Origin of the sequence: Clostridium sp. AF19-22AC, from assembly GCF_003479085.1 — a bacterium.
Lineage (GTDB): Bacteria > Bacillota > Clostridia > Lachnospirales > Lachnospiraceae > Faecalicatena_A > Faecalicatena_A orotica.
This window is the reverse complement of the sequence record NZ_QUGN01000004.1, coordinates 173,015-353,285: the sequence shown is the minus strand read 5'-3', so window position 1 is coordinate 353,285 and position 180,271 is coordinate 173,015. Positions and strand designations below refer to the sequence as shown.

Below are 180,271 nucleotides of genomic sequence, written 5' to 3'. Positions count from 1 at the left end.
TTTTTTCATTTAACTATTGACATTTATTAGCTGGACTTCATCTGCTGTTCCTGCTTCCTTGCCTCCAACTCCCCCGGGAGGTATACTTCCTCCATATCCTTTGCTGGCGGAGAAGCCTTTATATAAGCAATTTCTCTGTCCATCCGTCTTTTGAATGCGGAAACATCTGTTAAATGTGCAAGGTCTATCGCTATAAACATTTGCCCCTTATTTAATCCTCCTGAAAAATCTTCATAAACATCTTTCAATGATAAACCTATAGCCGCATCGCTAATTACAGAACAGAGAAAACCTACCGTGGCCGCTATTCCATATCCTTTATAATCTGCAATTGGCCTAACTGTGCCTTTCATTGCTTCAAATGGGTCTGTCGTCTCTCTGCCGTTGTTATCAAATGCCCATTCTTTTGGGATTGGTGTATTCGTTTTTGTTGCCATTACTATTTTCCCTTTGGCAACCACACTCTGGGCCATGTCTAACACAACAGGAAAAGCATTTTCAGCAGGTATTGCTATACCAAATGGATTATTTCCAACTCTTGCATCCGTTCCGCCCCAAGGCGCCATAAGATTTCCTCCGCCAATGGTTGCGGATATGCCTATCATCTGCTCCGCAAGTGCCATCTGTGCATAATAGGCACAGGTTCCATAATGGTTGCTGCCTCTGGCACTGATAAAAGATATCCCATATACCTTTGCTTTTTCTATTGCTTTCTCCATAGCATATTGCCCTACGACCTGTCCCATCGCATTATTTCCCTCAACAACCATCGTTGCAGCATTATCTACAATCACTTGCGGAACAGCATTCACATCAACACAACCCTTTTGTATTCTCTTTCTATAAATCGATGTCCTGAGAATCCCATGAGAATATACCCCTCTTGCGTCAGCTGTTACCAAAGAATCTGCTACAATCTCTGCATCAGCCTCTTTTAATCCATTTGCGCAGAATATTTGTCTTATCCAAGGTTTTATCGTAGAATATGCCACTCTTTTTGTTTCGTTAAACTGATAATGTGACTTATTAGCCATAATATATCTCTTTCCTTCCTAACTTATTTCGTAAGCTGACCTAAGAATTTTCCAAAATGCATCATCCACATGATACAAAATTGTTGTCCCCAAACTCCGCTCCACAAACTGCCCTTCCGGTGAATGGCAGGCACAGGCATGGGCTACTGCCTCCGGAAGCCCCACTGTCAGCGCAATATGGGCTCCATAGAAAGTATGTCTTAAGCATGGGTATCCCTCTTTTGAAGGATGTTCCTTCCATATTTTCCGTTTTCGGATATTATACTCATATGGATTTCCCAAATCATGGCAGATTGCACACGCCAAAAGCAAATCACGGTCAAGCTCCAGCGGTTCTTCTAAAGCTTCATTCATACAATCCACCATCCCCAATACCATTTTCGTTACTGCCGTAATATGTTTAGGCTGGTTGCAGTATTCCCCCAGTACAGGCAGCCCCGGTATTTCCTCCATTCTTTTGAATTCATTTTCCTCTAAGGTCAGAGCCCACGCATCCAACACCTTGTCCCTTAATTTCACATCATTAATTTCACCAATAATAGGCATTGACGCCATAACTCCCGCTTTTATTTCTTGATTTACCTCATACTTACTACTCATATGCTTCCCTCTCTTTTCTCTATCCAAAGATTGCGTTTACAATTAAAATTTCTATCAGACCTGCAAAAGCAGTTATAAATTCTGTAAAGCTCCATGCACTAATTTGTTCTTTGACAGTCTTTAACCCCGTCGACCTAACAACCAGCCAATAAAAACTATCATTAAATATAGCAAAAAGCTGTGATCCTATACAGGCTGAAAATGCCGCAAAAATCGGGTTAACCCCCATCGGAATTAAAATAGGCGCTGTCAGGGATGCCGCTGTTATGACTGCTACTGTACCGCTCCCCTGTACCAGCCTTAAAACAGCTGATATAACAAATGGAATCACAATAACTGGAATCGGGCTTTTTGACAGCATCTGGGCAATAGAGTCTCCTGCCCCGCTCGCACTGATTATATTTCCAAGTGCCCCTCCGGCTCCTGTTACCAATAATATCATTCCCGCGCCTTTCAGTCCTTGTTCCATAATGTCCATCACTTCATTCCTTGGCGTACTCCCAACTAAGCCATATATAGCCGCGAGTGTTCCTAAACCGACTGCGATAATCGGATTTCCCAGAAGATTTAAAAACTTCAATATAACCGGCAGCTCTCCTCCACTACCATAAACCATACCAATAATACTGCTAATCATAATTAACAGCAGTGGTATTATGATGGGCATAAACGATACCAATGCAGATGGAAGTTCTCTGTCCACGCTCTCTATCTCTGTTGAATCATCCCTTTCATCTCCGTTCTTAGCCGTAATAAACTCGCCTTCCTCATTACCCGGTATTCTATAATACTTTTTTCCAAAATAGCGTGCGCATAGTGTGGATACACCGATTAAAGGCAGGCACATTACAATTGAGAAAAGTATGAACAACCCCATATTCACTTCAAAAATCCCGGCAGCGGCTAATGGTCCCGGTGTCGGCGGCACACATACGTTAGCGAGCAGCAGCCCCATCCCCAAGGCAAAACCCAAAGTTACAATAGACTTTTTGGTAGCCTTTGAAATTGCTTTGACTAATGGCAGAAGTATTACATAGCCAGAATCTGCAAAAATAGGAATTGAAACGACAAATCCCGTTATTCCTAATGCTAAATCGTCGTTTTTCTTACCTAGCAGTTTCAAAAAAGTATTTGCCATAACTCTGGCCGCCCCTGACTTTTCCATGATCTGTCCCATCATCATACCAAAGCCAATTACAATGCCTATGCTTCCAAGGGTATTGCCGAACCCATTTTTAATCACGCCTCCTATCTCTGCTATGTCCATTCCCCCCGCGACACCAATTCCAGCCGACACAAAAATAAGTACCATTACCGGATGCAGCTTTGTTTTGGCAATTAATAAAATCATTAAAATGAGCCCTATCCCCAAGGCTACCAGCATTCTTATTTCCATATTCATAACGTACCTCCTCTTAAACGTACTCGCGTTACCGTCCGGCGTATTTTACAAAATATATCTGTCCCGCCAAAACCTCCTGATTTTGATATCACCTGAATCTCTCTCCCTTTCAGTTCCATTTTGGACAGTACAACACCTTTTTCAATTTCAGTGACAGGATTCAATTTCTCACAACCGATGACATCCATAATCCCTTTTAAGGTATCACCACCTGTCACTACATAAGTAGCATCAAATCCCGTTTCTAAAAGTTTCTGCATAATTAGCCCATGTATATTCGCTACCTGAAATCTCGTTTCTTCCATCTTCTCCTTCTGTAGCGTATTTTCATCTAATTCCTTTCCTTCTTCAAAAGAGTCTATAATCACACATTTTTTTTCTTCATACTGCCTGTAAATTGACTGCAGAAACTTCTCAATCCCTTTACTCTGGGTATCCCATTTTCCTAAAGCGGATAAATGAACTCTTCCAAAACCATTCTGTTCTGCATATTTTATTTGCCTTTCCGTTATAGGGTTCAGGCTTCCGCAGGATACAATGACTCCTGCAGTCATTCTCGGCTTAAAAAAATATTTTCCTTCCATACCCAAAATATAAGGCAGCATTGATGCAAATCCTGCGCACCCTGCAAATACGTTATACCCTTCCTTTTCTTTCAAAATGTCTGCCGCTTTTCGGATATCTTCGTTACTTTTCGCGTTAACCACGCATACTTCTTTTTCACTCATTGTATCGAGTAGCTTTTCCAATTCAGAGACATTGGCTATATGTACAGGTACATGGCTCTGCTGCTTTATGATATCCGGAATAAAAGAGAATTTCACCGGTTCAAACGGATCTCTTCCGAATGCAGTCTCACTGATGGGTATGCTCTTATAGTATTGGATACCATTTTCTGTCGTGCGGTCTGCATCAGGATATGCGGGAATAAATACCATCCTCCTTTGGCCACTCCCATCTATCGTTGCGCTCAGTTCTCCTCCTATGTTTCCCCTCAGGGCAGAATCCGTCTTTTTATAAATATAAGGAATCCCTATTTCTCTAGCTTCATGAACTAACTTATATACAGCTTCATAGGCTTGTTTCTGATCCATTGCTCTTGAATTTGTGTTCACTGCCAGCACCTGCACATTATTGTCCTGATTTTTTAACTGACACTTGGAATCTACTATGATTTTTGTTTGAATTCCTTTTTTCGTAAACTGTACCCCTGTATCCAATGCCCCTGTAAAATCATCCGCTATTACCAGCAATTCAACCATGCCATTTCTCCTATTTACGCTGATTTCCAGCCATTAAAACTGCATAATCAATCGCATTCATCAAACTGATTTCATTGGCGCTTCCATCCCCTGCATGTCCGAATCCTGTACCATGATCAACAGACGTCCTTATAATGGGTAATCCTAAGGTTATATTAACTCCGGATACTGCATCCCACGCCTTTGCCTGTTCATTGTATACAAACCCTTTCACTTTTAAAGGAATATGTCCCTGGTCATGATACATAACCACAACAATATCATACCAGCCACCCAATGCCTTAGAAAATACAGTATCCGGAGGGGTTGGTTTCTTTTCCGGTATGCAGATTCCTTCTCTCATAGCCAATTCTATAGCCGGCTGTATCTCTTCTATCTCTTCCCTTCCAAACATACCATTCTCACCGCAATGTGGATTCAGCCCTGCAATACCAATCTTTGGATTTACAATTCCCATATTTCTGCATGCGTCATCTGCCAGCCGAATAACCTCCAATACCCTGTCCTTCTTTACTGCATCACACGCCTGCCTAAGTGCAATATGTGTTGAAACATGCACTACCCTCAGTTTTTCATGGACCAGCATCATAGCATATTGGGAAGTTCCTGTATAATGCGCATAGATTTCTGTATGTCCCGAATAATGATGCCCTGCAAGATTAATAGCCTCCTTATTAATTGCATTAGTTACTGTCGCATCCACTTCTTTCTCCATAGCCAGAGCAATCAGCTTTTTTACATATTGAAAAGATGCCTCGCCACACATTTTAGAAACCTTTCCGTATTGATGCTTTCCAATTTCTACGAGGTGCATATCTAAAACATCTATGGTTCCATAACAATACTCTGCTTCCTGCACTTTAGAAATGGCATGGATTTGAATCTCTTCTTTACCTATGGCTTTTAAAGCCATCTTCATACACTCTGCATCACCAATTACAATCGGTCTGCACTTTTCATACACTTTACGTTTAGATAGGGATTTCGCTGTAAGCTCCGCTCCATTTCCCGCCGGATCTCCCATTGAAATCCCAATTATAGGACTATACATATTTTCCCTCCCTTTTCAAAAATCATTTGTTTTTGTTTCATATCTATACTATAATGATATTACAGCTTTAATATAAGTTATGTTTTACATTATTATTGTTTCATTTCAATACATTTATCATTATTTATTATATTTCGTTTCATTTTAAAACAATCAAAAAGGGGTGACGGTTATGGAAAAAACAAAAATCTTAGCAATTGCACCATATCGGGGGATGTATGAATTAATCCTTCTCTTAGGAAAGAGACGAAACACGATAGAATTAACTGTCTATGAGGCGGATTTAAACGAAGGCGTTAATATTGTAAAACACCTGAATAAAGAAAACTTTGATGTTATCATATCCCGCGGTCAAACTGCGGAGCTGCTTTCTAAAAATACCACTATTCCAGTCATTGAAATTTCATTTTCTGTATATGATATCCTACGCGGTCTTAAACTTGCAGAGGGTTATGGGGAGTCAGTCGCTATCGTAGGTTTTTCAGGCATAACATCCTGTGCAGCAATATTATGTGATTTACTCCGGTACAAATCTGAAATTATTACTGTAACCAGTAAAGAGCACGCTCTGACCACATTAGAACGGCTTCAGCAAAAAAAGTGCCAGATTATTCTCTGTGATACTATTGTCTATAACCTTTCTCGTTCCCTTGGGCTCAATGCCATTCTCATTACTTCCGGTACTGAAAGTATTGAAAATGCATTTGACCAGGCTTTAAAAGTGAGCCGAAGCTACACGCACATTAAACAACAGTTGAGAATATTTACACAGGCACTTTCATCTTCACCAGAGTCTGCTATTATACTCGATTCAAATAATAATACGCTGTATAATTCTATGGATGATACAGATGAAAATACAGCAGTATTTAAATATATTTCCAGAATGCTTACTACATTTTGGGGCTCTGCTACTTTTACTGCTGAACAAAGCATCAATAATAAAATGTACCTTTTTTCTTCCAGACAAGAGACAATTCAGAATCAAAAATATCTTTTTATTTTTATTGCGTCCTCGCCCATGCCCCAGTATATGAACAGCGGGGCAATAGAAATCAATGAAGGGGGGGCTGCTTTCCCAGACTTTTATAACGCGTATTTCAATAGTGCAAATTCCCTTGGCGGTCTGAAGCATACACTCAGTCAATATGCCCAAAATGCACCACAGCCTATTCTTATTCTAGGAGAACCCGGGACCGGCAAATCAAAAGCCGCATCTATATTATATCAGGAGAGCCGTTTTCACGGATTTCCAATTTATACCATTCTGTGCGGCAAAGTATCCTCTCAATACTGGAAAACCTTTACAACAAGCCCGGATTCACCTTTGCTTAAAGATAACTGTACAATCTTCTTTAACAATATTGATGCACTTGGGAAACCTCAAGTAGAATCACTTATCGAGTTCATCGAATACTCTAACCTTTTAAAAAGGAACTACCTACTATTTTCATTGAACTCCACCAATAACACTGAAACAAATAGTTTTTTCAGTTACCTTACAAGTCACATATCCTGCCTTACTTTGAGATTACCTCCACTCAGGGAACGGCTGGCGGATATTCCAAGCTTATGCAGCCTTTACATCAATGAGGTCAATATGCAGACAGGAAAGCAGATTACAGGGTTTGAAACTGATGCGATAAAAATTCTAGAAGAATATGACTGGCCGAACAATCTGACCCAATTCAAACGCATTGTCAGAGAACTTGTCATTACCTGCAACACCCCCTATATTACTGCGGATAATACTGAAAACATGCTCAGTAAAGAGCCAAAGAAACATAACCAGTCCCTCCTTACGGACGGATTGGATTTGTCAGGCAAACTTTCTGAGATAACTTACCAAATAGTCCTACGAGTCCTTACAGATGAAAATAATAATCAAACAAAAGCAGCCGAAAGGCTTGGTATCAGCAGAAGTACTCTGTGGAGAATTTTAAAAACGAACCTTTAGATAAACTAAAAATTTCTAAGAAATGTATGTGATAGAATTGAGGAAAATCTGGCCCTCCGTCCAATAAAAATTAAAAAAGGTGTTGTACTTCCTGAAAAGGATATTATACTTATATCTGGATGCATGCTTGAAAGGGGTAAGTACAATGAGCGAAAAAATTGAAAGTAGGAAAGCACAGGTTCTTACCTGTACACTAATTACGTGTTGCTTTATCTTAATTGCAACAGTCACTGGATGGCTGTTCCGGTCACTCCGTTTTCCGGAAACAAATATTGTTGTCGTGTATATTTTATCAGTTATTCTAACGGCACGTTTTACAAAAGGTTATGTATATGGTATTATTGCCACAATTGCAGCTACGGCTGCATTTAATTATGTTTTTACTGACCCTTATTTTACCCTTTCAGTAAATGACCCCACATACTTTATCACTTTTGCAATCATGACACTGACGTCTATCATAACCAGTGCACTGACATCCAAGGTTAAACAAAACGCGTTAGAGGCGAAAGAAAAGGAAGCAGAAACTACTGCCCTTTACCAGCTTACTAATCATTTGGCTGCCACTTCTGACATAGATGAAATCGTAAATGTCGCAGTAAATACCATAAGTAAGATTTTTAACTGTCATGCTGCGTGTTTATGCTTTGATGAAAGTGGAATTCCCGAGACGGGCTATATTCAGCAAAAAAATGAGCATGAACTGGTACGCCGCCATATAAAAAACGGTTCCGAACTGAGACACAACATTGATAATCTCCGCACGTCCTATTATGCAGGGGAAGAATTTTGTGACTGGCCGATCCACGGACAGGATTCTGTTCTGGGGACTGTCCGCATTCCTGTAGAAATCAATGAGGAGTTAAGCGAAGAACAAAAACTGCTGCTCCATACCATGATAGAAAGTACGGCTATGGCAATGGACCGCTTCCATAGTATTCAGGAAAGACTCCGTTCACTCGAAGAGGCAACACAGGAGCGTTACCGCGGAAACCTTTTGCGGGCTATCTCACATGACCTTCGTACCCCGCTCTCCGGAATTATGGGAACCAGTGAAATGCTGATGGGCATGACTGAAAAGAATGATGAACGTTATTCTCTGGCTGAAGGTATCTTTAAAGATGCGGACTGGCTCCATGCACTTGTTGAAAATATATTAAATTTAACTCGTCTGCAGGAAGGGAAATTGATTCTGGACAAGCAGGAAGAAGCCGTTGAGGAAGTAATCGGCAGTGCAATTGCAATTATGGCAAAACGCCGCCCCGACTACGATATCTCTGTAAATATCCCAGATGATGTGCTGCTCGTGCCAATGGACGCCCGTCTCATCATACAAGTACTGGTAAATCTTCTGGACAATGCAGTAAAGCACACTCCTGTCGGAGGTGATATTACTGTTTCAGTATGGGTGGAACAGGGAAAAAATATGGCTGTTTTTTCCGTGGCAGACCGCGGCTGCGGCATCGCAGAAAAAGATATTCCCCGCATCTTTCAGGTATTCTATACGACACACGGAAAAGATACGGACACACAGCGTGGCATAGGTCTGGGGCTTGCAATCTGTGAATCTGTTATAAATGCCCACGGAGGCACTATTACTGCCCGCAACCGTTTAGACGGGGCCGGCGCCGAATTTTCATTTTCACTACCAATGGAGGTAAAACAGGATGACGCTCAGAAATGAAAAAATATTAGTTGTTGAGGACGATACACAAATTCGCAACTTTATCTGCTATGCGTTGAAGCAGGACGGTTTTCAGGTGGAAACCGCTGGTACAGCGCAAAATGCACTTTCCACCCTTGTGTCAGAGCCGATTGATTTGATGCTGTTGGATTTGGGTTTACCGGATTTTGACGGAATGGAGGTGATCACCAAGGTAAGGAGCTGGTCGGAACTGCCGATTATTGTGGTATCGGCCCGTGATCAGGATAAAGAGAAGGCTTTGGCTCTGGACAATGGTGCGGATGACTATCTGACTAAACCGTTCTCTGCCACGGAACTGATGGCACGAATCCGGGTGGCCCTGCGGCACCTGTACAAGGCAGGCAGCCATACAGAACAAAAGGAAGCACACGTTGGTGATTTATCAATAGACTTTGAGAAGAGGCTGGTCCACCTGAATGGATCAGAAATCCATGTCACACCGTTGGAATACAATCTTCTGGCACTATTTTTCAAAAACATCGGCAAGGTACTTACAACCCAGTATATTCTAAGACAAATATACGGTATCGGCTACGGTACTGATACACAGGCGCTGCGTGCCCTCATGGCAGGGCTTCGCCGCAAGATAGAAAAAAGCCCGGCGAAACCGCGGTATATACTGACCGAAATCGGAGTAGGATACCGTTTAACAGATGAATAAGCACAAAAAAGCAGGCAGTTAAATGCCTGTTTTTTTTATGCCCACGGCAGTTATATGCTTTCCATCTTTATAGCATCTTTATTTTATCGGCCTCTTTACTAATACCTAATTTATGGCAGCCGCAGTATCCTTTTGTTGAACCAGTAGAGGAGGTTGTGTAATAGAGGAAGGGAGGAACTATCATGATGGATTTGGCTATGATAGCCATACTGTTTGTATGCTTCAGCTTAATGAAGCTTTTCACCAACTGGTGCAGCAGCCAGGTGGATACAGGCAATGGGAATAACGAATAGCGAGACAGATGAACTACTAAGAGGAAGGAGACGCGAAATGATATTACTGGGAATTGTTATTCTGTTAATGGCGGCATATTTATTTTATGCACTTGTTCACCCAGAAAAATTATAAAGATATGAAAGTAAATAAAATCAGGAGGAAAAAAAGTCATGTTACAAATTGCGCTGACTTTAGTAGTCTTCATTCTGGCCGTTATACCTATGGGAAGATATATGTACCATATTGCGGTTAAGAAAAAGACATTTGCAGATCCTTTTTTTGACAGGATAGATAATAGAATCTATAAAATCTGCCGTATAAATAGAAAAGGAATGAATTGGAAGGATTATACATTAAGTCTGTTGATGACCAACGCGGTCATGGTGTTTGTGGGTTATCTCGTTTTAAGATTACAGTATATATTATTTTTAAACCCCAATCATATAGAAGGGATGGAACCAACCCTTTCATTTAATACAATTATAAGCTTTATGACAAACACGAACCTGCAGCACTATTCCGGGGAATCCGGGCTCTCTTATTTGAGCCAGATGCTTGTTATCATTTTCATGATGTTCACATCTGCTGCTTCCGGATATGCTGCATGTATGGCATTTTCACGGGGACTTGCCGGCAAAAGCAAGGATCTTGGAAATTTTTATGAGGATATGGTTCGTATAACAACACGTATTCTGCTCCCGTGGTCTCTCATATTCGGCCTGGTATTAATCTGGCAGGGATGCCCTGAAACATTCGGAGGCAATATTACAGTAAATACGATAACTGGTAAACTTCAGGATTTTGCGATGGGACCGGTCGCGGCGCTGGAAATCATTAAACATCTGGGAACCAACGGAGGCGGATTCCTCGGTGCAAACTCATCCACACCGTTCGAGAATCCGACAATTATCACAAACACTATAGAACTTATCTCTATGATGATTCTTCCGGGCGCATGTGTGCTTACATTCGGCAAGATGTGTCAGGACAGGAAAAAAGAAGATAAAACGGCAAAAGAACCTCTGTTTGGAAAACAGGGCAGAACCATATTTGCTGCTATGTCCGTAATCTTCCTCATTGGTTTAACCATCTGCTTTGTATCTGAAAAAGCCGGGAATCCGGTACTTGATACAGCAGGAATCAGCCAGGATATGGGAAGCATGGAAGGAAAGGAAGTGCGGTTCGGCATTGACCAGTCAGCACTCTTTACGACTACCACTACGTCATTCACCACAGGTACAGTCAATAATATGCACGACACACTGACACCACTTGGCGGAATGGTACCTTTGTTACATATGATGCTGAACTGTGTGTTCGGAGGAAAGGGTGTCGGTCTGATGAACATGCTCATGTACGCCATCCTCACTGTATTTATCTGCGGGCTGATGGTAGGCCGTACACCGGAATATCTGGGAAAGAAAATAGAGGGGAAGGAAATGAAGCTGGTAGCACTTGTCCTGATTATACACCCGTTATTGATTCTTGGATTCTCCGCTCTTGCCTTGGCAGTTCCCGCTGGTCTGGAAGGAATCACGAATCCGGGCTTTCATGGGCTTTCACAGGTACTATATGAATATTCTTCATCAGCGGCGAATAACGGTTCCGGATTTGAAGGACTCAGTGACAATACCTACTTCTGGAATATAACCGCCGGACTTGTAATGTTCTTCGGGCGTTATATAGCAATCGTCGCACAGCTTGCAATTGCGGGTTCACTGTTTGCCAAGAAACGTACGAAGGCCTCAATTGGAACGATGCGTACGGATAATGTAGTATTTACAATATTGCTTGTATTTATTGTATATATCTTCGCAGCCCTGACTTTTTTCCCGGCACTGGCTTTGGGACCGGTTGCGGAGCATCTGACACTATGGTATTAGCAAATTTTAAGAAAAGGATGTAAATGAAAATGTCTAAGAAACAAGAAAAATCAAAGTTCGTGACAAGGGACATTTTAAAAAGTTCTATTATTGGTGCGTTCCAGAAGCTAAATCCAAAATATATGATAAAGAATCCGGTTATGTTTGTTGTGGAGGCCGGCTGCCTTCTGACTCTTATCATGACAATTATCCCGACAATATTCGGCGATGACGCATCACTTGGATATTTAAGAACGTACAATGGAATTGTCTGTGTCATACTTTTTATAACTGTACTATTTGCAAATTTTGCAGAGTCTGTAGCGGAGGGCCGGGGAAAGGCCCAGGCCGCTTCCCTTAAAAAGACAAAGCAGGATACAAAATCCCGACTTATCAATAAAGACGGGTCTGAGACAACCGTGAATGCTTCCCAGCTTAAGAAAGATGACATTGTTCTTGTCAAAGCAGGTGAAGTAATTCCCAATGACGGGGAGGTAATCGAAGGAATTGCTTCCGTAGACGAGTCAGCGATCACCGGAGAATCTGCACCGGTCACCCGGGAAGCAGGGACAGATTTTTCATCTGTTACAGGCGGAACTACGGTCGTAAGTGACTGGTTGAAAATAAAGATTACCTCCAAACCGGGGGAATCCTTTCTGGATAAAATGATTGCACTTGTAGAAGGTGCGTCACGCCAGAAGACACCGAATGAAATTGCGCTTAATACACTGCTTGTAGGACTGACTATCATTTTTCTAATTGTAGTAGTCTGCCTGTACCCGTTTTCAACATATTCCGGAGTGCAGATTCCTATATCTACTATGATTGCCCTGCTGGTCTGCCTGATTCCTACTACTATAGGCGGCCTGTTATCGGCGATTGGTATTGCAGGAATGGACCGTGTCACAAGATTTAATGTCATTGCGATGTCCGGCAAGGCAGTAGAAGCATGCGGGGATGTGGATACAATGATCCTCGACAAGACAGGAACCATTACATTCGGGAACCGTCTGGCAGCAGAGTTTTACCCAGTGAATGGGAAGTCAAAGGAGGATCTGATTGACTATGCGGTTCTGACCTCCCTGTGTGACCCTACGCCGGAAGGAAAATCAACGGTGGAGCTGGCCCGCACTATAGGCACCAAAATCGATGACAGCGCCGCAGACCAGCTGGAATTCATTGAATTCACGGCACAGTCCAAGATGTCAGGTGCGAACCTGGCAAGCGGCTCCAAGATAAGAAAAGGGGCGGCGGATGCGATCAAAGAGCGGGTGTCTGAAAAGGGCGGAATAATTCCGGAAGATCTTGATGATATTGTCGAGCGCATAGCGTCGCTAGGAGGTACTCCGCTTGTTGTGGAGGCTGACAGTGTAATCTATGGTGTTATATACCTGAAGGATACGGTAAAGCCAGGGCTCGTTGAGCGGTTCCAGAGACTAAGAGATATTGGTATCAAGACGATTATGTGTACCGGTGACAACCCGCTTACTGCTGCAACTATAGCAAAAGAAGCCGGTGTTGACGGATTTATCGCTGAATGCAGGCCGGAGGATAAGATTGAAGCCATTAAGAAAGAACAGGCAGAAGGAAAACTTGTAGCCATGACCGGTGACGGCACAAACGACGCACCGGCCCTGGCACAGGCAGATGTAGGGCTTGCGATGAACTCAGGTACATCAGCAGCTAAGGAGGCTGCAAATATGGTGGATCTGGACTCTGACCCGACAAAAATTCTGGAAGTGGTGGAAATTGGAAAACAGCTGCTCATAACAAGAGGCTCTCTCACCACCTTCAGTATTGCAAATGACGTGGCGAAATATTTTGCAATTATTCCGGCAATGTTCACACTTGTGATTCCCCAGATGCAGATGCTTAATATTATGAATCTTGCAACCCCAATGTCTGCTATTTTGTCGGCTCTTATATTTAATGCAATTATCATACCATGTCTGATCCCGATTGCAATGCGGGGCGTAAAATACAAACCGATGAGCGCAGAACGGATGCTGTTTAAGAATATGGGCATCTATGGACTTGGCGGTATCATTGTACCGTTTGCCGGTATCAAGATTATTGACTGTTTGGTAGCACCGCTTCTGGCGATGCTGGGAATGTAGGGAGGAAGTTTCATGAAATCATTTTTAAAATACTTAAAAAGCGCTGTCGTCCTGACCGTCCTGATGCTTGTTGTCTGTGGCTTTGCATATCCCGCAGCCCTGACAGGTTTAGGGCAGCTCTTCTTTCCGCATCAGGCAAATGGAAGCCTGATTACCGCGGACGGAAAAAATACGAATGACCCAGAAGAGGCGGCAGGTTCCGCAATCTCCGGACAGGACTTCTCCGGCGATCCTAGATATTTCCAGGGCCGTATATCAGGGGTAAATTATAATACCTACACCGAAGAAGAAAAGGAAGACGGCACATACGCAGGAGTGGGATCAGGCGGTTCCAACCTTGCACCTTCTAATGAGGAATTAAAGGAACGTGCTGAAAAATCTGTAGAAGAGTTTCTCAAACAGCATCCTGATGTAAAGAAAGGCGATATCCCGGCCGATCTGTTAACTGCCTCTGGTTCCGGGATGGACCCGCATATCACGCCGGAATCAGCCAGAATTCAAATTCCATCTATCGCTGAGGAAACTGGTTTAAGTGAAGAACAGCTAGATAAAATTGTTGAAAATAATACAGAAGGTAAGGTACTCGGCGTATTTGGACATGACAGGGTAAATGTCCTGAAGTGTAATCTTGACATTGCAAAAGCAATCGGAGAAATATAGAACTAAAAAGTGCAGGAGGCGCTTATGGCGGAAGACAAAAGGCCAAGTCCACGAGAAATGCTTGATAAACTTCAGGCAGAAGAAAATAAGATACACATGAAAGAGTTTGGCCGCCTTAAAATATTTCTCGGCTATGCGGCCGGAAGCGGGAAGACATATGCGATGCTGGAAGCGGCCAGAGAGCTAAAAAAGAACTCTGTGGATGTTGTCGCCGGATACGTGGAGCCTCATGCCCGTCCGGAGACAACAGCACTTCTGGAAGGAATCGAACAGCTTCCATTCCTGATGGTGGAATATAAGGGGGTAAAAATCCGGGAATTCGATTTGGACGCAGCTCTTAAGCGGCGGCCAAAGGTTATCCTCGTTGACGAGCTGGCCCACTCGAATGCACAGGGCTGCCGGCATCAGAAACGATATCAGGATATCGAAGAACTGCTGGAACACGGCATTAATGTATATACCACAGTAAATATCCAGCATTTGGAGAGCCTCAACGATAATGTATCCAGCATTACCAACATACAGGTAAAGGAAAGAATACCAGACAGTGTCTTTGATAAGGCGTCTCAGGTTAAACTCGTGGATATCGAACCTGAAGAACTGATCGAGCGTATGAAGGAAGGCAAGATCTATCAGGGAATGCAGGCCCAGAGAGCACTGCAGAACTTCTTTACAAAAGATAAACTAATAGCCTTAAGGGAAATCGCCCTTCGAAGAATGGCTGACCGAGTGAATCACCTTGCAGAGGAAGAAAAAAAACTGCTTGGTTCCGGGGACTACCCCACGGGCGAACATGTACTGACCTGTATATCACCGGCACCTTCCAATGAAAAAGTAATACGCACTGCAGCACGGCTGGCCTATGCATTCCATGCTGAGTTTACCGCACTGTATGTAGAAACAAGAAACCTTCAGAATGCAGACGAAAAGGTTAAAAAAAGAAGAGATGAAAATATGCGTCTTGCAAGGACTCTGGGCGCAAAAATTGCCAGTGTAAACGGAGAGGATGTGGCCAGACAGATTGCAGAATACGCTAAGGTCAGCAATGTAACGAAAATTGTCATGGGAAGAACAGCCCACAAGATCCTGTTTGGCCAGACGAGAAAAACACTGGTCGAAAGTCTGAATCAGTATGCGCCTAACCTGGATGTATACATTATCCCTGATCTGCATAACGGAGTCGGGCAAAAACATTATACAATAAGGAAAAATGGTAAATTTCTGGAAGGTCTTATAAGAGGTCCGGACATTCTGGTTATGCTTGGAATGATGGCGGCAAGTACGGCAGCTGCTCTGGGAATGAAATATCTGGGACTGACAGAGGCCAATATTATTATGGTCTATCTGCTGGGGGTCATGCTGACTGCCATCACCACATCCGGCTATATATGCTCGGTACTGGCATCTGTGCTGAGTGTCCTGCTGTTCAACTATTTCTTTACAATACCTCTGCATAGTCTGGAAGCTTATGATGCCAGCTATCCGGTAACTTTTGTCATGATGTTCACAGTCAGTCTTCTGACCTCGTGGATTGTGTCAAAGATACAGAGGCAAAATGAGGAAAATGCAAAACGGGCGTACCGTACTGAGATTCTTCTCATGAACAGCAAAAGACTAAGGCGCGCAAAAAGCAGAAAAGATATCGGTGACGAACTGGCTTCACAAATTCAGAAACTGATGAATTTCACCGTTATTATTTATATGAAAAAGGATGGAAAACTTCAGGAGCCGTCTATTTATATGAGAACCGGAATTGAAAAGAATATGCAGGATGACTTAAAGTGTGACTACATAAACCGGGCCGAACAGGCTGTTGTCTCCTGGGTATTTGAAAACGGGCACCGGGCAGGCTGCACCACCCATACACTGCCGGATGCGAAAGCAATCTATCTTCCAGTGGCAGACGATGACAATGTATCCGCGGTCGTTGGCATGGTACTGGAAGAAAGGCGGGAAATTGGCACCTTTGAGTACAATATTATATCTGCCATGCTGGATGAAGCCGCGTTGGTACTGGAGAGAATCCAGCAGATGGAAAATATAGAAAAATGTGCAGGAAATCATTGAGAGCCGCTTCGTTTGATCGAAGCGGCTTTTTTCGATTCTCACAGGATTCTCACATGGACGGACGTTCTCTCACATCCGTCTCACAGCATCTGTGATAGAGTAAGTCTGCACAGGAGGTAAATTATGAATACATCAGACTATGGACCTTTCCTTCTTCCCGATTTTGGAAAAAGCATCCTGCTGCTGGCTGCGGCTACCGGCATCGGCACTATCTTTGATACGCTCGGGTTTAGCGAATCAAATATTATTACAATTTATATTCTCGGGGTATTGATAAACTCCATATTGACCACATCACGCATATGCAGCCTCTTCTCTTCTGTTGCCAGCGTGTTGGTATTTAATTTCTTTTTTACAGAGCCGCGTTTTACATTGAATGCCTATAATTCCGGCTATCCGGCCACTTTTTTAATCATGTTCATTGCCTCACTGATTACAGGCAATCTGGCCGCAAAGCTGAAACAGCACACACAGCAGTTTGCCTACACGGCATACCGCACCCGGGTTATGTTCGACTGCAACCAGGCCCTGCAGAAAGCAGAAGGCAAAGAGGAAATTGTAACTATTACGGCACGGCAGCTAGTCCGCCTGTTGGGCCGTGATATTGTATTTTATATGAAAACAAATGACAAACCTCTGGTTCCACATCCGTTCCCTGTTGGAGAAGCCATGATGGATGACAGTTGTCTGAACGTTAATGAACAGGCTGTAGCTGCATGGGTGTTTAAAAATAATAAACGGGCAGGGGCATCCACAAACATACTGTCTAATGCAAAATGCCTTTACCTTGCCATAAGGATTGGCAGCCATGTATATGGGGTTGTTGGAATCGCCCTGTCCGGTGATTCCCTGACACCGGAAGAAACAAGTATGCTTCTTTCACTTCTAGGAGAATGTGCAATGGCGCTGGAAAATGAAAAAACGGCAAGAGAAAAACAGGCAGCTGCAGTCCTGGCTAAAAATGAACAGCTCCGGGCCAATATGCTGCGGTCCATATCCCATGATCTTCGTACCCCGTTAACCTCTATTTCCGGAAATGCGAATCTTTTGCTGGCGAATGGCGCACAGATGGAATGGGAGAAACGTAAGCCGATTTATAACGACATTTATGAGGACTCACTATGGCTCATAAGACTGGTAGAAAACCTGCTGACAGTTACGCGAATTGAGGACGGCAGTACAAGCCTGCAGATGAAACCGGAGTTAATGGAGGAAATCATTGCAGAGGCACTGCGGCATGCGGACCGTAATAGTAAGGAACATGTCATTCTCGTAAAAGATGCCGATACGGCTTTTGCAAAAATGGATGCCCGGCTTATGGTTCAAGTTGTAATTAACCTTATAAACAATGCTGTCAAGTATACACCTGCCGGTTCTCATATCACTATTCAGACCTATATAAAAAACAAACAGGTGATTACTGAGGTTTCTGATGACGGTCCCGGAATTCCAGATGCAGAGAAGCCCCATGTTTTTGACATGTTTTATACTTCCAGTACAAAAATTACCGACAGCCATCGCGGGATCGGGCTGGGACTTGCACTTTGCAAGTCAATCATCCATTTACACGGAGGAACCATTTCTATAAAAGACAATCTGCCCCAAGGCACGATATTCCGATTTACATTACCTGCATGGGAGGTGCATTTACATGAGTAAACCGCTTATTTTAGTTGTGGAGGATGACAAAGCAGTCCGCAGCCTCATAACAACAACACTAGATACACAAAACTATCGTTTCCGCTCTGCTTCTACTGGTGCGGATGCTGTTCTGGAGGCAGTGTCCCATAATCCTGACATTCTGCTTCTGGACCTCGGGCTCCCGGATATGGACGGCATCGAAATTATCCGGAAAGTGAGGACCTGGTCCAACATGCCCATTATCGTTGTCAGTGCAAGGAGTGAAGATACCGATAAAATCGATGCACTGGATGCCGGTGCCGATGATTACCTGACAAAACCCTTTTCCGTGGAGGAACTGCTCGCCAGACTACGTGCCACGGTACGCCGGTTAAATGCAGTACAAAATGTACTGCCTGTCCAGAATGCGGTTTTCCAAAATGGTGAGTTAAAAATCGACTATGCGGCCGGGTGTGCCTATCTGAAGAATGAAGAACTACATCTGACCCCCATTGAATATAAACTGCTGTCCGTGCTGGCTAAGAATGTCGGAAAGGTGTTAACACACCGATATATTACCAAAGAAATATGGGGGACTTCATGGGATAATGATGTAGCTTCCCTGCGGGTTTTTATGGGAACCCTGCGTAAAAAGATTGAGCCGTCCCCTGATTCGGTACAGTATATCCAGACGCATGTTGGTGTCGGATACCGGATGCTGAAAATATAAATCCGTGGGGTGTGCCTCCTGCTGAGTCATCCGCTGCAGCCGTTCGATTCTCACAGGATTCTCACAAAGGTATCTTCACTCTCACACCAAGGTCACAGTATATGTTCTATGATAAGACTGTAAAAATCAATAAGCCTTAGAAAGGATGTATGAAAAAATGAAAAGTTCAACAATAAATACAGACTCTTTAAAAGCATTGTGTACGAATGCAAAGAATCTTATTTTATCGGGAGATTACACAGCATGTGAGCAGCTGCTTTGTACTGCTATGGGTCAATACCCGCATTCAGCACAGCCCCATAATCTCATCGGCATATTATTGGAAAAGGAAGGTGAACACAGCGCTGCCATGAAGCACTTCCGGGCTGCGTGGGCGCTTGATCCCACTTATCTCCCTGCACGAAAAAACCTTGAGAAATTCGGAACCTTTTTTTCCAGAGGAGAATGCGCATATGACGAAAGCGACATCAAAGAGGAAGAAAGTACTTATGTCATGGAATATGATTCATGCGGAATCGGACATATGAAGAGGAGGTCACAGAAATGAAAAAGTATCTTTTTAAAGTTCATGGAACTTACAATATCATCATTGGCTGCGGACGCTTAGGTGCAAATCTGGCAAACACACTGTCCGATGAGGGTTTTGATGTTCTCATCATTGACCGGGATAACGATGCATTCCGGAAACTTTCTCCTTCCTTCGGAGGGCTGACCCTGAATGCAGACGGAACCGATTACGATGTCCTGCAGGAAGCGGGTATCCAACAGGCAAACGCGGTAATTATAGTAACGAACAATGACAACACAAATATCATGCTGGCGCAGATCGCACGCGAAATATTCAAAGTGGAACGGGTCATTGCCCGTCTGTATGATCCGGAAAGGGACTGCATTTACCGCGAATTCGGAATTGATACCATTTGTCCCGCCATACTGTCGGCAAAAGAGATTGATAAACTCCTTGGCCAGGCAGCCGCACACATTCGGGAGGAAGCCGTATGAAAACAAAAGTATTACTGGTCGGCGGCAAGAGTAAAGCAAAATCTCTGGCGGTTTCCTTGTTAGGCCGCGGGTATCAGGTTACTGCCATCAATGATTCCCATGAGGAATGTCTGAAACTGGCTGGAATCAATAAGTTAAACGTCTTTGAAGGGGATGGCACCAAACCTTTTATTCTGGAGGATGCCAATGCATCCGATTATAAAATTGCAATTGCACTTACATCGAAGGATGAGGACAATTTAGTTATCTGCGAGCTGTGCAAGAAACGGTTTCACGTACACAAAACCGTGGCGTTGGTATCTGATCCGAGAAAAACAGATTTCTTCTACGCAATGGGTATCGACAGCGTTGTATGTGCCATCTCAGCAGTTACAAACATTATCGAACAGCAGGCCTTCATGGAACAAATGGCCAATGTCATTCCTATCGGAAAAGGCCGGGTACAGATTGCAGAGGTCCCCATCTCTTCTACCGCACCAGCCGCCGGCAAAAAGTTATGGGAAATCAATTTACCAAAAGAGGTTATTATCGGTTGTATACTGCACGGTGACCAGATCGGAATTCCCTGCGGAGACACAAAAATTCTTGCAGGGGATGTGCTTGTTTTGATTTCCGGCAACGGTCAGGAGCTTGCCGCGGTGAAAGAATTAACCGGGAGGGAGTAGACATGGCTAAAAATCTTTCAAACTGTTCGGACTATGGAAAACTTATGCTTTTAGTAGGAATTATGATTTCCGTACCGCTGTTAGTTCTTCCATTTTATCCGGAGGATGCCAGATATGCGCTGTCATTCATTATTCCGGCCTTATTTTCTATTTTTTCGGGAATTATTGTTTGCCGTCTGGGCAAAAAAGGCGGCACTGATACGACAGCAAGGCAGTCAGCTATGCAGCGCAGCAGCCTGACGGTTCTCTTTGCATGGAGCTGGGGTATCGTAACAGGTGCGGCCCCATTTGTACTGGCCCGACAGATGTCTGTTGTGCAGGCTTTATTTGAATCCGTCAGCGGATGGACAACGACAGGACTTTCCGTAATGGATGTCAGTACTGTCCCCAAAATCTTCTTGTTTCACCGAAGTTTCATGCAGTTCTGCGGTGGTCTTGGATTTGTTTTGATGATGATTATGCTCATTTCCGGAAAGCAGTCTATGAGTCTGTTCAGTGCAGAGGGACACCCTGATAAACTGATGCCGAACCTGAAAAAAACCGCCCGGACAATTTTTATTATGTATTCTGGTTTTTTGGTAATTGGTACAATCTCCTATTGTTTTGCAGGCATGAGCCTGTTTGAAAGTATATGCCATGCCATGTGCTCCCTCTCCACAGGAGGCTTTTCCACCAGGCTCGGCAGTATTGGTGAGTACAATAACCTGCCTGTTGAAATAATAACAATTATTCTAATGCTGATTGGTACGACAAATTTTGCTGTACTATTACTGCTTACCAAACGCAAATGGAAGCAGGCATTCCATGTAAGCGAAGTACGTTTCATGATTGGTCTGTTACTTATATTTGTTCCTTTGACAGCCTTTTCTCTTTCAGGCAGTCTTAACATACCGATCGCAGAAGGATTCCGTAAGTCTTTTTTTGATGTTTCATCTGCGCTATCCACAACCGGATACTCCAGTATGAGTTATACCGGCTGGCCTGCCTTCTCCATTGGCATACTGATCCTCATGATGCTGGTCGGGGGCGGAATGGGTTCTACGGCAGGCGGTATAAAAATGACCCGTGTATATCTGATGCTGCGCCTCGCGGCTGCAAATGTCCGCAAGCGCCTGTCACCGGCCCGCCGTATAGATACCCCGTATTACATAAGGGCCCAAGGAAAAACACCGATTGATTCCGGCCTTGCGGCAGATACTACAGGATTTACGGTGTGTTACCTTGGATTATTCCTTATTGGTACATTCTTATTGACACTGACGGCAGACTCCAGCCTGACAGAGGCCGCATTTGAATTTGCCTCTGCGCTTGGAACAGTCGGCCTTTCTATCGGTTTGACCGGACCCGACACCAATACTGCTACATTACTTGTAGAAATGTTTGGTATGATTTTAGGTCGGCTGGAGATATTTATTGTTGTTACAGGAATCGTTTCCGGCATGAAAACGTTTCACAGGCTTATGCCATATCATCCCGAAGTGCATCGATAATATTTTCTTTTTTCATCTTGCTGACTGCATACATCATGGTGACAAAAATTACAAGGAGTACACTGATGACGCTGATTCCGATACTGCCCCACGGCAGTACAAATCTGATATCATCCGACAACATGCCCTTACAAATCAGCCAGGAAGAAAGGATCGATATGGGGATTCCAAAAAGCAGGGCCCTTATACCGTAAAAGGCACATTCAAAGCGCATCATTTTATTAAAATCACGGTCAGGCATTCCCACTGAACGCAGCATGGCAAGCTCTCTGCGCCGCAGCTTAATATTCGTGGAAATCGTATTGAATACATTGGCAACCGCAATCAGCGAAATCATGATGATAAAGGTATACGCAAAAACGTTGGCAATAAATATATAATTCCGGCTTTCCTCAAGCACCTCGTCCGTATTTAACATGATATATGCAGATGAAATGTTCATTTCCTGTATCATACTCTTCATTTCATCTGCCGACTGTGACGGATGATCTGACTGGAAGGTCAGCCCCTTTACTCTGGAATCCACAGATGCCCCCTTAGGTACAAGTCTCTCTTTCAGTGACCAGGGAGCTATAATTGAGAAAAAAGTAGACTGTTGTCCGGCCGCCTTTAGCATCGGAGGTGTATCCGGGGGTACCATAGTAACAAACCTGACCCCGATATGATCCCACTCTTCTGTGTCCGCTACACCGTTTATTTCAGGTGCAATGGTTAAATTCATGACTGGATTCCTGAACATATCAGCAAGATCATCTACACCTTCTGCGCTGTCGTCCCCTAATTTTGCTACGCCAATCACTCGTGCATCCTGACCCGTATATTCCTCCTCAGGCAAATTCTGTCCTTTAACTATATCCAGATAAGTATTATCATCCAGAAACTGAATTTCCATGTGCAGATTCACCGTTTCATCCGGTGAATACACCCCCGCCGATTTCCAGTATTCATCTGTCAGTTCATCCGCTTTAACGGCACAGGAATAATTTATCACTTCCTGATATGAACTTCCGGTAACACCATTGGCAGTTTTTAGTCTGTCAAAAATCTGCAGCATTTCGCTGTCATCCATATCCTGTGTGCCAAAACCAATGTCATAGCTGGTAACTATTTTTGTCTGCTCCGCGCCTTTCTGCATACTTGTTACGAGGGCGCTGGTTGAAACAAACAACACAATGCTCAGCACAAGTGACATTACGATACTACGATAACGTTTCTTGTTTCGCTTAAAATTCTTCAGTGCAAGAATTCCCTCCAGACCATAGGTGCGCCTTTCCAGCCTCGATATTTTCATGGCTCTGGCTTCTACCTTCACCTCGTTTGTCTGGCGGATGCATTCCATAACCGGCATGTTGACTGCTTTTTTAGCAGGAATATAAGCCGAAATTAAAATAGTAATGATGCTCACCGCTGCCGCACCCGCTATGGCAGGTAAAGACATACTCATTGTTAACGGAACCCCCGAATATAACAGGCTTGAAAATTTTCTGGAAACGACGGAAATTACAAGCCAGATACTTCCCAGACCTGTCAGAATACCAATCGGAATCCCTACGGCCCCAATACACATACCCTCAAAGAGCACGGAATTGCGCAGCTGCTTTGCAGTGGCACCCACGGAAGAAAGAATTCCGATCTGCCGTGTCCGTTCACTCAGTGAAATACTGAAGGAATTGTAAATCAGGAAGATCGAACCAATCATGATGATAGCGATCACAATGGCACCGGCCGAGTACATAAATGCATTGAATATCCTGTCTCCCGGATTTCTCGAGAGTCCCATAATGCGAAGCACATCTGTATTCAGGATATAGGAACTGCCGGCTTCTGTACTGTCCACATAGGAATACACCTGCCGCGGATTCTTCAGAGTCACGAATAAACTAAGGTCCTCCCCTTCACCGGCCTGGTCAGATCTTGTGATCAGGGTATATCCCGGAGAATGGTCCTGTTCAAAAACAGGCGTCCGGCATATGCCGACAACGGTATAGGTTTTATTTTCCTGTGGTACAAAGGTCTCAGAACCTGATGTATATGGGTCGTTCTGGGTAAGCTTCTTTTCTCCTTCCATACGGTTCCCTACAGCAAGCGAAATGGTATCCCCCGTTGCATAGGAAACGCCGCCGTCTGTCGCAATTTTCCCGGAAATGAGAACCTCATTGCCGTTTTCAGGAAGTCTTCCTGAAGTCAGGGTTATGGGCAGGGCGTCAAAAGCCTCCCTGCTGAATCCGGCCACGTAAAGATAGGGCTTGTCGGGATTTTGCCCGCCTTTCAGTGGTGCATATCCGATATTTTCAATCGTTGTTATCTCCTCAACATCATTGTTCTGGCTCTGCTCCTGTGCAAAAGAAGCATTGGCATCCAAAAACCCGACATCCCAGCTGCCGTATTTCATGACCGCCCCCTCTGCCATGTAATCCAGAAGGGAAACACCAAACGTAGTAACTGCCGTAAACATAGCCGCAGACAAAACTACCCCGATGATTGTTACAATCGTCCGTGTGCGGTTCTTTTTCAGTCCTTTGAGGGCAACTTTGCAGAAAATATTCATTACCGTCTCACCTGCCTCTCATCCCGCACAACTCTTCCGTCCGCAATACAGATAATACGGTCCGCCTGCAGTGCGATATTTTCGTCATGTGTAACGATAATCAGGGTCTGATGGTATTTTTTATGACTTTTCTTAAGCAGACTGATGATCTCATGTCCATTCCGGCTGTCCAGACTGCCTGTTGGTTCGTCCGCTAGCATGACCGCAGGAGCGTTCATCAGGGCCCGCCCGATAGAGACCCTCTGCTGCTGTCCGCCCGATAGCTGGTTGGGCAAATGCGTCTTCCGTTCTTCCAGTCCGAGCAGTTCCAGTAATTCCTCCAGCCGCTGTTTGTTGACTTTACGTTTGTCCATCAGGATCGGTAACGTAATGTTTTCCACTACATTCAGCGTTGGGATAAGGTTGTGGAACTGATAAATCAGCCCCACCTGCCTTCTTCGGAAAATAGCAAGCTTCTCATTACTTCCGGCATACACATCCTGCCCCTCCAGATACACTTTTCCACTGGTTGGTACATCCACGCCTCCAATGATGTGAAGCAGAGTAGACTTACCGGAACCGGAAGATCCGGTGATTGCCGTAAACTCCCCTCTATTGATGGTAAGCGAAACGTGGTCGAGCGCAGTAACCTGGTTTTCCCCCCTGCCATAGACCTTACATAAATTTTTGATTTCTAAAAACTCCATGATATGAGCCTCCTTTAAATATGGTTCTTAACAGATACTACCCATATAATAGAACTTTCAGCTTACATCTCCGTGACTTTCAAGTGAGAGATCCGTCACTTTGGGAAACGAATCACAAATAACGCACCCCCTCCAGGATGGTTTTTTGCAGTGACGGTCCCTCCCTGCCGTGTAATAATCATCTTGCAGAGGGCCAGACCGATTCCATAACCGGTTGCTTTATCACTGTTTCCCCGGTAAAACCTGTCAAACAGACGGGGAATGTCTTCCTTTTCAAAGCCTGGTCCGCTGTCGCGGATATTAATCCCGGTAAACAGCGGTGTATCCTCACAGACAATCTGAATCGTCCCATTATCTCCAGCGCTCTCCATGCAGTTTTTCAGAATATTCTGGACGGCCTCCGATAACCAGCCGGAATCCCCCAAAATAGCGGCCCCTTCCGGCACATTGGTATGGCAGGTAATATTGTGCAGTTCCATTGGTATCAGTAACGGACGAAGCGCAGAATTGATTAAAGCACTTACATCGATATTTTCACTTTGAAACACCACAATGCCCGCATCCAGACGGGAGATTTTCAGCAGCGAAGTGATCAGCCAGTCCATATGCACAAACAATTCCTCTGTTTCCCGCAGTAAAGCCTTCCGCTCATTTTCATCCGAACTGTTTTCTATTATTGACAGAATAAGATTCACTGATGTCAGGGGAGTACGGAGCTGGTGTGCGATATCAGCCATCGAATCTGCAAGATGTTGTTTTTCTTTCCTCAGTGCATCATTCTGCTCCCGGATACGCAGTGTCATTTTTGTGATCTCACTGTGCAGAATAGAAAGCTCCCCCTCCTCTGATTCCCCGATATACAGACGGTCCGCGTTATGCAGCACAAGGTCGATCTGATCCGCTGTCTCCGCAATACTCTTATACCGTGCCTTCGTAAACACATAAAATGCAATTCCAAAGGCTGCATCTGTGATAAGGACAAGGATTCCTGCAGCAGGGCTGACTGCAAATCCTGCCATTACCGTAACAGCAGCCATGATGATAAACAAAATGGCAAAATGGCGAAATTCTTTATTCCGTAACATTTCCGCCCCCCAATCTATAACCTGTACCACGGACGGTCAGGATAATCCGCGGGTCGGCAGGATCATCTTCTATTTTCTCCCGCAATCGTTTTATATAAACAGTCAGTGTATTATTATTGACAAACTCTCCCGCAGCATCCCACAATTCATTCAGCAGCCGGTCCCGCGTAATGATCACTTGCGGATTACTGATAAACACCAGAAGCAGGCGGTATTCCAAAGCAGAAAGAAAAATCTCGGCGCCGTTCTTTTTTACAATACCACTCGTTGTATCGACATGAAGACCGCAGATATCAAAAGCCGACGGTGACCTCCCACTCTTACGAAGAGCCGTTTTAATTCGCGCAATCAGTTCACGCGGCCGGAAAGGTTTCGTGATATAGTCGTCAGCCCCCATATTCAGTCCGGTGACAACACTCGCCTCATCGCCCGAAGCCGTCAGGAAAATAACCGGAATGTCCTGTGTTTCCTTGATTTCCGTACATACCGTGAATCCATTCCCATCAGGCAGAAAAAGATCTACCAGCGCCAGATCAAACTTCCCTTCTTCCAACACAGCAAGGGCCTCCTTCTGTGTCGCAGCCGGAGTAACTGTAAATCCTTCCGAGCCAAGCAGAAGCATCAGGTTCTTTGCAATTGCCTTATCATCTTCAACTAAAAAAATCCGTTTCATTGCTTTTACCACCCTTCAATTATTTTCATATCCTATTCCTCTTCAATCTCTAATTTACAGGATCATTGTATCGTTATCTATGGTTACTGGCAACATAAATCGTAAATAGTTATGGTTCAGTATTACTGTAACAGCCGATTGAAAAATATTACTGCAGGTGTTATCATTGACACACAGCATCTATGCATCTGAACCCAAAGAAATCAAAGAAAATGCAAAAGCCATTCCATTACAATCTCATCCGGACGGCTGTAAAATATGAGTATCAAAAAGCAAAAGAGGTGGCCGATATGAATGGTATAAAAAATCATTTGGTAAAATCTGTTGGAGCAGGAATGCTGGCTATTGTCCTGACTGCATTATCCGGATGCGCTGCAGTACAGAAAGAAACGAAAGAAAGTACGAATAGCCTGTCCACGAAAAAGGAGGATACTATGGTGAATGAAGAAAATGCACATACAATTTATCTGGCGGGAGGATGCTTCTGGGGAATTGAAGCCTACTTTAAGAAACTTCCCGGTGTGTATGATACAGAAGTAGGGTATGCCAACGGGAATACAGAAAACCCAACCTATGAGCAAGTATGCCGCAACAACACAGGGTATGCGGAAACAGTCAAGGTCATGTATGACACTTCCCTGATTACAACCAGACAACTTTTAGATGGATTTTTCAAGGTCGTAGATCCGACAAGTGTTAATAAGCAGGGGAATGACAGAGGCAGCCAGTATCGCTCCGGTATCTATTATGTAGATGAGGAAGATAAGGCTGCGGCAGAAATGGCAGTTGAAGAACAAAAAGCAAAATATAAAAAAGAAATTGCAACAGAGGTTGTTCCTTTGGATAATTTTTACTCGGCAGAAGAATACCACCAGAATTACCTGGATAATAATCCTGGAGGCTACTGCCATATCAATCTGCAAGATGCTGATGACTTTATTGAAGAAGAAGGGCTTGGCATGAATGATCTCTCCGGTCAGATTAACCCGGAGAATTATCCGGTGCCAAGTGAGAAAGAATTGAAAGAAAAGCTCACAGATATCCAGTATCAGGTGACACAGAACAATGGTACTGAGCGTCCTTACAACAATGAGTATGCCGATAATTTTGAAAAAGGAATCTACACAGATGTCGTGACAGGAGAGCCGCTGTTCAGTTCAGAGGATAAGTTTGAATCCGGCTGCGGATGGCCAAGCTTTTCAAAACCAATCGTACCGGAAGTCGTGACTGAGGAAACAGACTCCAGCTTTAATATGATACGTACAGAAGTGCGAAGCCGTGCAGGTGATACTCACCTCGGCCATGTCTTTAATGATGGGCCGTCAGAACTTGGCGGGCTGCGTTACTGCATTAACAGTGCCTCGATCCGGTTTATTCCTTATAAAGATCTGGATGCAGAAGGATATGGATACTTAAAATCGATATTTGATAAATAAAATGAGAATGAGGTATCATTATATATCAAATGTAGATGAACGTCTGAAGCTCTACTATGGCGATAATTGTGGCGTAAAAATCCAGTCTGCCCCGGGAGAAGGCTGTACCATCCGGCTTCTGCTTGGGAAACATTAATCATCCGGACTTGGATTTTCACATAACACGACACACTTATGTCCTGTTATGTATGTTAAACTATAGAAAAATATAAAGGATGGTGTTCGCAATGGCATTTGATTTCAAAAAAGAGTATAAACAATTTTACATGCCCAAAAATAAACCGGAGATCGTTATGGTTCCGCCAATAAACTATATTGCTGTACAAGGAACCGGCAATCCAAACGAGGAGGGAGGCGCATACCAACAGGCTGTGGGGATTCTGTATGCTGTCGCCTATACCTTAAGAATGAGTTATAAAGGAACACATAAAATCGACGGCTTTTTTGAATATGTCGTACCTCCCTTGGAAGGCTTCTGGTGGCAGGAAGATGTAGACGGTGTAGATTATTCAGACAAAAGCAGTTTTAACTGGATTAGTGTGATCCGGTTACCGGATTTCGTAAAAAAAGATGATTTTGACTGGGCGGTTCAGGAAGCGGCAAGAAAGAAAAAGCTCGACTGCTCCTCTGCCGAATATCTGACTATCGATGAAGGCTTGTGTGTACAAATGATGCACTATGGCGTATATGATGATGAACCTGCCACGGTTGCCATTATGGATGAATACCTCTCTGCCAACGGTTATGAAAACGACTTCAGTGATCGCCGCCTGCACCATGAAATCTACTTATCTGATCCGAGAAAGACAGAGGCTTCAAAACAAAAAACCGTGATCAGACATCCTGTTAAAACGAAATAAATTTACAATCATGATAGATAATTAATAGGAGGAGTATTGAAATGTTTAAAAATAAAGTTGCCGTTATCACCGGGGGCGCAAACGGTATTGGAAAAGTTACAGCCGAAGAATTCAGAAAAGCCGGCGCCTCAGTCTGTATCATTGATAAAGAAGCCAACAGCTGCTTCACCGGAGATCTGGCAGATAAAGAAACACTTATCCGTTTTAAGGATAAAGTGATCTCTGAATATGGCCACATAGATTATTTAATTAACAATGCCCTTCCTTTAATGAAAGGAATTGATGAGTGTTCTTACGAAGAATTCAATTACGCTTTACATGTAGGCATCACTGCCCCATTCTACTTATCAAAGCTCTTTCTGCCATATTTTGCACCGGGAGCATCCATCATTAACATTGCATCATCCCGCGACCGGATGAGCCAGCCCAATACGGAAAGCTATACAGCGGCAAAAGGCGGAATATCTGCTTTAACCCATGCCCTGGCTATCAGCCTGGCCGGAAAAGTCCGTGTAAATTCTATCTCGCCGGGATGGATTGACACTGATTTTAAGGAATACACAGGTTCCGACGCCCTGCAGCATCCTGTACACAGGGTAGGCAATCCGCTTGATATTGCCAATATGATCCTATATCTCTGCTCAGACAAGGCCGGGTTCATTACAGGAGAAAATATCTGCATTGACGGCGGTATGACAAAACAAATGATATATTCCGATGACTTCGGCTGGTCACTTTCGGTCTGATTATTACTATTTATTGTCCAGATAGTTCCGAAAAACCAAAGCAGCCGGATAATGTTATAAGTAATATTCATACTATAACATTATGAAGAACGATCTCTAAAAATATCAAGACCGTTCTTCATAATCCATCTTACTCAATGCTTCCGCCTCTTACGGTGAGTACCTGCAGTAAGAACGCACCGTCCATATCATAAATACAGCTGCCCCTATAGCTTCTGCCGGAATCATGACATAAGGAATCCAGAACGCATGATTTCCGAAGTATACAAAGCCGGTGTCCAGAAGGGCATACAGGAAGCTGTTATTCAGCCCTGTGCCGCCCGAAGGCAGGATGCAGCGGATCCAGTCGCCAATATTATTTCCCATAAAATTCGCAATAAATACCGGAAGAATACAGAATCCGATCCCTGCAAGATAAGAGGCGGCTGCGGATCTGCACCTGCTGGATAAAAAGAGGGTGAAAAATATCGTCGCAAGCATAGTCAGGTATCCTGCCGCAATCACGATATTCTGCAGCGTCCCTATCGTCATCGGGAGGAAACTGACCGCCGAGAAGAGGACCTGTACATCTGCCTCGCCTCCCATCCAAAGGCGGTATTTATCACTATCATGTAGATAGCAATACAGACAGCGTACATAGCTGTCATAATCAGGACACTGGCTGCCAGCTTCGTTATGGCAAGCCGTCTTCTGCCGTGTCTGGTACAGCGCAGGATCTGGTCGGACTCTGTCTGGTATTCTCCCGAGAAAATAGGCGCGGTAATTACAACGCTTAATACCGTCATCAGAAAAACAACTATCCCCAAATAATCGATATTATTACTATCCACGCCGGGATAATAGGAAAACGGCATCTCAACCTTATCATACATCGCGGCGGCCTTTTCCCGCGCCTCCGGATGTTTTTTCTGTTCCATATTCATCAGGTCAGTCAGATGTTGTCTGCACTGCTCATAGAATCCCATTGCATCTTCTTCTGTCAGATCCATAACATCGGCGCCCATACCGGTAACCGGGTCCGCATACACTTCTGTCATTCTCCGTATAAAAAGGGAGACCGGTGCAATCTTTTCCGTATACTCGCTTACCGGCATATTTTCATCATAGACTCCGTTCTCATACTTACTGCTGCAGTCCTGATATTGTTTCAGCGCCTGTGCGATGCGCTCCGGGGTTATGGTCCCTGAATATGCCTTCTGGGACTGTTTCTCCAGACGGATAGCTTCTAATCCTTTAGCGGTTATTTCTTTTCCGTTGGAATCTTCATATGTGTACCGTGCAAAACTAATCGGTGCATAGGAAAGCAGCCCTGTTAATCCAATAACTGCCACTAACACAAACTGCACATATCTTGTTTTCAGTACCCGTTTCAATTCCAGCCATAAAAGCCTCATCTAACCCCCTCCTTCCCCGCTTCTTCCTGAGGGAAGAGCCATAAATAAAGATCTTCAAGCCGCGGCTGCTCCTCTATTGAGTCCGGAAATATTTTTTCTTCGGAAAGATACCGGACAGATACAACACTGCCGCTGATATTACGCAGATTCACGACTTTTGCCTTCTGCTCTGCTTTGTGTACATCACACTGCAGCATCTCTGTGCTCCAGACCTTACCTTCCATAATTCCGACCAGTTCTTCCGTTGTCCCCTCTGAAACAATACCCCCGTCCTTCATAATGGCATTTCGAAAAGCAATATATTCCACATCTGGCACGATGTGGGTGGAGATCAGGACAATTCTGTTCTGGGCAAATTCTGACAACAGGTTCCGGAAACGGACTCTTTCTCCCGGGTCCAGCCCACTTGTAGGCTCATCCAGAATCAATACCTCCGGTTCGTTCAGAAGTGCCTGTGCAATACCTACTCTTCGCTTCATCCCTCCTGACAGCTTAACAATTTTCTTACGCCTTACATCTTCCAGCGTCAGACGTGTCAGAAGTTCTTCTATTTTTTCTCTCGTATTCTTCTTAGTAAGCCCTTTTAGCGCGGCAACATATTCCAGATAATCCTGTACCGTAAATTCCGGGTAAAAACCAAATTCCTGCGGCAGATACCCGAAAATATCCCTGTAAGCCCCTCCCAGCCTCTCGATGTTTACACCGTCAAACTTCACGCAGCCGGACGTCGGCTTCATGATTCCTGCAATCATCCTCATCAGCGTAGTCTTTCCGGCCCCGTTTGCACCAAGCAGCCCCCAAATCCCGGGAGTGATGTTTAAGTTTACATCATCTGCCGCCGTTTTATCTTTGTATTTCTTCGTAAGATGTTCTATTTTTAATTCCATTTTGGCCTCCTCATGGGGTTTTAGCCCATATATTTTCTGTCCATTTTAACCAAATTCCGGGATTTCCTCATAACTTTCCTTTTCCCACATTTTTATAACCTGTACAATACTAAGCATCAGGCAGAGAATGCACAAAATCCACCCGGCTGTTTTTGGCAGATCCATTGGATTATATCCGCTCACCCGGTCCAGTAATAATACAATCGTGATACTGGTCCCTCCTGCAAGATTACAGCCTTTCATAAGTGACTGTATCTTCAGCCGCCTGAACAGATACAGGAATAAAGCAGATGCTGCCATCAACGGCAGAATAAAAGAAAAAACTACTTCGCTGAAGGAATACATAAACTTTATGGTCATCAGGCACATAACAGCTGCAGCCATAACAAAAATCCCGCCTGATATGATTATTAGGCGTGCCGTCATAAGCCTTCCCGCGGAAAATAGCGTCGTATTCTCGATTTCGAACATTCTGTACCGGATACTTCTCTCAATCATTGGTACTGCTGTCCAGACCATCAGTATTCCGCTTGCGCACAGTACATAAGGTATATGCCTCGCAGGTCCCGAAGCCAGAAATATAAAGCCGATCATCCGTATTAAGATAATCAGAATCACAAACTGTATAAACCATACCTTCCAGCCTATAAACCTGACCTGACGCAGGAGAAGTCCCCAGAATCCAATCCGCTCTCTTTTTCCGCGCCTTTCATACAAGGCTTTCGCATGCAGTATGGTATCTTCCAGATGTTCCTGATGTATTTCGGGAGTACGCCTCCTGATCTCTGCATTGATTCCGCCAGCCAGCTTTTTTTTGCTAAGTTTCAAACTTTTCACCCCTCTTCTCTTCTGCTGATCTTCTTTTACATTGTTTTTTAGAGGCGGCTGCCTCTTTTTCCATAATCAATTCTCTCAGCTGTCTGACTGCAGACCGCAGCTTTGACTGCACTGTCCGAAGCGGCAGGTCCATCACATCCGCAATCTCTCTAAGCTTCAGCTCCTGCCCGAACCTGAGCAGTATGATTTCTTTTGCCTCCCCCGGCAGGTTTTCTGCGAGGCTTAAGAAATCCATTGTTTCCTCCACATCATCCATGACACCGGCCGGTTCCATAAATGTCTCCAGAATTTCTGTGTCCATTGGCTCCTCATATTTCCTGCGGTTCATGTCAATACATGTATTTGCTGCAATCTGGTATAAAAAAGCACGGAATTTCCCCTTATGGGTATACCTGTCCAGATACCTCACTGCTTTAAGAAATGTCTCCTGAACCGCATCCTCTGCATTGGCATAGCTTTTTGTATGCCAGATACAATACCTGAATATTTCCGGGTAATACATCCTTACCAATTCATCCACATATTCTTTATTTCCCTGTTTTATCTGCCTGAAAATTTCATCTTCCCGAGTCAATTGAACCTCCTTAGGGCGTCCCCTATATATCATAACGATTCAGGTTTTAGAAATGATTTAGGTTTTCTTAATTTTTTACGCGGATTATAGGATTTTTCTATAAGATCCTTTGAACATGTAAGTTTTCAATTAGACTCTCATAAAAATGAACGATATACTGGATATATGTGGAAATTACTGTGGGTGTACTTGCTAATTCATGTACAATATATGCTGCTGCCTGGGGAGCAGGGGCATTGTGCGTGAATTATCAAACACATCCGAGGAGGAAGAGAGATGAATTTTTCAGATTCAAAAAAGAAACTGGCAATTGCAGGTGTGGTATGCGGACTTGTTGCGGCTTGTCTGGCGTATTTTGGCAATCCTGCAAACATGGCGTTCTGTATCGCCTGCTTTATTCGTGATACGGCGGGAGCGCTTGGCATGCATCAGGCTGAGGTTGTCCAGTATGCAAGACCGGAAATAATCGGGCTTGTATTAGGTGCATTTATTATTTCGGTGGCTACGAAGGAATATCGTTCCACAGCAGGCTCATCACCGATGATCCGTTTTATTCTGGGTATGGTTATCATGATCGGTTCCCTTGTATTTTTAGGGTGTCCGCTGCGTATGATTATCAGGATGTCCGCAGGCGATCTGAACGCATGGGTAGCACTGATTGGCTTTATTCTGGGTATCGCTACAGGAGTCTTTGCCCTGAAAAAAGGGTTCAGCCTTGGCAGAGCCCATCTTACAAACAAAATGAGCGGCGGGGTGCTTCCGGCACTGATGCTGGGAATCCTGATCCTTGCCACAGCAACCACTCTGCTGAAAGCAAGCGAGACTGGCCCGGGAAGCCTTCACGCCCCAATCATCATGTCCCTGGTCGGCGGACTGATTTTCGGAGCAATGGCACAGAAATCAAGAATGTGCTTCGCCGGAGGAATCCGTGACGTGATTCTGATGAGAAACTTTGACCTGCTGACTGTAATCGGCGGACTGTTTGTCGTCATGCTGATCTTCAACATTGCAACAGGAAGATTTGTATTTGGATTCAATACGCCCGGAATCATTGCACATTCCGAACATTTATGGAACATACTTGGAATGTATACGGTAGGCTTTGCCGCAGTCCTGGCAGGAGGGTGCCCGCTAAGACAGCTGATACTGGCAGGACAGGGATCATCCGACTCCGCGGTAACTGTAATCGGAATGTTCGTCGGAGCAGCACTCTGCCACAACTTTGGGCTGGCAGCCAGCGGAACATCCATGAACGCAGAAACACAGGAAATCGTCGCAGGTGCTGTACCGTTCAATGGAAAAGTGGCACTGATCATATGCATTGCTGCATGTTTTATCATCGCCTTTACAAATAAGCGCGAGAAAGCATAATCTTATTTTATGAAAGAAGGTATTTGTTATGAAGGAAGTAGATGCAAGAGGTCTTTCCTGCCCGGAGCCTCTGATGCTGACGGCGGAAGCTATAAAAGGCACTAAAGAGCCTGTTAAAATTCTTGTTACAGAACCGCATCAGAAGATGAATGTTGAAAAATTTGCAAAAGAACATGGACGGAAGACAACATCTTCTGAAATTGAGGATGGATATGCTGTTGTAATTGAATAAGGAAATATAAAAGGTGCGAAAAACCGCACCTTTTATATTTCCTGTTTTCTTATTTTATATCCAGTTCCGGAGGTTCATCCAAATGCTCTGAAACATATTTCCCATCTTTCTTTCTCTGCCGTACACATTCTGTCAGGAGATACTCAATTTGTCCGTTCACAGAGCGGAAATCGTCTTCGGCCCATGCGGCAATGGCATTGTACAATTTTTCGGAAAGCCTCAGGGGAACCTGTTTTTTTCTTGACTCTGCCATACTTAGTATAGGCTTCCTGTATTAACGATAGGCTGTGTGTCGTGACTTCCACACAACACTACAAGCAGATTGGAAACCATAGCCGCTTTTCTTTCTTCATCCAGTTCCACAATCTCTTTCTCATTCAGACGATCAAGGGCCATCTCTACCATGCCCACTGCCCCGTCTACGATCATCTTCCTTGCGTCAATGATGGCTGAAGCCTGCTGCCTCTGGAGCATAACGGCTGCAATCTCCTGTGCATAAGCCAAATAGGTAATGCGTGCCTCAATGATCTCTAATCCTGCTTCCGTTACCTTCTGCTGGATCTCATCCCGGATCCTTGATGCAACTACTTCACTGGAGCCACGCAGACTGCCCTCGTCCGCAACCCCGTCACCTGTAGTATCTATGTTAGGTGCCACGTCGTATGGGTAGATCCTTACGATATTCCGAAGCGCACTGTCACACTGCAGTGAGAGATATTCCTTATAATTATCCACGTTGAATACAGCCTTGGCCGTATCCGTCACCCGCCACATGACTGCAATGCCGATTTCAATCGGGTTGCCGAGGCAGTCATTAATCTTCTGCCGATTATTATTCAGTGTCATAATTTTAAGGGAAATCTTCTTACTGGGTGCCTCCGCCGCCGGAATATCATTCTTCATAGTAAGGGACAAGGTTTTACGTGCTCCTCCGTCCACATCCCCGCTCTGGTTCAGCTTCGTCTTTGCTGCCGGGTTAACACTTGTGCAGAAAGGATTTACAAAATAGAAGCCGTCTTCCTTTAACGTACCCACATACTTACCAAAAAGTGTCAATACCAGTGCCTCCTGGGGTTTAAGGACCCGCAGTCCGCAAAATGGAACCCATCCGATAACAAGCCAGACTATGCTGACAATCAGCAGTACTGGCGAGCCCTTGTCGTCCATGATAAATCCCCCAGCAATACATCCTGCCACAGCTGCCATGTAGAGCAGTGTCGTGACAACCAATACAAGCATACCATTCTTTTTAGTACCCAGAATCTTTTCAGTCATAATAGTGCCTTCCTTTCAAATCAAGACCAATATCCCTCTTTGTTTATATTCAAATGATATCATTTTGATATCATTTTGTCAACACTCTGGAAAGCCATTTATAATTCGTTACTGTTCACACCCTGCGGGCGTGCACAGTAACGGCATCTGCTTATTTCAAGTCGCCTTCGGCGAGAAGCAGATGCCCTGAGACCATCACTTTATTGGCCCGATGCCGTGCAGCAGGGTGCACGGCACGGTGTGAACAGTAACTATAATTCTTCTTTACAAAGTCAAGATGAAAAAATAATTTGCCTGTATATACGTTGAATGATACAATGAATAAGTAAATCTATATATTCTATTTGCAGGAGGACAATATGATAAAAACAATTATCTTTGATATCGGCAATGTATTGGTTGATTATAATTGGAGGGCTGCCCTGGACACCTTTCCATATTCACAAGAAACAAAAGAGGCCATAAGCACGGCCATGTTCCTGAGTCCTGAATGGAACGAATTCGACCGCGGAACATATTCCACGGAAGAAATGTTAGCCCTTTTTATCAAAAATGCTCCTGAATATCAGTCAGAAATCGAAAGCGTATTCGCTTCTATTGGGAGATGTATTCATCAGTTTGAATACGCCATCCCGTGGATATGTGCACTGAAGAAGGAAGGGCTGAACGTCTATGTCCTCTCTAATTATGCAGAACATATGTACAACCAGACACAGGACGAATTAAATTTTTTAAAGTATACTGACGGCGGCATTCTGTCCTTCAGGGAGAAGATGGTAAAGCCGGAACCAGCCATTTACAGGACTTTAATGGAACGCTATGGAATTGAGCCGGACGAAGCAGTATTTATAGACGATTATTTTGAAAATGTTGAGGATGCAAAAAAACTCGGCCTCCACGGTATACTTTTTACCTCCTATGAAGATACGGTTGAAAAACTGGCGGAGCTTGGTGTTGTTACCAGATAAACATTTGAGTTTTAAGACAAATCGGGGCGGGGAATTATAATCCGCATCCTACGATGCCTGTACCTCCTGTCCCGTCAGAGCCATCACCGCATCGTATATAATTCCGAATGCTTTATCGCATTCCTCTTCTGTCACAATCAGTGGGGGGACCATACGGATGATACTGGAGCCGATTGCCGTAATCAGCAGCTTCCGTTCAAAACACTCGTGTTTCACATCTTCCCCTCTCACGCCGTCCTCGAACTCTACTCCTACAAATAGCCCCTGATGGCGGACTTCCCGGACATGCGGGAGTGTTTCCAGAAGGCCGGAGAAATAATCCCCCATTTTCTTGGCATTCTCGGCACAGTGGCGGTCAAGCAGTTCGTTTATCTCTGCGAGTGCCGCGGCACAACAGACCGGATGTCCCCCGAAGGTACTTCCGTGGGAGCCTTTTGTAAAAGCCTTGGCTACTTTTGCCTTTGCACAGATGGCTCCGACCGGCATCCCGCCGCCCAGTGCTTTTGCCATTGAAACAATATCAGGCTTGATTCCATAATTCATGTAACTCATAACGCTTCCCGTTCTGCACCATCCAGTCTGCACCTCATCCAGCAGCAGGAGCAGCCCCTTCTCATCACACAGCTTCTTAAGGCCATGCATAAACTCCTGTGTGGCGGGATGAACGCCGCCTTCCCCCTGGACCGGCTCTATCATGACAGCAATCGTATGGTCGTTTACGGCCTCCCGGAATGATACCAGATTATTATATTCTGCATAGGAAAAGCCGGGAGTCATTTCGCCAAAACCGATCTGGCAGGCATTATCCGGCTGCCCTGTGGCACTCATTGCCCCGAATGTCCTCCCGTGAAAGGAATTTCTGGCAGTCACGATATTATATTTGTGCGGTCCGTATTTTTCAACTCCGAACTTCCTTGCCATCTTTATCATCGCCTCATTTGCCTCGGCGCCTGAATTCTCAAAGAATACTTTGTCCATGCCGATTGTCGTACAGATTTTCTCCGCGAGCAATGCCTGCGGAATGGAATATGGGTAGTTGAATGTCTGCATCAGGTCTTTGCATTGGTCCCTGACAGCGTCAACCACCCTTTTATTACAGTTTCCTGTACTGTTTACCGCGATTCCCGCATAAAAATCCAGATAAGCAGTCCCGTCTGTTCCGTACATATACATATCCTTCGCAGTCTCTGCCACAAAATCAAATCTGTCATATGTTTCAATCATATATTTCTTCACTTTATTCTTGATATCCTGCTCCGTCAGCCCCGTATCCTTTAATCTCATTTTGTTTCTCCTCCCTTTCAATCTATATATTTTTAAACGGCTTCTTCTTAAATCAACTGTTTGATTTTTAAATAAGACTCAATGATCTGTACGCAATTATCGATACCCGCCTTTTCGCTGTTCAGCGTCATATCATAATTAACCGGATTGTTCCAGTCATTTCCCCTTGTATAATATTTATAATAATCCGCACGGTACTTGTCGGTATGCTCAATCGTCGCATTTGCAGTTTCCTCTGTTACCTTCATATGTTCCACCGTCCGCTTAATGCAAAAATCCCGTGGTGCTTCTATATAGATGCTCACTACATTCTCCCTGCCTCTGAGAACCCAGTCTGCACATTTTCCCACGATAACACACGATTCTGTATCCGCAAGGTCCCTGATGATCTTCTTCTGATATTCAAACAGCGTATCATCCGATACAAATTCATCATTCCTCGTAATATACTGCCTGGATCTCGGGAGCCCCCTCAGGAAGCCTGAGAAACCGCCGGTTGACCGTATCCTCTCATTCACCTCGGTAAATACATTTTCGTCCAGTCCGCTCATCTGGGACGCAAGTGTCAGGATTCTGTTCTCGTAGCAATGAATCCCGAGATCTGCCGCGAGTCTGGAGGCGATCTCCTTCCCGCCGCTGCCGAATCCTCTGGCAAATGTCACTACAAATTGTTCCATCTCACCCTCTCCTTCTCCTTACCCTGCCATAAACCGGCTTAAAAACTCTCTTGTCCTTGGATTCTTTGGATTCGTGAACAGCCGGGCAGGTGTGTCATCTTCAGCGATATATCCCTTATCCATAAAGATGGTCCGTGTGGATACATCTCTGGCAAATCCCATTTCATGTGTCACAATGATCATCGTCAGCCCCGTCAGCGCCAGTTCTTTCATAACATTTAATACATCCCCTACCATCTCGGGATCCAGTGCACTGGTCGGTTCATCAAAAAGCAGGACCTCCGGATTCATGCATAATGCCCTGGCGATGGCTACTCTCTGTTTCTGGCCGCCGGAAAGCTGTGATGGGTAAGCATTGATAAACGGTGCCATCCCCACCTGTTTCAAATGTTCGATTGCCCGTGCAAACGCCTCCTGTCTGGACAGGTGCAGGACCTTTCTCGTCCCTGCCATACAATTCTGAAGAACGCTCATGTTATTAAACAAATTGAAGGATTGGAATACCATCCCGACTTTGGAGCGGTATTCGTTCACTTCCTTCTGGACATCCCGCACTTCCCTGCCGTGGTAAAGGACCTTCCCTGATGTCTGGTGCTCCAGCCGGTTGATACACCGCAGGAGCGTAGATTTCCCGGACCCGGAAGACCCTACAATACAAATCACTTCCCCCCTCTCCACCGAAAAATCAATCTTTCTCAAAACTTCATGGTTTCCGAAGGACTTGCTCAGTTCTTCGATACTGATTATATATTCCCTGCTCATAGCTGCCTCCTCTTCTATTTTTCAGATACTCCCCGCTATTGATTTTCCATGTATTCCACTGCCAGTACATAATCCTTCTTTCCTGCCGTTGCTTTCTCAAGCAGGATAAACAGCCGGTTAAAGATGAAGCAGAGCACCAGATAGATAAGGGCAATCACCAGATATGACTCAAAATATTTGTAATACGTTCCTCCCGCGGTTTTCGCCATCATAAAGAGCTCTGATACGCCGATTACATTCAGCACAGATGTCATCTTTAAATTAGTTAAAAACATATTAGCCATTTCTGGAATTATGTTTTTAAATGCCTGTGGGAGGATTACCTGAAACATTGCCTTCATAGGCGACATTCCCAGAGCCAGAGCCCCCTCCCGCTGTCCGCCCTCGACAGACTTAATCCCCGCCCGGACAGTTTCAGACATATAGGCCCCCGTATTCAAAACCGTAACTAAAATACCTGCGGTAACAGATGCGATTTTCACATCTGCCTGCAAAAGCCCGTAATACAGGATCATCCCCTGTACAATCATCGGCGTTCCGCGGAACAACTCTACATAAATCCATGAGATTCCCTTCAGAATCCAAATAAATACTTTTTTAAAGATATGATCTTCCTTATTCAGTTTTATGTCTTCAATGATTCCTATCAGATATCCCAGCAGGAAACCTGCAATCGTCCCTGTCACTGCCACATACAGGGTATTGAGCGTCCCCTCTATAAACAAGCCAGAATACTTCTGCGCCAGAAAAATCATCCATTCCAAGGAACTCCCGGGATTCGCCGAAAGCAAGATTCCTGAACCCATATTTTATCCCTCCTTTATGCGGGGGCAGAAGCATCCTGCCCCAAATACTTAATTAGCCGCAGGCTGTAGTTTGATTGCTTCGCCCATCATCTCATCCATTTTTGCTTTATCATTCCATGAAATCTGATCCATAACCCCCTGAATGCTGTCTTTCAGTTCCGTATCCCCTTTGCGTACTGCAATACATACGTTGGTTGAACCCGTAGGGTCTTCAATCGTGTCACTCTCATCCAGATCAAGCAGTACCAGATCATCGTTTGTCAGTGCAGCCGACTGGGAAGTCGGCAGATCAATCACACAGGCATCCGCTGCACCGTTTGAAACAGCCATAAAGCATTCCGCCGTCGTTGCATAATTTGCTCCAAGCTGTACATCAGGTATCTGGTCCAGCAGATCTACCCATGCCGTACCAAGCTGTGTTGTCACGGTAATATCCTTTCCTTTGAAATCCGACAGCTTCTTGATATCCTCCAACCCGCTGCCCTTTTTGACTGTAATGCAAATATCTCTGTAATAATAGGGTTCCGTAAAATCGTAGGCCTGCTCCCTCTCGCCCGTCTTTCCCATACCGGCTATGATGCAGTCATACTCCTTCGAGTCCAGCCCCATACCAATGGAATCCCATTCAACCTTATGTACTTCCAGATCCCATCCAAGTCCATCGGCAATCTTCTTAGCCATCATGACATCATAGCCGTATGCGTAATAATTTGTGCCATATATCGGAACCGCTTTATCATCATTAGCGACCTCGTCTGTTTCCTGGGTCCAGTTAAAAGGAGCATACGCACATTCCATACCCACTCTCAATACCTTTTTTGATGCTCCTTCTGACGATTGTTCTGCTGTAGTTTTTGAAGAATCCTTCACCCCGGCAGAAGTCCCTGCTGCTTTCGAACTGCCGCATCCTGCCGCCAGTACGGCCGCCATTGCTGCCGCGATCATTGTGCTGATTATCTTTCTCTTCATCATAATTCTCCTCTCTTTCCCTGAAAACAGGCATACACAAAGGGCGCTTACCTCAAAAGAAGTAAACGCCCTTGTTCACGTGTTATATGAATTCTCTGCCCGCCGTTATCCAGCCCACAATTTTTGTATGACCCGGCCGGTTTGAATTTAGTGCAAGTATAGTCTGCATTTTTTGTATTGTCAATTAGTTTCATGAAAAATCTGGAATTTTATTACATTTGACGTATTTTCCCGTATTTTCCGGATTATTTTCTACAACTGTGTTTACTCAAAGCCATTTTTCTCTTTTACCTCGCTTAACGCTGTCAATAGTGCTACTGAATAATGAATTGCAAATACGCCTTGCCCTGCTCCAGTTTTTTCAATGCATGATAGTTGTCAAGCATACTCTAAACACAAGAAATACATTGAGCAATAGATTTTCTAATGTTATGATAATAATATTAGAAAAAACTATATCTATGAAGGTACACAATCAAATGAAAGAACAGGAGTATACATGATGGATTTAAAGAGAAATATCATTGATAACATAAAAGAATGTGAGATAAAAATCGGCTATCGCGAAGAGGATATGAATCTGTATTACCCGCTGGAATCTCTCCTCGAACTGCTCCCTGCTGCCCCGGAAAACCTTCCGAATGCGATTGTAGAATTTTGCAAATCCACTGGGCACGAGCTGGGTGCACTGACTATAAAAGAAACCGGAGAAAAAGGCCGCTATTGTATCCATGTCCCTTCCTCGGGCATAAAATATATTCATGAAAACACAGCAGGCAGCCCGTTTTTAAAGGCTTTTCTGGATGAAATATTTAAGCCGGGGAACTCCGTGGATGATATCGTGAATGTGTTTAAGGCCTTCTCCGATGATGTAGCTGTCGAAAAAGTAGATGAACACGAATGGGGTGTATTCTTCCCCGATCCTGAGATTGACCCTTACGTTTATTATTTGGAACAGGAAGAATTCGGACTGCAGTATCACCGCTTTACAAGGCATGCATATGAGGCTTTGAAAAGGCAGTAACTTTTTGTTTTGTAAACATAGTTAAAACAGCGAGGTGGGGTTATGTTACAAAAAAACAGAAAATCTGTTATGATTTTAGAGGATGACGATGATTTATCAGAGGGTATTGTACTATCACTTCAAAACGAAGAGTTAGAATTTATAGTCTGCCGAGACATAGCAGAAGCAAGAGAATCTCTGAAAAACAACGTTTTTGATTTGCTGATTCTCGATATCTGTCTTCCGGACGGCAGCGGTCTGGATTTCTGCCGTGAAATACGAAAATATGTGAAGTTTCCGATTGCTTTGTTAACGGCAAAAGATATGGAACTGGATATCGTGAAGGGGCTGGAGAGCGGGGCCGATGATTATATTACAAAACCATTCAGTTTAATGGTCCTGCGTGCAAGGATACGGGCACTTCTCAGAAGAAATGGGGCAGAATGCCCAAAGGAATACAGGGATCCAACCTTTTTATTCCGATTTGAGTCGATGGAATTTTATAAAAATGGTTCCTCTTTTGAACTGAGTAAGACAGAGCAGAGAATCTTATATCTCCTGATTTCAAATCCAAAGCAGATCTTATCCAGAGAGCGGCTTCTGGAATGGGTATGGCCGGAGGGAACAGAGTATGTGGAAGACAATGCACTGTCAGTAGGCATACGCAGGTTAAGGGACAAGCTTGAAGAGGATCCGTCCAACCCTGTTTTTATCAAGACAATTTATGGAAAAGGATATATGTGGGAGAGTGTATAGATGAGACTTTATATCATTACAGTTGTACTCCTTTTAGCTTGCTGCATCCTTATTTCTGCACTTATCATACGTTCTTACAGGCGGAATATGGTGAATCAGTATGATGTGCTTCTACAGAAACTGGACCAGGCAATCGCCGGTCAAAATCTGGAAACCAGTTATGATGAATCACTGGACAGCGCGATTACAGTACGGTTAAATCGAATAATAGAAATCTCCTGTATCCAGAAAGGACAGGCAGAGGAAGAAAGAGATATCATAAAATCCCTAATTTCTGATATCAGCCATCAGATCAGGACCCCTCTGTCAAATATAACACTCTATACCGGTTTGCTTAAGGAACATGTATCAGACGAGAAGTCTCTGATGCTATCTACTAAAATAGAAAAAAATGCTGAAAAACTAGAATTCTTTATGAAAGAATTGATCCGGACATCTTATACCGAACAGGAGCTAATTTCCGTTTGCCCGCAAATCACTGATGTGGATACCATGATAAAGAAAGCCTGTCAGCTGGCAGAGCTTCCTGCATTGAAAAAGAAAATCCACCTCATTTGCAGTTATCATGGATATACATGTTTTGCGGATCGTAAATGGACAGAAGAGGCTCTGGGCAATGTAATTGAAAATGCAGTGAAATACTCTCCTGCCGGTTCAAATGTATGGATAGATTCTGCTGCTTATGATTCCTTTATTTGTATTCAGGTCAGGGATCAGGGGATCGGTATTCCGGAAGAGGAACAGGGAAAGATCTTCCAGCGCTTTTATCGCGGAACCAATGTATCTGGTGAGCAGGGCTTTGGCATAGGCCTTTACCTTGCAAGAGAAGTGATTTCAAGGCAGAATGGATATATAAAACTAGAATCAGCTTTGCATGAGGGTACTGTTTTCCATATTTTTTTGTTGCGTCCAGTCACATAATATTTTTAATCCGGCTTCTTTTTCTATTATTTAAAAAGTGTCATTTTTGTCACTTTTTAGAAAGAATTGAGAAAGAAGCTTTTGTTATGATAGTTTTACAGAAAGTATTGTAACGTAACGAGGAGGACACATATATGGAAATCTTATCAGTCAGAAATCTAAAAAAATATTATGGCACGGGCGAAAATACCGTAAAAGCTCTGGACGGCATTGACTTAACTATTCAAAAGGGGGAATTTCTCGCCATTGTCGGCACCTCCGGAAGCGGAAAGTCAACACTGCTTCACATGCTGGGCGGACTGGATATTCCAACATCCGGGGAAATCATGATAGATGGGGCAGATATTTCAAAATTGAGCAAAGATGAGCTGACCATATTCCGCAGACGGAAAATCGGATTTGTTTTTCAAAACTATAATCTCCTGCCACTAATGAATGTCTATGAAAATATCGTCCTTCCCATAAAACTGGACGGAATAAGACCTGATCAGGAGTATATCGCAAACATATTAAGGCTGCTTGGTCTGGAGAAGAAAAAATACGCAATGCCAGGCCAATTATCCGGCGGCCAACAGCAGCGTACTGCACTGGCAAGAGCTCTGGCAGCAAAGCCTGCCATGATTCTTGCCGACGAGCCGACAGGAAATCTCGACAGCCGAACTAGTCAGGATGTATTAGGTCTGATGAAAATATCAAGCACTAATTTCGCCCAGACAGTTGTCATGATTACACATAACGATGAAATTGCTCAAATGGCGGATCGGATTATCCGCCTCGAGGACGGAAAAATTTTAACGGGTGGTGCTGTTTATGTTAAAAGTAAAAAATAGAGAAGTCATATCAGAACTTGCAAAATTAACTTACAAAGCAAATAAAAAAAGAAATCTGCTGACTGTCACAGCTATCTTCCTGACTACTTTCCTAATCAGTACCGTACTGTCTCTGGGGCTGAGCTACTGGAACACAATTTCTCTGCGCCAGACAAGAATGACCGGCATGGATTACGATATCGAGTTGTCAGAACCCACAGAGGAACAGGTTTCCGTTATCCGCCGGATGGATACTGTAACTTATGCCGGGCTTTATGTAAAGTGCGCCGTTGTTTCTCAGTATCAGGACCGGCTGTTAGATAAACTACGGCTGTTCTGGATGGACGATATCTGCTGGGAGAAGCAGACCATACCTGCACTGGAAACCTATACTGGAACTTATCCTCAAAAGGAAAATGAAATTATGCTGTCTTCAAGTGCTTTAAAAGATATGGGGATTTCCTCACCCAGGACAGGTATTGCCATCCCCTTAATGTACCAGACATTATCAGAAATTTCAGACAATACAGTTACACAAAAGAATTTTATTCTCAGCGGATGGTTCACCGATTATACGGGTTCTTCAAAGGGGTTTGTATCTAAAGAATTTTATCAGGAGACCGGGGTTAAACAGACGGATTTAACACAGGGTATGCTAAAAATATCACTCAGGAATTCGCTTTATTCGAAAGAAGATATCATACAGATGCAGAATAAGATCGGATTGTCCAGAACCCAATTTATAGATGCGGACTATGATACGATTTCTAACTTCTGTAAAGTAACTGCCGCTCTGCTCGGTCTGCTGCTTCTTATTTTTTTCAGCGGCTGTCTGTTCATTTATAATACCTTGTATATATCCATTTCGAAAGATATTCATTATTATGGACAGTTAAAAACTCTGGGAACAACCTCTGCTCAAATAAAGGCACTGATCTACCGGCATGTTATCTGGAATTCCCTGAAAGGAATCCCTCTGGGACTGGCTTTTTCTGCTGTCATCGCAAAACTGATTATCCCACAGGCCCTGCATGTTGTTAATCCGACTATTAGCGAAAAAGACGTTGTCATGATTTCGCCCGGGGTATTCATAATCGCAGCTGTATTTTCGCTTCTTACGACCTTTGTGAGCAGTAATAAACCGGCCAATATGGCGAAGGACTGCTCCCCGGTCGAAGCAATGAGATATGCAGGTGTTTCTGGAAAAGAAAAGATACATAAACGCGGCGGCAATATTACATCTATGATCAAACAAAACCTGCTTCGTGATAAGAAGCAGTTTGTGGTCATCCTGCTTTCTCTCAGCCTTGCTGTATCCTTATTTCTGGTTGTAAATGTTGTAATTCGCATAAATAACGCAAAATGGATTTTAAACAGCAGCTATGACTATGATCTGCGCGTCCTGAATCAGACGATGTTAGATGAGGATGAATATCAGGCCATCACCGATGACCTGATTGAAACAATACGGAGTCTGGACCGTGTAAAAGATGTACGGGTCGTAAAATCTGCGGCAGCTTCTGTTCCCTATCAGGAAGATATGTATGGTGAATACTACAAAAAACTATATGAGTCAAGATATTCACCCGGAAATTATGAGGATGATATGAAATCATACAAACAAAACCCGGATGACGATTTATTTACCTGCCGCTTAGTCGGGATTGATGAGCAGCAATTCGATAAGCTAACCCGCGAATTCGGAATCAAACTTGACAAGGACGATTTTAAAAACGGAAAGATTGCTCTCATATCAATGAATTTAGTAGACATAGACAATCATATAGTCCACAAAAAACTGAACTTTACACCGCGCGGAAATTCTGAAACGAACAAGGAAGAAAGTATTGAAATAGGTGCTGTTATAAAAGACTGCCCGGCTTATTATGCGGGCGGTTATAATCCTGAGTTAATCGTAAGCAATTCCTATCTGGAGAAAATCATGGATAATGTAATAACAGAACTCCTACAGATCGATTATGACGAATCATACTCAATAAAGACAGAAAATACAATCTTAAAGCTTATAAAAGAAAATCATGCATTATCATATGATTCCAAACTCGAGAGATATTCCGAAATGAAAGTTTCTGAAAATCAGGTGAAAATACTGGGAAACAGTATTGGTATCATTGTTATGATACTTGCCATATTAAATTATATAAATATGATGGCCGCAAGTATCCAGAACCGGTCTAAAGAATTAGCAATTTTAGAAAGCATTGGAATGACAACAAAACAGATTCAAAAAATGATAATCGGGGAAGGTGCTGGCTATGCCGGCATATCACTGATTCTGGCCATGTTCACAGGAATCCCGTCAAGCTATGCTGTATTTTGTAACCTTAATATTTACGGGATACCATTTTCCATTCCCCTGTTCAGCAATCTGGTTTTAGTTATAGCCATCATAATTATATGCATCACGGCTCCTGTATTAATACTAAAAAGATTGTATAATGGGACAGTTATTGAACGATTGCGGGAATAAACTGCTGCCTTAAAAAATAAAACAGTTCATAAATGTATGATTCAGCACCCGGGGGTTCGCCTGAGTGCTGAATGTGCATCTTACATATGATATTGTGGTCAAAGACTTCTCCCCGCCTGACCCGCTTTTTTAACTTACCTTATTCTCTCTACCCGTGTTTTGAAATAACCGCATCAATTAAACCGTATGCTTTCGCTTCTTCTGCCGTCATAAAATTATCCCTGTCTGTGTCACGCTCTATCTCTTCGATTGTCCTGCCAGTATTTTTTGCAAGCAGCCGATTTAATCTCTGCTTATTTTTTTGTATATGGTCCGACATGATCTTAATGTTGCTGGCCGGGCCTTTAATTCCCCCGGATACGGCTGGCTGATGGATCATAATTTCAGCATTTGGCAAAGCGAATCGTTTACCCTGAGTCCCTGCTGCCAGCAAGAAGGCGCCAAAGCTTGCTGCAAGTCCGATACAGATAGTAGATACATCACACTTTATATAATTCATCGTATCAAATATAGCGAACCCTGCGGTCACTGAACCGCCCGGGCTGTTAATATAAAGACTTATATCCTTGCCGGGGTCCTGCCCCTCTAAAAATAATAATTGCGCAGTGATCAGACCGGCAGTTGTATCGTTTACTTCTTCACCCAAAAAGATGATTCTGTCAGATAACAGTCTGGAATAGATGTCATAACTCCTTTCCCCCCTGCTTGTTGTTTCTATCACATACGGTAATGTACTCATGCAGCAATCACCTCACATTTCACAGCTGGCTTATAAAACATAATGAGATTACCTTTCAGCTCAAATTTATGGAATTTAGGAGTATAGACGTTTATCGCCCTATACTCCTGCGGGGGATGCCCGTACAATCGTCGGAATGCAAAAGTGAATGATTCCTGTGAACTGTAATTTGCCTCATAGGCGATATCTATTACAGGCTTTTTCGTATAAACAAGTTTTTCAGCCGCTACAGTAAGCCTGCGCATCTGAATATATTTATATATCGTACAGCCAACACATTCCAAAAACATTCTGTTCAGATGAAATTTAGAATATCCCGCCTCTTTCGCAATTGTATCCAGATTTAACTGGCTATCCAGATTATTCTCTATATAGTCAATTGTCTTTTTTATGATATTTGTATGTTCCATCATTTTAAACTCCCTTCACGATGTTATTTTATTATAACACGCTGTATTAAGGCAGTCTTAATATAAATTGCTATCTTTATAAATCCACTGTCTGTAACTCGGTCAAAATAGCAGTACCTTGAGACCATCACTTTACTGGCCCGATGCCGTGCAACAGAGTGCACGGCATTGTGTGAACAGTAACGAATAGCCTGCTGCCTGAATCTTCGCTGAATCTAATGAAACCGGAGAAAAAGGCCGCTATTGTATCCATGTCCCTTCCTCGGGCATAAAATATATTCATGAAAACACAGCAGGCAGCCCGTTTTTAAAGGCTTTTCTGGATGAATATTTAAGCCGGGGAATTCCGTGGATGATATCGTGAATGCATTTAAGACATTCTCCGATTACATCAAGAAATCAAAATAGTGTTAAACGTTTTTGGCTGGATCTGGATTGTTACATCATTCCCATTTTCACTAACTGTCATTGGACGTTCCATATCAAGTGCATTGACTGCAACAATAACTGTCTGTCCATCCGGATTGCGGAAGGCAAGTGCGTTACCGGACCATGTTCCCTGAGAGGAAAGGTGCTTCGCACCGGATTTTATAAAATGAGAAAAATGTTTCATTAAATAAAATTCAGGATTATAAGTCACCTGATCCCCTTCTAATGTAATCATTGCATTCTGTTTCCATCCCCATGTACTGTATCCGCCTTCTTTCAAAATCATATTCCAGTAGGTATAACTGGTTACTCCGTATGTGAAATAGGTCCACATCTGATCGAATATGTAATCTGCATACTCCCAGCTATTATCCCCATATCCGCACTCATTTTCTGTCTGCATTAATTCAATATCCGGCCAGCTCGCCCTTGTACGTGCAATGGAATGTTTCCCACCCCACTGATAGCCAATGCCTTTGATATACTTCCGGGCTTCCTTATCCAACAGGGCAATATTCGCAAAATTATCGTAGGAATGTTCCACCCCCTCTCTGTTGCCATAGGCATCGTATGGAGAACAGCAAGTACCCATCCATAATTCTGTGTCGATTCCCTTTGCTTCAAATAAAGGTCCCAGATAATTTTTAATAAACCCTGCCATATCTTTTCCATAAAAAATGCTAGTAGGATAGTTCATTTCAAAAGACGGCTCATTCTGGGGGAACAGTCTGCTGACATGAATTCCCTCCTCATCGTATGCTTCAACAAATTTTTTGAAATAATTTGCATAGGACTCCAACGTTCTGCTATCTTTATTAATAGTACCTCCGTTATAGCGCTGAGGTGTTTTCATCCATACCGGGGGACTCCACGGGGAAGCATGGAACCACATATCCGGCTGACGTTTCTGTGCTTCTTTTATATAAGGAATCAGGCAGTTTTTATCACGTTCGATGGAAAAGGAGGTCAGTTCGTAATCTTCCGGCTCATCGCACAAGCTATACCAGCTAAGTGCAAAATCACTGGCTCCAATTGGAATCCGGCCAACCGTAAATGCAGTTCCCTCTTCCGAAAATAAGGCATCAAGTATTTCTTCACGTATACTTTCAGAAGCATTATGAAGCGCATCCCATCCTATCTCATTGAATGCACCACCGAATCCATTGACTGTCTGTTTTTCTCCAGTGATATCGAAACGATAGTAAGAGGCTCCGTCTTTCATATTTGTATTCTCTATCCATTTATTTTCCTGTGTCGATTGAATGACTTTTATCATAATACATATCCTTTCTTTTTCATTACATTATTTTACATGGATTTTGTCCAAATCATTCATAACTGTCCTATTCACCTTAACAGTTATACTTCTGCTGCCCAGGCCATCACCATTGACGGTCAGTAATGCCTCCCCTGCTTCATATCCACTACGGAGAATCGCGCAGCATCTCCCTTTATAAGTTGTGAATTTACCCGAAACATAGTTTTCTATGGTAATTGGGTTTCCTGAGCCGAAACCTATAAGCTTTGCTGCTCCATCGCAGGACGCAGACAGACGGATTTCTGCATTGGGCACCAGCTGGTCCTGAGCATCTGTAACTTCAATCTCAGCATAAATCAGGCTGTGTCCATCAGCCTCCATAACATTTTTGTCTAAAGATACCTTTAAGGATACAGGTTCACCAACTGTAGCAATGCTATCCCGAGATACTTCCGCTCCATTCATATAGCTTACTGCAATAAGTTCGCCCGGCTCATATTTTAGATTAAATACAAATGTAAGAGGTATATTTTCTGTACCAAGAGATTCTCCTTGCTTCTTCCTGCCAACAGTCCTGCCATTCAATATAATCTCAACTTCCTCCGCACGGCTAAATACAATAACAGAAATATCTTTTCCTTCGTCTCCTATCCAATTCCAGTTTTTTTCACACGCTGTAAACCCCCATTCACTAAGCAGTTCCTTTTTTCCAAAGTTTGCAGGTTCATAAGAAAATACATGGGTATCAAATGAACCAAAAACTACGCTTCTATAATGACCTTGTGGCAGAATTACACCGTTTATATCAATATCTGCATCATTTGCCAGACGATATGGAAACTGTGAGGCTGAAGAATCAAATACAAGTAGTCCTTTTTTCAGTCTCGGGTCATCCGGTTCAATAAAAAAGGATTTTCCGATTCCTGCTTCTCCAATATAGTCTATAGCCGTCCATGTAAAATCGCCTATGACATAAGGAGTTCTTTCTACCATTGGCCATCTCTTCCCGATTTCTTTAGGATAATTCTCGGACCCTAAGATGATACGTTCCGGATACATTTCGTGATCGATAAAATACTTATCTTCCATATAATTGTATCCCACAACATCCAGACCGTTCATAAATGCCTCTGACATTTTCTCCCAACTGGTATCCGCTTTCCCTCCATCCGCATTTTGTAAAGATAACGCTCCTTCTTTCATGTGTTCGACCATCTTCTCCAGACTTTCCGCCATCAAAACATCATCCAGACCGCTCCAATAGGAACAAATACCATTACTGATAAGTCGGCTGCTATCAATGGTCTTTGCTTTTTTTGCTATTTTTGTGGCCAGAGTATAACCATGATTCAGCCCTCCCCGCTCTGGTATCTCATTTCCTGTCGACCAGATAATAATAGATGGATGGTTTCTGTCCCGAACCATAAAAGCTTCTAAATCCTTTTCCCAGTCTGCCATAAAAAACTGATTGTAATCACCTGGTAGTTTTCCAATCCCCCATGTATCAAAAGCCTCCGCAAACACATACATGCCCAGTCTGTCACAAACCTCCATAAGAATTTTTGAAGGAGGGTTGTGTGTTGTACGAATTGCATTGAAGCCAACTTCTTTCATCTTCTGTATTCGGCGGACCTCTGCATCATAAAGGGATACCGCACCAAGAAGACCATTATCATGATGTACGCATCCACCTCTTAGCTTCACAGTTTTCCCATTAATCTGAAGACCGCCCCGCACATCTGCAGTTACTGTCCTGATTCCAAAAAGTGTACTATCACAGTCAGAAATCTTTTCCTCCGATTCGATAAAACGCGTTTTAAAAACACCGATATCTGTCACTTTGGCTGTAAGCCGATAGAGAAACGGCGTATCAATATCCCAAAGCGCCGGGGCATCAACCGTCATTGCAATGTATGCAGTTTCGACAGAACCAGCATCTATCTGTATCTTTGCCCGTCTAGTGAGCACTGTTTCATCCGTCTCATCCCTAACTAAAGAAACCTCTATTTCTGCCATATGGTCAGCAACCGTTGTATTTCGTACAGAAACTTCCGTATTTAAAAATGCGGTTGCAGCTTTTCCTCCATTTCCATATAAAATTTTCTTCGTATATCCGAAGATTCCATCATTTACTATATGAACTGGCGGTACATGAATCATCTCCACCGATCTAAAAATTCCGGCTCCTGAATACCAGCGGCTGTTCGGCTGCATACTTGGATTCACCAATACAAGAACATTATTATCCTGGCCATAGTAAATATATGGGGTGATATCAACACAAAATGGAGTATATCCATAGTGGTGAAGTTCTGCTTTGCAGCCATTTATATCCACAGTAGCATTCATCATAACACCATCAAATCTCAGAAATACTTGTTCCCCTACCCAGTCTGAAGGTATGTTGACTGTTTTTTTGTAATAGGCTATCCCAGCATTATAGAATCCGCTTGCACTTCCTGCCGGAGCATCCTCCAGCACGTCGTTCTCAATCATGTAATCGTGGGGCAGATTTACAACTGTCTCTGTCTCATTTCCAGAATAAGAACCATAAATATCTGCCATCCCCCTGTAAAATTTCCATTCCCTGTCAATATTTTGTATCCTCATACTATTCCTCCCTTAAGTTACTGAACATCCGAGTGCCGTTTTTCCAAAACTTCTATAATAGCGGGATACTCCTGATCCAGTTTATAGCAAAGCATTAAAACTACCATGATAATACCGAGTATTAGTGGAAGCCATAAAAATATAAAACTGATCTGACCTACCGCTGATTCAGACTGTACTACCACAGCTGCGCTTTCCTGATAACCTGAAAAAGCCAGAAGCCAGCCTATCGCTGCGCCGGATATGGCAGATCCCATTTTCTGGCCTACCGTTGCCGCACTATAGACAAGGCCTTCCGCGCGGATTCCGCTTCTCCACTCCTCGTATTCTATTGTATCTGCGACCATAGCAAAAACAACTCCGAAGATTGCACCTACTCCCAGTCCACAGACAGAAAGCCCTATCAAAATGACTGTATAATTAGAGGGGGCAAAAATCATAATAATCTGTCCCAGTACCAGTAATAAAGAAGCACCAAGGGAAACATTGCGTTTACCCAGACGTTTTACAATCGGAATTGTAAGCATGACTCCCCCAAGTTCTACAATGTTACGAATCGTGAACATTGGACCGGATAATGCTTCGCTGCCCAGAATATACTTTGCATAATAGGTGTAAATCCCCATCAAAGCATAGACTGCATATAAAACGACGCTGAATAATACGATAATAAGCCAATATTTATTTCTCAGCAATGATTTCAGTGCTTTTGTAGTTTTAAATTTGGGAGCTCCTTTTGTTTCCGAAGCAGGCTGCAAAACACGTTCTTTCGTAAAACGGTAGGTAACCAAAAACAGAAGCACTGCAAGAATGCCAAATATTGCAAAAGTCAATGTCCAGCCGCGGGCTCCTCCGCCAAATGTTGAAACCATTGGTAAAGTAACTGCCGCCACAAGGATTGCCGCAATATATGCGGATACCATACGATAAGTATTCAGCAGGGCCCGGTCATACTGATTCTGTGTAATTAATGAGTTCAGCACACCATATGGAATATTGATAGCGGTGAATATAACAGTAGTAACAAGATTATAGGTTACAAATGCATAGATAATCTTGCCCATGTGACCGAGATTAGGAACTGAAAACAACAGTACTGCACCAATACCATAAGGGACAGCCATCCAGAGAATCCAGGGGCGGGCCTTCCCATTTTTGAAATGTACTTTTTCCATAAGAATACCTATAGCCAAATCGCTGATTCCGTCAAATATGCGGGAAATCAAGAAAATGGTCCCTACTGTCAAAGCTGAAATGCCTGCGACATCCGTGTAAAAGAAAGCCAGAAAAGAACTAATACTGACATAAACCAGATTACTTGCAAAATCTCCGCAGCCATAGGCTAATTTTTCACCAAATTTAATGGTAGATTTTCCTTTGTTAATCAAAATTTTTATTCCTCCTTTGTTCACCGGACTTATAGATAAAATCTGTCATTTTTGACAATAAAAAAAACCGGTACTATCGACCGGTTTCATAAAATCATTCTGACCTTTTTGCTTTTCTGTTCTGCCACAAACAGGAAAAACACACTTTACTTGCTTGCAGTAATTATAACCTCAAGGTATAGAAAAACGCAAGAATAAATTTAGAGAGTTTTATTTTTTGTGTATTTTCACGAAATATATATGATATATGTGGAAATATAGACAATATATTTAGTATGATTTATACTATTTATCAGAAAGTTGTTGAAAAGTCCGGAGGTGCTCTCATGTCAAAAATAGGAAAAAAACTAATCCGGCAGGCTGCATTTATCTGCATATTGGGACTTTTCTTCTCAATACTGGTATGTGCCGCAGTCCTTTTTCCTGCTCTAAAAGACAATATGGCAACAGATTCCCAGAATATTACTTCGCAGATTACTACACGGGTAGATAATACCCTTTCCAATATCCGTTCCTTCGGCCTTGAGCTAAGCGATATCATTTTACCGGAGATTTTTGAGGACTATGACAGCAAAAGCAAGGATGCAGCATATCAGGCAGAAATTAAACTGAAACTCAACAATTATATTGCACCATTCAATAATATTTATGGAATCGGTGTTACTATGAATGACGGGGATGTTTTCAAGTCGATCCTGTTGGATACAGGAAACGAACTTGAGCAGCCGAAATTAAGAGAATGGTATCATATGGCACAGACTACAGACAATTATGAAGGATTTTCCGGTCCTGTCATGTCGGATGGCTATTATGGAGAATCAACTATGATATCATATTATTATACGGCCTTTTCCCTACCGGATTCCACCAGCGGAAGCATTCTGCTGCGATTTAATATGAATGATCTTATACACTCTATGGAGCAGAGTAACAGCAGTTTTCAGGAATTCGTATGGACAGATGGAAACTTTGAACCTTTTTATCAATCAGACCGACACGATAATATAGACCGCTGTCTTGAAAAAAAGGAAATGTCTTACCTGAATGCGGAAGATCTTGAATCAGAGGGAATCATAACCGCCAGCCTGCTCAACTGTTCCTGGCATTTATTCACCTATGTCTCTTACAGTAAACTGTTGGGAGGCGATAATACTTATCTGGTTTTGCTGATTTTGTTTGCAATCTTCTATATTCTCTTGTCAGTCCTCTTAATGATTCCGGTCATCTCCCGGCTGGTGAGACCTATCAGAAACCTTACTGTAGAAATGCAGCGAAGCACCGGCGATTCATTGAATACAGTCAGTGTTGCAAAGACCAATGACGAAATAGAAGAACTTTGCCGGCAGTTCAACAGCCTTACCTTAAGACTGGAAGCGAACATCCGCCAGATTATAAAAGACCGCAAAGAAAAAGAGGAGATGAAATACAATCTTCTAATTGCACAGATGGACCCACATTTTATTTACAACACTATGAATACCGTTACATATCTTGCAAGGCGTTCCGGAGCCAAGGATATTGTAGAGATTAATACGGCATTTATTAAAATGCTGAAGGATAAACTGCGGATAGAGGACGTTGAGATATTTGACAGCCTGGTACAGGAAATAAAAATTATTGAGGCTTATTGTGTTATTCAGAAATACAAGTACCAGAACAGAGTCGTTTTGGAATGGGATATTGATTCCGCTGCAAAGGGACTAAAGGTTCCAAAGAGTATTTTGCAGCCGTTAGTTGAAAATGCTTATTATCATGGGATATCAATGAAGGAAGATGAAGAAGGGAAAATAAAAATAACTGTGCGGCAGACTGAGAACAGAATTCATATCAGAGTGAAAGATAATGGAGCCGGAATCCCCTCTCAGGAACTAGAATTACTGAATCGTCATGACTGGAGCAAGTCGAAAACAAGAAAGGGAAAAGGAATCGGTTTATCCAATATATATAAACGCCTGTCATATATTTATGATGGCCGGATAGAGATGAGCTTCGAAAGTAAACCAGATATAGAAACCGTAGTATCTATCAGCTTTCCAAAACATTCCGAATTTTCCAGGGAGGATCTATGTTGAAAAAAATAAGAGTTGGGCTGCTATTTGCAGCAATATTGGCTGCCATATCCGGATGCTCCGGCGATAAAAAAATACCGTCTGAACCAAAGTTTTTCAAGATTGGGCTTGTTGTCTGGTCCGATACAGAAACCCACGGGAAAGACAGCATTGATTACGCAAGGATAGCAGTGGAAGCTTCCGGAGGAGAACTGTGCGTTAAAACGGGGGCTATTACAATGGAAGACCAGATCTCCGATGTGAGGGAATTATTGGAAGCAGGATGCGATGGAATCAGCCTGTGTGCAATGTCAGATCCCTGTGTTCTTCAGACATCCAGAATATGCAGGGAATATAAAGTTCCATTCGTACTATGGGATAGCCGGATACAACAGGAAACCATACAAGAGGAGCTAAAAACAAATCCTTATTATGTGGGTGAAACTTATGTCAATAACGAACGCCTGGGCTACCAGACAGTGGCAAACCTTTATGCCAAGGGTGCAAGGCAGCTTGTTGTATTTTCATATCTTTCAGATAATTCAACGGCAGCAGGACGGGAAAAAGGGATTTGGCGCGCATGTCGTGAACTGCCCGGGCTTTCAGTCGTACAAACAACCCGGGGGATTGTAACATCCGATACAGTGGGTGAACTGATGAATGATCTAATTACAGTATCACCTCAGATAGATGGCGTCATCATTATCGGAGGAACCCAGGATTATATTAATGGAATTTCAGAATTTTTAGACAAGACAGGAAAGACAAGACAGATAAAGGTTGGAAGCATCGATTTTTGTGAGAATATGCCGGAACTGATGAGAGAGGGAACACTTTCACTGGTCAGCGGAGGTCACAGCGTCATGACGTTCTACTCCTCTCTCATGCTTTTGAATGAACTTTCAGGAACTCCGCTTGCTGAAGAACCCATATCTATTGAGATTCCATTTTATACACTGAATGAAGTTTCAGAGGTAAAACAATATGAAAAAATGATGGCAGACAAAGTCTGGCCTTTTACCAAAACAGGAGCACTGCACCTATTAAAAAGCTATAATCAGGAATTGACATATGAAAACTTTGTAAATATATGTACGGAAGAAAATATCTATTTTAACTGAACGATAATGGCATTTATAAACTCAAAGACCTTTTTTATAATTTGCCGGGGTATGTCCTGTGAGCCGGAGAAATACCTGACTAAAGTATTGGCTGGAGGAATATCCTACAGATTCAGCAACTTCATAGATTTTACATTCTCCTTCCGTAAGGAGCCTTTTAGCACGTTCTATACGATATTCTGTCAGATATTCCCACAGAGTAATCCCCATCTCATTTTTAAACAGTGTGCACAGACGTGCCTGGCTAAATCCTACATTTAAAGCAATTTCCTGGAGCGATAAAGATGCATCTGAGTAGTGTTTTTCAATATATCTTACCACCTTTTGAATTTCACGGGAAAGATTGCTGTTCTTTTTCAATAAGTCTGCAGCATCCATAAACATATGTCCGAACCATGTAAAGATTTCATCGGTATTTCGCAAAGGTTCACAACGAACAGGTGATAACCCGAATCTCCGCAATGAATCTGCCAGATGTTCAGACACAAACAGCAGATCATTATAAGTACCCCCGGCTTTCAAATGGCTGCAAAGAGAAGCTAGCTGGGAACTGATAATTTCAGGATTGCTGCTGTCATCAATAGCCGTCATAAGTGACCTGTTAAATACAGCTTTCCTCTGGAACGGAATACTGGAAAATTCATAGACTCTTCCAATTCCGAGCAGATATTTCACATTTGTTTCAAACAAATGTGACTGCATAAAATCACGCATTTTCAATATATCCATCGGAACTGTAGACATGAACACTGTGAACGAGCGTGAGAATTCTTTCTGCAGCAATTTTAAAAGCTTTTCTGAAAAGTGCCGGATATCCCGTACTGTATTTAAAAAAGAACTCCCGCCAATGGGCGGGGTGATAAGCAAAAGATACTTATAGTCCGGAAGCGCAATCGTATAGCGGACGGAAACCCATCGCTCTTCCATATGTTCACAAAATCTCTTTAATTTTTCGGAAGCAGCCGGGAAAGTCTTTTCCTGCCTTGGAAACACTACATCAAGAAGTGGAAGATCGCAGTCATCATACAGAAGGAGAGGCAGAAAATTTTCTTTGACTTCGGGCATCACACTATCACTACTTCTAAAAAATACTTCCAACTCATTTCTCAGATCCAGTCTTTTGTGATGAAGACTTTTTTCCAAATGCTCTTTTATTTTCAAAAATTTTACTTTAAGTAGTTCCGGAGTGATTTCATCTTTAATTAGATAATCCTGTACACCATTTTGAAAAGCACTTTTCAGATAATCTACTTCGGCATATGCGGTAAGGAAAATAACAACGGCAGATTCGTCACGCTGCTTTATTAATCTTGAAAGTTCGATGCCATCCATAACTGGCATATCTATATCACTGATAATGACCTGGGGGTGGTACAGATCGTATTTTGATATAGCCTGCCTCCCATTCAAAGCAGTCGCTACAATTTCATAGCCAAACGAGCTCCAATCTACCAATGTCCGGATATTGTCAAGCGCAAGAAATTCATCATCTACTATCATCAATTTAATTTTCTCCATGTCCATATCTCCTTTTCTGATACGTACAAATATATTTTTATGTATTGCAGCGATGAGTAACCATTCAGAACTAAAAACAGTTACAATTATTATACATAAAGTAATTTCCGTTTGTAAATATATTAAACAAAATTAAAATATTTTCGTCTTATTTTCGAAAGAAAAGCATGATATTCTTGATACGTAAATAACCGGACAGGTTCTGACGCTGACAGATGATACTGCCACGATATCCATCTATCAGAATTTACTTGCTATTATCTAAAATGGAAAAGGGGTGATTATTCCACAAGACTGATCCTATCCGGGGGGTAATATATAAACAATTGCCCCCGGAGAATCCGATTAATGTTTAGAAAACACATTGAGCTATCGTTTACCTAATGTTACTTAGCTGAAATATTTAAGCTGAGGAATTCTTTGGAAGATACCGGACGGTTCTCCGAGGATGTGATTGTTGAAAAAACGGAGGAACATGAGTGGGGAATTTATTTCCTTGATCCAGAAATAGACCCTTATATTTAGTATCTGGAGCAGGAAGAGTTCGGACTGCAGTACCACCGCTTTACAAAGCATGCCAATGAAAATCTCCGTTGGTGATGAGACTTGCTTTTGCAAGTGTAACGTTTTCTTTCGTAAATAGCAGTGCATACATTTTTCAATCCAAATCCATGTAATCACACATGAAGGAAGATCCGCTCTACAGTATATGGGATTAAATCATAACTAAAAAATAAAAAGACTACCATTTACCTTACCGTCTCGTATAAACTTGAGGTGCACTAGACGAAAGTTTTCTTCGTATGTGACACTAACCGGAAGAACAATATAATCATTTATCCTTAAATCTGCTCATAGAAATTCTATCCATGAAAACAGAGTATCAAGATATTCAAATGGTCTGAAGTGACCATCTGGAAGGTGATATCCCCCACAATCACCATTTTATTAGTAACAGATGGAGTTACGTTTATATAAAGAAGAGGTTTGATTATACCTGTTATATTACTTATACTCAAAGTATATCCCGTAACTCAGGCCCTGCGGGCAGAATCTTTAACCTTTATTGTTTAAATACTGAATCTTCATGCTAAATCTTCATCTGACACATGATTGTTTTAACCATATTAAATATGCTATAATAACGCAGTATCTCATCCCCGGTAAACTTTATAAAATAAATTTAGGATAACAAATATGAAAATTGATGAAAATATGACCTTTTTAGACAGCTCTATACAATATCTTATAAGAGAAAAAGTTGAATATTTAGTAAGAAAGATTCCCAAACTGGAATACATTGTTTTATTCGGCAGCTATGCCAGAATGGAACAAACCGTAAAAAGTGACATTGATTTGGTTTTTTACGATTTAAATATTTTCCGCGAATCTGATTGTCTTTTCATATCTCAAATAAAAAAGGAAGGGATTATATTATGGAGACAAAAATAAATTCATATTATGGTATGGCCTACAATGATTACTGCTTTGCCAAGGCAGGAATGCAAGTCGGCGAACAGCTTGGTAACTATAACGGTGTTGCCGCCCTTTGTGCACAGTCCGCAGAAAAATATTTAAAAGCAGTTCTTGAAATCACCTTTTCAGAAGAAGCTTTAGGATTACTGCATTCTCATAACCTCCGTGCAATTACCAATAAGCTAAAAGAAATTTATTCAGACTTGCCTCTTTCCACTAAAGACATGAATTGGCTAAGCAGCTTATATTTTGATGCCAAAGCTCCCGGTGATAACTTCGTTGAAGTTAATAAAGACGATGCTCTGGAATGTCTGCGCCTCACAGAAGATCTAGCGCAAAAAGTAACGGTTCTGCTCGAACAGAATGATCGAAAAATGAAGAAAAAAAGGACAGTCTGAAGCAACTAGATACCTTTGATATTTAATTAAACCAAGCCTCTGTCCGCCGCTTCTTTGTTATAGAGACATAAGCGACGGGCAGGGGCCTGATCTATTATCTGCCAAAAAGTTCTCTTGCTTTTGCAGGTGTTCCTGATTTATATAGTCCATAATAGTTCATTCCCTTCCGCATCCCTGCAATCCTATCTCCTTTCAAGATAAAACGGGATCCTCTGATTATCAATGGCCAGATTCCGGAATCTATGTAGTAATACTCATAATTATCAATGTGTGTAGTAAAACTCTTGTGATTACAATGGCGAGTAAAAATATAATTGCTTTCACGCTGGTCACAGCCACTCCTCAGATGAGAAAAATTTTCTGCTCATCACCTTTGTCATCCCGCTCATCTGGAGGGATATCAGGGATCTTTGATCATATATGATTTCCAGTCCGGACGCTGACGTCATCCGGCTGAAGCATTCCAGCCCCTCCCTCAGGCACTGGTCAAACCACTCGCCGGCCCGAGAGTATGTTCCCTGCATGATAACACAATCCGGATCAAAGTTTACAATCATATTGTTTAGTACAGCAGAAAACAGCCATGCGGTTTTCCGAACGGTCTCTTTTGCAAATGAATCGCCTTCTTCCGCGGATTTAAATACATGCTCTATTCTCAGGTCATCCTGATACCTGCTCAGGACACTCGTCTTGAGTTTCTCCTTGTTTTCCAGTATTTCCCCACAGATTGTATGATCGTTTATAAGTGTGGAAAACAGGGCCGGTGCCGTTGATTCATATGCCTTTGCACTATTGAGTGCCACTGCAGTCAGACCGATTTCGCCGATCAGTGAACGGGCACCATGTTCTACATGCCCCCGATTAATGTAGCAGGCCGACACACCGATGTCCGTATAAATGGTCGCGACCCTTTTATCCAGATACTCCGGATTATCCAGAACCGCCGCACAGGCTGACATTCGTGCCACATTATCCACTGTAATCTCGGCATTTGGAAATCGCTCGGAAAGCAGCTGCCTCAGAGGGACCTTTTTCCCCCATTCAGGCGTCAGGATCGAATACTGGAGGACTCCGGTCTCTTCATCCAGATAGCCTCCAAGACAAAGGCTGACTCCATATAGCAGTTCACTTTCGCTGTTCACCTCATTCAGCAGGTTCTCCGCTACTCTCTGAATCGTATCAAGAAATGTATGGACATCGTCTTTCATATTATAATTTGCAGTTTTCTGTGCAATCAGTGTGTTTGTCAGGTCATACAGTGCAACAACCATTTCCGTACTCCACAATCCAATACAGAGCAGATATCTATTCATACAGAATCGAAACAGCTCCGGCTTCTTTCCTCCAATTTCCGTGGAATCCCCTTTTCCTGCGGATTCCACAAGCCCCTTGGAAATAAAGCTGTTAATGGCTTTCATCACCGTGGCACGGCTGATCCCTGTCTGGTACGAAATGTCATTTGCCGACAAAGCCTTGCCGGTACGGAATATATTCAATATGGATAAATAATTCTTACGTCTTAAGTTGGATGGTAATGCTGCTCTTCTTTTCTCTCCCATTGGCTATGTTCCTTTCCATTTATTAGTTTTATAACATATTTTCATAACTAATTATAAACCAGACTGGGAAAAAACGCTATACTAAAAAGGAGCACTCTGGTTTACAGGTAAATTTGTAAACCAGAGTGCTCCCTTTTATATTAGAAGTATTTTACAGCCTCCATCGTAGTATCTCCCTGTGGTACCGCTTCTGTATATTTTAACAGTTTGATATCCATCCGCTCACAGTATTCTTCCAGAACCCAGCTGTTTATAACTCTCTGTTCTGCGTCTCTCGTCTTTGCAGTCTGGTTTCCTGTTAGCACACTGTTGCAGAATAATTCCGTTTCTTCTGAATAGAAAGCAGGATGCAGGATATCGATATACTGTTTTTCCTCCTCAAACGTTTGGAACCATCCCCTGTATGCTGCCAAATCCTCTTCCGGCGCTGCTCTGCCGTTTAATTCCGGCTGGTGGGCCGTCGGAAACGTATAGAAATATCTCTGGTCAATCAGTCCCTTCGATTTTATAAATTCTGAAAGTGCATCCATCAGCCCCGGCACAGCCGCCTCCGGCAGCATATGTGTATCTACATAGTCTGCACATACCCCTAGTTTTGCCAGTTTATCCAACTGGGCTGAAATTTCATGAACCGCTTCCCCCACATCCGGCATTTTCTCCTGAAACATCATCGGATGGAACGCAAAGATTCCGTTTGAATCGACTAGAGAAGGGATTGTTTCAGGGGGCAGCACGCTTTTATAGTGTATACTCTCCCATTCACTATTCAATACCGCATGCAGGCCAATGCAAAATTCTTTTTTCTTTTTCAACCCAATCAGTCTGTCCAATCCCTCTTCTATCCTAGGTGCCGCCACCATACAGGAAACATTTTTTATATAGTTTCCATATTCGACTGCCTGAATCATTGCATGATTCGCTGACAGTGCACTTCCGAAATCATCTGCTCTTGTAATTAGATACTTCATTTTATCCCCTTTCCACATGACTGATACTGCCTATTTGTTTCTCTCCTGAAGGTCCTTCATAATACTGCTAAAATGTTTGTCCAGATCATATAGATATGCAATGATAAATTCTATTACTGTAAATGCGAGCGGGATAAAAAGGAATAATCCCGACACACTTCCGATTGCCTGAGAAGACTGGACCGCCGCGGTTCCATTAAAGCCGGCCATAGCCATAACACCTCCAAGTACTGCTGAAACAAGGCCCTGCCCGATCTTCTGTCCTGCCCCGTTTGCCCCCATCATTGCCGCCTGACTCCTGATGCCTGTTTTCCACTGCCCATATTCAATCGCATCACCGAGCATAGGCTGGTACATCGTTGCCGCGCAGCTCTGCCCGATACTCTTCATAACAGTTGCCAGTATCAGCACCGGAAGCACTCTGGGAACAATAATAATCAAGATACATCCAAGAAGCTGGATACCGATTCCGGTAAGCATAATAGTCTTTTTACCCACATGCTGGCTAAGCGGCAGAAGTAAGAACCCGACAACCAGCAGTGGAATCGTATATGCCATATTTAATATGCTGGCAATATTGATGTCTCCCAGAATATATTGTGCATAATACGTGTGCATCTGCAGGCTCGACGCATAAACCCCCGCTCCTACTACTACAATGCCAAGTACTTCAAACCAGTATTTGTTTTTTAAAATACTCTTCAACACGGTCAGGAAAGGAACTTTTGCTTCTTTTCCGGCAATCTCATCTGGGTTTACTCTCTCTATACATACCCAGCCTGTTACAAATAAGAAGACCGCACTCATGACTGCATAAATACATCCCGCCATGATCCATGCTTTCTGGCCGCCGCCAAAAGCCGAAACCAGGCTCAATGTGACGCTCGTGATGATGATTGTCATAATACTCTGGCCAATACTGCCCCAGACAAAAAGACCGGTTCTCTGGACAGTATCACGGGTCATATAGGTCGGAAGACTGATGACAGACAACTGCATGATAGTATAGATAACAGTCTGTGATAAGTTATAGCTGATAAAAACATAGATAAACTGCCCTGTTGTTCCAATGTCAGGCACCGTAAACAACGCCAGAATGCCAATTGCCCCGAAGAAAGCAATCCGCATAACCCACGGTCTGCAGACCCCGTATTTTGTCCTTGTCTTATCAATAATATTGCCGAAAATCAAGTCGGATACACCGTCAAATACCTTTGATACTAAAATAATTGCTCCGACTACACCCGCATTCAAGCCGATAACATTCGTGTAAAAGTATGTAAGAAATCCCGAAATAATTGCAAAAAGTGGTACCCCTCCCATACCGCCAAGCATCAGAGCAATTTTTTCTACCAGCGTTATATTCTCCGTATACGTTTTATTATGTTCCATATAAAATCCCCCTGTTTCTTTTAAACATTTTCTTCAAGTTCCATCATTTCCTGATATTACTGCAACTGTTCATAACCCACAAACACTATTATCCTTTTACTTATTATGATAAACTACGGAAGATTCCGAATAAATCACAGACGCAGTTCCATACTGCGTACGGCATAATTTTCCATAATCCTGAAATGGATTCACTGTCGTCTGATTATCTGCGGGAAACCCGAATCCTGCCGTATCCTCCATCACCTGCTGTCTGCCTTCTATGATTAGCTTGTCTAATTCTATAAAATCCTGTATATACTTGTCAGGATAGAGTGGAACACCATTATGTGCAGGCCAGATGTAATCATAATCTTGCCTGAATTCCAACAGTTTTTCCATGTTCATTTTGTGCATCTGCGCCAGCTCTTTCAGTGAAACGGACTGGTTTCTAACAATCCAGATTACCTGACCGCTTTCTATCTCATCCCCTGTAAACAGAAACCGTGTATTCTTATCAAGTACTGCAACGCTTCCTTCACTGTGGGCGGGGATTGAAATGATCTCCACAATTTTCTGTCCTAAGTCAATCCTTTGACCGTTTTCAATATAATGTATTTTGTAATCCTGATATGGCTTCGAACGGAACCATTTTTCATGCATTGGCCCGAATGGCTCTTTTGCGTGTACTGCCGCCTCTTTTGTCATCCACGCTTCCGGCCAGCATGAGTTGCCTCCTGTATGGTCAAAATGCCCGTGCGTATTTAGTACCATAACTGGTTTTTCTGTAATTCCCTCGACTACGGCCCTTATATTGCCCTCACCGCTGCAGGAATCAATCAGCAAAGCCTTTTCTTCCCCGATCAGCAGATAAACAAAATTATGCCAGCCGTCCGTGATACACCATGTATCCTCTGTAATCTGCCACTTCCCATATATATTTCCTTGTTCCGTTACATTTTCCCGAATCATCGTTTTCTATCTCCCTCTTCTGATCTTCTGCGGATTGTAAATAATATTTGCCAGCCCTCCGTCTTTCCTTAATTGGTTCGGAAACATCTCAAATGCAGATTTGCATGTAATCCCCATGAACTGAAAATCAATACTGTCATCAGCCCCGTTGATGATGGAGTCGCAGACGCCGATACATTCCTGTAAAAGTCTCTTCGGCATCGGTTTTCCATCTCCATGAGAAATCCAGATTTTGTCATAGAATTCTTCATATTTCAAAAACCTGACCAGATTTTTCCTGTATTCTTCAACAGAAAGTGCTTCCCGGTCAAATAAGAAAACACTTGGGTTGCAGGCATCCCCTGTCAGCAGGACCCTTTTCTCCCTAAGCAGCATACACATACTTCCCAGCGTATGTCCCGGCAGAGGAATCGGCTGAACCGTAATCCCCCCGAGGTCAAATTCCATATTGTTTCTTAGATCCTGATAATCTTTTGTCCTTATTTTACTATAGGACAAGGACTCCATTTGCTCCGAAGTGATTTCCGGATGTAATATACCACGCATTATATCGGCGTATTCCTTCCGGTTATCTATGGAACAATGTGTGATCGATAACTCCCAGTCTGCATGATTCAAATACACTTCTTCAAATTGGTCTGCTCCTCCTGCATGGTCCATATGACCATGTGTACAGACTACTGTTACAGGCAGGTTCGTCAGGCTTTCAACATACGCCCTTATATCCCCGATCCCGCAGCCTGTGTCGATCAATAATGCTCTTTCACTTCCCAGTACCAGATAAACGAATACTCCCGTTATATCACTGATCCGGATCACTTGGTCATCCACTAATTCTGATGTAAATAGTTCCATCATAGCTCCTTTCTTCGTTATGATTTTTAGTTTTGTAATAATGTTTCATAACTTGATATCATAATAGTTTTTACATCTCTTTTTGTCAATAACATATTTGATTACATATGTTTTTTCGGTAATCTTTAACAATATTTCAATTGCATTTTTATATATTATTACAATGCCACCCAATAGCAGTGGTCCAATCTGGCTTTCGAATACATTTTCTCCGGTGGAAAAATATACTGATAACACAGCCGGCTTGATAATTAAAAATAAAGTAGATAAAATAAAAGAGATTAGAATGAACCTGACCTGGACCGAAAACTATTTTAACTTTCCAAAATAGTCCACTCTTCTAGAATAAAAAGAATATTTATGTTATGTTAGATTTATTAACAATAGGAAAAAATTTATGCAGGAATTTAAGAACTTCGCACTTCGCGGAAATGTGATGGATATGGCAGTTGGTATCATTATTGGCGGTGCCTTTTCCGGAATTGTAACTTCACTCACGGATAATTTCATCAATCCAGTACTTAATTTTATAACCGGCCAGACAAGTTACACGGCCAACGATATATTAGGATTTGCCTCTTCGTTTGCCTCTGCAGTGGTAAACTTTATCATAATGGCATTTATTCTGTTTTGTATGATGAAAGCACTTAATAAGGCAGCAAGCCTAGGAAAAAAAGTAGAAGAAACAGCTCCTACGACTAAAATCTGCCCTTATTGCAAGAGCGAGATTCCGTTGGACGCAACGCGCTGTGCACATTGTACATCAGAAGTATAGACTATACGAAACTTTTACTTTAAGGAGAGGGGGAGCCCAAGACTCTCTCTCCTTAAAGCTTTCTATTATAGATTTTCTCGTTCTTTACTCATCCGTTCTAACAGCTTCAGATATTTTTCCTGATATAAGTCAATCTCATTTTGTGCCTTTTTCTTAACTTCTTCCATTGCTTCAGTGAACTGCCTGTTAGTCTCCATTAATTTCTTATCCATCTCTAACTGTAACTTATCTTTTGTTCTTTCATTTTCATCTTTCTGCTTTTCCATAGCTGTTTCCAGTTTTTGAAATTCTTCATCCAACAGTGATAACTTTCCATCAAATTGTCTCTGCTGCTCTAGCAATGCTTGTTCCTTTTCAAGAGCCGCCTCTTTTTTCCTGCTTTCAATCTGGCTCTTTAATTCCTGTATCTTTCTTTCCAGATCACTTACAACAGTAACCAGATTCTCTTTTTCCTTCAGGCTGCTTTCTGCATCTGAAACTGCAGCCTTCATCTGTTCATTCTTTTCCCGCAGTTCGATGCAGGAATCATTCAACGTCTGATTCAGAGCATCCTTGTCAGCCAGCTTGTCCCAGAAATCACTCTGCTGTTCTAATACTTTATTCTGAAGCTCCTTTATCTCTTCACCCAATCTTGTATTTTCCTCCCGGAGCAGTCTTTTTTCGGATAGAGCTGCGTTAGTTGATTCCGTCAGGGATTCCATCTCCTCCTGCAAGCCTTGAATGGTTTTTTCCTTAGATGTAAGCATAGCCTCATATTCTGTTCGTATGGTTGCTGACAGCATCTGTTTTTTTTCTACCATTCCCATAAAGAGACGTGACAGTATATTTACATGTGCCTCAAACTCCTCTACTGATTCACTGTCTTTACCGAGTGCAAATTTTGCTTTTTGAATCTCATATGCCTCAATCATTCTGGCAAACGCTTCCTGTGTATTTGCACCTGTACCAAGTTCTCCTGTTATTTCTCTTATTTTTTCTGCTGTGTTATCATCTATTCTAAAAGATTTTGGCGTAAGGTCCTTTGATTTTCTGCCTTCCTGAAATTCCTTCATATTTTTCCTCCTAATTTATATGTAATCATTTCTTCTAAATCTATTATAGATGATACTCAATTAAATTTCCATATTTTATTGTAATACATTACAAAGTAATACGTACGTACTACAATTTTTGTATTTTTTTAATTTAATTAATTTTTTAATTTTTTAGTATTTTACTGCTAATTTTTGCCCTAAATTTCATCTTATTTCTGTTGCTTTCTCGATTGCAATTCTGCGATTATTTTTTGTTGTTATAGCATTTTTGCTATGTTATTATAATAATTTAATTATTAAATTCATTAAATCTTATTTTAAGTTTATTTAAAACTTTATTTTTTATGTCTGCCTTCTATATAACATTTTATTTGTGAAGTCTTCAGAAATGTGGAGCAGCTCTGCTTTTACATTAAGTGTTGATTTCACTGTGTATATATGATTTCTTGAGTCTGGATATTTTTCAAATACTCTGCAATTATAAATAATGCGCCTGTTTATTAATTTGAATTTTATAAAATTGCATTATTTATAGTTTTTTATTTTAACGGCCAGTCGCATATGATTGAATACCACCCCTACTTTACTGCAAAAAATCTTTTACTGGCAGGAATTTTCACCAAAACATTTAAAAGTCACTTTCTGTCATATTTCATTTTTACGATTTCATATTTCAGGAAATTTCACTATAAGATGATTTTATGTTAATAAATTGCACTTTTAACAGTTGGTAAAAAAGTGATAATTATAATGAAATCTGCTCAGAAATGTAATTGTCTTATTTAAATCAAATATTGATATTATATTCTTCCTTTCAATTTCATGGTAAGAGTAAATTTATAGTAGATAATATTACCATTATATTAGCATATATTTCTATTTTGAAAAAATGCTAATTCAGTTTGATCGAGTTAGAATCTACCTTTATAATTTCTTTATTAATTTTAGTTTGTTTTTCTCTAATCAAATAAATTTCTCTTTTATATTTGTTCTTACCTTTTATTATAATAAATTTTTAATTATTTTAACACTTATTTTGATTTCATAAGAACCTCACCGTGAGGTTCTTATGAAAATTATTCAGTCAGCTTGTCTTCTACCTACTTGTTTTATCTCCTGCTATTCTTTTCCATTTTCATAACGTTACTAGCCAAATCACAAAATTTACTTTATTGTTGATCTCAAGCTTCATTAGTTTTAATAATAAAGTCGATTTCTTACTTTTTTAAAAAGAAAATATACTGAACGAATTATTTTAAATTTGAATTTTTGTAACAAAAAAGAGGATAGACAAATACTATCCTCTCAAAACCTCACGGTGAGGTTTTAGATTTTATTACTTAGTTCATCGATTTTAGCTTCAATACTCTTTTTGAGGCTCTCGAGCGTATCAATAACCACAGGTAATTCAGCTTTCTTAAACAATGCATCTTTGTCGAGCACTTCATGCAGTTCTTTTGCGCTCTTAATAACTACTTTTGTACCATTTTTTCTTCTTACCCTGCTTACACTCTTTTCCTCTGTTATCTCTTCTGCGCTTTCAGCCATTTGATTTAGTTTTAACTTACTGATAATATTCTTGATCCAGGCGTTTGAAGCACTATTTCCTCCCTTTTCTTCTCTTTCCAGAATCAGCCTCACAAGTTCGTTTTGCTTTTCATCACTTAAATTGCTGGCTTCTGCAAGATAGGACCACGGATACTTCCCTGAATCCGCCATACTTTGGAGCTCCGGTATTAAATTCAGTAATCTTCGGTATTTTTCTACTGTTTTATCTGTAAGTTCCATGTCGAGTGCTACCAATTGATTTAATGCTGTAATTTCATTGTCTGTTAGTAGATTCTCTTTCCTTTTAAATTCAATTTCATCTTTATGGGATTCATATAATCCCTGGGCAATACGGGCCTTTTCAAGAGGGCTTCCCTCGCCTCTTCCATGAAGGTTCGCTCCTAATAATCGGATTCTTCTTTCCCATAAATGTTTTGGGGGTTCTGTAAGAAGAACCGGGAATTCTGTAAGACCAGCCTGTCGTCCGGCCAAACGTCTGCGATGACCAGATTCAATCATATATGTATCATCACCGCATGGATAAGCCAGTATTACACCTTGAAAACCATACTTTTTCATCGTGAGTGATAATTGTTCAACTTCCAGATCGCTATAATACTCTTTATTTAATGGATCATCCAACAATTTTTCGTCAGGTAGATATTGAATTCCTTTTTTTACATCTTCAGGCAGTTCAGAAACCTTTGATTCCTCAACCATTTCCTGTGTTACTTCATGCTGGAACTCCCCAGAAAGATTGGCAACCTTATGCAGCATACTTTTTTTCTTTAACGTCTGATTTGCCAAACTTTTTTTAGCCATTTGCCTTACCCCTTTCCTCTTTTATCCTTTTTTCCATTTCTTTTACAAGTGTTTTATAGTCTTTTGTGATTTCACTGCTTCCACTGCATATGCATAAAGGTTCTTGCATGTTTTCGCTTGTCTGCATGGATGCATAATCATGACGTATTGTTGTAGTAAACAGTCTCATAGCATTTTTAGTCTCTTCTTCCATACTTTCCTCGTATAAAATACTTTGATCAGACTTATATAGCTGCGTATTAATATAAAAGAGTCCCAAAACGCCTAAATCACGGTTTCCATACTCCTCACGAGCTTCCCTGCATCTTCCGATTACGTCTTTATACCCATGTATACTTGATCCTTTCGCCAAATGAAGCGGTACAATAATATAATCGCAGGCTATCAGGTACATCATTGTCAGAACGTTATGAGCCGGAGGAAAATCTATAAAGATATAATCGTATTCTTCTCCTGCTAATTTCAGCTTTTCCTTAAGAATATCTATATTCTCCGGTCCATAGTAGTCCATATCGCCGCTGCCTAATACAATATCGAGTTTTAAACTTATTTTTCGAAATTTATTCCTCCATTTTCTTCTTGCGCTGAACTCAAGGCTCTTAATATGATTAAAAATATTCAGATCTTGCTCCAGAATCTCGTATAATGTTTCAATACCTTCGCGCATCTCCCCATTATCATCAAAAACCTCTTCATTTCCCTCAAAGAAAAATTGAGTCAGGTTCATTTGAGAGTCGCCATCAACTAAAAGCACCTTTTTACCATCTAATGCGAATTGAGCTGCGATATTAATAATTGAGCTAGTCTTTCCTACGCCACCTTTTCTGTTATAATCGCCTATTACATATGCCACAACACAGCCTCCTTTTGTACGTGAACCTCACGGTGAGGTTTTTCGTTTTATTTCTATTAATTCAGTAGCTTTTTTTATTATGACACATATCTATAGATATTTCAATAAATAATTATTTTTATTATTTATTGAAAAGTTTAAATATAAAGTAACAGCTTAAAATTATTACTTTACGAGTATTTATTATGCAGTAATGATTTTATAACATATATTTAAATATTCAAATCGGAATTAGTGTATATTGTATACAGTATTTTATGTCAATAGCTATATTTATATTCTTTCTAGTGTAATTATATAAATATAGCTATTCTGCGGCAAATCTTTGTTTCTATTTATAATTAGTGCCAGTTCATATAAACTTAATTCAGATCACTATTAGAGCCATAATAGATATAATAATATATTCAAAATAAAAGTGGAACCTCACGGTGAGGTTTCGACTTTTATTTTGAATATACATAACTCATTTATTATTGTATTAGAAAGGAAATAATATGTATATATTATATATTAACACTAATTTGAATATTTTTGATTGTACTGTTATTAAATACGTGATTATACTAGATTTAAAACGTAATGAATTACATCTATTAACTTTATTTTTTATTATTTGCATTTAATATTTTATAAAATAATTTAAACTGTAAGTCTTAATTTTTTATTCATTAAATTTGTTTGTTGTTATATATAGGTACTATAAACTGTTATTTAATATTCATTATATTGCTATATTAGTTAATACTGTAAAAATCAGAACCTCACGGTGAGGTTCTGATTTTTATCTTCTTCACATTATTCTAGCTAATAAAAAATATTAACTACATTTCTTATATATTATAGTTTAAAACTTTTCTATACTTTATTATTCCATATAATAATATGCCTTATGTCAATATATTATTTATAAAAGTAAATTTGTTAACTATTTTATACATTTTTCTGTTTTATATTCTATAAAAAATAGAAAGTTATTTTTGTTTATAAAAGAATGATGAAAATCAAATAACATATCTAATATCTTTACAGTATTTTATAAGTGTATAATATAACAATTGATCTCTTTTAAACCATAAAACCTCACGGTGAGGTTCATCATTTAATCCATTATTATAATTTTCATTTTATTATATCATAAATAAGTTCTTAATAAATAAAAATTCATTAATCAAATCACAATATATACTTATAGTAAATAAAAGTAATTAGATTGATACATAATCCCCCCTACTTTTCCATAAGCACAATTAGTTTTATTCATAAATCAACTATATGTATAAAAAATCAATTTTTGACATTCACAATTTGCGATAATATAACAATAGTTAAGAGAGAAGACAAGTAATAAAATAGTTTTATACGGCAATATAAAGAATGTAAATATATATAAGTGTAGAATAAATTGAGGAAGTAATTATTTTAATTAATAGATATAATATAATAAAGCAATTGTAATAAATCACTTCTAAAAAATTTCCACCACCAGTATTCAATAAAATCTACAAATAGCTTACAATATAACATATATTACAAGCTAATAAACTAAATTAAATGTACTTATATCTTATTCTTTTATACTATATTCTAAATATATTTACTATTAAAAGTATTTATTGTATTTTTAATTTATTTTTTAATATACTTTGGAAATATAAGATCATAAAACTCTAATAAAATTTTTATGATCTTCATACATTATAAATAAGATTATGGAAAAAAATAAGCTGATACTCCCATCCGAAAAAATAACAACTACTTTTATAAAAGTTTATAGTGACTTAATATGATCTAATTATTTCAAGTATAAGTAACAAGATCTAGTTTAAAAACAAGTATAAACTAATAAAAGCAAATTTACCAAAGGTCTGTACTCTATTATAATTCGAAAATAATGGAGCAAATTGTCAGAAATAAATTTGTAAAGTACCAGATTACGAGGTCTTTAACCTTTATACAACTCATCAAGTTTCAGAAATCCAGACTTTAATTTGTTACTGTAGAAAGTAAAATATTACACTTACATATCAGTATAAATTTAAAACTCAATTTTATTATACTCAAAATGATTAAAATGATATTTATTCTCGTCAGCTATAAGTATTCCTTTTACAAATGCGTCATAAGATAATAAATACTTGTTTAAGATATAAACTTTCAGAAAATAATAAATAAATTAATATTTTATAGGATCTAAATATTGTAAATTTATTCTGTTCATACTGTCTATAATATGCTATACTATAAACAGTATTTTTAACATTATCTACATATACATGTTACTAAGTATTCAGAAAAATAACAAAATACTTTCTCATTTAATAATCATTTTTATCTTAATAAATTATAGTTATTTATTAAAGAATGTGTAGAAGAAAAGAAGAGGTCTTCTATATACATATATTTATAGATAGAGTTATATAATATAATTAAAAAGATATAATTGATAAATCAAATCGCCGCAATCCCTTGATATTACTGGAAAAAATGAAAATTTGAAGGAATGCTTTCTTCTATGTGTGGACGAAAATGTTTGCATGGTGATGAATTTTTTAAAGTGTAGATGTTCTTTTTCCAATGAGGATGATAAAGTACAGGTGTGGATGATTTTTTTCCGCATAAATTATAAAAAAATATAGTATATTCACAGTAATATAACTTTTTTAATTAAAAAACAAATATTTAAGGTGCAAAATAGATGTTAGAAATAGGAAAAGGCCATATAATTGAAAAAAAGCGCAAAAAAACCCCCTTTTTTTAGCTAAAAGCATAAAAAAGTTCAGTTTGTGAATTGTTTTCTTTTAAGATAGTACGGATCAGAGCTCCAATACTGCTCATTTTAAACTTACTTTGATACTGTTCGTAGACATATCCAATACATTCAAGCACTGATTCTACAGAATATGTACTGCCCAGACAGCCAAGGTCCTTTAGATCATCGTCAGTCAGATTAAAAGGAACATACAGCTTACGGAGAGAACCGGCACGGCTCTGGATACCCGCCTGCTTTAATGCATCAAGATCGTCCTCTGTAACAGTCTGTTTCTTCATAATTGCAGCATTGGCATGTTTCATTACGGAATCTAATTTTTCTATGTATTTCTTGATAATATCGGTGTTTTCCTTATTATTTTTCTCAAAATCACGCCGGCCGTGGCATTCTGGATTCATTTTTAAAGCAATAACGTCTTCTCCAAAAGCAACCTGAAAGAGGTTAGAGGCGGCAGATAAGGCTTTTTTAATGATATTAGGCTTACAATAACGAGGCAGGAAGCTGCGAAGGAAGGAATATTGGTTTTCCTGTATCAATTCACGCTCCGGATTACGATTTGTATCCATATCCAAGGCTGCACGTAAGAAAACACGCAGTTGATTCAGATCCTGCAATTTGACCAACTCGTCCAGAAAACAGCGGTTAAAAGTTGCATAACCGCGTCCGCCTTCTTTGGCGCTCAGTGCATAAGTAGTGTATTCTGAAAGAATAACATGAAAACGGTTTTTAGAGCCGTCATTGCAGTACATAATGTATCCATAATTCTCCAGTTTACGGTTAGCATTCTTAATGGAGCGAACCGTACAACCTAAATAAGAGGCCAGTTCTTTAGGAGACTGGCTGCGCACAAAACCACGTTCGTCCGGGCAGGAAAAATGATAGATTACAAGGAGTTTCAGTGCAATAGCTTTCAATCTGGGGGCGTTTCCGTACATATTCCGTTCATTTATATACTTTACATGCTCATGAGTTATAGTCTTATATACGGCATGAGGGCAATTTTTGCAGTTATTACAGGCTTCTTTTTGAATTTCTGCAGGCATATATTCATAGAAATCAATATTCTTGTAATTCGGACACGCAAAACAGCCAGATGCTGTCCGATCCAGCTCCTGGCTTTCCGTATAATAAGTTTCTTTATGATTTTCCTGTACTCCAATAGCTTTTATAAGAGGAGCTTTACCGATGCGTGCGTATTTTGACAATTCCAAGTTCATCACCCCGTCCGGCCAATATGCTGTGACAGAATATGCAAAAGCAAATCCGGGTACAACAATAACACCAATTATCGACCAGAAGTGTAATAATACTTGAAATAGAATATAAAATAGACTATAATATTATCACAGTATCGGCAATTGGTTTCACATTAGCCTCATAATGTTAACGATTCGTCGGTGTTGCAACATGTAGCTCAACTGGTGAGAAAAGCTACAAATTATAATTTCAAGACATGGATAGTTTAATTAGAAGCTGCAACTTTTAATTAGGTTATCCATGTTTTTTAATATACTATATATTTGAGCATTTGTAAAATTAGAAAACCATGCACAAAATAGCGAACCAAATATGGAAAATTGCGTAAATTACGCGTTTTTCTCCCTGTGTAAATTCAGACAGTTTCTAAGGAGAATTCAGAAAAAATGCCTAAAATACAAGGGTTACGGGCATTTGGCACATAGGGGAAACAAGAGAAAAAAAAATAGAAAAAAAATAAAAAAAAATAACGCATAAAATAACGTACTAAATTTTAATTACTTAGTTAAAATAAAAAAATACGCACAAAAAAGCGGACTAAATTACTAAGAATTGATAATTGTTAAAAAGTCGCGCATAAAAAAGCGGACTAAATAAGTTATAAAAAATTAAATGAATATCTTAAAAATTTTTCATCTAGAAAAGTCGCGCACAAAAAAGCGGACCAAATATTTTTATAAAAAATGTGCGCACAAAATCTCGGACTAAACTAAAAAACTTAAAAAATCACACACAAAATTGCGAACTAAATTTTATAAAACGAAAAAAAACACACTATATTCCGCACTAAATTGAATAAAATAAAAAAATACGCACAAAAAAGCGGACTAATTATGGATAATAGATAGAATACAAGCCTCGCTCAACCAAAAAAATTATGATATTCAGGCCTTTCAAAGCAAGGTATCCAGTTGTCATATATTCTATGAAGAAAAGATAGCGACAAAATTGAAAACCAAGAATTTTGAAAAAGATAGCGACAAAATTAGCTGCAACAGATGCCTGTTGGAAAAATTCGTTGAAAAATTACGCACAAAATTACGGACTAATTATTCCTTCGGTATAAAAAAACAGGGCAGAAGAGAAAAGGAGAGATAGTTAACACATATTCTCCAATAAAAAAATACGCACAAAAAAGCGGACTGAATACGTTGAATGAAGTAAAATAAAAAAAATACGCACAAAATCACGGACTAAATGCAAATAATAGGCGCAGAAAAACAAGCTTGGCCGGTATATTTTACCGAAACTGAACAAAGATAGCGACTAAATGTAGAAAAGGACATCAGGGAGATAGCGACTAAATTTACGAGGGAATATACGAATTCCAGATAGGCCTAAGGTGGCTTTTAGGGAAAGATAGCGACTAAATCATGGGTTTAAGGGTCTGAAGCAAGGATTCAAGAATAGTATTGAAAAAAAGGACCGTAAATCATAAAGCAGATTTAGGTCCTTTGGCGGCTCTGTAGGCTGCTGTACGCATTTTTTGGGGGTACACGGCATTATTGGGCAGAGACGATTATATTTCTTTAAAATCTGTATCAATTACATCTGATGATTCCAGGGCATTTTTTGTGTTATACTCATAAGCAAACAATTCTTTGTCTTCCAGATCCATAAACTCGATATGCAGTGCAGAATTTTTATTGATGAAATCAAAGTCTTTTACAACAATCTGTTCGTTTTTCAGTATAGAGAGATGGTGGGTCAGCTCTTTGATCAGTGCAGCATTTCCAATACGCTGCAGCTTCATATGGGCACGGAAGAACTTCAGGCTGAATGTCTTGGAAGACGAACCCTTGCTGTATTCTGTCAGACGCTCCTGCTGAAGGATCATCATAATACCTTTTGTCTGGGTCGAGGCTATCGTAGTATAGGAATCGGCCAGTATATTGATATATTTTTTCTGGACATAGGTACGCTTCCACTGCTCAGAAGGTGTAAACTGCAGGATATTGTCTTTGTAGTTGATATTAATATAGTTTAGCAGTCCAAGACTCGTTGTTTCGACGATTTCGCCAGTTTCTTTACTTTTCACTGTAATGGTATAATCGAAACTCTTAAGTTTCTTTAATCTGTTTTCTACATCATCATAATGCACTTTTCGGGGTACTTTTATATGAAATATCTTTCTTACAAAATCCCGCAGATCACAGCTTATATACTGGTCATTCAGGTTTTCGCCATTAATCAGGTTAAATAACTGGGTCATGATTTCATGATCCTTCATGTCCAGTTCCTTTTGTTTTAAATAATCGACCTGATAATCCTTTTCTATTCTGGATATAGCCTTTTTTGATGTAGTGGCGGGCAGTTTCTGCTCAGGGCTATACTGTACCTTAATATCTCCAAATACATTCTTATCGTCATCCTCAAATTCATACTGATTTAGAAAGATCAGCTCATTCTCGATCAGGGCGGGCTCAAAATCCAGCCAGGAACTCCTGTAATTAAAGACCGGATATTCTGACATATTCGTAGGATATTTTACATTGAATCCTTCAATCGACCCTCCAAATAAATTCTTAATGATCGTAAGAGATTCAAAAGTAATATCATTTACAAAGCCATTGGAAATAGATTTGACCGGTTTCTTTCCAAGAAAGTAAAAATCTGTAATAGGAGCCGTTGTATCACTTCTCCAGTTCTCTAATTCCTCATACTTTTCCAACATAATTTCTTCGATTGTCTGTTCCTGCAGATTGGACCGGTCGAGGGCATCCATCATGTGTTTCGATTCTGCAAATTTCCGCAGTAGCTGTGGATTTTTTGGCTTCATCTTATCTGGAGAGGTGATTTCTTCTTTTATGCTGTTAAGCCAATTCCTTTTGTAAACTCTTCGGTTTTCATGGTATGTCTTAATTGCCTGGTCAATGCTTTCTTTGGAAAGAGCAATATAAGTGGACATTGCAATGATATCTTCCAACAAAGGGGCTTTAGAAGCAGAAGGGTCCAGATCACGTATATAGTTCTTATAAATGTATATACCGGGCTGGCGTTCCTTGATCACCTTTTCATAGGTGGTCATGATGTGGGGGTGGATATTCGGCTGGATAAAGTGTGCCATTTTTTTACATTTTTCATACTGGCTTTCATTTGTGGTATCAACCATTAGATTCACCTCAATAGTCATAGTTATAATTATCTAAATTCTAATTATATAGCATGCAGATAGTATTTGCAAACGATACTTTCTTAGGAATTTCAGATAAGGAAAGGAGAGGAAGAAGAAATTGGCTGGAGGGGAACCGGAAATTTGTCAGGATTTTTGACATACAAAAGATGACTACAGATAAAATAATAAATACAAGTAAATTATTAATATGAAAAAGAAACAAAAATATTTAATTTATATTATAATTAGTTTCAAATAAATTTTTTTATCAGCTTGAAAAACAAATATTAAGGTATAAAATGCAGGAAAAAATTCAAAATAATATATTTTACAACTTATTAATACGATAGAAATTGCATATAATGCAAGATATCCTTCAATTTATGCGGTAAATTTACAAATATGTTCTGATATGTCTGCTATGGAATAGATATCAGGAGTTAAAGAAGACACCATAATTGTTCTATCACTGTCTGCTGTAGTCTTATTTCCCTTTAAGATAAAATATGTATTACAGATATTGTTATACTTTTCAAACGAAAAAAGTAATAACCATATTTGTATGAAAAGAAACTAAATAACAGGAAGATAAACTAGGTTTCCAGAGCTATAATTTGTATGTTCATAAATTAAAGTACACTATAAAAATGTATTTTTCTACAAAATATAAAAGAAGGGCTGGGGACTGGAGTATGTCTGAGAAGTTACGGGTTATCATTGCAGATGATGAACCAATGGTCTGCGTTGTAGTAAAAAAATGTGTTCACTGGGACGATCTGGGACTTGAACTTACAGGAGTGGCATATGACGGGGAAGAACTCATGAAACAAATCAGGAATACAAAACCTGATATTGTCATAACAGATATCAGCATGCCGGAGTTAAATGGCCTGGAAATGATAGAAAAGGTAAAAAAGGAAGGGCTAGACTGCAAATTTATTATTATCAGCGGATACAGGCAGTTTGAATATGCCCACAAGGCATTGAAAAATAATGTAGATGATTATCTGCTTAAACCGATAAATGAACAAGAATTGAATGAGTCTCTCAATAGGATTAAAACACTGATTTTTGAAGAAAGTCTGCATGGGAAAAAAGCAATGGACAAGCTGATTCGCAATCAGAAGAGAGACAAAGAAAATATCCGCCGGATGTTCCTGCATCAAATGCTTACTTCAAAAGAAAATTTTTTAGCAGACAGCGAAAATCTGGAAGAAGAATATGGCATCCGTTTCTTTGATGGGGTATATCAGGCGATGGAGGTCAAGATTGATATCCTGCAAAAAGAAGATATTTATGAAGGGCTCTCCTCTATTCAGACAAAATTGATTACTATTTTTAAAAAAGAATTCGAGAAAGAATGCAGAGAGCTGTTTATAGAAACAGACGCAGAGCGGATTTTAATCGGGCTTTATTATGATACGGCATATAAAAGTCAGTTCAATGAAAAATGCAGGAAATTCTATGAGTACGGGAAAAACATTGCCGACCTGTTTATAGGCTTTACCTTGACAGTAGGAGTTAGTAAAAAACATGAATCGCTTTTAGAATTTCCCCAGGCGTTTCAGGAATCAATGACAGCTGTCAGCTTTCGGCTGACAGAAGGGACGGATAAGGTTATTTTCTATGAAAATCTGGAAATACCGGAAAATAAGTGGTGTGGGTCAGAAAAAAAGGAGATTGAGGAAATTGTTGCCGCGGATTTCGAAATATTGAACAGAGATCATTTCAAGCAGTATATAAACAGTCTGTTTTTTCAGGCAGGGGGAAAATGCAATGCCGCGGAGGTTGTTGAACTGAGCCGCTTCATTGTGGAGAGCTTTTTTCAGAAACAGCAGTATGTTCAAGGAGAAATTGAGAATATTTCCTGTCTGTACAGCAGAACAATGAAACAAATAGATAATGCAATAACATTGCCGGATCTCAAAAATACTATTTTAAATGCAATCCTGCCTGTTATGGAAAAACTTGAAGAAAAAAAGAACAATCAGAAAAAGAAACCAGTGCGTGCGGCGCTGGCTTATATAGAACAGCACTATAATGAAGCATTAACATTGGAAACAGTAGCTGAACAGGTGAGTCTGAATCCTGTTTATTTTTCGAATATATTTAAAAAAGAGACAAACGAGAACTTCATTGACTATCTGCATAAATGCAGGATCGAGGCGGCAAAAGAGAAACTTCGCACAGAGGACACGCCAATTGTAAATATAGCATCAATAGTCGGATATTATGATGCAAAATATTTCAGCAAAATGTTTCGCAAATATGTCGGGATCAAACCCTCCGATTACAGAAAGATATATGGCTGAGCAGGAACGCAGGAGGCAGAAAAATGAAGAGGTTTTACGTTTTAACGAAAAAAGGGCTGGATGAACTGATCAGGCTTAGGACACAGGAAATTCAGAAAGAAATGAATCTGGAGCTGCAGCAGAAGATCATGGAGAAAGAGGCCAGCCTGTCCAGCCTGCAAAGCCAGATCAACCCTCACTTTTTGTATAATGCGCTGGAAGGCATCAGAGGACAGGCAATTTTGGATGAAGCACCAGTAATTGAAGAAATCTCGCAGGCGCTGGCTAATTATTTCCGTTACAGCATCAGCTCTAAAAGTGATATTGCAACACTGAGTGAGGAACTCATGAATGTAAAAAACTATCTCAGTATCCAGCAATTCCGGTTCCATAACCGGTTTGCAGTTGACATTGTTTATGACCATGAGGATGACACGGTGATGGAGGCTGTCCTGCCCAAAATGACTTTGCAGCCGATTGTGGAAAATGCTGTAGCTCATGGCTTTGAGAGAACTAAGAAAGAGGCGGTCATCAGGATTGAAATGATATCTACACGAAAAAGCGTCAATATTACAATTTCGGATAACGGAGCAGGAATGGAAACGGAAGTTTTACGGGAACTGAACGAGCGTATCCAGAATTTTGATATGCTTGGAAATACCGAAGGCAGGCATAACGGAATTGCAATGCCGAATGTGAACCGACGGATCCAGTTGATGTTTGGTGATGAGTATGGACTCTATATCTCCAGTATAAAGGGGATAGGTACGGATGTGGAGATACATATACCAAGCGGCAGAAGGGATTGATGCAGAAATGAAAACAGAGATTTTAAGGGTACAGAACCTGAATATGAAAAGAAGCACGGGGTGTGACCTGAAAAATATCTATATGAATCTTTACGAGGGGGAAGTGCTTGGCGTTGTCGGTGTTCATAATTCAGGAAAATCTTTTTTATTTGACTTTCTGACAGGAAATCAGAAAGCCGAATCAGGCAGAATATCTTTCTATGAAGAAACACAGGATGTGAAGGAGTGGGCAGGCTCAGGGAAAATATACCGCATTGGGCAGCAATCGTCATTGGTTGAGTATTGTTCTGTACTTGAAAATATTTTTGTTATTCGCAGGCAGAGGCAGAAACACCTGTGGGTTCCCTGGCTGGCAATGAAAAAACAGGCCAAATGCTGTCTGGAGGAATTGGGAGTGGACGTCAGCCCTTATGATAAAGTCTATGAACTTAGCTGTGTTAAACGCCATGAAGTGGAATTGGTAAAGGCTTATGCGGCAGGAGCAAAACTGATTTTAATTGATGATGTAACGGTACCATATACAGCAGCCGATTACGGGGCACTTTATGGTGTAATTAAAAAGCTCCGGCACAAGGGAATATCGTTTATGATCAGCGGATGTAAATTGGAAAATCTGCAGCGGCTTGCAGACCGCTGTCTTTTTATAGTAAACGAGCGTGCAGTTAAGGTAGTGGAAAATGTCCGGCGCAAACAGATTGATGAAATGCAGATTCTGCTTGGCAGGCCGGAACGGACTATGTCAAAAGTAAATGCAGGGAAAAAGGGAGGACCAGGAAAACAGGCCCCTTTTTTCAGGGCAGCGAATGTCAGAGTAAAAAACGAAGAGTGGAATTTCCAAATCGGCTGTGGTGAGATCGTCGTATTCGCAGACCCGTTTGCAAGACGTGCAGAACAGCTCATACATATGCTGGAAGGGAAAGCGTCATACGAAGGAAGCTTTTATCTTGCGGGAAAACGGGTAAAAAGAAACTGCAGGGATATCCAGACTGCCAGCATGTCAGAAGAAAATATGATAATAGAAAGTCTAAAAATCAGGGATAACCTGTGTCTTTCATCCTATCAGAGAATTTCACGTCTGGGGTTTGTAGATCCTGTAAAAGCAAGAACAATAGAACGGCTGTTTTTAGAACAGTATAGGGAAGAGGATGGATTTTGCTCTGATGGGAAGAAATTGACATATGCGGAGAAAATGGCCGTCTATCTGGAACGGCTGAAGCTTCAGAGATGGAAACTCCTTGTATGCTCTAATGTAGACAATGTCATGAGTTTCGAATTGGAAGATATGATGAAGAGGCAGTTTCGAAAAATGGCAGAGGGAAAACGGTCCGTCTGCATTTGTGCATCCTCCTTTGAAAAATTCTGTGACCTTGCAGACTATTTTCTGGTTGCCGGGGATGATGGAAAAATAGTCAGGTTCACTTATCCGCAGCTGTGCGATTACTTTAAGATTTAGTACACCCTAGAAATCTGCCACCTATTCTGTATTTTGTTACATTGTTGGAGAAAGGACAAAACACTAAAATAAAGGACAGATAGAGGAAATATATAAGAAAACTATTACAGGAGGAAGGAAGCAATGAAAAAGAAAGTTTTAGCAGCTTTACTGACGGGAGCAATGGTTTTATCCATGCTTGCAGGATGCGGGACGACAGATGACGGGGATGTCAAAACAACGACGCCTGAAAAAAAGGCGGGTGACGGGAAGGTAAGTGTGGCACTTTCTCTGGCGAATGCGGCTGACTATTATATTGGTACAATGGTGGGAGCCGCGGTACAGAGCGCATTTGAGGATGCAGGGGCAACAGTACAGGTACTGGATGGTGCAAATGATGTTACCAATCAGCTAAACCAGATCCAGAATGCAATCACCAGCGGTGCAGATATTATTTACATCTTTCCGGCCGGGGACGGCCCTACTTATTATGATGCATTACAGACAGCACGGGAAGCAGGCGTAAAGACACTGATGAGCAATAACTATCCCGGCGATGGGGGGGCGGATGTTTATGTAGGGAGCGATGAGTTCCAGATGGGTGTAATGATGTCGGCAATGGTTTCAGAATGGGCGGATAAAAACTATCCGGATGCAGGGGCACAGGAGGTTGGAGTTCTGATTGTAGAATCCACATTTAATGAGAATGCAATTAAACGGTGCCTCGGCATGCGCATGATAGGGGAGAAGTTTTTAAGAGAGGGTGATACGGCATCGATTAAATTCGTAAAAGAAGAAGGCAGTCCGGTGACCTATCTGGATGAAAACGGGAAAGAAACGGCGGTGGAGGAACCGACGGGAGGACTCCTGCTTGATAAGGACGGACATGCCCAGCTGAATCCTTATTACAATGAAAAGATTAAGCTGATTGAATATTCAAACAGAAACAGTGCAGGAACAGACTCAACCGAGGCGCAGAATGCGATTGAAAATGCGGTAACAATGGGAGAAAAAGATTTAAAAGCAGTGATGAGTTACGGCGATACCGGGGCTGCTATTGATACGAAAATCCGTGAACTGTGTAAAGACAGCAGAATTACAACATCTGTGGATAAAATTGCAGTATTTTGTTCTGATCTGACAGATACGAACAGGGACCTTATTCTGAGCAGTTCTGACAACACAAGTGTCCTGCGCGGTGTTATGGCTTCCGGCGACCTGATTGCGACGCTTCAGGAAGATGCAAAGGCGATGGTAAAGGGTGAAGAACTTCCGGAATATACAATGGAGCCCATCAGCTACATGACTGCAAATGATGATGGCAGTGAGATAAAAACAGTATATTATACAGACTGCCCGCAGCTTCCGGACACCGAAGACTTTTTTGAATAACAATCTGAACAATAGAAAAGCAGGATACAGGGTGACCGGTTCTTCCGGCCACCCTGATACGTCAGAGGTGGAATATGGCAATAAAAATATTATCTTTAAAAAATATAACTAAACAATATCCGGGTGTTACAGCCCTGGATGATATGTCCATTGATTTTTGCGAAGGAGAGGTACATGCGCTGCTCGGTGAAAACGGTGCAGGTGACCGTGTTATAATAAGACCAAGTTAGCAAGGAACCCAATGAAATCAAGGGTTTGCGGCTACTTTGGTCTTAATTTATTATACCACAATCGAACTGCTTTTTCATTAAAAATCCAGTGTCGTTTTCCAAAGAGTGGGATATTTTAAGGCTAGGGGTCGCAACCGGGTGGTTTGGGACCTGCTTATACTTAGTCCTATTCCAAATATCCTTTTCTTTTGCTTCGTCCGAAGTAAAAACTCTCTTTCGGGAGAACAGCGCTGTTAAAAATAAATGAATATAGAGGACTAAGTGAAGCAACTTTGTTAGCTGACCTTAGTCCTCTTATGCATTTTAGGAGGAAAAGGGTATGCAGATACTATTTATTGTGATTATTTTTTTGATAGTGTTGCCAATGGTCGTAAGTATTTCGTTGGCTGTGACAGCAAAGAAATCAGACGAAAGATTACGCACCATCTGTACTTCTCTTGAAAAGAAGGGCAGGTGAGCGTGATGCGAGAGTATACGACAGGAAATCGAATCGTAGATGCAAGTGCCGAAATCAGTATTACCGGCAACATTACACCACAAGCATGGTATAAGACGATTGTTAAAGAGACGGGAAAACCGCATTTGGCTGCAATCGTTATATTATCAGATATTGTCTATTGGTATCGTCCTACTGAATTGAGGGACGAAAGCACTGGACAGATCATTGCAATTCGTAAAAAATTTAAAGCTGATTTACTCCAGAGAAGTTATCAACAGATTGCGGAACAGTTTGGATTGAGTAAAAAAGAAGCTACTAATGCAATCATCTTTTTGGAGAAATTAGGCGTAATAAAAAGAGTATTCAGGACAATAAACTTGAATGGACTTGTTGTAAATAATGTACTGTATATTGAGTTGATTGTTGAGAAATTGAAAGAATTAACGTATCCGCACTGTTATGATGCCCCTATCCCTTCTATGGGAGACAGGGGGGAAGACATTGTAGAGGAAATCGTTGAAGGACAGTGCTTTACTGTGAATAATAGTGAGATGGCAGTCATTGGTGAGGGAGCTGTCTCCCCAAAAAGAGAGAGGGTATCACCCAAAAAAGAGATACCTGCCACGCCGCAAAATAGCAGGTGCCACTTTTCAGAAGGTACAGCACTATCTGGTAACAGGCAGACAAATACAGATATTAACACAGATATTTCAACGACAGATTATACCAATCCAGTCCAGTCCTATCAAAAAACGTTACAGGCATTTAGAGAAAAGATTGGATACGATGCGTTATGTATTGATCGTCCCTTTGATATTGATCGTCTGGATGAAATTGTGGGAATTGCAGTTGACGTACTGACTTCAACGAAGGATACGATTCGTATTAACCAGGAAGAAAAACCAACAGCCATTGTTAAATCGGTGTTTTGGAAATTAGATATGTTTAGAATACAGTTTATTTTAAATAACCTGTCAGAGACGAAAACAAAAATCAGGAATATGCGTGCAGTGTTGCTAACCGCCTTATATAATGCGACATTCACATTAAGTAATTCCGTTATGAATCAAGTGGTGATGAATGGTGACATCTCCCCTCAATATGCATGAGCAAAGGGGGTGATGAGCAGTTACTAGGGTTAGACAATTACGCATAGAGAAGAATTTGACACAGTGGGAATTGGCGGACAAGCTGGATATCAGTCTCCGCACATATCAGAGAATTGAATACGGGCAACAAAAGCCGTCCTACAAAGTCATTTTAGTCTTGCAAAAGATATTTAACGAGAATATTGAATCTATCCTGCAGGAATTATAACTGCCAAATAAGAAGTGGAGGAAAATATGTTTGATATTAACAAGCTGGAGGTAATGGACATAGTATTTGCCGATGAAGCACATGAGCGTTTCTTTTATGAAAAGGTGCGGGAACTTCCAAATTCACGCAGGGACAGTGAAGAAATTGCTATGATATATACTCTTGGTATCTGTGACAAGACAAGGGCAGCTTTTTCAAATATTGTGGATCAAAGAACTTTTCAGGTGAATCCGTTGGTTTTATTCGCTGGGTGGCAGACATCTGCTTCTGTGAAGGTAACACGGCTGGCGATTAACCTCTATACTGGATTTTCGCAGGAAGTAAAACGGGACGATTCAATAGAAGGATATCATATAGGGGAAGACAGTTCAGATTATGCTGTTGAAGAAATCTTTGATTGCCCATATGCAAAATATTTTCTGGAAGCCGTTAAACTGCGTTATGACATATAGAGGAGGTAGAAACGATGAAAATGTATAAGATTGACCAAATCATGGAGTTATTACAGTTAGGAAAAGAATCAGAAGATTGCTATGTGGGTTTTGAGAATAATGACAAGGGAAATCTTGTTATTATATTAAAGCAACATGAACCAGATTGGGAAGATGATGAGGGTTTCGGAGAAGCGGTTGAAGAAGTCGAACTTTTGGAACATTCTGGAGAATATTAAACATAAGGAGGAGACAGTCATTATGGATAGAGAAATACTTGGAATCGACCATGGTAACAGACAGATGAAAACGGCGAATACCGCATTTTTGTCTACAGTAACACAGAATAAGGTGAAGCCCAGTAATCTAAATCAGATTTTGGAGTTTAAAGGTAAGTATTACTCAATCGGTGGCAGTAGGGAAGATGTGGATACAAAAGTTGATAAAACAGTGGACGATGATTACTACATTCTCACATTGGCATCACTTGCCGCTGAATTGAAAGCCAGAGGAAAGAATCAGGCGGCGGTCAGGCTGGCTACAGGATTACCACCGAGGTGGTATGAATCGCAAATGAAAGCATTCAGGAAATACTTGGGCAGGGAAAGGGAGTTATCTTTTCGTTATCAGGGAGAAGGGTTCAATGTCTTTCTGGAAGGCGTGAGCGTATATATGCAGGGGTTTGCAGCAATCACAGATATATTGGCAGAGACACAGGGAAAATCCTGCCTTCTGGTAGATATAGGAGGAGGAACCGTTGATGGAGTTCCAATAGAAAATATGCGACCCAGTGGAGCACAGCCTATTATAGATAATAATGGTACAATAAAGTGTATATCCAATGTAAATGAGGCATTAATGGCTGAGTTTGGGGAAAAAGCCAAACCATATATCATTGAAACGATAATGCGGACAGGTACATATGCGGGTGACGAAGCCTATCTTCGTGTAATCCGAAAGGCATTGAACCAATATACGGAATACATCTATAGCTTGATAAAAAAGCACGGATACAATCTGCATTTGGAAAAAATAATCTTTATGGGTGGAGGAGCCGCAATCATGCAGAATTTTGGTGATAACGAGGGTAAGGACGTAATCTGTATTCCGGATATACATGCAAATGCAAGAGGATATGAAGAAACTTTAAAGAGCATATGGAAGGCCAGGCAGAATATGGCCGGTTAAGGAGGCCATAAATGGACGATAAATATGTTACAACGCTTCGGCTTTATAAAAATAACCCGGTACATTTCCAGGCACTTACCTGTCTGGAAGAGTACAACCGGGAGCTGTTTACTTCTCAAAATGACTATATTGCCGAGGCGGTAATCTATTATTCAGAGTATCTGAAGCAGAAGGCTGAATATGAGAAATTGGAAAGTATCCTCTCAAACATAAGAGAGCAAGAGGAATACTTCCGTGAACTGACAAAACGTGCATTGGAAGACGTACTGAGATCAGTGCAGACGACTACTATTCCTGCAGTTACTGGAAGTGACACGAAAGCAAAAGAGGAACAGGAACCCCAAAGTGAGAGTGAACGATCAGCGGAGACGGCGAACCAGGCGACAGAAAAGGATTTTAATCTGCTTAATTTCTATAGTTCATTCACTGGATTTGAAGACGAAGGAGAAGATTGAATATGACCATATTATGTGCTATGATAAAATTTATAGGAAAATTATTACTTGGAATTGCGTATGCAATATTAAAAGTTGTATCATTTAGTGTCAAAGTGATAGGCTGTATGTTTTTATTTGTATTTCATATTTTCATGCTTTTAGTAGACATGGGAACCCCTTCCTAATAAGTCAAGGAGAGTACAATTATGGCTATTTGTAAAATTTGTGGCGGAGAAATGCTGGAACATGTGGGTTGTAAAATAGGGATATGCAATTGTAATGGAAAGAGTTACCCGCGTATCATTTTTGGTGCAGAGAAAAGGTTTGAGGATGTATTTGGCGAAGATGATATCTGCCCAGATTGTTTTGCGCCATTTGGGAGTTTTCACCATTTGGGCTGTGATATAGAGGAATGTCCGGTATGTGGAGAAGCAATTTATGGTGATTGCGAATGCCAGTTGATTCTTCCCGATTTAGCGGATATGGAAGAAATGTTAAAGTAATAGTGAATAATGAGTATCACTGTGGTAGGCTGATTCGTCAGCCTGCTTTTTTTTGCGCTTTTCTTGGTACTTATAATGAAAAATAAATGAAGCGGGGTAGTGTAAAGAACATGTCTGGATGCTTTACCAGGAGATTGTAGGGCGGTACTACACTCCGCAATAAAGGGAACCATTTCCAAAGATTAATAAGTTGACCAACCAATTGAAAAGAAGAGGAGGAATAGGAAGCGAATATAAGAGTTTTTACAAAAAAGTAAGAGGTAACGAAGGAGACAAATGCAAATACAGTGTACGACTGGATACGTATGGATGTGGCTGTCAGCACGATTGTGATTATTGTTATGCACGGTCACTTCTGTCTTTTCGTGGATTTTGGAACCCATCAGCGCCGAGCATCGCAGATATTGATAAGATTAAGAGGAAGATTCGGAAGATACCTCCGGGAACCATCCTGCGCATGGGTGGAATGACAGACTGCTTTCAGCCTTTTGAAGCGGAACATCATGTGACTTATGAGACAATCTGTGAAATGAACCGGTGTGGTGTTGGATATCTGATTGTAACAAAATCCCATTTGATCGCACAGCCCGAATATCTGGAAATTTTGGACAAGGATCTGGCCCATATACAAATCACGGTCACGACTTTAGATGATAACAAGGCTTTGACCTATGAAAAAGCAAGTATCCCATCAAAAAGAGTAGAGGCAATAAAAAAATTGCAATCTGCGGGATATGATGTGTCAATCCGGTTAAGCCCCTTGATTGAGGATTTCATGGACTTTGACAGCCTAAATTCATTAGGGATCAATCGCTGTGTTGTGGAATTTTTGCGTGTCAATAGCTGGATCAAGAGCTGGCTGCACGATGTTGATTTCAGTGGGTACAGGTTAAAACAAGGAGGATACTGCCACTTACCACTGGAAAAAAAGATGGAAATCATCAAGAAGATCAGGATACCGGAGATAACAGTTTGCGAAGATGTAACAGAACATTATGAGTATTGGAGAGATAACTTCAATCCAAATAAGGATGATTGCTGTAATCTGCGATTACATAACGGATGATGAAATAAAGAAGTGGAAATGAAAGTTCCTTTAAATATATGCTGACAGGCAGGAAGGGCGTGAAGATGAACCGGATTCGTGACGAACCTAAATCGTAAGGGAAATGACTTGAGTGGGTTACTGAACTTTAGCAGAAAAGGGGAAACCGTTGGATAAAAAAAGTTTTGAGTATGGTGGATATCATTTTTATCCATTAAGGACATTTGAGGATAAAGATGGCGATTTTATGGAACGCGCATGCAAACTGCGGGATGACCGGGAACTAGGGATGACATCCACTGATGAACCATGGAGAAAATATGCATATGATTATGAAGCTTTTTATAAAGCTGCCGGCGGCAAGAAATATGATATTTTTCTATGTGAAGAAAACCGCAGGCAGTACGTACCGTGCGGTCATGGCTTGCAGGAATTTGTTAATGCCCCGATCAAGAGTAAAAATAACAGGGCAGTCCGCTGAGAGTATGATGGCGCGGGTATTAAGAAAAACACATGGAATGGGCTGATCTTCAGTCCGTTTTTATTTTTGAAAATCAATTAAATTAGAAAACCAGTAGGAGGTATGTAAATGAAAACAAAGATGAGAAACTATCTGATCGCTAAGGTAATGAAGGTAAAAGCGGCTATTAACAACAATAAGGCGGAGGGGTTCGTTGATACGGCCATCAAAATTTTAATGGCTGTTGTGATTGGAGCGCTGCTTCTGGCAGGGCTGTATGCACTGTTTGGTGATACAGTGCTGCCAACATTAACACGGCGTATTACTGAAATGTTTAACTATGCTGGATAGAAAGGCAGTTCAAACAATTGTATTTTTGCTGTTGCTTTTGCTGGCATCTGTCACGGACTTAAAGAAGAGAATCGTGCCGGATCTGTTATGTATGCTAATTGCATTAACCGCCGCTATTTCTTTTCGTCCAGAACAGTTATGGGGGATTTTCAGCGCACTCCCATTTCTTCTTGCAGCAGTTTTTTGCGGAGGAATGGGGGGCGGTGATATCAAACTGATGGCAGCCGCAGGACTTGTCCTGGGACTTCCAGCAGGGATTTTTGCAACTATTTTGGGATTATTACTGGTACTTGCTTATTCTGTGTTTTTGAAAATATGTAAGAAAACCCAGGTTATCGCAGTGCCGTTAGTACCCTTTTTATCGGCTGGGTGTGCAGCGGGGTATTTGATTGGATAGGAGGATGGAATGAAAAGAAAAGCATTTTATTGTATTTGTGTAGCGGCTCCAATTACCTTTGTGGGTGCTGTCCTGGCATTTTACAGATGCCGGAGGAAAAAGAGATACTTAGTGAGGTAATCACGGCGGCAGGTATTCCCTGCCGCATTTAAAACGATAATTTTGATTTGATTGAAAGGAATGGATAATAAGTATGAAAATATTAAAAAGCCGTACCGTGCTTGGAGTAATATGCATTGTGGTATCACTGCTCATTTGCTTCGGAGTTACCCCTTTATTTAATAAAGAGGTCAGTAAAAAGGTAGAAATCGTGCGGGTGGTAAAGGATATAAAAATCGGGGATAAAATCACTGGCGATATGGTCAGGACTGTTGAGGTGGGAAGTTTAAATCTGCCGTCTGAAGTCATGAAAAATAAAGAAAATGTCATTGGGAAATATGCATCTGCAGATATGGCTCCAGGCGATTATATCATTAATAGCAAGGTCGCAGACGAACCGGCTGCGGAGAATGCCTACTTATATAATTTATCAGGAGAGAAACAGGCAATATCCGTGTCGGTCAAATCTTTTGCAACGGGGTTATCCGGAAAACTCAAATCTGGTGATATTGTATCTGTGATTGCACCGGACTACCAGAAGCAAGGCGAAACAGTGATTCCTCCCGAACTCAAATATGTCGAAGTTATTGCTGTAACTGCAGGCAGTGGCTACGATGCCAATACAGGAGAAGAAGACCCGGAGGAAAAGGAACTGCCCAGTACGGTGACACTCTTGGCAACACCGGAACAGAGCAGGATACTCGCCATGATGGAGAAGGACGGGAACCTGCACATATCTCTTGTATACAGGGGAACAAAAGAAAATGCAGCAAAGTTTATTACAGAGCAGGAACATGCTTTGCAGGAACTTTACCCGCCGGAAACGGAGGCGGCGGAAGCGGAAACTGGACAGCCCGAGGAACAGATAGAAGGGAGTGCAGAATAAATGCTGAACTTTAAAATCAAAAAGCGCGCAAATCAGCCTGAGAGCGAGGAAGTGCATGAGGTGGGAAAACATCAGGCCCAGATACTGGCTGTCTGGGGTAGCCCTGGATGCGGAAAGACTACGGTTTCTGTGAAGATTGCAAAACACTTAGCGGAAAAGAAGAAAAATGTAATTCTTGTGCTGTCCGATATGACTTTACCCATGATGCCTTGTATCTGTCCAATGGACGAGTTAGAAAACATATGGTCCCTTGGCAATGTACTGGCAGCGCCACATGTTACAAAAGGGCTTATAGAAGAAAACTGTATTGTCCACAAAAAAATAAAGTATCTGGCAATGCTTGGCATGTTAAGAGGGGAAAATGAATACAGCTATGCCCCCTATGAAGCGGAACAGGCTTTGGAATTTCTTACAGGGCTGCGGGAATTGTCCTCATACATTATTATTGACTGTAGCAGTTATATATCTAACGATATTTTATCGGCAGTTTCTCTAATGGAAGCAGATGCTGTTCTGCAGATAGTAAATTGCGACCTTAAATCTATCAGTTACCTGGCAAGTCAGTTACCGTTACTTCAGGAACCAAAATGGAGAATAGAGAGGCATTTAAAAACGATCAACAACATAAAGGGGCAGGAAGCCATTAACCATATGGAACAGGTGCTTGGAAAAGTAAGTTTTCAGATTCCGTCTGCATCCGAAGTTACGGAACAGGGGATGGCTGGGAATTTGTTGATTGGTCTGGAGGGGAAAAAAAGCCGTGGTTTTAAAAATGAAATAGATAAGATTGTTAAGGAGGTATATGGATGTTAGGGGAAAGAAAGACGCGAGGAGTATTTAATGAGGGAAAAAATTCAGAGTGGGGTTCGCGGATGCAGGAACTTATGCCAACACAGGCAGCCCCAGTGGAGCCGGTTGCAAGAGAGCCGGTAGAAGTGGTGAGTAAGAGTGCAGATGACCTCTTTTTTGCAGCCGTGGAGGGGAAAGATTTTGCAACGGTGCTACAGGAGGTACAGGAACACATTGCCAGCCGTTACAGCTCCCTTTTGACTGATGGAAATAATGATGATGTAAAAAGGCAGATGAAGCGTTACATTACTAAATATGTTCAGGAAAACCGGGTTGCAGTTCAGGGAATGTCAAATCAGGAACTTGTTGACAACCTATACACGGAAATGGCGGAGTTTTCTTTTCTAACAAAGTACATTTTTGGAGAGGGAGTGGAAGAAATAGACATTAATAGCTGGAAGGATATTGAGATCCAGTACAGCGGTGGTGGGACTGAAAAGTTGGAAGAACATTTTGACAGCCCTTCTCATGCTATTAATGTGATCCGCAGGATGCTCCATGTTTCAGGAACTATCCTTGATGATGCAAGTCCTGTGGTGACTGGAACACTGGCTAAAAATATCCGTATAGCGGTGTTAAAAACTCCAGTTGTAGATGAAGAGGTAGGTCTTGCCGCTTCAATCCGAATCGTAAATCCCCAGAGTATGAAAAAGGAGGATTTTATTTCTGGTGGAACTGCCACGGGAGAGATGTTAGACTTTTTGAGTGAATGTATTCGGTATGGAATTTCGGTGTGTGTTGCAGGTGCTACAAGTTCCGGAAAAACAACGGTGGCCGGCTGGTTGCTTACTACAATCCCTGACCGGAAAAGAATTTTTACTATTGAAAATGGTAGCCGTGAACTTGATCTAATAAGGGAGGAAAGTGGAAAAGTGTTAAATTCCGTTGTCCACACTCTTACAAGAGACAGTGAGAATGACCGGCAGCGAATTGACCAGATTGCCCTTTTGGATATTGCGCTTCGATTTAATCCTGATATTCTGGTGGTCGGAGAAATGAGAGGGGCGGAAGCAAACGCCGCCCAGGAAGCTGCAAGAACTGGTGTGGCGGTGGTTACAACCATCCATTCCAATTCGTGTGAGGCTACATACCGCCGTATGGTGTCCTTGTGTAAGCGTGCCGTGGATATGTCGGACGAGACATTGATGGGATATGTGACCGAAGCATACCCTATCATAGTCTTTTGTAAGCAGTTGGAAAACCGGCAGAGGGTAATCATGGAGATTATGGAATGCGAGATAAAGCCTGACGGTACACGGAGATATCGTCCACTGTATCAGTACGAGATCATGGAGAACCAGTTGGAAGGAGATTATTTTGTGGTTAATGGGAAACACAGGGTAATGAATTCCATTTCGGATGGGCTTTATAAGCGTTTGCTGGAGAATGGGATGCCAATGGAGACACTTAACCGGTTCCGTTCAAAGGGAGAGGGAGGAGAGGAATCTTGACAAGTATACAGCTTCTTGCATGCCTTGGTATGATAGTGGGTGGATTTCTTCTTTTGGGGATTCGACCAATAGAATTTACAGATGGACTGTTCGGCTTTCTGGCAAAAGAACCTGAGAATATTCGGAATGAAATCCATACAGTAACAAAAAGGAAAAAAGCAAGATTTCTGAAAAAGGCAATCATTGAGGCACAGCAGGTACTTAAAATGACGGGTAGGGAAAAGCAATTTTCGGTTATTTGTGCTGCCGCCCTGGTGTTGTTTGCTGTGGGGGCCTCGGTTGCCATCATGATTGGAAATTTTTTTCTGGCTCCGGTGATGGCTGTTGGATTTATGTTCTTCCCTTTTTGGTATGTAATTCTGTCAGCCAGTAATTACAAAAAAAATGTAGCCGCAGAGCTGGAGACAGCATTAAGCGTTATTACGACGGGCTATCTGCGGACGGAGGACATTCTAACTGCGATAGAGGAAAATATTCAGTATTTGAATCCGCCAGTCCAGAGGGTATTCCAGGATTTTATTGTGCGGATCAACTTAGTAAATCCGGATGTTCATGAAGCACTAAAGGAGTTGAGGGAGAAAATTGATAATGATGTATTCCGCGAATGGTGCGATGCCCTGTGTGATTGTCAGTATGATCGGAGTTTGAAGACAACATTGACACCAATCGTAACAAAATTAAGCGATATCCGTATCGTCAATGCTGAACTGGAATATTTGATTGTGGAGCCGAGGAAAGAATTTATCACGATGGCAATCTTTGTGATTGGTAATATCCCGCTGCTTTATTTTCTCAACAAGAGCTGGTATGACACTTTGATGCACACACCAATGGGACAGGTGATACTTGCCATTACTGCGGCAATCATCTTTGTCTCTACTGCGGTCGTTGTCAGGCTGACAAAACCGATAGAATACAGGAGGTAGGGAGATGTCAGTGTTATTACTGTTATTATTTGGAGGATTTCTCTTTCTGGGAATGTTCTTCCTGGCAGCGGATTTGTTAAAAATGCCATATATGAAGACAGAAAAGGCATTACTGGACAGGGGAAGAAATAGTAAAAAAGGGTCGGCGGCGTTAGATACGTTTTTACTGCAAGGAGCCATGAGATTGTCTCATGTAATCCGAATGGACGAATATCGGAAAAGCCGAATGAAAAATGTGCTGAAAGCAACAGGGATTAATATGACACCGGAAGTATATCAGGCGTATGCACTTACAAAAGCTGGTTTACTGATGGCTGGCATTATTCCGTGTTTGTTTCTTTTTCCGCTCCTAACACCTGTTATTGTGTTTCTTGCTGTCATGGTTTACTTTAAGGAAATTCAGCGCGCAGACGAGATGTTAAAGACGAAAAGAAAGTCAATTGAAGACGAACTGCCACGTTTTGTTGCTAATCTTGAACAGGAGCTGCAGAATAACCGTGATGTGCTTTCAATGGTAGAGAATTTTAGAAAAAATGCCGGTGCGGAATTTGGGGAGGAGCTAGGTGTACTTGTGGCAGACATGAGATCCTCCAGTTATGAGGCGGCACTTACTCGATTTGAAGCACGGTTAAACTCTCCAATGTTGTCTGATGTTGTCAGAGGACTGATTGGGGTTTTGCGTGGAGATAACAGCGTGGTATATTTCCAGATGCTTGCTCATGATTTTAAACAGCTTGAATTACAGAAATTAAAAAGTGAGGCCCAGAAAATACCGCCTAAAATCAGGGTTTTTTCGTTTCTCATGCTTATGTGCTTCTTATTGACTTACCTTGCGATTATCGTGTTTGAAATCATTAAGTCATTAGGAGGTATGTTCTAGCTCCAAATGAAAGGAGGTCAAGGAACTTGAAAAAAATATTAAAAACTAATCGTGGAGAGGGATATATAGACATATGCGTACTGGTATTGTGTGCCATGCTGGTGATTGCATTGGCGGTCAGCGTATTTCCGGTTTTTTTGGCTAAGAATCAGTTAGATACATTTGCTGTGGAATTGTGCCGTGAGGCTGAAATGAGTGGCAGAGTCGGAACTGAGACCACTAGGCGGGAACAGGTATTACGAGAAAGGACCGGACTAAATCCTAAAGTTGAGTGGTCAAAAAAGGGTAATATCCAACTAAATCAGGAGATTACTGTAAAATTGACGTTGCAGCGGGACCTTGGGTTATTTGGGAATTTTGGTTCCTTTCCAATTACCTTAAGGGCTAGTGCTACAGGAAAGAGTGAGGTATATCATAAATGAAGCGCCTGATTTGCTGTTTAAAAGATAGGCGTGGTTCCTCTTTCCCATTTGTGATTGCGGTTACATTGGTATTGATGTTAATAATGTGCGGATTTTTGGAGTTTTATCGGCTAAAGATCATAGCCAATGGCGTAAGGGACGCGGCACAGGAGGCTATCATGATAACTGTAAATGATAATTATGCAAACGTTTATCACGGTGTCAGGGAAGGATACAGTGGAGGATATCAGCCCAATAATGGAGGTTTTAAGTATAGTGTAGATAAAGGAAATGTGCTGTCAAAAATGGATAAAATCCTTGGAACAAAAGTTGAATCCGGGCGGCATGTAAAATATACAGGTGGGGTTCTGGAATATAGCATATCGGATTTAAGTGTTACTGCACGTAATGCGCCGCTTGCACCTGGAACACCGGAAAATGAACAGAGATTTGAAATTGATGCAATCGTAACATTAAAAGTACCGGTCCAGTTTGCGGGAAAACGTCTACCTGAAATGAAAATCAGGCTAAAAGTGCAGGCTGGATATATAGAAGTGTTTTAGAATTCAATAGACAGAATTGGAAAAATGTAGTATGTTTGATGCGACAGAATGTGAACCAGGAAGGAGAACTATATGAATGATAAAGTGAAAAAAGGTATGATTATTGCGGGTTGCGTGGTGTGTTGTGTTATTCTTGCAGTGATGATTGCAAGTAATTTCAGAAAGCCAGCAAAAACAAAGGATAAATTAGCAGAGAGCCAGTCTACAGAAATAGAAGTGAAACCGGAAATCAAAAAGTCCGAATTAGACAAGAAGTCAAAAGAGACTGAAAGTAAAGAAGAGGAATCGAAGAAAGAACCGGAGACTACGGAGGAGCAGAAAGAATCAGAGGAGGAAAAAGAGGGAAATAAGGACAACGGGCAGCCTGTACAGAATATTCAGCCCAGAGTGACTAAACCGGAAGAACCAGATCCAGAAGTATTAAAAAATCCTAATCAGAAACCAGATGGGGAGAGCGTGCAGGGCACGCCGGTTCCGGAAAACCATGATGAAGTAAAACAGCCGGAGACAGACACGGTTCCTGGAGCCGCACCAGAAGGTGAGTCACAGGAAGGAAAAATATATGCCCCAGGCTTTGGATGGATTGATGACATTGGGGAAGGGGAAGGCATTGAAGACAGTAACATTTATGAAAACGGTAATAAAATTGGGATAATGGATTAATTATCAATAGGTTGGTTAAATAGATGCATGACAGAAAGGCTATGAATTGTAGCGCCCTCCTGCTAAGCATAGAGAGAAATCAAAGATATAAATTTTATCGTTCGGCACAGCTATTTATGGCTGTGCTTTTTCATTGGAAAGGAGAACATTTGGGAATTTGAAAAGCAGAATAAGTTGGCTGACAAGGATTGTACTGTTCAGCCTGTGTTTTTTGATCATGTCGGTTCCAGCGTATGCGGCAGGGGAAGGTAATGTGGACGGCGGAGGCGGCAGCATGGGACAAGGTTCTTCGCAAAATTTTTGGTCCCCAGGTGATGAAGGGGTACGTGTATCGGTGATAAGTACAAGTGACCATAAAGTAGTAGGCACGCCTATTGACCTTACCAATAAAAGCCCATCTGATATTAGGCTTCATTTTGGAAAGGTGAGCAAGATGTCTTATACATCAGGTCATGGAATTGGTATATCCGGTTCAAGATACCAGTACATAAGACCAGCACAGAGACTTCCTATAATTATAAGTTCACAAAGTCTGGGACCATCAAGTATTGCGGAAATAAAGCGGTACTTTACGGACGAGCAGACGATACGTGGGATAGCAGGTTATATGGGAATAGATTTTGATATACTTATCAGCGGCGAGTACAGAATTATGATAGAGCCGATTGCGTATGTGACATTGCAGGGAGTAAGAGTTGCTATGACAGCAACGGAAGCGGCTTTATATGATGAGGTTGCAGGCGGGGTGGTATATTCCTGGTTACGTTCAGTTACCTTTCAAAATCTGCCCCTTGCAATGTTTCTCGAAAAATCTGATTTAGGATATCCTGCGTGGAACGGTCCAACTACCGGATTGCGTTCACATCAGGAAATCAAAACTTCGTTGGGACTTGGAATCATACGTTTTAATGGGGAGTTGCCAGAACCATCACCGGAGGTTACGACTTTTGATTATGAATACCGCACTAACACGGAGGTTATCACCAGTATCCGCGTGAGTGGCGGTCAAAGTGATCCGGACCATAAGGTATCTGTGACATTTAAAATACAAGGGAGAAATTATAAGGTGGACAGCGTATATTATCCCGAGGGAGGAAGTCAGCTTGCCTGGGTTCGGTGGACAACACCATCTACAGAGCAGACTATGGAAATTCCAGTAACAGTAAGAGGTGGTGGCCGTACAGACAAAGGGACTATACGGGTTAAGATAGTAAACCTGGACAAGAATCCACCGCCGAATCCAGTTGCAGATGACCGTAATGACAGTTATGCGAGGCCGGCAGTTCCATCAAAGAGTCAGCAAACGTCCGCTGATTGGAGTATTTGGCGACCATACTGGTATTCTTACTGGGTATGGCATAGTGGTGACGATGATGATGATGGATACTGGTGTGATCATGGCTGGTGGAAGTTCAATATTGATAGATATCATGCAAGTTTGAACGCAACAATGCGCGTCCAGCCAGATGATAAATCCCCTACGGCCCATGGCAAAACATTAAAAAGCGGATACGGATTTAACGAATATGTGAACAGTTCTGTGAGCACGAATCAGTCCAGTGCCGTGACTGGAGCCCAAAATGCCGTGACGTATTTTCCGGAGTTTCAATACAAGAAATACTGGCGTTTATTGGAGCGGATGTCGGGTGGGTATCATTCCGAATTTGAGTTCAAAAAAAATCAATACAGTACATTTAAGCGGAGGACACATTTCACTCCGATATGGATGCCAGATGGCAAATATACACCCTATACATGGTTAATAGATGCCTGGACACCAGCAGGAATGTTATCACTAAACCTGACCGATAATCTGACAATCAGCGGTAATTTGTGGACGGACTGGCATATCGCACCACAGAGACTAGATTAAAAAATAAAGTAAAAATAAATAAACAGTTACCAAAGAGGGAGACGCAGAGATCTTCCTCTTTTTGTTATTAGGAAGGAATGAAGTGGCATGTACGATAAAAACAAAACTTTGGATACCCTGAAAAATGAAATCTTCTTGTCAAAAGACAACCTGTATCTAGCGGAGGAAGCGTTAAATTCTGATCAGATACCCTATGAAACGGTAAAGAAGATTATGGAGGTTGGAGGATATAGAAATAAAATAAATGCTTTGCGCAAAGCGTATTTGATGGGTGTAAATTTTGACAACCTTATCGGTCTTGTACATGATTCAGACGGCCCGGAGGAAATCAGGTCAATAGCTGGGGCACTGGAACGGAAACTGGAAATCCAGAAAATTCAGATTGTGGCAGATGGAAAACACGATTACAGACAAATGGATTTAGTGTTTTATGGGTTTTATACTGGCAGAAGCATACAGGAAATGGAACTGGCAACAGATAACCGGTTTGATGAAGAGCAGATTGAAGAAATCCTGTCGGGTTTTCGCTATGGGCTTGCCTATGAACAGGTGGCATTTTATGCGAAAGAAGAATTTGATTGTTACCAGATGCGGACCATAAAAAGGGCGTTTCTGTACGATAATCTGACAGTGGAGGAGGCGGCAATATTTGCTTTACCCAGTAATAACACAAAGAAAATGCGCCAGGAGATTAGAAAGATAGTAGCACAGCGCGGTAAAACAAAGAAATCCAATCTGTAATCGTGAGAAAGGATAAACACATGGAGAAAGAAGCAATGGAAGATATCCTGCGATTGGCAGAGGATGTAAGCAGCCTTGTGATGGACCTTGGACCATTTGGGCTTACGGACGAAGATGAAGTAAAAAAAACACCGCAGGACCGGATACATGAGACATATCAATGGCTGTCCGAACCAAAGGGCTGTAAAGAAGCGTCCGAGTATTTTAAGGAATTGCTTGCAATACTGGATAAGACGGACGCAGAGTATCAAAGAATCGCTGATATATGTGAAAGAATCCATAAGGTCCAGGAAATAAAGCCATGGAAAGAAAAAGTAACTGTTAGAAACAGTCCCAGCTGTCGCAGATGACCAGGGCCTGGATATGTCCATAATATAGGACAGATTAAGGAAACAGAATCCCTTCAAGTAGAGAGGTTTCATAGATTCCTCTGGTAAAAATCTAAATAGAAATGCAAAAAGGAGGGATAAGAAGTTGTGGCCACGTAAAACGATAGTCTCTTCGACGCTTATTGGATTTAGAGACGAAGAGCATTGAACGGATTAAATTAGCAAGTGAAATGTCAAAGAGGTACTATGATGCCCCCATAATCTGTACTTACAGTGGGGGCAAGGATTCTGACGTACTTCTGGATTTGTTTATCCGGTCAGGAGTTGAATTTGAGGCCCACAATTCTCATACAACAGTCGATGCTCCCGATACGGTGTACTATATCAGGGAGAAATTTCGAGGTTTAAAAGAAAAGGGAATCCCATGTATTATCCATATGCCGCCACTGAGCATGTGGCAGTTGATTGTCAAAAAGAAGATGCCGCCCACCAGGATGCAGCGTTACTGTTGTGAAATCCTAAAAGAGAACACAACACCGGACAGACTGGTATCAACAGGTGTGCGCTGGGACGAAAGCACCAAACGGTCCAAAAGGGGACAGTTAGAAGCGGCTGCCCCAAAAGTCGAGAATAGGATTACTCTGATGAACGACAACGATGATAAGCGGCTGGTTATTGAGCGGTGTGCAATCCGTGGCAGGGTAGTGTCCAACCCAATCATTGACTGGACACATAAAGACATCTGGGATTATATCCGTTCCAACCATATGCCTTATAATCCGCTTTATGATATGGGTTATAAAAGAGTTGGCTGTGTAGGGTGCCCGATGGCTGGAAAAAACCGCTACAAAGAGTTTGCTGACTTCCCAAAGTATAAGGCAGCTTATATCCGGGCGTTTGATAAAATGTTAGTGGCAATCCATGCGGCGGGGAAACCTACTAAGTGGAAGAACGGAGAGGACGTGTTCCGGTGGTGGATGGAGGATAAAAATGTAGAGGGACAGTTGTGCCTCGCGGATTTTATGGACATGGGACCAGACTAAAACAATAAATCAACAACAGGAGGTTTACGTTCCAACCGGAACTAATTTATATAAAAAAGTGAATGAAAGCAGTACCGATTGAGTTAAAGGCGGCAAATGAATATGTCGCGCAGAATCATAGGCATCATAGCCCTGTATACCGGGACAAATTCCGTGTCGCATGTACTGAGCATGGCAGAATATGTGGCGTGATACAGTGCGGCAGGCCAGTATCCAGGCATTTAGACGATGGAAAAACGCTGGAAGTAACGCGTTGCTGCACAGACGGTACAGCCAATGCCTGTAGCTTCCTATACGGGCGGGTAGCCCGGATTGCAAAAGAGATGGGATATGAGCGGATTATCACTTATATCCTTATCTCTGAATCCGGTGCTTCCTTAAAAGCGGCAGGGTGGGAATGTGAGAAAGAGATTGCAGGGGGCGGCTCCTGGGATACACCTGCCAGGCGCAGACATACAACAGCACCGCAATGTAAAAAGCAAAGATGGATGAAAAATTTGTGTAAAGAAGGTGATGAGAGTCGAGAATCGGAATTATAGATGCTGATTTATTGGATAAGAACAGGCACCGCATGCCGAATCTGGCATGCATGAAGATCAGCGGATTCCATAAGCAGATGGGGGATCAGATACATTTGCTGACGGAGTATTCAGGCTTCAATGAGTTTGATAAGGTATATCTGTCAAAGGTCTTTACGGCTACGAGGTATCCGCCGGAAGTCTTAAAGATGGAGAATGTAGAATATGGAGGTACTGGGTTTTATTTAGACCAGGCTCCCGAGCTGTCCTACGAAATAGAGCATGCCATGCCGGATTACAGTCTGTATGCGGATTGGCTTAAAGGTAAGGGAGAAGAAGGAAAAAAGAGTAAGAAGTATAAGTATTATCGGGATTATTCTATTGGGTTTTTAACAAGGGGCTGCTTTAGGCAATGCCCTTTTTGTGTGAACAAAAATAAAACGGTATCCGTTCCTGCAAGCCCAGTGTACGAATTTTACAATCCACAGAAAAAGAAGATCTGTCTGCTGGATGATAATTTTCTGGCATGTGGGGAGTGGAGTGCATTATTGGGACAACTACGGGAAACCGGCCGTCCGGTCCAGTTCCGGCAAGGACTGGATATCAGGCTGATTACCAGGCAAAAATCCAGGGAACTGGCATCTTGTAGATTGGATGGCGACTTATTATTTGCCTTTGACAATATCAAGGATAAAGAAACAGTCATAGAAAAGATGAAGATCATAAACCCAATATTCCAGGAATCAAAAAGGATCAAGTTCTATGTATTAACTGGGTTTGATGCAGATGGAAGATATGACTGGACTTTCTGGAAACAGGATATCTTACAGGCATTTGAGCGTATCCGGATTCTAATGGGGGTGCGTGCGTATCCATATATCATGCGGTATGAGAAATATCAGGAATCACCTTACCGGGGAATGTATGTAAACCTGTCCAGGTGGTGTAACCAGCCCCAGATGTATAAGCAGATGAGCTTCCGTGAATTTTGCCACTTGTCAAAAGAAGGGAGCGCCTGCAGAACGTATCTGGAGGAGTATGAAAGAGACTTTCCGGAAATCAGCAGTTATTTTGACATGAAATTTTAAACTCTGATTCAGGAGGTGGTGCTATGAAGTTTACAGATGAAGAATTAGAGATAGCCAGAAGCGTGGACCTGGTGTCTATTGCTGAAAGGCAGGGCTTCACGGTGAAGCGGGTAGGCAGTTACTATACATTGAAAGAACATGATTCTATAAGGATTAAAAATCGTAGGAGCTGGCTGCGTTTTTCCGTACCCGAGGGCCAGGACGGTCACAACGGGGATAACATTGAGTTTCTGAGACAATTTTGCTATATGGATTTTCGTGAGGCGGTTATCTATTTGTTGAACGAGGCCGGTTATCGGTATGAGGATAAATCATTTAAAGATGATACAAGCAGGAAAAACCACGAGAGAAGAAAGGAAGAGCAAAATAAAGAACAAGAAGGGAAAGGGGAGTTTGTGCTTCCCGAACCAAACGACAATTATCGGAGGTTATATGCCTATCTGTTAAAAACGCGCTGCCTGAGCAAAGAAGTAGTTGACTGGTTCGTTAAAAAAAAGCTGATTTATGAAACACGCAGATATCATAACGTGGTTTTTATTGGCAGGGATTCCTTTGGTACAGCACGGTTTGCCAGTATGAGGGGAACGGTGGATAATTATGGAAACCCGTTTAAAGGGGACGTGGAGAACAACGATAAAACCTATGGTTTCAATGTAAGAAACAAGAAAAATAAAGAAGTCAAGGTATTTGAGGCAGCCATTGACCTGATGTCTTATATGGATTATAAGCGTGATGGGCAGTCAAACAAGTTGGCATTAGGGTCAACCTGGGACGGGGCATTGGACCGGTTCCTGCTAGAAAATCCACAGATTAAACGAATAAGCCTGTATCTTGATAATGATAAGGCAGGCCGGAAAGCAGCGGCACTTATACGCAAGAAATATATAGAGATGGGATATCACGTTAAAGTCCGGTTCCCGCCATATGGGAAAGATTGGAATGAATTTCTTGTTGCAGAAAGAAAAAAGGCAGTGATTCAATATTTGAACAGGAATAGCAATCTGGACCGGAAACAGGCAATCGGATAATTTCATAAAAGCAAGGAGATAGTATGGATTATTTTAATTTCAAAGAAGAGTTTCTCTATCAGTTCATTGACCTGATGGAGAAAAGCAAAACGTTAGGAGCGTTGAACTTGGTTATGGAAGGACTACCAGGTGAATCAATCACAATGACTTTCAAGGATAGGTACTGCCCTATGGTCAGCATAGAGGAACTGTTTTTGAGAAGCCAGTATGAAATGCTGCCAGTCAGGATATTGGCTTCGGAGACACTGCAGGAATTTCAGACGGCGGAAACCGGAGGTATCCGATTGAAGATGGATACGGTCAAGAATCCATTGTTTGTAGAGTTCCATGCAGTGAATGCAAACAAATACCAGATGAGGCTGGAAGAATTGGAGCTGCCGTATACCAGACTGGGAGATATGTGTATCTTTTATCGGTTCCGTGTGAAAGAGGAAAGTGAAAAACTTGTATACACCATGCCCGTAGATGAAGAGGACTTACAGCGGTGGGGAATGCATGTAGATCAACTGCATGCGTGCGTGTCAGACAATGCTTTCTCCCAGTATAGTGTGCAGATTGAACCGGTTGCAGCCGTTATACGGGAAGGCTTGGAGGCAGGCTTTACGCTTGGGAGAGGAAAGATTACAAATGAACGCGCAAGTGCCTGGCGGCTGACAGGTCCGGGAGGCGCGGCAGGCATGCTTTATAGGAATATTCTGGATGAATTTGCAGAAATGGTCAACACGGATCTGTACCTGCTTCCAGTAACAGCAGAGGAAACCGCTATATATGCCGCCGACCAGTATACACCTGCTGACCTTCAGATGCGTCTCGAAAGAAAAAAATCCTTAAAGGGATTTGTAAGCCATCCGTTGTCAGAGTCGGTTTTGTATTATAGTCTCAAGAGTAAAACCCTGACGGTGCACCAGTCTTCATTGGTGAAAAAAACCCTGGTCTAAGAGTCGGTACGGGAGTCTACAGATGCAGGAAATGGTAAATAGACGAAGAGGAGAACCAAAATGCGCGAATATGATGAAAACCATGCATATGAGGAAGTCCGGGAGGATTTCATTAAAGAATATAAGGCACAGCTAGAACGCAGAGGAAATGGGGAGAAGTTGGAAATAGTGGCGGAAGGTACTCCTTTTGAATCCTTTACATACAAAGGGAATGGACCTTTATTATGTACCAGTATCTCTATGGAACTGGTGTACAGAAATTGCTATATTTTTGCCATTCGAGAGATTGATGAGGCCGTATCTACTATCTTGGAGATTCAGGATGAGGCAGAATGGATATCCCCGGAGCGGCTGGAACAACTGGAACATGTAATAGTGTTTCCGGTAAATCTATCACATTGCAGGGATAAGCTGGAAGAAAATGATATTGCATATTTTCCCTTCGAAGATATGGCGATCACTTATCAATTCTGCATTGAGGACAATGAGAGGTCGTATCGCAGGGATGTTACAAGGGAATGGCTGAATAGGCAGGGGATAAATGCAAAGGAACTCTTTGAAAAAGTAAGGTATAAAGACCTGGAGCAAATTTGGGGCGAAATTAAAACCATAGAGCAGGTGGGAAAAAAATCAGAGGATTCACAGCAGGCTGCTTTGTATGGCGTCAATGGCTTTGGTGCTGCCCTTTATCCAAAAGTGATGGAGCAGGTAGTAAAAAAAATGGGCAGTGAAGTGCTGATTGTACCTGAAGAAACCTATACGGCTTATATTCAGACACCGGATATTATGAGTGCTGCAAAACTGCAAGAAGAATTACAGGAGGACAATCGTGTGAAACTGGTGACTGGCGATAGGCACCTTGTACTTTCTGGGAAGATATTTAAGTACGATACCGGCAGGAAAAACCTGGTCCCGGCAATGGAACATACCATTGAAAAGCATAGAGTGAAATGAAAACCGCTTTAATCGGGAGAAGCGCAGACGGCCAGAAGGGAAGGAGATAGATGTATTATTATAGTGAGAACGAAGCATATGACGAATTACGAGAGGATTTTATTGATGAATTTCAAGACCAGCTACAAGAAAGAGACAGAGGGGAGGAACTGAAGCTGATAGCTGAAGGCACGCCATTTGAAGCCATTATGCTGAAAGGTGGAGGGGAGTTAGTTTGCCCCAGTATTCCGATGGAATTGGTGTATCTTAACTGCTATGTTGCTGAGAACAACGAGTTAGACGAGGCGGTCACGCAGATTCTGGGTATATTTGATGGGGATGAGTGGATACCGCGCGAACAATTTGAGCAGATAGAGCATGTACTTATATATCCTATGAATTTGGCAGAATATGAGGATAAACTGGTGGAGGGAAACATTGCATATATGCCATATCAGGATATGGCGGTCACTTTCCAATTCTGTATTGAAAGAGGGGAGAGATCGTACTGCGGAGATGTTACAAAAGAGCATTTGGAAAAATGGGGAATCGGTGTGGAGGAACTTTTTGAGAAAGTCAGATACAAGGATGCAAATGAAATAGGAGTGGGTATCGTAAATATGTACGATTCACTTACAAACAGATATGAAAATGATAAAACAATCCTTTTTAGGCCGGCGGATGGTGTGCCATTGGAACTGAAGCAAGTCTACAATGTCTATGGTGTGAATGGCTTTGGTGCAATCTTCTATCCGAAAGTTATGGAACTGGTGTATGATAAATTAGGGGACGAGATGCTGATTGTTCCCAATGATGCCTTTGGTGCTTATGTCCATGCGCAAAGTGTTGGGAATCTGTCAGACTTATATGAGAGCCTGACCAGTGAGAATATAATGAAAGAAGAAACAGGGGAAATACGCCATAAACTATCTGAGCGGGTTTTTAAATACGATCTGGAAAGCAGAAACCTGATTCATGCAGTTCCTCCGAAAATTGAGAAACAAAAATTGAGATAGGTAGGTGGGTTAGTGGATTGATGAACTTAATAAACTATGACCAATTTAAGGTTGCTTATCTACAAAAAATAGCAGAACTTTTAGACCAGCATGGTTATTCCATCAGACCGGTCGTGATAGGGGAAGGGTTATCGCTGGAAAAGGCAACCCTGGATTTAGGCGATAAAATCTGTCATTGCATAGACCTTCAGGAAATTTATTCGGATTATTGCAAAAATGCTAGACCAATGTTTTCTATTGTGAAGGATACATTGGATTGTTTCCGGGAGTTTGGTACAGTACAAAGAGAACAGGTGGAATGCATAGAAAGTGTTTTAGCCTGTGTAACAAACTTTGAGAAAAGCAAAGAAATCCTGCGGGGTAAGGGTATACCATATTTGGCAGTAGGTGACATGGCAGTATATTTCAGGTTTGATTATGAGCTGCCTTTCGGCGGTACAATGGAAAGTATTGTAACAAAAGACCATCTCCTAAAATGGAAGTTTTCAGCCGAAGAATTATTCAATATTGTTAGGCAATGCGAGGCACAGAAAATCGGTGCCTGTGCTTATGACTGGGTGGAAAGCCTTCAACCATATGATTTTGGCCATATACCTGTGATTGCAAGAGCAGAAGATATCTACAATGCGCCATATGAGCTGTATGGATTGAACGGTGCCGGGGCGATACTTTACCCCGAAGTGCTGCGTCAATTTGAAGAGGCTTTTCATGAGCGGGTCATAATCGTACCGTATTCAGAACGAAAAGCGGCCATATTACCGGAAAGCCGTATACAGGATATGTGGGTACAAAGAAAAATCCGGGAGTATACGGAGGATACGGACGCGCGGTTATTTTTGTCCAGGCAGGTTTATTCGTATACAGAGGGGAAGTTTTACAGGCTCAAGGGTGGTATAGAACAATTACAGGCTGTCATTGATCAGAAATTGGAGACAACTATGAATCATGAGAAAACACTGGTCGGTAAAAAGCAAAGCAGATAAAATCTCAAGGAGGACAGACAAAGATGGAATATGAAGAATTCATCCAGTTTTTTACCCATGAAGTCAACTATAATTTAAAAATGCTGGGTGTTCCATGGCGGGCTAAGTATGAGAACACAGGCGGCAGAGAAGAAGTTTTGGTGGTAATCCATGGTGGAGGGCATGATTTTCCTCCGATTAAAGTTCACGATTATTACCAGGAGTTTTTGCAGGGGATGCCCTGGGGAGTCGCTGCACGGAAAGCAACACAGGATTTCTTTGATGATGAGAGCACAAAATGTGCACTGATGGATATGGGGCTTTTTCATGCAGATATGGTAATTCCCACTTTTATGAACACAGAGGAAAATGAGGAACTATTGAAAACCGTTCCATATTCAAGGTTTGAAGATTTAGCAGTTATACTTCAAATTGCATATCAGTCCCTGGGCGGTATCAATCTCAACCTTGTGGTAACAGACGATATCTTACAGGGATGGGGGCTGAGGTATGATGAACTTTATCAAATGGCCCTGGATAATCCGAGGAATGTTGAGTCTGTACAGATGATAGAGTTGCACAAGATGATAGATATTATATCACCCGATGAAACAGTAGAGGATTTACCTCCCTTCTATGTGGTAACGAATACTGGTCAACATTTAGGCGCTGCAGGTATTCTTTACAAAACCAGAATGTATGAACTTGCAGAAACTATGGGGGATGATATCTTATTGGTTCCTATGAGCGTTGACCATTTTTTGGCAATGCCGCTTTTAGACCAAAAGGGCATAGATTATATATCTAATGCACTACACAGTAGTAAAGAGGTAATCACTGGAAGTATAAAGCCCCTGTCTGGGAATCTATACCACTATAATTGTGAAACCGCACAGTTTCGTATGATTACTCCCAGCCAGTTAAAAGAAACGAAAAAACGAGGCAGATAGGGGGAGGGTTTGAGAAACGATAGATATTCAATCATAGAGAAAAGGGAATTTTATGAAACCTTTGTATATGAATTAAACAATAATTTACAAAAGATGGGATTAGGGTGGAAGGTGGTGCTGCCTGACCATATTTCGGATGGCTGTGTGATCAGTTTACAGGGCAGCCCAGAGAAAGGCTCAGAAATATTTCCTTTTGTAGCATATAACCGTCATACACAGTTGGGAGAACCCCTGTGGCTGGTAGTCAGGAATTCGCTAGAGTTTTTATTGCGGGATGACCGGATCACCAAAGCCGCATTTAAAGAGATGGGGGTGTTATCGCCAAATCTAGTAGTTCCGACATTGATGAACGCGAAAAGAAATCAAGAGGTATTGGACAATTTCCCACATAAGCTATATGGAGACGGGGACCTTGCCATTGTATTGAGGATTATTTATCATTCAACAGATTGTTTGCTTGAAGATATGCACCTTAATTTAAGAGTGACAAGTGAAATGCTGAATGAGTTTGGAATGGATTTTGATACCCTTTATCAGTGGTCGCTTGATAATCCGGAAAATCAAAGGGCTGTTTCCGTGGAACCGTTTGGGACAGAACCGGAAAAGAAGGATATCTACATTATGACAACAGAGAGCTTTTACTGGGGTGCTTCTGCTTTTTTATACAAAGAAAAAGTACACGAGCTGTCAGATAAACTGGGTGGCGATATGATACTATTTCCTACAAGTATCAATCAATGCGTGGCATTATCAAATAAAAACAGGGACGGAAGAAAATGGATTCAGGAAACCCTCTACGACTCTAAACAAAATGGTTTTCAGCAGAGGGAAAAAGATTTATCCGATTATATTTATGTTTATAGCCGGAAAACAGATGAGATCCGTAAAACAAGTCAAAGGATGCGGCAGAAGCCAAAAGTGAATAAAAACCATAGCAGGTGACTTTTCAGAGCGATTCAGAAAAGAACCTGCTTTTTTCATTTAATCATAAAGGAGATAAGAATATGAACCTCAAATTATATAAACAGTTTTCAGATGCTTACCAGCAATGTATTCGTTCCGCTTTTGAGGATTCCGCAATTCGCGGGGAAGTTAGAACGGTGGCTAGGGGTCTCCCGACCGAGGGAATCACAATTTTATTTGAGCAGGAGGGGCGGTACTGCCCCGTCATTCCGGTAAGGGAGGCTTTTTTGAGAGCGGAGATGTTTGACACCTGGGAAGAGGAATTGGCAGACCGGGCGATGGAAGTGTTCTCTGATGCGGAAGCGGAAGATCTGCGTATTGCAGTAGGCCAGTTGGAACAGCCGGAATATGTGGCAGTATATGCCGCAAACCATAGAAGTGACCTGGAAGCCCTGAAAAAGAATGATATGCCTTACCAGGTTATGGGGGACATGGTGCTCTACTATATGTTTCACGCACCGCTGGGAGACGGGCGTTATTATCAGGCAGAAGTAACCAATAAACATCTGGCATCCTGGAAAATGAGAAAAAGTGATTTTCATAATTTTGTACTGGAACATTCGCTGGTATCCATGGAGAGCAAAATCTATCCGTTGTGTGAGAAGATTGAAAATGTGCTGGAAGGTATTTCGTGCTGTCTGAACAATGGAGAGGCAGAGGATAGCCTTGGTTATGTGGTCACGGGACCTGGAGGAGCGGCAAGTGTATTATACTGGGATACCTTACAGGAACTTAGCCGCCTGATGCCGGATAGCTTTTATATTTTGCCATATTCAGAGAGGGAGGCTTATATCCTGCCTGATACTATGGGAGCACTGGCACCAGCATTTTCCATTGAAGATGTCCACAAGAATGGGAACCGTCAGGTTCGACACAGCTTGGCTGGGTATGCCATATCAAGTCATGGTTTCCACTATTCACCATCGGAGAACAAGAACAAATTGCTGACCATACGCGAATGGTTGAAGGGTGTAAATGAATGACATATGAAGAATATAAACAGGGACTGATTACAGAACTTGGGCGTCACATTGATGAAGAGCATCAGAGATTGATAGTAATAGCAGAAGGTACGGACAATGAGGAAATAGCCCTTGAACTTATGCAGCCGCCTGTGTGTAGCCAGTCATTGTCAATCCATAGCTTATATAGACAGTGGAAAGAAGGCGAATTAACGGCCCAGGTAAGCAGTATCTGCGATTATTTTGAAAAAAAGCGTGCTATTGAAACGATTGAGCAGTTAGAAAATGTTACGATTTGGGCGGCTAATTTTGAAAAGGCAGCCGAAAAGCTGGAAGGGAATGATATACCATATCTGCCTGTTGGGGATATGGCTGTATATTTTCAGTTCTTTGATGAAGTCTATGACGAGGATGAACAGTGGCCTCTGGATTATAAAAGACCTGTCCAAAATGAACATTTAAAGCAGTGGGGACTTACGGTACAGGAATTATTTGATAAAGTCAAATATTTCGATATGAATGAACGCTTTCAGACGGTTTTGGATACGAGCAGAGCTGTTCTGGCTCATACATTAGGGGCATTAAGCGGGGCGCTTCCAGACACAAAAGACTATTACGGGGTGTACAGCGAGAATGGGATTGCAATCATGTTCTATCCCGAGGGTTTGAGTGAAATCTCAAGGCGTTTGGATGATGACCTGTATGTTATGCCGTTATCAAATGATAAAATCCTTGTCTGTCCAATATCAGGACACAGTTTGGAAACTTTGCAGGAAATAGTAAAAAAGAGCAATGAGATGGATAAAAGAGCAGAAGTGTTCCCTGTCCAGGTCTCTAATATGGTGTTCCAGTTTGATGCCGAAAGCCTTGCAATCCAACCGGCGGCACAGATAGAGAAAAAAACGAGACATAAGGCAAGATAAGATGAAGGCAAATCTTTGAAAGGGGGTGGTTAAGCCCAATCCAATAAAAATTCAGCAGTCATAGAAATTTAATTTGTACCAGTAGCTCGTAACTTATTCGGAAACTGATTACATTCAAACATTTGAAAGGAGGTAAGAGGTAATCCCGGGTAAAATGTGTAGCTACACCCTCTAAGAAGGGAATTGGATTATAAATTAATAAATTTTTGTGAGTTTGACAAATATGCAGTAAAAAGTTATTGCGCCATACATGGGGTTGACGAGAGTGCCAACCTTGGGGATATTACGAAAGTTGATGAGAAAAAGCTACCTTATTTCAACTTTATCTGCGGTGGAAGCCCGTGTCAGGATTTCTCCCTAAGTGGGAAGCTGGCCGGTTCCGTCTGGAGGTGCAGAGATTGCGGGCATGAGGTAAACCCGCTGCAGGTACATTGGAGCAAACGGGATTTTTGTGAAAAATGCGGCTCAAAGAATCTGGATAAAACAAGGTCCTCTCTCCTTGTAGAGTGGCTTCGGGTTATCCGGGAAGTAAAGCCGATGTTTGGAATTTATGAGAATGTAAAAAATATTGTTCAGGCAAGGTTTCTAAACAGCACATTCCGTCTATTTGAGCAGGAATTGCAGGAATATGGATACAACACCTATTGGAAGATATTGAACGCGAAAAATTATGGGATTCCGCAAAACCGGGAACGGGTATACCTCGTCCTGATTAAAAAGGAATGTGATAATGGAAAATTCGTATTCCCAGAGCCAATGGAAAACGGGAGGCGGCTGATGGATATCCTTGAAGATGAGGTAGATGAGAAATATTATCTGTCAGATGATAAAGTGCAGAAACTGATTACAGACATGAAGGAGCGGAAAGCGCTTCTGTATATGCCTGGGGAAGAGGAACTGAAACAGTGGGAAAATAAACTGTATAAAGTTGGACAGGTTCAGGGGTATCTTGGCGATCCCCAGACTGGCAGGGTATACTCTGCAATCGGTTCCAGCCCTACTTTGCTGGCAAGCGGTGCCGGAAGAAATAAAATAGCCGTGGTCGGAAGTATTGGAAATTCCCAACAGAGTGTTATACTATCAGGGATGGGAACTGCCAATACCCAGCTTGCGAGCCACGACCAGACAAAGATTTTGCAAGTGGGGGCAATCCGTGGAAGATATAATGAAGAGGGAAGAGTCGAACAGCACCTGGAACTAAAGGATAAGCCTTGGTGCAGCTATGCGATTACCTCCGTACAGAAGGATAACATCATTCTGGTGCGGCAGGACACCGTAAAAGGCTACGAGGAATGTATGGCAGAGGGAGTTGTAAATATCGCCTATCCGAATGCTGCCGGAAAACGGGGCCGGGTACAGGGACATGGGACCATCTGCCCGACAATCACTGCGCAGGGAAATTCCCTGTGCAGGCTGGAATCAATCCTTCGTATCAGGCGGCTTACACCATTAGAGTGCTTCAGGCTGATGGGTTTTGATGATGAAGATTACCAGAAGGTCCTGGAAGCGGGCATCAGTAACAGCCAGGCATATAAGCAGGCAGGAAATTCGATTGTAGTGAATGTCTTAACCAGTATTTTTGAAGCTTTATATAGCGCTATGCCTTACCTGTTTGAAGATGTAAAGATAGGAAGCTTTTTTTCCGGGATAGGTGCCTTCGAGAAAGCACTGGAACGATTTTATGGGAACCGTCAATGACAGAGATATAAAATCTTAATATAAAGAACATCAATGCAGAATGGATTGGGAAAAACAGAACTATTTTAAACAGCAGGTCAAGGGATGCTATCAAATGCGGCAACCTAGTATCAAAAACAAAAGTGGAATTCTGCTATCAGGTTTAATTGACTGATAGCAGATAACCTTGGAATGTGATATCACAAAGCCTTTGATGATATCATACTCCATACTGCCTGCTATCAGATATATGAAGCTGATAGCAGGCAGTATGTGATTTGAGGGGAAACTGCTGTCAGTTTCCCTTTTCTGCTATCAGATTTTCGCGTAATATCCGCGGAATTGATAGCAAAAAATTGTGAATGATATCAGCTTTTTGAGGCTGATATGGGGGTATTAGGGGATCTCCCCTAACAAGATGGATTTTGTACGGCAAAATCCGTATCTTGCAGAGGACTGGCAAAGCCAGTCCGGACCGGCCCCTTAGATTTTCAGAAGTAAAGAGGGCAAAAAGAAAAGGGAAGGAGCTGGAACTGTAATAGAACCTATTGTGAAAGAGCAGATATTGGTGGTCAGGGATACTGGTGAAACCAATATGTTTGACGTGACTGCAGTTACGAAAATTGCACTAAAAATGGGATTTCTCGAACTGGCGGAATATTTGCAGAACCATAAAAGCGAATATTGCCATTTTATTATATGGGGGAAAACTTCCGAACAAGAGCATCAGAAAAAGGAGGACATTCCCAAACAGGACAGACAGAAAAATAGATAATACAGAATGTAAAGGAGACAGAGTATTGAGGTATGAACCAGAGGAATTTGAACGATTAAAAGATTACGTGGACGAATTCATGAAGAGAGGACCATTGGGAGACATTTTTACCCCATTTTTCTATAAGCCGTATCCTTACAACCAAACCGAAAATGTTCTGGATACGCTCCGGTTTGCGGATGCCAGGAAGCTGCTTATTGATTACTTATATAAGGTCAGCCGTGCAAAAAGCATTGAGGTTACAAGGCAGACAGAAGGCTTGATCGGAGAACTATGGGAATATGGATATCCTGACAAAAATAGAGAGTCGGACTTTTTGAAAAATCTGGCCTGGGATATATGCAGAATGACAAAATCTGTTGATTACTGGCAATGGGAAGCGATGCGTTTACCAGGAGAATCGGAGTCGGACGTAGTGAGACGTACCTATCAGGAGATAAAGAATCCGGAGAAGCGGCGTGAGTTCATGCAATTCTGGATTGACTATTTGGAACGTATGAGGCCCAAATATGAACTGGAAATACAGGCTGCGGAAGTTTTAACAAGACTAAACAAAGGATTTACGCACATGGAAACTCCATTTATGGAGAGAATTAAGGTACTCGTAGAAAATAAAAAATTTTTAGATTCTCAAAAGTATCATGATGCCAGTATTTACTATATCCTAAAAAAAGAACAGGATGGGGCCGTCAGTTACAAGGGAGTTGCTGAATATGAGCAGGAAATGGCAGTCTATTTTTCTATTTCTAAGGAAGAAGTTACTGAAATTTATATAGGTGATACATCGGTTCATGAGGATCTGTTTAAACCGATGGAAGAAGGCTATAAAATAGCGGCGATTACGATGGATGGCCACTTTAATGTCTGGGACGAACTTGACAGGGAGGGCCTCGACGCGTTGCCCCATAGAGAGGGATTTGAGGATTACCTTATTTACTGTAAAGAAAGAAATATCACAGCGGCGTCTATTACAGCGTCTATCGGATGGAGTGTAGGAGATCTGCTTGATGAGGTAAAATTACAGAAGCAGGATTATATGAATCATGTGAGCCAGGCAGACAGAAAAAGGACTCGATAGTGAAAAAACTGAAATGGCAGGTAAACCGCCATGTAAAGGGCAGGGTAAGAAAAATGGCTATAACGGTTATTTAGAAAAGAGGAGACAGGACATTGAAATATGAACCGGAAAAGTTTGAAGCATCAGGGATACATGAGGTGAGAGAACTGGGAATGGGGAAGGATTTATCCAGGGATATCTGCAATATGCTGAACGCTGTTGGGGGTGGGGAATGGAATGCAGCGCGCTTACCCGGAGAATCAGAGGCACATGCGGTGGAAAGAATGTGCAGGGAAATAAATAATCCAGAGAAGAAACAGGAATTTATGCAGTTCTGGCTTGACTATCTGAAACGCAAGCAGCCAGAATATGGGCTGGAAATACAGATTGCAAGAGTCCTGACGGAATTAAATAGTCTGCCCCCAAAGATACAAAACCCCCAGATGGATGTACTCAAAGTGCTTTGTGAAAACAAAGAGTTTTTGGATTCGCAAAAGTACCAGGGAGCCATTATCTATCATATTTTAAAAATGGAGGCGCACGGAGAGGACACCTATCAGGGATTGGCAGAATATGGGCAGGACAGGGCTGTTAGTTTTTCTCCTTCTGCGCATAAGACTGTTGAATTTAATATTGGATACGCATATACAGATAAATATCTGTTTGGGCTGCTGGAGGAAGGGTACAAAATTGCTGCAATGACAATGGACGGCCATTTGGACGCCTGGGAGGAACTGAGCAGGTGGGGCATTGGAGCAATCCCCCATAAAATGGGGGTAGCGGATTACCTGGAATACTGTAAAGAAAACAACATTTCAGCAGCGGCTATTAAGGCTGCTACTGGGTGGGAGGTATTAGATTTATTTAAGATGGCAGAACTGGAAAAACAGGACTCTGCTTATAAACCGCACCTGGAGAGCAGACACAACAGCCGTTGATAAAGAAATAGGTGAGGTGGAATATGGAAGCAAAACAGACAGAAACTGAGAGATTGATCTATGACAGTAAGGAGTATCTGAAACGAAACCACTTTGGAGAATACACCCTGCTGTATATCTTGAACAAGGACAGGGTGAAGGGCAGCCCATACCAATATGCAGCAGTTGCGAGTACCGATGAAGCCAGGTTATTTTTCAATGTGTACGCTAAGGAAGACCAGCCTGATATTTACCGGATTGGAATGTGCAGTACAGATGATGACCTGTTCTATGACTTGGAATTTGATGATTGTACGATAGCAGCCATGACAATAGAGGGCCATTATGATACATGGGAGGAACTGGCTGACACCCCATTGGAGGAAATTACATATTTAGGGGGACTGGAAACTTATCTGGAATATTGCAGGGAAAATAACATCACAAAGGAATCCATACAAAAAGCTGTTGGCTTGGAGGTGTGCGACATTATGGAGAGACTGGATAAAAATAAGAGTATTCCTTTACAGGGAATGGATGAGGAGTACCAGCAGCTACAGAAGGTTGTGGATACAATCCTAAATGGAACAGATGAGCGTGATTTGAGATTGGCGCAGGACATGCTGAATGGTATATGGTCTATTGATCAAAAGGAACCTATTTTAAAGCGCACGGATTTACAACAGGCTGCCTGCGATATCTGTATTTTAGTCCGGGATCATATGCCGGAGGTTTGGGCGGAAAAGCTGCAGTCTGGAGATACCGAAGTTGACCTGGCAAAAGAGACATACGGCAGGCTGGCAACATTATATGGAAGGAAGACCGAAGCGCAGTTTCTGCGAAATGCTGAGATGGGGGAACTTCCGGAGACGGCCCGTAAAAAAATAAGTGAGATTCTGGCGGTATTAAAAAAGTATGAAAACAAGGATAAGAAGCCGCTATCAGGACATAGCCGGTAGGATACCGGGCAAGGAGGCATTATTTGAAACAATTGAATACGGCCACGGAACTGCTGGCCTATCTCGATGACTTTTCTATACCATTTTCACTGAATGAGGAACATGCCCAGGTTCTGTTGGACTATATGGAGGGAAGTGCCTATGGGCTACACGTAGATGAAAAAGGGCAGCTCTATTGGGTGGATTTAGAGGGAGAACAAATAGAAGAAATCACCATGGACGAGGTTACATTCCTTGCCTGTGAATGGAACAATGAATTCATCTTAGATTCCAGACAGAGACTGGAAGAGAAAGCTGGAAGCAGTGAAGAGAGGGAAATCATAGACAGGATAAAACAGCTAAAAAAAGATGAGAGGCTGTTAGACGATATATATGAACAGACCTCCTTATGGAAACAGGTAAATCAAAAAGCGACACCGGCGAAGAAAAATTCCCGCTGATAGAATGAATTATGGAAAGAAGGGGATGATTTGGGACGAATTGAAACATCTGGAAAATTAATGGAATATCTTGACGAGTTTGATATACTTTTTCCACTTACCCGCGCGGAGGCTGAACAGGTAGTGGGGTATACAACTAAAAGTGGCTATACATTAGAAACAGACGGCCACGGACAATTGTATAAGGTGGACATGGAATCTGGTGATTCTTTGGAGACGGATATTGACCAGGTGATTGATGCTGCGTGTGAGCAGAACTACAAGATGATATCTGATACCAGGGACTATTTTAAGTTAAGCAGACACTCTGAATGGCAAATTCTTCATAAAACCCTGGAAGGATTGAAAGCGGACGAGAAAATACTAAATGCCGCTTTCCAGAGGACCTATTATCAAAAGGAGCTGCGTGGAAAGATACAGGAAATCCTGCCTCCCGTGGATATCACGGCTGGGCGGAGATCAGTAAGATGATAAGTAAAGTATCAAGAGGGAAGGAATATAGCTGATTGCTGTGGTTCCTTCCTTTTCTTTTGCTGTTTATTCGATGAAAGGATGTGAGTAGAGACTGAGAAGCGTAAAAAAGATGAACTGCCGGAAAGAAATTCGGCTGTCATGCGAGGAATTGGAGGAGCTGAACAGGAAGGCAAAAGAGAGAGGGCTATCCGATTCGCAGTATCTGAGGATGCTGATAACCAACCGCCCCAGAGATTATCCGGAACTTCTGGAAGCATTACAGAATCTCACGAATGAGATAAACCATATCGGGATAAACATCAACCAAATTGTCAAAAACAACAACAGCGGCTTATACCATGAATCCGATAAAAAACGTCTGTATGTTTATATGAAGCAGATCAAGGAGGCAGTCATGCAGGTAGTCAGCCATTTGGACATAGCGGGTAATTAAGTATGGCTATCAGTAAAATTCTGCATATGGGATGTGCAAAATCGGGATTTCAGGCAAAGCATCTCGCAAATACGATTAATTATATTACGAAGGACAGCAAAACTGAAAATGGGTTGTATGTTTCAGGCCATAACTGTCTGCCGGAGACTGCACTGAAACAAATGCTGAACACTAAGCGAAGGTACGATAAGATGGGGGGACGCCAGGGATACCATATCATTATCTCATTTGAAGAGGCGGCAGATACCGTTGATAAAGATGTTGCCATGAAGATTATAGGGAAATTTGTAGAGGAGTACCTTGGAAAAGAGTTTGAGGCAGTCTATGCGCTTCATGATGATACCGATCATATCCACGGCCATATTGCATTTAATAGTGTCCGCTGTATTGGAGAAGGGAAGAAATATGATTACCGAAATGGTGATTGGGACAAAATCATACAGCCGCTTGTCAACAAAATCTGTGAAGAGTACCATATGGCAACGCTGGACATGGATAAAGTACGTCAGAACAGAAAGAAAAAAAAGGAACGCATCTGGGACCAGGGTAAAGATGGTAAATTTAGTTGGAATGATATGATCCGCCGTGACATCGACCAGGTGGCGGCCGAGGCGGAAAACTGGGATGAGTTCCTTATTGGAGTGGAGGAACGGGGATATGAGATAAAACAGGGAGCGCATATTCTGTTAAAGCCGCCAGGTATGGATAAGGGACGCAGGCTGGATACCCTGGGCGGCGATTACACAGAAGAAAAATTACGGGAACGGCTAAGTATCCCCATATCTGCAAGAGAAAAGGAACTGCCGGAGCCAGTATTGGAACTGCCGCCCAGAGTCAAAAAAGTGACTGGTTATATTCCCAGAAGAAAGTCCCCATTGACTGGATACCAGAAGATGTATTTTACAAAGTTATACCGGCTGGGCGTCCTAAAAAAACAGCCTTATTCCGATGCTTGGAAATATAAAGAAGATATCCGGAAACTTCATGAGATACAGGAGAAATATAATTTCATTTCGGCTTATCAGATACATACAGACAAGGACTTGGAAAATATCAGGAAAGCATTGGCTGAACAGGCAAAATCGCTTAGGCAGGAGAAAAAGAACCAAAAAGAGAACCGTGAAGCCAATACAGAGATATTTGAGCTTTGGGAAAAGCTCCAGGAACTGAAGGTTGAGGTTTCTTTATATGAGGAGGGGTATCAGGAATTTAAGGGAGAATACCTGCAGGCAGAGCAGCTAAAAACGCAGTTGTTGGATATGGGGTACACGTTTGAATCAGCAGAGCGGTTGTACCTGAATTTCCAGGAGAAAAATCGCCGGCTCAATGAGGTTCTTGCGGAGGTAAGACGACAGCAGAGGATAGGGAAGAAAATCATGCAGGAGCAAAAGGAGAGAATGCAGAGCAGAGACAAGCAGAAAAGCAGGGAAAGAGGAGGAGAAAGTCGTGATCTATGAGCAGGATAAACTGGAAAAACTGGCTTCTGAAATAAAAAAATATCTTTTGGAATGTAAGCTGGGAGACGCATATATTGAGAGCTTCCGTGATTTAGTACCAGCAGGGGGGAAAATACCTGGGATTAGAGCGGTCTTAGACAATCATAGATTGAGGGACCATCTAACCTGCTTTTTGATGTACCGTTCTTCGCTCTTACCAGACCAGGACAGAAAGCAGGGCGTGAGTCTGGCAGATAAATTAGATGAGGTCGGAGCTGTCAGGAAAGCAGATAAGAAGGAAGAAATGGCGGAAGTGGCATGGGAACTGAACGAAGTGATGAAGGAAACAGACTTTATCCATTATCTTGATGCAGGATACATGAGAGCCGGGGACAACCAGTCCGATCCGGTAAGACGTATCTACAGGGATATTGGAGACCGGGAAAAGCGCCAGGACATCATAGACTATTTAGAGACTGTTTTGGAAAAAGTTCACAGTGAAAAAATTATGGCTCTTATTTCTTCTTTAGAGAATATAACGGATAAGGTTCCGGCCCGATCAGGAAAGGTACGGTAGGGGATTGCTTGATATATAGGAGGAATAATTTGAAGTATCAATTTTTCGACAATGATGGGAAAGTGACTGAATCAGAACAAAAAAGTTATACAGACGCACTAAAATTTGCAGAGGAGCGAGGCATTACATGCCTATCCATGCCATATAAGCTATTCATTGCGTCTTTTCGTGAAAAAATCAAATTGCTGGAAAGCCACACCCAGTATAGTAAGATTTCGGAATATGCAGAAAAAATGATTATCTTGAACCAGGGTGCAGGATATCAGGCCATAGCTGCGAATGATTTCATGAAAAAAATTATTGTAACACCGATTGACGATATTAGGGGATGGCTTGAGGAACATGGAAAAAGCGAGTTTGAACCAGTATCCCAGGATTGGCAGGAAGGTAAGGCGGAAAAACAGAAAAATAAAGCAAATTCCCCAAAAGTAAGATAAGAAATGAATCGAGAGGCAGCCGATTGGATTGTCTTTTTTTATTGCAGGAGGCAGATATGACAATAGAAGAACAGAAATATTTAGAAGAGTGCCGTAAAAAGCTGGGGGCGGACCAGATTGAAGTAATACAGATGGCTTTCCAATACGGGCTGGGCATTAAAGACGTGCGGCGGGTTGCAATCCCAAAGCTTAATGCGGAGCAGATGCGTCAGACCGTTTTTGCAATGCTTGAAGATGTAGACGGGGAACTGGTTGATTTGTGCTGTCAGGGCACATTTGACCAGTACCAGATACCGGAAATTGTTTCTGGTTCCGTCTCTGGGCTTACGAAGGAAGAAATCATGTCCTATGCGACACCGGATCTGCCGGCGAGCCGGATGAAAAAAATGAGGACACAATTGATTGAGGCCAAAAAGAATGCTGGTAATTCCGCAGAAGGCGCGGCGTTTAAGGAGTATACAGAAAACCTGATAAAAATGATGGAGACATCTCTGCAGCAGTTTAAAGAGAATAACGAGAAGTTTGAGGTGCTCTCAACACTGGTGAAAGAACACGTCCTGGACGAGAAAAACCAGGAGATTAAGGATTTATATGAGAACCTAAAAGATAAAGACAGTTTGATCAAAAAACTGCAGGAAGAAGCTGCGGTGCAGGAAACACAGATAAAGAAGCTGGAGGAGGAACTTACAGCGGCAAGAACACGGTCAAATGCCGAAGTGGTTGAGGGAAAGACAGAGAAGGTAACTGCACCTACCGTTCCTCCATCTTATTGGAGACCGCAGCCGCCGCAGACAAAAAAAACTATCCTTGAGAAGCTGTTCCCGCAGAAGACATCGGATATTCTGGATAAAATCGCTGCGGAAGGATTATCGTCAGAACAACTTGAAGAAGTCAGGTCTGCCTTTGATTCAGGATTGGCCGATGATGAAGTAAAGCGGATTATCAAAAAGGAATTGACTGCTGATAAAATGCGGAAAATGCGTGAGATTATGCTGCTGGTACGGGAAAGGAGACATACAGATGCGTGAGGCTGGTGTGGTGTCATTAAATATCAGAATGGTCCGGGAGTGCTACCAAATGATGGATTTAATGGAAAAGCAGGACTTTGTATTTACCCAGGAGGATAAAAGGATACTTTTAGGTTATGCGTTCCATCAGCAGGACTTAGACTGTGTGCATGATGCGGTCATTCATATCGCTGCGGTCAGGGAAAAGGAAAAATCCCAGGGGAACCTGGAGGCTGGGATTATAGAGCAGTATGCCATCCGGGGCGGGAGCGAACTGCAGGAGAGAATCAAAGAGTATATCATACAGTTAGAAGTGGCAAATATCAATCAGGAAATAGCAAATCAGTTACTTGTGAAAATCCTGCAGGATAAGAATGTGGACTATGAACTGGACCGGATGCTGGAGGAGCTGCGGAAACGCGAAGATGAAAAGAAAAAAGAGAATGAAGCAGTTAGGAGGTGAGTTCTATAGGAGAAATACAGGAAGCTACCCAAATCCTGCGGGTGTCATTTGAGGGAATTGAGATATTCATGAAAATTGTCGGAGGCGGGCTTCATACGGCTAAGGATATTGGAAAATTCATCGGCAGGTTGGTGGAGATGGAACGTTTATCCGGAAGGACAACCGTAAAAGACCTTCTTAAAACAGGAGGCGATTTGCAGGTTTTCCGTTTTGATACGACTGATATTAATAAGGTGAAAAAGCTGGCTGATAAATATAAAATCCGCTATGCACTCCTTCCAGATATCAATAAAGCGGATGGTAAAAGTGAAATCCTTTTTCATTCTGATGCCACACCTAGAGTGAATCAAATCATGGGGGACATCGAGGGGAGCAAGATTGAATCAATCCAGGATTATCTGGATAACGGGGAGGAGAAGGAACTGAAAGAGACTTACGGGATAGACAAGAAGGATATGTCGGACCCAAACAAGCAGAGCGCCCCTAAAGAACAGTCCATCTCTCCATGGGGATTTAAGGCAGTTGGGACATATCTGGCACAGACACCAGGGGCGGGTGTTGGGGAAATCAGTAATGCCATAGATATGCCATGGGCGGAAGTAGAGCCTGTACTGAAATATATGGAAAGCCTGGGAATCCTGGAGATCAATGACGATGGCAGCATGGCCTTTAAAATGGACAAACAGGAGTTTGCTGCGTATGAGAAACAGGGAAAATGGCAGCATGCGGAGGACATGGAGCCTATTGTGCGGGGGATGGAGCAGCCGCATAAGGCAGAGGCTGCACAGAAGCAGATGTCTGAGATGAATAGCCGCCAGAGGAAGGTACTGCAGCATGCAAAGGAAGCTGTCAGAGACGATCCAAATATCCATCAGATTTTTATTGCCAGGAGCCTTGCGGTGGAAGAGACTGAAAAGAGAATTCTCACACGGATTCCGTTCAAAAAGAATGAGTACCTGTGGATAGATAAAAATTCCATATCCCATATCAGTGAGGAGAAGAGGACCATATTTACAAATCTTCAGAAGGATAAGGAATACAGTGTGGTGAATAACGAGGGGCAGGTGATTGGAAAACGCACCGGTGAAGAGCTATACAGCCAGAGTTATGATCCGGTCTTAAAGGAAACCAGAGACATGCTGCACAAGAAAAAAGAAGAAAACCGGAAACTGCAGATGGCAGGCCAACTGAAAAAGCGGGGAGGAAGGTAATGGAAAATAAGAAAAAAACTTCTGTCTGGCTGATTGTACTTGGTGGTGTGCTGGCGGCATATGGCGGGTATCTTCTTAATGGCATCTGGGAACAGGGGATTGATATCAATACCTTTATGGAGCGTCTTAACATGGTTATGGCCCGCCCATTTGGAAATTACTTTAATGATACAACTTTTAAGGGGATATTACTTGCAGAATTCGTATATATGATTGCGATTGCCATGTATCTGACCAGCAGGAAAAACTATATGCCGGGAAAAGAATATGGTACAGCCAAATTTGCAGATATCAAACAGGTGAATCAGGTGTTAGCCGAGAAGGACGAGACAGAGAACCGCATACTAAGCCAAAATGTCCGTATGAGGATGGATTCGCGTAAAACGAAGCTGAACTTGAATACTTTGGTCATCGGGGGAAGTGGAGCGGGAAAGAGTTTCTTCTTTTGTAAGCCTAATTTATTACAGCTTAACCGTTCTTCTTATATAATCACTGATCCGAAAGGGGAAATTTTAAAAGCCTGCGGGGGATTCTTACAGAAACACGGTTATGTTGTCAAAGTCCTGAATCTGCTGAACATGGAAGAGTCTGACTGCTATAATCCATTTATGTATATCCGGAAGGAATCAGATGTCGTAAAATTAATTACAAACCTGATCGCCAATACAACCCCGAAAAACTCCCAGAGCAGCGATCCCTTCTGGGAGAAAGCAGAGTCGCTATACCTGCAGGCGCTGTTCTACTATGTTTGGCTGGAATGCCCCAAAAGTGAACAGAACTTTTCCACGGTACTGAAATTACTGGGAGAAGCAGAGGTACGTGATGATGGCTCGCCATCGGACTTAGACCGCAGGATTAAGCGCCTGGAGCGTAAAAAGGGAAGCAATCATCCAGCAGTCAAACAGTATTATAAAGTAATCAGAGGAGCGGCTGATACGGTCCGGAGTATTGTAATCAGTGCAAATTCCAGACTGGCTTTTTTGGAAAATCCACAAATCCTCCGTATCCTGGACCATGATGATATCAATATCCCGGAGATAGGGGTGGGAAGAAATGGTGACGGAAAGACAAAAACAGCTCTTTTTTGTGTGATTCCGGATTCCGATAAATCGAACAACAGCATTGTAGGGCTGCTTTACAGCCAGATATTCCAGGAACTGTACTTCCAGGCTGACTTTATTTACGAAGGAAGATTACCAATCCATGTGACCTTTATGCTTGATGAGTTTGCTAATGGTGTGACACGTTCTGCGTCCAAAACGGTAGAAATAACCGACAAAACCGCAGCCTGAAGCCATGAATGGCTTTGGAGAACTGCATAACTGAAATCTCAAATGATGGGGTAACGCCCGGAAGGGGATTCACTGATACTCCGAGTAGCGTCAGCCAGATACAGTGGCTGGGGTTATAAGCGCGGGAAAGTCGTGCGAAGCACACCCTAACGCTGAAAGGCGAGGAAAGATTCATAGAGGTATGAGTTGTGTGTGACAGTGCGGGTGGGGCTGCCATATGGCTAGAATGACCCAAAGGAGGTCTGACAAAGTTCCGAATGTACGGCTCTAAACAAATAGCCTGTAGAAATGCAGGTGTACCAGGGGTACGCAGGCGGGGCAAAGTAAAATTTGTTAGTATGAAATGCCTTCTGTGCTTATAGGGCATAGGTATCTTGAGGATTTTCCTTGAAGATAATGCTTGCAGGGCTAAAGGAGCGGCCTAAGTGGTAGCAATCCTAAGTTATGTGGAACGTGGAAAGCAGCCAATACGGGAGCTGACTGTATCAGCGACAAAGTATCGTAGTTGCAGCGAAAAGGAAGGGGGAGAAAAACTTCTATAATAAGTGCATTAGTGGTTGTGAGAGTAGAGGCACAGTACCAGGGAAACCGTGATAATAAGCGGTGGAGGGATAGCCTCAAGCCGATACTAAGAGATTATGTTCTTAGTCGGGGGAGCGCCGTGTGATGGGAAACTATCATGCACGGTGCGGGGCAGGGGAAAAACCCGAGGCGGCAGTGCCAGAGGTTTACCTATTGCCATTTGCATTACCGGATGATTATTGCAGTTTACTTAGTACCATGAGGTCACGAGAAATTTCATCGATCATTATTATACAGAACCTTGCGCAGATTAAAGCATTGTTTGAAAAGACATGGGAGGTCATCCCGGGGAACTGTGACACTTTGGTCTACCTTGGCGGGAATGAACAGAGTACACACGATTATATTTCTAAGATGCTCGGGAAGGCTACGGTAGATAAGCGGAGTTCTGGTGAAACAAGAGGAAAAAATGGCAGCAGCAGCCGGAACTTTGATGTGCTGGGAAGGGAACTACTGACACCGGATGAGGCCAGAAAGCTGGATAATAAAAAGTGCCTGATCTTTATCCGGGGATTTGACCCGATTGTAGATTCAAAATACAATACCCCGGCGCATCCTCTTTTCAAGGAGACGTTTGATGGAGGCGCACCACCATATCATCATACACCAATCCGTGAGAAAAGTACAGTGCCAGCCTGCGAATTGCTGAACCGGCAGTCTTTTGAATATTATGAACGCCAGAGGGACCAGGGGCTGAATGTTCAGATAGATGAAATAACACTGGACGAATTGCTGTCATTGCAGGAACCTGATATGCCGGCAAAGATATTTTCAGAAGATGAACTGAAAAAGAACCGCAAAATAACTGAAATCGAGAATATAGAAAAGCAGGATTTGGGACAGATTACAGAAGAGCAGTTTAATGAAATGCTAATAAATAATGATTATACATTAGAGCAGTTAGAAGAAATACGTCTTGGATTGGTAGGAGGTCTTTCCTACCAGGATATATTGACTTACTTTAAATCAGATAAAAGTGCCGGACAAATGCGTGAAATACGCGAACAACTGACCGGCCATCAAGAATCTTAATTTTCCCTATATTTCTTATGCCTAAGATGGCAGATATATGGGAATCTGTTGCAAAAAATAGAGGGCGCACGCAGCAGGTTCTTTTATACCTGCTATTTTTGCGCCCTTTTTTAAAGAAAAGGAGATTTTAAGTGAAGAATTTGACTGAAAAAAAGAAAAAAGCAAAAAAAATGATTAACAGAATCAGCAGTATAACCGCTGGGGCAGCCATGGCAACCATGTTATATACAACAAATGTATATGCGTCTGGCGCGGAAGTGGTGACGGCACCTTTGAATAATCTGAAGAATCTCGTAATTGCCATCATAGGTGCCGTTGGCGTGATTATCCTTGCAAAAAACGTAATGGAGTTTGCCCAGTCTTACCAGCAGCAGGATTCGAGTTCCATGAATTCTGCGATAAAGGGCATCGTTGCCGGCTTGATTATGGCGGGGATTAGTACAGTCCTCACGTTCCTGGGTATCAGTTGATTGTGCTGTTTTAATGAAAACGTGGAGGGAACACTATGCTGGAGTTAAGGCGCGTAGTTTTTTTTGTTGATATAGGAGACAATTTACTTGAAAAGGCAAAAGCCAGTCAGGAATGTAGAGAAGAGTGTAAAAATTTATTCATAAGCCTGGGATTCCAGGTGGATACCGATTACAGAGAAAAAAACCCAAATTTCTATACTCAATTAGGATATCATGCAAACGAGTTTTATGTTGCAAAGGGAGAGGAACATTTGCGGATAAGGGATTTGGAGATATCGGGTAATATATATCCTGACTCACTGGCTGATATAGCGAAAAAATTGCGGAACGGTAAAACCTTTCACTATAAAGGGGCCATTGATTTGCAAGCAGCCTATATTCTTACTGAACTTGAAGCGAAAGATTATTATGAGAAAAACCTGGAAGCATACGAGGAAAAGGTAATCGAAGCCATGAAATTAAATCACGAAAAGTGTGAAAAAACATGGTTATACAATCCTATGGCTGAATTTAAGGAGGATATTCTTATCTGTGTTGGTTATGATGCCATTAGTTTTTTTCATTTGAAAACGGCTGAAGTTATCAATGATATGTTGGATAAAGGATTAATTAAATCGGACAATTCACTGCTCGCACCGGGGTATGCACTTCCGGAGTTTTACACGGAGACGGGTAAATATAAGCTGCCGCATCTAAGGAGGTAGTGATGCAAACAAATTTCAAGGCTTTTGTTCTTTCAAAAGAATTATTTTAAATGATACTCTAGTAATCATAATATCCAAATACGGAAATGAGGTGATGGTAAATGGATATTTTTAATTTGGGCGAGGCAATCCTTTCGCTTCTTGAGGTCGTGTTCGGCTTTTGGAACGGGCAGGTGAACATGGTGTTTGAACTGCTGGGGCAGTCCCCGACTTCTTTCAAAGGAGGCGGCCCATGGGGAGTTATAACCGGGATTGAACCGATTTTCGTTGCTGTTGGTTCAAGCCTGGTTGTTTTATTTTTTGTGATTGGTTTTTGTTCGGAAAGTGTAGATGTGCGGGAAGAGATGCGGTTTGAAGTGATTCTCCGTATGTTGATCAGGATTGGAATCGCGCAGTGGCTGGTGGTATACAACGTCGATATTATGAAAGCCATATTTACAAGTGTTGGGAATCTTGTCGGACTGATTGGAGGGAGTGAAGCCACACAGGTTACGATAGACCCGGCGCAGGCAGATATTATCAAGAATCTGGGATTTGTGGAAAGCCTTGTATTTTTAATCCTGGCGGTATTTTTAAGCCTGATTATTTTGATCTGCGGATTTTTCCTTATTTATAATGTTTATTTCCGATTTTTAAAAATACTTGTAATCGTACCGTTTGGCAGTATCGCTTATGCAACGGTTGCAGGAAATCGGGGAGTGAGTGCCACAAGCGTACAGTTTACGAAGTATTTCATAAGCGTAGTTTTTGAGGCGGTGACTATGGCTTTGGCGATTATTCTTTGCAATACGTTTATCAGTTCAGGATTACCACAATTTACAGGAGACTATGCAGATTGGACAAAGACTTTGATCTATCTGGGAGAAATGACATTCACGGTTGCCCTGACTGTGGGAAGTGTAAAGGGCGCCCAGAGCCTGACAAGCAAGGCCCTGGGGCTGTAAGTAAAGGAGGCTTTGGGTGTGGAAACAGCGGCGCAGGATAAAAGCATACAAATGACGCTATTTGAGTATTTCGCAGACGTGGAGCAATTTTCCCTGAAAGATGCAAAGGAATGTGTATACCAGTATGCGGAAAAGGATGTAAAGGAACCCAGCATCCGGGCGCGTATCTACGAAGGGATTAATAAAGGTCTTTTTAAACGGGTTGCCAAAGGCGTCTATACGGTTACGAAGAAAAATGCAGAGAATGAGGATATTACCTGCATGCTCATACAGGGAAATGGACGTGATCTGAGTTTCCTTGAGGATAACAGCATTGACGCAATTATCACTGACCACCCATATCTGCTGAAAAAAAGTTTAAAAGGGGGAAACCGGGACTTTGCCTCCTATGATTTGTTCCAGTACACACAGCAGGATTTGGACGAAAAATTCCGTGTTCTAAAGAAGGGGCACTTCCTCGTGGAGTTTCTGCCGGAGGAAAACGGTGATAATTACGAATATCTTTACCAGGTGAAGGCCATGGCGAAGGAAAGCGGCTTTGAATATTACGCGAAGGTGGCATGGCGGAAGGGTACAATCGTTGCCAATACGGGGCGGAAGGCAAAAAATACTGAGGATATCCTGCTCTTTTCAAAAGGACGTGCGCGTGATATGCGACCGGACGCAAAGAAGGACAAGGCAGAACCGGAGATGAAACACTATATGTCCGGAGCGAAAGGGATGCTTCCTACGGCTTTTGACATTCAGCCAATCTCAAAAGCTGATAGGGTTCATCAATCGGAGAAGCCGGTGGAACTGCTAAAACAGATACTGGAATTTGTTACAGATAAAAAAGAACTGGTATTGGACCAATATGCTGGTTCCTTTGCCCTTGCGGAAGCTGCCCTTGAATCAGAACGGGATTCCATCTCAATTGAGATTAGTCAGGAATATTTTGAAGAGGGGAAAAAGAGGATTGAAAATGTAAAGAAAGGTAAGGTGAGATAAATGGATATCGAAATCAGCAGGGATTTACAGCACTATAAGGAGAGCTTCCTGATGGGGCTGACCGTGAAGCAATTTACATTCAGCGTCCTATCCCTGGGGGCGGGAGCGGGAATTGTACTCGGTTTATACGATAAAATCGGCATGACATTAGCGTGCTATCTGGCAACGCCTGTTGTGGTGCCGATTGCACTCACAGGATTTTATAATCACAATGGGCTTAGTTTCTGGCAGACGGTGGGGAGAATGGTCCAGATGTCTTTTTTCAATAAGCCCTGTTTATACCAGTCCACGGAAAATGTGGATTGGATAAAGGACGCCTATGGAGAAGAGCAGAAAATTGCTACACAGCAGCAGAAAAAAGAAAAAAAAGGACTGTCTGACGGACAGGAGGATTTTAACATGGTAAAGAAAAAAGCAAAGCGCATGATCCTACTGACAGTGGGGGCTTTAGTTGTGGCAGTGGCAGGGATACTTGCCTTTAGGCTCATGAAATAAAAGATATGAAATAATCCCACATATGTGGGAAGTAGTTTAGCGACCAGCAGGTTACGGGATTCGCTAAACTACTTCCCGTAGCCTGCCTTGGATTAAAGGAGGTTTACGGAAGTGGGAATTTTTACAGATCGTTTCATACAGTTAAAAAAAGCGGACAAACCATTGTTTGCAGCCCCGAAGAGTGTTCAGCAGCAGATTGAGATTCTGAGGATTGCAAAGGATGGTATTTTTGAGAATACAAAGAACCGGTACAGCAGGGTATACCGTTTTGCTGACATAAATTATGTCACGGTGTCGGAGGGAGACCAGTATGAAATCTTAAAGCAGTATTGCAAGCTGGTTAATGCGATTGATGTTGCTTTTAAGATTACAATATACAACAAAAACAGGAACATGAGCCAGTTCAGGCAGAATGTCCTGATACCAGATAAAGATGATGGCTATGACCATCTTCGGGACGTTTACAATGATATCGTAGAGGAACGGATTGTAGCGGGAAAACAGGGGATTGAACAGGAACGCTTTCTTACGGTTACTGTGGAACGGAAAGATTATGAACAGGCAAAAGCATTTTTTAATACCTTTGAAGGAGGGATGCAGCAAGAATTCCATGCGATAGGCTCAAAGTTGGAGCCGCTTGACGCGGCGGAACGGCTCCGGGTTCTGTATAATTTTTATCGCATTGGTGACGAAGAAACATTTTCTTTTGATTTTGATGCGTATGTAAAAAGTAAAACAGATTACAAAAATGATATCTGCGGTTCCATGATTAAGTATTCCCCGAATGACTTTGAAACAGACCGGAAAATCTGCAGGGCTGTATTCATCAGAAGGTATCCGACAAGCCTGCCGGACACTTTCATTAATGAAATTACCAATGTTCCTGTACACAGTATCACCTCTATAGATATTGTGCCTGTGCCAAAGGACCTGACAACAAGAACATTGCAGAAAAAATATCTGGGTGTGGAGTCAGATATTTTACGCCAGCAGCGTGTCCGTAATAAAAACAATGACTTTGCAAGTGACATCAGTTATGGAAAGAAAGTGGAAAAGAAAACCCTGGAAGCGTTGATGGACGATGTACGGGAGAATGACCAGAACCTGTTCTTTGCAGGTGTAAATATGGTACTGATTGCGGATACCAGGGAAGAACTTAACAGTATTACAGAGACAATCCAGACGATAGGAAACAAATATCTCTGTAATATGGAGGTACATCATCTCCAACAGCGAGAGGCATTAAATACTGCTCTGCCCGTAGGGGTGCGACAAGTCGAAACCATGCGCACCATGCTTACACGGGATATCGCGGCTTTAATGCCTTTTAATGTGCAGGAGATTTATGAACCCACGGGCTTATGTTATGGAACGAACAGGATTTCTAAAAACCTGTGCGTGGCAGACCGGAAAAAACTGACCAATGGAAACGCTATGGTATTTGGCGTACCCGGCAGTGGAAAATCCTTTTTCTGTAAGTCCGAGATGTTGGGGGTATATTTGCAGACAGGTGATGATATCATCGTCATCGATCCGACACTGGAGTATTTTGATATTGCCCAGAACTTAGGGGGTGTATGCATCAACCTGTCAAATTACACCCAGAATTATATAAATCCGCTCTGGCTTGATGTGAATGAATTGGACCTTGCCGACAGTAAAGGACTGATCCGAGATAAGGGCGAATTTATGCTTGGTCTGTGTGAGCAGGCGATGTCGGAAATGCTAAACAGCCGGCATAAATCCATCATTGACCGTTGTATCCGTAAGCTGTATCTGGATATTGCCATGAGCAAGGAAAAATATGTGCCGGTTATGTCGGATTTTTATGACCTGCTGATGAAGCAGCCAGAGGAGGAAGCCAGGGATATTGCCTTGGGGCTTGAGCTGTTTGTAAGCGGTTCCTTGAATATTTTCAACCATCAAACCAATTTAGACGTAGACAACCGGTTCATTGTTTATGGAATCCGTGATCTTGGAAAAGAGCTGAGTGCGATTGCGATGCTGGTCATGCTGGAAAATGTCCGGGCACGGATTGCCAGAAATGCAGAAAAAGGAAGAGCTACATGGCTATACATAGATGAGTGCCATGTGTTGCTGGGAACCGGGGAACATTCTGGACGCAGTGAATATTCGGGAAAATTTCTCTATTCCCTGTGGAAAAAAGTAAGGAAACAAGGCGGCTTGTGTACCGCCATCACCCAGAATATTTCTGATATGCTCCAGAATTACACAGCCGTAACCATGCTGGCGAACTCTGAATTTATTGCTTTGTTAAAACAGGCAAATGTGGACAGCCAGGAGCTTTCACGGGTAGCGGGGATTCCGGAAGCACAGTTGAAATACGTGAACGGCTGTAATTCCGGTATGGGAATCCTGAAACACGGTGAAGTCATTATTCCTTTTGATGCCAGGGTAAAGAAGAATAATATCATATATGATTTGTTCAATACAAATCTTCATGAAAAAAACAAACAGGGAATAAAGACGGATGACCAGTATTCATAATTATGAGAGGTAAGGAAATGGAAGAAGAGAAAAAAACATTGGGTTATGATTGGGAATTTGGGCATGAGGAGCTGATGCTTGAAGTTGATGCCTATCGTTATGACAACAGACTGTATATCGGTCTTACCCATATGGAGGAGGGATATGAGGAATCTTTTGCTGATCTGACCATCAATCTGGCTCATATGCCTGTCGAAAGAAATGAGGCATACATTGACGCCTTTGCCAGTAAAAGCAAACTGGACTTTATTAAAAAGCACAAACTTGGAAAGGTGCTTCCGGAAATGGGTTATTCGGGCATGGAAAGTTATTATAAGGTGGCGTTTGACCTTAAACGCCTGGAGGAATTTGACAGGGCAGGAGTAGAGAGATACTGCTCCATCAATGGAATGGCAAAACCAGAGCAGACAAAGGCAAATAAAAAACCACCAAAGACGAGGTAGAAAGATTGGAGGAACATCGTTGAATAGAGATATCTTTGTGTTAGTAGTAAAGCATCTGCTGGAACTGCAAACAGACGGGGAACTTAGGACCTGGGTGAAATGGGCGGAGGACTGTGTTGCCATGGGGCAGTATGCTGGTTTTAGGGAACTGCCGCAAAATAAAGCGGTAGAGAAGTGGTTGGATTCCTATTATCATGTTTTTTCTGCTATTCAGTCTGAGTTTAGCAAGGAAACGGCGATTAAGGTCCTGAATTTATCACAAGAGAAATTGTGCTTGTATCCATATGAGATGCGGGCAGCGGCACGGGTCCTTAAGGCTGGAGGGACAGGAAAGGATATTTTACAGATGATTGTCGAAGGAACATTGGAAGATCCAGAACCCGTTGTGCCAGAACATTGCGAGAAGGGAAAGATAGAAGAAGCGGATACATGGTCCTGCAATACAGAAACATTGGACTGTATCCTGCGGAGTGTGCGGACCTGGCAGGAGAATCCGGAAATCCCTCTTTTGTATAAGCGTGGGGATTCACTGGCAGAACAGCTTTTCAACGCCTGTTTGGAGCTGTTACAGTATGAATTTGAGATAACATCAATTCCAAAATCCGATTATGATTTGATATCCGAACATGCTTTTTTCCTCGTAAACTCTTACCAGGTCCTTGAACCGGAAGATATTGACCTGGATGCAATCTTTGAGTGTTTTAACGATGCAAAAATAAATGAACGTATGATTGAAGCAGAGAATCGGGATAAAAAGGAAAAGGTAAGCAGTATTTCAGGAAAATCAGAAAAAAAGAGATAACAGGAGGCAGCTATGATGGAGGTATCGTTGAATGTTCCCTTGGGGGAACAGCCGCATTTAAAAGAAATGTTTGCCATGATGGAGGAAAACCGCATGGACGCGCAGGCGCAGAACCTGGAGGATTTTTTACAGTATTTTAACCAGATGGAAAAGTATTTTGAGGATATGCAGGACGAACTGCTGTATCTGCGCGGGCAGTTAGACGAATTAAATGATAAAACCCTGAAAGCTAAAATAGACAATTTTGTGAAGGCGTCCGGAGATAGAGTGCACGCAGCGAAAGTATGGCTGGGAGCTTTAAGAAATGAGGTATCGGAAGGCATTAAACAGGCAGTGGGGCATGTAAAGAGGCATGTAAAGTATTATGGAGAACAGGCACTATACACGTTTATTGATAAATCAAAAGCAGGCAGGGCGCTGTCGGTAATTCATGAGCATCTGGAACAATCTGCCAAAAACCTGGAAGATGGAGCACGGACCATGGGGGATATTGGGATGGAACTTAGCGCAGCGAAGGGACACCGGAAAAATGCTAAAAATCTTCTTATGGGGAAAGATGCAGCGGATGTTTTTGAGTATGACTACGATAAGGGTATTGTGGCAAAGATCAGGCAAGCCATAGAATTTTGTGGGAAAATTGTGAAAAGTATGGCGGGGCACACAGAAAATATGCAGAAATCATTGGACGGTTTTACGCAGAGGGCTTTGGATAACAGAGCCGGACGGGATAGTAAAGTTCCTGACAGTATGGAAGAAAAGATGAAATTGGCTGGACATGGGAAAGGAAGATAAACATCATGCCTGAAATGAAAGTAAACGGGGTACAAAAGTTATTCCCTCCAATAGAGTGTAGGGTTTTGAAGACAGGAAACAGAAGCAGATGGATATCTGTTAATCTGGATGATTTGAAACATGATCGTTTTGAGGAAGTCAAAGCCAGTGTAGTTGCAACGGTTGAACTTGCAGACCCGGATTTTGACAGATTGTGTTACCGCGGCCTTAATTCGCACGACTATCCCTTCGTAAGCCAGGTATATGGTAGGAAACGAAAAATACTGAAGAATGAGGCTGGAAGGGATGAATTTGAAGTGATACGCATAGAAAATGAAAAGATGGACTGGCTGTACATGGCAGTCAGACAGTATGGCAGTATTCCACTTTTCTCTAAGCAGCTTCTTAATATGGAAACTTTACGGGATTGGGAACAAAAGTTTGATGCTATGGAGAAATTTGTGAGTGACAACAAAATAGGGTACTTAGAGGATAAACTTTACTTTGATCCGGATATACCACCCAGTAGAGCAGATTTAATATTGTCGGCCGTGCGCGATGGGCGCGATTGGGGAGATTCCTTCGAGGGCAGTTTGAGTCTGTATTCTGCTGTGTCTCGCCATATTCACTCTTCCATAGATGAAGCGGCAGAAAAGTATCTGGACAAAATATACGGTAGCACACAGATACAAACACATAAGGAGGCAAAAAGATAGATGGATAGCCAGGATAACAATAATGTGGAAATACTGACACAGAGCGAACTTACTATGCGTATAAACTGTATTGAAGATGGTGAGTTACTGGTGATAGATAGGAGGGGTGCGGATGAAGGCAAATGGGCTGAAAATGGTAAGTATTCGTCTGGTTGATGATCCACCCATATACAGTGAGGATAAAATCCAAAATCCGAATGATGCAGTCCAACTCTTATTAAAGGAATTCGATTCTGTTGACAGGGAATTATTTTTCGTCCTTAACCTGAAGACCAATGGGCAGGTGATCAACGTAAATATAGCCAGCATGGGGACACTAAATAGCTGCATACTCTCCCCGAGGGAAATCTTTAAAGCCAGTATCCTTTCCAATGCGGCCAGTGTTATATTAATGCATAATCACCCATCAGGGGACTGCACACCTTCCAAACAGGACGTTTTAATGACTAAAAGGCTTGTGGCTTGTGGAGAACTGATTGGTATCACTGTGTTAGACCACGTTATATTAGGAAAGGAAACCTATTTAAGTATGAAGGAGGCGAATATGATGCCCGATGGGAAGAAAATATATAATGAAATAGCTGCAGAAAACGGAGTAGAGTATGGAAAGAAGCCGATTCCCACAATATCATTTTACGTGGCGGAATGTATGGAGTTTCCCTCGTTGGGGAAAGTGTATCAGTGCAGGAGCCTGGAACAAGCTGTGAAACGATACAGGAATCTCCCGGAAGAAATGGCGTGCATGGGGAATGGGATTGGATTCACAATCAAGGACGATGATTCTATCTATTCCGGTGAGTTTGATCTGGTGTCAGCAAACCGGCTGGATGTGGATATTATCAACTCTATCCCATATTATCGTGACAGCCCATTGGTACAGAAAGCAATTGAGGATATCAAACGACTGATGCCGGAAGTGAAGATTATTGAACCGGTACAGCACGGGGTACAAAATCCAAAGGAGCGAAAGCAGGCCAGATAACAGGCTTTCATATATGCATTGAATAAAAGCAAAAAATACGGTACAATATCCATATAAAAGATAAGACAGGAGGGAATCGGCGTGGATAAGAATAAGGAAATGTTTGACAGGCTGGTAAAGGGCCTGCGTGATATTTACGGTGATAAATTGGTAAGTATTTTACTATATGGTTCATTTGCCCGTAAAACCAATACAAAGGAATCGGATATTGATATAGCAGTTCTACTGAACGGAAAAGAAACAAAAGAGATGCATGACCGTATGGTGGACCTGGCGGTGGATATGGATTTGGAATATGATCAGGTCTTTTCCATTCTGTATATTGACTATAAAAACTTTTTGGAGTGGGAGGATACTTTACCATTCTATAAGAACGTGAAGGAAGAAGGGGTGGTACTGTGGGCAGCTTAGAGACATTAGCAAAGTACCGTTACCAGCGTGCGTTAGAGGATTTAGCTGCGGCAAAAGAAATGTTGTCAGGCGGTATGTATAAACCATCGCTGAACCGTTCCTACTATTCTATTTTTCATGCCATGCGTGCCATTACAGCACTGGAAGGATTTGATTCCAGTAAACATAGCGGCGTGATTGCGTATTTTAACCAAAATTTCGTGAAAACTGGGATTTTTGCGAAGGAGACTTCTAAAATAATCAAAAATGCCTCTATCATGCGTGAACAATCGGATTACTCGGATTTTTTCATTGCCTCAAGGCAAGACGCAGAGGAGCAGATTGAAAAGGCAAAGGAGTTTATCGGTGAGATTGAAAGATATTTAAAGGATAAAAATGTTCTATAGGAGATAAAATACAGGCGCACCAGTACGTTGTGGCTGTCTGGAAAACGGTCTGTGGATAAATAAAAATTGAAGAATGTATTACAAGAAAAAGTGGTTGCTTCTAGTGGCCACTTTTTTTATTGGAAAAACGGCTGCGAAAATTTGCAGCCGTTTTTTGCAGAAAGGTGGGTTGAGAATATGAGATTTGGATTCAGTATTGGATTTCAATTGTATGAGTGGGAGGTTGAAATCGAAATACCGAGAGAATACCGATTCCGTTCCGAAAGGGAAGCGCGGACAGCCTGCAGGGAAATGAATGTGGAGGCTATTGTGTTTCCAAATCAGATCGCCGTCCTGTTTGAACGGGATTATATGATGCTGGAAGACAGGGAGTTATACAATTTTCGGAAACTCAAGGATGAAGTATATGAGAAGTGTGGAACTTTACTTACTCCGGAGGAAGTTAGTGAACTGATTGAGAAAGGAACTTTAGAAGAAGTAGTCCTTTTCAGTGATAAGTATATGCCTGACGGAACGGAATACATGGAACTGGATGTGTCGGCAGAGGAAGCATACAAAATGTTGAAAGAAAAGTATGATCCACATTATCAGCTTCCTTTTGGTTTCTGCAGTCCTGCAATAAAGGGTGTAAAAGGATTCCACTTTGAAAGCCTCTATTATCAGGTGAAAAAGATATGAGCAATAGCTGAAGGGAGGAATACGAATCATTGACAACCGATTTAAAAGTAAAAAAGAAGCACAGATAAAGCTGAAGGCAGACGCAGAAGTAAAATTACAAACGCATAATTACCTGGGAACTGAAAAAAGTTCTGCATCGGGACTTCTTGGAAAAAAGATTGTTTCCGGGGGTATAGATGAAAAAGCCTCATTATCGGATAAAAAGATCCACATGAAGTCCACGGAGATTCATCCTGTATCAGAGCCGAAGGAACAAGAAGATAAGAAAAGTGCGGTTCTTGCAGCGAATTCTGTATCAGGGTTTAGAAAGCAGCCAGGAAAGAAAGAGAGTTCCCTGGATTATAAAAATACAGACAGGAAACCCAGACAAGAGAAAAAGAAGTCAGGTCAGGAATCACGCCAGGAATCAAGGGAAGAAACTTATCCCAGATATTTGGCTGGAAGTGAGAAGAACGCAGATTTTGAAGATGATGGAGTGCGGAAGAGTAAGGAGAAACCAAAAGAGAACTTTGTCCGGGAAAAGCAGAAGCAAAAAGCCAGCAAAGATCCTAAGTTTCACTTAGACAATGTTTCCGGGCCGGATATTAAACGGAAAGATTATGATTTTGGATTTAAAGATACCGTGACCCTCACACGAACGGAGCGAGGGTCTGAAGCAGTGGACCAGAAGTCTGAGGACAGATTTCAAAGTCAACAAATGCCGGGAGAGGACCGGGATACATTAAAGACCAGAAAAAAAGATGAGAAGATATCCTCAAAGAATGAAGTAAGACGAGGAAGGGTAAAAAAGGAACAGGAAAATACCCGGATGAAAAAAGCTATCCGGAGGCGCATGTATGCTTTCATGGTGAACAAGCTAAGCGGTGAGGAACAAAAGGACAGTTTTGCAAAAGCCGCAAAAGATATCGCCGTCATGAGGGCTGGATTGGTTGTCAAACAGCTTGTTTTGTATCTTCTGGGGCTGTTGGGGCCGTTATTGGGAGGGCTGGTTACGATTGCCTTGCCCTTTGTCCTGATTATTGTAATCCTGTATAACACCCCTTTGGCTCTCTTTCTACCACCATTACAGGAAGGGGATACGGTACAAAGCGTATTATCGGAGTATTACCGGGAATTTAACGAGGAAGTAAGGGCGGCGGAAGAAGACAGTGATGAGGATGTAACCTACAAAAATATGCAGAGTGGCGTGGCTCGTAGCAATTTTACCGATGTGATGATGGTATATATGGTGCGTTATGGAACCGGGCAGGGAAATTTCTCAACCGTCATGAGTGATAAGAATAAAAAGCACTTAAAGGAGATTTTTGATGAAATGAACCACTTTGCATCTGAGACAGTGACAGATACGATCCGGGCCGGTGAAAGCCTTGGAATCATGACATTCAGTGGTTATTGCAACTGTTCTATCTGCTGTGGCCAATGGTCGGGAGGTCCTACGGCAAGCGGCGTCATGCCGAAAGCAGACCACACCCTGGCCGTTGATGCTTATAATCCCACGCTTCCTATGGGGACACATATCATAGCAGGCGGAAAGGAATATGTGGTGGAGGATACCGGAGATTTTGACCGTTATGGTGTAGACTTTGATATGTATTTTGGAGACCATGGGACAGCCCAGAATTTTGGACATCAGGATATGGAGGTATTTTTGGCTGATTCCAATGGCAGCAACACGGTGGAAGTAACACACACCTCATTATATGTGTACAACCTTACCTATGAAGATTATATTGAACTTGGCAAACTGACACCCAGTCAGGAGAAGTTGCTGCGTGAGGTCATGAGTGACGAATTCCTGCACAGTATGCCTGCAAGCGGCATTGGCGAGCAGGTGGCACTTGCGGCGTTAGATAAGGTTGGCTGCCAGTATAGCCAGGATTTGCGGTATGAGGAAGGATATTATGACTGCAGTTCTCTGGTACAGAGGTTATATGCAGAATTTGGTATAAACCTTCCATCCGTTGCATCAACACAGGGACAGTATATTGTAGACAATGGTCTACAGGTTAGTGAAAATGAACTACGGCCAGGAGATTTGATCTTCCATTCCCGTGATACAAATGCGGGGGAATTTATGTCTATTGGGCATGTGGCGATTTATGTAGGAAATGGGATGCAGGTGGACGCACGAGGGACAGCATATGGCGTGGTTTACCGGCCATTGGTTCCGTCTAACATCGGTTTGTATGGAAGGCCATGTCGGTAGCATCAGCATACAAATTTGCTTTGAAGTTCTAATCGTAATGTAATTTAAAGGTAATGAAACTGAGGAGGGATAAACATGCTGTAAATGAAAAGAAGAAATCAATAAGAAATGAAGAAAAAATTGAGGGCAGTCGGCAAGACTGCCTTTTTGAAAGGAGAATGCCAATGTCTGACTATATGGAGGACAATTTTTATTATCTTGAAAAGGTCAGGATGAAAGGGGAATACCATGTAATACTGTATAAAGCCTGGATGGGGCTGTGGGAGGCACGGGAGGCGTTTCTGGACGGTCTGCAGGAAGGTATGATAAACAGGCAGCTAGTCTTGGGAGTAGAAAAGGATGGAGAGAAAATCCCATTTTTCCAGTGTGATGATGGTAAATTCTATATACCAGAAATAAAATCCAGAGATATGCTAGGGAAGCCTGCAGATACATTACTGGAAGAATTGAGTGGGCGTTTTGGGATAGAAGAATGTGGGGAGAAGCAAGTTGTTTATATAAGCGATACCAAAGAACAGGATTATGATATCCGCATAACCGAAACATTAAGTAAAATAGTGACGGTCAGGGCACAGAGCATGGAATCATCCTTATCAGAGGCACATGACAATTATTCGGACGCAAAAAGTGGTTATGTATTGGATTACAGCGACCTGCGGGGTGTAACCTTGTCAATGGTGGGTATCCATCGGGAAAAGCCGCGGAATATGGGTGGGAGATGAGTAGGGAAACATTAAAAGAAAGACTGGAAGACTCTTTTTGCCGCTGGGACAAGGAACTATTAAGTGGAGGCAGTGATCCTTATTATACTGACGGGCAAAATATGAACCTGTTAAGAAACCATATCATTAGCGCGAAGTATGATATGAAGGAGGCAGGGGAATTTCCAGAAATTTACCACCGAAAGACACCGGAGAAGCTGCCGGAACATTTTATGGTACAGGCGGAAAAGATTTATTGGGCAGCCGTTGGTATCTTCCGTCAATGTAGGGACGATGTGGACTATCAGTATTTATGCGGACTGGAACTAAGTCCTAAAATGGATAATGGGCTTGAAATCAGAAATGCATTAAGAAATGTAAGGGAATTGGAGGATGCAATCAGGAACCAGGATTTTGTCATTATGAGAAGGCACCGTGAGATACCTGATTTTAAAAAATACAGACAGATTATTGAAAGCAGCCCAGAGAAAATAGAACCCAAAATGGAACAGATGAGTTTATTTACTATGGCAGACCGGGAAAGAAGGTGAACCTATGGATCAGCACACCATGAAGGTATCAGATTTGTATGATATTGCAATTTTTGATATCTCGCGTGACGGTGAACAGTGGAGAAAATATCTGGAGTTTTCTGCCAGGGGGAATTTATATCGTTTTGACTTTTTGAATACATGTATCATTTACGAACAATACCCGGAGGCAGAAATCCTCCTGGGATTTTCAGACTGGAAGAAAGCAAAGCGTTATGTCAGGGGCGGTGAGATTGGAATCGCAACATTTCCCATTGAGATGCTGGGAGGTGCGCAGTATGTCTATGATATCAAAAGCACCGGCGGAAGGGTTATGCCTTGGATATGGGAAATCAATGAAGAAAATGCTCCTGCTTTTGCAAAGAGGCTATTTCCAGAACAATATCAGGAAGAAAATAATTTCAGGATAGCAATAAAAAACTTTACGAGAACATATGTACGTGCTATAATGGAAGAGGAAAACGACAGGATTCATGAAATAGCAGTTCTTACCAGCAAGGATGAATTGGACGATAAACAAATGTCACCAGTTGAAGAATTCATCCTGCAGAGCACCGCATACTTGGTATTAAGGCGATGCGGGATTGATACTTTTGATACAGGACTGTCTGCAATAACAAACTACCAGGAAGAGGTGATACTATCCAAAATAGGTATCCTCATATCGGATATTGCAGAGAGGACGTTGCGGAGATTTGCAGAGATTGCGAAAGAGATCCGGGAAGATGAAAGGAGAAATCAAGATGGTAGAACTGAATTACAGGAAAGAAAAGGACGGGCTGCTGTACCCGATGCTGGAGACAGGGAGCCAACAGGCGGAAGGGCTGGAGACGCTGGGCAGATACGCGAAGCTGGCACAGGAATACCTGCTGGAGAAGGAGGAAAGCCGGTACAGCCTGTTGCTGCGGACGGGCAAACTGCCGGAGCTGCTGAAACAGATAGAGGCGGAAGCGTGGGAGCTGCACGACCAGATCGTGGAGGACTACGTGAGGATAAAAGCGGTGGAGAGGAACATCAATCCGGCGGATACGATGGAGATGACCAGACTTCGAAACGAAGCAGCGATGATAGCTCAGGAAACCGTGATGCAGGAAGTAATCTGCAAGCCGAGGTAATAGATACTGATATAGAGGAAGGAACTGCTGTTGCGGTTCCTTCTTTTTCTGTTGAACCAGTGCCTGTAGAAGTGACAGATGAATTATGCAGAGAAGTGGTATTAGCAGGCGCACTGGAACCTATCCTAAAGAAAAAGATCTATGATTTCTTTGAGTTAAATGAAGGGATAGAGGAGCGTGTTGAATTTCTTTATCAGATTTACGAAGGTGGAGACACCATTATTACTGGTGAGGGACTTGAATTTGAATATGAGACAGATAATACGGGAATCCAGTTATACTGGCATGAGCAGAGGCAGTATCTAAGTGGGTATCTTCCATTTAAGATAGTGGCAGAAGAAATCCTATTATTAATCGAAAGCGGGGAATACTATCAGCCAATAAAAAAGGACGTGGAAATACCGGAATCATTGGCCGAAACAGTAGAAAATTTCCTGGAAACGGCAGATGGCAGGATAGTATTTGACATGATTTATGATGTAATGACCATAAACTTACTGCCCCAGCAGGAAACCGAATTTATACGGCAGAGTTTCCTTTCCCTGCTTGGTTCAGATGTGGATTGGATATTTACCTCAACACTGACCTTCCATGCTGGAGAGATTTCTTGTTCTTTTGACGGTAATAAGGTGCAGACCTATCCGTGGCGTGTGATCCGGGACATTCTGGCCCGGATAATCGAATTAGATCAATATCCTGAATCCAGCCAGGATTTCTCTGTAGAGGAAATTAAAAGAATTCCCTGGTTTCAAAATCTGGCGTCCCAATACCAGGGGTTATTAGAACAGGCCGGCGAGACACCGGCAGTAACAATACCATATTTAAGTGCGGATACCGTAATTGAGAAAGATGACAAAAGAACAGAGGATACAGGAGAAGAAATACAGGAGACCCAGGCTGATGGAAGAAGTGAACGGTTAAAGGCAGTATTTGAAGAGGCTGCAAATGCATATGCCCTTCATTCCATGGCATTGATTCCCTCCAAACCATTGATTCAAAGGTTCTTTGAACAGGCAGGGGAAAAGGAAAAACAGGAATTTCTTTCAAAAATTTTGAAAGTTCAGTCTAAGCAGGACTATGGAAAGTCTGCGCTAAATACAAGCTGGGGATTGATCCATTACACGTATGGTGAAAGTGGAGTCGTTGAATTCCGCCTTGTGAATGGAGAAAATGAAGGACATGGGGCTTTTACCATGCAGGAAGTATCGCGTGCAATCCAGGCAGCCATTGATGTGGGAGAGTACCTGCCACCGGGGGAATATGAAGCGGCACGCAAAGAAGAATTTGCCCTATGTCCGGAAGAAACCTTCCTATTATATAAGGAAATGAGTAACCGAAACCAAAACGTCATTCAGGTTTCGGATTTTTTTTACCCTGATGGATGGGAATTCCCTTCCGGTGACAAGACAAAGTATAAGAGTAATGTCGCAGCAATCCGTCTGTTAAAGGAACTGGAACAGTCCTCCCGCCCGGCTACACCAGAGGAACAGGATATCCTCGCCAAATACATAGGATGGGGAGGTCTTGCTAATGTATTCAATCCTAAGAGTCCAAACTGGACAAACGAGTATCAGGAACTGCAGACGCTGTTGACAGAGGAAGAATATGAGCAGGCCAGGGGAAGTATTAATTCCGCATTTTACACGCCGCCCGTTGTCGCTAAGTCAATCTATAAAGCATTGGAGCAGTTTGGGTTCACAAATGGTTCCATCTTGGAACCCAGTATGGGCGTCGGGAACTTTTATAGTGTCCTGCCGGAAGATATGCGGGATTCCCGTCTTTATGGAGTGGAATTGGACAGTATCAGTGGAAGGATTGCAAAACAGCTTCACCCTCATGCCGCAATTGAAGTCAAAGGATTTGAAAAGACAAAGTTTGAAAAGGACAGCTTTGATGTCATCGTGGGAAATGTTCCTTTCGGCGCGTACAAAATTTTTGATCCTGAATATAAAAAGTATGGTTTCCGTATTCACGATTATTTTTTGGCAAAATCCATGGACCTGCTTCGCCCTGGAGGAATCATTGCGGTTGTCACAACAAAATTCACCATGGATAAAGCCAATTCCACGATACGAAAATACTTGGCGGAGCGTGCAGACTTTATCGGCGCGGTACGTCTGCCAGGGATTGCCTTCAAAAAGGACGCGGGAGCAGAAGTGACATCTGACATTATCTTCCTTCAAAAGAAGGGAAGTGTACTGTCCACAAATAAATCAGAGGAATGGATGAACATCACCTATACCGATGATGGGGTGCCGGTCAATGAGTATTATATGAACCATCCGGAAATGATGCTGGGAAAGATGGCTTTTGACAGGCATACCTATGGTCAAAACTCTAATTATACAGAACTGATCGTAGAAGATGAGGAAAATTTTAATCTTGAAGAAGATTTGAATCATGCTATTTCTTTTCTATCAGCCGATTATTGTCCGGTAGAGGAAAAAACGCTGCTCCCTGATGTAAACAGCAAGGAAGAACTTCCCAATACCATGCCGGCCCTCTTAGATGTGGCAAATAACACATATACAGTCATAGAGGGAGAAATCTATTACCGGGATAATGATATCATGGTGAGATGGTCGGGAAACGAGACGCAACGGAATCGTATCCTTGGAATGCATGCTATCCGGCAGTCGGTCAGATACCTGATTGATATTCAGACACATGGGTGCAGTACAGATCAACTTGTTGAGGCACAGGAAAAGCTAAATAAGATTTATGATCCTTATGTAAAGAAGTATGGATATCTGTCCAGCCGTGCCAACAAGTTAGCATTCCGGGAGGACAATGACTACTATCTGTTATGCAGCCTGGAAACGGAAGATGAAAACAAGAATATAAAGAAGGCGGATATCTTTTATAAACAGACTATTGCGCCAGTTTCCATAGTTAAGAAGGTGGATACAGCCATGGACGCGTTGAAAGTCAGCCTGGCGGAATATGGGAAGGTACATATCCCCTATATGCTGAGTGTCTATCCGGTAGAACGGGAACGGCTCCTGCAGGAATTAAAAGGGCAGGTATTCTTAAACCCAGTCAAAGCGGCTGATGGGAATCCTAATCAGGGATGGGAAACGGCAAGTGAGTATTTGAGCGGTCCGGTTCGGAATAAACTAAAGGCTGCAGAAGTGTATGCAAAAGATAATCCCGTCTATTTGGCAAATGTAGAAGCCCTGAAAGCGGTGCAGCCGGAAGATTTGACGGCAACGGAAATCGGCGTAAAGTTGGGAACCTCTTGGATTGATCAGGAAGATTATGAGGCATTTATCTATGAGACGCTGAATACGCCGGATCAGTACAGAGACGGGACTTATGCAATCAAGGTACAGTTAAACCGATATACTATGTCTTACAAGGTTACTAATAAATCCAGCGACTATTCTTCTGTGGCGGCAAGCCAGACATATGGAACAAAAAGGATTGATGCATATTCCATCATAGAGGCGTTACTGAACCAGAATGTAATTACCGTCAAAGATAAGATTGAAGTTGGGGACAGTGAACGGTATGTAGTAAATCAGAAAGAAACAACTCTGGCAAGGGAAAAGGCAACCCTCATAAAAGATGCTTTTAAGGAGTGGATATGGAAAGATCCGCAGCGTAGAAAAAAATATGTGGATTTTTACAATCAGAACTTCAATGATAACCGTCTGCGGGTTTATGACGGTTCTTATTTATCGTTCCCCGGTATGAATCCGGAAATAAATATGCGGGACCATCAACGGAATGTTGTAGACCGGGCACTGCATGGAAGCACTTTGCTGGCCCATGCGGTTGGGGCTGGAAAAACCTATGAAATTGCGGCTATCTGTATGGAGTTGAAACGGCTGAAGCTGATGCATAAAGCAATGATTGTCGTACCGAATCATCTTGTGGGGCAGATGGCGGCAGAATTCCTGCACTTATATCCCAGTGCCAATCTACTTGTGACATCGAAAGAAGATTTTAAAAGTGAAAATAGAAGAAAGCTGACATGTAGGATTGCTGCAAATAATTATGATGCCGTGATTTTGGGACACTCTCAATTTGAGAGGATTCCCCTGTCTGCGGAAAGGCGTGCGAAAATTCTTGAAAATCAGGTGGAACGAATTTCGGGGGCCATTGCGGAGATGAAGGAGGAGCAGGGGGCTAAATGGGGGATAAAAGATATGGAGCGTCAACGGAAAAATCTGGAATCCCAAATTTTAAGTCTGAGAAATGATGCAAAAAAGGATGATGTTCTGGATTTTGAACAGTTAGGGATAGATGCATTGTTTGTAGATGAAGCGCATGTGTTTAAAAACCTGTCTATCTTTTCAAAAATCCGTAATGTGGCAGGTATTTCCACCAATGGTTCCCAGCGGGCTATGGATATGTTCCAAAAGATCCAGTATATCCAGGAACTGACCGGAGGAAGAAATGTTATCCTTGCAACCGGGACGCCTATCTCCAATACCATGTGTGAAATGTATGTCATGCAGTTGTATCTGCAGTCACAGAAACTACATGAGAAGGGGATTGACCATTTTGACAGTTGGGCGGCCAATTTTGGCGAAGTTACCACTTCGCTTGAAATGTCACCAGAGGGCGGATACCGAATGCGGAGCCGGTTCAATAAATTCTGTAATCTGCCGGAGCTTATGAATATGTTCCGGGAGGTGGCTGATATCCAATTGCCTTCAATGCTGAACCTGAATGTACCTAAGTTAAAAGGTGGGAAATACAAAATTGTGGAGAGCGTGGCGTCTGAGAGTGTTGAGTACATGATGCAGGAACTGGCTAAACGCGCGGAAGCAATACGAGCAGGGAATGTAGATCCAACGGTCGATAACATGCTCAAGATCACCAACGAAGCAAGGTTGCTCGGCACCGATCCCCGGCTGATTGACCCAGATGCGGAAGTAGATGGTGACGGCAAACTCTTTCAGGCGGCAGAGAATATTTATCAGGAATACATTGGTTCCCAGGAGTTTAAGGGGACACAAGCTGTCTTTTGCGATATTGGCACGCCCACAGGAAACAAGAAATTTAATGTATATGACTTTCTGAAACAGGAGCTGATCAGGAAAGGAATACCAGAAGATGAAATTGCATTTATTCATGATGCCCATAGTGATAAGCAGAAAGAGGAATTATTTGCAGACATGAGGAGCGGCAGGAAACGAATCCTCCTGGGAAGCACGTCCATGATGGGAACAGGAACCAATATCCAAAAACGCCTTGTCGCGGCTCATCACATTGATTGCCCGTGGAAACCTTCGGATGTAGGACGGATTTTGCGGACATTCAAAATAAAAAAGAATGTGGAGGTAACAGACAATGGCAAAATCATTATTTGAGGAACTGGGCGGCAAATACGAAAGGCAAGGGGATTATTTGATACCGTGCTTAACTGTACCCGCCGAAGAAGAACAGGCAATAGGCATCTGGGGGCAACGGCATTTAGATTATCTAAAACAGTACCGTAAAGTTACATACACCAATCTTCTTACAAGCGGCAGGCTAAACGCCTACCTTGCCGACATCAACAGACAGGCACAGGAACGCTTTGAAAGGCTCATAGAGGGTATGAAACAGGCACAGGGCATAACGGAACAGCTAAAGGCAGAAAACGCCTTAGAATGGACAGGATGCCTCAATAACATAAGGGCTTGTGCGAGGGAGATTGTGGAAAAGGAAATTATTTTTGCATAAACAGATGATTAGTGGCAGGGGGAAATCCTGCCGCTTTTTCTGCTTTAGTTTGTCAGCTTGACAAATAAAGGGTTAAGGAATATAATTAGATTCAGTATTATACAAGGAGTTAATAAATATGCGGCAAGGTATTCTTAAATAAACTGTCAATTTGATAGTGGGAACAAAAAGTAGCAGTCTCGTTTCACTTTTAATATGGGGCTTAGTTTTTTGTACCCAGTTTAAGAATACTTTTATCATGTAATTTTATATGCCCGAAAACATATAAGTGTTTTGGGGCTATTGGAGTTATTTACCCAGTGATAGGAGTATTTATCACTGGGTATTTTTATGCCCTTTTTTGGGTGTTGATAGGAGGAAAATCACATGAAAATAATTAACTTAGGCATTCTGGCTCACGTTGACGCAGGAAAGACAACATTAACGGAAAGTTTATTGTATACCAGTGGTGCAATTGCAGAACTAGGGAGCGTAGATGAAGGCACAACAAGGACAGATACAATGAATTTGGAGCGTCAAAGGGGAATCACTATCCAGACAGCAGTGACATCTTTTCAGTGGGAGGATGTAAAAGTCAACATTATAGATACGCCAGGCCATATGGATTTTTTGGCGGAAGTATACCGTTCTTTATCCGTATTAGACGGAGCAGTATTATTAGTTTCTGCAAAGGATGGCATACAGGCACAGACCCGTATACTGTTTCATGCACTACAGACAATGAAGATTCCGACAATTTTTTTCATCAATAAAATTGACCAAGAGGGGATTGATTTGCCAATGGTATATCGAGAAATGAAAGCAAAGCTTTCTTCGGAAATTATAGTGAAGCAAAAGGTTGGGCAGCATCCCCATATAAATGTAACGGACAATGACGATATGGAACAGTGGGATGCGGTAATTATGGGAAACGATGAACTATTAGAGAAATATATGTCAGGGAAACCGTTTAAAATGTCAGAACTGGAACAGGAAGAAAACAGGAGATTCCAAAACGGAACGTTATTTCCCGTTTATCACGGAAGCGCTAAAAACAATCTGGGGATTCGGCAGCTTATAGAAGTGATTGCCAGTAAATTTTATTCATCAACGCCTGAAGGTCAATCTGAACTATGCGGGCAGGTTTTTAAGATTGAATATTCAGAGAAAAGGCGGCGTTTTGTTTATGTGCGTATATATAGCGGAACATTGCATTTGAGGGATGTTATTAGAATATCTGAAAAAGAGAAAATAAAAATCACAGAGATGTGTGTTCCGACAAACGGTGAATTATATTCATCCGATACAGCCTGCTCTGGTGATATTGTAATTTTACCAAATGATGTTTTGCAGCTAAACAGTATTTTGGGGAACGGAATACTGTTGCCGCAGAGAAAATTTATTGAAAATCCTCTCCCTATGCTCCAAACAACGATTGCAGTAAAGAAATCTGAACAGCGGGAAATATTGCTTGGGGCACTTACAGAAATTTCAGATGGCGACCCTCTTTTAAAATATTATGTGGATACTACAACGCATGAGATTATACTTTCTTTTTTGGGGAAAGTGCAGATGGAAGTCATTTGTGCCATCCTTGAGGAAAAATATCATGTGGAGGCAGAAATAAAAGAGCCTACTGTTATATATATGGAAAGACCGCTTAGAAAAGCAGAATATACCATCCACATAGAAGTCCCGCCAAATCCTTTCTGGGCTTCTGTCGGGTTGTCCATAGAGCCGCTCCCTATTGGAAGCGGAGTGCAGTATGAAAGCAGAGTTTCACTTGGATATTTAAATCAATCGTTCCAAAATGCGGTTATGGAGGGGGTTCTTTATGGCTGCGAGCAGGGGCTGTATGGATGGAAAGTGACAGACTGTAAAATCTGTTTTGAATATGGATTGTATTATAGTCCTGTAAGTACCCCCGCAGACTTTCGGCTGCTTTCCCCTATCGTATTGGAGCAGGCTTTAAAAAAAGCAGGGACAGAACTATTAGAGCCATATCTCCACTTTGAAATTTATGCACCGCAGGAATATCTCTCACGGGCGTATCATGATGCTCCAAGGTATTGTGCAGATATTGTAAGTACTCAGATAAAGAATGACGAGGTCATTCTGAAAGGAGAAATCCCTGCTAGATGTATTCAAGAATACAGGAACGATTTAACTTATTTCACAAATGGGCAGGGAGTCTGCTTGACAGAGTTAAAAGGATACCAGCCAGCTATTGGTAAATTTATTTGCCAACCCCGCCGCCCGAATAGCCGTATAGATAAGGTTCGGCATATGTTCCACAAGTTAGCTTAACAGCTTGCAAAAGTCATATAAAATGAGATTTGAAAGGATTAGAGACTAATTATGATGAAATGCGAATGGATATTGTGTCCTGTTTGTGGGAACAAAACCCGTAATAAAATTAGGAAGGACACTGTTTTGGAGAATTATCCCCTTTATTGTCCAAAATGCAGACAAGAAAGATTGATTAAAGTTGACAACTTGAAGATAACTGTCATCAAAGAGCCAGACGCTTAAGACGCAGAGCCGATGAAATTGTGGAACAATTCACGAATCATCGGCTCTTTTTGTTTCGTATTTGAAAGAACAAACTCACCAAATAAAAAAAACGATATTCGGGTGGGTTATTTTGTTATACCCTAAATTACCCTCTGAATTTGTTTTTAAATTTGGAGGGATTTTTTTATGTCCTTTTTTCGGGCAGTTATCTATCTGCTCATACGAAGCAAAATTTATCAATACATAGCATATCAGAGAACGGCAGGAAACCAGTTAAAAAAATTTCTGCCTATGCAACGGCACTTCCTGCCTTGAATGTAGAAGTACAATCTCCATACAACAGAATTAATATTTCCCATAACCGTAAAGGTCATAGAGCCTTTGCGGTTTTTCTTTTGTCGATTTTTGTTGGAAAGTGCCATAGGGCTATTAGTGGTGTTAGGTGTCGTTCGCCACCTCTCCATCTGGATTTTGAACATTTCAAAAATTCAGATGGGAGGTACTTACAGTGAAATACGCACCGAGAAAGGTATATATCAAGGAAAGCGGCAGATATGTGGAACTGTCCTATACGGATTTCTGCCGCCGCAGGGAATCCGACCAGACCTATATGGACAAGCTGTTTATCCCCATTCAAGGCTGTCTGCTTGAAGTCGTGAGGGAGCAATACACGGACTTCTACCGAGATAAGGAACGGTGGCGTTATCTGAAAAAATTAGATACGAAGAACAGCCTGCTTTCTCTGGATGGATTTACGGACAGCGAGGGGAAGCCTTTAGACTTTATCGCTGATGAAGCGGCAGACATTGCGGAAACCGTTGTCAATGCGGTTATGGTGGACAGGCTGAAAGCCGCCCTGCCTTTGCTGTCGGATAGTGAACAGGAATTGATACAGGCAATCTTTTTTGACGGACTTTCTGAGCGTGAAGTCGGGGCGAGGTTCGGCATAACCCAGAGCGTTGTGAACAAACGCAAAGCCAGAATCCTAAGAAAACTAAGAAAGATAATAGAAAATTAAAATTTAAGGCGTTCAGCCCCCTTGTTTTTTCCTTTGGGAAAATGAGGGGGTTTTTCTCTGCCCTCTCAATCAATTCTGATTGGAGGAAAAGAAGCATGGCATATAACCACGGACGGGAGGACAGGAAATGGCGTATCTGGAAAGAAGCGGAGGAAAAGCTGCTGCGTGAGTGCGGCGTTGATGAAGCGACCATTGAGCAGATACGCATTGCGGACAGGGCAGACTTCAATTCCAACAGGCGGTTTTACCGATGGACGAATGACATTGCGGAATACCTTGAGGACATGGCAGACAGGGAGCGGCAGACGGAAGTGGGTACGGTTGCGGAGTTACTGGACGAGATTGAGAGCGAAAATCTCTATCAAGTATTAGTCGCGGTGGACGGGCGTACCTTGAAAATCGTCCTGCTGAAAATGCAGGGGTATTCCACAAAGGAGATTGCCCCGCTCGTGCATTTGACGACTGGTGCCATCTATGCGAGGTTAGACCATCTGCGGAAGAAGCTACGAAAATTTTATAGCGTCTAAAACAGCCTGCCGTCCTGCGGGCTACTGGGTGAGGGATGGAAATCCCCTCACTTATTTTTTGCAGGAGGCAAGCGGGATGGCATACAGAGTTAAGGCGTACACGCTTCGGGAGGAATCCACGGAAAGCGGCACAAGGTATTTTATCAGCTTTAAGGACGGGCAGGGCAAATCCCACGAGTTGGAAGTGTCGGAACAGTTCTTTATGGAGTTTCGGCAGATGGAACGCAGGAACAGGAATCTCCTCCAATGGGACGAGCGGCACAGGGAGTTTTCGGAAGTATGGGACGAAACGCTGAACAGGCGGGCGTTGAAGCTGCCTAAGAGCATAGAGGAACAAATGATTGAGGCAGAACGGGCAGAACTGCTCTGTAAGGCGGTTGACGGACTGCCAGAGATACAAAGGCGGCGTTTCCTGCTCTACTACGAGTATGAGTTCAATTTTTACCAAATCGCCGCTATGGAGCATTGCACCGCTTCGGCAATACAGAAATCTGTTGCGATTGCAAAGGAGAAAGTAAAGGCGGAAATGAGGAAGTATCTCCAACCGTGACCGACACCGCCCGAAAAAGAAATCTGTTTTTTATTTGTGTGGGATTGGCGGCATTACATACTCTCACTTTTTCTTCGTGGGAGTAAATCTATTTTTAAGGAGGTCAACGCCTATGTGCAACGAAAACAAAAACACCGCCCGAAAGGAGGAAAGCCATGCAGAAGTTACAGACAGTCAACGCCGAAACGCTCCTTTATGAACCGCTTGAGAAGCCGTCCTTTGTGGTGGACAGCCTTATCCCCACAGGCTTGTCGCTGTTCTGCGGCTCACAGAAGATAGGAAAGAGCTGGCTCATGCTGAAGCTATGTTTATGCGTGTCGCAGGGACTTCCCTTGTGGGATATGCCGACAATGGAGGGCGACGTGCTTTACCTCTGCCTTGAGGACACGTTCTGCCGTATACAGGACAGGCTGTTCCGATTGACGAACGAAGCGAGCAGGCGGCTTCACTTTGCCGTGGCAAGCTGCAAGCTGTCAGACGGTCTTATCGTGCAGCTTGAAGATTATCTGAAAGATTACCCAAACAGCAGGCTTATTGTCATTGACACTTTGCAGAAAGTCCGTACAGCTTCAAAAGACAATGCCTACGCAAGCGACTATGGGGACATCTCACTAATCAAAGACTTTGCCGACAGGCATTCATTGGCGGTCATTGTCGTACACCACATCCGAAAGCAGAATGACAGCGATGTGTTCAACAAGGTGTCTGGGACGACAGGCTTAACGGGGAGTGCGGACGCTACCTTTGTTCTGGAAAAGGAGAAACGGGCATCCGACACCGCCAAGCTGTATGTGACGGGCAGGGACACGCCCTATCAGGAATACACGCTGCGTTTCCGTGATTGCAGTTGGGAACTTGTGGAGAGAAAAACGCAGGAGCAGCTTGCGAAAGAAACGATACCAGACGTCCTTTTTCGGTTGGTGGATTTTATGAGGGATAAGGAAGAATGGGCAGGCACGGCAACGGAGCTGTTAGCCGCTATGAGGGAAACGGAAACCATACCCACGGTGATTACGAAATGGCTCAATGAATACCGCACCACATTTTTAAATGAGAACCATATCGTTTATCAGTACAGCCGCAAAAAACACGGCAGGCAGATTTCGCTTGCAAAGCGGGCGGGTGACAGCGGTGACGGTGGTGACAGCGATATTGGGATACCCCCTGTTACTGTCATTGACGCTTAAAGCCGTGTAAAGCTGGCGACTCTGCCCTGCGGGTGACAGCGGTGACGGCGGTGACAGTGATTTTAGGATACCCTGCCGCTGTCATCCCTGCGGGAGAACACCCCGTAAACGCAAAGTGCAGGCGTAGGATTTACCCGCCCTTTTCGGCGTGTAAAACCACCCCTGCGGTCAGAAAAATCCTTCCGATTTTTCCGACTGCGTTTACAGGGTGTAACACACTACACTTTGCCCTGCAAAGTCGTGTGCCAGACGTTCCCTCTGGACTCCCTTATGGCAGGTCTTACGCCCTGCTTATCCTACGCTCCACGCTTCGGATAAAAGAATGGCAGCATGACGGTGACGGCTCTTGCGAGGGGGTATTCCAAAAACACCGTCATCATCGACATGACCGTCATGCAGGGAATAAGGGTGACAGTTGAGGCAGTCGGTAGGGGGTATCCCAAAACTGCTGTCACCGCCGTCACCGCTGTCACCCAAAGGGCAGTTTACCCGCCGAAGAAAGGAAGATGATGAATTATGCCCTATGCAATCCTGCGTTTCCAGAAACGCAAAGCGGGCGGCGTTGCGGCTTGCGAACGCCACAACGAGCGTAAAAAAGAAGCCTATAAAAGCAATCCAGATATAGATATGGAACGCTCGAAAGATAACTACCATCTTGTGAATCCGCCGAGGTACACCTACAAGAAAGAGATTAACCGCATGGTAGCCGAAGCAGGGTGCAGGACGAGGAAAGATAGCGTGATGATGGTGGAAACGCTTATCACGGCTTCGCCAGAATTTATGAACAGCCTGCCGCCCAAAGAACAGAAAGCGTATTTTACGATGGCTCTGGATTTCATTTCAGAGCGTGTCGGGGAGAAAAATATCCTCTCCGCAGTCGTCCACATGGACGAGAGAACGCCGCATATGCACCTCTGTTTTGTGCCGATTACACCAGACAATAAGCTGTCTGCCAAAACAATTTTAGGCAATCAAAAGAGCCTGTCCGAATGGCAGACCGCCTACCATGAGCGGATGTCCTCACGGTGGAATCAGCTTGAAAGAGGTCAGTCCTCAATGGAAACGAAGCGGAAACATGTCCCCACATGGCTCTATAAGTTGGGCGGCAGGCTTGATAAACAGTATGAGGAAATTGTGTCTGCACTGTCCGACATCAACGCCTTTAATGCAGGGAAGAAGCGTGACAAGGCTCTGGAACTGATTGCGGCATGGCTCCCAGACGTGGAGAAATTCTCAAAGGAAATCAGTAAGCAGAGTGCCTATATCAATAGCCTAAAGGAGCAAATCGGGCAGGAATCAGACTATGCGGGGCGTATGCGTGATGAAAAGTATGAGCAGGAACTAAAGGTGCAGAAAGCGAACCAGAAGATATTTGAGTTGCAGAGAACCAACGAGCAGATGGGGCGGCTGCTCTCAAAGATACCGCCCGAAGTGTTGGAAGAATTGCAGAAAAACCATAAAAGCAGAGCGAAAGAAAGGTAGATATGTGAATGAAGAAACAGGATTTTAAGGTGTTAAAGACCAAAGACTTGTACCCGTTTCCCGACAATCCGTTTCATGTGGCAGAGGATGAAACGCTGTCAGAATTAGCGGAAAGCATCAAGGAATTTGGCATTGTCACGCCGATAATCACACGCCCGAAAGAGGACGGGAACGGCTATGAAGTGATTGCAGGGCAGCGGCGTGTCCGTGCGTCTGAACTTGCAGGGATAAATACCGTGCCTGCGTTTGTCCTGCCCTTAGACCGTGACCGAGCCATCATCACCCTTGTAGACAGTAATTTACAGCGTGAGAATATCCTGCCATCAGAGCGGGCGTTTGCCTACAAGATGAAATCCGAAGCCATGAAGCGGCAGGGTTTCCGCACAGACTTAACCTCGTCACAAGTTGTGACGAAGTTGCGGACGGACGACAAGGTGGCACAGGGCTTCGGCGTAGGCAGGATGACCGTACAAAGATTTATCCGTTTGACGGAACTGATACCGCCGATTTTGCGGATGGTGGACGAGGGGAAAATCGCCCTCACGCCTGCGGTGGAACTGTCCTTTTTGAAGAAAGACGAGCAGGAAAACCTCTTTGCCACGATGGAGAGCGAAGAAGCAACGCCCTCACTCTCACAGGCACAGCGGATGAAAAGCCTAAGCCAGAGCGGGCGGCTTGACATGGATACGATATTTGCAATTATGACGGAGGAAAAGGGAAACCAGAAAGAAACCTTGAAAATCAACACAAGCAAGCTGAAAAAGTATTTTCCGAAGAACACAACGCCGAAGCAGATGGAGGAAACCATCATTAAACTTTTGGAGCGTGAATTGCAGAGGAAACGGGGCAGGGACAGCCGCTAATCTTCTCTTTTCGGGAGGTAAATGCAGAAAATTGAGGTATGAAGAATGAAAGAAATCCAGTATGAGATTGTAAAGGAAATCGCCGTATTGTCTAAGGGCGACAGCGGCTACACAAAAGAAATCAATCTTATCTCATGGAACGGAAGAGAGCCGAAATATGACATCCGCAGCTTTTCCCCGAACCGTGAGAAGTGCGGAAAGGGTATCACGTTGAACGCTGATGAAGCAGCAGCACTCCTTGAAGCATTACAGAAAGAAGTAAACAGCGGGGATTGATGGTATCTGATTGACAGGGCGGGGCGTTTCCAGACGTTCTCCTGCCCTGTCTGGAAAGGAAGATTTAAGTATGGGCGAGGATAAGAAAGCAGATAAAAAGAGAAAGCGTATCGTGCCGAAAGCACCAGTTCAGATGATAATCAGCCGTGAATATGTCGGCACGCAGACAGTCACAGAAGCGTTTATCCCGATTATTTCCGAGGATATTCGGAAGAAGATTGCCGAGGGCGACACCTTCGACAATGAGGGGCTGTCCGCTTAGAATGTACGCAATGGAACATGAAAACAGATAGGACAGATATGGAGGTTTTACAGTATGGCAGGAATAAGAATGGAGAACAAGATTTATGAAGTCGGCATGTACTGCCGCTTGTCAAAAGACGATGGCACGGATAACGAGAGTGCGAGCATTGCGACACAGAAATCCATCCTCACGGATTATGTGAAAAAGCAGGGATGGCACTTAGCAAAAACGTATGTGGACGACGGTTACTCTGGTACAAATTTCCAAAGACCAAGTTTCCAGAACATGATTAAGGACATTGAAAGCGGTCTGATAAACTGCGTTATCACGAAAGATTTATCTCGTCTGGGGAGGAACTATCTTGATTGCGGACTGTATCTGGAAGTGTTTTTCCCAGAGCATAATGTGAGGTATATAGCGGTCAATGACGGCGTGGACACGCTCAATAAATCCGCTATGGACATCACGCCTTTCCGCAACATCCTAAACGAAATGTATTCCGCCGATGTGTCGGTCAAGATAAAATCGGCGTACCGAGCGAGGTTTCAGCAGGGGAAATTCATGGGGACGACAGCACCATACGGTTACGTCAAAGACCCCGCCGACCACAACCATCTGCTGATAGATGACAAAGTTGCCCATGTGGTAAGGGAAATATTTGACCTTGCGTTAGCGGGCAACGGAATCGCCAAAATCCGCAAGCACATCAACAAACAGCATATCTTACGCCCCGCCGCTTATGCGGCGGAGCAGGGGGCAACAGGCTATGAGAGGTATTTTGAGGAGAATGAGGAGAACCGTTATATTTGGAGCGAGAACAGCGTAAGGGGCATTTTAAGAAGCCCGATATATGCGGGAAACCTTGCAGGCTACAAGCGGATTGCCGCCAACATGAAAAGCAAGAAACGCCCCTCTAAGCTGCCCGAAGAATGGGAAGTGATACCAGACACCCATGAGGGGATAGTCACGCAGGAGGAATTTGATACCGTACAGCAGCTTATTACAAGCCGCAGATTACCAGAAAACAAGGGCGGCTTTGAGAACATCTTTGCAGGCGTTATTAAGTGTGCGGACTGCGGCTATGCGATGCGGGCTATGAGTGCCAACAGGAGGAAACGCCCCGACATCATCGACTGCGTACAATATTCCTGCAATAATTATGGCAGATACGGTAATATCATGTGTACCGCACACAGCATTGAAGCGAGGGACTTGTTCAACGCTGTCCTCACCGACATCAACCGATTTGCGGATATGGCAGTCAATGATGAAAAGGCAGTGAGGGCGATTGAAAAGCGGCTCACGGAAACAGACCAGAGCAAGGCAAAGGCACTGGAAAAGGAGCAAAGAAAACTGAACAAACGCCTTGCAGAACTGGACAGGCTGTTTTCCTCACTCTATGAAGATAAGGTGATGGAGCGTATTACCGAGCGGAATTTTGAGATGATGTCGGGAAAATACCAGAAAGAACAGCTTGAAATTGAAGCAAGGCTGAAAGAGGTAACGGAAACGCTCAGCGACAGCTATGAGAAGACGCAGGGTGTCCGTGATTTCCTCTCCCTAATCCGCAACTATCAAGGCATTAAGGAACTGGACGCAACCATCATAAACGCACTTATAGACAAGATACTTGTTTCGGAACGTGAGAAACTTACAGACGGAATGGTGCGGCAGGAAATCAAGATTTATTATAAATTCATCGGCTTTGTCGGTGAATTACATATCACACCGACAAAGCGGTGGACTGCGTTAAAGCCTAAGAATTGTACGGTGTGCGGTGTTGAATATGTTCCCCGCTCTGGCATATCGAAGTATTGTCCTGCTTGTGCCAAGAAGATACAGAGGGAGAAATCAAACGAGAGCAAACGCAGGAGCAGGGAGCGAAACAGACAGGCATGTATTGAACTGTCCGCAAAAAATGACCGACTGATATTGAGCAGAGGGAAGGGCGTATCATACGCCAGGGAAATGATAATGAAGAAGTCAATATATACCGCTATATCACGAAAAAGACATTTGACAGTTACCTCTGGGGGATTGTAGAAAATAAGCAGAGGTTTATCAGCCAGATAATGACAGACAAAACGGTTGAAAGGGAATGTCAGGACGTAGACGAAACCATTTTATCCTTTGCGGAAATCAAGGCAATTGCGTCTGGGAATCCTATGATTATGGAAAAAACCGAGGTAGACACGGAAGTTTCGCGTCTGCAGGTCTTGAAGGCAAGCTATGAGAGCCAGCGCTATGTCCATCAGGATAATTTCCTTTTCAAATATCCAGAATTGATTAAGAAGACTGAGAACCGATTGTATGCTATGGAAAAAGATATCAGGAAACGTGACCAGGCACTCTGTATGGAGCCGGACTTTTTCGTTACTCTGAACGGCCTTAGATATGATGAACGTGAGGCGGCGGGCAGCGTTATCTTAGAGATGGCACATTCCCTTGAAAGTATGGAAAGCAGGACGGTGGGCAGCTATAAGGGGTTTGATGTAGTGGTAGAAAAAAAGTATTCTGACTGTATCATAAAGCTGAGTGGGGAACTGACTTATTCGGCAGATATGAGCAGCAGTGCTTCCGGAAATATGGTCCGTATGGAGAACCTGTTGGGGAGTTTGGAAAAGAGAGTTGCCGCACATAAAGAAAAACTGGAAGAGTACAAAAGAAATATGGAGGAATCTAAAAGGGAGTTTAATAAAGAATTCCCCTATGAATCGGAGTTGAAACAAAAACTAATCCGCCAGCAGGAAATCAATAACGAGCTGGAGATAAAAGATGAGGGAGAAGAACTGGTGGTAACAGAGGAACTCCCGGAACCGGCGATGTCCAGATAGAATTCATTAAAAAAGTAGAAGGAGACTAAATTATGAAATATACAGTAAATATTTATGAGGTATCAACAGAGAAAGATAAAAAACTGAGGGCATTTGCTGCGGTAACGTTCGGTGACAGATTTAAAGTAACCGGTATCACTATCAGGGAGGGAAGATCAGGGAATCTTTATGTGAGTATGCCGCAGTATCCAACGGGGGAAAAAGATGAACAGAATAAGCCGATATACAGTGATGTGTTTTTTCCAAAAACTACGGATTTCAGTACCGCATTAAGGGGAGAAATTCTGGAGGCGTACCAGGAACGTATGGGAGGGAAAAACGAAGTTGACCTCACTTATGGGGAGGAAGATTTTGACTATTATGTTCAGGTAGTAAACAACAGAGATTTGTCCAATACCACTAAGGCATATGCCAGACTTGTGATTGGTGATGTATTTGTAGTTAATCAGATTTCTGTCAAACGATCCTTTGCAGGAAATAACTTTGTGGCTATGCCTTCCCAGCGACGCATGGTTGAAGGAAAGGCGGAATATCAGGATATCTGCTATCCAGTGACAAAGGATTTTCATGACAGGCTGCAGGGAGATATTATGAGCCAGTTTGAGCAGAATAGGGAAAAACTGCGCTCTGCAAAGGAAAAAGCGAGGTGACTTATGGAGAAGAAAATCAATACTACAATAGGCCGTCTGGAGGAATTGGAAGAGGAAGAATGGGATGGCGAGAACTTCCTTTTTGAAACGGATGAGGAACATCAGGTCTGGCTGGACAAAAAACACTTGGTTATCCAGGAACTTGGCTTGCAAATACATAGCGGTGTCTGGTATGAAAAATATGAAGATGATGAGGACGACAGCTTTGAACCGGATTTTGATTTTTATATGTTTTTTGATGCCGGTACAAAGGAGTATCTGTACATGGAACAGGGAAGTTCCCTAATTACCTGCATTCATAATTTTACCGGGTTGAGCTGGGAAGAGATTGAAGGACGGGCGTGTGAGGTTATCCAGACAGATCGTGATATTCAAGTCGAAGAACAGACATTAATCTATCAATAGGAGGTGGTGAGCATAGAAATAAACATGGAACATGTAGGCTGGACATTGAAAGGAAGATGCCGGGAAGTGGCGGTGTCATTTGAACACGAATTTGCCGGTTCAGTCATATATGGAGAAACCATAAAAGAAGGGCGCTGGTTTTATACTCTTCCTTACCGGAAATCTGGCGGTGCAATTGAAGAACCAAACGCAGGCAACATTGATTACAATGGAAAAATAATTGGAAACGACCTTGGTAGTGCGGAATTGGGTGAGATATTTTCAAAATCTATATCTGAAGATTACGAAATGCTAAAGACTATCCAGAATATTGTCCAACAAATGGAATTGATAGAGGATATCTCCATAAATAAGATGGTATCAGGAGAAATTTATGGTTTTGAGGATGATGGCTGCCACTCTCTTATTATCTCTGCCTTATCAGAGGATATAATCTATTTTCTGCGGCTTGATCAGGACGGCAAAGACTATATTTTTGCAGATGATGAGGATGAAAAGGTTGAATGCTGGCCATTGAATTGTCTGCAAAGTATGGCGGAATATAAGCCGGAGGATTTCGGATATGATGCTGGAACCTTGCGGGGATTATATTATTATGCTGATACAGAAATTTATAATCTGCCAGAAAAACTTGTAGACTATGAAAAAACGGAGTTTGTTAGCGCAATGGAGTTTGCGGAGCGGTTAAAACTACAGATTCCAGATATTATCCGGCCAGGAGAAAAGAAAATTCGATAATGCGCAGAAATGATTTAGAATAAGCAGATGGAATATGGAGGAATAAGTGGTGGATAACAAAAAAGTAATCAATCAAACTAGATATGAGGCACTGATACAGGAGGGATTCCCAGAAGGGATATTGTGCGTATAGCAGAATTAATCAAGTATATACCAGCTATCTTGCAGGCGTTAATTCAAAACCCCCTTTTTATGCAAATAGTTACAATTATGACCTGATAGACACCAGAAGGACATGTGCCCTGCGTCTCTATGGTTATACACTGGGAGATTATGGAACCATAATAGACAGTAATGCATACAGATATGTGGAATTTTGGGCAGGCAGCGGAATGTAACAATAAAATCCGCTGAAAACAGGGCTGATAGTTTGTGCTTTTAGATTGTTCTTTTACTGTTGTTTGTAACTAAAAGTTAATGCATGTAATAAAATGGTGGTCTGTATATTTGAAGAACCGGATTGTATACTAAATTATAACAAATGTAACTATTAGTGAATGGTGGGATTAAATGAATACCAAGAGATTAGGTAGGAAAATCAGGGAAAAACGTAAACAGTGTGGATTGACAAGCCAGCAATTGGCTGATCTATGTCATGTACATGACGGCTATATCCGACAATTGGAAAGCGGGAAAAAGGTTCCCAGTATGCCATTGTTATTGAGCCTGTGTGATGAGTTGGAAACGTCCCCCAATTACCTCTTGGAATATGCAGAAGCAGGCGATGATAAGCAACTATTAAATCGCCTGTATAAGCTTAGTCCAGAACAAAAAAACACAATGATATGTATGCTGGACGCTTATATAACTTATGAAGAAAAGAAAAAGGGTGAGGAGGCATAATCTGTGTCTCTGTATATTTAGAATATTCTCAAGTAATTGGTTGATGATTATTAAAGGGAGCGCGTTATTGCGGCTCCCTTTTGCATTTTGTTTTGTTAATGGAACGAGCCAAAGTTTGACAAATTACGAAATAACAAGTAACATAAAAGTCTAAATAATAGCTTTTTTGTGGAGGGTTAATTTGATAGATGAGATAAAAAAATATGTTAAGGAAATATTAATGATAGTCGAATTTGAAATATGGGAAAGAAACAGGGAGAAGCACATGATTCTCCAGACAAGAAATATACAGAATAACATGACAATGTTACCATATGAAAGCGACTTCCTGTGTTTAATCCACGATTATTGTAAAATGAATAGAATTTATATAAATGAAATAAAAATATATAGTAATGTAAGACTTTATGTTTTTAAAATATATTTAAAGAATAATATGGATATAATAGCCTTTCCAGTGGAAATAACAAAACATGAACTTATTTTAAGGCGTGAACAGCAAGAACCAGATGGTTTTCATTCTGTGGTGGATAAAGAAATTAAGATACGTTTATGTGATATTAAAATAATAAAAGTGATTCATGATTGTGATGATGTTGATGTTGGAAATCTGGAATTATCAAAACCAATGTATGGATATAAGGCTATACCTGAAATAAATGGGCGTTTGAAAACAAAAGGCTGTGAATATCGACTCAATATACCATGTATAGTAAAAGTAAGAAATCCATATGTTACAGATTTTCAGGATTGCTATTTACATTTTTGTACAACAATAGAGGGCGTAGCATTGTGTCCAGGCAGAACGGAATATTTAGAATCCATAAAAAACTATAAAAGAGGATCATTATCTGCAATAAGACTTTTTCAAGTGAAAGCAGAGGGACATTGTGTTCAATATAGCGGTGATTGGTGGGTCACAAATAAATTAACTGTAATAAAGGAAGTTACTAAAGAAGACATTTATTCATATTTTATGAACAATTCTTTTATAAAAGCAAAGGTTATGAAACACTTAAAGTTAAATCATGATTTTTGGGACGGTTTTCTTAAATCAGAAATCCCTCCATTTATCGAATCGGAAACGGATATGATGTGAAAAAATACAACAATCTTTTAATGCAATAAATTAAAATAAATTTTAGGGTGGGTGTCCGGACAAAATGATGTAAATTGTTACTTTGGCAAACGCCGCATGAACACTTCACTATGTTCATGTGGCGTTTTCTTTTGTGTATGTATCTTACGTAAAAAGCTCGTATTTTATTTCGTTTTCTCAAAGGTAATGCGGATGCATTCTGTACTTTTGGAAGACGCAGTGACTGTATATGGTGGCAAAGCAAGTTCCATACTATCAGATATAGGAAAAGGTGTACCTGATGCGTCCATGAGAAGTACATCGTATTTGTTCTCACTCCATATCTTTACACAATCCGTACATAGATATTTTGATATAAGAGATTCATCTGGCTGGGAGTCAGCCTGCATATATATATCTGCACGATAGCTCTCGGAGGTAATGGGTGAGGTTATAATCATAGTTCCGTTCTCGGAAGAGGTGATTGTGACACTATGATTTCCCTCCCAACTTCCTTTTGGAATAGTACTAACGGATCGTGAGTTTAAGTTTATTACACCAAATGCAGACTCATACGAGATATACGATTGGAGTTTACCCGAACAAATCCAGCATTCGGATTTGGAAACTGGACGGTGTACAATAAGCAATACAAAAGTAATAATAAAAAGAATACTAACAAGAGAAGCAATACAGAGCCGTTTTAGTTTGCGCTTTTTTCGGCAGCGCGCTATAGCCTGAGTGAATTGTTCCCATTCTTTTATATGCCGATAGTATGCAGGTTCAAGCCGGGCCCAAAGTTGCTCATACTGTTTGTCTTCAGTAAGATAGGGTAAAGGAAAGAATTCTTTACAAACATCCAGTAAATCAGAGATATCTTCATCACTTACATCACTTTGCGATAGAAAAAGTTGATTTGTTTCAAAGAACGCCTTCTCGACCTGGGAAGAATCGAAATTACCTTCTAGTGCTGTTAAAAATTTTGAAGCCAGCCTCATAGTATTTTCCTCCGAAATGTTATCTAAAAGTTTATTTTCGTATCTATAAGATAACGTTTATTCATATGGATGTCTAGTAAAACTAATCTACAAATGTTCCCTGAAATAGACAATCTTTTTATATACAAATGAAACTGAGATATAACATGTGTCATATTTTGGTGGACTGTTGCGGAGGGGAAAGTGGAATTATACTAGAAGATAACAAAAGTAGCTAATGGTAATATGCATATAGATGGTGAGGTGTGATGTGGACCCAAAAGAATTCGGTGCTAAGTTGAGAGGTAAAAGAAAAGAATGCAAATTGTCATACCAGGAATTGGCTGAAAGGTGTCATGTAAACCATGGATATATCAGGCAGTTGGAAGCTGGCAATAAGCTTCCCAGCGTTTCGCTTTTATTCATTATATGTGATGTTTTAGGTACATCCCCCAATTATCTGTTTGGATATACGGAGGATAATGCTGATAAGGAATTGCTGGAACGTATATATCAATTAACGCCAGAGCAAAAGCGGGTGATGCTTTGTATTTTGGACGCTTATTTAAGCTTAGAAAAGATAGAAACAGAAAGTTAAAGCTGGACAAGAGGCATCTCTGATCTTTGAGATGTCTCTTGTTTTGTGTGCCAAGCATGGCACTAATCTTGCTGGTGAAAGTCCAGCCACGGGTTTTTACCGCCAAGTGTAGCGAATCACAAGTCGGTATCAGTAATGATATAGATGGAGGAAGTGGTGTAGCAAAGTTCTTGAGCCTACGAACAGAAACTTGATAAGGCGATTAGGTGGGGAAGGCTGCAAACCAAGCCGAAGCCCAAATGGTAAACGTAAACCGAAGTTGTAAATCAAGAGGTTGTGGAATGAAAGATTAGTGTCTTACCTTGGGAGACCCTACCCACATATCGTAAGATATGGTCGAAAAAGGTTTGGGGAGGGAGTCAGATGAAGTCATAGTAGGGGTAAAAGCCGAAGGACTGAAACGATTTATAGTACGAATCGTTATTAAAAGAATGATGCATTAGCCAGAAATCAGATGGACTGGAAAAGTAGGAACGTAACCGAGGAATACTGTCTGGATCGAGAGGGGTGATGTGCATAAATTTTGTGATAATAAGAGGAGTAACAACAATGGAATTAATAGATGTGATTACATCAAAGGAAAATCTAAACAGAGCTTATAAGAAAGTAGCAGCGAATAAAGGGGCAGGTGGAGTTGACGGAATGAAAGTCGGGGAACTTGGTGCATACATCAAAGGAAACAAAGACGAAATTGTTCAATCAATCAGAAACCGAACCTATATGCCCAAACCAGTACGAAGAGTTTATATTCCGAAAGATAATGGAAAAATGAGGCCATTGGGGATTCCAACGGTTTTAGATAGAGTAATACAACAAGCGATTGCTCAGCCAATTATAGATATTTATGAAGAAATATTCAGTGAATTTAGCTATGGTTTCAGACCTGGAAGAAGTTGTCATGATGCCATAAAACAAGCACTGGAGTATCTGAACGAGGGATATGAATGGGTGATAGACATAGATATAGAGCAATTCTTTGATAAAGTAAATCATGACAAATTAATTCAAATTCTTAGAGAGCAAGTGAATGACAGTACCACATTGCACCTGATTCGGAAATATCTGAAAGCAGGAGCAATGGAAAAAGGGCTGGAAAAAGCAGCAATAAGCGGAGTGCCACAAGGTGGTCCCCTGTCTGTTGTGCTGTCAAACGTATATCTTGATAAATTAGATAAGGAACTGGAACAAAGGGGACTTCGGTTTACGAGGTACGCAGATGACACAATAGTATTCACTAAAAGTGAAAAAGCAGCCAACAGAGTAATGAAATCCATAACAGAATGGATAGAAAGAAAGCTGTTCCTAAAAGTTAATGTTACAAAAACGAAAGTAGTCAGACCAACAAGAAGTAAGTATCTTGGCTTCACTTTTCTCAAACATGGAGGGGAATGGAAAGTAAAACCCACAACAGGAAAGAAAAAGAAACTGAAACAGAAGCTAAGTGAATACCTTAAAAGAAATAAAGCGATTGCACGACCGCTGGCTGAAACAATAAAACGAGTGAATGAAATAGCGAGAGGGTGGATTAATTATTTCAGAATCGGAATGATGAAACAATTTATGGAAGAGTTTGGAGCATGGCTAAGGCACAAGATGAGGGTGATTGTTCTAAAACAATGGAAAGTGCCTAAGAGAATATACAAAAATCTGTGCTATTTAAACCAGAAATATAAGTGTGGATTTGACCATGAAGCCATATATAAGGTAGCAAACTCAAGGCTCGGTTGGTATAGACGAAGCGGAATGAATGTTGTTAATTATATAATCAGTCCGGAAGTACTGGAAACAAGAATAAAGGACGGAGCAGGACTGCTCAATCCTTTAAACTATTATCTAAGAAATGTTGGAATATAGGTTGTAGAGCCGTATACGAGACCCGTACGTACGGTTCAATGAGAGGGAAATAACACTCGCTGTTATTTCTCTACTCTATTCGATGGGATATGGTTCGAGTAAACGAGAAAAAATGTCTATTAAATCAAAAAATGTTGACATAGAAAAAGGCATGCTCTATAATAGCACATATTTTTATGGTAAACCGTTGAGTGGAGGAGTCGCGCTGATTATAGAGAGCTACTGGTGGTGTGATGGCAGCATTTTAAATCAATGTGAATGGGCTTGCGAGATGAAAGTGAAAAAATGATAGGTAATAATTTTAAACGTGTATTGCGATGAAAAATCGTAGTATGGGGACACTCGATAAACGGTAAACAGGAGACAAACATATGAAGGATCATACATGTTCAATAACAGAGAACATTAGAAGGGCACGCGAAGAAAGAGGTCTGACCCAGGAAGCCCTGGCCGAATTGGCCGGAATATCACATAGCCATCTGAGTAAGGTAGAATCTGGCTCCAGGACAATCGGCATGAAAACATATATAAAAATACTGGAAGCTTTAGAGGTTGTTCCTGTTTTGGTATCTGAAGCAGATGGGACGGAAAAGAGCATAGAACTATTGTCACGTTTCTTATGTATCTTAAAGGAATGTCCGGAGTTGGAACTTCAGTTTTACTTAGACACAATTGAGTCGATGAAAGGCAGTTTAAGCAAAATAGCCCTTTCAAATAATGACAATGATGATAAAGTTGCGTGAGTATAAATTTACGGCATTAGTTGAAAATAGAATATGTTTTGTAAGAGAGCTGCCATCTACAGGCAGTTCTTTTTTTCTGGATTTATGTCGGAAAATCTGAAATGGCAAATTATACGCTAGAATTGGATGATATTGGTCTTTACAGTCCGTTCTCAAACAGGAAATCATCATGTAAAATACATTCAAACTTAAAAAGGAGTATGGTACGAAGATGGTTAACAATTTTAATATTGCTCAAAACATTCGTACTTTAAGAGAAGAAAGAGGATATACAATAGAGAAGCTTGCAGAACGGGCAGGGGTGTCTGCAAATCATATGAGTAAAGTTGAAAACGGTTTGAGAAATTTAAGTATGGAATCCTACTTGAATGTATTGGAGGCATTGAACGTATACCCTGTATTGATAGAATCTTCAGATATTGGTGACACGAAGGAACAGTACATATTGGCCTTTATAAATATCATAAAAGGCTGTTCAGGGAGAGAAGCGAGTTTTTTACTGGAGACTGCTGCTTGTATTAAAGAAAACATGAATAAAGCCGGATTTACCCTTCGTGATGGAACCGGGAGATGATAGATACAACCATTTCATAAGGTCTGTATTGAGTATGACACTTTTGGCGTTTGTGAAATATCGTTAAGAAGATGTAAAGAAAATCATTGTCCCGGGAGGTATAGAGAAATGCTTACGATTGAAGAGCTGGATGCTTTCCAACAGATAAAGTTGGATGAGGTTGATATTGATACGCTGGTGGATTTGAATAGTGTAAAAATAGATACCTCTTTACCATGTGAGAAGAGAATGAGAAAAATACTGGACGAAGGAGTAAATCCCTACCTGTTCCGCGTGGGGGACATGAAGATAAAGGTATCTTATTCAAGTACGGGCAGGACCTTATCCGACATAATTGAAAATTTGATAGAAAAAGCAGAGTGTTGATTGAGATTCGCAAAAGAGAAAAAAAGAAGGTGATAAATGGTTAGATAGGTGTGGACAACTGGAATGAATCATGGTAAAATAAAAGCGGAATAGAACTAAACATTTAAGCAGGTTCCTGCTACTTATTTGATGTATGACCCAGGGTTCATGCGCTAACTAATAAGTGGTTAGGAGCTGTTTTTATGCGTAAAAATCATATCTATCGTGCTTATGCTTATCTGCGCTTATCCGTGGAGGATGGCGATCAGATTGAAAGCGACAGCATTAAAAATCAAAGAGTCATAGTACAGCGTTATTGTGGCGGACAACAGGAAATCCAAATCATCGGTGAAGCAGTCGATGATGGGTATACTGGTACAAACTTCAATCGCCCCGGTTTCAAGAAAATCCTGAATCTGATTAAAAGTGGGGAGATTGACTGTATTATCGTAAAAGATCTGAGTCGTTTGGGCAGAGATTTTACGGAAGTATTGCGGTATGTACAGCGTAGATTCCCGGAGTGGGGCGTCCGTTTTATTGCGATTGATGATAACTATGACAGTGAAGCCGAATCCTGCAAAGAGGATTTTCTAACATTACCCATTAAAAGTCTGTTAAATGAAAGCTATCCGGCAAATACAAGTATCAGTATCCGAAATACATTAAAGGCTATGCGTGAGCAGGGACTTTTTGTCGGGGCATACGCGTATTATGGCTATCAAAAAGATCCAAATGATCATCACAGGTTGATTCTTGACCCTATCGCTTCGGAGGTGGTGCGGGATATCTTTCGCTGGAAACTCTGTGGTTTAAGTCAGGATGCCATCGCAACACGGCTTGACAGCCTTGGTATTTTGCCGCCGGCAGACTATAAAGTATCACAGGGGGTCCGGTACAGGACAACATTTAAAAAATATGAACGTAGCCATTGGACTGCCGTAGCTGTAGGAAGAATTCTTAATAATACCGCTTACCTGGGAATACTGATACAAGGAAAAACCACTACTCCGAACTTTAAAGTAAAGAAAATAATCTACAAAAGCGAAGAGGAGTGGGCTGTCGTAGAGGGGGCAATGCCTCCCCTTGTGAGCTGGATTGATTTTATGATTGTCAATCACTTGTTAGAGCATGATACGCGGACAGCGCCTGGTCAGGAAACCGTATATCTTTTTTCTGGGCTACTGGAATGTATAGACTGCCATCAATCACTTGTACGCAAATCCACGAAAGCAGGTGGAAAGGAATATGGATATTATGTGTGCTCTACCAACAGGGAGAATAGCAGGACATGTTCGCCTCACAGGGTTTCAGAATCAAAGTTGAAAAAAAACATTCTTCTGCTGATACAATACCATATTTCTGTTCTTACTGATTTAAAATCAATCTTGTCATATGTTGATACAATACCATTTTCGGACCGCAGGGTACAGAAGGAAAGCTCTCGGATGGAAATGTTAAAAAAGGATTACCAGAGGAATATGAAATTAGCTGCCTCATTATACGGTGACTATCAGGACGAGCTGCTGACAAGAGAGGAATACCTTCAGCTGAAAAAACAGTATTCAAGCCGTTGTACTGAACTGGAAAAGCTGATTGAGCAGCAAAAGGTAGAAAATGATAATATATTTCGGAATATCTGTGGTAAGAATGCATGGATTGATCATTTTTTGCAATTCGGTCAGGTAAAGGAACTTGACCGGAGGCTGGTAGTTAGTTGTATAAAGAGTATTCAAGTCTCCGAAAAGGGAAATCTGGAAATTACGTTCTGGTTTAAAGATGAATTTAGAAAGGTCATAGCAAAAATCAGACAGATTTGTACAGAATTGCCTAACCAGAAAATGGAAACATTCCTGGAAAGCTTAGGGGAAGGCGGTGTCATGTGTGGCTAGAAAAAGCAGAAGGAATCTGGTTGAAGAACAAGTTATTTTCTCACTTAGAGAATACAGATTTGGATCTTATGCACGCTTATCGGTTAGAAGCAATAAAATAAAAAACGATGATTCCATTAGTCATCAGCTGCAGAGAAACGGGGAATTTATAAGCAGGAATCTGTCAGGAAGTATTCTGACCGGTGAATACTGCGATAATGGTGTTTCGGGCACTACATTTAATCGTCCGGGCTTTTCTGAACTGCTCAAAGATATTAAGTCTGGAAAAATCAATGCAGTAATCGTTAAGGATTTTAGCAGATTTGGAAGAAACTATTTGGAAGCGCTGGAGCTGTTAGATGTAGTATTCCCGGAATTAGATGTTCGTTTCATCAGCATAGACGATGGATATGACAGTGCAGATCCACAATGCAGCAAAGAACGAATGGTTTATGTGATTAAACATCTGGCAAATGAATATTACGCCCGTATCTCTTCCAAAAAACTTACCCAGGCCCATGAACTGGCCAGAGGCAATGGGGAGTTCTGGGGAGCGAGGCCGCCATATGGATTTGAGCGTTCAAAAGCCAATAGTAAAATACTCGTGATTGACCCGGAAGCTGCCTCTGTTGTTGTCCGTATATTTAACATGTTTGTGCTGGAAGGATATTCATACTATAAGATTGCCCAAATATTGAATAGGGAGAATATTCCCTCGCCGAAAGCCTATCACTTGATAAAACATGGAAAAGCAGAAAAGGTAGAAAAGAACCCGGAAAAGTATCTGTGGCTGGGCAATTTCATTTCTAGTATCATTCAGAACCCCGTTTATATTGGCTGTTTGGTTACCCATAAAACAGAACAAAGCTATTATAAAGGAAAAAAATTAAAAAGGGTGCCGCGGCAGGAATGGAATATTGAAGAGGATGCTCTACCCCGTATCATAAAGCAGGCAATTTATGACAGGGCCCAAAAGAACGCACAGAAAATCTGGGTGAATAGCTTTACCAGAGAAATTGATAAGAAATATGGATTATTCGCAGGGAAGCTCGTATGTGGAGTTTGCGGAAGGCATATGTCACAAAGCAGGTATCATACAAAGCAGGGAATAGGTATTGAATATCATTGTCCTGGACATGATGTAGCACCTAATCATTGCAAGAACAAATTTATCAATGAAAAAGCAGTATTAAAAGCTGTTACGGTCCTCTTAGATAAGTGGGTCAGTATAGCAATGAAGGAGAAAAAAGCATATAAAAAGGACTCTTTTATAACCAAATTGAAACGGGAATACCAGAATCAGATTGCTGACATTGACCGGGAAATCCAGAGCCTTTTAGTGAGGCAGCAACAATTATACGAAGATTATGTAGATCAGATTCTGGATAAAAGAGAGTACATAGAATTTAAAAGACAGAATATGGAGAAGGTTGATGAACTGAGGGCACTAAAAGGGAGTTTGATTATAGAGTCAAATGATATGGTCAGGAGATATTCTTTAAAGAACAAATGGCTTTCTGCATTGATGGACAAGCAGGGAAATCTCTGCGTGACAGCGGAGATTATTGATGAATTGATTTCGGAAATCAAAATTATAGACAAAACCTCCATGGAAGTTATCTTCAAATTTGAAGATATATTCAGCATGGATTTGATTGCAAAGGCGGTGTGAGGATGAAGAAAAAATTTCTGCTTTTTTATGAACGTCTTTCCAGGGAAGATGGAGACGATGAAAGCTGCAGCATTACAAACCAAAGAAGATTGCTTAACCGATTCAAGGAGGAACACAGTGAATTTCATGATTATCAAGTAGAAGAATTTATTGATGATGGCTACACTGGCAGTAATTTTAACCGACCTAATTTTCAGAATATGATGAGCAGAGTCCGTTCTTTATATGGAAATATGATAGTAATAGCAACGAAGGATTTCTCCAGACTTGGCAGGGACACCATAGATACCGTCAATTATTTAGAAAAGATATTTCCTTTTTTGGAAGTACGCTATATTGCGATTAATGATGATTATGACAGCAAAGATTATCAATATGGTATAGATTTTGAAGCCAAATTCAAGAATTTGATTAATGGGTTAGTTCCAATTCAGGCGTCTACCACTCAGAAGAGAATTAAGATGGAGGAGGCTCTTCAAGGAAAGCATAACGGCCCAGTACCTCTTTATGGATATCGGTATACAGCTGACCGTGAATATGAGGTGGATTGGGAGGCGGCATATGTACTACAAATAATTATGGATCTATTAGACCAGAAAAAAAGTTATAAGTTTATAATTAAGTTCCTGGCTGAAAAAGGAATTGATCCGCCGAGCGTTTATTTGGCTAAAAAATACAATGCCAAATTATGTAAGACCAGTTCTATCTGGAATAAAACAACACTGAAAAAGATTGCAAGGAATAAAGCTTATTTGGGATATTCAGTACGTCATAAGGAAGAGGCTTGTGTATTGGGGACAAAAGGAACACGGGCAGTGAATAAGGCGGACCAAATTCTTGTTCCAAACAGACAGCCGAAAATTATCAGAGAAGAGCAGTTTAACAGGGTGAATGAGTGGCTGGATGAGAGGGCTGCTAAAAGTGGTTGCAAAAGTGGACCGAGGCGCAGAGTATCAGCATTATATAAAAATGTGTATTGTGTACATTGCGGTTCAGCATTAAGCAGGCGCAGATATCATGAAGATAATGACTTTTACTATTGTTTGGCTAAGCGTGAAAATCCATTGTCGGATTGTACTTTTCCGCCTATTGAAACAGCGGTATTAGAAAAAGCAGTGTTTTCGGTTATACAATTCAATTTAAGATTATTTACTGACAGCAAAAAGAAAATCTTAAAGGCTTTGAATCATAATATGGCAGATTACCATGCAATCATGGAAAGATTTCAGGAGAGGGCAGAAGAAATAAAGCAGAAGAAAATGAACTTGTATGAAGATTACAGAGCAGGGCATGTAAGCAGAGAAGAATATCTGATAAAAAAACAGAAATTGTCAGAACAGCTTGTTCCATTGGAGGCAGGAATTCAAAAGGTGGAAGAAGGAATCCGAAAATATGATGAGGCAAATATCATATTCTATTCAGATTTTGCCCGATTGGTCGATGAGTTTAGAAATGAGGAGGCGTTGTCTCCGGAGTTGGCTGATGCCTTTATTGAAAAAGTGTTGGTAGACAAGAATCATAATATTGAAGTTGTTTTTAAATTTCAGGACGAAATTAATATGCTGTGTATGAGAAAAGCAAGTTAATTACTTTCAAATTAAAAGGAGTGGACAATCTATATGAAGAATATTAAGGATTGTATGAAAAGTCGTATGAAAAAGAGGGCCGAGTTCGTAAAGGCACCCTATGGTTATCGTATTAAGGACAGGCAGTTAGTTGTAGAGGAAATGGAAGCTTTTCGCGTGAGGTCTGCTTTAAAGTTTGTTATGGATTATCTGAACAATCCGCCGGAATACATGGTATTGGAGTTCATAGATTATAAAAAAGATACACAGCATCTTGTCTTGAATTACGAGGAGGCGGCAAACAGTATTCCCTATAGTTGGATTTGCCGGCAGGTGGGAAAAGAAATAGAACTTCGGGAACAATACTTTCAGGCGGGAGAAGATATATCATTGCTTGCTTTACAGAATGTGATGGAGCTGTCATTTACAGAAGTGGAATCACATTGGAGTAATCAGGGGAATCTAATGAGAAGTGCAGGCATATGGGCAAAGAGATTGAGAAAAATGCCTGCCTCCGTATACTATGCAGGGGTTGTTACGGCGAGAACAAAATCATATTCAGAAGAGTTGAGATATATAGGCAATTATGAGCCAATAATATCAAAGGAGCAATTTGATGCATTGAATAAACGGGTGAATGAAACTGTATTTGTGGACTAAATATTACTGAATAAACACCTGAAAACATAGAACCGATAACTTATGAGCATATTTCTCATGGTTATCGGTTTTTTTCTTTCTGAACTATGTTGATGAAAACTGTGACTTAGAAGTAGTACAGGAATGCTATAAAAAGCTACATGAATTACTGGCCTGGGGATATCCATTCACATTGATCCGCATTAATAAAAGCTGTATGCATGTAGAATATCTGGACTATATCAATCAGATGGTGAAAAAGCTGTCGAAAAACAATTTGGAAGGCTTTGTAGATGTATGGAAAGAACTTATGTTAAGGGAGGAAAAACTGGCAACTGCAAATACTTTGATTAGATAGGAAAAATAAATTAAAGAGGAATGTGTAGGTTCAGGCAATTGTTTAGTAAAAACAGGTCTATGCAAAAGCGAAAGGTGAGGTATATGGCCTGACGACTGCCCGGTTCTGGAAGGTTAAGAGAAAATGAGTGCCTTGGCACAAAAAGAAAATCAGGGAAGGAATTCATTAAATCCTTCCCTGGTTTTCATTGATACAGAGGGGTGAAATGGGGTAATATTTATAATTGCCATCCGGTGGCTTCCACACGTAATTTAAGGAAATTCCGGTAAATTCCGTCCTTTTTACTGAGCTGGTCATGGGTGCCCTTTTGTTTGACGTGCCCATTATCAATCACAATAATCTGGTCAGCTTTTTGTACGGTACTCAATCGATGGGCTATGGAAATTAAAGTTTTATTTTTAGTCAGCTCCTCAATCGCAGATAAAAGAGCCTGTTCATTTTCAGGGTCAACACTGGAGGTTGCTTCATCTAAAATGACAATGGGTGCGTCTTTTAAAATTGCCCGTGCAATGGAGATTCTTTGTTTTTCGCCGCCAGATAATGTAGATCCACTTTCGCCAATTACAGTTTGATATCCATCCGGCAAGGCCATAATAAAGTCATGACAGCAGGCTCTTTTTGCTGCCTCCATTACTTCTTCAAGTGACGCATCAGGCTTCCCAAACTTAATATTATTTTCGATTGTGTCATGGAATAGATAAACCTTTTGGAAAACCATACTGATACAGTCAAGCACACTGTCAGCGGTATAGTCTTTCACATTTTGGCCGCCAATACACACAGAGCCTTCCTGAACGTCCCAGAAACGAGCGATTAAGTTACATAATGTCGTTTTACCGCTTCCTGACGGACCTACAATCGCACATGTAGTATGCTCTGGTATGTTTAAGGATATGTGGTCAATAATTCTGCGGGAACCATAGCCAAATGATACATCTTTTAATGAAATCTCATAATTGGAAGGATGGAGTTTATCTGTGGTGGTGTCCATCTGGGGAATATTTGTCACTTCTTCCAAACGGTCTAATTCGGTATTTATTTTCTTACTCAAGAATGCACTGTTTCCCATAGTTTCCAAATCAGAATAAACGGTAAATGCACAAAACAAAAATGTCATACAGAATGGTAGGGAAATTTTTCCGTCCATGTATAAGATACCAGCAGCAGCGATTAAGACGCAGCTCATCAATTTATAGACAAGGCCATATAGCCGGAGAACACCTGCGGTTGCCTTTTCCTGTGAATAATCAGCGTCCCATTTCTTTTGAAATGCAGTGTGTACCTCTTGCTGGCCGCTTTTGCCGTTTGAAAATGAACGGAGAACAGCAATCCCACGTATGTACTCTAAACATTTATTAACCAGATTTTCCTGGGCAGCCTGATAAATTGGCGAATGTTCTGCGGCCCGCTGTCTGACCAGGCGTAATACTGTCAGGCCAATTACTAAGCCTATCATACTTAGTGTCCCTATTATTGGGTTGAAAAAGAACATCATGAAAGACATAAGGAATGCCATGGCAACACCACTGGTCATCTGTTCGATAGCCATCATGGAGTAACCTTCCAGATCCGCTATGGTAGTGGTTAAAATTGTTTGGATGGTTCCAAGGTTCTGCTCTGAAAAATAACCCATAGGTGCTTGTTTTAATCGCTCACCAATTTCTAAACGGTAATCACGGAAAATATCATAACCGGTTCCGCTCATGGTACGGTCACTCATCCATTGGAAAAAGAAACGTCCAAGAATACTAATAAGAATGATAGTTACAGCTTTTAAAATTATTGAGGAGGTTAGTGTATCAAGATTTAACATGATTAAAAATACACTGAGCATCATAAAACTTTGAAAAAAGGATTTTAAAATATTGCACAGTATTCCAACTGTTATTTTTTTTCTGCTGGAGCCGGCGATTTGATAAATACGAGAAATCATTTCAAACATCTAAGATTCTCCTTTCGTTTTGGAAGTTACCGCATCTGAATAATTCTCCCACATTTTCTTATAAAGAGGGCAGTTCTCTAACAGTTCATTTTGCGTTCCGCATCCAGCTATTTTCCCATCAGCTACAACAAGGATTTGATCGGCATTGCGGATTGTATTCAGACGATGTGCAACAACAATTAGGGTTTTCCCGGAAATTAACTTACTGATTGCTTCTTGTATCAGTGCTTCATTTTCCGGGTCTGCATAGGCAGTTGCTTCATCAAGAATAACCACGGAAGCTTTTTTAAGCATGGCACGCGCTATGGTGATACGTTGGCGTTCTCCACCAGATAGGCGGTCTCCGGCATCTCCGGCCATAGTGTCGTAGCCTTTTTCTAATTGCATGATAAAATCATGGCAGTTTGCAGCTTTTGCAACGGTTTCTATTTGTTCGTCCGTTGCGGCTGGATTTCCCATGCGGATATTATCACGGATGGTTTTATCAAAAAGAAAGTTATCCTGTGCAACATAACTGATTTCTCCCATCAGCTGCTCAAAGGGGATGTTGCGAATATCCTGTGAACCAAAAAGCACAGTCCCGGAGGTGGCATCCCAAAATCCCGCCATTAATTTGGCTATGGTAGATTTACCAGATCCGGACGGACCGACAATCGCTGTCATTGATTTCGGTGACGTCTTAAATGAGATATCGTGCAGCACTTCACTTTTGTTATAACCAAAGCAAACGTGACTAAATTCAAATGTCGGTTCTGTGAGAGTAACCGGGTCCGCAGGCCGCTGCAGTTCAGGAGTTTTTAAGAAGGCAGTAACTTGTTCAAGGTTTCCTTTGATCATACTTACCTGCTCCATGGCTTCCGATACTTTCATCAGCGGCCCTGTAAAGCCAAGGGGGACAATAAGACATATCATCAGAACCGGTAAAGTAATCGAACCATTCATAAAAAGCAAAGCGCCGATAGGAAGTGTGCCAAGTAAGGTGGAGGGAAGGACTGCACGAGCGGCCGCATTCCATAGCCAGCACTCACTCCACCATTCCATGGTGCAGTCGTGGAAGTAATTGACAGCTTTTGAGTATTGCCCATAGGACGAGCTGGACCGGTTAAAAGCTTTAATGACCTGAATACCATTTACATATTCCACAAGAGAACTGTTCATTTCATTCGCAGAACACATATAGTTTTCCATACGGGAGGCATATCCGCGCATCATGGCAGCGAAAAACAAACCTCCCAACGGGACAGTAATTAAAGAGGCCAGCCCCATGCGCCAATCCAAAATAAAGATTAATAGAATACTGCATAGAGGTGCTGTGATGTGTGACGGAAGTTCAGGCATAAAATGGGCCATAGAATCCTCTAGCTTTGCCACATTATCTACAATTAAGTTTTTAAAAATGCCGGAAGGGGTTTCCAACATGACGCCCATGGGAACCTTCGCCATTTTATCGGCAATTCTTTCACGTATATTTTGTAAAATAGTAAAGGAAATACGGTGGGACAGAAGGGACGACCTCCATGTAAGGAATGTCTTAATGCACTGGCAAAGTGCCGCGATTCCCGCCAGTATCACCGTATCTTTAGTAGTAGCTGTTCCGGAATAGAGTGAGTCTGCCAACATAGCCAGTATAAGGAATGGAACCATACCAAATAGTTCCCCTAAAACGGCCATAAGAATGGAAAATTTCATTTTCCCCTTGCTACTGCCAACAAACATAAAAAGCTGCCGGATTGCCCCCGGTTCTTTTGATTTCATATAAACATCTTCCTTTCTGCTAATCAGAATTTGTAATTGGGTATTGATTTTTTAGGAAAAGGGTGGTAAAATCTATATTACGGTGTAATATTACAGTGTAATATAGTATAGAATGGAGGGGAGGAAATGTCAAGGGATTTCCAGCAAACTCATGAAAATCTTTTGGCCTGTGCAAAGAAACACTTCTTAGAATTTGGCTTTGAAAGAGCCAGTATTAGGGAAATCTGTAAAGACGCAAATGTAACCAATGGTGCCTTTTACAATCATTTTGCTGATAAGGAAGCTTTATTTGGTTCTTTAGTGGAATCAGTTGTTCAGACAATCCAAAAGATATATTCAGAATCAATAGATAAGCATTTTGATTTAGTAAAAACAGATGAGCTTAAGAATTTGTGGAGGCTGTCAGAAAGTACGATTATCCAGATAATCGAATATATTTATGAGCATTTTGATGTATTCAGGCTGCTTCTGATGTGCTCGTCAGGAACAAAGTATGCAGGCTTTTTAGACGACTTGGTACGCGCAGATGTGCAGGAGACAATAAAACTCATTGCAGAATTAAAAGCACGCGGTGTACCTGTCAATGATTTAGATGAGGACGAGTGGCATATGTTGGTCCATTCTTACTATGCTTCAATTGCGGAAATTGTTATGCACAATTAT

Annotated in this window: 174 protein-coding genes and 2 pseudogenes (1 of these 176 only partly in view); 136 read left to right on the top strand and 40 right to left on the bottom strand. The window is 41.9% G+C overall.

Annotation, left to right across the window (positions count from 1 at the left end; translation table 11 throughout):
• Positions 1-26 precede the first annotated feature (26 nt).
• From DWX43_RS07255 to pdxA, 5 genes are read right to left on the bottom strand one after another with little or no spacing between them, the layout of a single operon-like run.
• On the bottom strand, positions 27-1,034 hold the full coding sequence (locus DWX43_RS07255) for an Ldh family oxidoreductase (RefSeq protein ID WP_118619730.1): 1,008 nt from the start codon (positions 1,032-1,034) through the stop codon (positions 27-29).
• Positions 1,035-1,052: 18 nt separating this feature from the next.
• A complete protein-coding gene (locus DWX43_RS07250) occupies positions 1,053-1,634 on the bottom strand; it encodes an HD domain-containing protein (RefSeq protein WP_118619728.1) in 582 nt (193 codons plus the stop codon).
• 19 nt (positions 1,635-1,653) lie between these two features.
• Positions 1,654-3,036, bottom strand: coding sequence for a gluconate:H+ symporter (locus DWX43_RS07245; RefSeq protein WP_118619726.1), 1,383 nt, complete (start codon positions 3,034-3,036; stop codon positions 1,654-1,656).
• Complete coding sequence (locus tag DWX43_RS07240) at positions 3,033-4,298, bottom strand: four-carbon acid sugar kinase family protein (protein WP_118619724.1); 1,266 nt, start codon at positions 4,296-4,298, stop codon at positions 3,033-3,035. Before DWX43_RS07240 ends, DWX43_RS07245 begins: the two co-directional genes overlap by 4 nt.
• Positions 4,299-4,308: 10 nt before the next feature.
• Positions 4,309-5,349: a 4-hydroxythreonine-4-phosphate dehydrogenase PdxA gene (gene pdxA, locus DWX43_RS07235; protein WP_118619722.1), complete on the bottom strand. Its 1,041-nt coding sequence runs from the start codon at positions 5,347-5,349 to the stop codon at positions 4,309-4,311.
• A gap of 172 nt (positions 5,350-5,521) precedes the next feature.
• Between pdxA and DWX43_RS07230 the strand changes: the two genes are divergently transcribed.
• The 13 genes from DWX43_RS07230 to DWX43_RS07165 all read left to right on the top strand — a co-directional run bounded on the left by DWX43_RS07230 (position 5,522) and on the right by DWX43_RS07165 (position 22,161).
• Positions 5,522-7,306 carry a sigma-54-dependent Fis family transcriptional regulator gene (locus tag DWX43_RS07230; RefSeq protein WP_118619720.1) on the top strand — a complete coding sequence of 595 codons (1,785 nt, stop codon included), beginning with the start codon at positions 5,522-5,524 and terminating at the stop codon, positions 7,304-7,306.
• A 145-nt stretch (positions 7,307-7,451) separates the two neighbouring features.
• Complete coding sequence (locus DWX43_RS07225) at positions 7,452-8,990, top strand: DUF4118 domain-containing protein (protein ID WP_118619718.1); 1,539 nt, start codon at positions 7,452-7,454, stop codon at positions 8,988-8,990.
• Entirely contained in the window at positions 8,974-9,672 is a 699-nt protein-coding gene (locus DWX43_RS07220) for a response regulator transcription factor (RefSeq protein ID WP_118619716.1), read from the top strand. Before DWX43_RS07225 ends, DWX43_RS07220 begins: the two co-directional genes overlap by 17 nt.
• A gap of 446 nt (positions 9,673-10,118) precedes the next feature.
• The gene (gene kdpA, locus DWX43_RS07210; protein WP_118619714.1) at positions 10,119-11,831 is read left to right on the top strand and encodes a potassium-transporting ATPase subunit KdpA; all 1,713 of its coding nucleotides are present in this window, start codon (positions 10,119-10,121) and stop codon (positions 11,829-11,831) included.
• A gap of 29 nt (positions 11,832-11,860) precedes the next feature.
• A complete protein-coding gene (gene kdpB / locus DWX43_RS07205; protein WP_109731718.1) occupies positions 11,861-13,927 on the top strand; it encodes a potassium-transporting ATPase subunit KdpB in 2,067 nt (688 codons plus the stop codon).
• 12 nt (positions 13,928-13,939) lie between these two features.
• Positions 13,940-14,587, top strand: a complete 648-nt coding sequence (gene kdpC, locus DWX43_RS07200; protein WP_118619712.1) for a potassium-transporting ATPase subunit KdpC — start codon at positions 13,940-13,942, stop codon at positions 14,585-14,587.
• 24 nt (positions 14,588-14,611) lie between these two features.
• Complete coding sequence (locus DWX43_RS07195) at positions 14,612-16,654, top strand: DUF4118 domain-containing protein (RefSeq protein ID WP_118619710.1); 2,043 nt, start codon at positions 14,612-14,614, stop codon at positions 16,652-16,654.
• A 123-nt stretch (positions 16,655-16,777) separates the two neighbouring features.
• On the top strand, positions 16,778-18,313 hold the full coding sequence (locus DWX43_RS07190) for a DUF4118 domain-containing protein (RefSeq protein WP_118619708.1): 1,536 nt from the start codon (positions 16,778-16,780) through the stop codon (positions 18,311-18,313).
• Positions 18,306-19,004, top strand: a complete 699-nt coding sequence (locus DWX43_RS07185; RefSeq protein WP_118619706.1) for a response regulator transcription factor — start codon at positions 18,306-18,308, stop codon at positions 19,002-19,004. The genes DWX43_RS07190 and DWX43_RS07185 overlap by 8 nt, the downstream gene beginning before the upstream one ends.
• Positions 19,005-19,161: 157 nt before the next feature.
• A complete protein-coding gene (locus tag DWX43_RS07180; protein WP_109731723.1) occupies positions 19,162-19,551 on the top strand; it encodes a hypothetical protein in 390 nt (129 codons plus the stop codon).
• On the top strand, positions 19,548-20,006 hold the full coding sequence (locus DWX43_RS07175; RefSeq protein ID WP_118619704.1) for a TrkA family potassium uptake protein: 459 nt from the start codon (positions 19,548-19,550) through the stop codon (positions 20,004-20,006). The genes DWX43_RS07180 and DWX43_RS07175 overlap by 4 nt, the downstream gene beginning before the upstream one ends.
• Positions 20,003-20,671 carry an NAD-binding protein gene (locus tag DWX43_RS07170; RefSeq protein ID WP_118619702.1) on the top strand — a complete coding sequence of 223 codons (669 nt, stop codon included), beginning with the start codon at positions 20,003-20,005 and terminating at the stop codon, positions 20,669-20,671. Before DWX43_RS07175 ends, DWX43_RS07170 begins: the two co-directional genes overlap by 4 nt.
• Before the next feature lie 2 nt (positions 20,672-20,673).
• Positions 20,674-22,161, top strand: a complete 1,488-nt coding sequence (locus tag DWX43_RS07165) for a TrkH family potassium uptake protein (protein ID WP_118619700.1) — start codon at positions 20,674-20,676, stop codon at positions 22,159-22,161.
• On the opposite strand, the gene DWX43_RS07160 is transcribed toward DWX43_RS07165, so the two are convergent.
• The 4 genes from DWX43_RS07160 to DWX43_RS07145 all read right to left on the bottom strand — a co-directional run bounded on the left by DWX43_RS07160 (position 22,130) and on the right by DWX43_RS07145 (position 27,153).
• A complete protein-coding gene (locus tag DWX43_RS07160) occupies positions 22,130-24,709 on the bottom strand; it encodes an FtsX-like permease family protein (protein ID WP_118619698.1) in 2,580 nt (859 codons plus the stop codon). The two genes, DWX43_RS07165 and DWX43_RS07160, sit on opposite strands and share 32 nt — an antisense overlap.
• On the bottom strand, positions 24,709-25,395 hold the full coding sequence (locus DWX43_RS07155; RefSeq protein WP_118619696.1) for an ABC transporter ATP-binding protein: 687 nt from the start codon (positions 25,393-25,395) through the stop codon (positions 24,709-24,711). Before DWX43_RS07155 ends, DWX43_RS07160 begins: the two co-directional genes overlap by 1 nt.
• Before the next feature lie 95 nt (positions 25,396-25,490).
• A complete protein-coding gene (locus DWX43_RS07150; RefSeq protein WP_118619694.1) occupies positions 25,491-26,480 on the bottom strand; it encodes a HAMP domain-containing sensor histidine kinase in 990 nt (329 codons plus the stop codon).
• Positions 26,467-27,153 carry a response regulator transcription factor gene (locus tag DWX43_RS07145; RefSeq protein WP_109731730.1) on the bottom strand — a complete coding sequence of 229 codons (687 nt, stop codon included), beginning with the start codon at positions 27,151-27,153 and terminating at the stop codon, positions 26,467-26,469. Before DWX43_RS07145 ends, DWX43_RS07150 begins: the two co-directional genes overlap by 14 nt.
• Positions 27,154-27,443: 290 nt before the next feature.
• On the opposite strand from DWX43_RS07145, the gene msrB reads away from it, so the two are divergent.
• The 4 genes from msrB (at position 27,444) to DWX43_RS07130 (ending at position 30,195) form a co-directional block, all read left to right on the top strand.
• Entirely contained in the window at positions 27,444-28,589 is a 1,146-nt protein-coding gene (gene msrB / locus DWX43_RS07140; protein WP_207666085.1) for a peptide-methionine (R)-S-oxide reductase MsrB, read from the top strand.
• Between the two features lie 7 nt (positions 28,590-28,596).
• Complete coding sequence (locus DWX43_RS27540) at positions 28,597-28,725, top strand: hypothetical protein (RefSeq protein WP_279220785.1); 129 nt, start codon at positions 28,597-28,599, stop codon at positions 28,723-28,725.
• Between the two features lie 91 nt (positions 28,726-28,816).
• The gene (locus DWX43_RS07135; RefSeq protein ID WP_118619692.1) at positions 28,817-29,449 is read left to right on the top strand and encodes a GyrI-like domain-containing protein; all 633 of its coding nucleotides are present in this window, start codon (positions 28,817-28,819) and stop codon (positions 29,447-29,449) included.
• 41 nt (positions 29,450-29,490) lie between these two features.
• A complete protein-coding gene (locus DWX43_RS07130) occupies positions 29,491-30,195 on the top strand; it encodes an SDR family oxidoreductase (RefSeq protein WP_118619690.1) in 705 nt (234 codons plus the stop codon).
• 150 nt (positions 30,196-30,345) lie between these two features.
• Here the strand turns inward: DWX43_RS07130 and DWX43_RS07125 are convergent, their stop codons facing one another.
• From DWX43_RS07125 to DWX43_RS07105, 5 genes are read right to left on the bottom strand one after another with little or no spacing between them, the layout of a single operon-like run.
• Positions 30,346-30,726 carry a hypothetical protein gene (locus DWX43_RS07125; RefSeq protein WP_118619688.1) on the bottom strand — a complete coding sequence of 127 codons (381 nt, stop codon included), beginning with the start codon at positions 30,724-30,726 and terminating at the stop codon, positions 30,346-30,348.
• Positions 30,723-31,589, bottom strand: a complete 867-nt coding sequence (locus DWX43_RS07120; protein WP_118619686.1) for a hypothetical protein — start codon at positions 31,587-31,589, stop codon at positions 30,723-30,725. Before DWX43_RS07120 ends, DWX43_RS07125 begins: the two co-directional genes overlap by 4 nt.
• The gene (locus DWX43_RS07115) at positions 31,586-32,476 is read right to left on the bottom strand and encodes an ABC transporter ATP-binding protein (RefSeq protein ID WP_118619684.1); all 891 of its coding nucleotides are present in this window, start codon (positions 32,474-32,476) and stop codon (positions 31,586-31,588) included. The genes DWX43_RS07120 and DWX43_RS07115 overlap by 4 nt, the downstream gene beginning before the upstream one ends.
• A 45-nt stretch (positions 32,477-32,521) precedes the next feature.
• Positions 32,522-33,304 carry a hypothetical protein gene (locus DWX43_RS07110; RefSeq protein WP_118619682.1) on the bottom strand — a complete coding sequence of 261 codons (783 nt, stop codon included), beginning with the start codon at positions 33,302-33,304 and terminating at the stop codon, positions 32,522-32,524.
• On the bottom strand, positions 33,294-33,887 hold the full coding sequence (locus DWX43_RS07105; RefSeq protein WP_243099266.1) for an RNA polymerase sigma factor: 594 nt from the start codon (positions 33,885-33,887) through the stop codon (positions 33,294-33,296). Before DWX43_RS07105 ends, DWX43_RS07110 begins: the two co-directional genes overlap by 11 nt.
• 276 nt (positions 33,888-34,163) lie before the next feature.
• Between DWX43_RS07105 and yedE the strand changes: the two genes are divergently transcribed.
• Together yedE and DWX43_RS07095 are read left to right on the top strand one after the other, a co-directional pair.
• Complete coding sequence (gene yedE, locus DWX43_RS07100) at positions 34,164-35,258, top strand: YedE family putative selenium transporter (RefSeq protein ID WP_118619678.1); 1,095 nt, start codon at positions 34,164-34,166, stop codon at positions 35,256-35,258.
• 28 nt (positions 35,259-35,286) lie between these two features.
• Positions 35,287-35,490, top strand: a complete 204-nt coding sequence (locus tag DWX43_RS07095) for a sulfurtransferase TusA family protein (RefSeq protein WP_109731741.1) — start codon at positions 35,287-35,289, stop codon at positions 35,488-35,490.
• Positions 35,491-35,539: 49 nt separating this feature from the next.
• On the opposite strand, the gene DWX43_RS07090 is transcribed toward DWX43_RS07095, so the two are convergent.
• Together DWX43_RS07090 and DWX43_RS07085 are read right to left on the bottom strand one after the other, a co-directional pair.
• Positions 35,540-35,743, bottom strand: coding sequence for a PTS ascorbate transporter subunit IIC (locus tag DWX43_RS07090; protein WP_118619676.1), 204 nt, complete (start codon positions 35,741-35,743; stop codon positions 35,540-35,542).
• 2 nt (positions 35,744-35,745) lie between these two features.
• Positions 35,746-36,765: an SPFH domain-containing protein gene (locus DWX43_RS07085; RefSeq protein ID WP_109731743.1), complete on the bottom strand. Its 1,020-nt coding sequence runs from the start codon at positions 36,763-36,765 to the stop codon at positions 35,746-35,748.
• A gap of 359 nt (positions 36,766-37,124) precedes the next feature.
• Here DWX43_RS07085 and DWX43_RS07080 point away from each other — a divergent pair, with 359 nt between their 5' ends.
• The gene (locus DWX43_RS07080; RefSeq protein WP_109731744.1) at positions 37,125-37,733 is read left to right on the top strand and encodes an HAD family phosphatase; all 609 of its coding nucleotides are present in this window, start codon (positions 37,125-37,127) and stop codon (positions 37,731-37,733) included.
• 48 nt (positions 37,734-37,781) lie between these two features.
• On the opposite strand, the gene DWX43_RS07075 is transcribed toward DWX43_RS07080, so the two are convergent.
• The 5 genes from DWX43_RS07075 to DWX43_RS07055 are packed head-to-tail and all read right to left on the bottom strand — an operon-like array spanning position 37,782 to position 42,234.
• A complete protein-coding gene (locus DWX43_RS07075; RefSeq protein ID WP_118619674.1) occupies positions 37,782-39,017 on the bottom strand; it encodes an acetylornithine/succinylornithine family transaminase in 1,236 nt (411 codons plus the stop codon).
• A gap of 47 nt (positions 39,018-39,064) precedes the next feature.
• Positions 39,065-39,694 (bottom strand): cytidylate kinase-like family protein, encoded by a 630-nt coding sequence (locus DWX43_RS07070; protein WP_109731746.1) that lies wholly within the window; start codon positions 39,692-39,694, stop codon positions 39,065-39,067.
• Between the two features lie 18 nt (positions 39,695-39,712).
• Positions 39,713-40,456: an amino acid ABC transporter ATP-binding protein gene (locus DWX43_RS07065; protein WP_109731747.1), complete on the bottom strand. Its 744-nt coding sequence runs from the start codon at positions 40,454-40,456 to the stop codon at positions 39,713-39,715.
• A 35-nt stretch (positions 40,457-40,491) separates the two neighbouring features.
• A complete protein-coding gene (locus tag DWX43_RS07060; protein WP_109731748.1) occupies positions 40,492-41,262 on the bottom strand; it encodes an amino acid ABC transporter permease in 771 nt (256 codons plus the stop codon).
• A 48-nt stretch (positions 41,263-41,310) separates the two neighbouring features.
• Positions 41,311-42,234, bottom strand: coding sequence for a transporter substrate-binding domain-containing protein (locus tag DWX43_RS07055; protein WP_118619672.1), 924 nt, complete (start codon positions 42,232-42,234; stop codon positions 41,311-41,313).
• Between the two features lie 496 nt (positions 42,235-42,730).
• Here DWX43_RS07055 and DWX43_RS07050 point away from each other — a divergent pair, with 496 nt between their 5' ends.
• From DWX43_RS07050 to DWX43_RS07030, 5 genes are all read left to right on the top strand, one after another.
• Positions 42,731-43,255, top strand: coding sequence for a DUF3877 family protein (locus DWX43_RS07050; RefSeq protein WP_118619670.1), 525 nt, complete (start codon positions 42,731-42,733; stop codon positions 43,253-43,255).
• 42 nt (positions 43,256-43,297) lie between these two features.
• Positions 43,298-43,990 (top strand): response regulator transcription factor, encoded by a 693-nt coding sequence (locus DWX43_RS07045; RefSeq protein ID WP_118619668.1) that lies wholly within the window; start codon positions 43,298-43,300, stop codon positions 43,988-43,990.
• The gene (locus DWX43_RS07040; RefSeq protein WP_118619666.1) at positions 43,991-44,911 is read left to right on the top strand and encodes a HAMP domain-containing sensor histidine kinase; all 921 of its coding nucleotides are present in this window, start codon (positions 43,991-43,993) and stop codon (positions 44,909-44,911) included.
• Positions 44,912-45,045: 134 nt separating this feature from the next.
• Entirely contained in the window at positions 45,046-45,741 is a 696-nt protein-coding gene (locus DWX43_RS07035; RefSeq protein ID WP_118619664.1) for an ABC transporter ATP-binding protein, read from the top strand.
• Positions 45,722-48,211 (top strand): ABC transporter permease, encoded by a 2,490-nt coding sequence (locus DWX43_RS07030; protein ID WP_118619662.1) that lies wholly within the window; start codon positions 45,722-45,724, stop codon positions 48,209-48,211. The genes DWX43_RS07035 and DWX43_RS07030 overlap by 20 nt, the downstream gene beginning before the upstream one ends.
• A 148-nt stretch (positions 48,212-48,359) precedes the next feature.
• Here the strand turns inward: DWX43_RS07030 and DWX43_RS07025 are convergent, their stop codons facing one another.
• The 5 genes from DWX43_RS07025 to DWX43_RS07000 all read right to left on the bottom strand — a co-directional run bounded on the left by DWX43_RS07025 (position 48,360) and on the right by DWX43_RS07000 (position 55,045).
• Complete coding sequence (locus tag DWX43_RS07025) at positions 48,360-48,950, bottom strand: ATP-dependent Clp protease proteolytic subunit (RefSeq protein ID WP_118619660.1); 591 nt, start codon at positions 48,948-48,950, stop codon at positions 48,360-48,362.
• Entirely contained in the window at positions 48,947-49,363 is a 417-nt protein-coding gene (locus DWX43_RS07020; protein WP_243099265.1) for a helix-turn-helix domain-containing protein, read from the bottom strand. The genes DWX43_RS07025 and DWX43_RS07020 overlap by 4 nt, the downstream gene beginning before the upstream one ends.
• A 388-nt stretch (positions 49,364-49,751) precedes the next feature.
• Positions 49,752-51,065: a glycoside hydrolase family 30 protein gene (locus DWX43_RS07010; RefSeq protein WP_118619658.1), complete on the bottom strand. Its 1,314-nt coding sequence runs from the start codon at positions 51,063-51,065 to the stop codon at positions 49,752-49,754.
• Positions 51,066-51,092: 27 nt separating this feature from the next.
• Complete coding sequence (locus tag DWX43_RS07005) at positions 51,093-53,657, bottom strand: glycoside hydrolase family 2 TIM barrel-domain containing protein (protein WP_118619656.1); 2,565 nt, start codon at positions 53,655-53,657, stop codon at positions 51,093-51,095.
• 17 nt (positions 53,658-53,674) lie between these two features.
• On the bottom strand, positions 53,675-55,045 hold the full coding sequence (locus DWX43_RS07000; RefSeq protein ID WP_182440646.1) for an MFS transporter: 1,371 nt from the start codon (positions 55,043-55,045) through the stop codon (positions 53,675-53,677).
• A gap of 326 nt (positions 55,046-55,371) precedes the next feature.
• On the opposite strand from DWX43_RS07000, the gene DWX43_RS06995 reads away from it, so the two are divergent.
• Positions 55,372-57,117, top strand: coding sequence for an ATP-binding protein (locus DWX43_RS06995; protein WP_182440645.1), 1,746 nt, complete (start codon positions 55,372-55,374; stop codon positions 57,115-57,117).
• Positions 57,111-58,214 (top strand): sugar ABC transporter substrate-binding protein, encoded by a 1,104-nt coding sequence (locus DWX43_RS06990; protein WP_118619650.1) that lies wholly within the window; start codon positions 57,111-57,113, stop codon positions 58,212-58,214. Before DWX43_RS06995 ends, DWX43_RS06990 begins: the two co-directional genes overlap by 7 nt.
• A gap of 21 nt (positions 58,215-58,235) precedes the next feature.
• On the opposite strand, the gene DWX43_RS06985 is transcribed toward DWX43_RS06990, so the two are convergent.
• Positions 58,236-59,732 carry a response regulator gene (locus DWX43_RS06985; protein ID WP_182440644.1) on the bottom strand — a complete coding sequence of 499 codons (1,497 nt, stop codon included), beginning with the start codon at positions 59,730-59,732 and terminating at the stop codon, positions 58,236-58,238.
• A gap of 1,197 nt (positions 59,733-60,929) precedes the next feature.
• Here DWX43_RS06985 and DWX43_RS06980 point away from each other — a divergent pair.
• Positions 60,930-61,184 (top strand): nucleotidyltransferase domain-containing protein, encoded by a 255-nt coding sequence (locus DWX43_RS06980; RefSeq protein ID WP_118619646.1) that lies wholly within the window; start codon positions 60,930-60,932, stop codon positions 61,182-61,184.
• Entirely contained in the window at positions 61,169-61,606 is a 438-nt protein-coding gene (locus DWX43_RS06975; protein ID WP_118619644.1) for a HEPN domain-containing protein, read from the top strand. The genes DWX43_RS06980 and DWX43_RS06975 overlap by 16 nt, the downstream gene beginning before the upstream one ends.
• 329 nt (positions 61,607-61,935) lie before the next feature.
• Here DWX43_RS06975 and DWX43_RS06970 read toward each other — a convergent pair whose 3' ends face one another.
• The 5 genes from DWX43_RS06970 to DWX43_RS06950 form a co-directional block, all read right to left on the bottom strand.
• A complete protein-coding gene (locus tag DWX43_RS06970) occupies positions 61,936-63,165 on the bottom strand; it encodes an ROK family transcriptional regulator (RefSeq protein WP_118619642.1) in 1,230 nt (409 codons plus the stop codon).
• Between the two features lie 140 nt (positions 63,166-63,305).
• Positions 63,306-64,133 carry a ChbG/HpnK family deacetylase gene (locus DWX43_RS06965; protein ID WP_182440643.1) on the bottom strand — a complete coding sequence of 276 codons (828 nt, stop codon included), beginning with the start codon at positions 64,131-64,133 and terminating at the stop codon, positions 63,306-63,308.
• Positions 64,134-64,163: 30 nt separating this feature from the next.
• Positions 64,164-65,525: a glycoside-pentoside-hexuronide (GPH):cation symporter gene (locus DWX43_RS06960; RefSeq protein WP_109731763.1), complete on the bottom strand. Its 1,362-nt coding sequence runs from the start codon at positions 65,523-65,525 to the stop codon at positions 64,164-64,166.
• A 96-nt stretch (positions 65,526-65,621) separates the two neighbouring features.
• A complete protein-coding gene (locus tag DWX43_RS06955) occupies positions 65,622-66,476 on the bottom strand; it encodes an MBL fold metallo-hydrolase (protein WP_118619638.1) in 855 nt (284 codons plus the stop codon).
• A gap of 6 nt (positions 66,477-66,482) precedes the next feature.
• The gene (locus DWX43_RS06950; protein ID WP_118619636.1) at positions 66,483-67,334 is read right to left on the bottom strand and encodes an MBL fold metallo-hydrolase; all 852 of its coding nucleotides are present in this window, start codon (positions 67,332-67,334) and stop codon (positions 66,483-66,485) included.
• 394 nt (positions 67,335-67,728) lie between these two features.
• On the opposite strand from DWX43_RS06950, the gene mscL reads away from it, so the two are divergent.
• Entirely contained in the window at positions 67,729-68,106 is a 378-nt protein-coding gene (mscL, locus tag DWX43_RS06940; protein WP_118619632.1) for a large conductance mechanosensitive channel protein MscL, read from the top strand.
• Between the two features lie 65 nt (positions 68,107-68,171).
• On the opposite strand, the gene DWX43_RS06935 is transcribed toward mscL, so the two are convergent.
• From DWX43_RS06935 to DWX43_RS06920, 4 genes are all read right to left on the bottom strand, one after another.
• Positions 68,172-69,158, bottom strand: a complete 987-nt coding sequence (locus DWX43_RS06935; RefSeq protein WP_118619630.1) for a hypothetical protein — start codon at positions 69,156-69,158, stop codon at positions 68,172-68,174.
• A 1,308-nt stretch (positions 69,159-70,466) separates the two neighbouring features.
• Positions 70,467-71,510 carry a ParB/RepB/Spo0J family partition protein gene (locus tag DWX43_RS06930; RefSeq protein WP_118619628.1) on the bottom strand — a complete coding sequence of 348 codons (1,044 nt, stop codon included), beginning with the start codon at positions 71,508-71,510 and terminating at the stop codon, positions 70,467-70,469.
• Positions 71,503-72,363, bottom strand: a complete 861-nt coding sequence (locus DWX43_RS06925; protein WP_109731769.1) for a ParA family protein — start codon at positions 72,361-72,363, stop codon at positions 71,503-71,505. Before DWX43_RS06925 ends, DWX43_RS06930 begins: the two co-directional genes overlap by 8 nt.
• Before the next feature lie 2,757 nt (positions 72,364-75,120).
• Positions 75,121-76,050: a hypothetical protein gene (locus tag DWX43_RS06920; protein ID WP_147356291.1), complete on the bottom strand. Its 930-nt coding sequence runs from the start codon at positions 76,048-76,050 to the stop codon at positions 75,121-75,123.
• A 271-nt stretch (positions 76,051-76,321) separates the two neighbouring features.
• Between DWX43_RS06920 and DWX43_RS27535 the strand changes: the two genes are divergently transcribed.
• Entirely contained in the window at positions 76,322-76,450 is a 129-nt protein-coding gene (locus tag DWX43_RS27535) for a hypothetical protein (protein WP_278321112.1), read from the top strand.
• A 1,462-nt stretch (positions 76,451-77,912) separates the two neighbouring features.
• On the opposite strand, the gene DWX43_RS06915 is transcribed toward DWX43_RS27535, so the two are convergent.
• Entirely contained in the window at positions 77,913-79,505 is a 1,593-nt protein-coding gene (locus DWX43_RS06915) for a hypothetical protein (protein ID WP_109731772.1), read from the bottom strand.
• A 695-nt stretch (positions 79,506-80,200) separates the two neighbouring features.
• Here DWX43_RS06915 and DWX43_RS06910 point away from each other — a divergent pair.
• The 94 genes and pseudogenes from DWX43_RS06910 (at position 80,201) to DWX43_RS06435 (ending at position 164,739) form a co-directional block, all read left to right on the top strand.
• On the top strand, positions 80,201-81,820 hold the full coding sequence (locus DWX43_RS06910) for a response regulator (RefSeq protein WP_182440642.1): 1,620 nt from the start codon (positions 80,201-80,203) through the stop codon (positions 81,818-81,820).
• A 23-nt stretch (positions 81,821-81,843) separates the two neighbouring features.
• Entirely contained in the window at positions 81,844-82,608 is a 765-nt protein-coding gene (locus DWX43_RS06905; protein WP_118619622.1) for a histidine kinase, read from the top strand.
• Positions 82,571-84,061, top strand: a complete 1,491-nt coding sequence (locus DWX43_RS06900; protein ID WP_118619620.1) for an ATP-binding cassette domain-containing protein — start codon at positions 82,571-82,573, stop codon at positions 84,059-84,061. Before DWX43_RS06905 ends, DWX43_RS06900 begins: the two co-directional genes overlap by 38 nt.
• 123 nt (positions 84,062-84,184) lie before the next feature.
• Positions 84,185-85,432 carry a substrate-binding domain-containing protein gene (locus tag DWX43_RS06895; protein WP_118619618.1) on the top strand — a complete coding sequence of 416 codons (1,248 nt, stop codon included), beginning with the start codon at positions 84,185-84,187 and terminating at the stop codon, positions 85,430-85,432.
• Between the two features lie 74 nt (positions 85,433-85,506).
• The gene (locus DWX43_RS06890; protein WP_118619616.1) at positions 85,507-85,662 is read left to right on the top strand and encodes a galactose ABC transporter ATP-binding protein; all 156 of its coding nucleotides are present in this window, start codon (positions 85,507-85,509) and stop codon (positions 85,660-85,662) included.
• Between the two features lie 319 nt (positions 85,663-85,981).
• Positions 85,982-86,119, top strand: coding sequence for a hypothetical protein (locus DWX43_RS26910; protein WP_006567847.1), 138 nt, complete (start codon positions 85,982-85,984; stop codon positions 86,117-86,119).
• 5 nt (positions 86,120-86,124) lie between these two features.
• Positions 86,125-87,210, top strand: coding sequence for a DUF6017 domain-containing protein (locus tag DWX43_RS06885; RefSeq protein WP_006567846.1), 1,086 nt, complete (start codon positions 86,125-86,127; stop codon positions 87,208-87,210).
• A 37-nt stretch (positions 87,211-87,247) separates the two neighbouring features.
• Positions 87,248-87,418: pseudogene (locus tag DWX43_RS06880) on the top strand (helix-turn-helix transcriptional regulator); the annotation flags it as partial.
• A 26-nt stretch (positions 87,419-87,444) separates the two neighbouring features.
• Positions 87,445-87,870 (top strand): DUF6075 family protein, encoded by a 426-nt coding sequence (locus DWX43_RS06875; protein ID WP_180215615.1) that lies wholly within the window; start codon positions 87,445-87,447, stop codon positions 87,868-87,870.
• Between the two features lie 14 nt (positions 87,871-87,884).
• Positions 87,885-88,088: a hypothetical protein gene (locus tag DWX43_RS06870; RefSeq protein ID WP_006567843.1), complete on the top strand. Its 204-nt coding sequence runs from the start codon at positions 87,885-87,887 to the stop codon at positions 88,086-88,088.
• 22 nt (positions 88,089-88,110) lie between these two features.
• Positions 88,111-89,037: a ParM/StbA family protein gene (locus tag DWX43_RS06865; protein WP_006567842.1), complete on the top strand. Its 927-nt coding sequence runs from the start codon at positions 88,111-88,113 to the stop codon at positions 89,035-89,037.
• A gap of 11 nt (positions 89,038-89,048) precedes the next feature.
• Entirely contained in the window at positions 89,049-89,492 is a 444-nt protein-coding gene (locus tag DWX43_RS06860) for a hypothetical protein (RefSeq protein WP_006567841.1), read from the top strand.
• 188 nt (positions 89,493-89,680) lie between these two features.
• Positions 89,681-89,977 carry a hypothetical protein gene (locus DWX43_RS06850; protein ID WP_006567839.1) on the top strand — a complete coding sequence of 99 codons (297 nt, stop codon included), beginning with the start codon at positions 89,681-89,683 and terminating at the stop codon, positions 89,975-89,977.
• Between the two features lie 202 nt (positions 89,978-90,179).
• Positions 90,180-91,043 (top strand): radical SAM protein, encoded by an 864-nt coding sequence (locus DWX43_RS06845; RefSeq protein WP_173794383.1) that lies wholly within the window; start codon positions 90,180-90,182, stop codon positions 91,041-91,043.
• Between the two features lie 148 nt (positions 91,044-91,191).
• Positions 91,192-91,503, top strand: a complete 312-nt coding sequence (locus DWX43_RS06840; protein ID WP_006567837.1) for a hypothetical protein — start codon at positions 91,192-91,194, stop codon at positions 91,501-91,503.
• A gap of 108 nt (positions 91,504-91,611) precedes the next feature.
• Positions 91,612-91,833, top strand: a complete 222-nt coding sequence (locus tag DWX43_RS06835; RefSeq protein WP_006567836.1) for a DUF6133 family protein — start codon at positions 91,612-91,614, stop codon at positions 91,831-91,833.
• Complete coding sequence (locus DWX43_RS06830) at positions 91,823-92,230, top strand: A24 family peptidase (RefSeq protein ID WP_006567835.1); 408 nt, start codon at positions 91,823-91,825, stop codon at positions 92,228-92,230. The genes DWX43_RS06835 and DWX43_RS06830 overlap by 11 nt, the downstream gene beginning before the upstream one ends.
• Before the next feature lie 193 nt (positions 92,231-92,423).
• Positions 92,424-93,215 carry a Flp pilus assembly protein CpaB gene (gene cpaB, locus DWX43_RS06825; protein WP_006567834.1) on the top strand — a complete coding sequence of 264 codons (792 nt, stop codon included), beginning with the start codon at positions 92,424-92,426 and terminating at the stop codon, positions 93,213-93,215.
• Positions 93,216-94,028, top strand: a complete 813-nt coding sequence (locus tag DWX43_RS06820) for an AAA family ATPase (RefSeq protein WP_006567833.1) — start codon at positions 93,216-93,218, stop codon at positions 94,026-94,028.
• The gene (locus DWX43_RS06815) at positions 94,022-95,515 is read left to right on the top strand and encodes an ATPase, T2SS/T4P/T4SS family (RefSeq protein WP_006567832.1); all 1,494 of its coding nucleotides are present in this window, start codon (positions 94,022-94,024) and stop codon (positions 95,513-95,515) included. The genes DWX43_RS06820 and DWX43_RS06815 overlap by 7 nt, the downstream gene beginning before the upstream one ends.
• Positions 95,512-96,441, top strand: a complete 930-nt coding sequence (locus DWX43_RS06810; protein ID WP_008724712.1) for a membrane protein — start codon at positions 95,512-95,514, stop codon at positions 96,439-96,441. Before DWX43_RS06815 ends, DWX43_RS06810 begins: the two co-directional genes overlap by 4 nt.
• A 4-nt stretch (positions 96,442-96,445) precedes the next feature.
• Entirely contained in the window at positions 96,446-97,321 is an 876-nt protein-coding gene (locus tag DWX43_RS06805) for a hypothetical protein (RefSeq protein ID WP_006567830.1), read from the top strand.
• Positions 97,322-97,347: 26 nt separating this feature from the next.
• Complete coding sequence (locus DWX43_RS06800) at positions 97,348-97,743, top strand: DUF4320 family protein (protein ID WP_008724714.1); 396 nt, start codon at positions 97,348-97,350, stop codon at positions 97,741-97,743.
• A complete protein-coding gene (locus tag DWX43_RS06795; protein WP_006567828.1) occupies positions 97,740-98,285 on the top strand; it encodes a hypothetical protein in 546 nt (181 codons plus the stop codon). Before DWX43_RS06800 ends, DWX43_RS06795 begins: the two co-directional genes overlap by 4 nt.
• A gap of 72 nt (positions 98,286-98,357) precedes the next feature.
• Entirely contained in the window at positions 98,358-98,948 is a 591-nt protein-coding gene (locus DWX43_RS06790) for a DUF6550 family protein (protein ID WP_006567827.1), read from the top strand.
• 217 nt (positions 98,949-99,165) lie between these two features.
• Positions 99,166-100,821 carry a hypothetical protein gene (locus tag DWX43_RS06785; RefSeq protein ID WP_006567825.1) on the top strand — a complete coding sequence of 552 codons (1,656 nt, stop codon included), beginning with the start codon at positions 99,166-99,168 and terminating at the stop codon, positions 100,819-100,821.
• Between the two features lie 87 nt (positions 100,822-100,908).
• Positions 100,909-101,562 carry a hypothetical protein gene (locus tag DWX43_RS06780; protein ID WP_006567824.1) on the top strand — a complete coding sequence of 218 codons (654 nt, stop codon included), beginning with the start codon at positions 100,909-100,911 and terminating at the stop codon, positions 101,560-101,562.
• A 20-nt stretch (positions 101,563-101,582) separates the two neighbouring features.
• Positions 101,583-101,912: a hypothetical protein gene (locus tag DWX43_RS06775; RefSeq protein ID WP_006567823.1), complete on the top strand. Its 330-nt coding sequence runs from the start codon at positions 101,583-101,585 to the stop codon at positions 101,910-101,912.
• 209 nt (positions 101,913-102,121) lie between these two features.
• On the top strand, positions 102,122-102,934 hold the full coding sequence (locus DWX43_RS06770) for a phosphoadenosine phosphosulfate reductase family protein (RefSeq protein ID WP_330367879.1): 813 nt from the start codon (positions 102,122-102,124) through the stop codon (positions 102,932-102,934).
• Between the two features lie 62 nt (positions 102,935-102,996).
• Positions 102,997-103,473: an XF1762 family protein gene (locus DWX43_RS06765; protein WP_006567821.1), complete on the top strand. Its 477-nt coding sequence runs from the start codon at positions 102,997-102,999 to the stop codon at positions 103,471-103,473.
• Between the two features lie 11 nt (positions 103,474-103,484).
• The gene (locus DWX43_RS06760) at positions 103,485-104,540 is read left to right on the top strand and encodes a hypothetical protein (protein WP_243099264.1); all 1,056 of its coding nucleotides are present in this window, start codon (positions 103,485-103,487) and stop codon (positions 104,538-104,540) included.
• Between the two features lie 23 nt (positions 104,541-104,563).
• Positions 104,564-105,568 (top strand): DUF3991 and toprim domain-containing protein, encoded by a 1,005-nt coding sequence (locus DWX43_RS06755; protein ID WP_006567819.1) that lies wholly within the window; start codon positions 104,564-104,566, stop codon positions 105,566-105,568.
• 23 nt (positions 105,569-105,591) lie between these two features.
• The gene (locus DWX43_RS06750) at positions 105,592-106,506 is read left to right on the top strand and encodes a DUF5688 family protein (RefSeq protein WP_006567818.1); all 915 of its coding nucleotides are present in this window, start codon (positions 105,592-105,594) and stop codon (positions 106,504-106,506) included.
• Positions 106,507-106,566: 60 nt separating this feature from the next.
• Positions 106,567-107,460, top strand: coding sequence for a DUF5688 family protein (locus tag DWX43_RS06745; RefSeq protein WP_006567817.1), 894 nt, complete (start codon positions 106,567-106,569; stop codon positions 107,458-107,460).
• A 50-nt stretch (positions 107,461-107,510) separates the two neighbouring features.
• Positions 107,511-108,455, top strand: a complete 945-nt coding sequence (locus tag DWX43_RS06740) for a DUF5688 family protein (RefSeq protein ID WP_006567816.1) — start codon at positions 107,511-107,513, stop codon at positions 108,453-108,455.
• A 20-nt stretch (positions 108,456-108,475) separates the two neighbouring features.
• Complete coding sequence (locus DWX43_RS06735; RefSeq protein WP_006567815.1) at positions 108,476-109,438, top strand: DUF5688 family protein; 963 nt, start codon at positions 108,476-108,478, stop codon at positions 109,436-109,438.
• A 23-nt stretch (positions 109,439-109,461) separates the two neighbouring features.
• Positions 109,462-110,367 carry a DUF5688 family protein gene (locus tag DWX43_RS06730; RefSeq protein WP_006567814.1) on the top strand — a complete coding sequence of 302 codons (906 nt, stop codon included), beginning with the start codon at positions 109,462-109,464 and terminating at the stop codon, positions 110,365-110,367.
• 9 nt (positions 110,368-110,376) lie between these two features.
• Complete coding sequence (locus DWX43_RS06725) at positions 110,377-111,309, top strand: DUF5688 family protein (protein WP_006567813.1); 933 nt, start codon at positions 110,377-110,379, stop codon at positions 111,307-111,309.
• A 62-nt stretch (positions 111,310-111,371) separates the two neighbouring features.
• Positions 111,372-112,313 (top strand): DUF5688 family protein, encoded by a 942-nt coding sequence (locus DWX43_RS06720; RefSeq protein ID WP_233458277.1) that lies wholly within the window; start codon positions 111,372-111,374, stop codon positions 112,311-112,313.
• Positions 112,310-113,215 carry a DUF5688 family protein gene (locus tag DWX43_RS06715; RefSeq protein WP_006567811.1) on the top strand — a complete coding sequence of 302 codons (906 nt, stop codon included), beginning with the start codon at positions 112,310-112,312 and terminating at the stop codon, positions 113,213-113,215. The genes DWX43_RS06720 and DWX43_RS06715 overlap by 4 nt, the downstream gene beginning before the upstream one ends.
• 183 nt (positions 113,216-113,398) lie before the next feature.
• On the top strand, positions 113,399-114,913 hold the full coding sequence (dcm, locus tag DWX43_RS06710) for a DNA (cytosine-5-)-methyltransferase (protein WP_006567810.1): 1,515 nt from the start codon (positions 113,399-113,401) through the stop codon (positions 114,911-114,913).
• 529 nt (positions 114,914-115,442) lie between these two features.
• Entirely contained in the window at positions 115,443-115,667 is a 225-nt protein-coding gene (locus DWX43_RS06705; RefSeq protein WP_006567809.1) for a DUF5049 domain-containing protein, read from the top strand.
• Between the two features lie 25 nt (positions 115,668-115,692).
• On the top strand, positions 115,693-116,745 hold the full coding sequence (locus tag DWX43_RS06700) for a hypothetical protein (RefSeq protein WP_006567808.1): 1,053 nt from the start codon (positions 115,693-115,695) through the stop codon (positions 116,743-116,745).
• 92 nt (positions 116,746-116,837) lie between these two features.
• Positions 116,838-117,662 (top strand): hypothetical protein, encoded by an 825-nt coding sequence (locus DWX43_RS06695; RefSeq protein ID WP_006567807.1) that lies wholly within the window; start codon positions 116,838-116,840, stop codon positions 117,660-117,662.
• A gap of 23 nt (positions 117,663-117,685) precedes the next feature.
• A complete protein-coding gene (locus DWX43_RS06690; RefSeq protein ID WP_006567806.1) occupies positions 117,686-118,600 on the top strand; it encodes a hypothetical protein in 915 nt (304 codons plus the stop codon).
• 23 nt (positions 118,601-118,623) lie between these two features.
• Positions 118,624-119,040 (top strand): hypothetical protein, encoded by a 417-nt coding sequence (locus DWX43_RS06685; protein WP_006567805.1) that lies wholly within the window; start codon positions 118,624-118,626, stop codon positions 119,038-119,040.
• A gap of 30 nt (positions 119,041-119,070) precedes the next feature.
• Complete coding sequence (locus tag DWX43_RS06680; protein WP_008724729.1) at positions 119,071-119,511, top strand: hypothetical protein; 441 nt, start codon at positions 119,071-119,073, stop codon at positions 119,509-119,511.
• Between the two features lie 112 nt (positions 119,512-119,623).
• Positions 119,624-119,947 (top strand): plasmid mobilization relaxosome protein MobC, encoded by a 324-nt coding sequence (gene mobC, locus DWX43_RS06675; protein WP_006567803.1) that lies wholly within the window; start codon positions 119,624-119,626, stop codon positions 119,945-119,947.
• A 2-nt stretch (positions 119,948-119,949) separates the two neighbouring features.
• Positions 119,950-121,404 carry a relaxase/mobilization nuclease domain-containing protein gene (locus DWX43_RS06670; RefSeq protein WP_006567802.1) on the top strand — a complete coding sequence of 485 codons (1,455 nt, stop codon included), beginning with the start codon at positions 119,950-119,952 and terminating at the stop codon, positions 121,402-121,404.
• Positions 121,394-121,960 (top strand): hypothetical protein, encoded by a 567-nt coding sequence (locus DWX43_RS06665; protein ID WP_006567801.1) that lies wholly within the window; start codon positions 121,394-121,396, stop codon positions 121,958-121,960. Before DWX43_RS06670 ends, DWX43_RS06665 begins: the two co-directional genes overlap by 11 nt.
• 29 nt (positions 121,961-121,989) lie before the next feature.
• Complete coding sequence (locus DWX43_RS06660; protein WP_006567800.1) at positions 121,990-122,397, top strand: hypothetical protein; 408 nt, start codon at positions 121,990-121,992, stop codon at positions 122,395-122,397.
• A gap of 56 nt (positions 122,398-122,453) precedes the next feature.
• Positions 122,454-123,425, top strand: coding sequence for a hypothetical protein (locus DWX43_RS06655; RefSeq protein ID WP_008724737.1), 972 nt, complete (start codon positions 122,454-122,456; stop codon positions 123,423-123,425).
• The gene (locus DWX43_RS06650; RefSeq protein ID WP_006567798.1) at positions 123,418-123,867 is read left to right on the top strand and encodes a hypothetical protein; all 450 of its coding nucleotides are present in this window, start codon (positions 123,418-123,420) and stop codon (positions 123,865-123,867) included. The genes DWX43_RS06655 and DWX43_RS06650 overlap by 8 nt, the downstream gene beginning before the upstream one ends.
• A gap of 68 nt (positions 123,868-123,935) precedes the next feature.
• Positions 123,936-125,078 (top strand): PcfB family protein, encoded by a 1,143-nt coding sequence (locus tag DWX43_RS06645; protein ID WP_233458276.1) that lies wholly within the window; start codon positions 123,936-123,938, stop codon positions 125,076-125,078.
• Positions 125,078-126,370, top strand: coding sequence for a VirD4-like conjugal transfer protein, CD1115 family (locus DWX43_RS06640; RefSeq protein ID WP_006567796.1), 1,293 nt, complete (start codon positions 125,078-125,080; stop codon positions 126,368-126,370). The genes DWX43_RS06645 and DWX43_RS06640 overlap by 1 nt, the downstream gene beginning before the upstream one ends.
• 666 nt (positions 126,371-127,036) lie before the next feature.
• Complete coding sequence (locus DWX43_RS27295) at positions 127,037-127,984, top strand: TraG/TraD/VirD4 family protein (protein ID WP_006567795.1); 948 nt, start codon at positions 127,037-127,039, stop codon at positions 127,982-127,984.
• Between the two features lie 170 nt (positions 127,985-128,154).
• On the top strand, positions 128,155-128,454 hold the full coding sequence (locus DWX43_RS06630; protein WP_025531137.1) for a hypothetical protein: 300 nt from the start codon (positions 128,155-128,157) through the stop codon (positions 128,452-128,454).
• Between the two features lie 35 nt (positions 128,455-128,489).
• Positions 128,490-129,158: a hypothetical protein gene (locus DWX43_RS06625; RefSeq protein ID WP_006567793.1), complete on the top strand. Its 669-nt coding sequence runs from the start codon at positions 128,490-128,492 to the stop codon at positions 129,156-129,158.
• A 101-nt stretch (positions 129,159-129,259) separates the two neighbouring features.
• The gene (locus DWX43_RS06620) at positions 129,260-130,102 is read left to right on the top strand and encodes a hypothetical protein (RefSeq protein WP_006567792.1); all 843 of its coding nucleotides are present in this window, start codon (positions 129,260-129,262) and stop codon (positions 130,100-130,102) included.
• A gap of 18 nt (positions 130,103-130,120) precedes the next feature.
• The gene (locus tag DWX43_RS06615) at positions 130,121-131,089 is read left to right on the top strand and encodes a site-specific DNA-methyltransferase (RefSeq protein WP_006567791.1); all 969 of its coding nucleotides are present in this window, start codon (positions 130,121-130,123) and stop codon (positions 131,087-131,089) included.
• A complete protein-coding gene (locus DWX43_RS06610; protein WP_006567790.1) occupies positions 131,090-131,584 on the top strand; it encodes a PrgI family protein in 495 nt (164 codons plus the stop codon).
• A 111-nt stretch (positions 131,585-131,695) separates the two neighbouring features.
• On the top strand, positions 131,696-134,092 hold the full coding sequence (locus DWX43_RS06605) for a VirB4-like conjugal transfer ATPase, CD1110 family (RefSeq protein ID WP_006567789.1): 2,397 nt from the start codon (positions 131,696-131,698) through the stop codon (positions 134,090-134,092).
• A gap of 17 nt (positions 134,093-134,109) precedes the next feature.
• Positions 134,110-134,535 (top strand): DUF4313 domain-containing protein, encoded by a 426-nt coding sequence (locus DWX43_RS06600; RefSeq protein WP_024739152.1) that lies wholly within the window; start codon positions 134,110-134,112, stop codon positions 134,533-134,535.
• 19 nt (positions 134,536-134,554) lie between these two features.
• On the top strand, positions 134,555-135,337 hold the full coding sequence (locus DWX43_RS06595) for a hypothetical protein (RefSeq protein ID WP_024739151.1): 783 nt from the start codon (positions 134,555-134,557) through the stop codon (positions 135,335-135,337).
• A 12-nt stretch (positions 135,338-135,349) separates the two neighbouring features.
• Complete coding sequence (locus tag DWX43_RS06590; protein ID WP_006567786.1) at positions 135,350-136,129, top strand: DUF6674 family protein; 780 nt, start codon at positions 135,350-135,352, stop codon at positions 136,127-136,129.
• A gap of 5 nt (positions 136,130-136,134) precedes the next feature.
• On the top strand, positions 136,135-136,824 hold the full coding sequence (locus DWX43_RS06585) for a hypothetical protein (RefSeq protein WP_006567785.1): 690 nt from the start codon (positions 136,135-136,137) through the stop codon (positions 136,822-136,824).
• Positions 136,825-136,980 (top strand): hypothetical protein, encoded by a 156-nt coding sequence (locus tag DWX43_RS26905; protein WP_006567784.1) that lies wholly within the window; start codon positions 136,825-136,827, stop codon positions 136,978-136,980.
• Entirely contained in the window at positions 136,937-137,806 is an 870-nt protein-coding gene (locus DWX43_RS06580) for a JAB domain-containing protein (RefSeq protein ID WP_024739150.1), read from the top strand. Before DWX43_RS26905 ends, DWX43_RS06580 begins: the two co-directional genes overlap by 44 nt.
• Positions 137,807-137,887: 81 nt before the next feature.
• Positions 137,888-138,217 (top strand): nucleotidyltransferase domain-containing protein, encoded by a 330-nt coding sequence (locus DWX43_RS06575; protein ID WP_006567782.1) that lies wholly within the window; start codon positions 137,888-137,890, stop codon positions 138,215-138,217.
• Entirely contained in the window at positions 138,205-138,603 is a 399-nt protein-coding gene (locus tag DWX43_RS06570; protein ID WP_006567781.1) for a HEPN domain-containing protein, read from the top strand. The genes DWX43_RS06575 and DWX43_RS06570 overlap by 13 nt, the downstream gene beginning before the upstream one ends.
• Positions 138,604-138,780: 177 nt before the next feature.
• On the top strand, positions 138,781-139,281 hold the full coding sequence (locus tag DWX43_RS06565) for a hypothetical protein (protein WP_233458274.1): 501 nt from the start codon (positions 138,781-138,783) through the stop codon (positions 139,279-139,281).
• 211 nt (positions 139,282-139,492) lie between these two features.
• Positions 139,493-141,487 (top strand): NlpC/P60 family protein, encoded by a 1,995-nt coding sequence (locus tag DWX43_RS06560; protein ID WP_006567779.1) that lies wholly within the window; start codon positions 139,493-139,495, stop codon positions 141,485-141,487.
• Positions 141,488-141,651: 164 nt separating this feature from the next.
• Entirely contained in the window at positions 141,652-142,209 is a 558-nt protein-coding gene (locus DWX43_RS06555) for a DpnD/PcfM family protein (RefSeq protein ID WP_233458273.1), read from the top strand.
• Positions 142,206-142,739: a hypothetical protein gene (locus DWX43_RS06550; RefSeq protein WP_006567777.1), complete on the top strand. Its 534-nt coding sequence runs from the start codon at positions 142,206-142,208 to the stop codon at positions 142,737-142,739. The genes DWX43_RS06555 and DWX43_RS06550 overlap by 4 nt, the downstream gene beginning before the upstream one ends.
• A 4-nt stretch (positions 142,740-142,743) precedes the next feature.
• The gene (locus DWX43_RS06545; protein WP_006567776.1) at positions 142,744-149,175 is read left to right on the top strand and encodes an SNF2-related protein; all 6,432 of its coding nucleotides are present in this window, start codon (positions 142,744-142,746) and stop codon (positions 149,173-149,175) included.
• Positions 149,156-149,530 (top strand): TnpV protein, encoded by a 375-nt coding sequence (locus DWX43_RS06540; RefSeq protein ID WP_001129922.1) that lies wholly within the window; start codon positions 149,156-149,158, stop codon positions 149,528-149,530. The genes DWX43_RS06545 and DWX43_RS06540 overlap by 20 nt, the downstream gene beginning before the upstream one ends.
• Before the next feature lie 366 nt (positions 149,531-149,896).
• Entirely contained in the window at positions 149,897-151,816 is a 1,920-nt protein-coding gene (gene tet(O) / locus DWX43_RS06535; protein WP_002596250.1) for a tetracycline resistance ribosomal protection protein Tet(O), read from the top strand.
• A 51-nt stretch (positions 151,817-151,867) separates the two neighbouring features.
• Positions 151,868-152,041, top strand: a complete 174-nt coding sequence (locus tag DWX43_RS06530) for a cysteine-rich KTR domain-containing protein (RefSeq protein ID WP_008724758.1) — start codon at positions 151,868-151,870, stop codon at positions 152,039-152,041.
• A gap of 490 nt (positions 152,042-152,531) precedes the next feature.
• Complete coding sequence (locus tag DWX43_RS06515) at positions 152,532-153,041, top strand: sigma-70 family RNA polymerase sigma factor (protein ID WP_002596252.1); 510 nt, start codon at positions 152,532-152,534, stop codon at positions 153,039-153,041.
• Positions 153,042-153,136: 95 nt separating this feature from the next.
• Positions 153,137-153,568 (top strand): sigma-70 family RNA polymerase sigma factor, encoded by a 432-nt coding sequence (locus DWX43_RS06510; protein ID WP_002596253.1) that lies wholly within the window; start codon positions 153,137-153,139, stop codon positions 153,566-153,568.
• Positions 153,569-153,644: 76 nt separating this feature from the next.
• The gene (locus DWX43_RS06505; RefSeq protein ID WP_002596254.1) at positions 153,645-154,118 is read left to right on the top strand and encodes a sigma-70 family RNA polymerase sigma factor; all 474 of its coding nucleotides are present in this window, start codon (positions 153,645-153,647) and stop codon (positions 154,116-154,118) included.
• Between the two features lie 155 nt (positions 154,119-154,273).
• Positions 154,274-155,305 carry an AAA family ATPase gene (locus DWX43_RS06500; protein ID WP_002596255.1) on the top strand — a complete coding sequence of 344 codons (1,032 nt, stop codon included), beginning with the start codon at positions 154,274-154,276 and terminating at the stop codon, positions 155,303-155,305.
• 330 nt (positions 155,306-155,635) lie between these two features.
• Complete coding sequence (locus tag DWX43_RS06490; RefSeq protein ID WP_004613323.1) at positions 155,636-155,815, top strand: hypothetical protein; 180 nt, start codon at positions 155,636-155,638, stop codon at positions 155,813-155,815.
• Between the two features lie 6 nt (positions 155,816-155,821).
• Positions 155,822-156,787 carry a MobV family relaxase gene (gene mobV / locus DWX43_RS06485; RefSeq protein WP_002596256.1) on the top strand — a complete coding sequence of 322 codons (966 nt, stop codon included), beginning with the start codon at positions 155,822-155,824 and terminating at the stop codon, positions 156,785-156,787.
• Between the two features lie 8 nt (positions 156,788-156,795).
• Positions 156,796-157,650 carry a ParB/RepB/Spo0J family partition protein gene (locus tag DWX43_RS06480; RefSeq protein WP_002596257.1) on the top strand — a complete coding sequence of 285 codons (855 nt, stop codon included), beginning with the start codon at positions 156,796-156,798 and terminating at the stop codon, positions 157,648-157,650.
• Between the two features lie 45 nt (positions 157,651-157,695).
• Entirely contained in the window at positions 157,696-157,926 is a 231-nt protein-coding gene (locus tag DWX43_RS06475; RefSeq protein WP_002596258.1) for a PC4/YdbC family ssDNA-binding protein, read from the top strand.
• Between the two features lie 70 nt (positions 157,927-157,996).
• Positions 157,997-158,188: a hypothetical protein gene (locus tag DWX43_RS06470; protein ID WP_002596259.1), complete on the top strand. Its 192-nt coding sequence runs from the start codon at positions 157,997-157,999 to the stop codon at positions 158,186-158,188.
• A 54-nt stretch (positions 158,189-158,242) separates the two neighbouring features.
• Positions 158,243-160,100, top strand: a pseudogene (locus tag DWX43_RS06465) (recombinase family protein).
• Positions 160,101-160,242: 142 nt separating this feature from the next.
• Positions 160,243-161,004: a hypothetical protein gene (locus DWX43_RS06460; RefSeq protein WP_006567772.1), complete on the top strand. Its 762-nt coding sequence runs from the start codon at positions 160,243-160,245 to the stop codon at positions 161,002-161,004.
• Between the two features lie 32 nt (positions 161,005-161,036).
• The gene (locus DWX43_RS06455) at positions 161,037-161,654 is read left to right on the top strand and encodes a septation protein SpoVG family protein (protein ID WP_006567771.1); all 618 of its coding nucleotides are present in this window, start codon (positions 161,037-161,039) and stop codon (positions 161,652-161,654) included.
• Positions 161,655-161,657: 3 nt separating this feature from the next.
• The gene (locus DWX43_RS06450; protein WP_006567770.1) at positions 161,658-162,059 is read left to right on the top strand and encodes a hypothetical protein; all 402 of its coding nucleotides are present in this window, start codon (positions 161,658-161,660) and stop codon (positions 162,057-162,059) included.
• Between the two features lie 6 nt (positions 162,060-162,065).
• On the top strand, positions 162,066-162,797 hold the full coding sequence (locus DWX43_RS06445; protein ID WP_141709597.1) for a hypothetical protein: 732 nt from the start codon (positions 162,066-162,068) through the stop codon (positions 162,795-162,797).
• Between the two features lie 510 nt (positions 162,798-163,307).
• Positions 163,308-163,640, top strand: coding sequence for a helix-turn-helix transcriptional regulator (locus DWX43_RS06440; protein ID WP_006567768.1), 333 nt, complete (start codon positions 163,308-163,310; stop codon positions 163,638-163,640).
• Between the two features lie 181 nt (positions 163,641-163,821).
• Complete coding sequence (locus tag DWX43_RS06435) at positions 163,822-164,739, top strand: hypothetical protein (protein ID WP_008724762.1); 918 nt, start codon at positions 163,822-163,824, stop codon at positions 164,737-164,739.
• A gap of 164 nt (positions 164,740-164,903) precedes the next feature.
• Here the strand turns inward: DWX43_RS06435 and DWX43_RS06430 are convergent, their stop codons facing one another.
• On the bottom strand, positions 164,904-165,716 hold the full coding sequence (locus DWX43_RS06430) for a hypothetical protein (RefSeq protein ID WP_008724765.1): 813 nt from the start codon (positions 165,714-165,716) through the stop codon (positions 164,904-164,906).
• A gap of 250 nt (positions 165,717-165,966) precedes the next feature.
• On the opposite strand from DWX43_RS06430, the gene DWX43_RS06425 reads away from it, so the two are divergent.
• The 10 genes from DWX43_RS06425 (at position 165,967) to DWX43_RS26900 (ending at position 175,911) form a co-directional block, all read left to right on the top strand.
• The gene (locus DWX43_RS06425) at positions 165,967-166,293 is read left to right on the top strand and encodes a helix-turn-helix transcriptional regulator (RefSeq protein WP_233458272.1); all 327 of its coding nucleotides are present in this window, start codon (positions 165,967-165,969) and stop codon (positions 166,291-166,293) included.
• Positions 166,294-166,842: 549 nt separating this feature from the next.
• Positions 166,843-168,147 (top strand): group II intron reverse transcriptase/maturase, encoded by a 1,305-nt coding sequence (ltrA, locus tag DWX43_RS06420; RefSeq protein ID WP_024739147.1) that lies wholly within the window; start codon positions 166,843-166,845, stop codon positions 168,145-168,147.
• A gap of 371 nt (positions 168,148-168,518) precedes the next feature.
• Positions 168,519-168,890, top strand: a complete 372-nt coding sequence (locus DWX43_RS06415; protein WP_006567762.1) for a helix-turn-helix transcriptional regulator — start codon at positions 168,519-168,521, stop codon at positions 168,888-168,890.
• Between the two features lie 211 nt (positions 168,891-169,101).
• Positions 169,102-169,464, top strand: a complete 363-nt coding sequence (locus DWX43_RS06410; RefSeq protein ID WP_006567761.1) for a helix-turn-helix transcriptional regulator — start codon at positions 169,102-169,104, stop codon at positions 169,462-169,464.
• Positions 169,465-169,572: 108 nt separating this feature from the next.
• Positions 169,573-169,830, top strand: a complete 258-nt coding sequence (locus tag DWX43_RS06405; protein WP_006567760.1) for a DUF6870 family protein — start codon at positions 169,573-169,575, stop codon at positions 169,828-169,830.
• Positions 169,831-170,012: 182 nt separating this feature from the next.
• Positions 170,013-171,698, top strand: coding sequence for a recombinase family protein (locus DWX43_RS06400; RefSeq protein ID WP_006567759.1), 1,686 nt, complete (start codon positions 170,013-170,015; stop codon positions 171,696-171,698).
• Positions 171,691-173,349 carry a recombinase family protein gene (locus DWX43_RS06395; protein WP_024739136.1) on the top strand — a complete coding sequence of 553 codons (1,659 nt, stop codon included), beginning with the start codon at positions 171,691-171,693 and terminating at the stop codon, positions 173,347-173,349. The genes DWX43_RS06400 and DWX43_RS06395 overlap by 8 nt, the downstream gene beginning before the upstream one ends.
• A 2-nt stretch (positions 173,350-173,351) precedes the next feature.
• Positions 173,352-174,935 carry a recombinase family protein gene (locus DWX43_RS06390; protein ID WP_006567755.1) on the top strand — a complete coding sequence of 528 codons (1,584 nt, stop codon included), beginning with the start codon at positions 173,352-173,354 and terminating at the stop codon, positions 174,933-174,935.
• Positions 174,936-174,968: 33 nt separating this feature from the next.
• A complete protein-coding gene (locus DWX43_RS06385; protein ID WP_006567754.1) occupies positions 174,969-175,574 on the top strand; it encodes a hypothetical protein in 606 nt (201 codons plus the stop codon).
• Positions 175,575-175,746: 172 nt separating this feature from the next.
• Positions 175,747-175,911, top strand: a complete 165-nt coding sequence (locus DWX43_RS26900; RefSeq protein WP_008726751.1) for a hypothetical protein — start codon at positions 175,747-175,749, stop codon at positions 175,909-175,911.
• 217 nt (positions 175,912-176,128) lie between these two features.
• Here the strand turns inward: DWX43_RS26900 and DWX43_RS06380 are convergent, their stop codons facing one another.
• Positions 176,129-177,853, bottom strand: coding sequence for an ABC transporter ATP-binding protein (locus tag DWX43_RS06380; protein WP_006567752.1), 1,725 nt, complete (start codon positions 177,851-177,853; stop codon positions 176,129-176,131).
• Positions 177,854-179,608 carry an ABC transporter ATP-binding protein gene (locus DWX43_RS06375; protein WP_006567751.1) on the bottom strand — a complete coding sequence of 585 codons (1,755 nt, stop codon included), beginning with the start codon at positions 179,606-179,608 and terminating at the stop codon, positions 177,854-177,856.
• A gap of 126 nt (positions 179,609-179,734) precedes the next feature.
• On the opposite strand from DWX43_RS06375, the gene DWX43_RS06370 reads away from it, so the two are divergent.
• Positions 179,735-180,271: the 5' portion of a TetR/AcrR family transcriptional regulator gene (locus tag DWX43_RS06370; RefSeq protein ID WP_006567750.1), read on the top strand. It continues 81 nt past the right edge of the window; the window shows 537 of its 618 coding nt (coding positions 1-537); its start codon is at positions 179,735-179,737; its stop codon lies off the right edge, out of view.

What these genes read in the sequence shown, in the direction of transcription:
- DWX43_RS07255 (WP_118619730.1), bottom strand. Translation starts at nt 1,034, where the DNA reads ATGGCTAATAAGTCACATTATCAGTTTAACGAAACAAAAAGAGTGGCA.
- DWX43_RS07250 (WP_118619728.1), bottom strand. Translation starts at nt 1,634, where the DNA reads ATGAGTAGTAAGTATGAGGTAAATCAAGAAATAAAAGCGGGAGTTATG.
- DWX43_RS07245 (WP_118619726.1), bottom strand. Translation starts at nt 3,036, where the DNA reads ATGAATATGGAAATAAGAATGCTGGTAGCCTTGGGGATAGGGCTCATT.
- DWX43_RS07240 (WP_118619724.1), bottom strand. Translation starts at nt 4,298, where the DNA reads ATGGTTGAATTGCTGGTAATAGCGGATGATTTTACAGGGGCATTGGAT.
- pdxA (WP_118619722.1), bottom strand. Translation starts at nt 5,349, where the DNA reads ATGTATAGTCCTATAATTGGGATTTCAATGGGAGATCCGGCGGGAAAT.
- DWX43_RS07230 (WP_118619720.1), top strand. Translation starts at nt 5,522, where the DNA reads ATGGAAAAAACAAAAATCTTAGCAATTGCACCATATCGGGGGATGTAT.
- DWX43_RS07225 (WP_118619718.1), top strand. Translation starts at nt 7,452, where the DNA reads ATGAGCGAAAAAATTGAAAGTAGGAAAGCACAGGTTCTTACCTGTACA.
- DWX43_RS07220 (WP_118619716.1), top strand. Translation starts at nt 8,974, where the DNA reads ATGACGCTCAGAAATGAAAAAATATTAGTTGTTGAGGACGATACACAA.
- kdpA (WP_118619714.1), top strand. Translation starts at nt 10,119, where the DNA reads ATGTTACAAATTGCGCTGACTTTAGTAGTCTTCATTCTGGCCGTTATA.
- kdpB (WP_109731718.1), top strand. Translation starts at nt 11,861, where the DNA reads ATGTCTAAGAAACAAGAAAAATCAAAGTTCGTGACAAGGGACATTTTA.
- kdpC (WP_118619712.1), top strand. Translation starts at nt 13,940, where the DNA reads ATGAAATCATTTTTAAAATACTTAAAAAGCGCTGTCGTCCTGACCGTC.
- DWX43_RS07195 (WP_118619710.1), top strand. Translation starts at nt 14,612, where the DNA reads ATGGCGGAAGACAAAAGGCCAAGTCCACGAGAAATGCTTGATAAACTT.
- DWX43_RS07190 (WP_118619708.1), top strand. Translation starts at nt 16,778, where the DNA reads ATGAATACATCAGACTATGGACCTTTCCTTCTTCCCGATTTTGGAAAA.
- DWX43_RS07185 (WP_118619706.1), top strand. Translation starts at nt 18,306, where the DNA reads ATGAGTAAACCGCTTATTTTAGTTGTGGAGGATGACAAAGCAGTCCGC.
- DWX43_RS07180 (WP_109731723.1), top strand. Translation starts at nt 19,162, where the DNA reads ATGAAAAGTTCAACAATAAATACAGACTCTTTAAAAGCATTGTGTACG.
- DWX43_RS07175 (WP_118619704.1), top strand. Translation starts at nt 19,548, where the DNA reads ATGAAAAAGTATCTTTTTAAAGTTCATGGAACTTACAATATCATCATT.
- DWX43_RS07170 (WP_118619702.1), top strand. Translation starts at nt 20,003, where the DNA reads ATGAAAACAAAAGTATTACTGGTCGGCGGCAAGAGTAAAGCAAAATCT.
- DWX43_RS07165 (WP_118619700.1), top strand. Translation starts at nt 20,674, where the DNA reads ATGGCTAAAAATCTTTCAAACTGTTCGGACTATGGAAAACTTATGCTT.
- DWX43_RS07160 (WP_118619698.1), bottom strand. Translation starts at nt 24,709, where the DNA reads ATGAATATTTTCTGCAAAGTTGCCCTCAAAGGACTGAAAAAGAACCGC.
- DWX43_RS07155 (WP_118619696.1), bottom strand. Translation starts at nt 25,395, where the DNA reads ATGGAGTTTTTAGAAATCAAAAATTTATGTAAGGTCTATGGCAGGGGG.
- DWX43_RS07150 (WP_118619694.1), bottom strand. Translation starts at nt 26,480, where the DNA reads ATGTTACGGAATAAAGAATTTCGCCATTTTGCCATTTTGTTTATCATC.
- DWX43_RS07145 (WP_109731730.1), bottom strand. Translation starts at nt 27,153, where the DNA reads ATGAAACGGATTTTTTTAGTTGAAGATGATAAGGCAATTGCAAAGAAC.
- msrB (WP_207666085.1), top strand. Translation starts at nt 27,444, where the DNA reads ATGAATGGTATAAAAAATCATTTGGTAAAATCTGTTGGAGCAGGAATG.
- DWX43_RS27540 (WP_279220785.1), top strand. Translation starts at nt 28,597, where the DNA reads ATGAGGTATCATTATATATCAAATGTAGATGAACGTCTGAAGCTCTAC.
- DWX43_RS07135 (WP_118619692.1), top strand. Translation starts at nt 28,817, where the DNA reads ATGGCATTTGATTTCAAAAAAGAGTATAAACAATTTTACATGCCCAAA.
- DWX43_RS07130 (WP_118619690.1), top strand. Translation starts at nt 29,491, where the DNA reads ATGTTTAAAAATAAAGTTGCCGTTATCACCGGGGGCGCAAACGGTATT.
- DWX43_RS07125 (WP_118619688.1), bottom strand. Translation starts at nt 30,726, where the DNA reads ATGACGATAGGGACGCTGCAGAATATCGTGATTGCGGCAGGATACCTG.
- DWX43_RS07120 (WP_118619686.1), bottom strand. Translation starts at nt 31,589, where the DNA reads ATGAGGCTTTTATGGCTGGAATTGAAACGGGTACTGAAAACAAGATAT.
- DWX43_RS07115 (WP_118619684.1), bottom strand. Translation starts at nt 32,476, where the DNA reads ATGGAATTAAAAATAGAACATCTTACGAAGAAATACAAAGATAAAACG.
- yedE (WP_118619678.1), top strand. Translation starts at nt 34,164, where the DNA reads ATGAATTTTTCAGATTCAAAAAAGAAACTGGCAATTGCAGGTGTGGTA.
- DWX43_RS07095 (WP_109731741.1), top strand. Translation starts at nt 35,287, where the DNA reads ATGAAGGAAGTAGATGCAAGAGGTCTTTCCTGCCCGGAGCCTCTGATG.
- DWX43_RS07090 (WP_118619676.1), bottom strand. Translation starts at nt 35,743, where the DNA reads ATGGCAGAGTCAAGAAAAAAACAGGTTCCCCTGAGGCTTTCCGAAAAA.
- DWX43_RS07085 (WP_109731743.1), bottom strand. Translation starts at nt 36,765, where the DNA reads ATGACTGAAAAGATTCTGGGTACTAAAAAGAATGGTATGCTTGTATTG.
- DWX43_RS07080 (WP_109731744.1), top strand. Translation starts at nt 37,125, where the DNA reads ATGATAAAAACAATTATCTTTGATATCGGCAATGTATTGGTTGATTAT.
- DWX43_RS07075 (WP_118619674.1), bottom strand. Translation starts at nt 39,017, where the DNA reads ATGAGATTAAAGGATACGGGGCTGACGGAGCAGGATATCAAGAATAAA.
- DWX43_RS07070 (WP_109731746.1), bottom strand. Translation starts at nt 39,694, where the DNA reads ATGGAACAATTTGTAGTGACATTTGCCAGAGGATTCGGCAGCGGCGGG.
- DWX43_RS07065 (WP_109731747.1), bottom strand. Translation starts at nt 40,456, where the DNA reads ATGAGCAGGGAATATATAATCAGTATCGAAGAACTGAGCAAGTCCTTC.
- DWX43_RS07060 (WP_109731748.1), bottom strand. Translation starts at nt 41,262, where the DNA reads ATGGGTTCAGGAATCTTGCTTTCGGCGAATCCCGGGAGTTCCTTGGAA.
- DWX43_RS07055 (WP_118619672.1), bottom strand. Translation starts at nt 42,234, where the DNA reads ATGATGAAGAGAAAGATAATCAGCACAATGATCGCGGCAGCAATGGCG.
- DWX43_RS07050 (WP_118619670.1), top strand. Translation starts at nt 42,731, where the DNA reads ATGATGGATTTAAAGAGAAATATCATTGATAACATAAAAGAATGTGAG.
- DWX43_RS07045 (WP_118619668.1), top strand. Translation starts at nt 43,298, where the DNA reads ATGTTACAAAAAAACAGAAAATCTGTTATGATTTTAGAGGATGACGAT.
- DWX43_RS07040 (WP_118619666.1), top strand. Translation starts at nt 43,991, where the DNA reads ATGAGACTTTATATCATTACAGTTGTACTCCTTTTAGCTTGCTGCATC.
- DWX43_RS07035 (WP_118619664.1), top strand. Translation starts at nt 45,046, where the DNA reads ATGGAAATCTTATCAGTCAGAAATCTAAAAAAATATTATGGCACGGGC.
- DWX43_RS07030 (WP_118619662.1), top strand. Translation starts at nt 45,722, where the DNA reads ATGTTAAAAGTAAAAAATAGAGAAGTCATATCAGAACTTGCAAAATTA.
- DWX43_RS07025 (WP_118619660.1), bottom strand. Translation starts at nt 48,950, where the DNA reads ATGAGTACATTACCGTATGTGATAGAAACAACAAGCAGGGGGGAAAGG.
- DWX43_RS07020 (WP_243099265.1), bottom strand. Translation starts at nt 49,363, where the DNA reads ATGATGGAACATACAAATATCATAAAAAAGACAATTGACTATATAGAG.
- DWX43_RS07010 (WP_118619658.1), bottom strand. Translation starts at nt 51,065, where the DNA reads ATGATAAAAGTCATTCAATCGACACAGGAAAATAAATGGATAGAGAAT.
- DWX43_RS07005 (WP_118619656.1), bottom strand. Translation starts at nt 53,657, where the DNA reads ATGAGGATACAAAATATTGACAGGGAATGGAAATTTTACAGGGGGATG.
- DWX43_RS06995 (WP_182440645.1), top strand. Translation starts at nt 55,372, where the DNA reads ATGTCAAAAATAGGAAAAAAACTAATCCGGCAGGCTGCATTTATCTGC.
- DWX43_RS06990 (WP_118619650.1), top strand. Translation starts at nt 57,111, where the DNA reads ATGTTGAAAAAAATAAGAGTTGGGCTGCTATTTGCAGCAATATTGGCT.
- DWX43_RS06985 (WP_182440644.1), bottom strand. Translation starts at nt 59,732, where the DNA reads ATGGAGAAAATTAAATTGATGATAGTAGATGATGAATTTCTTGCGCTT.
- DWX43_RS06980 (WP_118619646.1), top strand. Translation starts at nt 60,930, where the DNA reads ATGAAAATTGATGAAAATATGACCTTTTTAGACAGCTCTATACAATAT.
- DWX43_RS06975 (WP_118619644.1), top strand. Translation starts at nt 61,169, where the DNA reads ATGGAGACAAAAATAAATTCATATTATGGTATGGCCTACAATGATTAC.
- DWX43_RS06970 (WP_118619642.1), bottom strand. Translation starts at nt 63,165, where the DNA reads ATGGGAGAGAAAAGAAGAGCAGCATTACCATCCAACTTAAGACGTAAG.
- DWX43_RS06965 (WP_182440643.1), bottom strand. Translation starts at nt 64,133, where the DNA reads ATGAAGTATCTAATTACAAGAGCAGATGATTTCGGAAGTGCACTGTCA.
- DWX43_RS06960 (WP_109731763.1), bottom strand. Translation starts at nt 65,525, where the DNA reads ATGGAACATAATAAAACGTATACGGAGAATATAACGCTGGTAGAAAAA.
- DWX43_RS06955 (WP_118619638.1), bottom strand. Translation starts at nt 66,476, where the DNA reads ATGATTCGGGAAAATGTAACGGAACAAGGAAATATATATGGGAAGTGG.
- DWX43_RS06950 (WP_118619636.1), bottom strand. Translation starts at nt 67,334, where the DNA reads ATGATGGAACTATTTACATCAGAATTAGTGGATGACCAAGTGATCCGG.
- mscL (WP_118619632.1), top strand. Translation starts at nt 67,729, where the DNA reads ATGCAGGAATTTAAGAACTTCGCACTTCGCGGAAATGTGATGGATATG.
- DWX43_RS06935 (WP_118619630.1), bottom strand. Translation starts at nt 69,158, where the DNA reads ATGAAGGAATTTCAGGAAGGCAGAAAATCAAAGGACCTTACGCCAAAA.
- DWX43_RS06930 (WP_118619628.1), bottom strand. Translation starts at nt 71,510, where the DNA reads ATGGCTAAAAAAAGTTTGGCAAATCAGACGTTAAAGAAAAAAAGTATG.
- DWX43_RS27535 (WP_278321112.1), top strand. Translation starts at nt 76,322, where the DNA reads ATGCGTGCGTATTTTGACAATTCCAAGTTCATCACCCCGTCCGGCCAA.
- DWX43_RS06915 (WP_109731772.1), bottom strand. Translation starts at nt 79,505, where the DNA reads ATGGTTGATACCACAAATGAAAGCCAGTATGAAAAATGTAAAAAAATG.
- DWX43_RS06910 (WP_182440642.1), top strand. Translation starts at nt 80,201, where the DNA reads ATGTCTGAGAAGTTACGGGTTATCATTGCAGATGATGAACCAATGGTC.
- DWX43_RS06905 (WP_118619622.1), top strand. Translation starts at nt 81,844, where the DNA reads ATGAAGAGGTTTTACGTTTTAACGAAAAAAGGGCTGGATGAACTGATC.
- DWX43_RS06900 (WP_118619620.1), top strand. Translation starts at nt 82,571, where the DNA reads ATGTGGAGATACATATACCAAGCGGCAGAAGGGATTGATGCAGAAATG.
- DWX43_RS06895 (WP_118619618.1), top strand. Translation starts at nt 84,185, where the DNA reads ATGAAAAAGAAAGTTTTAGCAGCTTTACTGACGGGAGCAATGGTTTTA.
- DWX43_RS06890 (WP_118619616.1), top strand. Translation starts at nt 85,507, where the DNA reads ATGGCAATAAAAATATTATCTTTAAAAAATATAACTAAACAATATCCG.
- DWX43_RS26910 (WP_006567847.1), top strand. Translation starts at nt 85,982, where the DNA reads ATGCAGATACTATTTATTGTGATTATTTTTTTGATAGTGTTGCCAATG.
- DWX43_RS06885 (WP_006567846.1), top strand. Translation starts at nt 86,125, where the DNA reads ATGCGAGAGTATACGACAGGAAATCGAATCGTAGATGCAAGTGCCGAA.
- DWX43_RS06875 (WP_180215615.1), top strand. Translation starts at nt 87,445, where the DNA reads ATGTTTGATATTAACAAGCTGGAGGTAATGGACATAGTATTTGCCGAT.
- DWX43_RS06870 (WP_006567843.1), top strand. Translation starts at nt 87,885, where the DNA reads ATGAAAATGTATAAGATTGACCAAATCATGGAGTTATTACAGTTAGGA.
- DWX43_RS06865 (WP_006567842.1), top strand. Translation starts at nt 88,111, where the DNA reads ATGGATAGAGAAATACTTGGAATCGACCATGGTAACAGACAGATGAAA.
- DWX43_RS06860 (WP_006567841.1), top strand. Translation starts at nt 89,049, where the DNA reads ATGGACGATAAATATGTTACAACGCTTCGGCTTTATAAAAATAACCCG.
- DWX43_RS06850 (WP_006567839.1), top strand. Translation starts at nt 89,681, where the DNA reads ATGGCTATTTGTAAAATTTGTGGCGGAGAAATGCTGGAACATGTGGGT.
- DWX43_RS06835 (WP_006567836.1), top strand. Translation starts at nt 91,612, where the DNA reads ATGAAAACAAAGATGAGAAACTATCTGATCGCTAAGGTAATGAAGGTA.
- DWX43_RS06830 (WP_006567835.1), top strand. Translation starts at nt 91,823, where the DNA reads ATGCTGGATAGAAAGGCAGTTCAAACAATTGTATTTTTGCTGTTGCTT.
- cpaB (WP_006567834.1), top strand. Translation starts at nt 92,424, where the DNA reads ATGAAAATATTAAAAAGCCGTACCGTGCTTGGAGTAATATGCATTGTG.
- DWX43_RS06820 (WP_006567833.1), top strand. Translation starts at nt 93,216, where the DNA reads ATGCTGAACTTTAAAATCAAAAAGCGCGCAAATCAGCCTGAGAGCGAG.
- DWX43_RS06815 (WP_006567832.1), top strand. Translation starts at nt 94,022, where the DNA reads ATGTTAGGGGAAAGAAAGACGCGAGGAGTATTTAATGAGGGAAAAAAT.
- DWX43_RS06805 (WP_006567830.1), top strand. Translation starts at nt 96,446, where the DNA reads ATGTCAGTGTTATTACTGTTATTATTTGGAGGATTTCTCTTTCTGGGA.
- DWX43_RS06795 (WP_006567828.1), top strand. Translation starts at nt 97,740, where the DNA reads ATGAAGCGCCTGATTTGCTGTTTAAAAGATAGGCGTGGTTCCTCTTTC.
- DWX43_RS06790 (WP_006567827.1), top strand. Translation starts at nt 98,358, where the DNA reads ATGAATGATAAAGTGAAAAAAGGTATGATTATTGCGGGTTGCGTGGTG.
- DWX43_RS06785 (WP_006567825.1), top strand. Translation starts at nt 99,166, where the DNA reads ATGTCGGTTCCAGCGTATGCGGCAGGGGAAGGTAATGTGGACGGCGGA.
- DWX43_RS06780 (WP_006567824.1), top strand. Translation starts at nt 100,909, where the DNA reads ATGTACGATAAAAACAAAACTTTGGATACCCTGAAAAATGAAATCTTC.
- DWX43_RS06775 (WP_006567823.1), top strand. Translation starts at nt 101,583, where the DNA reads ATGGAGAAAGAAGCAATGGAAGATATCCTGCGATTGGCAGAGGATGTA.
- DWX43_RS06770 (WP_330367879.1), top strand. Translation starts at nt 102,122, where the DNA reads ATGTCAAAGAGGTACTATGATGCCCCCATAATCTGTACTTACAGTGGG.
- DWX43_RS06765 (WP_006567821.1), top strand. Translation starts at nt 102,997, where the DNA reads ATGAAAGCAGTACCGATTGAGTTAAAGGCGGCAAATGAATATGTCGCG.
- DWX43_RS06755 (WP_006567819.1), top strand. Translation starts at nt 104,564, where the DNA reads ATGAAGTTTACAGATGAAGAATTAGAGATAGCCAGAAGCGTGGACCTG.
- DWX43_RS06750 (WP_006567818.1), top strand. Translation starts at nt 105,592, where the DNA reads ATGGATTATTTTAATTTCAAAGAAGAGTTTCTCTATCAGTTCATTGAC.
- DWX43_RS06745 (WP_006567817.1), top strand. Translation starts at nt 106,567, where the DNA reads ATGCGCGAATATGATGAAAACCATGCATATGAGGAAGTCCGGGAGGAT.
- DWX43_RS06740 (WP_006567816.1), top strand. Translation starts at nt 107,511, where the DNA reads ATGTATTATTATAGTGAGAACGAAGCATATGACGAATTACGAGAGGAT.
- DWX43_RS06735 (WP_006567815.1), top strand. Translation starts at nt 108,476, where the DNA reads ATGAACTTAATAAACTATGACCAATTTAAGGTTGCTTATCTACAAAAA.
- DWX43_RS06730 (WP_006567814.1), top strand. Translation starts at nt 109,462, where the DNA reads ATGGAATATGAAGAATTCATCCAGTTTTTTACCCATGAAGTCAACTAT.
- DWX43_RS06720 (WP_233458277.1), top strand. Translation starts at nt 111,372, where the DNA reads ATGAACCTCAAATTATATAAACAGTTTTCAGATGCTTACCAGCAATGT.
- DWX43_RS06715 (WP_006567811.1), top strand. Translation starts at nt 112,310, where the DNA reads ATGACATATGAAGAATATAAACAGGGACTGATTACAGAACTTGGGCGT.
- DWX43_RS06690 (WP_006567806.1), top strand. Translation starts at nt 117,686, where the DNA reads ATGGAAGCAAAACAGACAGAAACTGAGAGATTGATCTATGACAGTAAG.
- mobC (WP_006567803.1), top strand. Translation starts at nt 119,624, where the DNA reads ATGAACTGCCGGAAAGAAATTCGGCTGTCATGCGAGGAATTGGAGGAG.
- DWX43_RS06670 (WP_006567802.1), top strand. Translation starts at nt 119,950, where the DNA reads ATGGCTATCAGTAAAATTCTGCATATGGGATGTGCAAAATCGGGATTT.
- DWX43_RS06655 (WP_008724737.1), top strand. Translation starts at nt 122,454, where the DNA reads ATGACAATAGAAGAACAGAAATATTTAGAAGAGTGCCGTAAAAAGCTG.
- DWX43_RS06650 (WP_006567798.1), top strand. Translation starts at nt 123,418, where the DNA reads ATGCGTGAGGCTGGTGTGGTGTCATTAAATATCAGAATGGTCCGGGAG.
- DWX43_RS06645 (WP_233458276.1), top strand. Translation starts at nt 123,936, where the DNA reads ATGAAAATTGTCGGAGGCGGGCTTCATACGGCTAAGGATATTGGAAAA.
- DWX43_RS06640 (WP_006567796.1), top strand. Translation starts at nt 125,078, where the DNA reads ATGGAAAATAAGAAAAAAACTTCTGTCTGGCTGATTGTACTTGGTGGT.
- DWX43_RS27295 (WP_006567795.1), top strand. Translation starts at nt 127,037, where the DNA reads ATGGGAAACTATCATGCACGGTGCGGGGCAGGGGAAAAACCCGAGGCG.
- DWX43_RS06630 (WP_025531137.1), top strand. Translation starts at nt 128,155, where the DNA reads ATGATTAACAGAATCAGCAGTATAACCGCTGGGGCAGCCATGGCAACC.
- DWX43_RS06625 (WP_006567793.1), top strand. Translation starts at nt 128,490, where the DNA reads ATGCTGGAGTTAAGGCGCGTAGTTTTTTTTGTTGATATAGGAGACAAT.
- DWX43_RS06620 (WP_006567792.1), top strand. Translation starts at nt 129,260, where the DNA reads ATGGATATTTTTAATTTGGGCGAGGCAATCCTTTCGCTTCTTGAGGTC.
- DWX43_RS06610 (WP_006567790.1), top strand. Translation starts at nt 131,090, where the DNA reads ATGGATATCGAAATCAGCAGGGATTTACAGCACTATAAGGAGAGCTTC.
- DWX43_RS06600 (WP_024739152.1), top strand. Translation starts at nt 134,110, where the DNA reads ATGGAAGAAGAGAAAAAAACATTGGGTTATGATTGGGAATTTGGGCAT.
- DWX43_RS06590 (WP_006567786.1), top strand. Translation starts at nt 135,350, where the DNA reads ATGATGGAGGTATCGTTGAATGTTCCCTTGGGGGAACAGCCGCATTTA.
- DWX43_RS06585 (WP_006567785.1), top strand. Translation starts at nt 136,135, where the DNA reads ATGCCTGAAATGAAAGTAAACGGGGTACAAAAGTTATTCCCTCCAATA.
- DWX43_RS26905 (WP_006567784.1), top strand. Translation starts at nt 136,825, where the DNA reads ATGGATAGCCAGGATAACAATAATGTGGAAATACTGACACAGAGCGAA.
- DWX43_RS06580 (WP_024739150.1), top strand. Translation starts at nt 136,937, where the DNA reads ATGAAGGCAAATGGGCTGAAAATGGTAAGTATTCGTCTGGTTGATGAT.
- DWX43_RS06565 (WP_233458274.1), top strand. Translation starts at nt 138,781, where the DNA reads ATGAGATTTGGATTCAGTATTGGATTTCAATTGTATGAGTGGGAGGTT.
- DWX43_RS06560 (WP_006567779.1), top strand. Translation starts at nt 139,493, where the DNA reads ATGAAGTCCACGGAGATTCATCCTGTATCAGAGCCGAAGGAACAAGAA.
- DWX43_RS06555 (WP_233458273.1), top strand. Translation starts at nt 141,652, where the DNA reads ATGTCTGACTATATGGAGGACAATTTTTATTATCTTGAAAAGGTCAGG.
- DWX43_RS06550 (WP_006567777.1), top strand. Translation starts at nt 142,206, where the DNA reads ATGAGTAGGGAAACATTAAAAGAAAGACTGGAAGACTCTTTTTGCCGC.
- DWX43_RS06545 (WP_006567776.1), top strand. Translation starts at nt 142,744, where the DNA reads ATGGATCAGCACACCATGAAGGTATCAGATTTGTATGATATTGCAATT.
- DWX43_RS06540 (WP_001129922.1), top strand. Translation starts at nt 149,156, where the DNA reads ATGGCAAAATCATTATTTGAGGAACTGGGCGGCAAATACGAAAGGCAA.
- DWX43_RS06530 (WP_008724758.1), top strand. Translation starts at nt 151,868, where the DNA reads ATGATGAAATGCGAATGGATATTGTGTCCTGTTTGTGGGAACAAAACC.
- DWX43_RS06510 (WP_002596253.1), top strand. Translation starts at nt 153,137, where the DNA reads ATGGCATATAACCACGGACGGGAGGACAGGAAATGGCGTATCTGGAAA.
- DWX43_RS06505 (WP_002596254.1), top strand. Translation starts at nt 153,645, where the DNA reads ATGGCATACAGAGTTAAGGCGTACACGCTTCGGGAGGAATCCACGGAA.
- DWX43_RS06500 (WP_002596255.1), top strand. Translation starts at nt 154,274, where the DNA reads ATGCAGAAGTTACAGACAGTCAACGCCGAAACGCTCCTTTATGAACCG.
- DWX43_RS06490 (WP_004613323.1), top strand. Translation starts at nt 155,636, where the DNA reads ATGACGGTGACGGCTCTTGCGAGGGGGTATTCCAAAAACACCGTCATC.
- mobV (WP_002596256.1), top strand. Translation starts at nt 155,822, where the DNA reads ATGCCCTATGCAATCCTGCGTTTCCAGAAACGCAAAGCGGGCGGCGTT.
- DWX43_RS06480 (WP_002596257.1), top strand. Translation starts at nt 156,796, where the DNA reads ATGAAGAAACAGGATTTTAAGGTGTTAAAGACCAAAGACTTGTACCCG.
- DWX43_RS06475 (WP_002596258.1), top strand. Translation starts at nt 157,696, where the DNA reads ATGAAAGAAATCCAGTATGAGATTGTAAAGGAAATCGCCGTATTGTCT.
- DWX43_RS06470 (WP_002596259.1), top strand. Translation starts at nt 157,997, where the DNA reads ATGGGCGAGGATAAGAAAGCAGATAAAAAGAGAAAGCGTATCGTGCCG.
- DWX43_RS06460 (WP_006567772.1), top strand. Translation starts at nt 160,243, where the DNA reads ATGACAGACAAAACGGTTGAAAGGGAATGTCAGGACGTAGACGAAACC.
- DWX43_RS06455 (WP_006567771.1), top strand. Translation starts at nt 161,037, where the DNA reads ATGAAATATACAGTAAATATTTATGAGGTATCAACAGAGAAAGATAAA.
- DWX43_RS06450 (WP_006567770.1), top strand. Translation starts at nt 161,658, where the DNA reads ATGGAGAAGAAAATCAATACTACAATAGGCCGTCTGGAGGAATTGGAA.
- DWX43_RS06440 (WP_006567768.1), top strand. Translation starts at nt 163,308, where the DNA reads ATGAATACCAAGAGATTAGGTAGGAAAATCAGGGAAAAACGTAAACAG.
- DWX43_RS06430 (WP_008724765.1), bottom strand. Translation starts at nt 165,716, where the DNA reads ATGAGGCTGGCTTCAAAATTTTTAACAGCACTAGAAGGTAATTTCGAT.
- ltrA (WP_024739147.1), top strand. Translation starts at nt 166,843, where the DNA reads ATGGAATTAATAGATGTGATTACATCAAAGGAAAATCTAAACAGAGCT.
- DWX43_RS06415 (WP_006567762.1), top strand. Translation starts at nt 168,519, where the DNA reads ATGAAGGATCATACATGTTCAATAACAGAGAACATTAGAAGGGCACGC.
- DWX43_RS06410 (WP_006567761.1), top strand. Translation starts at nt 169,102, where the DNA reads ATGGTTAACAATTTTAATATTGCTCAAAACATTCGTACTTTAAGAGAA.
- DWX43_RS06405 (WP_006567760.1), top strand. Translation starts at nt 169,573, where the DNA reads ATGCTTACGATTGAAGAGCTGGATGCTTTCCAACAGATAAAGTTGGAT.
- DWX43_RS06400 (WP_006567759.1), top strand. Translation starts at nt 170,013, where the DNA reads ATGCGTAAAAATCATATCTATCGTGCTTATGCTTATCTGCGCTTATCC.
- DWX43_RS06390 (WP_006567755.1), top strand. Translation starts at nt 173,352, where the DNA reads ATGAAGAAAAAATTTCTGCTTTTTTATGAACGTCTTTCCAGGGAAGAT.
- DWX43_RS06385 (WP_006567754.1), top strand. Translation starts at nt 174,969, where the DNA reads ATGAAGAATATTAAGGATTGTATGAAAAGTCGTATGAAAAAGAGGGCC.
- DWX43_RS06380 (WP_006567752.1), bottom strand. Translation starts at nt 177,853, where the DNA reads ATGTTTGAAATGATTTCTCGTATTTATCAAATCGCCGGCTCCAGCAGA.
- DWX43_RS06375 (WP_006567751.1), bottom strand. Translation starts at nt 179,608, where the DNA reads ATGAAATCAAAAGAACCGGGGGCAATCCGGCAGCTTTTTATGTTTGTT.